The organism is Halomonas stenophila, from assembly GCF_014192275.1.
Taxonomy (GTDB): Bacteria; Pseudomonadota; Gammaproteobacteria; order Pseudomonadales; family Halomonadaceae; genus Halomonas; species Halomonas stenophila.
The window spans coordinates 169500-357342 of the sequence record NZ_JACHXR010000004.1 but is presented as its reverse complement, the minus strand read 5'-3'; the positions used below and the strand labels follow the sequence as shown (position 1 = coordinate 357342).

Annotated in this window: 185 protein-coding genes, 1 tRNA gene and 2 pseudogenes (1 of these 188 running past the window's edge); 147 read left to right on the top strand and 41 right to left on the bottom strand. The window is 66.0% G+C overall.

All coding sequences use genetic code 11. The features are described from left to right. The 4 genes from FHR97_RS10150 to ptsP (FHR97_RS10135) all read right to left on the bottom strand — a co-directional run. Positions 1-608, bottom strand: a 608-nt coding sequence (locus tag FHR97_RS10150; protein ID WP_484494473.1) for a glucose-6-phosphate isomerase, incomplete at its 3' end; no start/stop codon positions are given. A 26-nt stretch (positions 609-634) separates the two neighbouring features. After that, entirely contained in the window at positions 635-2383 is a 1749-nt protein-coding gene (locus tag FHR97_RS10145) for a PTS fructose-like transporter subunit IIB (protein WP_183383670.1), read from the bottom strand. Further along, positions 2380-3354, bottom strand: coding sequence for a 1-phosphofructokinase (pfkB, locus tag FHR97_RS10140; RefSeq protein ID WP_183383669.1), 975 nt, complete (start codon positions 3352-3354; stop codon positions 2380-2382). The genes FHR97_RS10145 and pfkB overlap by 4 nt, the downstream gene beginning before the upstream one ends. After that, entirely contained in the window at positions 3354-6218 is a 2865-nt protein-coding gene (gene ptsP / locus FHR97_RS10135) for a phosphoenolpyruvate--protein phosphotransferase (protein WP_183383668.1), read from the bottom strand. Before ptsP (FHR97_RS10135) ends, pfkB begins: the two co-directional genes overlap by 1 nt. Before the next feature lie 232 nt (positions 6219-6450). Between ptsP (FHR97_RS10135) and cra the strand changes: the two genes are divergently transcribed. Further along, complete coding sequence (gene cra / locus FHR97_RS10130) at positions 6451-7434, top strand: catabolite repressor/activator (RefSeq protein ID WP_183383667.1); 984 nt, start codon at positions 6451-6453, stop codon at positions 7432-7434. A 9-nt stretch (positions 7435-7443) separates the two neighbouring features. Here cra and FHR97_RS10125 read toward each other — a convergent pair whose 3' ends face one another. From FHR97_RS10125 to edd, 5 genes are all read right to left on the bottom strand, one after another. Continuing rightward, positions 7444-8394, bottom strand: coding sequence for a carbohydrate kinase family protein (locus tag FHR97_RS10125; protein ID WP_183383666.1), 951 nt, complete (start codon positions 8392-8394; stop codon positions 7444-7446). 40 nt (positions 8395-8434) lie between these two features. Beyond that, on the bottom strand, positions 8435-9313 hold the full coding sequence (locus tag FHR97_RS10120; RefSeq protein WP_183383665.1) for an aldo/keto reductase: 879 nt from the start codon (positions 9311-9313) through the stop codon (positions 8435-8437). After that, complete coding sequence (locus FHR97_RS10115) at positions 9310-10314, bottom strand: aldose epimerase family protein (protein WP_183383664.1); 1005 nt, start codon at positions 10312-10314, stop codon at positions 9310-9312. The genes FHR97_RS10120 and FHR97_RS10115 overlap by 4 nt, the downstream gene beginning before the upstream one ends. A 182-nt stretch (positions 10315-10496) precedes the next feature. Further along, the gene (gene glk, locus FHR97_RS10110) at positions 10497-11465 is read right to left on the bottom strand and encodes a glucokinase (RefSeq protein WP_183383663.1); all 969 of its coding nucleotides are present in this window, start codon (positions 11463-11465) and stop codon (positions 10497-10499) included. A 381-nt stretch (positions 11466-11846) separates the two neighbouring features. Beyond that, positions 11847-13733, bottom strand: coding sequence for a phosphogluconate dehydratase (gene edd, locus FHR97_RS10105; RefSeq protein ID WP_183383662.1), 1887 nt, complete (start codon positions 13731-13733; stop codon positions 11847-11849). 230 nt (positions 13734-13963) lie between these two features. On the opposite strand from edd, the gene FHR97_RS10100 reads away from it, so the two are divergent. The 13 genes from FHR97_RS10100 (at position 13964) to FHR97_RS10040 (ending at position 24998) form a co-directional block, all read left to right on the top strand. Then, positions 13964-15103 carry a GNAT family N-acetyltransferase gene (locus tag FHR97_RS10100; protein ID WP_183383661.1) on the top strand — a complete coding sequence of 380 codons (1140 nt, stop codon included), beginning with the start codon at positions 13964-13966 and terminating at the stop codon, positions 15101-15103. Between the two features lie 121 nt (positions 15104-15224). After that, a complete protein-coding gene (ftsB, locus tag FHR97_RS10095; RefSeq protein ID WP_183383660.1) occupies positions 15225-15530 on the top strand; it encodes a cell division protein FtsB in 306 nt (101 codons plus the stop codon). Continuing rightward, positions 15527-16249 carry a 2-C-methyl-D-erythritol 4-phosphate cytidylyltransferase gene (ispD, locus tag FHR97_RS10090; RefSeq protein WP_183383659.1) on the top strand — a complete coding sequence of 241 codons (723 nt, stop codon included), beginning with the start codon at positions 15527-15529 and terminating at the stop codon, positions 16247-16249. The genes ftsB and ispD overlap by 4 nt, the downstream gene beginning before the upstream one ends. Before the next feature lie 18 nt (positions 16250-16267). Further along, entirely contained in the window at positions 16268-16756 is a 489-nt protein-coding gene (ispF, locus tag FHR97_RS10085) for a 2-C-methyl-D-erythritol 2,4-cyclodiphosphate synthase (RefSeq protein ID WP_281380469.1), read from the top strand. Next, complete coding sequence (gene truD / locus FHR97_RS10080) at positions 16749-17867, top strand: tRNA pseudouridine(13) synthase TruD (protein WP_183383657.1); 1119 nt, start codon at positions 16749-16751, stop codon at positions 17865-17867. The genes ispF and truD overlap by 8 nt, the downstream gene beginning before the upstream one ends. Next, entirely contained in the window at positions 17842-18588 is a 747-nt protein-coding gene (gene surE / locus FHR97_RS10075) for a 5'/3'-nucleotidase SurE (RefSeq protein WP_183383656.1), read from the top strand. The genes truD and surE overlap by 26 nt, the downstream gene beginning before the upstream one ends. Positions 18589-18604: 16 nt before the next feature. Then, positions 18605-19240 carry a protein-L-isoaspartate(D-aspartate) O-methyltransferase gene (locus FHR97_RS10070; protein ID WP_425486079.1) on the top strand — a complete coding sequence of 212 codons (636 nt, stop codon included), beginning with the start codon at positions 18605-18607 and terminating at the stop codon, positions 19238-19240. Next, positions 19237-20214: a DUF368 domain-containing protein gene (locus FHR97_RS10065; protein WP_246403904.1), complete on the top strand. Its 978-nt coding sequence runs from the start codon at positions 19237-19239 to the stop codon at positions 20212-20214. Before FHR97_RS10070 ends, FHR97_RS10065 begins: the two co-directional genes overlap by 4 nt. Beyond that, positions 20207-21313 carry a peptidoglycan DD-metalloendopeptidase family protein gene (locus FHR97_RS10060; protein ID WP_183383654.1) on the top strand — a complete coding sequence of 369 codons (1107 nt, stop codon included), beginning with the start codon at positions 20207-20209 and terminating at the stop codon, positions 21311-21313. The genes FHR97_RS10065 and FHR97_RS10060 overlap by 8 nt, the downstream gene beginning before the upstream one ends. A 117-nt stretch (positions 21314-21430) precedes the next feature. Next, complete coding sequence (gene rpoS, locus FHR97_RS10055) at positions 21431-22420, top strand: RNA polymerase sigma factor RpoS (protein WP_183383653.1); 990 nt, start codon at positions 21431-21433, stop codon at positions 22418-22420. 208 nt (positions 22421-22628) lie between these two features. Further along, a complete protein-coding gene (gene alr, locus FHR97_RS10050; protein ID WP_183383652.1) occupies positions 22629-23750 on the top strand; it encodes an alanine racemase in 1122 nt (373 codons plus the stop codon). Between the two features lie 60 nt (positions 23751-23810). Further along, entirely contained in the window at positions 23811-24713 is a 903-nt protein-coding gene (gene lpxL / locus FHR97_RS10045; RefSeq protein ID WP_183383651.1) for an LpxL/LpxP family Kdo(2)-lipid IV(A) lauroyl/palmitoleoyl acyltransferase, read from the top strand. A 129-nt stretch (positions 24714-24842) separates the two neighbouring features. After that, positions 24843-24998: a DUF1328 domain-containing protein gene (locus FHR97_RS10040; protein WP_183383650.1), complete on the top strand. Its 156-nt coding sequence runs from the start codon at positions 24843-24845 to the stop codon at positions 24996-24998. Between the two features lie 20 nt (positions 24999-25018). Here FHR97_RS10040 and FHR97_RS10035 read toward each other — a convergent pair whose 3' ends face one another. Continuing rightward, positions 25019-25711, bottom strand: a complete 693-nt coding sequence (locus FHR97_RS10035; protein WP_221187766.1) for a DUF2254 family protein — start codon at positions 25709-25711, stop codon at positions 25019-25021. On the opposite strand from FHR97_RS10035, the pseudogene FHR97_RS10030 reads away from it, so the two are divergent. Continuing rightward, positions 25707-25907, top strand: a pseudogene (locus FHR97_RS10030) (MerR family DNA-binding protein); the annotation flags it as partial. The gene FHR97_RS10035 and the pseudogene FHR97_RS10030 overlap by 5 nt on opposite strands. Here the strand turns inward: FHR97_RS10030 and FHR97_RS10025 are convergent. Beyond that, on the bottom strand, positions 25876-26484 hold the full coding sequence (locus FHR97_RS10025) for a class I SAM-dependent methyltransferase (RefSeq protein WP_183383648.1): 609 nt from the start codon (positions 26482-26484) through the stop codon (positions 25876-25878). The pseudogene FHR97_RS10030 and the gene FHR97_RS10025 overlap by 32 nt on opposite strands. A 48-nt stretch (positions 26485-26532) precedes the next feature. Continuing rightward, complete coding sequence (locus FHR97_RS10020) at positions 26533-27255, bottom strand: cytochrome c biogenesis CcdA family protein (protein ID WP_183383647.1); 723 nt, start codon at positions 27253-27255, stop codon at positions 26533-26535. A 394-nt stretch (positions 27256-27649) separates the two neighbouring features. On the opposite strand from FHR97_RS10020, the gene FHR97_RS10015 reads away from it, so the two are divergent. From FHR97_RS10015 to FHR97_RS09985, 8 genes are all read left to right on the top strand, one after another. Next, positions 27650-28057 (top strand): heavy metal-responsive transcriptional regulator, encoded by a 408-nt coding sequence (locus FHR97_RS10015; protein ID WP_183383646.1) that lies wholly within the window; start codon positions 27650-27652, stop codon positions 28055-28057. Between the two features lie 85 nt (positions 28058-28142). Continuing rightward, a complete protein-coding gene (locus tag FHR97_RS10010; RefSeq protein ID WP_425486078.1) occupies positions 28143-30665 on the top strand; it encodes a heavy metal translocating P-type ATPase in 2523 nt (840 codons plus the stop codon). Next, positions 30662-30796 carry a hypothetical protein gene (locus FHR97_RS20515; RefSeq protein ID WP_281380467.1) on the top strand — a complete coding sequence of 45 codons (135 nt, stop codon included), beginning with the start codon at positions 30662-30664 and terminating at the stop codon, positions 30794-30796. The genes FHR97_RS10010 and FHR97_RS20515 overlap by 4 nt, the downstream gene beginning before the upstream one ends. A gap of 72 nt (positions 30797-30868) precedes the next feature. Then, a complete protein-coding gene (locus tag FHR97_RS10005) occupies positions 30869-31567 on the top strand; it encodes a TVP38/TMEM64 family protein (RefSeq protein WP_183383645.1) in 699 nt (232 codons plus the stop codon). Between the two features lie 80 nt (positions 31568-31647). Next, a complete protein-coding gene (locus FHR97_RS10000) occupies positions 31648-32172 on the top strand; it encodes a DsbE family thiol:disulfide interchange protein (protein ID WP_183383644.1) in 525 nt (174 codons plus the stop codon). A gap of 84 nt (positions 32173-32256) precedes the next feature. After that, positions 32257-33069, top strand: coding sequence for a prolipoprotein diacylglyceryl transferase (lgt, locus tag FHR97_RS09995; RefSeq protein WP_183383643.1), 813 nt, complete (start codon positions 32257-32259; stop codon positions 33067-33069). Then, positions 33066-33605, top strand: a complete 540-nt coding sequence (locus tag FHR97_RS09990; RefSeq protein ID WP_183383642.1) for a protein-disulfide reductase DsbD N-terminal domain-containing protein — start codon at positions 33066-33068, stop codon at positions 33603-33605. The genes lgt (FHR97_RS09995) and FHR97_RS09990 overlap by 4 nt, the downstream gene beginning before the upstream one ends. Beyond that, positions 33606-34448 carry an urease accessory protein UreH domain-containing protein gene (locus FHR97_RS09985; RefSeq protein ID WP_183383641.1) on the top strand — a complete coding sequence of 281 codons (843 nt, stop codon included), beginning with the start codon at positions 33606-33608 and terminating at the stop codon, positions 34446-34448. It begins immediately after the preceding gene. On the opposite strand, the gene FHR97_RS09980 is transcribed toward FHR97_RS09985, so the two are convergent. After that, positions 34334-34765, bottom strand: coding sequence for a MerR family transcriptional regulator (locus FHR97_RS09980; RefSeq protein WP_183383640.1), 432 nt, complete (start codon positions 34763-34765; stop codon positions 34334-34336). The genes FHR97_RS09985 and FHR97_RS09980 overlap by 115 nt on opposite strands. Positions 34766-35022: 257 nt before the next feature. Here FHR97_RS09980 and FHR97_RS09975 point away from each other — a divergent pair, with 257 nt between their 5' ends. The 8 genes from FHR97_RS09975 to FHR97_RS09940 all read left to right on the top strand — a co-directional run bounded on the left by FHR97_RS09975 (position 35023) and on the right by FHR97_RS09940 (position 39599). Continuing rightward, positions 35023-35277 (top strand): hypothetical protein, encoded by a 255-nt coding sequence (locus tag FHR97_RS09975; RefSeq protein WP_183383639.1) that lies wholly within the window; start codon positions 35023-35025, stop codon positions 35275-35277. A gap of 75 nt (positions 35278-35352) precedes the next feature. Next, the gene (locus FHR97_RS09970) at positions 35353-36048 is read left to right on the top strand and encodes an SCO family protein (RefSeq protein WP_343065585.1); all 696 of its coding nucleotides are present in this window, start codon (positions 35353-35355) and stop codon (positions 36046-36048) included. An 88-nt stretch (positions 36049-36136) separates the two neighbouring features. Next, complete coding sequence (locus tag FHR97_RS09965; protein ID WP_246403900.1) at positions 36137-36553, top strand: DUF411 domain-containing protein; 417 nt, start codon at positions 36137-36139, stop codon at positions 36551-36553. Between the two features lie 15 nt (positions 36554-36568). Further along, positions 36569-37132 (top strand): TlpA family protein disulfide reductase, encoded by a 564-nt coding sequence (locus FHR97_RS09960; RefSeq protein ID WP_183383637.1) that lies wholly within the window; start codon positions 36569-36571, stop codon positions 37130-37132. Continuing rightward, positions 37129-37509, top strand: a complete 381-nt coding sequence (locus FHR97_RS09955; protein WP_183383636.1) for a hypothetical protein — start codon at positions 37129-37131, stop codon at positions 37507-37509. Before FHR97_RS09960 ends, FHR97_RS09955 begins: the two co-directional genes overlap by 4 nt. A 17-nt stretch (positions 37510-37526) precedes the next feature. Further along, complete coding sequence (locus tag FHR97_RS09950) at positions 37527-38270, top strand: cytochrome c biogenesis CcdA family protein (RefSeq protein WP_183383635.1); 744 nt, start codon at positions 37527-37529, stop codon at positions 38268-38270. Positions 38271-38293: 23 nt separating this feature from the next. Beyond that, positions 38294-39160, top strand: a complete 867-nt coding sequence (locus FHR97_RS09945; protein ID WP_183383634.1) for a WD40/YVTN/BNR-like repeat-containing protein — start codon at positions 38294-38296, stop codon at positions 39158-39160. Beyond that, complete coding sequence (locus FHR97_RS09940) at positions 39087-39599, top strand: c-type cytochrome (protein ID WP_221187753.1); 513 nt, start codon at positions 39087-39089, stop codon at positions 39597-39599. The genes FHR97_RS09945 and FHR97_RS09940 overlap by 74 nt, the downstream gene beginning before the upstream one ends. Before the next feature lie 213 nt (positions 39600-39812). Here the strand turns inward: FHR97_RS09940 and ettA are convergent, their stop codons facing one another. Further along, on the bottom strand, positions 39813-41501 hold the full coding sequence (gene ettA / locus FHR97_RS09935) for an energy-dependent translational throttle protein EttA (protein WP_183383632.1): 1689 nt from the start codon (positions 41499-41501) through the stop codon (positions 39813-39815). Positions 41502-41693: 192 nt separating this feature from the next. Between ettA and FHR97_RS09930 the strand changes: the two genes are divergently transcribed. The 16 genes from FHR97_RS09930 to FHR97_RS09855 all read left to right on the top strand — a co-directional run bounded on the left by FHR97_RS09930 (position 41694) and on the right by FHR97_RS09855 (position 57266). Next, the gene (locus FHR97_RS09930) at positions 41694-42911 is read left to right on the top strand and encodes a tyrosine-type recombinase/integrase (protein ID WP_343065584.1); all 1218 of its coding nucleotides are present in this window, start codon (positions 41694-41696) and stop codon (positions 42909-42911) included. Next, the gene (locus tag FHR97_RS09925; protein ID WP_183383630.1) at positions 42908-44494 is read left to right on the top strand and encodes a tyrosine-type recombinase/integrase; all 1587 of its coding nucleotides are present in this window, start codon (positions 42908-42910) and stop codon (positions 44492-44494) included. Before FHR97_RS09930 ends, FHR97_RS09925 begins: the two co-directional genes overlap by 4 nt. Further along, entirely contained in the window at positions 44491-46695 is a 2205-nt protein-coding gene (locus FHR97_RS09920) for a hypothetical protein (RefSeq protein WP_183383629.1), read from the top strand. The genes FHR97_RS09925 and FHR97_RS09920 overlap by 4 nt, the downstream gene beginning before the upstream one ends. A 2-nt stretch (positions 46696-46697) precedes the next feature. Beyond that, entirely contained in the window at positions 46698-47090 is a 393-nt protein-coding gene (locus FHR97_RS09915; RefSeq protein WP_183383628.1) for a hypothetical protein, read from the top strand. 362 nt (positions 47091-47452) lie between these two features. Continuing rightward, complete coding sequence (locus tag FHR97_RS09910) at positions 47453-47890, top strand: BrxA family protein (protein WP_246403896.1); 438 nt, start codon at positions 47453-47455, stop codon at positions 47888-47890. Positions 47891-48008: 118 nt separating this feature from the next. Continuing rightward, a complete protein-coding gene (locus FHR97_RS20310) occupies positions 48009-48488 on the top strand; it encodes a hypothetical protein (protein ID WP_246403894.1) in 480 nt (159 codons plus the stop codon). 85 nt (positions 48489-48573) lie between these two features. Continuing rightward, positions 48574-49227: an antitoxin Xre/MbcA/ParS toxin-binding domain-containing protein gene (locus FHR97_RS09900; protein ID WP_183383627.1), complete on the top strand. Its 654-nt coding sequence runs from the start codon at positions 48574-48576 to the stop codon at positions 49225-49227. Between the two features lie 129 nt (positions 49228-49356). Beyond that, positions 49357-49635, top strand: a complete 279-nt coding sequence (locus tag FHR97_RS09895; RefSeq protein WP_183383626.1) for a hypothetical protein — start codon at positions 49357-49359, stop codon at positions 49633-49635. Positions 49636-49863: 228 nt separating this feature from the next. Next, positions 49864-50025 (top strand): hypothetical protein, encoded by a 162-nt coding sequence (locus tag FHR97_RS09890; RefSeq protein ID WP_183383625.1) that lies wholly within the window; start codon positions 49864-49866, stop codon positions 50023-50025. Between the two features lie 60 nt (positions 50026-50085). Beyond that, complete coding sequence (locus FHR97_RS09885; RefSeq protein ID WP_183383624.1) at positions 50086-50778, top strand: HNH endonuclease; 693 nt, start codon at positions 50086-50088, stop codon at positions 50776-50778. Then, positions 50775-51416 carry a hypothetical protein gene (locus FHR97_RS09880; protein WP_183383623.1) on the top strand — a complete coding sequence of 214 codons (642 nt, stop codon included), beginning with the start codon at positions 50775-50777 and terminating at the stop codon, positions 51414-51416. Before FHR97_RS09885 ends, FHR97_RS09880 begins: the two co-directional genes overlap by 4 nt. A gap of 776 nt (positions 51417-52192) precedes the next feature. Next, positions 52193-52756, top strand: a complete 564-nt coding sequence (locus FHR97_RS09875; protein ID WP_183383622.1) for a hypothetical protein — start codon at positions 52193-52195, stop codon at positions 52754-52756. 90 nt (positions 52757-52846) lie between these two features. Next, positions 52847-53635 carry a hypothetical protein gene (locus tag FHR97_RS09870; RefSeq protein WP_183383621.1) on the top strand — a complete coding sequence of 263 codons (789 nt, stop codon included), beginning with the start codon at positions 52847-52849 and terminating at the stop codon, positions 53633-53635. 122 nt (positions 53636-53757) lie between these two features. Further along, positions 53758-54150 carry a hypothetical protein gene (locus FHR97_RS09865; RefSeq protein ID WP_183383620.1) on the top strand — a complete coding sequence of 131 codons (393 nt, stop codon included), beginning with the start codon at positions 53758-53760 and terminating at the stop codon, positions 54148-54150. A 389-nt stretch (positions 54151-54539) separates the two neighbouring features. Beyond that, positions 54540-55724 (top strand): AlbA family DNA-binding domain-containing protein, encoded by a 1185-nt coding sequence (locus tag FHR97_RS09860; protein WP_183383619.1) that lies wholly within the window; start codon positions 54540-54542, stop codon positions 55722-55724. 1065 nt (positions 55725-56789) lie between these two features. After that, positions 56790-57266 (top strand): helix-turn-helix domain-containing protein, encoded by a 477-nt coding sequence (locus FHR97_RS09855; protein ID WP_183383618.1) that lies wholly within the window; start codon positions 56790-56792, stop codon positions 57264-57266. Here FHR97_RS09855 and FHR97_RS09850 read toward each other — a convergent pair whose 3' ends face one another. Further along, on the bottom strand, positions 57267-57575 hold the full coding sequence (locus tag FHR97_RS09850) for a hypothetical protein (protein WP_183383617.1): 309 nt from the start codon (positions 57573-57575) through the stop codon (positions 57267-57269). It lies immediately after the preceding gene. 709 nt (positions 57576-58284) lie between these two features. Here FHR97_RS09850 and FHR97_RS09845 point away from each other — a divergent pair. The 5 genes from FHR97_RS09845 to FHR97_RS09825 all read left to right on the top strand — a co-directional run bounded on the left by FHR97_RS09845 (position 58285) and on the right by FHR97_RS09825 (position 62941). After that, the gene (locus tag FHR97_RS09845; RefSeq protein WP_183383616.1) at positions 58285-58944 is read left to right on the top strand and encodes an SOS response-associated peptidase; all 660 of its coding nucleotides are present in this window, start codon (positions 58285-58287) and stop codon (positions 58942-58944) included. A 156-nt stretch (positions 58945-59100) separates the two neighbouring features. Then, entirely contained in the window at positions 59101-60153 is a 1053-nt protein-coding gene (locus FHR97_RS09840) for an endonuclease/exonuclease/phosphatase family protein (protein WP_183383615.1), read from the top strand. 253 nt (positions 60154-60406) lie between these two features. Further along, on the top strand, positions 60407-60865 hold the full coding sequence (locus tag FHR97_RS09835; protein ID WP_183383614.1) for a LexA family protein: 459 nt from the start codon (positions 60407-60409) through the stop codon (positions 60863-60865). After that, on the top strand, positions 60862-62136 hold the full coding sequence (locus FHR97_RS09830) for a Y-family DNA polymerase (protein WP_183383613.1): 1275 nt from the start codon (positions 60862-60864) through the stop codon (positions 62134-62136). The genes FHR97_RS09835 and FHR97_RS09830 overlap by 4 nt, the downstream gene beginning before the upstream one ends. Positions 62137-62629: 493 nt before the next feature. Next, positions 62630-62941 carry an antitoxin Xre/MbcA/ParS toxin-binding domain-containing protein gene (locus FHR97_RS09825; RefSeq protein WP_221187752.1) on the top strand — a complete coding sequence of 104 codons (312 nt, stop codon included), beginning with the start codon at positions 62630-62632 and terminating at the stop codon, positions 62939-62941. A gap of 218 nt (positions 62942-63159) precedes the next feature. On the opposite strand, the gene FHR97_RS09820 is transcribed toward FHR97_RS09825, so the two are convergent. Beyond that, positions 63160-63564, bottom strand: coding sequence for a hypothetical protein (locus tag FHR97_RS09820; protein WP_183383612.1), 405 nt, complete (start codon positions 63562-63564; stop codon positions 63160-63162). Positions 63565-64101: 537 nt separating this feature from the next. Here FHR97_RS09820 and FHR97_RS09815 point away from each other — a divergent pair. After that, the gene (locus tag FHR97_RS09815) at positions 64102-64923 is read left to right on the top strand and encodes a hypothetical protein (protein WP_183383611.1); all 822 of its coding nucleotides are present in this window, start codon (positions 64102-64104) and stop codon (positions 64921-64923) included. Positions 64924-64971: 48 nt separating this feature from the next. Continuing rightward, positions 64972-65634: a HEPN domain-containing protein gene (locus FHR97_RS09810; protein WP_183383610.1), complete on the top strand. Its 663-nt coding sequence runs from the start codon at positions 64972-64974 to the stop codon at positions 65632-65634. Positions 65635-65905: 271 nt separating this feature from the next. On the opposite strand, the pseudogene FHR97_RS09805 reads toward FHR97_RS09810, so the two are convergent. Beyond that, positions 65906-67047: pseudogene (locus FHR97_RS09805) on the bottom strand (IS3 family transposase). Positions 67048-67685: 638 nt separating this feature from the next. Between FHR97_RS09805 and FHR97_RS09800 the strand changes: the two are divergent. The 4 genes from FHR97_RS09800 (at position 67686) to FHR97_RS09785 (ending at position 71709) form a co-directional block, all read left to right on the top strand. Next, positions 67686-68126: a hypothetical protein gene (locus tag FHR97_RS09800; RefSeq protein ID WP_183383609.1), complete on the top strand. Its 441-nt coding sequence runs from the start codon at positions 67686-67688 to the stop codon at positions 68124-68126. A gap of 425 nt (positions 68127-68551) precedes the next feature. Further along, a complete protein-coding gene (locus tag FHR97_RS09795; protein ID WP_183383608.1) occupies positions 68552-69367 on the top strand; it encodes a restriction endonuclease in 816 nt (271 codons plus the stop codon). Positions 69368-69462: 95 nt separating this feature from the next. After that, positions 69463-70224 carry a hypothetical protein gene (locus FHR97_RS09790; RefSeq protein ID WP_183383607.1) on the top strand — a complete coding sequence of 254 codons (762 nt, stop codon included), beginning with the start codon at positions 69463-69465 and terminating at the stop codon, positions 70222-70224. 264 nt (positions 70225-70488) lie between these two features. Beyond that, positions 70489-71709, top strand: a complete 1221-nt coding sequence (locus FHR97_RS09785; RefSeq protein WP_183383606.1) for a hypothetical protein — start codon at positions 70489-70491, stop codon at positions 71707-71709. A 163-nt stretch (positions 71710-71872) separates the two neighbouring features. On the opposite strand, the gene FHR97_RS09780 is transcribed toward FHR97_RS09785, so the two are convergent. The 4 genes from FHR97_RS09780 to FHR97_RS09765 form a co-directional block, all read right to left on the bottom strand. After that, a complete protein-coding gene (locus FHR97_RS09780) occupies positions 71873-72244 on the bottom strand; it encodes a histone-like nucleoid-structuring protein, MvaT/MvaU family (RefSeq protein ID WP_183383605.1) in 372 nt (123 codons plus the stop codon). 1038 nt (positions 72245-73282) lie between these two features. After that, the gene (locus FHR97_RS09775) at positions 73283-73483 is read right to left on the bottom strand and encodes a PA3496 family putative envelope integrity protein (RefSeq protein ID WP_183383604.1); all 201 of its coding nucleotides are present in this window, start codon (positions 73481-73483) and stop codon (positions 73283-73285) included. A 186-nt stretch (positions 73484-73669) separates the two neighbouring features. Then, positions 73670-74104 carry a PAS domain S-box protein gene (locus tag FHR97_RS09770; RefSeq protein WP_183383603.1) on the bottom strand — a complete coding sequence of 145 codons (435 nt, stop codon included), beginning with the start codon at positions 74102-74104 and terminating at the stop codon, positions 73670-73672. Positions 74105-74213: 109 nt separating this feature from the next. Further along, on the bottom strand, positions 74214-75527 hold the full coding sequence (locus FHR97_RS09765) for an MFS transporter (RefSeq protein ID WP_183383602.1): 1314 nt from the start codon (positions 75525-75527) through the stop codon (positions 74214-74216). A 54-nt stretch (positions 75528-75581) separates the two neighbouring features. Here FHR97_RS09765 and FHR97_RS09760 point away from each other — a divergent pair, with 54 nt between their 5' ends. Together FHR97_RS09760 and FHR97_RS09755 are read left to right on the top strand one after the other, a co-directional pair. After that, a complete protein-coding gene (locus tag FHR97_RS09760) occupies positions 75582-75851 on the top strand; it encodes an Rdx family protein (RefSeq protein ID WP_183383601.1) in 270 nt (89 codons plus the stop codon). 69 nt (positions 75852-75920) lie between these two features. Further along, positions 75921-76817 carry a DMT family transporter gene (locus tag FHR97_RS09755; protein ID WP_183383600.1) on the top strand — a complete coding sequence of 299 codons (897 nt, stop codon included), beginning with the start codon at positions 75921-75923 and terminating at the stop codon, positions 76815-76817. On the opposite strand, the gene FHR97_RS09750 is transcribed toward FHR97_RS09755, so the two are convergent. Continuing rightward, positions 76808-77476 (bottom strand): arylesterase, encoded by a 669-nt coding sequence (locus FHR97_RS09750; protein WP_183383599.1) that lies wholly within the window; start codon positions 77474-77476, stop codon positions 76808-76810. The genes FHR97_RS09755 and FHR97_RS09750 overlap by 10 nt on opposite strands. Here FHR97_RS09750 and FHR97_RS09745 point away from each other — a divergent pair. From FHR97_RS09745 to FHR97_RS09710, 9 genes are all read left to right on the top strand, one after another. Beyond that, positions 77475-78191 (top strand): ABC transporter ATP-binding protein, encoded by a 717-nt coding sequence (locus FHR97_RS09745; protein ID WP_183383598.1) that lies wholly within the window; start codon positions 77475-77477, stop codon positions 78189-78191. The two genes, FHR97_RS09750 and FHR97_RS09745, sit on opposite strands and share 2 nt — an antisense overlap. Beyond that, a complete protein-coding gene (locus FHR97_RS09740; protein WP_246403892.1) occupies positions 78188-80767 on the top strand; it encodes an ABC transporter permease in 2580 nt (859 codons plus the stop codon). Before FHR97_RS09745 ends, FHR97_RS09740 begins: the two co-directional genes overlap by 4 nt. A 62-nt stretch (positions 80768-80829) precedes the next feature. Further along, on the top strand, positions 80830-80961 hold the full coding sequence (locus FHR97_RS20510; protein ID WP_281380466.1) for a hypothetical protein: 132 nt from the start codon (positions 80830-80832) through the stop codon (positions 80959-80961). Between the two features lie 51 nt (positions 80962-81012). Then, complete coding sequence (locus FHR97_RS09735; protein ID WP_183383597.1) at positions 81013-82419, top strand: hypothetical protein; 1407 nt, start codon at positions 81013-81015, stop codon at positions 82417-82419. A 130-nt stretch (positions 82420-82549) separates the two neighbouring features. Next, the gene (gene glyA, locus FHR97_RS09730; RefSeq protein ID WP_183383596.1) at positions 82550-83815 is read left to right on the top strand and encodes a serine hydroxymethyltransferase; all 1266 of its coding nucleotides are present in this window, start codon (positions 82550-82552) and stop codon (positions 83813-83815) included. Between the two features lie 207 nt (positions 83816-84022). After that, positions 84023-85432, top strand: coding sequence for an MBL fold metallo-hydrolase RNA specificity domain-containing protein (locus FHR97_RS09725; protein ID WP_183383595.1), 1410 nt, complete (start codon positions 84023-84025; stop codon positions 85430-85432). A 179-nt stretch (positions 85433-85611) separates the two neighbouring features. Then, positions 85612-86481, top strand: coding sequence for an MBL fold metallo-hydrolase (locus FHR97_RS09720; protein ID WP_183383594.1), 870 nt, complete (start codon positions 85612-85614; stop codon positions 86479-86481). Positions 86482-86601: 120 nt separating this feature from the next. Beyond that, positions 86602-86994: a YeeE/YedE family protein gene (locus tag FHR97_RS09715; protein ID WP_246403917.1), complete on the top strand. Its 393-nt coding sequence runs from the start codon at positions 86602-86604 to the stop codon at positions 86992-86994. Then, positions 86991-87404, top strand: coding sequence for a DUF6691 family protein (locus FHR97_RS09710; RefSeq protein ID WP_246403890.1), 414 nt, complete (start codon positions 86991-86993; stop codon positions 87402-87404). Before FHR97_RS09715 ends, FHR97_RS09710 begins: the two co-directional genes overlap by 4 nt. Before the next feature lie 151 nt (positions 87405-87555). Here FHR97_RS09710 and dsbG read toward each other — a convergent pair whose 3' ends face one another. After that, entirely contained in the window at positions 87556-88308 is a 753-nt protein-coding gene (gene dsbG, locus FHR97_RS09705) for a thiol:disulfide interchange protein DsbG (protein ID WP_183383592.1), read from the bottom strand. A 173-nt stretch (positions 88309-88481) separates the two neighbouring features. Here dsbG and nrdR point away from each other — a divergent pair, with 173 nt between their 5' ends. From nrdR to FHR97_RS09650, 11 genes are all read left to right on the top strand, one after another. Next, a complete protein-coding gene (nrdR, locus tag FHR97_RS09700; RefSeq protein WP_183383591.1) occupies positions 88482-88967 on the top strand; it encodes a transcriptional regulator NrdR in 486 nt (161 codons plus the stop codon). Continuing rightward, the gene (gene ribD, locus FHR97_RS09695) at positions 88964-90100 is read left to right on the top strand and encodes a bifunctional diaminohydroxyphosphoribosylaminopyrimidine deaminase/5-amino-6-(5-phosphoribosylamino)uracil reductase RibD (RefSeq protein WP_183383590.1); all 1137 of its coding nucleotides are present in this window, start codon (positions 88964-88966) and stop codon (positions 90098-90100) included. The genes nrdR and ribD overlap by 4 nt, the downstream gene beginning before the upstream one ends. Before the next feature lie 226 nt (positions 90101-90326). After that, positions 90327-91493, top strand: a complete 1167-nt coding sequence (gene ribBA, locus FHR97_RS09690; RefSeq protein ID WP_183383589.1) for a bifunctional 3,4-dihydroxy-2-butanone-4-phosphate synthase/GTP cyclohydrolase II — start codon at positions 90327-90329, stop codon at positions 91491-91493. A gap of 86 nt (positions 91494-91579) precedes the next feature. Beyond that, positions 91580-92077: a 6,7-dimethyl-8-ribityllumazine synthase gene (gene ribH, locus FHR97_RS09685; RefSeq protein WP_183383588.1), complete on the top strand. Its 498-nt coding sequence runs from the start codon at positions 91580-91582 to the stop codon at positions 92075-92077. Then, positions 92074-92574: a transcription antitermination factor NusB gene (nusB, locus tag FHR97_RS09680; protein WP_183383587.1), complete on the top strand. Its 501-nt coding sequence runs from the start codon at positions 92074-92076 to the stop codon at positions 92572-92574. Before ribH ends, nusB begins: the two co-directional genes overlap by 4 nt. Before the next feature lie 14 nt (positions 92575-92588). Beyond that, the gene (thiL, locus tag FHR97_RS09675) at positions 92589-93542 is read left to right on the top strand and encodes a thiamine-phosphate kinase (protein ID WP_183383586.1); all 954 of its coding nucleotides are present in this window, start codon (positions 92589-92591) and stop codon (positions 93540-93542) included. Continuing rightward, entirely contained in the window at positions 93539-94012 is a 474-nt protein-coding gene (locus FHR97_RS09670; protein WP_183383585.1) for a phosphatidylglycerophosphatase A family protein, read from the top strand. The genes thiL and FHR97_RS09670 overlap by 4 nt, the downstream gene beginning before the upstream one ends. 65 nt (positions 94013-94077) lie before the next feature. Next, a complete protein-coding gene (locus tag FHR97_RS09665) occupies positions 94078-95322 on the top strand; it encodes a DUF945 family protein (RefSeq protein WP_183383584.1) in 1245 nt (414 codons plus the stop codon). A 79-nt stretch (positions 95323-95401) separates the two neighbouring features. Beyond that, positions 95402-97837 (top strand): endopeptidase La, encoded by a 2436-nt coding sequence (gene lon, locus FHR97_RS09660; RefSeq protein WP_183383583.1) that lies wholly within the window; start codon positions 95402-95404, stop codon positions 97835-97837. Positions 97838-98159: 322 nt separating this feature from the next. After that, positions 98160-100004 carry a dihydroxy-acid dehydratase gene (gene ilvD, locus FHR97_RS09655; protein ID WP_183383582.1) on the top strand — a complete coding sequence of 615 codons (1845 nt, stop codon included), beginning with the start codon at positions 98160-98162 and terminating at the stop codon, positions 100002-100004. A gap of 66 nt (positions 100005-100070) precedes the next feature. Next, positions 100071-101162: an oxidoreductase gene (locus FHR97_RS09650; protein WP_183383581.1), complete on the top strand. Its 1092-nt coding sequence runs from the start codon at positions 100071-100073 to the stop codon at positions 101160-101162. 47 nt (positions 101163-101209) lie between these two features. Here the strand turns inward: FHR97_RS09650 and nudE are convergent, their stop codons facing one another. Then, positions 101210-101794, bottom strand: coding sequence for an ADP compounds hydrolase NudE (gene nudE / locus FHR97_RS09645; RefSeq protein ID WP_183383580.1), 585 nt, complete (start codon positions 101792-101794; stop codon positions 101210-101212). A gap of 106 nt (positions 101795-101900) precedes the next feature. Between nudE and yrfG the strand changes: the two genes are divergently transcribed. The 10 genes from yrfG (at position 101901) to FHR97_RS09595 (ending at position 113163) form a co-directional block, all read left to right on the top strand. Further along, the gene (gene yrfG / locus FHR97_RS09640) at positions 101901-102581 is read left to right on the top strand and encodes a GMP/IMP nucleotidase (protein WP_183383579.1); all 681 of its coding nucleotides are present in this window, start codon (positions 101901-101903) and stop codon (positions 102579-102581) included. Continuing rightward, on the top strand, positions 102574-102960 hold the full coding sequence (locus FHR97_RS09635) for an RNA-binding S4 domain-containing protein (protein WP_183383578.1): 387 nt from the start codon (positions 102574-102576) through the stop codon (positions 102958-102960). Before yrfG ends, FHR97_RS09635 begins: the two co-directional genes overlap by 8 nt. 88 nt (positions 102961-103048) lie before the next feature. Next, the gene (gene hslO, locus FHR97_RS09630) at positions 103049-103924 is read left to right on the top strand and encodes an Hsp33 family molecular chaperone HslO (protein WP_183383577.1); all 876 of its coding nucleotides are present in this window, start codon (positions 103049-103051) and stop codon (positions 103922-103924) included. A gap of 253 nt (positions 103925-104177) precedes the next feature. Then, the gene (locus FHR97_RS09625; RefSeq protein WP_183383576.1) at positions 104178-105758 is read left to right on the top strand and encodes a phosphoenolpyruvate carboxykinase; all 1581 of its coding nucleotides are present in this window, start codon (positions 104178-104180) and stop codon (positions 105756-105758) included. A 140-nt stretch (positions 105759-105898) separates the two neighbouring features. Next, on the top strand, positions 105899-106396 hold the full coding sequence (gene msrB / locus FHR97_RS09620; RefSeq protein ID WP_183383575.1) for a peptide-methionine (R)-S-oxide reductase MsrB: 498 nt from the start codon (positions 105899-105901) through the stop codon (positions 106394-106396). 89 nt (positions 106397-106485) lie between these two features. Continuing rightward, entirely contained in the window at positions 106486-108846 is a 2361-nt protein-coding gene (locus tag FHR97_RS09615) for a Tex family protein (protein WP_183383574.1), read from the top strand. A gap of 193 nt (positions 108847-109039) precedes the next feature. Beyond that, positions 109040-110671, top strand: a complete 1632-nt coding sequence (gene gshA, locus FHR97_RS09610) for a glutamate--cysteine ligase (RefSeq protein WP_183383573.1) — start codon at positions 109040-109042, stop codon at positions 110669-110671. Then, the gene (locus tag FHR97_RS09605) at positions 110668-111219 is read left to right on the top strand and encodes a disulfide bond formation protein B (protein WP_183383572.1); all 552 of its coding nucleotides are present in this window, start codon (positions 110668-110670) and stop codon (positions 111217-111219) included. Before gshA ends, FHR97_RS09605 begins: the two co-directional genes overlap by 4 nt. 86 nt (positions 111220-111305) lie before the next feature. After that, on the top strand, positions 111306-111797 hold the full coding sequence (gene rsd, locus FHR97_RS09600) for a sigma D regulator (protein ID WP_183383571.1): 492 nt from the start codon (positions 111306-111308) through the stop codon (positions 111795-111797). Positions 111798-112188: 391 nt separating this feature from the next. Further along, on the top strand, positions 112189-113163 hold the full coding sequence (locus FHR97_RS09595; protein WP_183383570.1) for a malate dehydrogenase: 975 nt from the start codon (positions 112189-112191) through the stop codon (positions 113161-113163). 199 nt (positions 113164-113362) lie between these two features. Here FHR97_RS09595 and FHR97_RS09590 read toward each other — a convergent pair whose 3' ends face one another. Next, positions 113363-114019, bottom strand: coding sequence for a histidinol-phosphatase (locus FHR97_RS09590; RefSeq protein ID WP_183383569.1), 657 nt, complete (start codon positions 114017-114019; stop codon positions 113363-113365). Positions 114020-114168: 149 nt separating this feature from the next. Between FHR97_RS09590 and FHR97_RS09585 the strand changes: the two genes are divergently transcribed. Next, on the top strand, positions 114169-114663 hold the full coding sequence (locus tag FHR97_RS09585) for an RNA pyrophosphohydrolase (RefSeq protein ID WP_126480377.1): 495 nt from the start codon (positions 114169-114171) through the stop codon (positions 114661-114663). A gap of 78 nt (positions 114664-114741) precedes the next feature. Then, positions 114742-117006, top strand: coding sequence for a phosphoenolpyruvate--protein phosphotransferase (gene ptsP / locus FHR97_RS09580; protein ID WP_183383685.1), 2265 nt, complete (start codon positions 114742-114744; stop codon positions 117004-117006). An 11-nt stretch (positions 117007-117017) separates the two neighbouring features. Here ptsP (FHR97_RS09580) and FHR97_RS09575 read toward each other — a convergent pair whose 3' ends face one another. Continuing rightward, positions 117018-117797 (bottom strand): NRDE family protein, encoded by a 780-nt coding sequence (locus FHR97_RS09575; protein ID WP_183383568.1) that lies wholly within the window; start codon positions 117795-117797, stop codon positions 117018-117020. 108 nt (positions 117798-117905) lie between these two features. Here FHR97_RS09575 and FHR97_RS09570 point away from each other — a divergent pair, with 108 nt between their 5' ends. The 8 genes from FHR97_RS09570 (at position 117906) to FHR97_RS09535 (ending at position 126082) form a co-directional block, all read left to right on the top strand. Continuing rightward, the gene (locus FHR97_RS09570) at positions 117906-119048 is read left to right on the top strand and encodes a response regulator (RefSeq protein ID WP_221187749.1); all 1143 of its coding nucleotides are present in this window, start codon (positions 117906-117908) and stop codon (positions 119046-119048) included. Then, a complete protein-coding gene (locus FHR97_RS09565) occupies positions 119045-119839 on the top strand; it encodes a TSUP family transporter (protein WP_183383566.1) in 795 nt (264 codons plus the stop codon). The genes FHR97_RS09570 and FHR97_RS09565 overlap by 4 nt, the downstream gene beginning before the upstream one ends. A gap of 78 nt (positions 119840-119917) precedes the next feature. Then, positions 119918-120715 carry a prolipoprotein diacylglyceryl transferase gene (lgt, locus tag FHR97_RS09560; protein WP_183383565.1) on the top strand — a complete coding sequence of 266 codons (798 nt, stop codon included), beginning with the start codon at positions 119918-119920 and terminating at the stop codon, positions 120713-120715. Positions 120716-120774: 59 nt separating this feature from the next. Continuing rightward, on the top strand, positions 120775-121599 hold the full coding sequence (locus tag FHR97_RS09555) for a thymidylate synthase (protein ID WP_183383564.1): 825 nt from the start codon (positions 120775-120777) through the stop codon (positions 121597-121599). 5 nt (positions 121600-121604) lie between these two features. Continuing rightward, complete coding sequence (locus FHR97_RS09550; protein ID WP_183383684.1) at positions 121605-122144, top strand: dihydrofolate reductase; 540 nt, start codon at positions 121605-121607, stop codon at positions 122142-122144. A gap of 88 nt (positions 122145-122232) precedes the next feature. Further along, complete coding sequence (locus tag FHR97_RS09545) at positions 122233-123318, top strand: ProQ/FINO family protein (protein ID WP_246403888.1); 1086 nt, start codon at positions 122233-122235, stop codon at positions 123316-123318. Positions 123319-123799: 481 nt separating this feature from the next. After that, complete coding sequence (locus FHR97_RS09540; protein ID WP_183383563.1) at positions 123800-124894, top strand: porin; 1095 nt, start codon at positions 123800-123802, stop codon at positions 124892-124894. Between the two features lie 102 nt (positions 124895-124996). Further along, positions 124997-126082, top strand: coding sequence for a hypothetical protein (locus FHR97_RS09535; RefSeq protein WP_183383562.1), 1086 nt, complete (start codon positions 124997-124999; stop codon positions 126080-126082). 75 nt (positions 126083-126157) lie between these two features. Here FHR97_RS09535 and FHR97_RS09530 read toward each other — a convergent pair whose 3' ends face one another. Further along, on the bottom strand, positions 126158-126379 hold the full coding sequence (locus FHR97_RS09530) for a hypothetical protein (protein ID WP_183383561.1): 222 nt from the start codon (positions 126377-126379) through the stop codon (positions 126158-126160). A gap of 372 nt (positions 126380-126751) precedes the next feature. On the opposite strand from FHR97_RS09530, the gene FHR97_RS09525 reads away from it, so the two are divergent. The 17 genes from FHR97_RS09525 (at position 126752) to FHR97_RS09450 (ending at position 140502) form a co-directional block, all read left to right on the top strand. Continuing rightward, on the top strand, positions 126752-128740 hold the full coding sequence (locus FHR97_RS09525; protein ID WP_343065580.1) for a sensor domain-containing diguanylate cyclase: 1989 nt from the start codon (positions 126752-126754) through the stop codon (positions 128738-128740). Positions 128741-128950: 210 nt separating this feature from the next. After that, on the top strand, positions 128951-130279 hold the full coding sequence (locus FHR97_RS09520; RefSeq protein WP_183383560.1) for a tyrosine-type recombinase/integrase: 1329 nt from the start codon (positions 128951-128953) through the stop codon (positions 130277-130279). Between the two features lie 393 nt (positions 130280-130672). Next, positions 130673-130867, top strand: a complete 195-nt coding sequence (locus FHR97_RS20685) for a helix-turn-helix transcriptional regulator (protein WP_183383559.1) — start codon at positions 130673-130675, stop codon at positions 130865-130867. Next, positions 130864-131259, top strand: coding sequence for a hypothetical protein (locus FHR97_RS09510; RefSeq protein ID WP_183383558.1), 396 nt, complete (start codon positions 130864-130866; stop codon positions 131257-131259). The genes FHR97_RS20685 and FHR97_RS09510 overlap by 4 nt, the downstream gene beginning before the upstream one ends. 242 nt (positions 131260-131501) lie before the next feature. Next, positions 131502-131714: a hypothetical protein gene (locus tag FHR97_RS09505; protein WP_183383557.1), complete on the top strand. Its 213-nt coding sequence runs from the start codon at positions 131502-131504 to the stop codon at positions 131712-131714. Then, complete coding sequence (locus FHR97_RS09500; protein ID WP_183383556.1) at positions 131711-132010, top strand: hypothetical protein; 300 nt, start codon at positions 131711-131713, stop codon at positions 132008-132010. The genes FHR97_RS09505 and FHR97_RS09500 overlap by 4 nt, the downstream gene beginning before the upstream one ends. A 32-nt stretch (positions 132011-132042) precedes the next feature. Then, a complete protein-coding gene (locus FHR97_RS09495; protein ID WP_183383555.1) occupies positions 132043-133446 on the top strand; it encodes an AAA family ATPase in 1404 nt (467 codons plus the stop codon). Between the two features lie 317 nt (positions 133447-133763). Beyond that, a complete protein-coding gene (locus FHR97_RS09490) occupies positions 133764-134390 on the top strand; it encodes a tyrosine-type recombinase/integrase (protein WP_183383554.1) in 627 nt (208 codons plus the stop codon). Between the two features lie 125 nt (positions 134391-134515). Beyond that, entirely contained in the window at positions 134516-134875 is a 360-nt protein-coding gene (locus FHR97_RS09485) for a hypothetical protein (RefSeq protein WP_183383553.1), read from the top strand. After that, entirely contained in the window at positions 134872-136275 is a 1404-nt protein-coding gene (locus FHR97_RS09480; RefSeq protein ID WP_183383552.1) for a hypothetical protein, read from the top strand. Before FHR97_RS09485 ends, FHR97_RS09480 begins: the two co-directional genes overlap by 4 nt. Positions 136276-136289: 14 nt before the next feature. Continuing rightward, entirely contained in the window at positions 136290-136514 is a 225-nt protein-coding gene (locus FHR97_RS09475) for a hypothetical protein (protein WP_183383551.1), read from the top strand. After that, the gene (locus FHR97_RS20505) at positions 136514-136636 is read left to right on the top strand and encodes a hypothetical protein (protein WP_281380465.1); all 123 of its coding nucleotides are present in this window, start codon (positions 136514-136516) and stop codon (positions 136634-136636) included. Before FHR97_RS09475 ends, FHR97_RS20505 begins: the two co-directional genes overlap by 1 nt. After that, the gene (locus FHR97_RS09470) at positions 136629-137996 is read left to right on the top strand and encodes a lytic transglycosylase domain-containing protein (protein WP_183383550.1); all 1368 of its coding nucleotides are present in this window, start codon (positions 136629-136631) and stop codon (positions 137994-137996) included. Before FHR97_RS20505 ends, FHR97_RS09470 begins: the two co-directional genes overlap by 8 nt. Further along, a complete protein-coding gene (locus FHR97_RS09465; RefSeq protein WP_183383549.1) occupies positions 137996-138877 on the top strand; it encodes a baseplate hub protein in 882 nt (293 codons plus the stop codon). Before FHR97_RS09470 ends, FHR97_RS09465 begins: the two co-directional genes overlap by 1 nt. Positions 138878-138879: 2 nt before the next feature. After that, positions 138880-139692 carry a hypothetical protein gene (locus tag FHR97_RS09460; RefSeq protein ID WP_183383548.1) on the top strand — a complete coding sequence of 271 codons (813 nt, stop codon included), beginning with the start codon at positions 138880-138882 and terminating at the stop codon, positions 139690-139692. Next, entirely contained in the window at positions 139692-140042 is a 351-nt protein-coding gene (locus FHR97_RS09455; protein ID WP_183383547.1) for a hypothetical protein, read from the top strand. The genes FHR97_RS09460 and FHR97_RS09455 overlap by 1 nt, the downstream gene beginning before the upstream one ends. A gap of 154 nt (positions 140043-140196) precedes the next feature. Beyond that, entirely contained in the window at positions 140197-140502 is a 306-nt protein-coding gene (locus FHR97_RS09450) for a hypothetical protein (RefSeq protein ID WP_183383546.1), read from the top strand. A gap of 220 nt (positions 140503-140722) precedes the next feature. Here FHR97_RS09450 and FHR97_RS09445 read toward each other — a convergent pair. After that, a tRNA-Arg gene (locus FHR97_RS09445) sits at positions 140723-140799 on the bottom strand. Between the two features lie 116 nt (positions 140800-140915). Here FHR97_RS09445 and FHR97_RS09440 point away from each other — a divergent pair. Next, positions 140916-141713: a methyltransferase gene (locus FHR97_RS09440; protein ID WP_183383545.1), complete on the top strand. Its 798-nt coding sequence runs from the start codon at positions 140916-140918 to the stop codon at positions 141711-141713. Then, entirely contained in the window at positions 141710-142696 is a 987-nt protein-coding gene (locus FHR97_RS09435; RefSeq protein WP_183383544.1) for a methyltransferase, read from the top strand. Before FHR97_RS09440 ends, FHR97_RS09435 begins: the two co-directional genes overlap by 4 nt. 110 nt (positions 142697-142806) lie before the next feature. Here the strand turns inward: FHR97_RS09435 and FHR97_RS09430 are convergent, their stop codons facing one another. Next, positions 142807-143073 (bottom strand): EF-hand domain-containing protein, encoded by a 267-nt coding sequence (locus tag FHR97_RS09430; protein WP_183383543.1) that lies wholly within the window; start codon positions 143071-143073, stop codon positions 142807-142809. Between the two features lie 297 nt (positions 143074-143370). Next, positions 143371-143904 carry a transcription elongation factor GreB gene (gene greB / locus FHR97_RS09425; protein WP_183383542.1) on the bottom strand — a complete coding sequence of 178 codons (534 nt, stop codon included), beginning with the start codon at positions 143902-143904 and terminating at the stop codon, positions 143371-143373. A 218-nt stretch (positions 143905-144122) separates the two neighbouring features. On the opposite strand from greB, the gene FHR97_RS09420 reads away from it, so the two are divergent. The 6 genes from FHR97_RS09420 (at position 144123) to FHR97_RS09395 (ending at position 149292) form a co-directional block, all read left to right on the top strand. Beyond that, entirely contained in the window at positions 144123-144770 is a 648-nt protein-coding gene (locus FHR97_RS09420; RefSeq protein ID WP_183383541.1) for an NUDIX domain-containing protein, read from the top strand. Between the two features lies 1 nt (position 144771). Beyond that, entirely contained in the window at positions 144772-145218 is a 447-nt protein-coding gene (locus tag FHR97_RS09415; RefSeq protein WP_183383540.1) for a DUF1249 domain-containing protein, read from the top strand. A gap of 16 nt (positions 145219-145234) precedes the next feature. Continuing rightward, the gene (locus FHR97_RS09410; RefSeq protein WP_183383539.1) at positions 145235-145960 is read left to right on the top strand and encodes a phosphodiesterase; all 726 of its coding nucleotides are present in this window, start codon (positions 145235-145237) and stop codon (positions 145958-145960) included. A 114-nt stretch (positions 145961-146074) separates the two neighbouring features. Then, on the top strand, positions 146075-147046 hold the full coding sequence (cysD, locus tag FHR97_RS09405; RefSeq protein WP_246403886.1) for a sulfate adenylyltransferase subunit CysD: 972 nt from the start codon (positions 146075-146077) through the stop codon (positions 147044-147046). A 1-nt stretch (position 147047) separates the two neighbouring features. After that, positions 147048-148475 (top strand): sulfate adenylyltransferase subunit CysN, encoded by a 1428-nt coding sequence (gene cysN / locus FHR97_RS09400; RefSeq protein ID WP_183383538.1) that lies wholly within the window; start codon positions 147048-147050, stop codon positions 148473-148475. A gap of 142 nt (positions 148476-148617) precedes the next feature. After that, positions 148618-149292 carry a zinc metallopeptidase gene (locus FHR97_RS09395; RefSeq protein ID WP_183383537.1) on the top strand — a complete coding sequence of 225 codons (675 nt, stop codon included), beginning with the start codon at positions 148618-148620 and terminating at the stop codon, positions 149290-149292. Between the two features lie 131 nt (positions 149293-149423). Here the strand turns inward: FHR97_RS09395 and FHR97_RS09390 are convergent, their stop codons facing one another. The 4 genes from FHR97_RS09390 to cmoA form a co-directional block, all read right to left on the bottom strand. Next, positions 149424-149675, bottom strand: a complete 252-nt coding sequence (locus FHR97_RS09390; protein ID WP_183383536.1) for a GlsB/YeaQ/YmgE family stress response membrane protein — start codon at positions 149673-149675, stop codon at positions 149424-149426. 123 nt (positions 149676-149798) lie between these two features. Continuing rightward, positions 149799-150788, bottom strand: coding sequence for a tRNA 5-methoxyuridine(34)/uridine 5-oxyacetic acid(34) synthase CmoB (gene cmoB, locus FHR97_RS09385; RefSeq protein ID WP_183383535.1), 990 nt, complete (start codon positions 150786-150788; stop codon positions 149799-149801). 7 nt (positions 150789-150795) lie between these two features. Further along, positions 150796-152202 carry a phospholipase D-like domain-containing protein gene (locus FHR97_RS09380; protein WP_183383534.1) on the bottom strand — a complete coding sequence of 469 codons (1407 nt, stop codon included), beginning with the start codon at positions 152200-152202 and terminating at the stop codon, positions 150796-150798. A gap of 94 nt (positions 152203-152296) precedes the next feature. After that, a complete protein-coding gene (cmoA, locus tag FHR97_RS09375; protein WP_183383533.1) occupies positions 152297-153037 on the bottom strand; it encodes a carboxy-S-adenosyl-L-methionine synthase CmoA in 741 nt (246 codons plus the stop codon). Positions 153038-153120: 83 nt separating this feature from the next. Between cmoA and pgi the strand changes: the two genes are divergently transcribed. The 5 genes from pgi (at position 153121) to serB (ending at position 161143) form a co-directional block, all read left to right on the top strand. After that, positions 153121-154806 carry a glucose-6-phosphate isomerase gene (gene pgi, locus FHR97_RS09370; protein ID WP_183383532.1) on the top strand — a complete coding sequence of 562 codons (1686 nt, stop codon included), beginning with the start codon at positions 153121-153123 and terminating at the stop codon, positions 154804-154806. Positions 154807-154861: 55 nt separating this feature from the next. Continuing rightward, positions 154862-155488, top strand: a complete 627-nt coding sequence (locus FHR97_RS09365; protein ID WP_183383531.1) for a YqiA/YcfP family alpha/beta fold hydrolase — start codon at positions 154862-154864, stop codon at positions 155486-155488. A gap of 47 nt (positions 155489-155535) precedes the next feature. Beyond that, complete coding sequence (gene parE, locus FHR97_RS09360) at positions 155536-157416, top strand: DNA topoisomerase IV subunit B (protein ID WP_183383530.1); 1881 nt, start codon at positions 155536-155538, stop codon at positions 157414-157416. A gap of 251 nt (positions 157417-157667) precedes the next feature. Further along, positions 157668-159920, top strand: coding sequence for a DNA topoisomerase IV subunit A (gene parC, locus FHR97_RS09355; RefSeq protein ID WP_183383529.1), 2253 nt, complete (start codon positions 157668-157670; stop codon positions 159918-159920). 2 nt (positions 159921-159922) lie between these two features. Continuing rightward, on the top strand, positions 159923-161143 hold the full coding sequence (gene serB, locus FHR97_RS09350) for a phosphoserine phosphatase SerB (RefSeq protein WP_183383528.1): 1221 nt from the start codon (positions 159923-159925) through the stop codon (positions 161141-161143). Positions 161144-161168: 25 nt separating this feature from the next. Here the strand turns inward: serB and FHR97_RS09345 are convergent, their stop codons facing one another. Then, positions 161169-162023 carry an SDR family oxidoreductase gene (locus FHR97_RS09345; RefSeq protein ID WP_183383527.1) on the bottom strand — a complete coding sequence of 285 codons (855 nt, stop codon included), beginning with the start codon at positions 162021-162023 and terminating at the stop codon, positions 161169-161171. Between the two features lie 287 nt (positions 162024-162310). Between FHR97_RS09345 and FHR97_RS09340 the strand changes: the two genes are divergently transcribed. From FHR97_RS09340 to leuA, 3 genes are all read left to right on the top strand, one after another. Beyond that, the gene (locus FHR97_RS09340) at positions 162311-163174 is read left to right on the top strand and encodes an ion transporter (protein WP_183383526.1); all 864 of its coding nucleotides are present in this window, start codon (positions 162311-162313) and stop codon (positions 163172-163174) included. A 181-nt stretch (positions 163175-163355) separates the two neighbouring features. Then, entirely contained in the window at positions 163356-163613 is a 258-nt protein-coding gene (locus FHR97_RS09335; protein ID WP_183383525.1) for a TIGR02647 family protein, read from the top strand. A gap of 605 nt (positions 163614-164218) precedes the next feature. After that, on the top strand, positions 164219-165925 hold the full coding sequence (gene leuA / locus FHR97_RS09330; protein WP_183383524.1) for a 2-isopropylmalate synthase: 1707 nt from the start codon (positions 164219-164221) through the stop codon (positions 165923-165925). A gap of 87 nt (positions 165926-166012) precedes the next feature. On the opposite strand, the gene epmB is transcribed toward leuA, so the two are convergent. Next, the gene (gene epmB / locus FHR97_RS09325) at positions 166013-167038 is read right to left on the bottom strand and encodes an EF-P beta-lysylation protein EpmB (protein ID WP_183383523.1); all 1026 of its coding nucleotides are present in this window, start codon (positions 167036-167038) and stop codon (positions 166013-166015) included. A 108-nt stretch (positions 167039-167146) separates the two neighbouring features. Between epmB and efp the strand changes: the two genes are divergently transcribed. Continuing rightward, positions 167147-167713: an elongation factor P gene (gene efp, locus FHR97_RS09320; protein WP_183383522.1), complete on the top strand. Its 567-nt coding sequence runs from the start codon at positions 167147-167149 to the stop codon at positions 167711-167713. 258 nt (positions 167714-167971) lie between these two features. Then, on the top strand, positions 167972-168946 hold the full coding sequence (epmA, locus tag FHR97_RS09315) for an EF-P lysine aminoacylase EpmA (protein ID WP_183383521.1): 975 nt from the start codon (positions 167972-167974) through the stop codon (positions 168944-168946). Positions 168947-168968: 22 nt separating this feature from the next. On the opposite strand, the gene asd is transcribed toward epmA, so the two are convergent. The 3 genes from asd to rsgA all read right to left on the bottom strand — a co-directional run bounded on the left by asd (position 168969) and on the right by rsgA (position 171892). Then, positions 168969-169853, bottom strand: a complete 885-nt coding sequence (gene asd, locus FHR97_RS09310) for an archaetidylserine decarboxylase (protein ID WP_183383520.1) — start codon at positions 169851-169853, stop codon at positions 168969-168971. 126 nt (positions 169854-169979) lie between these two features. Then, positions 169980-170810, bottom strand: coding sequence for a sulfurtransferase (locus tag FHR97_RS09305; protein WP_183383519.1), 831 nt, complete (start codon positions 170808-170810; stop codon positions 169980-169982). Between the two features lie 35 nt (positions 170811-170845). Next, positions 170846-171892, bottom strand: coding sequence for a small ribosomal subunit biogenesis GTPase RsgA (gene rsgA, locus FHR97_RS09300; RefSeq protein WP_183383518.1), 1047 nt, complete (start codon positions 171890-171892; stop codon positions 170846-170848). A gap of 82 nt (positions 171893-171974) precedes the next feature. Here rsgA and orn point away from each other — a divergent pair, with 82 nt between their 5' ends. Further along, complete coding sequence (gene orn, locus FHR97_RS09295; protein WP_183383517.1) at positions 171975-172568, top strand: oligoribonuclease; 594 nt, start codon at positions 171975-171977, stop codon at positions 172566-172568. Between the two features lie 163 nt (positions 172569-172731). Here the strand turns inward: orn and queG are convergent, their stop codons facing one another. Next, positions 172732-173844, bottom strand: coding sequence for a tRNA epoxyqueuosine(34) reductase QueG (gene queG, locus FHR97_RS09290; RefSeq protein ID WP_183383516.1), 1113 nt, complete (start codon positions 173842-173844; stop codon positions 172732-172734). A 101-nt stretch (positions 173845-173945) separates the two neighbouring features. On the opposite strand from queG, the gene FHR97_RS09285 reads away from it, so the two are divergent. The 11 genes from FHR97_RS09285 to FHR97_RS09235 all read left to right on the top strand — a co-directional run bounded on the left by FHR97_RS09285 (position 173946) and on the right by FHR97_RS09235 (position 187469). Continuing rightward, complete coding sequence (locus tag FHR97_RS09285; protein ID WP_183383515.1) at positions 173946-175481, top strand: NAD(P)H-hydrate dehydratase; 1536 nt, start codon at positions 173946-173948, stop codon at positions 175479-175481. Continuing rightward, complete coding sequence (gene tsaE, locus FHR97_RS09280) at positions 175462-175965, top strand: tRNA (adenosine(37)-N6)-threonylcarbamoyltransferase complex ATPase subunit type 1 TsaE (protein ID WP_183383514.1); 504 nt, start codon at positions 175462-175464, stop codon at positions 175963-175965. Before FHR97_RS09285 ends, tsaE begins: the two co-directional genes overlap by 20 nt. After that, positions 175962-177413, top strand: coding sequence for an N-acetylmuramoyl-L-alanine amidase (locus FHR97_RS09275; RefSeq protein ID WP_183383513.1), 1452 nt, complete (start codon positions 175962-175964; stop codon positions 177411-177413). Before tsaE ends, FHR97_RS09275 begins: the two co-directional genes overlap by 4 nt. Positions 177414-177535: 122 nt before the next feature. Next, entirely contained in the window at positions 177536-179512 is a 1977-nt protein-coding gene (mutL, locus tag FHR97_RS09270) for a DNA mismatch repair endonuclease MutL (RefSeq protein WP_183383512.1), read from the top strand. Between the two features lie 170 nt (positions 179513-179682). After that, on the top strand, positions 179683-180621 hold the full coding sequence (gene miaA / locus FHR97_RS09265) for a tRNA (adenosine(37)-N6)-dimethylallyltransferase MiaA (protein ID WP_183383680.1): 939 nt from the start codon (positions 179683-179685) through the stop codon (positions 180619-180621). 119 nt (positions 180622-180740) lie between these two features. Next, the gene (hfq, locus tag FHR97_RS09260; protein ID WP_126485610.1) at positions 180741-180992 is read left to right on the top strand and encodes an RNA chaperone Hfq; all 252 of its coding nucleotides are present in this window, start codon (positions 180741-180743) and stop codon (positions 180990-180992) included. Positions 180993-181000: 8 nt separating this feature from the next. Beyond that, positions 181001-182320 (top strand): ribosome rescue GTPase HflX, encoded by a 1320-nt coding sequence (gene hflX, locus FHR97_RS09255; protein ID WP_183383511.1) that lies wholly within the window; start codon positions 181001-181003, stop codon positions 182318-182320. Positions 182321-182428: 108 nt separating this feature from the next. Beyond that, the gene (hflK, locus tag FHR97_RS09250) at positions 182429-183652 is read left to right on the top strand and encodes an FtsH protease activity modulator HflK (RefSeq protein ID WP_183383510.1); all 1224 of its coding nucleotides are present in this window, start codon (positions 182429-182431) and stop codon (positions 183650-183652) included. A gap of 2 nt (positions 183653-183654) precedes the next feature. Beyond that, on the top strand, positions 183655-184539 hold the full coding sequence (hflC, locus tag FHR97_RS09245) for a protease modulator HflC (protein WP_183383509.1): 885 nt from the start codon (positions 183655-183657) through the stop codon (positions 184537-184539). A 367-nt stretch (positions 184540-184906) separates the two neighbouring features. Next, positions 184907-186103 (top strand): ATP phosphoribosyltransferase regulatory subunit, encoded by a 1197-nt coding sequence (locus tag FHR97_RS09240; protein ID WP_183383508.1) that lies wholly within the window; start codon positions 184907-184909, stop codon positions 186101-186103. Positions 186104-186173: 70 nt separating this feature from the next. Beyond that, on the top strand, positions 186174-187469 hold the full coding sequence (locus FHR97_RS09235) for an adenylosuccinate synthase (RefSeq protein WP_183383507.1): 1296 nt from the start codon (positions 186174-186176) through the stop codon (positions 187467-187469). 92 nt (positions 187470-187561) lie between these two features. Here FHR97_RS09235 and FHR97_RS20500 read toward each other — a convergent pair whose 3' ends face one another. Then, positions 187562-187843 carry the end of a tetratricopeptide repeat protein gene (locus FHR97_RS20500; protein ID WP_183383506.1) on the bottom strand. It continues 2484 nt past the right edge of the window, so only the last 282 of its 2766 coding nucleotides appear in the window; the start codon falls outside the window, past its right edge; the stop codon is at positions 187562-187564.

The window sequence follows — 187843 nt, the reverse complement described above, 5'->3', positions numbered from 1 at the left end:
ACGATGAACAGGGTGGTGGCCGGGTCGAGGCGCGACAGCACCTTCTGGATATGGGTGCCGTCGACGTTGGAGACGAAGTGGAAGTTGAGCTCGGGGTGACGGTGCTTGAGCAGCGCCCGGCAGGCCATGTTGGGGCCGAGGTCGGAGCCGCCGATGCCGATGTTGACCACGTCGCGGATGCGCTGGCCGCTGTGGCCCTTCCACTCGCCGCTGCGCACCGCCTCGGAGAAGCGCTGGATCTGCTCGCGGGTGCGGTGGATCTCGGGCATCACGTCCTGGCCGTCGACCATCAGCGGGCCCTCGCCGAGGTTGCGCAGGGCGGTGTGCAGCACCGGGCGGTCCTCGGTGACGTTGATGATGTCGCCGGAGAACATCTGGGCGCGGCGCTGCACCAGCGCCGAGTGGTCGGCGAGCTCGAGGAGGGTGTCGAGCACGGCATCGGAGATGAGATGCTTGGAGTAGTCGAGGAAGAGCCCGCCGACGCGCAGGCTCATCTTGTCGAAGCGCTTCGGGTCGGCGGCGAAGTAGTCGTGGATGCGGTCGCCGGCGGTGTCGGCCTGCAGGCGCGTCAGCGCCTGCCAGGTGATGCTGCGGGTGAGCTGGAACATGGGGTTCTCCTCCGGGAACGGGCGGCTCAGGCGCTGGCCTCGACCGCGACCGGCTGGTCGCCGCGCTTGAGCGCGGCATAGCCCAGGCCGGTGATCAGGGCGCCGGCGACGATGGCCGCCAGGTACCACACCACGGGGGTGATGGCGTTGGGGATCAGCAGCACGAAGATGCCGCCGTGGGGCGCCATCAGCTTGGCGCCGACCAGCATGGACAGGGCGCCGGTCACGGCACCGCCCACCATGCTGGCCGGGATCACCCGCAACGGGTCCTTGGCGGCGAAGGGAATGGCCCCCTCGGTGATGAAGCAGCAACCCAGCACCAGGGAGGCCTTGCCGGCCTCGCGCTCGGGCTCGGAGAACTTCGACTTGGCGACCAGGCTGGCGATGCCCATGCCGATGGCCGGCACCATGCCGGCGGCCATGATCGCCGCCATGGGGGCGTAGGTCTCCGAGGCCAGCAGGCCCACGCCGAAGGTATAGGCGGCCTTGTTGACCGGCCCGCCGAGGTCGAAGCACATCATGGAACCGAGCAGGATGCCCAGCAGCACGGCGTTGGCGGAGCCCATGTTCTCGAGGAAGGTGGTCAGGGCGGCAAGCAGGGCGGCGACCGGCTCGCCGACGATGTAGATCATCGTGAGGCCGGTGACCAGGCTGGCCAGCAGCGGGATGATCAGGATCGGCTTGAGCGACTCGACGCTGGCCGGCAGCTTGACGTAGCGGGTCACCGCCTTGGCGGCGTAGCCGGCCAGGAAGCCGGCGAGGATCCCGCCGATGAAGCCGGCGCCGATGTTCGAGGCCAGCATGCCGCCGATCATCCCCGGCGCGATCCCCGGCCGGTCGGCGATGGAGTAGGCGATGTAGCCGGCCAGCACCGGGATCATCAGGGCGAAGGCGGTGCCGCCGCCGATCTCCATCAGCGCCGCGGCCAGCGTCCCTTCCTCCTTGAAGGCCTCGATGCCGAACACGAAGGACAGCGCGATCAGCAGGCCCCCGGCGACCACCATGGGCAGCATGAAGGACACCCCGGTCAGCAGGTGCTTGTAGACGCCCTTCTCCTTGACGCTCTTCTTGCGCTCGCCCTCGCCGGCCCCGGCGCCGGCGGCATCCTCGACCTCGGCCTCGGCCAGCGCCGCCTCGATGGTCGGGCGCGGCTTCTTGAGGGCGTTGCCGGTGGAGGTGCGGTAGACCCGCTTGCCGGCGAAGCGGGTGGGGTCGACCTCGATGTCGCAGGCCAGGATCACCACGTCGGCGTCGCGGATCTCGTCGTCGCTGAGCTGGTCCTGGGCACCCACCGAGCCCTGGGTCTCCACGCGGATCGCGTGGCCCAGGGCCCTGCCGGCCTCGGCCAGCGCCTCCGCGGCCATGAAGGTGTGCGCCACCCCGGTCGGGCAGGCGGTGACGGCGACGATGCGGCGGCCGTCGCCGGCCTTGGCCGGGGCGGCGACCGGCGCCTCGGGCTGCGGGGCATAGGGCCGGGCCTCGCGCTCGGCGCGCTCGAGGAAGGCCCGGGGATCGGGCAGGGCCTGGTCGATGGGCGCCCGGTAGAGCCGCTTGCCTTCGAAGCGCTGTGGCGCGGGCACCTGATCGGCGGCGACCACCACCAGGTCGGCGGCGGCGATGGCCTCGGCATCGGCCGGCTGGACGGGCTCGAGCTCGCCGTGCATTTCCACGTGGGTCTGCCAGCCGAGGCGGCCGGCGGCCTGCTCGAGGCGCCGGGCGGCGAGGAAGGTGGTGGCCATGCCGCTGGGGCAGGCGGTGATGATGATGGCGTTCATGCGAGCTCTCCCCCTGCGTCGAGGCCGCCGAGGCGGTGGACGCGGGTCTGTTGTTGGAGTTGCGGGAAATCCGTGGCGCGAGCATCGCCCACGCCGACATGCCGGACGGATTCGGCGGAAAGCGCGGTGGCCAGCCGCAGCACCGGCTCGGGGGCCTGGCCGTCGAGCACGCCGTGCAGCATGGCGGCCACCAGGGTGTCGCCGGCGCCCACCGTGCTGGCCACCGCCAGGCGCGGGGGCAGGGCCTGCCAGGCGCCGCGCCGGCTGATCCACAGCACCCCGTCCGGGCCGGCGGAGATCAGGGCCTCCTCGATCCCGGCGGCGTGCAGCCGGCGGGCGGCCTCGAGGCGTGCCGCCTCGCTGGTCAGGTCGTGGCCGGCCCAGGCCGCCAGCTCGTGCTCGTTGGGCTTGACCGCGGTGGGGCCGGCGGCGATGGCGGCCTCGAGCGCCTCGCCACTGGTGTCGACCCACACCGGCAGGTCGGCCCCGCGCAGCCGGGTGACCAGCTCGGCCAGGTCCGCGGGGCCGACCCCCGGCGGCAGGCTGCCGGCCACCACCACGGCCGCGGGACGGCGGCGGGAATCGACGGCCAGGGCCTCGAGCCAGGCGAGCAGGCGCTGCCAGGCCTCGGCGTCGATGGCGGTCCCGGGGCCGTTGATGTCGGTGACCCGGCCGTCGGCCTCGGCGAGCTTGGCGTTGATGCGGGTCTCGCCGGGCACCCGCAGGAAGGCGTCCTCCACGCCCAGCGCCTCGAAGGCGCGCAGGAAGGGGCCGTCATTGTCGGCGCCGAGGAAGCCCGAGACGCATACCTCGTGGCCGAGGGTGACCAGCACCCGGGCCACGTTGACCCCCTTGCCGGCGGCCTCGAGGTGAGTCTCGTGGGTCCGGTTGACCTCGCCGGGCACCAGCTTCGCCAGCGCTACCGAGAGGTCCAGGGCCGGGTTCAGGGTCAGGGTCAGGATGCGAGCCATCAGCGGGCCTCCAGGGCGTCGCGTGCCGCCTCGCTGGTGGCCTGGGCCAGGGCGATCCCGGCCTGGGCCCGGGCCTCCTCGAGGTCGAACTCGCGCAGGCGGGCCTTGACCAGCGGCACCTGGCGGGCGCTGACCGACAGCTCATCGACGCCCAGGCCGACCAGCACCGGCACGGCGGTGGCGTCGGAGGCCAGCTCGCCGCACACCCCGACCCACTTGCCCCGGGCATGGGCGGCCATGACGGTCATCTCGATCAGCCGCAGCACCGCCGGATGCAGGCCGTCGGCCTGGGCGGAGAGCTCGGGGTGGTCGCGGTCGATGGCCAGGGTGTACTGGGTCAGGTCGTTGGTGCCCACCGAGAAGAAGTCGACCTCGGCGGCCAGGCTGGGGGCCAGCAGGGCGCAGGAGGGCACCTCGATCATCACCCCCAGTTGCAGGTCGGTGGTGCGCTCGCCAGCGGGAATCTCCTCCAGCAGGCGGTCGACGATGGCGCGGACCGTGCGGAACTCGGCGATGTCCTTGACCATCGGCAGCATGACGCGCAGCGGCTGGCCGACGGCGGCCATCAGCAGTGCCTTCAACTGGGTCTCCAGCACCTCGGGGCGGGTCAGCGCCAGGCGGATGCCGCGCAGGCCGAGGAAGGGGTTGGCCTCCTGGGGCACCGGCCAGTAGGGCAGTGGCTTGTCGCCGCCCACGTCGAGGGTGCGGGCCACCAGCGGGCGACCGTCCAGGGCGTCGAGGGCCTCGCGGTACTCGGCGATCTGGGTCTCCAGGTCCGGGACCTGGGCATGGGCCATGAACAGGAACTCGGTGCGCAGCAGGCCGATGCCCTCGGCGCCGCGTTCCACGGCATCGGCGGCGTGGGCGGTGTTGCCCAGGTTGGCGGCCACCTCGACCCGGTGCCCGCAGCGGGTGCGCGCCTCGGTGAAGCGGGCCTCCCAGGCCTCGGCCTCGCGGCGCCGGCGCTCGGCCAGGCGTTGCTCGGCGGCGCGGCGGCGCTCGTCGCCGGGGGCGGGGGTGACGCGACCACGCTCGCCGTCGAGGATCAGCTCGGTGCCGTTGTCCAGGGTCAGCACCCGGGGACCGGCGCCCACCACGGCGGGAATGCCGAGCGCCCGGGCGAGGATGGCGCTATGGGCGGTCGCACCGCCCCTCGCCGTGAGCAGGCCGCGTACGCGGCTGGTGTCGAGGCGGGCCACGTCGGAGGGACCGATGTCATCGGTCACCAGGATATAGGGATGGTCCGGCGGCTCGGGCAACTCGACCCGGCAGAGGATGCCCAGCACCCGCCGGCCGACATCGCGCAGGTCGGCGGCACGCTCGGCGAGCAGGCGGTCGGCGAGCCTCTCCTGGGCGCGGGCGGCGGTGTCGATGGCCTCCCACCAGCCGGCCTCGGCGGAGGCGCCCTCGGCGATGCCCTCCCGGGCGGCCTGGTGCAGTTCCGGGTCGCCGAGCATCTCCTCGTGCATGGAGAGGATCTGGGCCACCTCGCCGCCGCGGGCCTGCTGGACCAGCGCCTCGAGCTGCTCTTCCCCCTCGCGGATCGCCGCGTCGAGGCGGCGGTTCTCGGCGGCGGGATCGGCGGCGCGGGCCGGGTAGTCGAAGTGCGGCGTGGTCAGCACGAAGGCCGGGGCGATGGCCAGGCCCGGCGAGGCCGCCACCGCGGCATGGGCCTGGTCGGCCGGCAGCGGCTCCGGCGCCGGCGCGTCCTCGTCCGGGGCGACGGTCTCGCGGCTCGCGTCGAAGGGCATGACCTGCTCGCCGAGGCCGCCTGCCACGGCCCGACAGAGCGCCTCCAGGGCGGCGTCGGCTCCCTCGCCCTCGGCGGAGAAGGCCAGTTGCTGGCCGCGCCGGGCGCCGAGGTTGATGATCTTGGTCAGGCTGGTCGCGGAGACGGCCTCGCCACCGCCCTCGGCCAGGCGGACGCGGATCGCGATGCCCTGGGCGCGGGCCTCCTGGACCAGCTGCTTGGCCGGACGGGCATGCAGGCCGTGGGCGTTGAGCACTCGGGCGAGGCGGCTGCTGGCGGTGGCGGACTCGCCGGCGAGGCGGGCCAGCAGGGTGGCGGCATCGGCCTCGTGCAGCGTGCCGCCCGCCTCGCTCTCGAGCAGCGCGAGGATCCGCTCCAGCAGGCCGCGATGGGCCTCGCCCTGGGCGGCCAGGCAGAAGACGCCGGCGACCTCGCCCGCGTCCGTTGCCAGGGCCGTGGCCGGGGTGGCCAGCGACAGCGCCGGCACCTCGACGCCGCGATCGCTGGTTGCCAGCCACAGGCCCTGGCCGAGGGAGCGCGGCGAGGTCTCGGCCAGGGCGGCGACGAACTCGCTGGTCACGCAGCCGGCCTGGCGCAGCCGGGCGGCACCGGCCAGGGCCAACTCCTGGTGGTCGCGGGCGGGGAAGCCCAGGCAGAGGGTCTCGGCGTCGAGGCGGGCCTCGACCACCGCCTTCGACAGCAGGCCGGCGACCTCGGCCGGGGTGTCGGCCTCGGCCAGGCGCTCGGCCATGCCGTCCTTGTCCAGCACGTGGGTCAGCTGGCGCAGGATATCCAGGTGCTCGTCGCTCTGGGCGGCGATCGTCACCAGCACGTGGACCCGGTTGCCGTCGTGCCACTCGAGTCCGGCGGGGAACTGCAGCACCCGGACGCCGGTGGCGCGGACATGGCTGCGGCTCTCCGCGGTGCCGTGGGGGATGGCGATGGCATTGCCGAGGAAGGTGGAGGACTGGGCCTCCCGGTCATAGAGGCCATCCCGATAGGCAGGGGCCACCAGACCCGCCGCGTGCAGTGAGTCGGCGGCCTGGTCCAGCGCGGCGCGCCAGTTCTCTGCCTGGCAGCCGAGCAGGATGTCGTCCTGGCTGAGCGTCAACATGGGCGTCTCCGGTTCGTCGAGGGTGCGACGCCGGGGCAATCCTGGGCCCGAAGGGCGTTGCAATCGCGTTTCACTCTAGTCGAGCTCCCTTGGGTGAATCGTGTCACCTGTGCTTAACTGAATGCTGGATCGATTCATCTTGCTTGGCAAGGTCGATCGTCTACGACTTTGGCAGGGGGCAGGCGGGCGGCGGTCCGGCGTAGAATCCCCCCAACATCTCAAGGGGTAGACCATGACACTCGCCGAAATCGCTCGTCTGGCCGGGGTCTCGCGGACCACGGCCAGTTATGTCATCAACGGCCAGGCCGGGGAACGCCGCATCAGCCGGGAAACGGTCGACAGGGTCATGGCGGTGGTGCGTCAGCACCGCTACCGGGTCGATCCCCAGGCGGCGGCGCTGCGGCGAGGTTCCAGCCGCACCCTGGGCCTGATCATTCCCGACCTGGAGAACGCCACCTACGCGCGGCTGGCCAAGCTCATGGAGCGCGGCGCCCGGGAGCAGGGCTACCAGTTGCTGATCGCGGGCTCCGACGACCGCCCCGAGGCCGAGCGCGACCTGGCCCTGGCGCTGCGGGCCCAGCGCTGCGAGGTGTTGATCACCGCCAGCTGCCTGTCGATGGAGGATCCCTTCTACGGCGAGTTGCAGGCGGAGGGCCTGCCGGTGGTGGCCGTCGACCGGGGCTTCGACCCGCGCCGCTTCGCCAGCGTGGTCAGCAACGACAGCGAGGCCGCCGACCAGTTGACCCGGTCGGTGCTGGACGCCTCGGTGTCGCGCATCGCCTGGCTGGATGCGGTGCCCTGGCTGTCGATCAGCCAGGAGCGCCGCGCCGGCTTCCAGCAGGCCCTCGACGGCCGCGAGCGGGAGGCGATCATGCTCGGCGGGGAGCGCTACGACCGCGCCGAGGGCGCACGGTTGATGCGCTCGCTGCTCGACGAGCACGGTGCGCCGGACGCCCTGGTCACGGCTTCCTACTCGCTGTTCGACGGGGTCCTGGACACCCTGCTGGAGGCCGGAGGGCTGCCGCCCGGGCTGCGCCTGGCCACCTTCGGCGACAGCCGGCTGCTCGACTTCCTGCCGCTGCCGGTCAACTCGGCGGTGCAGGATCACGTGCGCATCGCGGCGGCGACACTGAGCTGTGCCCTGGCGGCCTCGCGAGGCGAGTATCACGCGGGACGCGAGATCATCCCGCGGCTGATGAGGTGGCGCTCGGCCTGAGCCCCTCGTTCAGGCGCTCAGGTCGTCGCGGGTCGGCAGGGCGACGTAGCTGCCGGGGCGGGTGACGGCGTGGGCGCCGCAGCGGCAGGCGAAGGCCAGCGCCGCCTCGAGGCGCTCGGTGTCGCGGTGCCAGTCCTCATGGAGCCCTGCCTCCGCCAGGCTGGCCAGCAGCCCGCCGATAAAGGCGTCGCCGCCGGCGGTCGTGTCGACGGCCTGCACGGAAGGCGGCGTGACGGCCAGCGACATGCCCACCCCTTCGGCGCGCACGGCGCCGCCGCCGTCGGTGATCACGGCGAGCCTGACCCCCGCCGCCAGGCGCTCGGCCAGCCAGGTCGCCTCGGGGTGGTCGCCGCGCAGGAAGTCGAGCTCCTCCCGGGACAGCTTGAGCAGGTCGGCGGCGTCGAGCAGCCGGGTCACCAGGCCGATGTCCACCTGGTCGTCGGGCCAGAGGTTGTGGCGCAGGTTGGCGTCGACGCTGACCAGGCAGCCGGCCCGGGTGGCCGTCTCCGCCATGGCCAGGGTGGTCTCGGCGATGGCCGGCTCGGTGAGGCTGTTGCTGCACAGGTGGAGGATGGCCGGCTCGGCGAAGACCCCCGCCGGCAGGTGCTCGAGCCGGTAGAGCAGGTCGGCGGCGGGCGGGCGGTAGAAGTCGAAGGTCCGCTCCCCCTGGGCATCCCGCGAGACGAAGGCCAGCGCCGTGCGCGCCTCGCGGGTCCGCGCCACCCCGGAGAGGTCGACCCCATGGCCGGCGAGTTCGCCGGCGATGAAGTCGCCGAAGTGATCATCGCCCAGCATGCCGAGGAAGCGGCTGGGCACCCCCAGGCGCGCGCAGGCCACGGCCACGTTGGCGGGGGCCCCGCCGGCATAGGGGGTGAAGGTCTCCGGCCCGTCCCGGGTTTCCCCGAGGCGGCTGGAGAGCATGTCGACGAGGGCCTCGCCGAAAGCGATCACCGGGGTCATGGTTGTCTCCTGATCGAGTGGTGGATAGGGAGCATGGGGGTCAGGCCACCGCGTGGCCGCGGGCCGCCTCGAGCAGGGCGAACCAGGCCGGACGCGGCAGCTCGAGCTCGGCGTCCCGGCACAGCGTCTCGATGCGCTCGGACTTGAGGCTACCGATGACCGGCAGGGGGCGGCCGGGCAGGGCACGAACCCAGGCCAGTGCCAGCCCGGCGGGGGTCACGCCGAATCCCTCGGCCTGGGACAGCAGCCGGGGGCGGGCCGGGCCGGTCAGCACCCGTCCGCCGCCCAGCGGCGACCAGGCCATGGGGGCCTGGCCGTCGCCGACCAGGGCATCGAAGAGGCCGTCGAGCAGCGGCTGCGGATGCGCCAGGGAGAGTTCCAACTGGTGGGCCGCCAGGCGCTTGTCCATGGCGGCCTGCAGCCGGCGCCAGGCCTCGGGCAGGAAGTTCGAGACCCCGGCGGCGCCGAGCTTGCCGGCGGCGATGGCGTCGTCCAGGGCGCGGCCGGTGGCCTCGGCCTCCATCAGCGGATCCGGGCGATGGAGCAGGAAGTGATCCAGGCGCTCCACGCCCAGGCGCTGCAGGGCATCGTCGATGGCCCGGGTCACGTAGGCCGCCGAGCTGTCGTAGTGCTTGACGGCGAAGGGCGAGGCATCGCGCTCGGGGGTGACGATGCCGGTCTTGGTCACCACCCGGACCCGCTTCGCCAGGCCGGGGCGGGCGCGCAGGGCGTCGCCGAACAGCGTCTCGCCGGCCCGGTCGCCGTAGATGTCGGCGTGGTCGAACCAGCACAGGCCCTGGTCGAGGCGCGCCTCGAGCCAGTCGGCCAGGGCGCCGGGGGCATGCAATGCCGGCGTCTCGTGCAGGGCCATCATCCCCAGCGCGAAGGGCACGTCGAAGGTCGCGGGGGCGTCGCTCATGCGTCACTCGCCAGGGACAGGGTGGTGCCCAGCAGGTGCTGGGCGCCGGGCACCAGCCACACCGGGTCGAGCCGGGTGTTGGCCGACTCGATGCACAGGAAGTGCCGGCCCGCCGCGGCGGCGGTGTCGTCGGGCAGGGCATCGCCGGGATGCCAGACCACCGCCGAGTCGCTGCCCTGGCGGGCGACACGCAGCCGGCGTCGGCCGTCGTCGAGGACCAGCTCGGCATTGCTGTGGTAGATGCGGTCCAGGCCGCCGCGCACGCCCAGCTCGCCCTGCTGCTCGCGCTCGGCGAAGTCGGCCAGCTTGTCCAGGTAGCGGGCGCCGGCCAGCCCCTCCACCCGGCAGGCGTGGGCCTCGGCCACCGCCAGGTAGCTGTGCAGGGCGCCGGTGATCTTCACCGGCGTCTCGCCGACGTGCTCGGTGATCAGCTCGACGTGCAGGCGCTGGGCGTTGGCCTGGATCACCGCCCGGGGGACCAGCTGGGAGTGCAGCCGCTCGACCGGGGAGAGGTGCAGCTCAAGCCCCTCCTCGTGCTCGTCCACGGCCTCGAGGCGCCAGTCGGCCTTGCGCGCCGGGCCGTGCATGGGGCCGGAGCGGTCCGGCGACTCGTCGGCGGTGCGCTCGTCGGCGAACCACGGCCAGCACAGCGGGATGCCGCCCCGGATGGCGCCGGGCAAGGCCTGGGGGGTGGGCGTGACCCACAGCCAGCCGCCGGGGACCAGGCCTTCCGGGGACTGGGTGGCGCCGACCGCCGGGGCCGGAAGAGAGCCTTCAGCGCGCGCGTCTTCGGGACCGTCCGGGGCGCCGGCGAAAGGTAAGGAGCCCTCAGCTGGCGCGGCTTCGGGCGCCGGAAGATAGTGCAGGACCTGGGCGCCCTGGAGCGACACGGCGAGTTCGCCCCAGGGCTCCCTGGCCAGCCAGACCTCGCGGCCGGCCCAGTCGACACGGCGCTGGCCATCGGTGGCGTCCAGCAGGGCGCGCAGGGATGCGGGAATCATAGTACCTCCTCCGTTGAGCTAGCAGCCTGTCGGGCTTGACCGATCGTCACGAGAATCGCGGATTTCGAGTCAAATTTATCGATCCATTGAGGCGAATAGCCCGCTATTTAACGCAATGGATCGAATCAAGTTGGCCGAAAGACCGGGATTCGTAGTAGATCAGTGTTAAGTCCGACAGGCTGCTATTCGACCTCTTCATTGTGCAGGGCCTCGGCGGCGCCCAGCAGGCCCGTCCAGGGGGCGGTCACCACCTGGACGGGGATCTGGCCGGTGTAGGCGCTCATGCGGCCCTTGGCGGCGAAGGCCTCGAGGAAGCGGCTCTCCGGCAACCAGTCGAGCAGGCGGGGCAGGATGCCGCCGCACAGATAGACCCCGCCCCGGGCGCCGAGGGTGAGCGCGGCATCGCCGCTGACGTCGCCGAGAATCTTCAGGAAACGCAGCAGGGTATCACGGGCCACGCCGTCGCCGCTGCCGGCCGCCTCGGTGACCTCGGCGGGAGTGGCGTAGCGGGGTGGTGCGCCCTTCAGCGAGCAGTGGGCGAGGTAGAGATCCAGCAGGCCCTGGCCGCACAGCAGCCGCTCCACCGAGATCCGGCCGTAGCGGTTGCGGAAGTGGCGCAGCAGGTTCTGCTCGCGTTCGTCGGTGGGGGCGAAGGTCACGTGGCCGCCCTCGGTGGGCAGCGGGATCCAGGCGTGCCGGCCGGGGAAGACCCCGGCCACGCCGAGGCCGGTGCCGGGGCCGATCACCAGGCGGGCGGCATGGGGCGCCGCCTCGCCGACCTGGAGGGACACCAGCTGGTCGGCGGCGACGTGGGGCACCCCCAGCGCCTGGGCCATGAAGTCGTTGATGACCTTGAACAGCCGTAGGTCCAGGGCCCGCTGGACCTCCGTCCGGGTGAAGTCCCAGTGGTTGTTGGTCATCGTCACGTGCTCGCCGTGGACCGGGCAGGCGAAGGCCAGGCAGGCCTCCCGGGGGGCGTCGTCGCCGACGGCGCCGACCCGCGTCAGGTAGTCGCGGATCGCCGCCACCGGGCCCGGGTAGTCGGCGCAGGGCAGGCTCTGGATGTCGTGGGGGTCGACGGCGCCCGGCGTCACCAGCGCGAGGCGCGCGTTGGTGCCACCGATATCACCGATCAAGGCAGGTCGGGTCATGGGTTCGTCTCGAGTGTTCGTTCAGGGGCGATCGGCGCTGGGGCATCACCGGCATGCCTGCCATGGTGCCGCCCCTCTCGATGGTCTCACCTACCGGGGGAGCCTTGGAGAACATTTTCTCGCTCCAGGGCCATGGGCGCCGGGGACAAGGCGAAGCGAGGGTCCTTTGCCATGGGCGAGGCGGAAAGTGAAGAACATCCAGTGAATGTTCTTCCCGCCGAGCGGGTTGGCCAAGGATGGCCAACCCAGGCCCTGCAAGCGGCGCAGGATGCTTTAGCGCCACAGGGCAACGGTAGCGCCCAGGGAAGGGTTCACAGCGCCCTCGCGAAGGCTTGTCGCCGGAAAGGCCCGCCTCCAATAGTCGGGTTTTGACGGAGTCCCTCAGGCGTCCAGGTCATGGATCAGGCCGGCCTGGCGGGCCAGGTCGTCGGCCTCGAAGCCGCCGAAGACCCCGGCGCCTTCCTCGCCGCGCATCGCCAGGTGGCGGAAGCCGGCGAACAGCTCGCGGCCCAGGCCGACGTGATAGTGATCCAGTTCGGCGACGTACTGTGTGCGATCGGCCCAGACATGGGCGTCCACCCTGGCCTCCAGGGTGCCGGCGTTGGCGTCCAGGCGCACCACGTCGCCGTCGCGCAGCTTGGCCAGGGGGCCGCCGTCCAGCGCCTCGGGGCTCATGTGGATGGCCGCCGGCACCTTGCCGGAGGCACCGGACATGCGCCCGTCGGTGACCAGCGCCACCTTGTAGCCGCGATCCTGGAGCACGCCGAGGTAGGGGGTCAGCTTGTGCAGTTCGGGCATGCCGTTGGCCTTGGGGCCCTGGAAGCGCACCACGGCGATGACGTCGCGATCCAGCTCGCCGGCCTCGAAGGCGGCCTTCATCTCGTTCTGGTCTTCGAAGAGCTTGACCGGGGCCTCCACCACGCGATGCTCCTCGGCCACCGCCGAGACCTTGATCACCCCGCGGCCCAGGTTGCCGTCGAGCACGGTGAGCCCGCCGGTGGCGGCGAACGGGGCCGCCACGCTGCGCAGCACCTCGGTATCGAGGCTCTCCGCCGGGCCCTCGCGCCACACCAGCTTGCCGTCCTCGAGGAAGGGCTCCTGGGTGTAGGCGGTCATGTCGGTACCGAACACCGTGGGGATGTCACCGTGGATCAGGCCGGCGTCGAGCAGCTCGCGGATCAGGTAGGCCATGCCGCCGGCGGCCTGGAAGTGGTTGATGTCGGCCTGGCCGTTGGGATAGACCTGCATCAGGCTGGGGGTCACCGCGGAGAGGTCGGTGAAGTCCTCCCAGGTCAGGGTGATGCCCGCCGCGGCGGCCATGGCCACCAGGTGCATGGTGTGGTTGGTGGAGCCGCCGGAGGCCAGCAGGCCCACCACGGCGTTGACGATGGCGCGCTCGTCGATCTGCTTGTAGAAGGGGCGGTAGTCGCCTCCCGGCTCGGTGTTGCGGACCGCCTGCTCGGTGGCGAAGCGGGTCAGCGCCTCGCGCATCTCGGTGCCCGGGTTGACGAAGGAGGTGCCCGGCAGATGCAGGCCCATCATCTCCATCATCAGCTGGTTGGAGTTGGCGGTACCGTAGAAGGTGCAGGTGCCGGGGCTGTGATAGGACTCGGATTCGGCCTCCAGCAGGTCCTCGCGGCTCGCCTTGCCCTCGGCGAACAGCTGGCGGATGCGCGCCTTCTCCTTGTTGGGCAGGCCGCTGGGCATGGGGCCGGCGGGCACGAACATGGCCGGCAGGTGGCCGAAGCGCGCCGCGGCGATGAACAGCCCCGGGACGATCTTGTCGCACACGCCCAGGTAGAGGGCGGCGTCGAACATGTTGTGGGACAGCCCCACGGCGGTGGCCATGGCGATCACGTCCCGGGAGAACAGCGACAGCTCCATGCCCGGCTGACCCTGGGTGACGCCGTCGCACATGGCCGGCACGCCGCCGGCGAACTGGGCGGTGGAGCCCATGGCGCGGGCGGCGGCCTTGATGGTTTCCGGGAAGGTCTCCAGCGGCTGGTGGGCCGAGAGCATGTCGTTGTAGGAGGAGATGATGCCCAGGTTGGCGCTGTTCATCAGCTTCAGCGAATTCTTGTCTTCGCTGCCGCAGGCGGCGAAGCCGTGGGCCAGGTTGCCGCAGGAGAGCTCGGCGCGATGCACGCCGCGCTTGTGCTGGTCGGCCATGCGCTCCTCGTAGAGCGCGCGGCGCTCGGCGCTGCGCTCACGGATGCGCTGGGTGACCTGCTGGACGGTGGCGTTGAGTGGCGTGGAAGCTTGAGCCATGGGGCACCTCGGCAAGGGAAAGGATATTTCTAGTAAGTTTAACAAACTTACCGCCGAATGATCGCGTTTTGTAGGCCTATGCGGCCATAGTTGTAATTATTTTACTTATCCTGGGCCTCGGCGACGCGACGCCAGTGACCTTCAGGCGGGGTGGCAGGGCGGCAGGGGGTCTGGGCACAATGTAGGCGTTCCGCCGGCGTCTTGTCAGCCGGCCCCAGCCGGGAGCCTCCATGAGCCGACTGCGTCTCACCGAGCTGCCCGCCGTCGAGGCGGTGCCCGCCGCGTCCTGGAACGCCCTGGTGGGCGACGATCACCCCTTCCTGCGCCACGAGTTCCTGCATGCCCTGGAGGCCAGCGGGGCGGTGAGCCCGGCCTCCGGCTGGGTGCCTCGCCACCTGACCCTGTGGCGAGGCGAGAGCCTGGTGGGGCTGTTGCCGCACTACCACAAGTTCCACTCCTTCGGCGAGTACGTCTTCGATTGGGCCTGGGCCGAGGCCTGGGAGCGGGCCGGCGGACGCTACTACCCCAAGGGGCTCAGCGCGATCCCCTTCACGCCGGCCCCGGGGCCGCGCCTGGCGCTGGCCGCGGACGTCGATCCGCTGGCGGCCCGACGGCGGCTGGCCGAGGCCTGGGAGACGGGCGAGCTGTCGAGCTGGCACCTGCTGTTCGCCGAGCCGGCCGAGGTGGCCGCCTGGCAGGCGGCCTGCCCCGAGCTGATCCCGCGCCACGGCGTGCAGTTCCAGTGGCGGGACCGGGGCTACGGAGACTTCGCGGGCTTCCTCGCCGCCCTGACCTCGAAGCGGCGCAAGGCCATCCGCCGCGAGCGCCGCCGGGTCGCCGAGCAGGGGCTGACCCTGCATCGCCTGGAGGGCGAGGCCATCGGCGACGCCGACCTGGCGCACTTCTTCCGCTGCTACCAGCTCACCTACCTGGAGCGCGGCCGGCACGGCTACCTCAACGCGGAGTTCTTCGCCCGGTTGCGCCGCGCCATGCCCGAGGCGCTGCTGCTGGTCCAGGCGCGCCTCGAGGGCGCGCCGGTGGCGGCGGCCCTCTGCCTGCAGGGCCGCCGGACCCTGTACGGCCGCTACTGGGGCAGCGAGGTGCTGGCCGACGGCCTGCACTTCGAGGCCTGCTACTACCAGGGCATCGAGCACTGCCTGGCCCGCGGCCTGACCCTCTTCGACCCCGGTACCCAGGGCGAGCACAAGCTGACCCGCGGCTTCGCGCCGCGCCGGCTGACCTCGCTCCACCATATCGCCGACCCCCGCCTGCGGGCGGGGGTGGCGCGCTTCTGCGCCGAGGAGCGCGGGCATGTCGAGGCCTATGTCGCGGCCAGCCGGGCCGCCCTGCCGTTTCGCGCCACGCCCTGAGTCGGGTGCAGGGGGCCTCGCCGCGCGACGAGGATGGCGCTCGAGACGGTTTCGTGGATGAGGCCGGCGGGGGAAGATGGCATACTAGCCGCCATCGAAGACCTGGTGACGGATCCGCCGCATGCTCAAATGGTTGGCCATCGTGCTCATCGCCCTGCTGGCGTTGCTGCAGTATCGCCTGTGGCTCGGCGAAAGCGGCCTGCGCGAGCTGGCCGAGGTGCGCCAGCGGGTCGCCGCCCTGGAAGCCGAGAATGCGCCCCTGCGGGCGCGCAACGCCCGGCTCGCCGCCGAGGTGGTCGACCTCAAGACCGGGCTGGATGCCATCGAGGAGCGGGCGCGCAGCGACGTCGGCATGGTGCGCCGCGACGAGCAGTTCTTCTGGGTGCCCGATGCCGGGAGCGATGCCCGGGGAGGGCCGGCGCCTTGAGCGAGACGCCCTGGCTGGTGGTGCCCGCGGCGGGGCAGGGAAGGCGCATGGGCGCGGACCGCCCCAAGCAGTACCTGCCCCTGGCCGGCGCGCCGGTACTGGCCCGCACCCTGCAGCGCCTCCACCTGGCCTTTCCCCGGGCCCGGCTGTGCCTGTGCCTGGACCCCGAGGATGGGCGCTTCGATCCGGCCTGGGTGCCCTTCGCCGACTGGCGGCGGGTCCCCGGGGGCGCCGAGCGGGTCGATTCGGTGGTCAATGCCCTGATGGCCATCGCCGGGGACGCCGCCGACGAGGACCCGGTGCTGGTGCACGACGTGGCGCGACCCTGCGTGACCGTCGACGACCTGCGCCGTCTCCACGCGGCGGTGGTCGAGGACCCGGTGGGGGCGCTGCTGGCCGCCCCGGTGGCCGACACCATGAAGCGTGACGACGGCGCCGGCCGGGTGCGCGGCACCGAGCCCCGGGCGGGTCTCTGGCATGCCCAGACGCCCCAGGGGTTCCCCTATGGGCTGTTGCGTCGAGCCCTGGCCGCGGCCGCCGAGCACGGGGTCGCCGTGACCGACGAGGCCTCGGCGGTGGAGGCCCTGGGCATGGCACCACGCCTGATCGGCGCCCGTCGCGACAACCTCAAGATCACCCATCCCGAGGACCTGGCCCTGGCCGAGCTGATTCTCGCCGCCCAGGCCGCTGCCTCTTCCCATGACCCGAAACCACGCTGACGAGGGACACACCGCATGATGCGAATCGGCCACGGCTTCGATGTGCACCGCTTCGGCGAGGGCGACCACCTGATGATCGGGGGCGTCGCCGTTCCCTTCGGCCATGGCTTCATCGCCCACTCCGACGGCGATGTGCTCTTGCACGCGATCTGCGACGCCCTGCTCGGGGCCTGCGCCCTGGGCGACATCGGGCGCCACTTCCCGGATACCGACCCGGCCTGGGCCGGCGCCGACAGTCGCGCCCTGCTGCGTCGGGTGGTGGGGCTGGTCGGTCATGCCGGCTATCGGGTCGGCAACCTCGACGCCACGGTGATCGCCCAGGCGCCGCGGCTGGCGGGACATGTCGCGGCCATGACGGCGAACCTCGTCGCGGACCTGGGCGTGGCCAACGGCGCGGTCAACGTCAAGGCCACCACCACCGAGCGGCTGGGGTTCACCGGTCGCGGCGAAGGCGTCGCCGCCGAGGCGGTGGTGCTGCTGGTCGCCCGGGAGACGGCCCATGGCTGAGGCGATCCACTGGCCGCCGGACTGGCCCCGGGTGCTCGACGCCCGCTTCGGGGTGCCGCGCCCGGGTGCCTATCGTGCCCGTGCGGAGGACTTCCGGGTGGAGGAATGCCTCGGCTTCGCCCCCGAGGGGCAGGGCGAGCATCTCTGGCTGTGGGTGGAGAAACGCGACCTGACCACCGCCATGGTCGCCAAGCAGCTGGCCCGGGCCTGCGAGGTCGCGCCACGGCAGGTCGGCTATGCGGGGATGAAGGACCGCGTGGCGGTGACCCGCCAGTGGTTCTCGGTGCACCTGGCCGGTCGCGAGGCACCCGACGACCTGGTGGCGCGGCTCTCGGAGATGCCCCTCGAGCTGCTCGAGGTCACTCGGCACCCGCGCAAGCTCAAGCGCGGCGTGCACCGCGCCAATCGTTTCCGCCTGCGCCTGACCGGCGAGGCCCTGGCCGACCCGGACCTGCCCGCGCGCTGGGACTGGCTGTGCCGCCATGGCGTGCCCAACTACTTCGGCCCCCAGCGTTTCGGCCCCGACGGGCGCAACCTGCAGCGCGCGGTGAGCGTGCTGGCGCGGGGCTGGCGCAAGCGCGACGACCGCGACGGCATGCTGCTCTCGGCGGCGCGCAGCTACCTGTTCAACACCCTGCTCGCCGGGCGCATCGTCGATGGCAACTGGGCGACCCCGCTGCCGGGGGAGGCGGTGATCCTCGACGGCTCGAGCAGCCAGTTCGTCGCCGAGACCCTCGACGCCAGCCTGGTCGAGCGTGCCGAACGCCTCGACCTCCATCCCAGCGGCGTGCTCTGGGGGCAGGGGCGCTCGGTGGCCCGGGGCGAGGCGCTGGCCCGGGAGCAGGCCCTGGCCGAGGCCTGCCCCGCGCTCTGCGCCGGGCTCGAGCGGGCCGGCGTGCGCCTGGCGCGCCGGGCGCTGCGCCTGCGCCTGGAGGCCCCGAGACTCGAAGCCGGCGAGGACGATGCCTGGCTGTCCTTCACTTTGCCGCGGGGCGCCTTCGCCACGGCGGTGCTGCGCGAGCTGATCGCCCACCCGACCCTGAGTTTTCAATCGCCCCCGCGGGGGCCAGAGCAAGGAGCCGCGGATGCGTCGACTGCTGCTGTCCAATGATGACGGGGTCCATGCCCCGGGCCTGCGGGCCCTGCATGATGCCCTCTCTGCCCATGCTCGACTGCGCGTGGTGGCCCCGGACCGTGACAAGAGCGGGGCCAGCAATTCGCTGACCCTGATCCGGCCGCTGGCCCTGAGTGCCCTGGAGAACGGCTTTTACAGCGTCGACGGCACTCCGGCGGACTGCGTCTACCTGGGGGTCAACGGTGTCTGGGAGGAGCGTCCCGACCTGGTGATCTCCGGGATCAACCACGGCGGCAATCTGGGCGATGACGTGCTCTACTCCGGTACCGTGGCCGCGGCCATGGAAGGGCGCAACCTGGGCATGACCGCCATCGCCATGTCGCTGGTTGGCAACCGCCACTTCGACACCGCCGGGCGCGTGGCGGCGAGCCTGGTCGGTGCCGCCGACCAGCTGTCGCTGCCGCCGCGCAGCCTGCTCAACGTCAACGTGCCGGACCTGCCCTGGTCGGAGCTGCAAGGCTTCCGGGTCACCCGGCTCGGCTACCGGGGGCCGGCGGCCCGGCCGCTGGAGGTGCAGGACCCGCGGGGGCGCAAGCGCTACTGGATCGCGCCGGTGGGCGAGAATGCCGACGATGGCCCCGATACCGATTTCGCCGCCGTGGAGGCCGGCTTCGTCTCCATTACCCCGCTGCAGACCGACCTGACCCGGCATGCGGCCCGTGACGACGTGCAGGACTGGCTGGATGCGCTCACCTGATCTCCGGGGTGTCGGCATGACATCCCAACGAACCCGCGACCGGATGGCCGAACGCCTGGCCCGCCAGGGCATCGGCGACCGTCGCGTGCTGGAGGTGATGGCCAGCGAGCCACGCCACCTCTTCCTCGACGAGGCCTTGTCCCACCGGGCCTACGAGGACACCTCGCTGCCCATCGGCCATGGCCAGACCCTGTCCCAGCCGTGGATCGTGGCCCGCATGACGGAGCTGGTGATTCAGGAGGCGCGGGGGCGGGTGCTGGAGATCGGCACCGGCTCGGGCTACCAGACCCTGGTGCTGTCGCGGCTGGTCACGGAACTCTGGTCGGTGGAGCGGATCAATGCCCTGCACCGTCGAGCGGGGGAGCGGCTGCGGCTGCTCAGGGTGCACAATGCCTGCCTGCGGCTGGCCGACGGTGGGCACGGCTGGCCCGAGGCGGCCCCCTTCACGGTCATCCTGCTCACCGCCTGTGCCAGTGAGCTGCCGATCCCGCTGCTCGCTCAGCTGGCCGACGGCGGCGTGATCATCGCCCCCGTGGCGGGCAAGGACGGCCGCCAGTGGCTGATGCGGGTGCGCCGCCGCGGGGACCAATTCGAGAAAGAACGTCTGGAGCCGGTGCGCTTCGTGCCGCTGCTGGAAGGAGTCATTCGTTGAAGCGTCATCTTGGACTCGTGCTCAAGGGGGCCGGCATGGGCGCCGCCGATGCGGTGCCGGGCGTCTCCGGCGGCACCATCGCCTTCATCACCGGCATCTACGAGGAGCTCATCCACACCGTCAAGCAGTTCGGCCCGAGCGCCCTGGGCGCCTGGCGGCGCGGTGGCCTGGCGGGGCTGGCGAGCCACCTCAACCTGGCGTTCCTGCTGCCGCTGCTGGCCGGCATCGCCGCCAGCCTGGTGAGCGTCGCCCACCTGGTGGTGTGGCTGATGGAGGCCCAGCCGCGCCTGCTCGACGGCTTCTTCTTCGGCCTGGTGGCCGCCTCGGCGCTGGTCGTCGGTCGCCATCCCGCCGACTGGCGCTGGTGGCACGTGCTGCCGCTGGTGGCCGGCCTGCTGCTGGCCTATGGCCTGCCGTCCCTGATGCCGCTGGTGGCGCGGATCGGCAGCCCCGACCTGGTGCTGGTGGTGGGCGGGGCCATCGCCATCAGTGCGCTGCTGCTGCCGGGGGTCTCCGGCAGCTTCCTGCTGTTGACCATGGGGCTCTACGGCACCGTGATGGAGGCCATCCGCGGCTTCGACCTGGCGCTGATCGCGACCTTCGGCGGGGGCTGCCTGATCGGCCTGTTCGTCTTCTCGCGGGTGCTGTCCTGGTTGCTGGATCATTTCCACACCGCCACCCTGCAGCTGTTGCTGGGGTTCATCCTCGGCTCGTTGCCGATGCTCTGGCCCTGGCGGGAGCTGGTACGCTACCAGCTCGCCCCGGGTGGTCAGATGATTCCCCTCGATTACCGTTACCTGACACCGGGCGACTTCAGCGCGGTGACCGGCGAGCCCGCCCAGCTGACGGCCGTGGTGGCCCTGATGCTGACCGGTGCCGCCCTAGTGTGGCTGGTCGGTCGAACCAATCGCGACGCCGGCGCCTCGGCGCGCCCTGGCGCACTCAAGGACAAGGAGGAAGGCTCCGATGCATAAGGTATTGCTGATTTCCGGGCTGGCCCTGACGCTGGCCGGCTGCGCCGCGTCCCAGCAGCAGGCGCAACCGGTCCGGGTCCAGGACCTGTCCACCGAGCGGGCGACTTCCGCCCCCGCGGAATACACCGTCCAGGCCGGTGACACCCTCTATGGCATCGCCTGGCGCCATGACATGGACTACCGCGACCTGGCCCGGCTGAACCAGATCGGCCCCCCTTACCGTCTCCAGCCCGGCCAGACCCTGGTGCTGGGCGGCGAGGGGCGCGCCGAGGGCGAGGCCAGCGGCACGGCCGGGAGTTCCGGCGCCGTGGCCACCGGGCTCGGCGCCAGCGAAGGCGCTGGCGAGGGCGCCGACGAGTCCCTGGACTGGCTGCTGCCCGATGCCCCCGACGACGCCTCGGCCGCCGACGCCGGTGGCCAGGACGAGGCGAGCGCGGAGGCGCCGGACGAGGCAGGTGATGATGCCGGGGAAAGCGATGGGCCCGGTCCGGTCTACGACCCTGACAGCCCCGGCGCCGACGGGACCCTGAGCGAGGCCGACCAGGCCGAGCGTCGCGACCGGGAGGCTTCGGCGTCGGCCGAGACGGCCAGCGATGGCGACGTGCAGGCGGCCGAGGAGTCCGCCTCGCAGGAAGCGGCACCGGCCGCCGAGGCCGATGCGGGTGCCAGCGTGGCCGGCGAGCCGGAGGCGCCGACCAGCGAGCCGCGCCGTTACACGCCGGTGGACGAGGTGCCCTGGCAGTGGCCCGTCGAGGGCGAGGTCGTGGGCACGTTCGACGAGGGGGGCAGTGTCACCGCCGGCATTGATATCGACGGTCAAAAGGGGCAACCTGTCAAGGCAGCCGGCCCCGGCATCGTGGTCTACGCCGGCAACGGCGTCAGGGGCTACGGCAACCTGATCCTCCTCAAGCACAACGACCAGTTCCTGAGCGCCTATGCCCACAACGACAGCCTGAGGGTGAAGGAGAACGACGTGGTCGAGGCCGGTGAGGTGATCGCCACCATGGGAGACAGCGACGCCGAGGATGTCAGGTTGCACTTCGAGGTGCGCAAGGGCGGTCAGCCGCAGGACCCTCTGGAGTTCCTGCCGAAGCGTTGAATGGATGGGCCGCGGGATGACGCCTTGCAACGCGAGAGCAGCATATAATTACAAATCTTAACATCGATCGTTGGGGGCATGATCCGGTGCCCCGCAGCAAACATGGGGTAGCAATCGATGAGCATGCTTGAACGGGACCTTCAGGATGTGGATCTGGACACGGCCGCCGAGCCGGACGAGGCCACCGAGGAGGTCGAACTGGAGGCGGGGGCGGCCGACGACAGCGACGAGGCCTTCGAGAAGGCGCTGAGCAAGGAAGATCGGCACTACCATCACAGCCTCGACGCCACCCAGATCTACCTCAACGAGATCGGCTTCTCGCCGCTGCTGACGCCGGAAGAGGAGGTCCACTTCGGGCGCCTGGCCCGCAAGGGGGATCCCGCCGGGCGGTCGCGCATGATCGAGTCCAACCTGCGCCTGGTGGTCAAGATCGCGCGACGCTACCTCAACCGCGGCCTGACCCTGCTCGACCTGATCGAGGAGGGCAACCTCGGCCTGATCCGCGCGGTGGAGAAATTCGATCCCGAACGCGGCTTCCGCTTCTCGACCTACGCCACCTGGTGGATCCGCCAGACCATCGAGCGGGCGCTGATGAACCAGACTCGCACCATCCGCCTGCCCATCCACGTGGTAAAGGAACTCAACATCTACCTGCGGGCGGCCCGGGAGCTGACCCAGAAGCTCGACCACGAGGCCACCGCCGAGGAGATCGCCGACTACCTCGACAAGCCCGTGGAGACCGTCAAGAAGATGATGGGGCTCAACGAGCGGGTCTCCTCGGTGGACTACCCGGTGGGCAGCGAGAGCGACAAGCCGCTGATCGAGACGCTGACCGACGACAACGACCTGGGGCCGGAGTCGACCCTGGTGGACGGCGACGTCAAGCAGCACGTCGACGACTGGCTGGCCGAGCTCACCGACAAGCAGCGCGAGGTGGTAGTGCGCCGCTTCGGCCTGCGCGGGCACGAGGCCTCGACCCTGGAGCAGGTGGGGGAGGAGATCGGCCTGACCCGGGAGCGGGTCCGCCAGATCCAGGTCGAGGCGCTGAAGAAACTCAGGCGCCTGCTCGACAAGCAGGGGTTGGACCTGGACGCCATCTTCGAGTAACGGGCGCCCCGGCGACGATCATGGAAAGCCAGGACCGCGTCCTGGCTTTTTGCATTTATGCTTGATGCTTTCTCTGTGCGTTGCCTTTTTCCCAGCTTTAATTTCTGTTTTATTTAAAAAATTTGGTACATAACGCCATGAAATGGCGATGAATCTGGAGAATAATGGTTGGCCTATCTTCCCCAGACGATCCTTCCCGGAGTGCCCCATGGCCCGTCCCCTGCGTGCCGATATCGACCTCGACGCCCTGCGCCACAACTACCGCCTGGCCCGTGACCTGGCCCCCCGCAGCCAGGCGGTGGCGGTGCTCAAGGCCGATGCCTACGGCCACGGCCTGGTGCGCTGCGCCCGGGCCCTGGAGGGGCTCGCACCGGCCTTCGCCGTGGCCTGTCTCGAGGAGGCGCTGACGCTGCGCGAGGGCGGGATCGAGGCGCCGATCGTGCTGCTGGAGGGCATCTTCGTGGCCGATGAGTTGGCGCTGGTCGAGGCCCAGGGGCTGTGGATGGTCGTGCACAGCGACTGGCAGGTGGACGCCCTGCTGGCGTATCGTCCGGCCCGACCGATCCCGGTGTGGGTCAAGGTGGATTCCGGCATGCATCGCCTGGGCTTTCCCCCGGAGCGACTGGCCGAGGTGTGGGCGCGGCTCGCCGCGGCCCCCGAGCAGGCCCGTGACCTGCACCTGATGAGCCACTTCGCCACCGCCGACGCCGAGGACAGCGACGACTTCCGCCGCCAGTCGGCGCTGCTCGAGGCTCTCGCCGCCGACCTCGGGGCGCCCACCTGCCTGGCCAATTCCCCGGCGACCCTCGCCCGGCCGGAGAGCCATGGCGCCTGGAACCGCCCCGGAGTCATGCTGTACGGCAGCGACCCGCTGGAGACCCCCAATGCGGCCAGTCGGCGGCTGGCCCCGGTGATGACCCTGCGCTCCGAGATCATCGCCGTGCGCGAGCTGCCCGCGGGAGCGCCGGTGGGGTACGGCGGGCGCTGGCGGACGCCGCGGCCCTCGCGCATCGGCGTGGTGGCCTGTGGCTATGGCGATGGCTACGATCGCCATGCCGTCGACGGCACGCCGGTGCTGGTCGAGGGCCGGCGCACCGGGCTTGCCGGCAAGGTCTCCATGGACATGCTGACCGTGGATCTCACCGATATCCCCGAGGCCGACATCGGCAGCGAGGTGGTGCTGTGGGGGCGGGCCGGCGCCGGCAGCGTGCTGTCGGTGGACGAGGTGGCCCGCCACTGCGACACCATCAGCTACACCCTGCTCACCGGGGTGCTGCCGCGGGTGCCCAGGCGGTATCATGGCGGTCCATCGGGGACAGACCCCCATTGAGAGCCAGCCGATCAGGAGCCTTGCCATGGACAGGTGTCATCGATGGGGGTCTGTCCCCCAATGAGCCAGCCCAACTTCGCCCATCCCCGCTACTGGTCCACCTGGCTGGCCATTGCCGCCATGCATCTCGGTGCCTGGCTGCCCTGGCGCCTCAAGCTGTGGGTGGGCCAGGCGATCGGCCTGGCCGCCTGGCGATTCGCCAAGCGGCGCCGGCACATCACCGAGACCAATATCCGGCTGTGCTTCCCGGAGTTCGACGCCGACCGGCAGGCCGCGCTGGTGCGCGAGACCTTCATCGCCAACGGCATCGGCCTGCTCGAGACGGCCACCGGCTGGTGTCGCGATCCCGAGCACCTGCGCCATCGGGTGACCTTTCAGGGCCAGCAGCACATGGCCCGGGCTCAGGCACAGGGCCGGGGCGTGCTGATCATCGGCATCCACTTCTCCACCCTGGACCTGGGCGGCGCCCTGCATTCCCTGTTCTTCCCCGCCGACGCGGTCTATCGGCCCCACGACAACTCGCTGTTCGAACGCTTCATGACCCGCGCCCGCAGCCGGATCTTCGGCCAGGCCATCGATCGTCATGACCTGCGCGGCGTGGTGCGCCGGCTCAAGGCCGGGCACAACGTCTGGTACTCGCCGGACCAGGACTTCGGCCGCGAAGCCAGCGTGTTCGCGCCCTTCTTCGGCATCGAGGCGGCGACCATCAAGCTCACCGCCAAGATCGCCCGCATGACCGGGGCCCCGGTCATGCCGCTGATCTTCCACCGCAATCCGGACGGTCGCACCTACACCCTGGAGTACCTGCCGCCCCTGGAAGACTTCCCGTCCGGCGACGAGGTGGCCGACGCCACACGGGTCAATGCCGTCATCGAGGCCGCCATCCGCCGCCATCCCGAGCAGTACCTGTGGCTGCACCGGCGCTTCAAGACCCGGCCACGAGGGGAGGCGAGGCTCTACTGAGCCCCCGGGTCAGGTCCCCGCGAGTGGATCACGTGACGTTGGAATTGACGATTGCCCCGGGCTTGACGAGGCTTCGAGGAGCGGCGTCGCTCCAGGCGTCGCCTCGCGCCTTCAGGCAAGGAGATACCCATGCTAGGCAATGCCGTGATCTTCCTGATTATTGCCATTGTCGCCGGGGTGCTGGGGTTCGGTGGCATATCAGGCATCGCTGCGACCATCGCCCAGATCCTGTTCATCCTGTTTCTGGTGTTGTTCGTGGTGACGCTGATCCGCGGACGGCGCTGACGCCTGCCGGCTGTCACCGATCATTGGCAGGCGGGAGGCAGGTCGAGTCGATGCTCGCCCGTGGTCAGGCGGGCGTCGATGAACTCCCGGCCCAGCGGATGGTCGGCGCCGCGGGCGAGGGTCTCCACCACCCGCTCGGCGAAGGCCAGCAGCGCCTCCCGCTCAGCGTCGCCGGCGAACAGCGACAGGCTCTTCACCGCCTTGAGCAGCCCCAGGCCGGTGCTCTGATCGTCGGCCCCATAGTGCAGGATCGGCGTGAACAGCCGGTGCCGCAGGTCGTCGAAGCCTTCCAGCGGCCGGGTCACGCGCCGTTGCCCCTCCTCGTCCAACAGGGTGTTGCTGGGCTGCCAGCGCAGGCGGTGGCCGAGCAGGCCAAGCAGGTCGGTCAGGCGATGCACGCACAGTCGGGCGGTGCCGGGATCGTGGATGCCCGGCGACAGCGCCTTGACCGCCATCTCCATCAACTGGGTCAGGCCGTGCACGTAGTGCTCGGCCACCGATTCCCCCTCCAGGTAGCTCAGCGTGGCCCGCGCCGATTGGCACCAGTCGTCGCTCGGCGCCGTGGCGGCCTCGATATGCAGGATCAGCAGGCCCTGGACCACATAGTCGCCGAACCGGAAGTTCAGGTGCACCACGCCGTCGAGCCGGCCGGCCAGCCGGGCCAGGGCGCCGAGATCGGCGTTCTGCAGGTAGCCGGCGCGGCCTCCCGGCAGTATCCGCCGCTATAGCATGGCCGACGTGGCACGGCTGACCTTCGTCAAAACCGGACAGCGGCTGGGCTTCAGCCTGGACGAGATCGCCGAACTGGTACATGTATATCATGAGCAGGAGGGAAGCATCTCCTGCCCACTGATCGCATCATTACATATGGGCCTTATCAACGAGGAACCGCGCTCCCCCAGAAATTGAAACCGGCAAACCGCGGGACTTTCGATAGATAATCCGTCTCCATCCGCTGGATACCGAAGCCGGCGTGCCCGATGAGCTCGGGTATGTCGCGGTTGAGATTACAGCCACCCGCCACCTTGCACCACAGGGGGTTGACGCGGTCCTGCCACCGCCGCACGTCCTCGTCGGGTGCCGTGCCATGTTCGCAGAACAATAACCGGCCGCCTGGCTGGAGCACGCGACGCATCTGCTCGAGCGCGCGGAGCCCGTCCGGGATCGTGCACAGGGTGTAGGTGAGCACCACGGTATCCACGCTGTCGCTCTCCAGGGGGATCTCCTCGCCGGGCAAATCCAGCCAGCGCACCTCGAAGGGTGCGCCAGCGACGTTGTGGCGCGCCTTGCGGCGCATGCCTTCGGAGGGCTCGAGCCCCCACACCAACTCGACTTGGTGCGGGTCGTAGTGGGGAAGGTTGAGCCCGGACCCCATGCCCACTTCCAGAACCCGGCCTCGCGCCTGCGGCACCACTGCCGCCCGCTGGCGCTCGACCACTGCCAGGTGGAGGAGGTGTGGCAAAACGTGATTCTCGTAGAAGGACATCAGGGACCGCCGTCAGTGTGGTTGTCGCATGACCGATATACGGCCGGGCTATCCCAGTGTCGCCAGGGACGGGAAAAGGTCGACCATGATGCTGGAGAGCCGCGTCATGGTGCCCGAGACGATGGCAAGGCCCATCAGGATCACGATCGTGCCGGCGACCGGGCGAGCATAGGCGCTCCACCTCCCCAGACTTTGCCGATGCATCGCGAATCGATTGATCAGCAGGGTGCTGGCGAGAAAGGGCAGCGCCAGGCCCGCCGAGTAGGCGCTGAGATAGAGCATGCCGGCCTGGGCACTGGCGGCACTGGAGGTGGCCATCAGGATGGCGCCCAGGATGGGGCCGATACAGGGCGTCCAGCCGATGGCGAAGGAGACCCCGAACACCGTCGCCGACAGCGGGGAGCCGCCCTGGACGTTCGGTGTGAACTGTAGAGTGCGCTGGAACAGCGACAACCGGAACACACCGGTCATGAACAGACCCAGCACGATCACCGCCGAGCCGGCGACCCAGTTGAATTCCTGGCGATACCCCCGCATCAGTTGGCCGATACCGCTCGCGCCGAGCCCCAGCAGGATGAACACGATGCTGAAGCCGAAGACGAAGAAGACGCTGAGGATCAATGCCTCCAGCCGCCTGTCGGCCTTGCCGGCACTACCGCCCGTGACCACCGACAGGTAGGCCGGCAGCAGTGGCAGCGTGCAGGGCGAGAAGAAGGAGACCAACCCGCCGGCGAAGGCACCGATCAAACCGATAGAAGAGAGAGATTCCAAGGCGTTACGCTTCCTGGGGACAACATGCGAGACGCGAACCACGCCTGTGGCCGGCGGCCTGCTTCGCATTCGGTTCAGCGGATGATTCTAAAGGTTGTGTCCACTTCAAGGTCAACTACGAATCCTTGGCTAACAATATAATCCAAGCGAATATCAAGCACCCCGGAAGCCCTTGGCCTTAAAGTTGACTTAAAGGTTATTGTGCCCGGTACCTGATCGGCTTCATTGTTCCGCTGTCACCCTCAGAGACTTCAGAGTGTGCGCCGCCGAGGACGGGATGAAGACGCCCTGCCGACGTCGCGTGCCAGCGGGACTGACCGAAGCCTCGATCATTGAACCAGGCAGTCCACCCCGGGCGGCCGGAAGCTCCGAGTCACAGTGTTGAGGTGAAGCCATGCAAACACTCAGTATCGGTGAGCTTGCCGAACGTAGCGGGGTCGCCAGCCAGGCGATCCGCTTCTACGAGAAAGAGAAGCTCATGCCCGTCCCTCAGCGGACGGACGCCAACTACCGGCGTTATCCCCTGGATGCCGTGGCCAGGCTGCAATTCATCGTTCACGCCAAGCAGTGGGGCTTCACGCTCGACGAGATCCGTGAGCTGCTGATCCTCCAGGATGCCAACGGCGACCGGGCGCAGGCCAAGCGCATCGCCGCAGAGAAGCTGTACAAGATCCGCGAGCAGATCAAGCATCTCTCGCGGATAGAGGCCGTGCTGTCGAGAACCCTTGCCGAGTGCACGGGTGAAGGGCCGATGCAGGAAGGCTGCCCGATCGTCGAGGCCATCGCCGAGAAGGCCGAATGATCGACGTCGTCGCCTCCGGCGGCGTAACGCTGGGGCCCCGAGACTCGCATGCCGGGCCGGCGAAGAACCAAGTGGGGAGACCGCAATGATGGCGGAAAACGTCGATATCGAGATTCGCGGCATGTCCTGTGCCTCCTGTGTCGGGCGGGTGGAGCGGGCACTCGGCCAGCAGCCAGGCGTGGTCGACGCTCGGGTGAACCTGGCCACGCAGAAGGCGGCGATCCAGGTGGAAGGAGGCACCGCGACGGCCAGCCTGCTCGACGCCATCGAAACGGCGGGCTATCAGCCGGTGGTGGAGAGCCTCGACATTCCCGTCACCGGCATGAGCTGCGGATCCTGCGTCTCGCGGATAGAGCGAGCGCTCGGGAAGCTGCCCGGCATGGTCGAGGTGAGCGTCAATCTCGCCACCCGGAAAGCCTTCGTTCGCTTCCTGCCGGGGGCCGTGTCGTCGTCGCGCATCCATCATGCCATTCGGGAGGCGGGCTATGAGCCGCAGGAGGCCGAGGCGCCACAGCCGGCGGACGACGAGGATCGCGAGGAACGACGGCTTCGCCACCGGGTCCTGCTCGCTGCGGTGTTCACGATCCCGGTGGTCCTGATCGCCATGGGCAAGATGATCCCGGCGCTGGAGGCGCTGTTATCGAGCCTGATGCCGCATCGAGGCTGGATGGGGATCGAGTGGTTGTTGACCACGCCCGTGCAGTTCTATGCCGGGGCGCGCTTCTATCGTGCCGGCTATGCCGAGCTCCGGCACGCCAATCCGGGCATGAACAGCCTGGTCATGATCGGCTCGAGCGCCGCCTACTTCTATTCGGTTGCCGCCCTGCTGGTGCCCGGGTTCTTCCCCACCGGTACCGCCGAGAGTTACTTCGAGGCGGCGGCGGTGATCGTGACGCTGATCCTGTTGGGACGCTACTTCGAGCATATCGCCAAGGGCCGCACCTCCGAGGCGATCAAGAAGCTCCTGCAACTGCAGGCGAAAACCGCCCGCCTCGTTCGCGACGATGAAACGGTCGAGGTGCCGATCGAAGCCGTCGTGCCCGGCGATCGCCTCCTGGTCCGCCCGGGGGAAAGCATCCCGGTGGACGGCGTCGTTGAGGAAGGCCATTCCTACGTCGACGAGTCGATGATCAGCGGTGAGCCGGTGCCGGTCGCCAAGCAGCAGGAGGCCGAAGTCGTCGGCGGCACCATCAACAAGAACGGGGCGCTCACCTTCCGTGCGACGCGAGTCGGCGGTGACACGCTGTTGTCGCAAATCATCAGGATGGTGGAAGCAGCGCAGGCCGAGAAGCCCCCGATCCAGCAACTGGCCGACAAGATCGCCGGGGTGTTCGTGCCCGCGGTCATCGCCATCGCCCTGATCACCTTCGGGGTGTGGTTCGCCTTCGGGCCGCCCCCGGCCCTGTCCTTCGCCTTCGTCACCACGGTGAGCGTGCTGCTGATCGCCTGCCCCTGCGCCATGGGCCTGGCCACCCCGACCGCGATCATGGTCGGCACCGGCAAGGGCGCCGAGATGGGGGTGCTGTTTCGCAAGGGCGCGGCGCTCGAGACGCTGGCCAAGATGGATACGGTGGTGCTGGACAAGACCGGCACCCTGACCCGGGGTCGCCCCGAGCTGACCGACTTCGAAGCGATCGACGGCCACGAGAACGAGGTGCTGCGACTGGTCGCCGCGGTGGAAGCGCAGAGCGAGCACCCCATCGCCGAGGCCATCGTGCGCGGCGCCAGGGCGCGTGGACTCGAGCTGCCGGCCGTCAGCCATTTCGGCGCCGAGCCGGGTTACGGTATCGAGGCCGACGTCGCCGGTCACCGGCTTCACGTGGGAGCCGATCGCTACATGAACCGGCTGGGGATCGAGCTCGGCCAGGCGGAGGCACGCGCCAAGGCGTTTGCCGAGGACGCCAAGAGCCCGCTCTATGCCGCGGTGGACGGCCGGCTCGCCGCGGTCATCGCGGTGGCCGACCCGCTCAAGGCGGGCTCGGCCGAGGCCATCGCGGCGCTCAAGGCGCAGGGGCTGGAGGTGGCCATGCTTACCGGCGACAACAGGGCCACCGCCGACGCCATCGCTCGGCAGGTCGGTATCCAGCGGATCCTCGCCGAGGTGCTGCCCGATCAGAAGGCGGCGGAGATACGGCGCCTCCAGTCGGAGGGCAAGCGTGTCGCCTTCGTGGGGGACGGGATCAACGATGCACCCGCCCTGGCCCAGGCCGATGTGGGCATTGCGATCGGCACCGGGACCGATATTGCCATCGAGGCCGGCGATGTGGTGCTGATGCGTGGCGACCTGCGGGGCATCGTCAATGCCACGGCGCTTTCCAGGCGTACCCACCGGACCATTATCGGTAATTTCGTCTGGGCCTATGGCTACAACCTGGCACTGATCCCCGTGGCGGCGGGCGTGCTCTATCCGCTCGTCGGCGTATTGCTCAACCCCATGCTGGCGGCTGCCGCCATGAGCATCTCCAGCGTCTTCGTGCTGACCAACTCGCTGCGGTTACGCCGCTTCACGCCGGATATCGATGACACTTCACCAGTGACAAGCGGTGAGCCCCAGGCGGGTCAGGTCCACCAAGCTCAAGCGGTGAAAGCAGCCAGGAGATCAATATGATGGGAAGCGAAGCATGTACATGGGGGATGGCAGGGATGGGGCTGATTTCCATCCTGCTGATTGTTGCGTTGGTACTTGGCATTGCTGCGCTCGTCAAATATCTATTTTTCAAAAAGAGGCGCGAGGAGTAAAGGAAACGTGCTGACCAGGACTAAACCTTCATTGGCTTAACGAAAGGATGCGGCACACCACATGAGACGGAAATGACAAGCAAGCTTGGTGTAAAGCATAGGCTCATATTGGGAGCCACCCTACTGATTGGCTTAGCGGCTCTCTACTGGGCCCTGTTGGAGACCGGTGCCTTATCGATATTCTCTGATAAGAGGGCCTTGCGCGAGTGGGTTGGTCAACTGGGTTTCTGGGGGCCGCTGGCCATTATGGCCATGATGATAGCGGCCATTGTCATGAGCCCAATACCCAGCGGACCGATCGCCATGGCGGCCGGGGCGTCCTACGGTCCTGTTTGGGGAACCGTGTATGTGGTCATCGGTGCCGAGGCCGGCGCACTGATTGCCTTCGGCATTGCCCGCCTGCTCGGCTACGAGGCGATGCATCGCTGGTCGCGTATACGTCCCATGTTGGCCTGGCTGGAAAAGGAGCGCTCTCAGACAGGGTTGATGCTCGTCGTTTTCGCATCGCGATTGGTGCCGTTCATTTCATTCGATGCGGTCAGTTACGCGGCGGGCCTCACACCGCTGGCCTTCTGGCGTTTCTTGATCGCCACGCTGGCCGGCGTGATTCCGACGGCGTACCTGATCGTCATTTTCGGCGAAGTCCTCATTACCGCCGACTCCCGCGGTCTCACGGTCGCGTTGATCCTGATCAGCGGAATCACGCTATTTCCGATCCTGGCGAAACTCGTTTGGGCTCTGCATCGAAAACGACGGAATAGCTCGAATTGACGGGCTGAAGAGGCCGGCCGTCGCTATCGGCGTCAGCGCTCAGTGGCACCTGAATTCCTCCTCTCCCGTGAGGTTCATACGTGAAACGGCGATTGTTACTGCTTTTACCCCTGTTGATTTTCCTGGGGCTGGGTTTCTTTCTCTACCGAGGCTTGGCTATGGATCCCAGTGCCCGTGATTCGGCACTACTGGCCCAGCCGTTTCCGGCCTTTACCCTTTCGACACTGGAGGATCCCGATGCACGGGTCGATGAGTCGCTACTACGCGGGCAGGTCACGCTGGTCAATGTCTGGGCCGAGTGGTGCCCGACCTGCAAGGAAGAAATGCCCCAGTTGCTGACACTCGCCGAACGGGGCGTACGCTTGATCGGCATCGACTACAAGGATACCCGCGCCAAAGGGCGGGAGTTTCTTGACGAGTTCGGCCATCCCTTCGAAGTCAATATCTTCGATCCGGATGGCGACTTGGGTTTCGAACTCGGCGTCTACGGCGTGCCGGAAACCTTCCTCGTCGATGCCGATGGCTTCATTCGCTATAAGCACACGGGATATATCACCCCCGACGATGTCGAGCGGGTCATGCGGGAGGTGGAAAAATGGCATTGATGATCCGGGCACGGCAGTCTCGGCCATCATGATCACGCGCTAACTCGGCGATAGGCATTGGTTGCCAGAACATAAGGAAGACTCATGCTGCAATATCCTCAGATCGATCCCGTGGCCATTTCCCTTGGGCCAGTGAAGATTCACTGGTATGGCCTGATGTATGTCGTGGGCTTCATCGCCGCTTGGTGGCTGGGTCGACGACGTGCCCACCGCCTGGGCCTGAGTCACGACGATATCGGCGACCTGCTCTTCTATGGCGCCGTGGGGGTAGTACTCGGTGGCCGCCTGGGTTACGTGCTGTTCTATGGGTTCGATCAACTCCTGGCCAACCCTTGGTGGCTATTCAAGATCTGGGAAGGGGGCATGAGTTTCCATGGCGGGCTTGCCGGTGTGTTGATTGCGGCGTTGCTGTTTGCCCGCAAGCACCGCCTGGCCTTCTTTCAGTTGACCGATTTCATCGCCCCGCTGGTGCCGATCGGCCTGGGTGCCGGGCGGCTTGGCAATTTCATCAATCACGAGTTGCCGGGGCGTATCAGCGACGTTCCCTGGGCCATGGCGTTCCCCCCTATGATGGGGCTGGGGCCGGAGCCGCGCCATCCCTCGGCACTCTACGAGTTCGCCCTTGAAGGCGTGGTGCTGTTCGCCGTGCTGTGGTGGTTGTCGCGCCGACCGCACCAGCGGGGCATGATCTCCGGGTTGTTCCTGATGTTCTACGGCGCCTTCCGATTCACCGTGGAGTTCGTGCGCCTGCCCGACCCCCAGTTGGGGTTCATCGCCTTCGGCTGGCTGACCATGGGGCAGCTGTTGACCCTGCCGATGCTCGTCGCGGGCCTTGCCCTGATCGCCTGGTCGAGGCGCCAGCCGGTGGATAAGGCGAAAGCGGCGGCAGCCTCATGAACACGGCCCTCGCTTCTCTGCTGGTGCTGCTGTTCGTCGCCACACCCATAGCGGCCCGTGGAGAGTTTCCCGTGGGCGGTGGCAAGATCACCACCTTCAGTTACTCGGCTCAACGGGAATTCCTGCCGGCTAAAGAAGCCTTCCGGGCCAGCGCCTGGCGAGACGATGAACGGCTCTATGTCGGCTTCATCATCGCCGAGGACTATTATCTTCACCGGTACCAGTTCGCGCTTGACAGCCGCGATCCCGGGGTCAGTTTCGGTGAACTGGCCTTGCCACCCGGCGAATCCATGGTGCATGCGTCTCTGGGGGAGATTTACGTGTTCCATGACCAGGTGGTGGTCAGTGCGTCCATCGAGGCAAGCGACGCCGTTGCCGGGCCGCTGGCCATCACGGTGACCTTTCAGGGCTGTTCCGACCGGGGACTCTGCTATCCGCCCGACCAGGTCGAGCTCGACTCGCTCCACGGCTCGCCTCCGGCAGCTTTCGATTCTCCCCCTCGTGATACTGGGAATAGCGAAAAGGGAGCGCCTTGAATGGATCCCACCGACCTGAGCCTGCCGCCGCTGGCGGCGGCCTTCGTCTTCGGCCTGCTGGGGGGCGCGCACTGCATCGGCATGTGTGGCGGCATCATGAGTGCCCTGACCTTTGCTGTGCCCCCCAGCATGCGTCAGCCGAGCCGCCTGGCCGGCCTGTTGCTCGGCTACAATCTAGGTCGCATCAGCAGCTACATGATCGCCGGTGCCCTGGTGGCGCTACTCGGTTCCGTGCTCAATCATGCCCTGGACGGTATCGCCCTGGTGCTGCGTATCCTGGCGGCGGTCATGCTGATTCTGATGGCGTTGTATATCGCCGACTGGTGGAAGGGCTTGCTGCGTGTCGAGGCCCTGGGTCGCTTCCTGTGGCGGCGTATCGAACCGGTGGGCCGACGCTTGATACCCGTCGTGAAGGTGCCCCAGGCCTTCGCGCTGGGCTCGATCTGGGGCTGGATGCCCTGCGGGCTGATCTATTCGATGCTGGCCTGGAGTCTGGCCGTGGCCGAGCCGTTGCGCGCCGCGGCGATGATGGGGGCCTTCGGGTTCGGCACCCTGCCCGTCGTCCTGGCGACCGGTGTGGCGGCGCGGCGCGTCTCGCTATGGATCCGGCATCCGGCGACCCGCACGATGGCAGCACTGCTGATCATCGCGTTCGCCATCTGGCAACTCTGGCATCTGCAGTCCATGACCGGCATGGACGATATAGCCGGCGGCATGACGTCATCGCATCACGGATGGCCACTGCGCGGGCCATCCGTGACGATAGCCGGTTGCGCCGATCCCAGCGCTTCGATCAGTTGCCTCAGGCTGGGAGCCCGGGGAGCGTCATCGTGGATAGTGTGATCCAACCATCGCGCTATCGCCTGGAGTTCTTGAATCCTCAAGCGAACGTGGCACCGTTGATCGGCCAGCGGCGTGTAGCTATCGACAACCGGAGGGCTGTCTTGGTCCGCCCAGGTCAATATCTTCTTGATTTCTGGGAGACCGACTCCCAGCGAGCGAAGGCAATCGATGAAACGAAGACGCCCCAACGCCTCCGCGTCATAGAGGTGATAGCCGTTGCGCGGATCCCGGCACGGTCGCAACAAGCCTTCCCGCGTGTAGTGGCGTACCGTTTCCGCCGTTACCCCACCAGCCCGAGCCAGTTCGGTGACTCGCATTGCCTTTTCCTCACCTGCCCACTTGAAGTCAGCTTACAACCCTGAGGCCACCCAAAGGTCAAGGCCTGGCTGGGGCGTCCCGTGACAGGAATCCCATCCCGGCCCAGAGGTTCCAAAATGAGGGCTTGACCTTGAAGTTGGCTTCAAGGATACCTTTCCAGCAAGCAGCTCCGCTGCCGGGTGAAAATCGAAGCCAAGCCGTGCCATCAGCCTTGCTGGTGGAAAGGTGATTCCCAGGAAGATAGAGGAGAAGTGTCATGCGGAAACGTCATACTGCGATCTTGACTGCCGCCATCATCGTTACCGGTAGCTTCGGGGCCGGCTCGCTTCTTGCGCAGGAAGAGAATCAGCAGGAGTCAATGGAAGGTCAGGGCATGCAGGGCAACATGATGCAGGAAGGTGGCATGCACGGCATGATGGGAATGATGAGTGAAATGAATGCCATGATGAAAAACTGCAATGCCATGATGGAAAACATGCAACAGGGGCATGAAACCGATAGCAACGCCTGAAGTGGCATTGGCCGGGGCTGCTTCGCATAGGAGCAGCCTCCTCCAGGATTGGGTGACGCGAGGGGAGGACGGTACGTGAAAAAAGCATTCTATACGCCACTACTTGTCTTGGCACTGATGACCAGTTTTCCTTCCCTTGCCCATTCCCTCGAAGATGCCGAGGCAGAGTTGCAAGAGCGGGAACGCTACGCCCAGTTCGTCGACCAGCCAGCGCCGGCATTTTCGTTGACCGATGCTGACGGTAATACCATGTCGTCTTCCGAACTGGAAGATAACGTCGTGGTGCTCAATTTCATCTACACCCGCTGCCAGGAAGCCTGCCCGGTGCATATGAACCTGATAGCCGAGGTGCAGAGGCAAGTCAACGACATCGGCCTGCGTAATGAGGTCGAATTCATTACCATTGCCACCGACAGCGAAGACATCGCCGGCACGCGCGACAATATGCGTGCCTACGGTAGTAATTTTGATCTGAACCCCACCAACTGGCATTTTCTCTATCGGGCAGAAAACGAGCCTGCCGATACCACCCGCCAGGTTGCGGAGGCCTATGGCCTTCGATTCGATGATGTGGCCGAGGGCGTCCAGGCCCACGGGGTTGTCACTCATGTCATCGACCAATCGGGACGGATGCGTGCCCGCTTTCATGGACTGGAGTTCGTGCCTGAGCATCTGACTTCTTATGTAAAAGTCCTTGCGGAAGGGCCAGAGACATTATCCACCGGGGTATGGGATCGTATTCGTCATGCTGTCGTCAACACCTTCAACTAATGCCGCGAGAGTATAGCCGGCCTCGCTGCCGAGCGTTCTCGTGAACTCTATGGAGACTCAGTCTATGAGACACCTGAAGAAACTCACCATGGCTGCACTGCTGGCCTTTCCTCTATCGGGACTGGCAGCCGAGACGTCGGCGACCCTCTACAAGAATCCCAACTGTGGCTGCTGTGCCGAATACGCCAAGTACCTCGAACGAAACGGGTTCGAGGTGGAGGCAGTCGATACCCAGGATCTTGCCCAGGTGAAAGCCGAGCACGATGTCCCCGAGAAACTGCATGGTTGCCACACCACGCTCATCGACGACTACGTTTTCGAGGGTCACGTCCCTGTGGAAAGCCTCACTCGGGTGCTCGAAGAGGAACCATTCATCAAAGGCCTGAGCGTACCCGGCATGCCGCTTGGCTCACCGGGAATGTCGGGCGAGAAACAGGGTTCGCTCGAGGTCTTTACCCTGGCCTTCCAGCCAACCGACACACCAGAAATCTACGCCACACACTGAAGGTAAGCCGTGGTGATGAGAAAACTGATCGGAACCAGTTGGTTAGCGGCGGCATTGTGGGGAGCGATCACCTCTTCGGCCGTCGCCGAACCGCCTGAACGTGTGGGGCCGAATGGATTTCTTCTCTGGGAAAGTCCACGAGACGTGTCGGAAATCAGCTTCGAGGCTGGCGACGGCACCCCGCTGACGCTGACCGACTTCGATGGAAAGCCGATCCTGCTCAACATCTGGGCGACATGGTGTGGCCCTTGCCGCGAGGAAATGCCTACCCTGGATGCCCTCCAGGCTGAATTGGGCGGGACGGATTTCGAGGTCGTTGCGCTCTCGATCGATCGCCAGGGCATCGCGGTCGTCAACGAGTTCTATCAGGAGATGGAGATCGAGCATCTTGCCCCCTATGTCGATCCAACCGGCATGGCCAGCGCGAGCCTGGGTGCCGTGGGTATTCCCACGACGCTTCTGCTCGACCGCCAGGGCAGGGAGATCGGACGCCTGGTCGGGGAGGCTGAATGGGATACCCCCGAGATGATCGACTTTCTTGCCGAAACCATAGGAACCTCCAAAGAGGAAGCGCCATGAGCTGCTGTAACGACAAGACCCAACAGAGCAAAGAAAAAGCTGGACTGAAAGGCTGGGTGACGGGACCACGCCGCTGGATGCTGTTGGGTGCCGTGGTCGTGGTGGGTGGCCTTGCCATGGGCTGGGATCAACTGGTCCTGCTGGGTATCGCTCCTGTCCTGGTTAGCCTGTTGCCTTGCCTCGTCATGTGCGGAGCAATGTGCCTGATGAAATGCAAGGACAAGAAAGGTAAGGCTACCGACCAGGGCGAAGCCCCTGACGTCCAAGCCGGGATGGAAGCCTCTACCGCGGTATCCACGCAGACGGCATCTGCCAATCGCCAAGCGGCGGATCGCCAGGTGCCATCCGAGCGGCCCGTATCCAAGCTCCACGCCTAGACACGGGATAAGGGGGGATGCTGGAGCTTGCCAATATCGGACTAGTGACGGCCTTTCTGGCGGGCCTGATCTCGTTCGCTTCGCCCTGTGTCTTGCCGCTCGTGCCTGGCTATCTCTCCTTCGTGGCCGGGCGCTCGCTGGGGCAGATCCAGGAAGCGGACCGGCGCGAGCGACTCCGGGTGTTGACCCAGTCGATCTGGTTCGTGTTCGGCTTTTCCACGGTATTCTTGATGCTGGGGGCCAGTGCCACGGCCATCGGTCGCCTACTGCTGGTCTATCGCCAGGAGGCGAACCTGGTCGGCGGTCTCATCGTCATTCTGTTCGGTGCCTTCATGACCGGGCTCATCCCGCTGCACTGGTTACAGCGAGAATGGCGGTTTATCGGCAGGCTCAAGGAGGAGGGGGGCGGGCCCGGTGCGGCTTATCTGCTCGGCGTGGCGTTCGCGTTCGGCTGGACCCCCTGTATCGGCCCGATCCTGGGCGCCATTCTGACCCTCAGCGCTTCAACGGCCAACGCCACGAGCGGCATGGCATTGCTTGGCATTTATTCGCTGGGCCTGGGGGTGCCCTTTCTGCTGAGTGCCGTTTCGCTCGACCGTTTCTTGCAACACCGGAAATTCCTGCACCGCTGGGGCCGGGTCATGCATCTGGCGGCCGGGCTGATCATGATCCTGATGGGCATCTTGATGATCACCGGAAAACTGACCGACTTGTCCTATTGGTTATTACGCACCTTCCCTGCTCTAGGCAGCATTGGCTAGACATTATTAAAGGAATTACTGATATGAAGGATATCGCGAGTCGCTTCTTGCATGCCCTGTCATTGGCGAGCCTGGTCGTGGCCGGTCTGGGCATCGCCGGTGTGGCCGGGGCCGCCGAGGAGGCATTGCCGTCGCTGAGTTATGACCAGACGGGCGAGCGGCTGCTCAAGGTGGCTTCCAACCAGCTTTCCCAGAGCATGAATGGCGGCGAGACCTGGCAAGAGATCCCCTTGCCTGAGGCGGTGAAGGATGGACGGTTGGTAACGGCATCGGTACCGGCAACAGCCGAACAGGCCCTCTATATCGCAGGCCCCTCGATCGGGGTGCAGCGCAGCACCGATCATGGAAAAACCTGGCACGAACTCAACGGTGGCTTGCCTAACCAGGACGTTATCGCTTTCACCGTACACCGTAACCAGCCAGAAACGCTTTATGCGGTGATCGCCGGTGACGGTCTCTACCAGAGCGACGATGCCGGAGGGTCATGGAAGAAAATGGATGGCGGTCCGACGCAGCCCATTCGCCAGCTCATCCACTCCGACATGAAGGGCAGCATGCAGACCGGCTGGCTCTATGCGGTGTCCGATGATGCGGTCCGCCTGTCGATGGACTGCTTCTGCGGCTGGCGACCAACTGGAGAGCTCGATGCGGGCCGGGTCCATGACGTGGCCTACGCTCTCGACGATCCCGAACGCATCTATGTGACCACGGAGCAGGGCCTGTGGCGCAGCGACAATGGCGGTCAGGAATGGCAACGGGTGAAGGGTGATGGCCCGGAGCTCGTTGCGCTCACGCTTGCGCCGGAGGGAACGCTCGATGGCCTGGATCCGGAGGGAGAACTCATGCGCAGCGAAGATCAGGGCCAAGCCTGGACACCCGCCGGTGTGTAACCGCTGGTTCCTCGTCACAACGTGGCTGTCGTTGAGTGCCGCCGGGCAGGCCATGGCGGACGGAGGCCCCTCTTCGCCCGATACCTCTCGGCCGGAAGAGGGGGAAAGGATCTACCGGCAATATTGTGCCAGCTGCCACGGCATCGAGGGCGAGGGCATGCCGAATTGGGAGCGCAAGAATGCCCGGGGCGAATTGCCGGCTCCCCCCCACGGGCCGGAGGGGCATACCTGGAAGCACTCCGATGCCATGCTCTACCGGATCGTCTCCGAGGGATGGCGCGACCCCTGGAACAAGACCGAGCGCCTGACGATGCCGGCCTTCGAGGATCTCCTGACCCCCGCCGAGATTCGCTCCGTGGTGAACTATCTCAAGACGTTATGGACGCCGGAACAACGGCGTCATCAGGCGGAAGAAAGCGAGAGCCGGGGCAGGCCGTGAACCTAGTGCCCGGCCACCGATGCCCCCTCCCGCAGTCTGGTGTCCTCACGCCAAGACGGCTGCACAACCATCAGCTTGAACCCCTCGTCGTACTGGTTGCTCATAGAAACACCCCGAAGGTTGGATGGTGTGTCCAACTTTCGGGGTGCAGTTCAGCCGTGGGGTTTTCACTTACAGCTTAAAGCTTATGGCTTACAGCCGGCGCGCAGCGCCTCAGGCGTCGATGCGCTTGTACTTCATGCGATGCGGGGTGTCGTCGCCCACCCGCTTCTTGTGGTCCGCCTCGTACTCCGTGTAGTTGCCCTCGAAGAACTCGACGTGCGACTCGCCCTCGAAGGCGAGGATATGGGTGGCGATGCGGTCGAGGAACCAGCGGTCGTGGGAGATCACCAGGGCGCAGCCGGGGAAGGCCAGCAGGGCCTCCTCCAGGGCGCGCAGGGTTTCGATGTCCAGGTCGTTGGACGGCTCGTCGAGCAGCAGCACGTTGGCGCCCTGCTTGAGGGTCTGGGCCAGCTGCAGGCGGCCACGCTCGCCGCCGGAGAGGTCCGAGAGGCGCTTCTGCTGGTCGTTGCCCTTGAAGTTGAAGCGACCCACGTAGGCCCGCGACGACACCTCGTAGCCGTTGATGTTGAGGATGTCCTGGCCGTCGGAGACCGCTTCCCAGACCGTCTGCTTGTCGTCCAGGGCGTCGCGGAGCTGCTCGACGTAGGCGATGTCGACGGTCTCGCCCTTGATCACCTCGCCGGCATCGGGCTGCTCGGTGCCGTTGATCAGCTTGAACAGCGTCGACTTGCCGGCGCCGTTGCCGCCGACGATGCCGACGATGGCCCCCGGCGGCACGGTGAAGCTGAGGTCCTCGTAGAGCAACTTGTCATCGAAGCGCTTGGACACGCCGTGGAACTCGATGACCTTGTCGCCCAGGCGCGGACCGGGCGGGATGTAGATCTCGTTGGTCTCGTTGCGCTTCTGGAAGTCGCCTGACTGCATCTCCTCGAAGCGATTGAGACGCGCCTTGCTCTTGGCCTGGCGGCCCTTGGCGTTGCTGCGCACCCACTCCAGCTCGTGCTTGATGGCCTTCTGGCGCGAGGCCTCCTGCTTGGCCTCCCGTTCCAGGCGCTTCTCCTTGGCCTCGAGCCACTGGGAGTAGTTGCCCTCGAAGGGGATGCCCTCGCCGCGGTCGAGCTCGAGGATCCAGCCGGCCACGTTGTCGAGGAAGTAGCGGTCGTGGGTGATGGCCACCACGGTGCCGTTGTAGTCGTGCAGGAAGCGCTCCAGCCAGGCCACGGACTCGGCGTCCAGGTGGTTGGTGGGCTCGTCCAGCAGCAGCATGTCGGGGCTGGAGAGCAGCAGGCGGCACAGTGCCACGCGGCGGCGCTCGCCCCCGGAGAGGTTGCCCACCTGGGCCTCCCAGGGCGGCAGGCGCAGGGCGTCGGCGGCGACCTCCAGCTTGCGCTCCAGGTTGTGGGCGTCGGCGGCCTCGATGATGTTCTCCAGGCGCGCCTGCTCGGCGGCCAGGGCGTCGAAGTCGGCGTCCGGCTCGGCATAGGCGGCATAGACGCCGTCGAGCTTCTCCTGGGCCTCCTTGATGGCGCCCAGCGCCTCCTCCACGGTGTCGCGGACGTTCTTGGCGTCGTCGAGCTCGGGTTCCTGGGGCAGGTAGCCGACATTGATGTCGGGCATCGGGCGGGCCTCGCCCTCGAATTCGGTGTCCACCCCGGCCATGATCCGCAGCAGGGTCGACTTGCCGGCGCCGTTGAGGCCCAGCACGCCGATCTTGGCACCCGGGAAGAAGGACAGCGAGATGTCCTTGAGGATCTGCTTCTTGGGGGGCACGACCTTGCCCACCCGATTCATGGTGTAGACGTAAGAGCCTGTTTGCCCGTGTTTGTCGCCTTTTGCCATCTTAATAACACCTATAGGCTTGTGAATTCATGACTTTAGAAGGTTTTTTGAGCGCGTGGCGCAAAATGGAAAAGTTATTTTTTGATTGGCCACCCTATTATTCTTTACTATACTGAGAAAAGTCAAGTTTTGGGTGGGGTGGTCATGGGTTGCAAAGTCGTAGAAATAACGTGCAACGGCGCTAGGAGAAAGGTGCTGGTGCAAGAGTATATGCCCGTTTACTATCCGAATATTTATGTGACTCTTGAGCAGTCGAGTCGGGCATTAAACACACAGCAAAAATATTTAGAGCATATCGGGTTGCTTGAAGACTTCTTAGAGTATGAGTCAATTGATCTGATAAAGCGCTTAGAAGATCGCCCTAAGTCACGCTATTTAACTGATAGTGAAGTTTCACGATTCGTTGCGGATGCTGCATTAAATAAAAAAACTCTGGATAAAAAGTACGCGGACTTGCGTCTTTTGCCAGCGGGCTATGAAACGGTAGGTAGAACCCATGCACAGCAACGTCTTGAAGCTGTGCGTGACTACCTCAAGTTTCTGTATGACAAGCTAGGTGACGAAGCGACACGAGATGCAGCCGCTGATGATGTTGAGCGACGTTTCAATCGAAAAATAAAGGCCGCTAAGCCTGCCTGGAAGAAGAGAAAAAACGAAGAGATGAAAGGGCTGAGTAATCAGGAGCGTGATCGCTTGTTAGAGGTCATGCATCCTGAAAATTCCAAGAGTCCCTTCGCAAATAAATCGCTGAGGCTTCGTAATTATATTATCCTTCTCCTTGGGCTTGAGTCGGGGTTGCGTCGCTCCGAAATGCTTCTGATTAAGCTCAGCGATATTCATTGGCACAGCGGTAAACTTTCAGTTATCAACCTTGAGGATGAGGGAATCGACCCGCGTGCTCTGGCACCACAATTCAAAACCCACGAACGCATGTTGCAAATGAGTGATGACCTTATCTGGGCGCTACAGGAGTATGTAGACACTCACCGTGTCATGACGAAGGGGCCGTCTGAAGCGAAAAAGCATCCTTTTTTGCTCGTATCTCATAGACGAAATGAAGGTAAACCTTTAAGTATCAAAGCGTTGGATGGCGTTTTCCCCCGAGTCGGAAAGGTGGCGCCTGAGCTGGCTCATATTCATCCCCATATTCTGAGGCATGACTCGGTCTACACGATGCTTGAAAGCATGCGTGAAGAGCTTGAAAAGCTCACGCCAGAGGATCGTACAACTCAAGTTCAAAAAGTCTTAACTTGGATGTTTGGGTGGAGTCCTGAATCGAACATGCCGGGCCTCTATGGCGCAAAGTTCTGGAAGGAAGAAGCAGATAAAGCAATAAAAAAACGCTCTGATAGATTCAAGGCGGTTAGGAAGAGTGTTGAGGCTGAAATTTTCAAGGGATGCGCAGAATGAATATAGCAGCTTCCGCACTTAAAGCACCGACGGAGGACACTCTCGATGCTTGGCTGAATACACCTCGACTTTCCAAGTGCGGCGAGTTTTTCACTCCTTCTGAACCGATGTGGCGACCTGATAAGACAGTAAGAGCTATCAATTGGCAAGCCGCACTCGCTTGTGTTCCGTCTGAGTGGCGACGCTGGTTACACGCCGCCTTGGCCTACCGCATGGCGGAGGTCACACAGGCATCTATTAGATCAGCTGTTTCAATTCTTTCGCGCGCGGTGCAGGTAGGGCTAGATCCGCTCAATGAGTATCACCTGATCGATTTGCGCGAGCGTTTCTGTATGAGCGATTTTTCCACCCTGGCTAGTTTTATGAAATTTTGGCAAGAATGTGAATCGCTTGAACAGCGACCATCGCAAGCCTTGATTGATGCTTATGACACACTACCCAGGAGGAAGCGGCCCCAAATCGATGTCATCTTGCGCTTAGATCCTGAACAGGGGCCGTTCACGCAAGTAGAGCAAGACGCCCTACATCAGTGGGCGCATGATCAGTTCTGTCACGGCAATTTAGATCCTGAGCGCTACCTCTATTTGCGTCTGTTGATGATCTACGGGCAGCGTGGTACGCAACTACGGATGATGGTCTTTAACGACTTTATCAAAACCGAACGGGGCTATCAGGTTAGAATCTTCTGGGCGAAGCAGAAAGATAATGATGCGGGATGGAGAGCAAAGTCCGAGATCTTTAACTTAGATGAAGATCTTTACAATTTTGTGCAGGCCTATCGGTCGATTGTCCTCGCTCGACTTGAGAAGGAATATCCTGGTCGAGCCGATTGGGATAAAGCGATTGAGCATGTGCCACTATTTTGTCGCAAGCTAGAAAAGAGAGGAGGAGATTTAAAGCTGACCCCCGTCATAGTTGACGAGCCTGATCAAAATGCGTTGGAGCAGGCACCGCAGGCGAAGTTTCATGCTGCCTCTGGAGTTGTATGGTCTTGGCTGTTTCAAATGGAGAGCATGCCTGACTTTCCCATTTCTTCGCGTACTCATCAGCCTCTGAAAATCAGCAGTGGTCATCGCTTCAGGCATACACTTGGCACCGATCTTTCGAATGCAGGGCTGGATGAGTGGTCAATTGCCAGCGCATTGATGCATTCTAATACACGGACTGTCCGTAAATACCGAGCGGTATCGGCTGAGTTGATGAAGCTGATTGACGAGAAGATGAGTGATCATCTCGCACTTGTCGTAAGAGCTTTTACGGGCACCATCGTGACGGACCGAGTTTCGGCCAAAAATGGAGATCGTATAGACCGCCAGATTGAGGATTTGGCCGTCTGCGGTGCCGATACAGTTTGCCACCTGGACGCCCCATTCACTTGTTACGGATGCAGTAAATTTCAGCCACTCTTGGACGCGGATCACAGAGCAGCACTTGAGCGGCTGGAGCGTCGCCGTGCACAAACCATCGCCACCGATAAAACTACGGGTGTGCTCTGGGATCGTGCAATTCTGGCGTGTCGCAAGGTAATTCTCGATTGCAACGCGCTGCGAGAATCAGGCAAGTTAGGCGGAAGTGACGCATGAGTAATATCATCGATTTTAAACCCCAGAGCTACCTTAAGGCCGCCGCGCAACTGGATGCCTTTATCGCGTGGGCGAAAGCCACTTTGCCCAAGGGCGTTCGTAATGAACGAGTTTATGCGGGGATTCGATGGGATATGGATTCGTGGCATAAGTCGGGAGTTTACGGTTGTGCCTTCTCTGCCTATGGATCACCCAGATATGCGAAGGCGAAAGACAAAAAGTATATGCAGCCGCCGTTCATAGATTTCGTCAAGGCTCTAGTTGTTTATTATAGAGTTTTTCTAGGAAAGCAGTCGGTGAAGGGGTACCTCTACGCTGCCAAGGCGCTTGAGCTTGCACTGGTCGAATTGTCTGGAACTCGGGACGTGACAAGACTGTCGGCTGCTATCTGCAATAGAGCCTGTGAACATTTCAAAACAAAACATCCTGACTACGTTGCATACCAGCTTGGCAAAAATCTCGAACGGATAGTCAAGTTGATGAGGGCGAAAGGGTTGCTTGCCACTCCCTTTCGATGGTCTTCGCCGCTGCGAATTAAGTCCTCAGGTACGCTGAAGGAACAGAGGGAAAATCACGACAAAAAATTGCCGAGCCGTGAAGCCATTATAGCCTTGGGGGAGTTGTTTAATAACGATCTGGCCAGTCCGCTGGACATTATAACTACATCAGCGTGTGTCCTCCTGCTCAGCCAGCCTAGTCGCGTCGGTGAGTTGGCCGATATTGAGCGTGATTTTGTGGTGTTTAAAGAGGGTGCTAATGGCGGCCAGCGTATGTTCCTACGATGGTACGCTGAGAAGGGTTTTGGAGCGACGGTTAAGCCAGTTGTGACCGGCATGGAGCCTTCAGTGGAACGTGTCATTGAGCTGGTGGCTCCGATCACTGATGAGGCGCGCCAGTATGCAGCATGGCTCGAAGATCATCCCGATGAATATCCGTCGCATGAAGGTGTGCCCCTGAAAGGCCAAGATGAACCGCTATCGTATGATGAAGCCTGTGCTGCGCTTAAGTTGCAGAGTGGTCGGCTGGTTTCACCGCGACATATTTTTAAGTATAGATTACTCGACTCTTTAGCAAAAAATAAGGCTCTAAGTCCAGACGCGCAGGCAGTGCTTGACGAGATAAGGGCAGGATGGGATGCCAGTAATGGGAAAAAATTTTATGTGAATGGAAGACTGAGTCACTATGTATTTAACGATAAAGCAGTCATTACGTTGCGTAAACTCAATGTGCTAATGCGCGAAAAGTATCTGCCTAAAGGCTTTCCGTACACCACATCTGCCGGGGAAGGTAAAAATCGTGTAAAGTACCGTGACGCGTTATTTACGGTGCGAACGGGTAGCCTGCCTAATGAGACAAAGAGTGGAGCCAAAATGGCCCATGACTTAGGAGTGGAGATCGCCACCAATCCTTTCCGATTGAGGAAGCAACTAGGAGAAACTAATAATTATCAGAATATTTTTGAGCGACATGGGTATGGTAAGCTCAATGTAAATACGCATGCTTTCCGTCACGAGCTGAATACTGAGATGCACCGAGCGGGCCTTTCACAACTGTTGATTGATGCGTTTTCTGGACGCACTAGTATGGGCTCGGTCTACAATCATGAGACCGTCGAGGAGCGTACCCAAAGGGTTGCGCACTATCACCCCAAAACCAAGCACAGCAATGCGGCTCAGCGGCTGGAGAAGGTCAAAACAAACCAACCTTTGAGTCTCAGTGATGTGAGAGACCTCCATAAGGGTGATCAGGACCTAGTCATCCATCAGACACACGTTGGGATCTGTGTGCACAACTTTGCCTCCGAACCCTGCCCGAAAATGGGGGCCTGCTTGACATGCGGGAAGCTGGGTTGTGTGAAGGGTGATGATGTGAAGCTCGCAAATCTCAAAGAAGAGCGCGCAGACCTTAAGCGCCGCTATGACAAAGCGCTTGATGCCAAGTCTCGCGATATCTTTGGGGCCTCGGAATGGATCAAAAAAGTGGGTATGGATCTCTATAAGTGTAACGCGCTGATCCGAACCCTGGAGAATCCCGAACTCGAAAACGGCGACATCGTGTGGAACGTCGATAATGGTTGGACACTGACAAACAATGCCACAGTAATGGCAGGGCTGATGGACGCCAACGTCATCGAAGCGAAAAATGAGCAGTTGCCGTCGTTGGATGAGTTGTCAGCAATCTTAGACGATATTGAGGTGTAACTGTGGGGCATTTAACTAAGAAAGATGAAGCCAATATCATCAAGCTGATTGAAGAGTGGTCTGGGCCCAAGCTGACTTGGCCTCTTCTGGTTGAGGCCTGCAAAGCCAAGCTCAATATTAGTCGTGCTCGCCAGTCTTTGATGAAGCTGCCAGCAGTAGATATGGCAATGAAGGATCGCAAAGCTGCGCTTAAAGCATCAACTTCGAAGCCGGGCTGGGTTAAGGATATTCAGCAAGCAAATGAGCGTATTGAAAAGCTGACTGAAGCTAATCAGCAGCTCAAAATGGTTAATAAGAAGCTTCTTGAGCGCTTCATTGTTTGGCAGGCCAATGCGGATATGCATGGCGTATCTCAAGCGATGTTGGATCGACCGTTGGTTCAGTTCAGGAAGTAGCTTGGAAGGCGCTTTGGCGACTTGCTTACTTGTAAGCCTAGGAGTATCGGGTGCGGGCTTTCTGGCTCTTCATTGGCGTTGACTAACTTGCCATGTGATAATCTTATTCTATGCATGAGTTTAACGAGTTTTCCGCCATTGGATGGGGAAGATAAATCTCCATAGATTCAGGCAATTTTTCTACGAGCCAAAGCCTTATGAATACTAACACCCATGACTTCCACTACGACTCCGACCTCATCGGCGGCTCGCTGATGGTCCGCGAGAGCCGCATCGTCGCGAGCTGCTGCTGACCGGCGTCGATGACGCGGCCTGGAAGGCGGCCATCATCGACGAGAATCGTCTCCAGAAAGCGCGGCCTCATGGCCCTGGCTATCCGCAAGCGGCTTGAGCGGCTGCCTGTGCCGTTCTGGGAGGTGCTGAGTGAGGGGGATGACCAGCTGGCTACCCAGGTGGCGTTCTGCGCGGCGCTGGCCCGCAACCTGCTCTTGGTGGAATTCCTGGAGACGGTGGTGGCCGATGCCGTCGTGACCCAGGCCGAGCGCCTTGAGCCCTACCAGTGGAATGATTTTCTTGCCGACCGTGCCCATCGTGATCCCGCCATTACCGGGTGGACGGCCTCCTCTAGACGAAAGATGGGCCAGGTGGTCTTTCGCATGCTATGCGAAGTAGGCTTAATGACTGACAGTCGTAACCGAAAGTTACGGCCGCTCCTGCTACGGCCGGAGGTGGACGCTCTGCTGGAACGCCACCGCCTGATACGACTGCAGGACTGCCTGAGTGCCCTGGGGCCGCGTTGAACGCCATGGACCCGGGGTGGCGGTAGCGTGCCTGAACGCACGACGTCGCACCCACAGGCGTGGCACGTAGTATGACCATAACGAGAAGAACGACACCGGACGCAAGGATGAGAGCCGTATGTCACCGCTCACGCCGGGGCCGTCCCACCGCGAAGATTCTCACCTGAAGGATCGCCTCAACCAGATTGCCGAGAAGATCACCAGCCCGGCCTTCCTCTCCGGTCAGGGCCTGAGCAACGAGATCGGCTTCTGGATCTTCGACTATCCCCCCGAGCACGAACTGCAGGTTCGCGAGTACCTCACCTTCGTGGAAGGGGTACTGTCCCGTCAGCACAGTGAGCTGACGGTCGACCACGTTAACCTGCTGCGCGACTATCTCCATGAGCGTGGCTTTCTCGACAAGGCCATCACCCGCGACGGCCACACCCTGCAGGTGGATATCTACCGCCTGGAGGAAGAGGACGATTGGCTACTTGAAGTTGTCAACAAGGGTGGCACCTCCCATGTGTGGGACGACCGCTTCGCCACCGACCAGGCCGCCATGGACGCGGTGCATGAGGCGATCGACGAGGAAGGCATCGCTGCCTTTCTGGACTGATGCAGGTACCCGTAAGGAAGCAACGGTAGTCCGCGTTGGCCATGGGCTACCCTGATAGCCAAACCATCCGCTGGGTAGCTTCCCCATGACACAGCCCTCACACCCCCCTTCAGACCCGCTAGCCCGGATTTTTGCCTACCGGACCATAGACCTACGTGATCGCTTTCCTCAGCCCCTGGAGAGCTTCCGCGAGGCGCTGGAATGCCTGCAGAGCGACCGTTCCTACATGGCTGCCATGAGCGGCGAGATCATCGCATACCTGCGCGGTGGTTACGCCCTGACCATCCCGGACGAGTTCTTCATCTGCCGCAGCGGCGAGATCGACGCCACCCTCGTACCACCTGAAGAAAATGACACGGTGTGCGCGAAGGTTGAGGTGTGGCTGCGAGAAATGCTCACGCGACCTGATGTAGACACCACCAAGGGTGTTCCCGCGGAAGAGCGGCCTTACTCCCTCGATCAGCTACTGGCACAGTGCGATCCTCAGGCTCCAATCCCTGATGAGCTAAATGCCTGGCAGGACATGCCCGATGTTGGACGCGAAATCCTGGAGGCGCCTACTGAGACAGATATCTGGCAAGCCGCTGAGCGGTTGTTTGAAAGTCAAGAAGGCGCCAAACGCTGGATGACGAGCCCAGAGATTTCTCTCCAAGGTCGTACACCGGTAGATGTTATGGTTGAAGATCCTCAGCTAGTTTACGACCTGATTATGCGACTGGAGCATGGGGTTTATACCTGAAGTTAAGTCCGCTAACGACCCAAAGCCAACATGCCGGAAAATGCAGTAGGCTCTTTCATCCTTGTTATGCAGCAGGCACGATGATTGGTGTTATGTGGCGCGATCTGCTCCCAATGGAGGTGTAATTAGATGGCAAAGATTCGAAAAACTATGAGTCATCCTGATGGCTCGTCTGGATTTCCATGGTTCGAGATCAGGGGCAATAAAATTTATCCAACCATGTCTCATCCAAGTGGGTCGAGTGGTTTCCCTTGGTATCAGATCAAAGGCGATAAGATCTATCCTGCAATGAGCCACCCTGATGGTTTCTCTGGCTTTCCGCACTACCAGATAAGGGGGAATAAGATTTATTGCACATCTAGCCACCCCGAAGGAAGCTCTGGCTTTCCTTGGTATGAAATTGTCTGATACACATAACAAGGTAAGGCAGCGGACGTTCCGCCGCTGCTCGCAGCGTTGAGGCTGTAGCAAAAGTCCATGCACTTCAGAAGAGCGATCTCGTACGCGAAATCTGACCAAACTGGTATGGATTTTACGAGAGAGCACGAAAATCAGTGCAAACATTGATTCAATCCGAGGCTTTTGAAAGGTTCTTACCTTTTTCTACAGCCTCGTTAGGAAGTGCAAGGAGGGTGCATGACTGGAGAGCTTGACAATTTAGCATTTCGCTTTTTCAAGCTTTTCGCACAGTACGAACATGCATTGAAAGCGATGAAATACGCTCGTACTGGAGCAGGTGGTCAAGTTGAGCCTGAATGGGACAGGTTCTCCAATGGTGTCAGCATGTGTCATTATTGATCTCTTTGTATTGTACCTTATACACTACTTCTTGTCGCGTCGGATTTTAGGCTCCCAACTATGGCAGATCGAAAACATATACCTACAGAAACGAAACTGCGCCTGTTTTCGAAGGCTGCGGGTCATTGCCAACGCCCCGAGTGCCTCCAGCCTCTTTTCCCAGCTGAAATGGGCGGAGATAAGCATTTAGCCGAAATGGCCCATGTGATTCCGCACGGAGAAACGGGGCCGCGCCACGAACAAAGGCCCGCCGGAGAGTTCGAAGCTGACTCCTTTGAAAACCTTATTTTGTTGTGCCCAACCTGCCATAGGATTATCGACAAGGATCCCGATAGCTATAGCCGGGGCACATTGCTAGGTTGGAAAAGTAACCATTTCGCTACCTTGGCACAAAAGCAAGGAATTTGTGCCTATGATGAGCGCAGCCAAGTTAGAGACGCCGTGGTCGCCGCCATGGCCGAAAACAAGGCTGTATGGAAAGAGTTCGCGCCCTCCGGTGGGTCGAGCTTCGAATACGATCCGGAATCTGAATCGGCTAAAACGTGGGAGCAGAGAATGCGAAGTGTCATTCTGCCTAACCATTTCCGCATCCAAGCCATCATCAAGGCAAACCTGCATCACATGACGGAAGCTGAGCGACAGACATTCGCTCGATACCAAGAACATGTGCGAGGTCTATCAGAACGTCACGTTTGTGGTGTCGCAGGCGGTGCTATCCGCTATCCCGCAGATATGGATGGAGTATTCGCATGAACTGGCAGGTGAACTATGCACTAAAAAACATTTTGGCAACTCACGGAGCAGCGTCGGCGCAGCATGTCAGCGATGACGCTATCAGGATCACTATGCCTGATCGTCCAGACGTAGTTGGTGTTATCTCGGCCGCCTACACGATCAACGACGAATTAGCGATGCAATGCCACGCGTATTATCCCGACATGGACTTCCTATGCGGATATCGGAAGGAGTGTGTCTGGGAAGGCGGGGCGATCAGATATTTAGAAAGCAAGACAATAGGCTGGGGAAGCGCCGGCACACTCAATTCCGCCATTTACAAAGGCAACGTAAAGACTGCTGCCCATAAGGACTACTTCTTCTCGTACCGGCTCATCAGGCAAATGAGATCCATTACGGACCTCGATAGAGAGTTTGATCGCGTCTTTACTATGACGCTCGCCAGTGGGCGCACCTTTCGGGTAGGCATGGTTATGGAGTACGAGCCGACAGCTGATTCCATTCGCTCCTTCTGGGATCGTTTCGGCCCCATCGATATTGCCTGGAACATCAATCCTAATGGGCATCCCACTCAGAATGCCATCGAGGCAGGACGGGGCCTTGAATGCGAGGTAATGAAATGGGACGAGTTAAAGGTGCTGTTGCGGAACCGTTAATGACGGCAGGTGAAGTCGCGGGATACTTGATTAAATCCTGCGAGTCTTTGCGGGAATTCGAATCCTTCATGTTTGGATCTTCGCTGTTCGGTGTAGGCAGCGATTTCGACATTTTGATCGTTGGTCCGTCTGGCGAGCCTCTGTCCCGACTGAAAAGGGAATTGAGACTTGCAGGAAAGGAGCTACCGCTCGACGTTCTATATATGCTGCCGGCGGAGGCGGAGGAGACGGGATTTGTCACGAGAGAAAGATGCATAACTCTCGCGCAACTGGCCTACTCCGAAAATAGCTGGCATCTGCCATAGAGCTTCCTTGCAGTGAACTGCTCGTTGAACATGCCAGAACCTAAGTGGTCAACACACATTCATCTGTGTGCTGGCAACACCGACTGTTTCTTAAAAACTACAGTTTTTCTCGAGATATTGAGACCATCACGGCAAGTTGGTTATATAATCGTCATTCGTTTGGATTAGGCTGGTTTCTGCCTTTCGCCAACGTCAGCGTTTGGCCGGATGAGGAATGTTAGTCTATGCTGATGTGCAGCTTGCGACCCAAAGCGGCCCTCCCGGCAAACGCGGCACGCTCGTTCAGCCGTGTTATGCAGCCGGTACGATGATCGATGTTATGCTGCCGAGCTATTATACTTGGTTTGTTTAAATTTCAAGGGGATAGATCGTGAATGGAATGCGGTGTAACCCGAATGAACGTGCCAGCGCGTTCAAGTCAATAAACGAGCCGGTAGTCTAAAATACCTGTTATGTGTACAAGAGGTGCGGATGAGCGAGAATATGGAGCCATTCATTCTCTTTAGAGAAAAGGCGAGGAAGCTCCTGGAAAGCACATTTGCGAAAGAGATGGCTAAACCGACAGGTCTCGACATTAGTTGGACTGAAAACGGACAGGTTGCTGTTCATCGAGGGCCTGACCAGGAGGCTATTGATGCATATCTGCTGACCTTTAGATTCTTCATTCAGGGAAACGAGAGTATATCCTTCAGAAATATGGAAAAGAGCTTCCGTCATGGGATTAATGACGATGATCTCTTTGAGAAGTTTAAAGAAGCAAAAGGTGCGCTTAATGAGTTTTTGGACGGCGACTCACATTTCAATGTTAATGGTATGGTTAGCCGCCGCCAGCTAATGGACGTTTTTATATATGGTGATCTAAGCCATGCGAATCGACAAGGCAAAAGAGAGCACTATAAGTCGTGGATGAATAATGAGTTTATGGCCGAGCTAATGAGAAACGAATTCAAAGACATAATTGGGAAGACACTAATTGTGATTGCGCATGTAGACAAGCTTTGTAAAGAGGCGATTGAAAGGTATGGCAACACATAACAAGCGGCGGCAGGCGGATCAAATTTCCGCTCGTTCCTCGCTCCAATTTGCCCGCTGCGCCGAGCGCTTTAGCTTTCACCGGTTGCTCGAATGACTATCAATTTTGATAAAATTTTAGAGAAAGGCTTAAAGGGCGTTCGGAGATCATATGTCTTTATGGGGCTGGGTGTTAATTCAGCTGAAGATGATCAGCTCTGCAACTACCAGCTTACACCAGTAACTAATTTGAAATTATTGCAGGATGGGCTAGACAAAAGCACGGTTGAAAATTTCAAAGAAAATTACAAAGAGTGGGTCCTTAATACTGCTTTTAGGGATGCCCTTGAGGCATTTCATATTTTTGTCGAAGAGCTATTCGTTTGTCTAATTGTCTTAAAAAAGAAGGCTCCGTCATTGGAAGTGGTAAAAAAAGATATCGAGAGATTTGAAAAATTGCCGTTCCCTTCAAAGATGGAGCATTTAAGAAAACAGTTTTCTGTTGAGCCGGAATATATTAATCATATAAAATCAATTAACAAAACCCGAAACTGTTTGGCTCATAGAGGGTGGGTGGTATCGACAAACGACTACAATAATAAACCAAAATCAGCTTTGGTTCTTTCGTGGCGGGGAATGAATATGGTCCTAACCGATAAGGATGGGGAAAGGAAATGTCACATGTCTGAATTGGTTGGTGTTGTCACGAAACATGAAACTCAAGTCGGCCTTAGGTTCACTGATCGAAGCAAAGAGTTTACTTCTGGGCAAGTGATTACGCTGGAACCAAAAGAACTGGCTGAAATCCTTTGGTATTGGACTATGGAGATGAAGAAGCTTGTGGAGCTATCAATAGAGTATGCAAAAAATAGTGGGGGCAAAATTGTTGAGTCTAAAAGCTAACAAAGCTGTCATAGGGACATTTTTTGCTACGTTCCGTTTTTGGCTGGCTTCGCCACTTTACCCAAAAAACTCCACTACACAAAAAATGCCCCATACAGCGGCGTTATGCGTAAGGAAGAATCATGTTTGAAGAATTTTTAAGCAATGGAAGTTTGGCTGCTGTGTTGTTAATGGTCTATACCGGTAATGTGATGATGGAGGCTTTGCGGAGAGATCGGCTTGATCCCCGCGGTATAAATAGCCCATTGATAATAAAGCATCCTGTGTCGGCTTTGTTTATGTTCGCTTCGATACCTTGCGCTATCTGGCCGGCAATATACATCGGCTTATATTCGGGCTGGGTGGCAGGCGTCATCTCATGGTTTGTCTTACAAATTGTAGGTGCTATCGCTACTATCGTGTTAGGTATGCGTGGGCCTGCATTGGGCTTTCACTCCTGGATTCATAGAATAACCGCAGCATGTATCGTGTTTCCTACCGGATATTATTTAAGTGTATCTTCTTTACTCGCATAATAAGGCGCTCAAGCAAGGACGCGTTATCGCGCGCCGCTTAGCTTGGCGTTATATCAGGACGGTCTGAAGGGCCGCTTCTGGCCGGATGAGGAACCTTCGGCTATGCTGATTGAGCAACTACAGCAGCTGTCGACGCGAAGCCGAGATGCCGGCAACTGCAGCAGGCACGATGATCGGTTTTATAGTGCCGAGTATACTCAATGTTTCCGAATTTAAAAGTGTTAGAAAGAGTGTAGAATACAGTATAACATCGTTGAACGTGCATGCGCGTTCATCCAATATCAGACCATGCGGTCTAATATCTGTTGGATCACAGGGCCATGCGAATAGGGGCCCCAACCGGCGGACGAGGCTGCACCTCTTCCTCACCTCATTGCTGGACCGGCCAAATGAATGATGCGCAATGGTTTGATGACGCCTTCTCACGAGATCTCCCCATGCTCCGGGCCCAGGGCGAAGGTCAGGAGATGGAATTCAAGAGAGAGTTTCCCCAACAAGCAAGCGACCTTGCCAAGGAAATTGCGGCTTTCGCAACATCAAATACTGGGACGATATTGCTGGGGGTGGAGGACAATGGTGACTTGGTTGGCCTTGCAGGAGTGGGCAACGCTGAGGAAAGAGATACGCTTTTGAGGCGTTTGGAAGGGATATGTAGCGGATCAATAAAGCCCGCAGTCACTCCACGAGTGACGTGGGCAATGGAGAATGACTGCGTCGTACTGGCCATTACCGTATCTAAGGGCAGTGAGCCAATCTATTACTCTCAAGGAAAACCATATCTACGCCACATAACTACCTCTAGACCGGCAGAGCCGCATGAAGTCGTCGCACTAATCTGCGACTACCTGAGCCATCGCTTGGGGCCAAGCGCAGAGAATGATGACGAGGAGACGTCATTTTTCTCCGAACTGAGTGCGATTCTGAACCGTATCCTTGTGTGGGCAGAAACACCAGCAGAGCAACGTATGCTCAATCCATGGCTAGAGGAGTGGCGTTCCGACTACGAAGCTGAAGCGAGACATCTTAGGGAACTAGCTGCCACTGATATCGCTGTTCGTAAGGGGATCGATGAACGTATACATGATGTGGCTCGCGCTCTCGATGAGGTCGCATCGTTTCGGCTGACCTTGGGATGTGGCGACAAGCTCGAAAGTAAGGCAAGCCATGCAAGAGATATGACATTTTCATTAAAGACCGAAACGGTTGATCATATTCCTCTTAGCGAGGAATCGTTGCGTTTGGTGAGAAATGCTATTAGAGAGGCATCAAGGAAAGTCGCGGCGCTGGCGGAACGCGCACAGGAAATGGCGGACTCTGGGAGAATCGAGGAGCTACAGTCAGAAGTCGGATCTGTCGGCAACCAATTGATGCAATTATCGTTTTACGATCTCGACACAATTGGTCCTGACGCTGCACACAGCGTCAGGGAAATTGGGCTGGCGATGCGCCTTCTTGAGGTCGCGCGTATATACATGGATGGAGGCAAATCGATTCAACGCATCGTTGACGAAGTAGGCGACTGTTCGCGCCGTCTTGAGGAGCTTGTAGAACGAATCGGGAATGGACCTACATAGGATCAGGAAGTTCCAAGAATAACGTTACATCGACTTTCGCTAAAAGACCGCTTCTGGCCGTTAGCTGGCGTACAAAACTGGTCGTTTTCTTAACAGCCGTCGCTCTCCAGTCTTGGTCGCCGTGGGGTGGGTTTTCTCTAAAGAAGTTGCGTAAACATTTCTACGTGCAAAAAAAGCACCTTACGTTCCCACAAGGGAAGACCAGGCGGGAATCCGAGGTGGGAGATGACAGAGGCCATATTCGGGTGGCCACCCCGGCCTTGCACAGAGCAGTACCAGGCGAGAATCCGTGGTGGGAGATGACGGCGGCCATATTCGGGTGGCCGCCCCGGCCTTACACAGGGCAGTACCACGCGGGAATCCGGGGTGGGAGATGACAGCGGCCATATTCGGGTGGCCACCCCAGCCTTGCACAGGGCATTTCAACGCGGGAATCCGGGGTGGGAGATGACAGCGGCCATATTCGGGTTGTCGCCCCGGCCTTGCACAGGGCAGTACCAGGCGGGAATCCGGGTGGGAGATGACAGCGGCCATATTCGGGTCGCCGCTCCGGCCTGGCACAGGGTAGTCCCAGACGGGAATCCGGGGTGGGAGATGACAGCGGCCATATTCGGGTGTCCACTGAGGTACCAGGCGATAATCGACTGGCTGGGAGCCGATGAGTCACCCTCTCACTGGTATGCGATGCCGCTGCTCGTTGTGGGTCCTTCGCCATGTCGATTCCCGCGGTCCTGGCGTCGGCTTGCTACAAGTGATTCTTACGGGTAATCCGTCAGCATTGGTCGAGAAGCTGTGCAATGCATTGACGAATAAGGATTATCATGCCCTATCGGAAATCCGATAATTGCCGCTAATTGATGCTTCGCATTAGCCACCTGACGTCCACTTCAACTCCTCGAGGAGAGGAGAGCCTGGTGCCCGGCGCCGTCCCGCTCTCACCCGTTGCTGCCTCGGCGTGCCTCCAATCCCGGATGCCATCCGCCGCGCCGGCGCCTACATGCCAGTCATGTCGAGCCCAAGCTGCTTTGCTATCGTGTGGGTGATGCACGGCCAGGAGGGCGAGGCATGCGGAATCCCAGGCAGAAGTGGAAGGCCTATCAGCTGCACGAGTGGGGCTGGTCGCTGGAGGAGATTGCCACGGCCTTCCGGGTGAAGCCAGACACGGCGGCGAGCTGGATCGACCACGGTCAGGAGGCATACCGCGAACTCCACCCCTGGCACGAGGGGCTGCCCACCCGGTTGGCGAACTACCTCAAGGCCATGGGGCTGCATTCCCGCGAGGAAGTCCAGCACGCTTTCCAGCGTGGGCAACTCTATGCGGGTGTCGAGAACGGGTTGGGGGAGATGAGGTACCGGGAGATCATCGACTGGTTGGGAGCCGATGAGTCACCCTCGCACTGGCAAGCGCCGCCGCCGCTAGTGCTCGACCTGTCACCGCGGGCGCACCAGGTGCTTCGCTACCTGGCCCGGCGCCGCGGCGTATCGCGGGATGACATCATCGAGCGCCTATTGCTGGAGGCTGCCGGCGACCCGGAAGACTGATCAACTGGACACCGCGGCCAGCCACGCCTTGCCCTCCGGACGCCCTTCACAGAACGAGCGATACACCGTCCCCAAAGGAAACACCAGGTGATCATCGACTTTCGTGGGGGCATCACATCGGCAGAACATGATGGTCTTGGCACCATCTCGAGCATAGGCGTTGAGTCTGCCGAGTTTTCCGTTCTTGGCGGTCGCTTCCAGCGTGTGGTAGGTGACTTGGGCAACCACCGGCTGGCCGGTAGTCGAGAGGCCGAAGATGTCGACATCCGGCATGGTGCGGCCGATGGGTGCGAGTGTGGACTGCAGCACCGGCAGCCCGGCAGCCCGGCCTCGGCGGCGGCCGCTGTCCGCAGAAACTCCATGCACATCACTTCCTGGAGATCGGGAGTCAGGCTGCCCACGCCTCCTCCTGAGGGCTTTCCTTCGAGAAGGGTTTGCACGCGCTCGCCGATCTTGCGCCATCGGCGAATCGTTCCCTGTCGAGGCTGAACCGTCGACAGCGGCAGGCTCTCTGTGGCGGAGAGATTGATCACCTTGTCGAGCCGAATCACCTTGAGCACAGCTTCCCGGCCCTGGAGACCGTGCATCCTCCCCCACGTTCCTCGCAGTAGTTGGACCTGACTGCCGGGCCGGACGACGCCAAGCTTGGCGCCAGGCATGCCACGGTAGGTCGAGTAGACATAGCCGCCCTCATTCCCGAGGGTCTTCAGGATGGACAGGCTGCTCCGGCCACTGCTGACGTAGTCCTCTGGTTCGAGGCTGGCGTTATCCTCTTCGTGCAGGCGGCCATGGCGGTCGTGAGGGTAATGGATTCCGGCATACTGCTCGTCCCACATATGCTTGAGCATTGCCTGGTCGATATCGAGTTCAGAGCTGTGGCGGATGAAATAGGTCTTCATGTGTTCCCCTGCGCGGCACAACGGAGTTCCCTGGTCCGCTAATCATGGCACATGTATGTTTCGCTTATATACTAACCGGCCTTGGGAGGTCGATTGTGTAGTCGAAGAGGAGAGACGGCATGTGCGGACGCTTCGCCCTGTTCAGCCGGCCGCCGGCCGTGTCACGGTGGCTCGGCTTGCCTGAACCCGATGCGGCCTGGCAGCCCCGCTACAACATTTCCCCCGGCACTTGGATCGCCGGCATCCGCCGCGCAGAGCCCGACGCCGAGCCGCGTTTCGACCGTCTGTGGTGGGGCTACCGGCCCCACTGGGCGGGGCAGACCGGCCCGGAGCCGATCAACGCCCGCGCCGAGCGGCTGGATGAGTCGAAGTATTTCCGCGGCGCCTTCCACAAACACCGCTGTCTGATCCCCGCCGACGGCTGGTACGAGTGGCGACCGGGGGAGGGCGGCAAGCAGCCGTATTTCCTCTGTCGCGAGGACCGGCAGCCGCTGTTCCTGGGCGCGATCTGGGAGCCCTATATGGATGAGACGGCCTGCTGCGCGATCATCACCGAGCCCGCTCGAGGCATCGCCAGCGACATCCACGACCGCATGCCCCTAGTGCTGGATGACGACAGCCTCGCCGCCTGGCTCGACCCGACGTTGACCGAGCGCGAGGCCATCCGCTCGGTGGTGCACCATCTCGACGCCGGGGTGCTCACCGCCTGGCCGGTGTCGACCCGCGTGAACCGTGTCGCCCACGAGGATGCCGATCTCGTCGAGCCCGTGACCCTCTAGCGCAACGGCTGCCTCTTGGCATGCCCGACACGAGAGACAACCTGCCCGCGTCTCACTCGGGCGTCTCGATATCAGCGATTGCCCACTCGCCCGGGCCGAATCGATTGATCTTCCCCGATGCGATCGCCACCATGGCGACTTTTGCGTGGAGGCAGGATGCGCATTCGATGGCTCGTGACGGTGGTCGCCATGACCCCGCTGGCCGCCCCGGCCGATGTCCTCATCGGCAGCTGGAACATCGAGCATTTGGGGTGGAACAACGACAAGGCCTTCCCCGAGGTGGCGCACGTCGCCAATCACTTCGATCTCCTGGCGATCCAGGAACTGATGGACACCTCGGCTCTGGCACGCCTGGAGTCGACCCTTGAGGAGGTGTCCGGCGAGGCGTGGTCGTCGATGGCCAGCCAGGAGCTGGGCAGGAGTTCCTACACCGAGCACTACGGCTTCCTGTGGCGCGAGAGCGAGGTGGCCTACGCGGACGGCGCGGTGGTCTTCCTCGACCACGGCGATGTCTTCAGCCGTGAGCCCTACTCAGCTCGCTTCCGCGACCGCGACACCGACCAGGTCTTCACCGCCGCCACCGTCCATGTGGTCTACGGCGACAGTGTCGGCGACCGCCTGCCTGAGATCGATGCCCTGGCCGACTACTGGGACTGGCTGGGCGAGACCTTCCCGGACACACCGCGCCTGCTGATGGGCGACTTCAACCTGGCGCCGGATCATGACGGTTGGGCGCCGCTGCGTGAACGCGGCGCCCAGCCGGCGATCACCGCGGGACGCACGACCCTAGCCACTACTATCGGCGAGTACGCCAACCTCTACGACAATCTGTGGTACGACGCCGAGCGCCTGAGCCCCAGCGGCCACGGCATCCTGCCCTTCCCGGATCTGCTGCCGCTGGACCATGACACGGCCCGCGAGCGCATCTCGGACCATGTCCCGGTGTACCTCGGTCTCGGCGGGGCCGATCTGACGCCGATCCGCGCTGCGGCCGGCCGCCAGGCGACGAGGGAGAGCCCGCGCTGCATCAGCCTCAACGACAGCGTCGCCACCACCCTGGAGCGACTGCCGCATGTGGGGCCAGCGCGAGCCGACGCCATCATCGCCGGTCGCCCCTGGGATGCCCCCGACGACCTCACGGCCATCCGCGGCATCGGTGGCGAGCGACTCGCTGACATCCGCGGCAGCGGCTTGCTCTGCGGCGAATAAGACGCGGCGGAGCCTCGGACGAGACGATGTCCCATAGCCGCCGTCGTCGATCGCGCACGGCAGGCGGCGCCGGCGAGCCTCACGCGATCAAGAACTGGTGGGTATGGTCCCCTGAGCCGCGCATGCCAGGCGTGAGAGGCGGGCTGATGTCATCGGCCCACCGGCCATCGATCGGGGGGGCTTTTTTGGCTTGCAGGATGTGTTCTCGGCTCGGATACTGTATGCATGTATAGTATCTGCAGGAGCACATGGCATGTCGTTGACCCTGGACACTCCCCCCGGCGTGCTCGGCCATGCCGCCTCCAGCGCCGGCGGCAGCACCCAGCCGCTGCTCGGCAGCCGCGTCAGGGCGGGCTTCCCCAGCCCCGCCGATGATCACCTCGACACCGACATCGACCTGCACGCCCATGTGGTCAAGCGCCCGGCGGCGACCTTCTTCGTGCGGGCCGAGGGCGATTCCATGCGCGGCGACGGCATCCACCACGGCGACCTGCTGGTGGTTGACCGCAGCCTCGAGCCGTGTCCGGGCCGGGTAGTGATCATCGCCCTGGATGGCGAACTGACCGTCAAGCGCCTCGAGCGAGTGGGACAGCGCTACTATCTGGTCGCGGCCAACCCCAGCTTCCGGCCGATCCCGCTGGAGGGCCGAGAGGCCCAAGTCTGGGGCGTGGTCACATACGTCGTCCACGCGCTGCCGGGCGCGCCGGCATGATCGCCCTGGTCGACTGCAACAACTTCTACGTCAGCTGCGAGCGGGTGTTCGACCCCCGGCTCGAAGGTCGACCGGTCGGCGTACTCTCCAACAATGACGGCTGTATCGTCGCCCGCAGCAACGAGCTCAAGAGCCTGGGTGTCGAAATGGGCGCGGCCATGCACCTGCTGCCACCGCACATCCGTCGTCAGGCCGTGCTGCTGTCCAGCAATTACGCGCTGTATGGCGACATGAGCCGGCGGGTGACGCTGTCGCTCGGCGAGTTCTCGCCGCATGTCGAGGTCTATTCCATCGACGAGAGCTTCGTCGGCTTCCAGGGCTTCGATCCGGCCACGCTGGAGGCACGCGGCCAACGCCTGCGCGAGACGGTGAAGCAGTGGACGGGGATCCCGGTGTCGGTGGGCCTCGCGCCGACCCGGGTGCTCGCCAAGGTGGCCAACCGGGCGGCCAAGAAGATTCCCGCCTACGAGGGCGTGTGCCTGCTGGACGCCGACGGGGTCGCCACACGGTCGCTGCTTCGCGAACTGCCCGTGACCGAGCTGTGGGGCGTGGCCCGGCGCACCGGCGAGCGCCTGGCCCTGATGGGCATCGAAACCGCCTGGCAACTGCGTGAGGCCGACCCCAAGCGGATCCGCCGCGCCTTCTCGGTAGTTCCGGAGCGCATCGTCTGGGAGCTGCGCGGCCACCCCGCCGTCACGCTCGGCGACATGGCCGCGCCGAAGCAGCAGATCATGGTCTCGCGCTCCTTCGGGCGTCTGACCGGCGATCCCGCAGATCTGCACGAAGCCGTTCGGCAGCACGCCGCCCGCGCCGGGGAGAAGCTGCGCCGCCAGGGCAGCGTGACCAGCGCGGTGATGGTGTTCGTGCACACCAATCCCTTCCAGCCGAGCCAGCCCCAGTACCGCAACAGCGTCGTGGTGCCCCTGGCGCGGCCCTGCGACGACACCCGCGACATTGCTCATGCCGCCGCTCGCGGCCTCGAGGCCATCTTCCTCGAGGGCTACCGCTACCAGAAGGCCGGCGTGATGCTGCTCGACCTCACCGCCGACGGCCACCGCCAGCTTTCACTGGACGAGACCCCACAGACTGAGGCCGAGCGCATCCGCCGTCAGCGGTTGATGGGCACCATCGACAAACTGAATCGTGAGCTGGGGAGGGACAAGGTTAGGCTAGGTGTACCTAGGCAAGACAATGCCTGGCGGCTACGGTGTGAAAGGAGGACACCGAGGTACACGACGCGGTGGAGCGAGCTGGTCAGGGTGAAATCGTGAGGCACCAAAGTTCCATCGGAACATCGTATGTGTTCCGCATGCGAAAAGGCTTGGGATGAAGGTATCGGTCTACCAATACACAAGCTGCACTTTCATCGGCAAGGCCTATGGATCCAAGAGCTCTCGGCGATGCCTGAAGATGGTAGCTCTAGATCGCTCGTGGGCTATTCGAAGTGTCTCACGCACTTTCTCGCTTGGGGCGAAGCCCCTTCCTACAATGCTAGCGGTGCCCAGCGTCACATATTCCCCTGTGCGCTTCCGGCTGCGTAGTACTTTGTGGGGTGGCTCTTTGAGGTGAGTTTTTTCCATCTTCATGGTGGGCCTCTTGAAGGATCGATTTTTCTATTTCACTCAAATGAGCATATATGATAGTGAATGCCAGCCGCAACGTGTGCCTGGTTCACCGCCTGTGTCTACTGGTGATCGTAGGCGTTACGGCGAATGACCGGGAAATAGAAAAGGCCAGTTTCTCGGTTACCCGAAGGAGGCTGTAATGACGAATCGACGCGATACGCCGCATGATCGGCTACGGGGGAGCGTCCTCAAGCATGAGGACCCGCTGGAGCCAGCTGCAGAAGAGGAGGATTGGGCGATGCTCGGCACTGATGAGCCAGAAGGGCACATCGCAATCGAAGTCTGGCGGGCGGCTATCGAGCTGTTTGAGGGTGATCGAACAGCGGCAGACCGCTGGTTACATCATGAGGCAATGGGGCTTGGGTGGAAGCGCCCCATCGATGTCATGCAAGAAGACCCTCAGCAAGTGCTGGATCTGATAACCAGGATAGAGCATGGGGTTTACACCTGATCCGAGCCAGACGATGGATAAGAAGCCGGAAAAGATGTCCAAAGAAACCGTGATTTTCTAATATGCTCGGTCAACTGTTTGGGTGCCCAGGCAACACGACTGTCGACTTGTTTCAGCGACCGAATCCGCCAAGGGATATCCATGGATACCATGATTTTCTGGTATGCCAAGGAAGCTTTCGTGATTGAGCCACCATCGCCGCCCCGACCGCTTGGCAGTCAAAGATTGAACCTGCCTTCATCTCCCACAATCACAGGGCGTTCCATGTTCACGCGCAGCCACGTCTCGCGCAGTGAAATAATGTCGCCGTAGGCGATGACTTCCAGCGGTGACCGGCCATTGAAGCCTTCGTTGTGGTTGGCCATGGCCATGAAGCCATAAAGGTTCTCGGGATTGTCGAATATCACGCGCAGAGCTGCATGGATGTTCAGCACGTAGCTGATCCGAGTGAGCTGGTCTTCATCCAGGTTGACCTGCCATTCTGGATCACGGCGCCTAGCACGCGCATAGGTGTCAAGGGAGACACGCAGGATTGCTGTGCCCTGCTCACTGCTGGCCCCCCACTTGCCCAAGATCGTGACGGCTGCCTGTAGTCCCGTGGTGACCTTGTCCTTGTTCGTCATAGCCATCTACCCCCTACACGAGTGCACATACACAAACCTTGGCACGGCCACCGCTTTGAAGCCATGGTGTAAAGTAAACGAGAGATTGTTAGCTGTCAGGTCGACATGATGACACGAGAGGATTGGGCTGCAGCAGTCCAGTGCAGATGGCGATGACAGCGACAGCAACCTGAGCGGCTGACGGGCTCAGTGAACGAGAAAGCCATGCCGTTCGAGCCGGTAGGCATCAAAAACTGGGAGGCACTGAACTTTCGGAGTGAGACTCCACGCCGAATGCCAAACTTTAGTCTACGCTGATGTACTAGGGGGCGGCAGCAGGCGACCCAAAGCCGACATGGCGGAAAATGCTGCTGGCACGTTCATCTTGTTATGCAGGCGGCAAAATGGTCAGTGTTTTATAGCCAAGTTTTATCTGGTTGTACGATTCCTTAGTAGGCTAGGGAGGAATGGTATGAGGTATAATATGGAAAAGCGTGCCGGCACGCTTTTCGTATTATTGGTTTGTGAGTCTAATTCTGTTGTACGTAATGGAGCAACATGAAAACTGATATAAGGAATATTTGGCGTGCGCTGCGACCCATCGTCAAAGAAGGCTTTACTTTTAATGGGATTAAGGATGTAGTAGCAGCCGCTGCTTTGCCTGTAGAAAAGCTGTCCCATCTTCAGCAGAAATCTTTGCCGGAAAAAGGCGCTACAAAAAGTGAACTTCTTGATGCTGTCGACAATTTGATTGAAAAAGAGCCTGATCCGGCCAGAGCGATTCAAAATCTGATCTTGGTGATGATCGAGCAAAATTCACGGATGGCATCCCATGTTTCGGTGTGTGCCGAGCGGTTTGGATGGACAGTCGTTGATTGCCAGTTGCGACCTGTTGATTTTCAGGTAGATGATGCAGTGCATGAATTTTCAGAAGAAGTTAGAATCTTGCTGAAGAATGCGTACAAAAGGTTTGGTGAGGGAGACCATTCTGGTGCTATGACGGCTGTCTGTAGCGCACTGGATAGCGTAACAAATAAGCTTTACGAAAAACATGGGGTTGGCGACCCCCATAATGATTCATATCAGCAGAGAGTATCTCGTTCCTTTGCGGTTCTGGAAAGCACCTACAGGCTTCGTTTCAAACAGGTCATGAATGATGATTATGAAGTTAACAAGTTGTGGAGCAACTATAAAGGCGCAATAAATCAGGCTGCCTATGTGATGGGAGCATTCCGAAGGAATGCAAGTGATGTACATGGTGTTGCCGGATGTCCCCAGGAGGTAATCAGGCATGCAATTGATTGCGGAACCTATATCATCCGGAGCATTCCTTCAGAAATGTCGGTAGACGTACAGCAAGACGATACGCTCGACTTTTAAAAGCTTGCGCCCTTAAAACTCAAATGATCTCTTTTTTAAAGGTCCTGTATGCCCTCAAGCTCTCTACAGCAATTCATTTGGAATCTTGAAGATGTCGAGCGCCTTCAGCAGGCGCATGATGAGCTTAACCCGGATGGTCGCGGGCGACGAGCACTGGGGCATATTACGAGAAGTGGGCTCGTTATGCTTTGCGCTGCGTGGGAACTCTACTTTGAAGATGTAATTAAGGAGTCAACCGACGTAGTCGTTTCCGAGTGTGAGGACCCAAGTGTTTTGCCAGTGAGTGTAAAGAAAAAGCTGGTTAAAGAAGCTAATTCGGGAAAAGACGAATTGTCTGCTTTAGCGTTGTGTAACGATGGGTGGGGTGCCGTTCTAAAATCGGCCGCGGAAAGAGAAGTGGCACGCTTAAATACCCCGAAGAGTGAGCAGTTGGGCGTCCTTGCGCAACATTATTTAGGAGTCGAAAACATTTCAGCAGCATGGTCTATCGGCCCAGATGGTATTAATGAAATCGTATCAGCTAGGGGAGAAGTTGCGCATAGAGGTAGGGATGCAGAATATATTCCTATAGGAACTTTGGATTGGTATAAAAATCGCATTTATTACACAGTTGTTGAGACCGATGATTATATTTCGTGTCACCTCAAGAAGATGCTTTCGCTCCAGCGTAAGCCATGGCGCGCTAGGCGATTGCCAGAAGTTGACCTTTAATTACAGCGTCAACCGGATCGGCCTTTCCGCTTGTGCTCCAACACCGCTCTGTTTCGCTAGGCGCTATGTCAGAATGACCTGAAAGTCCGATTCTGGCCTGACGCCGAAATTTAGGCTATGCTGATGAACCTGATGCGGCAGTCGACGACCCAAAGCTGCCATGATGCAATGGCAGCATGCGCATTCATCCTCGTTAAGCCGCTCAAAGAGGACTCCTACATGCCAGCCCAGAATCGAGAGGTGTTCTGGTCAAGTGAGAGCGGACACATTCTCAAGCCGCAGCTGCCAGTTCGATGTCCCTCGGCGTTTGGTAGCCGAGGGTCGAGTGGAGCCGGCAGCTGTTGTACTCCATCTCGATATATTCGACGACCTCACGCCGTGCTGCCTGGCGGGACCCATATCTCTGGTCAGCCAGCCACTCGCTTTTCAGTGAGCCGAAGAAGCGTTCCATGACGGCATTGTCCCAGCAGTTCCCCTTGCGGCTCATCGAGGCCTGGAACCCGTGCCGATCCAGCGTGGATCGGTAGTCATGCGACGCGTACTGGCTGCCGCGGTCGCTGTGATGTATCAGTCTTTCCTCGGGCTGCCGGCGGCCCACGGCCATCTCTAGGGCGTCCAGTACCAACTGCGTGCGCATGTGGTCCGCCATCGCCCAGCCCACCAACTGCCGGTCGTGGAGGTCGAGCACCGCCGCCAGATAGAGCCACCCTTCCAGCGTCCAGATCGCCGTGATATCGGCCACCCAGACCCGGTTCGGCTCCGCCACCGCGAACTGGCGGTTCAGCAGGTTGGGCGCCACCGGCAGGGTGTGCTGACTGTCGGTCGTATGGCGCCAGCGTCGCCTCTGCCGTGCCTCTACGCCCGCTTCCCGCATCAGGCTGCGGGCCTGGTAACGGCCGACCTCGTAGCCGCGACGTCGCAGCTCTTCGGCCATGCGGCGGCTGCCGTAGCTGCCGCGCTTCCGGCGATGGATCTCTCTGACCTCGCGGAGCAGGGCCTGACGATGGTCATCAGGGCCACGCCGTCGCCAGGCATAGAAACCACTCCGGCTGACCTGCATGACCCGACACAGCAAGGCCACGGGATAGGTGGCCTTCTCCGACTCGATGAACTGGTATCTCAGCTCGACTCTTTGGCGAAGAAGGCCGCCGCCTTTTTTAGAATATCCTTTTCAAGCTGTAGCTTACGAACCTCTTCGCGGAGCTTCTTGATCTCGGCGTCGCGATCATCCGCTGGCTGGCTCGAGGCGTCTGACGTCTGTTGACGGTGCTTGCGGCACCAACGGTCCAACAGGCTACGGTCAACCCCCAGGCGCCGGGCGGCCTCGGATACGGAATACCCCTGCTCCGTCACCAGGCTCACCGCATCCGCCTTGAATTCATCGGAATACCGACGTCGAGTCTTCTTGGTCATGAACACCTCCATTGCCTCCATTATGAGGCTTATCGGGGTGTCCGCTCCAATTGGACCACTTCAAGGAGCAACTTGTAGCATCTGGCCGGGGAAAGTGGTCGAAGGCTGGTGTGCCCCATAAAGGTTGGCAGTGCGTCGACATCGAAGATCTCGGTGAGCCACAGGTAGAGTGTGAGATGTGTGAATCACAGACGATTCGGTACGTCCACCATATGGAGCATCTCAACTACCCAGAAGTTCTAGAAGTTGGTTGCATCTGTGCCGGTCACATGGAGGGTGACGTTGCTGCGGCTAGGACAAGGGAATCGTCCATGAAAAGCCGCGCAGGTAAAAGGAAGCGGTGGCTTTCGAGAAAATGGAAGAATTCAGCAAAAGGTAACCCGTGGATAAAAGCCGATGGATTCCGAGTTACCGTTTATCACCGTGGTACAGGTTGGGCAGCTACAGTCAGTTCGGAAGATAATTCCCTTGTTCAGCACAGTAGAAGGAACTACAAAACGGAGGATCAAGCTAAGCTGGCTGCATTTGATCATATCACGCGCCTCTTGGCACGAGAGACTTAACAAGGTGGTCAACGGGGCGCCAACTACGCTGCGCTCCGTTGGCGCCCATCACCACTGTCCTTACGTGATACAAATATGAAAGTAGAAGTCATTACGGAATCATTAAGTTACTTAGAGATTGCCGAGAGGCAGATTGACAGGGCTATTTCTCTTTTTCTGAATGAAAAAGACTTTATATCCTCAATTACTCTGGCAGGAGCGGCTGAGGAAATCCTGGGAAAAATGGTTGGTGAGGCAGACGGAACCCATGTTCTAAATGACCTCATCGATGGATCTCTCAGGCTTCTGGGTGTTGACGCTAACGATAAAAAGGCCAGAAAAGAGGTTGCGAACATAGCTAATTACTATAGAAACCGTGTAAAGCATTACTCTGATGACGGTGGTCTACATTTCAGTGTGGATTTTGAGGCCGCTGAAATCATCGATCGTGCGATTTCAAACTATTGGAAGTTGACCCAGGAAGAAACCCCTCTAATGGAAAGGTTCAAAATCGAGGTTCTTAGCCCGGACACATAACAAGGCGCAGCACTACACTACCGCAAGAGGTGGTGGGACGCTCGAAAATTTGTCCCATGTGCTTTGAAGTTACATGAGAACTTTCCGATAGTCCGCTTCTGGCCGAGTGAGGAACTTCAGTCTACGCTGATGGGATGGCTGAGGCAGTTGACGACCCTAAGCGGACATGTCGACATAGGCAGCGGGCACCTCGATTCGTATTATGCAGCAAGCGCGATGATTGGTAATATGCTGTCGAGCTATACTTAATATTTTGCTATTTCAGTGGGTTAGGGAACGGGAGACGTGCGGTATCGTACAAATAAGTGCGCTGGCACGTTTATCCAAGCATAGGGCAGGCAATTTAATACGTATTGGAGGTCATCGCAGTGTCTTGGAGGCAAGGGAGGGCGTTGGAGAGAGTTGTCGAAGCAATCGAGAGGTCATTGTCCGCCGACACTGACGCAGTCGTCGAATCCCCAAAGCGCATCAAGGATCGAGTAACGGGCAGAATGCGTGAACATGACGTCGTGGTCACACTTTCAACGTCTCACCACACATTGGTAGTCGCGATTGAATGTAGAGACCTATCCCGTCCTGTCGGCGTGCCCGCGCTCGAAGCCTTCGCGAAGAAATGTGAACATACGGGAATCAACCAGGGAATCGTTGTCTCCGCCAAGGGCTTTACACGCACGGCTCGAGAGAAGGCAAAGTTTCTTGGAATTCGGCTTCTGGACCTCGCCGAAGCCGAGAGCTTTGCCTGGATGCTCGCGCCCGGCATAACCATCACTACTCGGAGTCTTGTTCGGCACAACTGGACCCTCATTCCTGAAGAGGAGGGTGTCGTAGACCGCCCCAACATGGAGGTGCTTGATGAAACCGCTGCGGTCATCGATCCGTCCGTCTTCACCAGCCATTCCCGTCGCTTCATCGAACAGCATGTTCCCCACGACGCAGAGCCCGTCGAGGAGGCCTCTATCAAACTGCGTGTGGAACTGAAGGGATTCCGGCTGCGGAGCAAGGAGTCTGGCGCGGTTGTCCCGGCAACGAGGGCTCTCGTTACGGTCTGGTATCGGATTACCTCTGAGCTGGTTCCATACCGATTGATGCAATATCGCGACGAGGCAGCCGGTGATGCGCTCACTGACGTCGTCACGGCAGATATTGATTCCGGTACTTTCTCGGGGTCTCTTATGTTCATCAATCGGCAGGAGGAGGGAGGGCACCTTGTCTTCATCCCTCACAGTTCCAAGGACACCTAACAAACGGCTCGATCGGACGCATTGCCCTTCGGGCGCCGCGCACGATCAGCCTGGCGTTATGTACGCTTTCCCGCGAATGGAGTGTAAGCCATATTATGGATGAAAAGCTGAAGGATCAAATTGCTTCGCTTACTCTAGACCTGAAGAGTGAAAATGTAGTCATTACAACCAAAGATATGATATGGAAGCAGTTGACGAGAGATTGCCCAGATATCGAAAGATCCTTCGACAATCTATTCAAAACCGAAGTTGATGAACTGAGTGAGATTTTTGGAGAAGTGTCGGGAGTAATTTTAAATGCGTCCATACGAGGAGACGAGCTTCAGAAAGAATGTAGTGTGTTATTGCTTAACGCCCTGAATATTTACATTGCAGCCCTTCAAAACTTTCGCTCTGGGCATAGGCTTTCTCCCCTTGTACTAATGCGATCTATTGTTGAGTTAGTCTCCGTTGTGATACATGTAAAGATGCGACCGAAAGACCTTGATGTTTTTAGAGATGGAAAACTAAAATCTACAAAGTGCGTCACGACAGCGAAGCAGGCTATTCCACCAATAGGTGAGTTGTACGGACACTTAAGTAATACAGTTACTCACGTCGCAGAATTACATCGAAATATCAACGCGATTACCAAGTATACCGAAAGAGATGAGGCGGTTAACGCAAACTTTGGTTTCTTGAGAGTTTCAATATGGTTGACCTATGTTACTACTGAACTAGTCTTCTTTGACCTGGTGTCAAAGCCGAGATATTGGGTGGAAGTTGAAGGCAAGGGGTATGCTTTTTCTCCGGGTACTGAGATCAAGCAATGGATGGATAAATTCCTAGAAGGAAATTTGAGTGAAAGCGCTACCTAACCAAGCCATTAAATTCTCTCCCATTCGGTCGCCCGACGCTCGCAAACTCGCGCGCTCTATGGCGGCGTTACACTAGCTTCCGCTGAACTTCCGCTTCTGGCCGAACGAGGAATTTTAGTCTATGCTGATTGATCACTTCCGACTCTGAGTGGACATTCCGGAAAGACAGCCGGCACGTTTATCGACTTGAATGAGAAGGCACGCTCAATCAATGTCAGAGCGTTCCGACTAATACTTGCTAGGCAATCATGGGTGCTAAATCAGATGAAAGCGTTATTCATTGGCGCGGGCGCGGCTTACGATTGCGGAATGCCCCTTGTCTGGGAGTTGACCGCAGAATTGAGGCGCTGTCTAACACCTGAGAGAATTGTTTCGTTTAATGAAGGCTGGAAAGCTCAAGGCGGCGGATGGAATCAGGATGTTATTTCCCGCGTCGCAATTCTATTAGGTAATAAAGACTTACATTACGAACATATCATAGGAGCTTTAGAGATAGAGTTCTCTAGAGAGCGTAATGAAGGTAAAAGGCAAGACTATCACGCTGCTCTTGGCTTTCTTCTTCAGGCTGTATATGGCCTGCTAATGGAAAGGCAGGTAAAAAACACTGACTACGCGTTGAACGCACTTGATGATTTTTCTGCTATCAAAAAACTAGCTCAAGAGAATAATCCGCTTTGGATATTCTCACTAAACCATGACTGCATTATTGAAATGCTGGCGGCATCAGCAGGCATCCCTATAAAGTCAGGTTTCAATGAAGAAGTCAGTATTCCCATGAAGAGCACTGATGGAGTTTTACGTCAAATTCCGTTTGAAAGGTTGAGCAGAGCATCTATCGAAAGTAATTGCTATGATTTTCATAAGCATGGCGAATATGGTATTAATTTAATAAAGCTACATGGAGGGTTAGATTTATTTGGGCAAAATGATGAGCTTAACTACTTGAAGATTAAGCCTGTCGAACATGATCCAGCACCCTTTGCTCACCAACTTCAAATAATAGATAAAATAAATCAAGATATAGCGGTGCGTGATGGCGTCGCGTGCATGAACGAAAATGTTTATGAAGATGAACAAGGAAGGATTCAGTTTTTGCGCAAAACCCTTTTGTCAGGAGCGCATAAGTTTACAAAAAAACTGAGCCAAATAGCTCCATCTGAATTTCTTTCTCTTTTCAAGGGTAGTTTAAATTATGCCGATGCTCTTGTTTGTATTGGCTACAGTTTTGGGGATAAACACATAGATGAAAACATAGTGGATTGGTTGTCCTTGTCAGGATCACGGAAGCTCACTATTGTTAATCCTGGCATAGGTGGTTGCCCTGATAGATTGAAGTATTTATCAGAGCAAGTTGAATGCAATCCTATTGGTGCGGCTGAATATTTTATACAGGTTAGTGATGACAAACCTACGGAAATGCAGAGCATTTTGCGAAAAGAAAGATCGGTAGCGCGTGACAGAATTAGGCGTGAGCTTACTGAATGAAAATGTCTAACAAAGACAGGCATGGCGACCACTTTTTCGTTGCGGCTTCGCCTCCACTAAGAAGGCACGCATGCTGGCAGCGTTATATCAGAGCCCACTGAACGGCCGCTCTTGGCCGAAAGCTGCCCTGCTAACCACATGTTTAGATGGGCAGGGCGTGGTTTTAATCCTCTGTTCTCACCAGCCACCCTTCAACGGTGTCCGAACCGTATTCATCCTTCCACACTTTTAGTGTTTTCTGGTTGCCGCCGCGTGTCTCTACGACTTCGCCAGTATTAGGGTTTTTATAGATCTTCAGCTTGCGTTTGGCGCGACCCGTGTTCGTGGTGCTGGAGGGTCTGGCCGCTGCCTGTTGCGGGTCAAGCAGTTTGATGACGTCTGAAGCCGACTTGTCAAATTCGCGCATGAGAGCTTCCAGTTTATCCTTAAACTGAAGCTCAGCCTTGAGGCGGTCGTCATTCTTTAGCCTATCCAGCTCTTCCTGAAGCTGCTTTAGCTGCTGTTCCTTCTGCATGTAGGAAGCTAGTATGGACATACGATCTCTCTTTGCGAATGGATGATTCAACTATGGGGAAGAATGCAACATAAATCAAGCTATGATGGCGTCGAGGTCAATGGCCGAGGAAGATTAACTGAGTCGTTCGCACTTCATGCGGTCACTTCACACTGTTCAACCCGGGCATGAATCAGTAAAGCCCGAAGCCTTCACTATCGTCAAGTGCTGGGAAGGGTGTTAAGGAGAATAGGACAGAACGATGATCACGCTTGGCTGTTCATGCTAGCAGAGCCCACTCTTCAGCGCTTTGCGAAGCGGACTGCGGAGGACCTCCCAGATGATTTAGCAGTACTGACCCAAGTGGAAAATCTTTCATCGAGATCTCATCAGTCGCACGGCGAAGCAGGTAGTAAAGGAGGAGCTGATGACGTGTCGAGTGTCAGCTTTGGCCTTCTGGAGAGTGATCTCCTTACAGCTCCGTATGAGAGTGGTCGCGAAGCCCAACCTCACTACCAAGTCAGCTTTTCTAGCCATTACCGACAGGTCTTACTCGACCTATAGGTTACACAGTCTTTTCCAACACATAACCCATAGCTGTGTTATGGAAAATGATTCCGTATAAAGTTTAAAGCATTCCCAACTGCAGCATGCGAGGTGCCACTGTGTCGCTTAACCCGGATCGGGGCTTCAGGCCACTTTAGCTGATCCGGAAAAAGAAGCGGCTAAAGTGAACTCAAATGAGACAGTTTCTTGATAAATGCCGGGTCGCACAGCTCTCCTTCAAAAAGTTAAGTTTTCAAGCCAAATTTGGCCCAAAAGCGGTAAAGCTAACTGAAAATGTTGGTTTTGAGTAAAGGTAGGAGGGGGCGGAGTGCTTGGGTAGGCTGGAAAGCCTGTTGTCATGGGGTATACCCATCCGCCCATGGAAATTTAACGAAAAGAGAATGGCGCAGACGCGTGTATTGCGCCATGGAATCTCACTAGTGTTGGAGGTTCGGGATTGCAGGAATCGGTGGCCTCCGATGATAGAGGCCGGGAAGGGGAAAGGCCAGTACCGTCCCTGGTCGGCCGGAGGGACTACTCCTCCTCGTCCAGGGCCCAGTCGTCCTCGATGGCACGTCTCAGGCGACGTTCCTCCAGCAGGCCTTCCAGGCGCCGTCGGGCGCGCAGCTGTTCGGCGCGGCTGGCCGGGCGGGCACGGCGATAGTCGTCGTCATTGACGGCGTCGTCGTGGTCGTCCTCGTCATACAAGTCGTCGTGAAGGGATTCGGGGCGCATGCGAAGTCCTCCCATGGCCAGGTGCCGCTTGCGGCGAGCGACGCTCCAAGCATTGCCCCGCGCGTCGCGAGGCCTCATCCGGCGCCGGTTGGTGGGCGCCTGACGGCTATATAAGATGGGTGACGCGAAAGCGCAACCCCCAGGCGGGCATTTTTTTCCGCGAGGGGAGGAGGGCGGGGAGGCGGCTCAGGACAGGCCGTGTTCGGCCTTCAGGCGCTCGAGTTCCTGCTGGGCCTCGACACGCTCGGTGACGTCCTTCTGGACGCCGATGTAGTAGGTCAGGTTGTCGTCCTCGTCATAGAGGGGCGTGATCGAGAGCTCGTTGTAGAAGAGGGTGCCGTCCTTGCGGTAGTTGCGCAGCACCTCGCGGCAGGGGCGGCCCTCCGTGAGCGCCTTGCGGATGACGGCCAGCGCCGGCTGGTCGCGGTCCTCGTTCTGCAGGAAGCGACAATCGCGGTAGAGGATCTCGTCGGCGCTGTAGCCGGTCAGGCGCTCGAAGCCCTGGTTGACGTAGATGAGGATGTTCTCGTCGCCTTCCTGCTCGGCGACCACGATGCCATCCGCCGAGGCATCGACGATGCGTTCGAGCAGTTCCGGGCTGATCAAGGGGGATCGTTTCATCAGGGCGTTCCTGTCGCGGTGCCTGTCATGGTGCCGGCCGGGGTCGCCGACTCCCTGTTGCGAGACATCATGGCCAGCCGGGCGCGGGATTTCAACGCCCGGCGCGGCGCTACTCCACCTCGGGCAACCGCCGGGCGCTGGCGGCGGCGGCCAGGCCCGTGGCCGCCAGCACGGCCAGCAGTGCCGCGGTGCCGAGCCACTGGGCCAGGGCGCCGACCAGGCCGCCCACCGCCAGCATCAGCCCCCCGGTCAGGGTGTTCGACAGCGCCACGTAGAGTGCCCGGTCCTCGGCTCCGGCCATGTCGACGAGATAGGTCTTGCGCCCCAGCCGGACGCCGGAATGCACGATCACCAGCAGCGCATAGACCAGCGCATAGGGCCAGACGGTCTGGGTCCAGGCCGCCGGCCACCAGGCGAATAGCGCCCCGAGCAGGCAGCCGGCCGCGGTCCCGAGCCCGCCGTCACGCATCACCGCACGGCTCGAGGCATCGGCGCGCTTGCCCCAGAGGGGGCTGGCCAGCATGCCGGCCACGCCGGAGACGACGATCAGCACGCCCAGCCCACCGAGGGCCGCGCCGCCCTGCTGCTGACCGAGCAGGGCGACATAGGGCAGGGCCAGGGCGCTGGCGAGCAACAGCGCCCGGGACAGGTTGAAGTGCAGGAAGACGCGGTCCTCGCGCAGCAGCCGCAGGCCGGTGCGGATCGCCGACCAGGCGTTCTCGCCGCCCTCGACGGCGCCGGGAGTCTCCCGGATGCGGGCCGCGCACAGGGCGTTGACGGCCCAGCCCAGGGCGGCGACCGCCAGCAGGACGGCCAGGGCCAGCTCCCCGGGGCGGTCCTCGAACAGCATCAGCACGCCGCCGGCGGCGAGCGTCGCGGCGCCGGCCACGCTGCCGCTCCAGCCCATCAGGGTGCCGCGGCGCCGCTTGGCGATGGTCTTGCCCATCACGTCCTTGGTGGCGATCGACGACAGGCCGCGGGCCAGCGACAGCGCCACCAGCACGCCGAGCACCAGGGCCCCGCCGAGGCTGCCGCCCCCCACCAGGGCCAGCAGGGCCAGGACCGCGGCGGCCAGGGCCTGGAGCAGGCCGCCTGTGACCCACACCCCCTTGCGGATCGGTCGGCCGCGGATCAGGCCCGCCACGAACAGCTGGGGCAGCAGGGCCCCGGCCTCGCGGATGGGCACCAGCAGGCCGACCATCCACAGCGGCGCCCCCATCACCCCGAGCAGCCAGGGCAGCACCAGCCGGGCACTGGCCAGCTCGTCGGCGAGCTTGTTGCCCAGCGCGGCCCAGAGGTGCAGCAAGAAGTTGCGCGGCTGCTCCCGGCAGGCCTCGTCGGGGATGTCGCGGCACATCCGGCTGTCCTCGTCGCCGGTGAGCCACTCGTAGAGGCGGGACTGGCTGATCTCGGGCTGGGCCATCGAACCTCCCTGGCTGTATCATGGCTCGATCATTCTTGCGGCAGACGAGGGCCCATGTCACGCATCCGGATTCACTATTGCACCCAGTGCCAGTGGCTGCTGCGCAGCGCCTGGTACGCCCAGGAACTGCTCTCCACCTTCGGCGAGGACCTGGACGAGGTGGCCCTGGTGCCGTCCCACGGCGGCGAGTTCGAGATCTTCTGCGACGACGAGAGCCTCTGGGAGCGCAAGCGCGACGGCGGCTTCCCGGACATCAAGGCACTCAAGCAGTCAGTCCGCGACCGCCTCGATCCCGCCCGGGATCTGGGCCATATCGATCGATGAGGTGGCGGGCCGTGCACCCCGGGATGGGGTGAACGAGGAAAGGGACTGAAACGAGGACGGGGAGTTGCCATGACACCGGATCGTCGCGCCATGCTCTATGGGCTGGGGGCCGTGGGCCTGTGGTCCACGGTGGCCACCGCCTTCAAGGTGGCGCTGCAGCACATGACGCCGCTGGAGCTGATGTGGATCGCCTCGCTGGTCTCCTGGGCGCTGATTGGCGCCCTGGTGGTCCGCCGCGGACTGCTCGGCGAGGCGCTAAGCCGCGGCTGGCGTACCGCCGCCTGGGCGGGGCTGATGAACCCGGTGGCCTACTACCTGGTGCTGTTCGCCGCCTACGATCGCCTGCCCGGCCAGGAGGCCATGGCCCTCAACTACACCTGGGCCCTGGCCATGGCCCTGCTGGCCGTGCCCATCCTCGGCCAGCGGCTGACCCGCATGGATATCCTGGCGGGCCTGATCGCCTACTCGGGGGTCTGGGTCATCGCCACCCGCGGCCGGGTCCTCGACGTGGCCTTCGCCGACCCGCTGGGGGTCGCCCTGGCGCTGGTCTCGACCCTGCTGTGGGCGCTCTACTGGCTGCTCAATGCCCGGGATCACCGCTCCCCGCTGGTGGCCCAGTGGCAGAACTTCAGCGTCGGGGTGCCGGTCCTCACCGCCCTGGTCGTGCTGGGGCCGGGCCTCCAGTGGGTCGGCGGCACGGCGCTGGCGGCCGGGGTCTACGTGGGACTCTTCGAGATGGGGATCGCCTTCGTGCTCTGGCAGCTGGCGGTGCACACGGTATCGCGCACGGCCAAGGTCTCGAACCTGATCTTCCTCTCCCCGCCGGTGTCGCTGGTGCTGCTGCACGTCATCGTCGGCGAGCCGATCCTGCCCTCGACCCTGGTCGGGCTGGTGCTGATCCTCGGCGGCCTGGGCCTGCAGCAGTGGCAGAAGGCCCCGGCCACCCCGGTCGACGCTCAGTCCTGACGCGCGGCCAGCTCGATGCCCTGGGCACGCAGCAGCGGGGTGAGGGCCGGCCAGACGTTGTCGAGCAGGGCCGGCTGGGCCTCGGCGGTGGGGTGGAGGCCGTCGGCCTGCATCAGCTCCTCCTCCAGGGCCACGCCCTGGAGGAGGAAGGGCACCAGCGGGACGCCGTAGCGGTCGGCCAGCCGACGGTAGACGCCGGTGAAGGCCTCGCGGTAGGCCGGGCCGTAATTGGGCGGGATGTCGATGCCGAGCAGCAGCACCTCGGCCCCGGCGGCCCGGCTCGCCTCGATCATGGCCGCCAAGTTGGCGCGCATCTGCCCCGGGGGGAGGCCGCGCAGGCCGTCGTTGCCGCCGAGCTCGAGCAGAACGATATCCGGGGCATGCTGTCGCAGCAGCTCGGGGAGGCGCGTTGCCCCGCCCCGCGTGGTCTCCCCGCTGATGCTGGCGTTGACCACCCGGGCCTCGCCCGTCAGCCGTGAGGCCAGCAGGCTGACCCAGCCGGCCTGGCGCTCGATGCCGTAGGCGGCGCTGAGGCTGTCGCCCATCACCAGCAGCACCGGGCGCTCCGCGGCCTGGAGGGGGCCGACCAGCAACAGCAGGATCAACCACAGCAGGCCCATTGCCGTGGGATGTCGACCAACAGGGAAGCGCTTCGTCATGTCCAATTCCTTTCCGGCGGATGCCTCGCCCATCCTACACGCCGCCCACCTCGCCAAGCGGGTCGAGAGTGGCGAGCGCTCGCTGACCATTCTGAGTGATCTCGACCTCACCGTGTTCCCCGGCGAGAGCGTGGCGATTCTCGGCCAGAGCGGGGCGGGCAAGTCGACCCTGCTCGGCCTGCTGGCCGGGCTCGATGCCCCCAGCGGCGGCGAGCTCCGGCTGTTCGGTGCCTCCCTGGCCGAACTCGACGAGGATGGCCGGGCCCGATTGCGCGCGGGGCGCGTCGGCTTCGTGTTCCAGAACTTCCAGCTGTTGCCGACCCTCACGGCGCTGGAGAACGTGCTGCTGCCCCTGGAGCTGACGGGGGACGGCGAGGCGCCGGCCCGGGCCCGCGGGTGGCTCGACCGGGTGGGCCTCGGCGAGCGCCTGGACCACCTGCCCAAGCAGCTCTCCGGCGGCGAGCAGCAGCGGGTGGCGCTGGCCCGGGCCTTCGTCACCGGCGCCGAGCTGGTCTTCGCCGACGAGCCCACCGGCAACCTCGACCCGGCCACCGGCGAGCGGATCATCGACACCCTCTTCGCCCTCAATCGCGAGGCCGGCACCACCCTGGTGCTGGTCACCCATGACCACGCCCTGGCGCGGCGCTGCGATCGCTGTCTGCACCTGGTGGCGGGGCGCCTCACCGAGGGCGACCCGGCGGAGGTCGCGCCATGAGCGGCCGGGCCTCCGGCGCCATGGGCCTCGCCTGGCGGGGCCTGCGGCGCGACCTGCGGGCCGGCGACGTGAGGGCGCTGTTCCTGGCGCTGGTGCTGGCGGTGGCCGCGGCGACGATGATCGGCTTCTTCCTCGATCGCCTGGAGCGCGGCCTGACGCGCCAGGCCGGCCAGCTGCTCGGCGGCGACCTGGTGCTCGAGCAGTCCCGGCCCTTCGACGCCGCGCTGCGCGCGACCCTGGAGGAGGCCGGGCTCGCGCTCTCCGACCAGGTCGACATGGTGTCCATGGTCAGTCGCGGCGAGGCCTTCCAGCCGGCGAGCCTCAAGGCGGTGGACGACGCCTATCCCCACTACGGCGTGTCCCGGGTGGACCGCGGCGAGGGCGTCGAGGCCCTGGCCCGCGGGCCGGGGCGCGGGCGGGTCTGGGTCGCCCCGCGGCTGGCGCTGCTCCTCGATCTCGCCCCCGGTGATCGCCTGCGGGTCGGTCGGGCCACCCTCGAGGTGGGCGGCATCATCGAGCGCGAGGCCGATCCCTCGGCGGGCTTCGGCAGTTTCAACCCGCGGCTGATGATGCACGTCGACGACCTGCCGGCCACCGGCCTGGTGCAGCCGGGGTCGCGCATCGAGTACGAGATCCTGGCCGCCGGCCCCGCCGAGGCCGTGGCGGGGCTCGATCCGCTGCTCGAACGGTTGCGCCGCGACGGCGTCGAGGTGCGCGACGTGCGCCGGGATCGCCCCCGGCTGGGCAGTGCCCTGGCGCGTGCCGACCGCTACCTGAGCCTGGCCGGCCTGGCGGCGGTACTGCTGGCCGGGGTGGCCGTGGCCATGGCCACCCGCCGCTATGTCGAGCGCCACCTGGACACCGCGGCCCTGCTGCGCTGCTTCGGGGCCAGCCAGCGGACCCTGGTGCGGCTGTTCGCGCTCCAGCTGCTGTGGCTGGCGCTGGCGGCCTCGGTCCTCGGGGCGCTGCTGGGCCTGGCCGGTCAGGCGGCCCTGCTGGCCCTGCTCACCGCGGTGATGCCGGTCGAGCTGCCCGCCCCGGGGCTCACCCCGCTGTGGCTCGGCGGGCTCACGGCGCTGGCCGTGCTGGGCGGCTTCGCCGGGCCGACCCTGCTCCGGCTGCGTCGGGTCAGTGCGCTGAAGGTGCTGCGCCGCGAGCTGGACCCGCTGCCGCCCTCGGCCTGGCTGGTGGTGGGGGTGGCCGCGGCGGTGTTCGGGGCCCTGCTGTGGCTGTATTCCGGCGACCTCGGCCTGTCCCTGGCCCTGCTGGTGGGCGGCGGCCTGGCGCTGGTGGCGCTGTGGAGCCTCGGTGGCGGGCTGCTGGCCCTGCTGCTGCGCCTCTGCGCCCGGCTGCCCCGGCGCGGCGGCGAGGGCGCCTGGCAGGCCCTGCGCCTGGGTGGCCGACAGCTGGCCCGGCGGCGCCGTTCCAGCCTGGGACAGCTGCTGGCCTTCGCCGTGGCCTTCTTCGCCATGGCGATGATCGCCCTGGTGCGCGGCGACCTGGTCGGCGCCTGGCAGGCCCAGCTGCCCGAGGATACCCCGAACCACTTCGCCATCAACATCCAGCCCGGCGAGCGGGCGGCCTTCGAGACGGCCCTGGCGGGGGCCACCGAGGCGCGCACCGCCCTCTATCCCATGGTGCGCGGACGCATCACCGCCATCGACGGCCGACCGCCCCGGCAGGCCGTGCCCGAGGAGGCCCGGGGCGACAACGCCCTGCGCCGCGAACTCAACCTGACCTGGCGCGAGACCCTGCCGGAGGGCAACCGGCTGGTGGCCGGAGAGTGGTTCGCGGGGCGCCCGCCCGCGGCCCGGCAGGGCTGGTTCTCGGCCGTCGAGGCCGACGGCCGCACGCCGCCGGTGCCGATCTCGCTGGAGAGCGGGCTCGCCGAGCGGCTGGGGCTGGCGCTGGGCGACACCCTGACCTTCAGCATCGGCAGCGACAGCGTCGTCGGCGAGGTGGCGAGCCTGCGCGACCTGGACTGGGACAGCTTCCGGCCCAACTTCTACGTGATCTTCCCCCCGGGCGTGCTGGAGCGTTTCGGCCACAGCTTCATCACCGCCTTCCACCTCGACGCCGGCGACCGGGAGACCCTGCGCCGGCTGGTGCGCGAGTTCCCGGCGGTGACCCTGCTCGACGTGGAGGCGATCCTCGCCCGGGTCCGCGAGGTACTGACCCAGGTGACCCGGGCCGTGGAGCTGGTGCTCGGCTTCGTGCTCCTGGCGGGCATCAGCGTGCTCTATGCGGCGCTGACCGCCAGCCTGCCGGTGCGCGCCCACGAGGCCGGCCTGCTGCGGGTGTTCGGCGCCGGCAACCGCCTGCTGTCCCGAGTGCAGGCAGCCGAGTTCGCCCTGCTGGGCCTGGCCAGTGGCCTGCTCGCCGCGCTGCTGGCCGAGCTCGCCGTGGCCGGTCTCTACTGGGGCTGGCTGGATCTCGCCCCGCGGGTACACTGGGGGCTATGGGCCTGGCTGCCGCTGGGCGGTGCCCTCACGGTCGGCGTGATCGGCCACCTGCTGTCCCGGGGACTGCGCCGCCAGGCGCCGGCGGCGAGCCTCGGCCTGCTGGGCGAGACCTGACGCCGCCAGGGATCACCGGGCCAGGGAGGAGGGGAGGAAGGAAGCACTGCGCCATCGACGAGATGTTCGTCCATACTCATGACGTCGACGGGGGCTGGGTGTCGAGCGACGCCAACGACAGGCGCCGTGCCCGCCTCGCCGTGCTCGACCACGTCTATGCCCTGCTCGAACGCCGCCTCGCGGCGTTCGAGTGAGGGGCGCCCGGAGGGCGCACCGCATCATCGATCACAGAGGAGGTGAGAGCCATGTCCATCACGCTGACCCGGGGCGCGGCGCTGGCCGCGCTGCTCCTGGGACTGTCCGGCCCGGCCCTGGCCGATGCCGAGCGGCTCGAGGCCGACCTGCGCGCGCTGTTCGCCGACACCCCGGGCGAGCTGTCCATCGGCGAGGTCTCCGATAGCCTGCTGGGCGGCAGCACCACCGCCGAGGACCTGGTCTTCGTCGGCGATAACGGCGACCGGCTGCGGCTCGATCGCTACACGGTCGAGGGCGACTACGATCGGCCCGACGAGGTGGTGATGGAGGGCCTGCGCCTCGAGGCCCAGGACGACGAGCCGGGCGTCATCAGCGCCGAGCGGCTGGTGGTCGGCGAGCCGTCCCGGCCGCTGCTGGCCCTGCACGACCTGCCGCTGGACGGTGAGTTTGCGGCCGCCGAACTGGCCATCGACGGCCTGGCGATGAGTCGCGAGACGCCGCGCACCCGGGTCGAGGGGGGCAAGGAGGTCTTCCTCGGCACGGCCACCGGGCGGCTGACCATCGAGCACCTGTATGCCACCGAGCTCTCCCGCCAGGCCATCGGCAGCCTGGAGATGACCGGCATCCGTGGCAGCGGGGAACAGCTGGAGGACATCGGCGACGGCCACGTCTCCGTGGCGGCCGTCAGCCTGGCGGGGCTGCGCGGGCTCGACCGGGAGGAGGAACGGACCCTCGAGCGGCTGGAACTCACCGACCTGAGCATCGAGGCCGAGCGGCTGGTGGCGACCCTCGAGCGCCTGCGCCTCGACGGCGACATGACCGACGGCGCGGGCGGCATGTGGCTCGAGTCCCTCGAGCTCGACCTGGCACGGATGGTCGAGCTGGCCCCGGAGGACGAGCAGACCCAACTGCGCATGGCCAGCAACGTGCTCACCGGCGGCAGCGGTCGGCTGACGGTCGATGCCGCCTTCGACGGCGCCTGGGAGACCGTCGGGCCCAAGAGCCTGTTGACCGGCGAGAGCCAGATCACCGCCGGCGATGCCTTCCGCTGGACCCTGGATACCGAGCTGCCGGTGCGGCTGCCCGAGGGGGTCGAGCCCTCGACCTACCTGGCCGAGATGGACAGCCTCGAGGGCGTCACCCTGCTCGGCGGCGAGATCGAGACGACCCTGACCGAGCTCGGCCTGTTCGGGCGCATGCCGGCGGTGATGGCGGCCAGCTGGGGCGTCAGCGAGGCCGACTTCCTGGCCCAGGCACGGACCCAGGCCAAGGGCTTCGGGACCATGCTCGGGGCGGAGTTCGGGGCCATCCTCGACGGCGTGGTGGACATGATGGAGGGCAAGGCCAGCGAGCTGGTGATTCATCTTTCCCTGCCGGCGGAGACCGGCATGGACAAGCTCGCCGACGACCCGCTGATGCTGCCGAGCAAGCTGTCGATGCGCGTGGAGACGCGTTGAGCCTTCAGTATTTCTGAAGCCCGCATGAGAAATGATGGGGCTCACCATGATGGGCTTTCATGTGAAAGCCCCCATGGGCTGGGGTATCATGGCGCCCTTCGATTCTCCCCCCGATGCGAGGTTTCCGCCGATGTTCAGCCGTGAGATGCAGATTGCCGGTTTCGATGACGCCCTGTTGGATGCGATGCAGAAGGAAAGCGCGCGCCAGGAGGCGCACATCGAGCTGATCGCCTCCGAGAACTACGCCAGCCCCCGGGTGATGGAGGCCCAGGGCAGCCAGCTGACCAACAAGTACGCGGAAGGCTATCCCGGCAAGCGCTACTATGGCGGCTGCGAGTACGTCGACGTCGTCGAGCAGCTGGCCATCGACTACGCCAAGGAGCTGTTCGGCGCCACCTACGCCAACGTCCAGCCCCACTCCGGCTCCCAGGCCAACGGCGCCGTCTTCCAGGCGCTGGTCAAGCCGGGCGACACCGTGCTGGGCATGAGCCTGGACGCCGGTGGCCACCTGACCCACGGCGCCAAGCCGAACTTCTCCGGCAAGCACTACGACGCCGTGCAGTACGGCATCGACGAGAACGGTCGCATCGACTACGACGAGGTCGCCAAGCTGGCCCGCGAGCACCAGCCGAAGATGATCATCGCCGGCTTCTCCGCCTATTCCCAGATCATCGACTGGGCGAAGTTCCGCGAGATCGCCGACGAGGTGGGCGCCTACCTGCTGGTCGACATGGCGCACGTGGCCGGCCTGGTGGCGGCCGGGGTCTACCCGAGCCCGCTGCCCCACGCCCACGTGGTCACCACCACCACCCACAAGACCCTGCGCGGCCCGCGTGGCGGCCTGATCCTCTCCAGCGAGGGCGACGAGGCGGTCGAGAAGAAGCTGCAGGCCGCGGTCTTCCCGGGCATCCAGGGCGGTCCCCTGGAGCATGTCATCGCCGCCAAGGCGATCTGCTTCAAGGAGGCCATGGCAGCGGAGTTCAAGACCTACCAGCAGCAGGTGGTCAAGAACGCCCAGACCATGGCCGGCGTGTTCATCGAGCGCGGCTTCGACATCGTCTCCGGCGGCACCGAGGACCACCTCTTCCTGCTGTCGCTGGTCAAGCAGGGCGTGACCGGCAAGGACGCGGACGCCGCCCTGGGCCGTGCCCACATCACCGTCAACAAGAACGCCGTGCCGAACGACCCCCAGAGCCCCTTCGTGACCTCGGGCCTGCGCATCGGTACCCCGGCGGTGACCACCCGCGGCTTCGGCGAGACCGAGTGCCACGAGCTGGCCGGCTGGATCTGCGACATCCTCGACGTCATGGCCGAGGGCTCCGACACCGCCGCCATCGAGGCCGAGGTGAAGGGCAAGGTCGAGGCCGTCTGCGCCCGCTTCCCGGTCTACCGCTGAGCCCCGCCGGGCACTGCCCGGCCGCTGTCCGACACGACGCCCCGTCCCGGCCTGCCCGGGACGGGGCGTCGTCCGTTCCGCGCCGGGAAGGGGCCGCTGTTCGTGGCTTCGCGCGTCGAGGCGGCGGGCGTCCCGACAGGTTGAGGCGCCTCGTCCCGGGCTTCGTTATGCTGACAGTGGGGCGCCACCACATCGTGAGGAGGGGGCATGTCGACGCTGACGTTTCTGGGGGCGGTGGGCGAGGTGACCGGTTCGTGCTACCTGCTGGAGGTGGATGGTGAGCCGCGCCCTCACCGGCTGCTGCTGGAGTGCGGCATGCATCAGGGCGGCCGCGATGTGGAGGGGGCCAATGCCGTGCCGTTCGGGCGGCTGGCCACGGAGCTCGAGGCGGTGGTGCTGTCCCACGGCCACCTGGACCATGCCGGCCTGCTGCCCAAGCTGGTGCGGGAGGGCTATCGCGGGCCGATCCACTGCACCGCCGACACCGCCGAGCTGCTCGAGATCATGCTGGTCGACGCCGCCTTCGTGATGGCCAAGGACCTGGAATGGGAGAACCGCTGGCGGGGGCGGGCCGGCAAGCCGGCCATCGAGCCGCTCTACGACGAGGACGATGTCGCCCTGACACTGTCGCTCTGCGAGCCCCACGGCCTTGGCCGGCCGGTGCACCTGCCCGGCGGGGTGACCCTGGTCTTCCGCGATGCCGGGCACATCCTGGGATCGGCCATCGTCGAGCTGGCCATCCCCTCCGGCGGCCAGCAACGCCGGCTGGTGTTCTCCGGCGATCTCGGCAACCCCGATTCGGTGCTGATGAAAGACCCCGAGAAGGTCTACGACGCCGACCTGGTGTTGATGGAGAGCACCTACGGCGATCGCGACCACCGGCCCCTGGCGGAGACCCTCGAGGAATTCGCCCAGGTGCTGGAAGAGAGCCACCGGGACGGCGGCAATGTGCTGATCCCGGCCTTCGCCGTGGGCCGTACCCAGGAGATCCTCTACCACCTCAGCGTGCTCTATCACCAGGGCCGGCTGCGCCAGCAGATGGTGTTCCTCGACAGTCCCATGGCGATCCGCGTCACCGAGCTCTACGCCCGCAAGCGCAAATCGCTCGACCCCGAGGACCTCAAGGTGCTCAACATCGCCGCCCACGGCGATCCCGGGCAGTACCTGCCGATCCTGCGCCTGACCCGCACGGTGGAGGAATCCATGGCCATCAACCGCATCCATGGCGGCGCCGTCATCATCGCCGGCGCCGGCATGTGCAACGGCGGACGCATCGTCCACCACTTTCGCTACAACCTCGAGCGGCCCAGCACCCGGCTGGTCATCGTCGGCTTCCAGGCCGAGGGCACCCTGGGACGCGAGATCATCGACGGCGCCGAGCGGGTCCGGGTGTTCGGCGAGGACCTGGCCGTCAAGGCCCGGGTGCATACCCTGGGGGGCTTCTCGGCCCATGCCGGCCAGAGCGATCTGATCGGCTGGGCCGGTGCCTTTCATGGCCAGCCGCGCTTCTATCTGGTGCACGGCGAGCCCGGCGCCCAGCAGGCGCTCCAGGCGGCGCTCGACGAGAGCGGCATCGAGGCCGAGATCCCGGTCTACCGTCAGCGCATCGAGCTCTGACCCTGGCAACGGCACTGTCCCAGGCGCGGCCATACCCGAGGATGATCGCGTCGCGCCTTATTTATGTATAAAAAGAATAACGTTAGAGTATTTTTGGCATTATGCTGGAAGCCAACACGGGCGCACGGGTGGGGCCTGCCTTGCCGCCCCTCACTTCACCGCTATAGGAGGCATGCTTCATGGCCACGCATCCTCTCGTGACGGCCTTCTTCGACGAGCCCAGCCACACCTTCAGCTATGTGGTCCGCGATCCGGACTCGCCGGCCTGCGCGATTCTCGACTCGGTGCTCGACTTCGACTATGCGGCCGGGCGCACCGACGTGCGCTCCGCCGACGCGATCATCGCCTTCGTGCGCGACGAGGGGCTCACGGTCGAGTGGGTGCTCGAGACCCACATGCACGCCGACCACCTCTCGGCGGCCGCCTACCTGCATGAGCGCCTGGGTGGGCGGACCGGCATCGGCGCCCGCATCGTCGAGGTGCAGGAGATCTTCGCCGAGGCCTTCAACGCCGGCACCGAGTTCGTCCGCGACGGCAGCCAGTTCGACCGTCTCTTCGAGGAGGGCGACACCTTCGCCATCGGCGGCCTCGAGGCGCGGGTGCTGCACACGCCGGGCCACACCCCGGCCTGCCTGACCTACGTGATCGGCGATGCCGCCTTCGTCGGCGACACCCTCTTCATGCCCGACTACGGCACGGCTCGCTGCGACTTCCCCGGTGGCGATGCCCGCACCCTCTACCGCTCCATCCAGAAGGTGCTGGCGCTGCCCGGCGAGACCCGGCTCTTCCTGTGCCACGACTACAAGGCGCCGGGCCGCGAGGAGGTCCAGCACGTGTCCAGCGTGGACGAGCAACGCACCCACAACGTCCATGTCCATGAGGGCATCGGCGAGGACGACTTCGTGAAGATGCGCACCGAGCGTGACGCCACCCTGGGCATGCCGTGGCTGATTCTGCCCTCGGTGCAGGTCAACATGCGCGCCGGCCGCATGCCTCCCGCCGAGGACAACGGCCAGGTCTACCTCAAGGTGCCGATCAACCGGTTCTGAAGGCCCGTCGAGCCGCGTTTCGGCGATGGAGAAACTTGAAGGAGAGAGCCCGTGGAGTGGCATTCATACCTGGCCGGTCTGGTCGGCGGCGTGCTGATCGGGCTCTCGGCCACCTGGCTGATGGTCACCCTGGGCCGCATCGCGGGGGTCAGCGGCATCATCGGTACCCTGGTCACCGCTCGCCCTAAGGGGGACAGCGCCTGGCGTCTGGCCTTCCTGCTGGGCCTTGTCTCCGGGCCCCTGGCGCTGGTGATCGCCGGCGGCGAGCTGGGCAACGTGCTTGGCCGGCCCGAGGCGGTGATCGGCGAGCCCGCCGGCGGCGTGGCCCTGATGCTCGTCGCCGGTTTGCTGGTGGGCCTGGGCACCGGTATCGGCAGTGGCTGCACCAGCGGCCACGGGGTGTGTGGCCTGGCCCGGCTGTCGCCGCGTTCCATGGCGGCCACCCTGACCTTCCTGATAACGGCGATGGTCACCGTCTTCGTTGTCCGGCACCTGATCGGGGGTGGCGCATGAGCACCCTGATGGCGTATATCGCCGGGCTGCTGTTCGGCCTCGGCCTGGCCGTGTCCGGCATGACCGACCCCGCTCGGGTGCTGGGCTTCCTGGATCTCTTCGGGGCCTGGGACCCGACCCTGATCTTCGTGCTCGGTGGTGCCGTGGTCACCAACTTCTTCGGCTATCGGCTAGCCAGGCGTCGGCCCCACCCGCTGTTCGCTGCAGCCTTCCAGCTGCCCACCCGGCGCGACCTGGACGGCAGGCTGATCGGCGGGGCGGCGCTGTTCGGCATTGGCTGGGGGCTGTCCGGCTACTGTCCCGGCCCGGCCTTCGCCTCCGTGGCCGGCATCACCTGGCCATTGGTGGCCATGCTGGCGGCCATGGTCGCCGGCTGGTTCTTGGCTCGGGCCTTGCCCTCGCAGGGGTGAAGAGGTTCTCGTAGCGCAACGTGTTGCGCGAGGGGCGACGCCGGGCGCCCGAGTGTCGGATGCGCCTTCGGGTTCTCCGACCCACGGGAAGCGGCAGGGCCGGAGCCGTAGGTCGGGTAAGCGAGCCGGCGAGCGCACCCGACAGATCGCGTCAAGGCCGCGGGCCCAGGATCTTCTCCAGTCGTTCCGCGCTGGGCATGCCCTGGGCGGTCCGCAGGCGGTCCTCGAGCCGGTAGGCGAGCCCCGGGGTGGCCACCAGGCCGAGCCGCTCCATGAGGGTGTGGTTCTCCTGCAGCGCCAGCTCCCAGCGGCGGGGCAGGGCGTCGAGTGGCGCGACCGGCGTGCCCGCCTCGTGGGCGGCCAGCGCCGCGGAGGGGTCATCGGCGGCCAGTAGCGAGATGGCCAGGCGTGGGCTGTCGCGTTCGAGAATGCCGACCATGACATGGCGCAGCTGCACGCGGCCGGCCTCCACCCAGGGCCGGGCGGCCTGCCAGAAGCGCCGGCAATAGGGACAGTTGGGGTCGGTGAACACATAGACGATCCGCTCGGCGTCTTCGCGGCCGTCGGCGATCCAGGCGCTGTCCTCCAGGGCCTCCCAGGTCTCGGCGTCCTGGGGGGCGCGCACCAGACGCTCGAGGGGAGCCGTCGAGAGGTTGTTGCCCTCGGCGTCCACCAGGTTGCCGATGACCGCGTGCTCGCCATCGGCGGTGACGAAGACGGTCATCGCCTGGCCGTTGGCGCTGGCGGCATAGCCGGTCAGGCCGTCGGGGGCCGCGAAGCGGCCGTGCACGCTGAGCCCCTCGGCCTCGAGGGCCTGGAGCGGTGCCGGGAGTTCCTCGGCGACGGCGGCGAGCGGCAGCAGCAGGGCGGCCAGGGCCAGGCTGGAACGAGACAGCTGACGCATGACGGATCTCCTGGTATCGGGATGGAGGGAATGCCTGCCTGGGAGCCTCGTGGGACGATAAAGTTCGTGTGCGACAACAGGAGTGGCCCCGGGAATTGCCGACCAGCTGGGCGCTGTCGCCCCGACCCGTTACAATATGCCGACACCGTTTCCTCCCACGTCGGATACTCGCTATGCATTGCCCCTTCTGTGGCGCCCATGACACCCGCGTGACCGATTCCCGGCTGGTCGCCGAGGGCGATCAGGTGCGCCGCCGGCGCCAGTGTGCGGCCTGCGGGGAGCGCTTCACCACCTACGAGACCGCCGAGCTGGTGATGCCCCGGGTCATCAAGGCCGACGGCTCCCGCGAGCTGTTCGACGAGGCCAAGCTGCGCGCCGGCATGCTGCGCGCCCTGGAGAAGCGACCGGTCAGCGCCGAGTCCATCGAGGCCGCGGTGGAGCGCATCCGCCAGACGCTGCGCGCCCGCGGCGAGCGCGAGGTCCAGGCCCGGGACGTCGGCGAGGAGGTGATGCATGCCCTGAAGCGGCTCGACCAGGTGGCCTATATCCGCTTCGCCTCGGTGTACCGGCGCTTCCAGGACATCGACGAGTTCCGGGCCGAGATCGATCGCCTCGCCCAGGAGCCGAGCTTCCGGCCCGACGAGCCGGGGCGCTCATGACGGCGCCGCGGACCCCCGAGGCCTGGATGGCCCGCGCCCTGGTGCTGGCGCGTCGTGGCCTCTACACCACCGACCCCAACCCCCGGGTGGGCTGCGTGCTGGTCAAGGATGGCCGGCGGGTGGGCGAGGGCTGGCACCAGCGGGCGGGCGAGCCCCATGCCGAGATCCATGCCCTGCGTGCCGCCGGCGAGACGGCCCGGGGGGCCACCGCCTACGTCACCCTCGAGCCCTGTTCCCACCAGGGCCGCACCGGCCCCTGTGCCGTGGCACTGGTCGAGGCCGGCGTCGCCCGGGTGGTGGTGGCCATGCAGGACCCCAACCCCCAGGTGGCCGGCCGGGGCATCGCGCGGCTGCGCGAGGCCGGCATCGAGGTCGAGGTCGGCCTGCTCGAGGCCCAGGCCCGGGCCCTCAACCCTGGCTTCATCGCCCGCATGGCCCGTGGCCGGCCCTTCGTGCGGCTGAAGATGGCCATGAGCCTCGACGGCCGCACCGCCATGCGCTCCGGCGAGTCGCAGTGGATCACCGGCCCCCGCGCGCGGCGTGAGGTGCAGCGTCTGCGCGCCCGCTCCAGCGCGGTGCTGACCGGCGTGGAATCGGTGATCTTCGACAACTCCCGACTCACGGTGCGTGCCGACCAGCTCGAGCTGCCCGAGGGCGAGGCCATCGCCTCCCGCCAGCCGCTGCGGGTGGTGGTGGACTCGCGGCTGCGTCTGCCCGAGGCCGCCGCCTGCCTGCGCGAGCCGGGGCGGACCCTGGTGGCGACACTCGAGGGCCAGGACGGCGAGCGCCGGGCCCGCCTCGAGGCCGCCGGCGCCGAGGTGCTGCCGCTGCCCGCTGGCGCCGACGGCCGGGTCGACCTGGCGGCGCTGCTCGCCCACCTGGCCGGGCAGGAGGCCGTCAACGAGGTGCTGCTGGAGACCGGCGCGACGCTCGCCGGGGCCATGCTGGATGCCGAGCTGGTCGACGAGATGCAGCTGTTCGTGGCCCCGACCCTGCTCGGCGACGAGGCCCGGCCGCTGTTCGCCCTGCCGGGGCTGGAGCGCATGGAGCAGCAGCGCCCGCTGGAGATCCTCGATATCCGTGCCGTGGGGCGGGACTGGCGCATTACCGCCCGGCCGCGCCGGGACGCCTGAGGCCGCCGACCCGAGTGTCGCGAGGGGCTCGCCCCGCCCCGGCGCCGATCCGCCACCACGACACGGGGCTGTCCGCGAGCGGCCGAGCTCGCGCCTCGGGTGCGAGCCACTGGCGCCGGACGCCGCGCCACGGTACCCTGACGCGGTTTCGAGGTGGGCGACGCCCCACGGCGACCCGGTCGTCGTCGGGGTGCGACAGCCGCCACGCAGAGTCAATGGAGATTCCATGGAGCACTCCTCCTCCGGGGGCCTGGCCCCCATCGCCGAGCTGATCGAGGATATCCGCCAGGGGCGGATGGTGATCCTGATGGACGACGAGGATCGCGAGAACGAAGGCGACATCATCATGGCCGCCGAGAAGGTCGAGGCCGAGCACATCAATTTCATGGCGCGCCACGCCCGGGGACTGATCTGCCTGCCGATGACCCGCGAGCGCTGCGAGCGACTGCAGCTGCCGCTGATGGTCCGCGACAACGGGTCCGGCTTCGGCACCAAGTTCACGCTGTCCATCGAGGCCGCCGAAGGCGTCACTACCGGGATCTCCGCCGCCGACCGGGCGCGCACCGTGCAGGCCGCGGTGGCCCGGGATGCCAGGGCGGAGGACATCGTCCAGCCTGGCCATATCTTCCCGCTGATGGCCGAGCCGGGCGGGGTGCTGCGGCGTGCCGGTCACACCGAGGCGGCCTGTGACCTGGCGGCCCTGGCCGGCCTGGACCCGAGCGGCGTGATCTGCGAGGTGATGAGCGAGGACGGCAGCATGGCCCGCCGCCCCGAGCTCGAGCGCTTCGCCCGCGAGCACGGCCTCAAGATGGGCACCATCGCCGACCTGATCCACTATCGCATCCACAACGAGCAGACCGTCGAGCCCCAGGAATCGATGCCGGTCCAGACGCCCCACGGCGAGCTGACCCTGCACGTCTTCCGGGATCGCATCCAGGGCGCCCACCATCTCGCCCTGGTCAAGGGCCACCCGCACCCCGAGGCGCTGACCACGGTGCGCGTGCACCTGGCCAACGTGATGCGTGACCTGCTCTCGCTGCAGAGGGGCGAGGGGGGCAGCTGGGCCGCCCACGAGGCCGTCGCCGAGGTGGCCCGCGCCGAGCATGGCGTCTTCGTGCTGCTCGACGACGGCCGTCCCCGCCAGGACCTCCAGGACCTGCTCGACCTGTTCCTGGAGCGTCGCCGCGCGCCCCGCACCACCGAATCCGACGGCGCCGGCAACTACCTCACCATCGGTACCGGCTCGCAGATCCTGCGCGACCTGGGGGTGGGGCGCATGCGCCTGCTCAGCTCGCCCTGGAAGTTCTCGGCGCTCTCCGGCTTCGACCTGGAAGTCGTCGAGCGCCTCGAGCCCGGCCAGTCGTCCGTCGCCGAGGATGACGCCGACGCCTGAGCGATCGTCACCGACACGTTGACATGACGCCGCTCGTCGCGGCGTCATGTGGATTCCGTACCACCGGGTTCAGCAGGAAACAGACCATGCAACCGATTTCCCAAGTCGAAGGCAGCTTCGTCGACGTCGATGGCCGCTACGTGATCGTGGTGGGCCGCTTCAATCATCATGTGGTGGACAGCCTGGTGGAAGGCGCCGTGGACAGCCTGGTGCGGCACGGCGTGAATGCCGAGAACATCGATATCGTCCACACCCCCGGCGCCTGGGAGCTGCCGCTGGCGATCAAGCGCGTGCTCCGGGTGGCGCGGCCCGAGGCGGTGATCGCCCTGGGTGCGGTGATCCGCGGCGGCACCCCGCACTTCGAGTACGTGGCCGGCGAGTGCAACTCGGCGATGAGCCGCCTGCAGCTGGAGTTCGACACCCCGGTGGCCAACGGCGTGCTGACCGTCAACTCCATCGAGCAGGCCATCGAGCGGGCCGGCACCAAGGCCGGCAACAAGGGCACCGAGGCGGCCATGGCGGCCATGGAGATGGTCTCGCTGCTGCGCTGCTTCGGCGATGACGCCGGGGAGGGGACCCGATGAGCGAGCAGCGTCGGGCGCCCTCGAAGGCCCAGCAGTCCCGCCATGCGGCCCGTGAGCTCGCGGTCCAGGGGCTCTACCAATGGCAGCTGACGGGCAAGTCGATCGCCACGGTGGAGGCGGAGTTCCGCAGCCAGGTGGCCGACGACGACCTGGAAGACCACGAAAACTGGCACAAGGTCATGGAGATCGCCGACCTGGCGCTCTTCCATGACCTGCTGCAGGGCGTGGTTCGCCATTGCGAGGAGCTGGACCGGGCCATCGCCCCGCTGCTCGACCGCCGTCTCGAGGACCTGGACGCCATCGAGCGCGCCATCCTGCGCCTGGGCGCCTACGAGCTCGCCAAGCGCCTCGAGGTGCCCTACCGAGCGGTGATCAACGAGGGCGTCGAGCTGGCCAAGTCCTTCGGCGCCACCGAGGGGCACAAGTATGTCAACGGCATTCTCGACAAGCTCGCCGCGAGGCTGCGGTCCGCCGAGGTCTCCGCGCACCGACGCTGAAGGCGATGCTCCGGATGCACAGTGAATTCGAGCTGATCGCCCGCTACCTGGCCCCCGCCCCGGCCCCCGCCGCGTCGGGGGTGACCCTCGGGGTGGGCGACGACTGTGCCCTGCTGGCACCCACTGCGGGCGAGCGCCTGGCGGTGAGCGTCGATACCTCGGTGGCTGGCGTGCACTTCCCCGCGGATGCCCCGCCCGAAGCCGTGGGCCACCGGGCGCTGGCGGTCAGCCTGAGCGACCTGGCCGCCATGGGGGCCCGGGGCCGCTGGTGCCTGATGTCGCTGACCCTGCCCGCGGCCGACGACGCCTGGGTGGCCGCCTTCGCGGGCGGCTTCCACGCCCTCTGCGAGGCCTGCGGCGTCAGCCTGGCGGGGGGCGACGTGACCCGCGGCGAGTTGGCCGTGGGGGTCACGGTGATGGGCGAGGTGCCACCGGCCGAGGCCCTGACCCGCGCCGGCGCCCGGCCCGGCGACTGGCTGGCCGTGACCGGCGCGCTGGGCGGGGGCGCCGGGGGCCTGCAGTGCTGGCAGGCCGGCGAGCGCGACCTCGATCACCCCCTGATCCGCCGCTACCTGCACCCCCTGCCGCGCCTGGCGGCCGGCCTGGCCCTGCGCGGCCTGGCCACCTCGGCCATCGACATCTCCGACGGCCTGCTGGCCGACCTCGGTCACCTGCGCGAGGCCTCCGGCATCGGCGCCGAGCTGTGGCCGGCCAGCCTGCCGCTGGCCGAGGGGCTGGTCGAGGCACTGGGCGTGGCCGAGGCCCGGCATGCCGCCCTGGGCGGCGGCGACGACTACGAGCTGCTGGTCAGCCTGCCCGCCGAGCGCCTCGGCGAGGCTCGCGCGAGGCTGGCGGCCCTCGAGTTGCCCCTGACGGTCATCGGCCGTGTCACCGCGGCCCCCGGGATCACCGGCGTCGAGGCCGCGGGCGTGTCCGGCTGGCAGCACTTTCCAGGAGACACGCCATGAACCGTGCCCCCCAGAGCGTCTGGCACCGCCCCGTCCACTTCCTCGCCTTCGGCTTCGGCAGCGGTGCCGTGCCCTTCGCTCCCGGCACCGTCGGGACCCTGGCGGCGATCCCCTTCTACTGGCTGATGTCCGAGCTGCCCCTGGGCTGGTACCTGATGGTGGTGGCGATCACTTTCGTGTGGGGCGTGTGGCTGTGCGAGAAGAGTTCCCGGGACCTGGGGGTCCACGACCACTCCGGCATCGTCTGGGACGAGTTCGTCGGCTACTGGCTGACCATGACCGCCGTGCCCTTCTCCTGGGAGGCCGCCCTGTGGGGGTTCGTGGTCTTCCGGGTGTTCGATGTCTTCAAGCCCTGGCCGATCCGCTGGGCGGATCGGCGGGTCGCCGGTGGCTTCGGGATCATGATCGATGACGTCCTGGCCGCCGTCTACGGTTGGAGTACCATGCACCTGTGGTTCTGGCTGCACTGAGCCGCGTCGGCGGGCCGGGACGGTAGTCGCGACAGGACGTCGCCCCTCGGGACAAGGAGTGAACGATGCGCAAGGAGCGCCTGATCGCCCCGGTGCTGGCGGTGCTGGCCCTGGCCTGGGCGGTGGCCCAGACCGTGGCGGGCCTGCTCTTCGAGCGTGAACTGGCCCGCGCCGTCGAGGACCTGCAGGCTCGGGGAGAGCTGTCGATCCGCCGCAGCGACGTCGAGCGAGGCTGGCTCGCCTCCCATGGGGTGCTGCACCTGTCGCCGCTGTTCGGTGATGCCTGGCACGTCGATGTCGTCTACCGCGCCCGTCATGGCGTGCTCGGTACCCGCCTGGACGGGACCCTCACGCCCCACATGGCGCCGGCGGGCGAGACCCTCTTCGGCGCCGTGGAGGCCTCGCCGCCCCGCTGGGAGGCCCGCTACCACGTCCTCTCGGGGACCTTCGACGGCGCCCTGGCGCTCTCGCCGCTGGTCTTTCATCAGCAGGGGCGAACCCTGTCCCTGCAGGGGACACGCATCGCCTTCCAGGGGGGCTTCGGCGACTGGCGGCTGCGCGCACGGCTGCCCTCGCTGCGCCTCGACGACGGCGAGGCGCAGTTGCAGGCGGGACCGGTGACCCTGGAAAGCCGCTATGCCTATACTGAAGGCGCCTATCATTTCACCCAGCAGGACCTGCTCAAGGTCGAGGGGCTGCGCTGGCGCTCGCCGGACCTGGTGCTCGAAGCCGACGAGATCAGGCTGCACAGCAAGACCCTGCTCGACGAGCGGGAGCTGCGGATCCGCAGCGAGCTGACTCTCGGTGAGGTGCGCTCCGCCGACCAGGTGCTGCTGACCGGCGGGGTGACCGCCGAGCTGTCGCGGATCGACGCCGACGCCCTGCGCGAACTGCTGGATGGGCTGCGGCGCGAGGCGGCGAGGGGCTCTGCCGATACCACAGGACGGGAAGTGCTGGCCGATCTCGCGCCGTCGCTGCGTGGCCTGCTCGCCGACTCGCCGCGGCTCGACCTCCTCGAGGCCGACCTGGACAGCCCGATGCTGGGGCTGGCCCTGGAAGGGGAGGGCACGCTGATCTTCGATGCCCGTGACCTGGCGGCGCTGGACCCGCTGGCACTGGATTCACCGGCGGAGCGGGCCGAATGGCGGACCCGCCTCGACGGCGACTTCCTGTGGCACCGGGTGCCGCCCGTGATGGCGCTGTGGCTGGGCCTGCCGCTGGACACCCGGGAACTGCAGATCGACGTGGTGCGCGGCGAGGTGCGACTCAACGGTCGGCCCCTGCCACCGGTTCTCGAACGCCTGCTATGACTTGAAGTTCGGCCTCGGTGCCCGCATCCCGGAGACATCACCGGGCGACATGTCCCGTCCCTTCAGGATTGAGGTACGCATGAGCGAAGACGATCAGCGCTTTGAACAGGGTGGCCTGGACTGGATCCAGGCCGAGACCGAGGACGACAACGAGCCCGGGCTCGATGAGGGGGGCGGTCACGCGGTGGTGCCGGCCAGCGACACGCTGCCCGAGCGGGTCTACCTGCTGCCGATCCACAATCGCCCCTTCTTTCCCGCCCAGGTGCAGCCGCTGGTGATCAACCGCGAGCGCTGGGAGGAGACCATCCGCCGGGTCGGCAACACGCCGCACCAGATGGTGGGGCTGGCCTTCGTCGGCGAGGCCGGGGTCGACGAACTCGGCTATGACGACTTCCCGGAAGTCGGCACCGCCGTCAAGGTGCACAAGCTGCAGGGCGAGGACGCCCAGCTGCAGTTCATCGCCCAGGGCATGCGGCGCTTCCGCATCCAGCGCTGGCTCTCCCGGAAGCCGCCCTACCTGGTGGAGGTGAGCTATCCCCGCGAGCCGGTGGACGCCGAGGACGACGAGACCCGGGCCTACGCCATGGCGCTGATCAACGGCATCAAGGAGCTGTTGCCGATCAACCCGCTCTACGGCGAGGAGCTCAAGCACTATCTCAACCGCTTCAGCCCCCACGAACCGGGGCCGCTGACCGACTTCGCCGCGGCCATCACCTCGGCCAAGGGCCCCGAGCTGCAGGACGTGCTGGCGACCCTGTCGGTCATGGAGCGCATGCAGAAGGTGCTGCCGCTGCTGCGCAAGGAGATCGACGTCGCCCAGCTGCAGAGCGAGATCAGCGAGCAGGTCAATGCCCAGATGCAGGAGCGCCAGCGGGAGTTCTTCCTGCGCGAGCAGCTCAAGGTCATCCAGCGCGAGCTGGGCATCTCCAAGGACGACCGCGAGAACGACGTCGACACCTTCCGTGCCCGCCTCGAGGACAAGGTCGTGCCGGAGCGGGTCATGGAACGCATCGACGACGAGCTCGACAAGCTCTCGGTGCTGGAGACCGGCTCGCCGGAGTATGGCACCACCCGCCACTACCTGGACTGGTTGACCGCCTTGCCCTGGGGAGTGACCAGCGACGACCAGCTCGACCTGGCCCATGCCCGGAAGATCCTCGACCGCGACCATGACGGTCTCAAGGACGTCAAGGAGCGCATCGTCGAGTTCCTCGCCGAAGGCACCTTCAAGGGGGACGTCGGCGGCTCCATCCTGCTGCTGGTGGGGCCGCCGGGCGTCGGCAAGACCTCGGTGGGGCGTTCCATCGCCGAGGCCCTGGGCCGCCAGTTCTACCGCTTCTCGGTGGGCGGCATGCGCGACGAGGCCGAGATCAAGGGCCACCGCCGCACCTATGTCGGGGCCATGCCGGGCAAGCTGGTCCAGGCCATCAAGGAGGTGGACGTCGAGAACCCGGTGATCATGCTCGACGAGATCGACAAGATGGGCCAGTCCTTCCAGGGCGACCCGGCCTCGGCGCTGCTCGAGGTGCTCGACCCGGAGCAGAACGTCGACTTCCTCGATCACTACCTGGACGTGCGGCTGGACCTGTCCAAGGTGCTCTTCGTGTGCACCGCCAACACCCTGGACTCGATTCCCCCGGCACTGATCGACCGCATGGAGCAGATCCGCCTCTCCGGCTACATCGCCGAGGAGAAGATGGCCATCGCCAAGCACCACCTGTGGCCCAAGCTGCTCGAGCGCGACCGCATCCCCAGGAAGCGCATCAACCTCACCGAGGCGGCGCTGCGCCAGGTCATCGAGGGCTATGCCCGGGAGGCCGGGGTGCGCCAGCTCGAGAAGCAGCTGCACCGCATCGTGCGCAAGGCCGCGGTCAAGCTGCTGGAGAACGGCCAGCAGGCGGTCAAGGTCTCGGTGAAGAACCTGGAGGACTTCCTCGGCGCGCCCACCTTCCGCAAGGAGAAGGTGATGAAGGGCGAGGGCGTGGTCACCGGCCTGGCCTGGACGGCCATGGGCGGGGCGACCCTGTCGGTGGAGGCCGGCAGGGTCCATTCCCTGGAACGCGGCTTCAAGCTCACCGGCCAGCTGGGCGAGGTCATGAAGGAGTCGGCCAACATCGCCTACAGCTTCGTGCAGGGACACCTCGGCGAGTATGGCGCCGATGCGGACTTCTTCGACTCGGTCTTCGTGCACCTGCACGTGCCGGAGGGGGCGACGCCCAAGGACGGCCCCTCCGCCGGGGTGACCATGACCACCGCGCTGCTGTCGCTGGCCAAGCACCGGGCCATCGACCGGCCCCTGGCCATGACCGGCGAGCTGACCCTGACCGGCCAGGTACTGCCGGTGGGCGGCATCCGCGAGAAGGTCATCGCCGCCCGGCGCAGCGAGATCTTCGAGGTGATCCTGCCCGAGGCCAACCGGCGCGACTACGAGGAGTTGCCCGACTACCTCAAGGAGGGCATGACCGTGCATTTCGCCGGGCGCTATCGGGACGTGGCGAAGGTGGTGTTCGGTTAGCGAGGAGTGAGGAGTGAGGGGATGAAGTCGCCGTAGGGTGGGTAAGCGAGCCTGCGAGCGCACCCGACAGACCAGGTCGATAGCGTCTCCGCCACGCCGGATGCGCCTTCGGCTTATCCGACCTACAGGCTTGTCGACGGATCAGCCCCGAGCGATACCCGCTATCTGCGGTAGCGCTGGGTAGGGCGAGGTGTGATCTCCCTGTTGCGTGGGGTCGAGGCACTGGCTCCCTGCCCGGGGGCATGACAGAATCGGGCGCACTGGACACCAAGGATCGCCCGGGCCCGACCCAGGGCGGCATGCAGCATCTCAAGAGGACACCATGCCCGAGTATCGCTCCCGCACCACCACCGCCGGCCGCAACATGGCCGGTGCCCGCGCCCTGTGGCGCGCCACCGGCATGAAGGATGACGACTTCCACAAGCCGATCATCGCCGTGGCCAATTCCTTCACCCAGTTCGTGCCGGGCCATGTGCACCTCAAGGACATGGGCCAGCTGGTGGCAAGGGAGATCGAGAAGGCCGGCGGGGTGGCCAAGGAGTTCAACACCATCGCCGTGGACGACGGCATCGCCATGGGCCACGACGGCATGCTCTACTCGCTGCCCAGCCGCGACATCATCGCCGACAGCGTCGAGTACATGGTCAACGCCCACTGCGCCGACGCCCTGGTGTGCATCTCCAACTGCGACAAGATCACCCCGGGGATGCTGATGGCCGCCATGCGCCTCAACATCCCGGTGATCTTCGTCTCCGGCGGTCCCATGGAGGCGGGCAAGACCCAACTGCTCGACCACGGCCTCGACCTGGTCGATGCCATGGTGATGGCCGCCGATGACAGTGTCGACGAGGCGACCCTCAACGAGGTCGAGCGCAGCGCCTGCCCGACCTGCGGCAGCTGCTCGGGGATGTTCACCGCCAACTCCATGAACTGCCTGATGGAAGCCCTGGGCCTGGCGTTGCCCGGCAACGGCACCGTGGTGGCCACCCACGCCGATCGTCGTCGGTTGTTCGAGACCGCAGGCCACCGCATCGTCGAGCTGGCCAAGCGCTACTACGAGGGCGACGAGGCCCACCTGCTGCCGCGGGCCATCGGCGCCAAGGCGGCGTTCAAGAACGCCATGACCCTGGACATCGCCATGGGCGGCTCCACCAACACCATCCTGCACCTGCTGGCCGCGGCCCAGGAGGCGGAGATCGATTTCGACATGACCGATATCGATCGCCTGTCCCGGGAGGTGCCGCAGCTGTGCAAGGTGGCGCCCAACACCCAGAAGTACCATATCGAGGACGTCCACCGGGCCGGCGGCATCATGGCGATCCTCGGCGAACTCGATCGTGCCGGGGTGCTGGATACCCGGGTGCCGACCGTCTACGGCGATAGCCTGGCCGAGGCCCTGGAGGAGTGGGACATCATGCGCTCGCCGAGCGCCGAAGTGATGGAGTTCTACCGGGCCGGCCCCGGCGGCGTGCCCACCCAGGTGGCGTTTTCCCAGAGCGCCCGTTGGCCGAGCCTCGATGGCGACCGGGCCACGGGCTGCATCCGCGACCTCGAGCATGCCTTCTCCCGGGAAGGCGGCCTCGCCGTGCTCCAGGGCAACATCGCCCGGAACGGCTGCGTGGTGAAGACCGCCGGCGTCGACGAGTCCATCCTGGTCTTCGAGGGGCCCGCCCACGTGGTGGAGTCCCAGGACCAGGCGGTGGCGCACATCCTCGAGGGCGAGGTGAAGGAAGGCGAGGTGGTGGTCATCCGCTACGAGGGCCCCAAGGGCGGGCCGGGCATGCAGGAGATGCTGTACCCGACCTCATACCTGAAGTCCAAGGGCCTGGGCAAGGCCTGTGCGCTGCTCACCGACGGGCGTTTCTCCGGCGGTACCTCGGGGCTGTCCATCGGTCACGTCTCGCCGGAGGCCGCCGCGGGCGGGGCCATCGGCCTGGTGGAGAGCGGCGACATCATTCGCATCGACATCCCGGGCCGGGCCATCGACGTCAAGCTCTCCGACGAGGAGCTCGAACGGCGCCGCCAGGCCCAGGAGGCCCGCGGCCGTGAGGCCTGGAAGCCGAGCATCCAGCGTGACCGCAAGGTCTCGGCGGCGCTCAAGGCCTATGCGCTGCTGGCCACTTCCGCCGACAAGGGCGCGGTGCGCGACCTGACCAAGCTCGATTGATACACACAGCCGCCCCCGTTCACCGGGGCGGATGATTCGCTTCGCTTCAGTTGGGAAGTCGCCTAGATGAAGACCCAGACCCTCAACGTCGGCCTGATCGGCTTCGGCATGGCCGGCAGGACCTTTCACGCCCCCCTGATCCAGGCCGCCCCGGGGCTCGAGCTCTCCGCCATCGTCTCCAGCGACACGGACGGGGTGCAGGCGGCCTATCCGGAGGTGACGGCCCACGCCAAGGCGACGTCGCTGTTCACCGATCGTGACATCGACCTGGTGGTGATCGCCACGCCGAACGAGACCCACTTCCCGCTGGCCAAGGCGGCCCTGGCCAAGGGCAAGCACGTGGTGCTCGACAAGCCCTTCGCGGTCTCCCTGGCCGAGGCCCGGCAACTCAAGTCCCAGGCCGACAATGCGGATCGGCTGCTCAGCGTCTTCCACAATCGCCGCTGGGACAGTGACTTCCTGACCCTGAAGGCGCTGCTCGATGAGGAGCGCCTGGGGCGGGTGGTCGAGGTGGAGTCGCGTTTCGATCGTTTCCGGCCCGAGGTGCCCGATCGCTGGCGGGAACAGCATCGTCCCGGCAGCGGCATCTGGTACGACCTGGGGCCGCACCTGCTGGATCAGGCCAGGGCGCTGTTCGGCATGCCCCGTGCGATCCTGCTGGAGCTGGCCTCGCTGCGTGACGGCGCCGAGATCGATGACGACTTCCTGGCGGTGCTGGAGTATGACCGACTGCGCGTGACCCTCAGGGCCAGCGCCCTGGTGGCCGAGCCCACGCCGCGTCTGCGGGTGAATGGCACCCGGGGAAGCTTCGTCAAGTACGGCCTCGATCCCCAGGAGGCCTGGCTCAAGGAGGGCGAGAGCCCCCAGCCGGCCTGGGGGGTCGACCCATCCCCGGGACGCCTGACCGTGAACGAGGGGGAGGGCGACGAGGTGGTGCTCGTCCATCACGAGGTCGAGGGCGTCCCCGGCGACTACCGGGCCTACTATGACGGCATTGCCCGGACCCTGCTGCGGGGCACGCCGCCGCCGGTCACCGCCGAGGAGGCGCTGGAGGTGATGACCCTGCTCGAGGCCGGCCTGGACAGCTACCGTCAGGGGCGTTGGGTCAAGCTCAAGGAGGGGGGCAGCCTGCCGCGCCGGCTCCACGCCAAGGGGTAGCGGTGGCATGTCGCCCGGCCCCTGCCGATCCGGGGGCGGGCGGTTCCTTACCAGAGTGTGGGTTCGCTGGCCTCGCTGCGCAGCTTGTCGCGGGCGATGAACAGCGCCGCGATGGCCCGGGCCTCGTGGAAGTCCTCCCGGGCCAGCAGGGCGGATATCTCGTCCAGGGCATGGGTCTCGACGATCAGCGGTTCGGGCTCGTCCCCCGGCAGCCGCTTGGGGTAGAGGTCGCTAGCCAGCATCACCTGCATGCGATGGCGCATGTAGTTGGGCGCCAGGGTCAGCTCCACCAGCGGCTCGATGCGATGGGCCCCGAAGCCGCATTCCTCCATCAGCTCGCGGTTGGCCGCGGTGACGAGGTCCTCCCCCGGGTCCACCAGCCCCTTGGGCAGCGTCAGGGCATAGTCCTCGACCCCCGCGGCATACTCGCGGATCAGCAGCACGTGCTCCGGGTCGGGCATGGCCACGATCATCACCGCCCCGAGGCCCCGGCCGGTGCCGCCCAGTCGCTCGAAGGTGCGCTCGGCGCCGTTCGAGAATCGCAGCTCCATCTCCTCGACATGGAACAGCCGGCTGCGGGCGACGCTGCGCCGGGCCAGGACGTGGGGCTTGGAGGGATGGTGGTCGGACATGGCGTCTCCGGTCGGGCAGCGGAATGCGAGCATGGCGTCGATTGGTTACACTATCACGTCTTCCCCCTTCGTAGACGTCACTGGCCTGCCCTGACGAGGAGCCAAGATGATCGATTGGCGCGCCATCGACACCGTCCTGCTGGACATGGACGGCACCCTGCTGGACCTGCATTTCGACAGCCACTTCTGGCTGGAGCACCTGCCGCGTCGCTATGTGGAACTGCACCGCCTCGACGAGGCCACCCAGGAGGAGCTCCGCGCGCGGATCCTTCGCGAGCAGGGCACCCTCAACTGGTACAGCCTGGCCTACTGGAGCCGTGAACTGGGCGTCGATATCCTGGCGCTCAAGCGAGAGGTGCAGCACCTGATCGGCCTGCGCAGCGACGCCCTGGACTTCCTGCGCTGGCTCAAGCGGGCTCACCCGCGGGTGGTGCTGGCGACCAATGCCGACCGCGAGAGCCTGGCCCTGAAGCTGCCGCTGACCGGCCTCGAGGACTTCGTCGATGCCATCGTCTCCTCGGCCGACCTGGGCGTGCCCAAGGAGGCCCAGGAGTTCTGGTTCGCCCTCCAGGAGGTGGAGCCCTTCGATCCGATCCGCACACTGTTCATCGACGACAATCCGGCGGTGCTGGAGAGCGCCCGGGAGTTCGGTATCCGTCATCTGCTGGGCATCAAGCAGCCCGACAGCCGGCGCCCCGAGAAGGAACTCGAGGAGTTCATCGCCCTCGAGCGTTTCGCCGCCATCCTGCCCGACAACCGGCCCCCGGTCGGAGGCGAGGATGTCTAGCGTCAGGCTCGACAAGTGGCTGTGGGCGGCACGCTTCTTCAAGACCCGTCAACTGGCCAAGAAGGCCATCGAGGGGGGCAAGGTCCACTACAACGGCGCCCGCGCCAAGACCAGCAAGGCCGTCGAGGTCGGCGCGCTGATTCGCCTTCCCCAGGGCTGGGATGTCTGGGAAGTCGAGGTGCTGGCCCTCTCCGAGCAGCGCCGGGGGGCCCCCGAGGCCCGCGAGCTGTATCGCGAGACGCCGGAGAGCGAGGCCCGCCGGACCCGAGAAGCCGAGAATCGCCGCCAGGCCAACCAGGCCATGCAACACCCCCTGAAGCGCCCGGACAAGAAGCAGCGTCGCGAGATCAAGCGCTTCATGCGGGGAGATGACGCCTGAGGGGATTCCCCACTCTTGACTCCTCGCACTTCTCCCTTCACTCCTAACCCTTTGCCCCTCACTCCTTACCCAATATCAGGCAAGTATCATGAGTGACCAGATCCAGCGTTTTCTCTTCGAACGCACCAACGTCCGTGGCGAGATCGTCACCCTCGAGCAGGCCCATGCCGAGGTGATGGAGCGCCATGACTACCCGCCGGCGGTGACCCGCCAGCTGGGCGAGCTGCTGGCCGCCGTGGCCCTGCTGACCGAGACCGTCAAGCTCGACGGCACCCTGAGCATCGAGGTGCGCGGCGAGGGGCCGCTGACGATGCTGATGGCCGAGTCCAATCCGGGCGGCGAGCTGCGCGCCATCGCCCGGCTCGACGAGGAGGCGTCGCTGCCCGCCGAGGACGCCGGTTTCGCCGAACTGCTCGGCGAGGGACGGATCACCATCACCCTGGACCCCCGGGAAGGGCGACGCTACCAGGGAGTCGTCGCCCTGCATCGGGACAGCCTGGCGGGCTGCCTCGAGGACTACTTCAGCCAGTCGGAACAGCTGCCGACCCGGCTGTGGCTGGCCGACGACGGCCGGCACGCCGGCGGCCTGCTGCTGCAGCGCCTGCCCGACGAGTCGCTGAACCAGGACGACGATGCCTGGGATCGCACGGTCCAGCTGGCCGCCACCCTCACGCCCGCGGAGTTGCTCGAGGTCGATCAGCGTGAGCTGCTGCATCGCCTCTACCACGAGGAGACGGTGCGCGTCTTCGCGCCCAAGGCCCTGCGCTTCGCCTGCAGCTGCTCCCGGGAGCGGATCGCCGGCGCGCTGCTGACCCTGGGCGACGAGGAGCTGCGCGATATCCTGGCCGAGCAGGGCGGTATCGCGACCCAGTGCCATTTCTGCCATACCCGCTACGAGTTCACCGTTGCCGAGGTGGAGGCCATGCTCGACGATCCCGAGGGGCCGCCGCCGACCCTGCACTGAGCCTGGCGGTAGCGGCGAAGAGGACCATTCTTGGAGTCAATGGCGCTGATGTGGTAGTAAAATTACAAGAACGTCTGGCAACGTCATCGTTTCCCGGCGCACGGGTTTTTGTCATAATGCGCGCGTCTCATCCATGACCGGTCGCCGCCGACGAGACGGGTAACCGCATGCGGCGTGCCGGGGATGAACGACCTCTGCGTCAAGGACGCCCGGCAAACGAGAGAGAATCGGCCCCCGAGGCCCAGGAATCGACATGACCACGACTCAAGCTGCTTCCCAGGCGGCCAGCCCGCAGTCCGCCACCGCCCACGTCAACCTCTGTAGCGCCGAGCTGATCGAGCGTGCCGTGGCCAATGGCGAGGGTCGCCTGGCGGCCCAGGGCGCCCTGGTGGTGAACACCGGCCAGCGCACCGGTCGCTCCCCCAAGGACCGCTTCATCGTCGACGAGCCGTCCACCCGCGACGCCATCGACTGGGGCAGCGTCAACCAGCCGTTCGATGCCGCCCGGTTCGATGCCCTCTGGACCCGCGTCGAGGCCTACCTGACCAGCAGCGAGCACTACGTCTCCGAGCTGCACGTGGGCAGCGACCCGACCCACTACCAGCCGGTGCGTGTCAACACCGAGACGGCCTGGCACAACCTCTTCGGTCGAACCCTGTTCGTGCGTCCCGAGGTCTACAATCCCTCGGCCAAGGACGAGTGGACCATCCTCAACGCTCCCCATTTCGTCTGTGACCCGGCCCGGGACGGCACCCACTCCGACGGCTGCGTGATCCTCGACTTCGCCCAGCGTCGGGTGCTGATCGCCGGCATGCGCTACGCCGGCGAGATGAAGAAGGCCATGTTCTCGGTACAGAACTTCCTGCTGCCTGCCGCCGACGTGCTGCCCATGCACTGCAGCGCCAACGTCGGCGAGGATGGCGAGACCACCCTGTTCTTCGGCCTGTCCGGCACCGGCAAGACCACCCTGTCCGCCGACCCGTCACGCTTCCTGATCGGCGACGACGAGCATGGCTGGGGCCCGGGCACCGTCTTCAACATCGAGGGCGGCTGCTACGCCAAGTGCATCGACCTCTCCGAGAAGAACGAGCCGGTGATCTGGAACGCCATCAGGTTCGGCACCGTGCTGGAGAACGTGGTCCTCGACGAGCGTCGCGTGCCCGACTACGCCGACGACAGCCTGACCCAGAACTCCCGGGCGGCCTACCCGCTGGAGCACGTCGACAAGCGCGTCCCCGAGAACCGTGCCGGCGAGCCCAACGCCATCGTCTTCCTGACCTGCGACATGAGCGGCGTGCTGCCGCCGGTGTCGGTGCTCTCCAAGGAGGCCGCGGCCTACCACTTCCTGTCGGGCTACACCGCCAAGGTGGGCTCCACCGAGATGGGTTCCTCCAGCGGCCTGGAGGCGACCTTCTCCACCTGCTTCGGTGCGCCCTTCTTCCCGCGCCCGGCCCGCGAGTATGCCGACCTGCTGATCAAGCGCGTGGCCGCGCAGGACGCCCAGGTCTACCTGGTCAATACCGGCTGGACCGGTGGCGCCTATGGCGAGGGCGGGGCGCGTTTCTCCATCCCCACCACCCGCGCCATCATCAGCGCCATCCAGACCGGCGTGTTGCGTGACATCGAGACCCGCCATGTCGAGGGCCTCAACCTGGACGTGCCGACCGCCGTGCCGGGCGTCGACTCGCGCCTGCTCGACCCCCGCGAGACCTGGGCAGACAAGGACGCCTACGACCGCCACCTGCGTGAGCTGGCCGGCAAGTTCGTCGACAACTTCAAGAAGTTCGACGGCGTCAGCGAGGCCATCGTCAAGGCCGGGCCCCGCCCGAACTGAGACGCGTCGGGGAGAACCCCGAGGCCCGAGACCTGTCCGAGAGGGGAAAGCCGAGGCTTTCCCCTCTTTTCGGTGTCTCCGGTGTAAGGATAGCGGGGTGAACACGACACAGGGGGCACCCCGTCGACGGGAGAGCGACCATGAAGCGACGCAATTTCCTGGGACTGCTGGGGGTCGGGGGGTTGGCCGGCCTGGTGCCCGGCCTGGCCGGCGCCCGCCCCAAGCTGGACCTGGCCCCGGCCCCGGGGCTCGAGCCCCTCGAGCTGAGCGAGGCCGAATGGCGCGAGCGTCTCGGCGAGGCACGTTTCGAGATCCTGCGCGAGGATGGCACCGAGCCGGCGTTCTCCAGTCCCCTGGACAAGGAGACTCGGGACGGGGAGTACCGCTGCGCCGGTTGCGACCTCCTGCTGTTCACCAGCGCCATGAAGTACGACTCCGGCACCGGCTGGCCGAGCTTCTTCGAGCACATCGAGGGACACCTGCTCACCGAGCTGGATCTGGTCATGCTGATCCCGCGCACCGAGTATCACTGCGCCCGCTGCGGCGGCCACCAGGGGCATGTGTTCGAGGACGGGCCGCCACCCACCGGCCTGCGCTGGTGCAACAACGGCCTGGCGCTCACCTTCGTCCCCGCCTGAGGCCGCTGGGGCGGCGCAGCTTTGTGCCCGCCGGGGGCGCGTTTGTGATACCTTGTCGCGACTTCTGCCCCCTGAACGTCAAGGATTTCATGGACGCACAAGCCAAGATCATCGATCGCCTCGCCGAGGAACTCGGCGTTCGCGCCCCCCAGGTGGCGGCCACCGTGGAGCTGCTCGACGGCGGCGCCACCGTTCCCTTCATCGCCCGCTACCGCAAGGAAGTCACCGGCGGGCTGGACGACACCCAGTTGCGTACCCTCCACGAGCGCCTGGGCTACCTCCGTGAGCTGGAGGAGCGCCGCGAGTCGGTGCTGGCCAGCATCGACGAGCAGGGCAAGCTGACGCCCGAGCTGGCCAGGAGCATCCGGGCCGCCGAGACCAAGCAGCGCCTGGAAGACCTCTACCTGCCCTTCAAGAAGAAGCGCCGCACCAAGGCGCAGATCGCCCGCGAGGCCGGCCTCGAGCCGCTGGCCGAGGCGCTGCTCGCCGACCCGTCCCTGGACCCCGAGACCGAGGCGGCCGGCTATCTCCGTGCCGCGGAGGACGACATCCCGGCCATCGAGGACGCCAAGGCGGCCCTGGACGGCGCCAAGCAGATCCTCATGGAGCGCTTCGCCGAGGAGGCCGAGCTGGTCGGCCGGCTGCGCGAGCGGCTGTGGAGCGAGGGCGAACTCAGCGCCCGGGTGATCGGCGGCAAGGAGCAGGAGGGGGCCAAGTTCGCCGACTACTTCGAGCACGACGAGAAGCTCGCCAGGACCCCCTCCCACCGCGCGCTGGCCATGTTCCGCGGCCGCAACGAGGGCGTGCTGGCGCTGACCATCCGCCTGCCCGGCGAGGACGAGGTCAAGGTGCATCCGGCCCAGGTGGCGATCGCCAGGTACTTCGCCATCGAGGACCGTGGCCGGCCCGCCGACAGGTGGCTGGCCGAGGTGGTGCGCTGGACCTGGCGGGTCAAGCTCTACACCCATCTCGAGACCGAGCTGATGGGCCGGCTGCGCGAGCGCGCCGAGCTCGCGGCCATCGAGGTCTTCGCCGCCAACCTCCAGGACCTGCTGCTGGCCGCGCCGGCGGGCCCCCAGGCCACCCTGGCCATCGACCCGGGCCTGCGCACCGGCTGCAAGGTGGCGGTGGTGGATGCCACCGGCCAGTTCCTGGCCCAGTCCACCATCTATCCCCATGCGCCCCGCAACCAGTGGCGGGAATCGCTGGCCGAACTCGCCCGCCTGGTGGACAAGCATGCGGTGACGCTGATCGCCGTCGGCAACGGCACCGCCAGCCGCGAGACCGACAAGCTGGCCGGCGAGCTGGTCAAGGCCATGGCCGACAGCCGACGGCTGTCCAAGGTGATGGTCAGCGAGGCCGGCGCCTCGGTCTACTCGGCCTCGGAATACGCCGCCCGGGAGCTGCCGGAGCTGGACGTGACCATTCGTGGGGCGGTGTCCATCGCGCGGCGTCTGCAGGACCCGCTGGCCGAGCTGGTCAAGATCGAGCCCAAGTCCATCGGCGTCGGCCAGTACCAGCACGACGTCTCCCAGGTGCAGCTGTCGCGCAGCCTGGAGGCGGTGATCGAGGACTGCGTCAATGCGGTAGGGGTGGACCTCAACACCGCCTCCTCGGCGCTGCTGTCCCGGGTGGCCGGCCTCAACGCCGGGCTCGCCGAGAACATCGTCGCTCGCCGCGACGCCGAGGGCGCCTTCGTCAGTCGCCGCCAACTGCTCGACGTCAGCCGCCTCGGGCCCAAGACCTACGAGCAGTGCGCCGGCTTCCTGCGCATCATGGGCGGCGACAACCCGCTGGATGCCAGCGCCGTGCACCCCGAGGCCTACCCGCTGGTGGAGCGCATCGCCGAACGCAGCGGTCGTCCGCTGGCCGGCCTGATCGGCGACAGCGCCACCCTCAAGGCGCTCAAGCCGGCGGAGTTCGCCGACGAGCGCTTCGGCGTGCCCACCGTCAGCGATATCCTCAAGGAGCTCGACAAGCCCGGCCGGGACCCGCGTCCCGAGTTCCGCGCCGCCGAGTTCCGCGAGGGCGTCGAGACGCTCAAGGACCTGGAGCCGGGCATGGTGCTCGAGGGCAGCGTGACCAACGTCACCCACTTCGGCGCCTTCGTCGACATCGGCGTGCACCAGGACGGCCTGGTGCATATCTCGGCGCTGTCCGACACCTTCGTCGAGGACCCGCGCTCGGTGGTCAAGGCCGGCGATATCGTCAAGGTCAAGGTGATGAGCGTCGATCTCGAGCGGGCGCGCATCGGCCTGTCCATGTGTCTCCACGACCAGCCGGGCGAGCAGGACGGCGACCGGCCGCGCCGGGGCGGCGGCGAGTCCCGGGGGCGCCAGGGCAAGCCGACGCGCAAGGGCGCCGGAGGCTCGAAAGGGCAGGGTGGCCAGGGCGACGGCCAGCTCGGCGCCCTCGGGGCGGCCCTGCTCAAGGCCAGGAAGGATCGATGAGCGTCAGCAGGGCTGCGGGCTGCGGGCTGCGGGCTCGAGGCCCGAACCTCAAGCCTCGAGCTCGCACCTCGAAACTGGCGTACCTTGAATCGCCGGCTTCGGGCACCATAATCTGAGGTCTTGCGGGTGCCGTGGCGCCCGGACCGCCAACCGGGAAGCCGGTCCCTCTTCCGGCCGGCTTCCACGACATGGGGTGTTCACCTTGTCCGAAACGCTTTTCCCCCTCATCGCACGACTCGGCCGCCTGGCCGGTCAGGGACGCCTCGGCCGCCTGCGCCGCGGCATCGAGAAGGAAGGGCTGCGCGTCGATGCCGCGGGGCGTATCGCCCAGACCCCGCATCCCGCCGAGCTGGGCTCCAAGCTGACGCATCCGCACATCACCACGGATTATTCCGAAGCGCTGCTCGAGTACATCACGCCGGTCTACTGCCGCCCGGAGGATGCCCTGGACTTCCTCGCCGACCTGCACCGCTTCAGCTATCGCCACCTGGGCGAGGAGCTGATCTGGCCGGCCAGCATGCCCGCCCGGCTCGACGGCAACGACAGCGTGCCGATCGCCGACTACGGGGGCTCCAACGTGGGGCGGATGAAGCACGTCTACCGGCGGGGCCTGGACGTGCGCTATGGTCGCATCATGCAGTCCATCGCCGGGGTGCACTACAACGTCTCGCTGCCCGACGACTTCTTCGCCCGGTTGCGCGAGCTCGACGGCGAGGGCGAGACCGCCATGCAGGACTATCGCTCCTCGCGCTACTTCGGGTTGATCCGCAACTTCCGCCGTCACAGCTGGCTGCTGCTCTACCTGTTCGGCGCCTCGCCGGCGGTGGATCGCAGCTTCCTGCCCGATGGTCGGGAGCCGGAAGGGCTGCGCCCCCATGGCCGGGACACCCTGGTGGCGCCCCATGCCACCAGCCTGCGGATGTCCGACCTGGGCTACCAGAACAAGGTGCAGTCGCAGCTCAAGATCTGCTTCAATTCGCTGTCGAACTACGTCAATACCCTGCGGCATGCCATCTCGACCCCCTGGCCCGACTACCAGGCCAGGGGCGTGCGGGACGGCGACACCTGGCACCAGCTCAACGCCAATATCCTGCAGATCGAGAACGAGTACTACAGCGATATCCGACCCAAGCGGGTGGCGCGTCACGACGAGACGCCGAGCCAGGCCCTGGAGGCGCGGGGCGTGGAGTACATCGAGGTGCGCTGCCTCGACCTCGACCCCTTCGATGCCCTGGGCATCGACGCCACCCAGAGCCGTTTCCTCGATACCTTCCTGATGTGGTGCCTGCTGGCGGAGAGCCCCTGGATCTCCGACGAGGAGTGCGAGCACCTGGACGACAACCGGCGCCTGGTGGTGTCCCGGGGCCGCGACCCCGAGCTGCGCCTGGACCATCACGGCCGCAAGCGGGGCATCGCCGACTGGGGCGGCGAGATCTTCGCCGAGCTCGAGGGCGTCGCCGGGCTGCTCGACCGCCAGGAGCAGGGCGCGCCCCACGCCGAGGCCATCGCCGCGCTGGCGCCACGCCTCGAGGATCCCGCGCTGACGCCCTCCGGCCGCCTGCTGGCCCGGCTGGAGGCGAGCGGCGAGGAGTTCGTCGAGGTGGTGCTGGACCTGGCCCGGACCCAGGCCGCCCGGCTTCGCGAGGAGCCCATCGACCGGGCCCGGGAGGCCCTGTTCGACCAGCTGGTGGAGACCTCCCACCAGCAGCAGGGCGACATGGAGGACGCCGACATCGACGGCTTCGGTGACTTCCTGGCCCATTACTTCGAGCAGGCCCGGGAATCCCGGGCCCTGTCGCCGCTGCGTGTGGGGGGACAGCCATGATCGAGGAGGTGCGTGACTGGAGCGTCCGGCGCTGGGGCCTGCTGGGCCTGGGCTTCGGCGTGCTGATGATGGCCGTGGCCCTGGGCCTCGAGCACCTGGCGGGCCTCGAGCCCTGTCCGTTGTGCATCTTCCAGCGCATGGCGGTGATCGCCGCCGGCCTGGTCTTCGCCGTGGCGGTCCTGCACGACCCCGGCGGCCGTGTCGGCGCGGCGCTCTACGGGCTGGTCTCGCTGCTCGCGGTGGGCACCGGCATCGGCCTGGCAGGGCGCCACCTGTGGCTGCAGTCGCTGCCGGCGGATCAGGTGCCGTCCTGCGGGCCCGGGCTCGACTACATGATGGAGATCCTGCCCCTGCAACAGGTGGTCGCCACGGTCCTGACCGGCTCCGGCGAGTGTGCCGAGGTCGGCGCGACCCTCCTGGGCCTGTCCCTGCCGGGCTGGACCCTGATCGGCTTCCTGGTGCTCGGCCTGGTGCCGCTGGGCCTGCTGGCCCGCGCCCTGCGGCGGCGTCGGGGCTATCGTTGGCCGGGGCTGACGGAGCGGGATTGACAGCGACCCCGCCAGGGAGGACGCTGAGGCTCCTGGCCGGGGCGTCGGGATGCCCGAGGCGGGGTTCAACGAGCGAGGGAGGCATCATGCTGGAAGACTGCAAGAGCGCACAGGAACGCTGGGGTGGCGTGCATCAGCTGATCGACCGCTGGCTCGACGAGCGCCGCGAGCTGCTGGTCCGGTTCATCGAGCTCAAGGAGGCCTGCGACGCCGACCTGGAGGCGGTGACCAAGGCCCGCATCGATGGCTTCAGCGAACTGCTGATGGACTACATCAGCGCCGGGCACTTCGAGGTCTACCCGCAGCTCAAGGCCGAGGCCGAGGCCTTCGAGGACGACGATGCCCTGACCCTCGCCGAGCGTCTGCTGGAACGCCTCGGCATGTCCACCGAGCTGGTGCTGGCCTTCGACGAGGACTATGCGAGCCCGGTCCGCTGCCAGCACTATCTCAAGCGGCTGCCGGCCTGGCTCGACCGCCTGGCCAAGGGGCTGACCGAGCGCTTCGCCCTGGAGGACCAGCTGATCGCCCGGCTGCATGCCGCCCATGCGCCCCAGCATCGGGCGCCCAGCGAGGCCTGAGCCGCCGTCGGGGCTATTGCAAAAAGCGGTATTGCTCGGGGCTGATCCGTCGACAAGCCTGCGAGGAGGCGCTATGAATACCTCCCTGTACCGACGCCCTGCGGCGCTCTCGCGTCCTGCTCCGCTTGCAGGGCCGGTGCTGGCCATCCCTGGCCAGCCCGTTCGGAGCAGTGCTCCTCACCCCTGGCGCAGGACCTCCTCTTCGGCTTGTCCCCGGCGCCCCTCGTCAGACCCAACTGCGATAGCCCTGGGCTAGTCGCAGGTCGAATTGAGTTTTGTGCACTGCAGGCATACCATTTCGTCGGTTCGACTCCCGGCCGCGGCGGGCATGCCGTCCGCCAGGCCCATCCTCACGGCGACAACCCGCGCGTTGAAAACCCAAGGAGCCACGATGAAAGACCCCGTCCGTATTGCCATTACCGGCGCCGCCGGCCAGATCAGCTACTCTCTGGCCTTCCGCATCGCCTCCGGCGACATGCTGGGCAAGGACCAGCCGGTCATCCTGCAGCTGCTCGAGATTCCGCCGGCCATGGACGCCCTCAACGGCGTGGTCATGGAGCTCAACGATTGTGCCTTCCCGCTGGTGCAGGACATCGTCGCCTCCGACGATCCCAACGTCGCCTTCAAGGACGCCGACTTCGCCCTGCTGGTCGGTGCCCGTCCGCGCGGTCCGGGCATGGAGCGCAAGGACCTGCTCGAGGCCAATGCCGCGATCTTCTCCGTGCAGGGCAAGGCGCTGAACGACAACGCCAGCCGCGACGTGCGCGTGCTGGTGGTCGGTAACCCGGCCAACACCAACGCCCTGATCGCTTCCTGCAACGCACCGGACCTGGATCCGGGCCAGTTCACTGCGATGATGCGCCTGGACCACAACCGCGCCAAGACCCAGCTGGCCCAGAAGACCGGCAAGCATGTCACCGACGTGGCGTCCATGATCGTCTGGGGCAACCACAGCGCGACCCAGTACCCGGACCTGGCCCACTGCAAGGTGGCCGGCCAGCCGGCCCTGGAGCTGGTCGAGCGCGACTGGTACGAGAACGATTTCATTCCCACCGTGCAGCAGCGCGGCGCCGCCATCATCAAGGCGCGCGGTGCCTCCTCCGCGGCCTCCGCGGCCTCCGCCGCCATCGACCATATGCGCGACTGGGCGCTGGGCACCGATGAGGTGGTGAGCATGGGGATTCCCGCCGATGGCAGCTACGGCGTCGAGCCGGGCATCATGTATTCCTATCCGGTGGTCTGCCAGAACGGCAAGTACGAGATCGTCCAGGGCCTGGAGGTCGACGACTTCAGCCGCGAGCGGATGAATGCCACCGAGACGGAGCTGCGCGAGGAGCGGGCCGCCGTGGAGCACCTGCTTGGGTAAGCTTGAAGCTTGAAGAACGGCGCTATGCGCCTGGAAGAAAAAACGGAAACCCCGCTCAGGTGACGCCTGGCGGGGTTTTCTTATGGCTTCCAGCCCGTAGGTCGGATAAGCGAGCCTGCGAGCGCATCCGGCGATGTCGGCGCTGGGGAATGATGGTGGATGCGCTGACGCTTATCCACCCTACGAGGCGTAGCCCGGATCAGTCCCGCAGGCTGATGATGCGCCAGCCGCGCTCCTCGGCGGCCTCGCGCAGCGTCGGGTCCGGGTCCACGGCCACCGGGTGGTCGACGAGCTCGAGCAGCGGCAGGTCGTTGTGGGAGTCGCTGTAGAACCAGGCGTCGGCGAGCGTCAGCTCGCGACCCGCGAGCCACTGCTCGAGGCGCGTGACCTTGCCTTCCCGGTAGCTGGGCACGCCGCTGACCCGGCCGGTGTAGCGGCCCTCGACCCTCTCCGGTTCCACGGCGATCAGCTCCTCCACCCCCAGGCGCTCGGCGATGGGGCCGGTGATGAAACGATTGGTGGCGGTGATGATCAGCAGGGTATCCCCCCGGGAGCGATGCCGGGCGATCAGCTCCTCGCCCCGGGGCAGGATGTTCGGCTCGATCTTGCTGGCCATGAACTGCTGGTGCCAGGCGGCCAGCTGTTCCGGCGAGTTCTCGGCCAGCGGCCTGAGCGCCACGGCCAGGAACTCGGCCATGTCGAGGGTGCCGGCCTCGTAGTCCGCCATGAAGCGGTCGTTGGCCGCCTTGTAGGCCACCGGATCCACGGCGCCCTGCTCGAGCAGGAACTCGCCCCAGGCATGGTCGCTGTCGATCGAGAGCAGGGTGTTGTCCAGGTCGAAGATGGCGAGGCTCACGGCATTCCTCTTGGTGATGGGAGTGTCATCGAAGCCGCGATTATGGCAGAAGCCCGCCATGGCTTCGAGCGTGGCGCCAATGGCGTATTGATACGTTTCACGGCCTTGTGGAAGAATGAATCCAATACTGGATTCATAAGGTGAAGTCCGTGATCGACGCTGACGGCTTTCGCCCCAATGTTGGCATCATCATCGCCAACGACCAGGGGCAGCTGCTTTGGGCGCGTCGGGTTGGGCAGAATGCGTGGCAGTTTCCCCAGGGAGGCATCAAGGCGAACGAGACACCGCAACAGGCACTGTTTCGCGAGTTGCACGAGGAAATCGGCCTGACGGCCGAGGACGTCGAGGTGCTTGCCTGTACCCGGGGCTGGTTGCGTTACCGCCTGCCGCGACGCATGGTACGAACACACTCCCGGCCGGTGTGTATCGGTCAGAAACAGAAATGGTTCCTGCTCAGGATCCGCTGTGGCGAGACCCGGATCTGCATGGATGGCGGTCCGGCCAAACCGGAGTTCGATGGCTGGCGCTGGGTCAGCTACTGGTACCCCCTCGGCCAGGTGGTGCCCTTCAAGCGCGAGGTCTATCGCCGCGCCTTGCGCGAACTGTCGCCGAGGGCGCAGCGCCTGGCCCTGGGGCATGGTTGACGCCCCGAGACGTGTCGGGGGATGACTCCTCCGACGACACCCTCAGCGAGGCTAACAATAATGGACAGCAAGACGCCGATGCTCGAGGTGTTGCGACGCATCATCCTGGAGGTCAACGGGGCCCGCAATCTGGACGCGGCCCTCTCGACCATGGTGCGCCGCATTCGCAAGGCCATGCGCACCGACGTATGTTCCTTCTACCTCTTCGACCCTGATCTCGATCAGCTGATGCTGATGGAGACCATCGGCCTGCGCACCCAGGCGGTCGGCCACGTGGCCCTGCCGGTGGGGGAGGGGCTGGTGGGGCTGGTGGCCCAGCGCGAGGAACCGATCAATCTCGAGAACGCCCAGTCGCATCCGCGCTTCCGCTACTTCGAGGCGACCGGCGAGGAACGCTACTCGAGCTTCCTGGGCGTGCCGATCATCCATCAGCGCCGCATGCTCGGCGTGCTGGTGGTCCAGCAGTCCGATAAGCGGCGCTACGACGAGTCCGACGAGGCCTTCCTGGTCACCATGGCCGCCCAGCTGGCCGGCGTGCTGGCCCATGCCCTGGCCACCGGCAACCTGACCCGGCCGACCCTGCCCGGTGGGCAGGCGACCTTCACCGGGGTGGCGGCCTCGCCGGGCATGGCCATCGGCGAGGCGGTGGTGATCGCGCCGCCGGCGGACCTGGACAGCGTGCCGGACCTGATTCCCACCGACGAGGACTACGAGGTCGCGCGCCTCAAGGAGGCCATCGGCCGGGTCCGCGACGAGATCCGCTCGGCCGGCGAGCGCCTGGCCAACCGCATCTCGGCCCAGGAGCTGGCGCTGTTCGATGTCTACCAGCAGATGCTGGGTGAGGCGGCGCTGTCCCAGGAGGTGGTCAAGCGCATCCGCGAGGGCCAGTGGGCCCCCGGGGCATTGGCCGACGTGGTGCGTCGCCACGTCCAGTACCTGGAACGGGTGGACGACAACTACCTGCGCGAGCGGGCCGCCGATATCCGCGATCTGGGCCGGCGCGTGCTGGCTCACCTACAGGAGGAGGCGTCGTCGCGGCCCAGCGTCTATCCGGAAAGCACCATCCTGGTGGGCGACGAGATCAGCGTGGCCACGCTCGGCGAGGTGCCCCGCGAGCGACTCGCCGGGCTCGTCTCGGTGCGTGGTTCCAGCACCTCCCATGTGGCCATCGTGGCCCGCGCCATGGGCATCCCCACCGTGCTGGGCATGGTCGACCTGCCGCTGCCCCGGCTCAACGGGTCGCGGGTGGTGCTGGACGGCCATCGCGGCCGGCTCTTCGTGCGCCCCGGGGAGGAGCTCGAGAGCCACTACCAGAGCCTGATCGACGAGGAGCGGGCGCTGGCCGAGGTTCTCGAGCACGAGCAGGACCTGCCCAGCCGCACCCCCGACGGCCACGACATGCCATTGATGGTCAATACCGGCCTGGCGGTGGAGGCGGTGGCCTCGCTCAAGTCGCGCATCGGCGGGGTGGGGCTCTACCGCACCGAAGTGCCCTTCATGATCACCGAGCGCTTCCCCGGCGAGCAGGAGCAGACCCGGCTGTATCGCGAGCAGCTGGAGGGCTTCGCGCCCCTGCCGGTGGTGATGCGGACCCTGGATATCGGCGGCGACAAGGATCTGCCCTATTTTCCCATCGAGGAGGCCAACCCCTTCCTCGGCTGGCGGGGCATTCGCGTGACCCTGGATCATCCCGAGGTGCTGATGGTGCAACTGCGGGCCATGCTGCGGGCCTCCCAGGGGCTCGACAACCTCCAGGTGCTGTGGCCCATGGTCACCAACGTCGACGAGGTCGACGACGCCCTGCGCCTGCTCGACCGGGCCATTCGCGAGCTGGGCGAGGACGGCATCGAGGTGTCGCGTCCGCGGGTGGGCGTGATGCTGGAGGTGCCGGCGACGCTCTACCAGCTGGAGGCCCTGTCGCAGCGGGTGGACTTCTTCTCGGTGGGCAGCAATGACCTCACCCAGTACCTGCTGGCGGTGGACCGCAACAATCCCCGGGTGTCGGAACTCTATGATGCCTGTCATCCCGCCGTGCTCTCGGCGATGGCGCGCCTCGCCCGCGAGGCGCGGGCGCTGGGAGTGCCGACCTCGGTGTGCGGTGAGCTGGCCGGCGACCCGGCGGGGGCGCTGCTGTTGATGGGCATGGGCTTCGATGCCCTGTCGATGAACGCGCCCAGCCTGCCCAAGGTGCGCGCGGCGATCCGCCGCGTCTCCCAGGCGGCGGCCCGGGAGCTGGTGGAGCAGACCCTGAAGCTCGACTCCCCGGCGGCGGTGGGCCGCCACCTCAAGGCCCGCATGGGGGAGTGGCAACTCCGTCACCTGATGCCGCCCAAGGACGACTGACTCGCGCGGGGTCAGGCCGGGGGCAGGGTGTCGAGCTCGATGACGTTCTCCCCGAGGCGGGTCCCCCCGGGGCCGAAGCGTCGCTCGCCGATCTCGAGGTGCCCGTCGGCCTGCCAGGTCAGCCAGCTGCTGGCCCGGGTGCCGTAGTCCTCGCCGAGGATGAAGGCGGCCGAGAGGCGACGCTCCAGGGCCAGGCCGACCCCGGTATCGGGCAGTTGGCGGTCATCGGCGGGGTGGGGGTCGGCGAGGCCGCGCAGGGCATCCTCGGGGAAGCGGCCGTGGTGCAGGCTGGCCGCCAGTCCCTGGCGGGCCAGGATCAGCTTCGGCCAGGGGGTGTCCAGGTCGGCGTTGGACAGGCCGTGCAGGCCGGCGGGCACCCGGCTCAGCACGATGCGGTCCCGCCCGCGGTGCAGGTGCCAGAGGCGCCGGCCATCCCCGGCGAGCAGGTTGAAGCCGGCGTAGTGTCGGGCCACGCCGTCGGCGAGGCGGGCCAGCCAGACCGGCAGGTCCGGGCACTGCAGGGCCTCGCGCACCAGCTCACCGCGACTCGGCGCCCCGCGCGGTACGCCCAGCCCGGGGTCGCGCACGTTGGTGACCGCGGCGAAGCGACCGCGGCGATGCACGGCCAGCCAGGTGCCGCCGGCCTCCAGGTCGCGGCCGCCGACGATCCCGGGGGCGTCGTCCCAGGGGGCCAGCGCCGCCGACGGGCGGGCATGGAACTCGTCACGGTTGGCGACCAGGCGCAGCGGGATGGCCTCGCCGGGCCGATGGTCGAAGGCGATCAGGCACATGGCCGCCAGCCTAGCCTGCCCCCGACCGCGAGGAAAGGCCCGCCATGACAGCGCCCCCTCCCGCGGCGTACACTCCGGGCTCATGATCGACCCGGCACAGGGATGACAATGCGCGTCGAGACCCCCAAGGAGCTTTCCTGGACGAGGCTGGTCCGGCCGATTCTCTGGCCGGTCCTCATGGCGCAGGCAGCGCTGGTCGCGCTGTGCCTGGCCATCGGCCTGAGCGGCTGGTGGCTGGTGCCGTCCCAGGCTTCCTGGAGCGCCACCTCCTGGCTGCTGCTGGCGTTGCTGGCGTTGCTGGTGGGCAGCGGCCTCAACGTGGCGGTGTTTCTCACCCTGCTGAGGCAGCGTCTGCGCGCCGGTGAGGATCGTGTCGAGGCCGCGCTGGGCCGCATGACGAATGCCCTGAACGCCGGGGAGGGCGATGCGCCGGCCGCGGCCGAACGCCTCGATCCCCAAGCCACGCTCGTCGAGCGGCTGGACGCCCTGGCCAGGCGCCTCGAGGGCCAGGTCGACCGCTGGCGCTGCGAGCTGGATGCCCGGCGCGGGGCCGAGCGTCGGCTCGCCGATGACCTCGTGGCCCAGCGGGGGCGCCTGGCACGCCTGACCACGGGGCGCGAGCGGGCCCGCGAGGAATCCCGGCTGAAGTCCGACTACCTGAACCATCTTCAGCAGGTGTTGACGCCGCTGATGGCCTCCGTCGGCGAGGTCCTGGCCAGCGACCTCTTCCGGCGCGATGCCAGCGAGGCCGAGCGGGCGGCGGTCCAGGGACTGCGCGAGCGCCTGGCCGATACCGCGTTGCTGCTCGAGAACCTCGTCGGGGCGCCGGCGTCCGACAGCGAGCCGGCCCGGGGACGGGTGCTGATCGTCGACGATGGCCCCGTGAACCTGATGCTCGCCCAACAGGTGCTGGAGCGCCAGGGACTGCAGGTGTCCACCGCCACCAGCGGGGCCGATGCCCTGACCCGCCTGGACAAGCAGGCCTACGACCTGGTGTTCATGGATATCTACATGGCCGACATGGATGGCGTGGAGACCTGCCGGACCTGGCGGGCCCGCGAGGCCGACCATGCGGATCGCCCGCGCAACGTGGTGGTGGCCCTCACCGCCAATGCCGGGGATGCCGACCGGCGTCGCTTTCGAGCGGCCGGCATGGACGACTACCTGGCCAAGCCCTATCGTCCCCAGGACCTGCTCGAGGTGGTGAAGCGCTGGCTGCCCGGTGTCCTCGGCACGGGGGAGCGGGCGTGAGCGGGGGAGCGCTGCTGCTCGGCTATCTGCTGCTGGGCGGGGTGGCCGGCACCCTGGCGGGGCTCTTCGGCATCGGCGGCGGGCTGGTCATCGTGCCGGCCCTGGTGATGGCCTTCGGCCTGCAGGGCGTGATCCCCGAGGTCAGCATGCACCTGGCCGTCGGGACCTCCCTGGCGACCATCGTCGTCACCGGGGCCTCCTCCGCCTGGGGGCACTATCGCCGAGGCAGCATCCATCGGGACTGGTTCCTGGCCCTGCTGCCGGGGCTGATGCTGGGCGCCATCGCCGGGGTCTTCGTCGCCGGCCGCCTCTCCGGCGGGCTGCTCGGCCTGCTGTTCGGGGGGTTCGTCCTGCTGGTCGCCGCCCGGATGGCGCTGGGGCGCGGCCCCCGGTCCGGTGACCTGCAGCCGGGGCGCGGCGTCATGGGGCTGGCCGGCGCGGTGATCGGCGGCGTCTCGGCGCTGTTCGGCATCGGCGGCGGCACCCTGAGCGTGCCCTGGCTGACCCGCTGCGGGGCCTCGATGACCCAGGCGGTGGGCACGTCCTCGGCCTGCGGCCTGCCCATCGCCCTGTTCGGCGCCCTGACCTTCATCGTCGTGGGCTGGGGCGAGCCGCGTCTGCCTTCGGGGGCGCTCGGCTACGTGATGTGGCCCGCCTTCCTGGGCATCGTGCTTGCCAGCGTGCCCTGCGCGCGCCTGGGGGTGCGCCTGGCCCACTGGCTACCGGCCCAGGTGCTGCGCCTGGCCTTCGCCGCCCTGCTGGCGGGGGTAGGGCTGACCTTCCTGATATGATCCGGGCTGCGGGATGCGGACCTGTTTCTTACCCCTTACCCCTTACGCCTGACCCTTCCAGCTTCGTTCGAGGATTCCATGCTGACCTATCCGACCATCGACCCCGTGGCCATCTCCCTCGGCCCCCTCCAGGTGCACTGGTACGGGCTGATGTACGTCATCGGCTTCATCGCCGCCTGGTTCCTGGGGCGTCGTCGTGCCCCGCGCATCGGCCTCGACGGCGACGATGTGGGCGACCTGATCTTCTATGCCGCCCTCGGGGTGGTGCTGGGGGGGCGCCTGGGCTATGCGCTGTTCTACGGCATGGAGCAGTGGCTGGCCGATCCGCTGTGGATCTTCCGGGTCTGGGACGGGGGCATGAGCTTCCATGGCGGCCTGGTCGGCGTGCTGCTGGCGGCGCTGTATTTCGCCCGCAAGAAGCGCCTGGCCTTCTTCACCCTCACCGACTTCGTCGCGCCGCTGGTGCCGATCGGCCTGGGCGCCGGGCGGATCGGCAACTTCATCAACCATGAGCTGCCCGGGCGGGTCACCGAGCTGCCCTGGGGAATGGTGTTTCCCGGCCTGGGGCCGGAGCCGCGCCATCCCTCGTCGCTCTACGAGGCCCTGCTCGAGGGCGTGGTGCTGTTCGTGGTGCTGTGGTGGGTCTCGTCCCGTCCGCGGCACCGGGGCCTTGTCTCGGGGCTCTTCCTGACCCTCTACGGCGTTTTCCGTTTCGCCGTGGAGTTCGTCCGCCGGCCGGACCCCCAGCTCGGCTTCATCGCCTTCGACTGGCTGACCATGGGCATGCTGCTGACGCTGCCGATGATCGCCGCCGGGCTGGCGCTGATCGCCTGGTCCCGCCGCCAGTCGGTCGATACCGAGCGCGCCGCCCCCTGACGGGCGGGCCGTGTTAGACTGGCGCGCCCACTCATCCGTGATCCAGGCTCAGCTCGACCATGCCCATCGACGAATCCCAGCCGGCGCTGGAGCAACCCTACCTCGACCTCATGCGCGCCGTGCTCGACCGCGGCGTGGAGCGCGATGACCGCACCGGTGTCGGCACCCGCTCGCTGTTCGGCCATCAGATGCGCTTCGATCTCTCCCGGGGGTTCCCGCTGGTCACCACCAAGAAGCTCCACCTGCGCTCGATCATCCACGAGCTGCTGTGGTTCCTGGCCGGTGACACCAACATCGCCTACCTCAAGCGCCATGGCGTGCGCATCTGGGACGAGTGGGCCGACGAGAACGGCGACCTGGGGCCGGTCTATGGCTACCAGTGGCGCAGCTGGCCGGCCCCCGGCGGCGGCCATGTGGACCAGATCGCCAAGCTGCTGGAGCAGCTGCGCACCAATCCCCGCTCGCGGCGGCTGATCGTCTCGGCCTGGAACCCGGCCCTGGTGGACGAGATGGCCCTGCCGCCCTGTCACTGCCTGTTCCAGTTCTACGTGGCCGAGGGGCGCCTGTCCTGCCAGCTCTACCAGCGCAGCGCCGACATCTTCCTCGGCGTGCCCTTCAATATCGCCAGCTACGCCCTGCTGACGCGGATGATCGCCCAGGTGGCCGGGCTCGAGCCCGGCGACTTCGTGCACACCCTCGGCGACGCGCATCTCTACCTGAACCACCTGGAGCAGGCCGAGGAGCAGCTGTCGCGCACGCCCCGCGCCGCGCCGCGGCTGGTGCTCGACCCGGCGGTCGAGGATCTCTTCGCCTTCCGGTTCGAGCACATCGCCATCGAGGGCTACGATCCCCATCCCCATATCAAGGCGGAGGTCGCCGTTTGACTGCAATGAGCGATGACACCCTGATCCCCGTGGCGATGATCGCGGCCATGTCCGCCAACCGCGTCATCGGCGTCGACAACCAGCTGCCCTGGTATCTGCCGGAGGACCTCAGGTTCTTCAAGCGCATGACCCAGGCCAAGCCCCTGGTCATGGGGCGCAAGACCTATCAATCCATCGGGCGGCCGCTCCCCGGTCGGCTCAATATCGTGGTGAGCCGCGATCCCGACTTCCGGCCCGAGGGGGTGCGGGTCTGCCACGACCTGGCCGCGGCGCTGACGCTGGCCGACCGGCAGGCGACCATCGACGGCGTCGACGAGATCATGGTGATGGGCGGCGGCGAGATCTATGCCCAGGCCCTGCCCCATGCCAGCCGTCTCTACCTCACCGAGGTGGCGGTCGAGATCGAGGGAGACGCGCACTTTCCCGAGCTCGACCGGGACGAATGGCAGGAGTGCCAGCGCGTCCCCGGCACGCCCGCCGAGGGCCAGCCGGCCTACGACTTCGTGCAGTATCGCCGGCGGGGTTTGCCAGACACCTCGTCGTGACACAGACTGACGATTGGTGGCGCGGCGCCAAGGGCTCCTCCCTGGCCGCCGCCGCCCCTTCGGCAAGGTGCACTTGGAGGATCAGGAGTTGATCGAGGAACGCCCATTTCGCCTGATGGCGGCGCTCGAGGGTCGCGCCGATGCCCTGCTGGGCGCGCTGCGTGATACCCGCGTGCAGCAGGACGCGCTGCGCACCCGTCTGGCCGAGCTGGAACAGCGCCGCGTGAGTCTCGAGGCGCGCAATGCGGAGCTGGCGGCCGAGGTGCGCGAGGAGGCGGCACAGCGCCAGGCCCTGGTGAGCCGGCTGGAAGCGCTCGAGCAGCGCCTGGTCGACGCGGAGGCCGCGCGACTCGAGCTGGAGGAAGAGAACCGCGAGCTCGACGAACAGAACCGCGAACTGGAAGACCACAATCACCGCCTGCAGGAACGCCTGGCCGGCGGCCAGCCGGCACCGGTCTTCCAGCGCCAGGGGCGCCAGGCCAGGGGACTCTCCGCGCTCATCGGCCATCATCGTGCCTCGCCGGCGGCGCCGCCCGACGCGCCCCAGGACACGGCCGATGCCCCGTCACCGTCCGCTGCCGCGCCCGTCGCATCGGCCACGGACGCCGGCGCCCCCGCGGCCACGCCCCACTCCGACCGGCCCATCGCGGAGGCAGCGGAGGCACCGTCTCCCCAGGCGCTGCTGGCGCAGTGGTATCGACGCCATGACGCCGCCTTCTTCAAGGGCCACACGCGGCCGCTCAAGGTCGGCATCCACGAGGACCTGGCCGCCCTGGAGCCCTGGCCGGAGAAGCTGGTGAGGCGTGCCCTGGCCTGTTACGTCAACCTGCCTCGCTACCTCAAGTCGGTCCGTGAAGGGGCCGAGCGCATCGATCTCGACGGCGCCCCGGCCGGCCGGGTCGATGCCGGCGCCGCCGAGCACGCCCACAAGAAGCTCGAGCGCCTCCAGGCCGACCGCCAGCCCAGAGGCAAGGCCGGCAAGCGCCGTGCCGCCAAGCCTCGTGCCCGCGCCGGCAAGGCGACCCCGCCCCCCGATGCCGCGTCCACGACCGCGGCGCGTCCCGACCCGTCCCCGTCGGCCCCCGCCGGCACCGATCCGGCCGTCGACGAGCCCGACGACCGCCGCCTGCAGCGCAAGCTGGGCGAGCTGATGGCCCGCCACAACGCCCGCTGAGGCGGGCGTCTGCCGAGCAGCGTTGAGGGCCGACAGCGGCTTTCAGCGTCTGCTGACTTGAAAGCGTCATATCAGCGGGGCATGATGAAGCCGCTCATCGCTACCATGCGTTCTGGTCCGTGGTGACCCAGGGGCTCGAGCCCCAACGGCGTGCCACATGCCGGGCCGGTAGCGGCGGTCGGTCCGCCGGGAGGGCGCCCTGACCGTCATCGCAGGGGAAATCGCCGCCATTGGGGAATGTGACGAAGGAAAACAGTGTTTTTTTCTTGTTGCGCTCCCGCGAATCACGGTATAGAGTTCCTCGTGCGAGCATTGGACTATAACAAGGCGTTGCCGTGGTCAGGCTCGCTGACTGCCACCTCCCGAGAGGGACAGGGCAGCAACGAGAACCGGCACCAAGACCGGCATGCCAACTGCACTGACTCACCAAAGAGCAGGCAGCAACGATCGAAACAGCAAGCTAGTCAAAAGGATTATCGCAATGAAAAAGACACTGTTAGCGACTGCCATCGCCGGTGCCATGGCTGCCTCCGGCGCCCAGGCCGCCACCGTCTACAACCAGGACGGCACCAAGCTCGACCTCTACGGCAACATCCAGATCGCCTACTACAACGTCGACACCGGCGCCGGCGACAATGACGACGCCGACGAGATTGCCGACAACGGTTCCACCTTCGGCTTCGCCGCCGAGCATGTCATCTACGACGGCCTGACCGGCTACCTGAAGCTCGAGTTCGACGACTTCAAGGCCGACGAGATGAAGGTTGCCGGCCGTGATTCCGGCGACCAGGCCTATGTCGGCCTGAAGGGCAACTTCGGTGACGCGCGCGTCGGTTCCTACGACCCGCTGATCGACGACTGGATCCAGGACCCGCTGACCAACAACGAGTTCTTCGACGCCACCGATTCCAACAGCTCCATCGAAGACTTCTACGGCACCGGCGACCGCGAAGGCGACAAGGTGACCTACACCTCGCCGTCCTTCGGCGGCCTGCAGTTCGCCGTCGGTACCCAGTACAAGGGTGAGGCGGAAGAGCAGAACGAAGCCGTCGAGAACGAGAGCCGTGCCTCCTTCTTCGGTGGTGCCAAGTACACCATCGGCGGCTTCTCCGTTGCCGCCGTCTACGACGACCTGGGCATCTACGACGCCACCGCCACCGCGACCGGCGAAGAGTTCGATGCCGGCGACCAGTACGGCATCACCGGCCAGTACACCTGGAACACCCTGCGCGTGGCCCTGAAGCTCGAGCGCTTCGAAGCCGAAGACGACGCCTTCGACGACGTCAACTTCTACGGCCTGGGCGCCCGCTACGGCTACGGCATGGGCGACATCTACGCCGCCTACCAGTACGTCGACGTGGGCGGTGAGGACTTCGGCACCACCTTCGAGGACGCCGGCCTGAGCGGCGACTTCCCGGCCGAAGCCGAGGACGAGGAAGACAGCTACAACGAGGTCATCGTCGGTGCCACCTACAACATCTCCGACGCCATGTACACCTGGGCCGAGCTGGCCTTCTACGATCGCAATGACGACGAAGGTGACGGCGGCGCCGTGGGTGTGACCTACCTGTTCTGAGCCCGAGCGCGGGTGTATCCTGCGACAAGGGTAGAACAACGAAAGCCGATCCCCCGGGATCGGCTTTTTTCATTGGGCGTGAACGAACGCAAGCGAGGTTCCATGAAACAGCCGATAGTGACGGCCGGCCTGCTGGCGCTGAGCCTGGCGGCCGCGCCGGTCGCCGCCGACAGCGTGATGGAGGAGCGATTCCGCGAGGAGGGGCGTCAGCTCGACCTGACCGGCTTCTTCCAGGCCGAGACCGATGCCCACAGCCGCCGCTTCCTGTTCGGCGGCGCCAACGCCCACGACTTCTCCGTGACCGAGGCCGGGACCTACCTCTTCGAGAGCGAGGTCACCGCCGGCTACTCCGAGGACTATCGCATCGCCGCCGTCCTCGAGGACGCCCAGGGGCGGGTGATCGCCCGCAGCGAGGCGCTGGGCCAGAACGGCGGCCTGGCGCTGCGCCAGCGCCTCGAGCCCGGTGACTATGTGCTGCGCGTGGAGGCACAGCGCTTCGGCACCCGCGGCAAGGCCGGGGATGGCTATTCCATCGACATCGTGGGCCTCGACGCGCGGGGACAGCGCCTGGCGGAGGGCGTCAGCGACGGCGAGGGCATCTTCTTCACCGGCGACAAGCGCGAGGGGGCTCGCTCGGTGTTCGTGAGGGGCGATGACGCCGTGGCCACCCTGGGCGGTTCGACGGAGACGGCCGCGGAGGCCGGCGATGCCGCGGCCACCGCGGCGGCATCGACCTCGGCCACCGCGGCGGCATCGACCTCGGCCGCCGCCGGAGCGTCGGCCGCAGCGACAGGTGCCGCGGCCTCCCAGGCAACGCGCGATCGGGCCGAGGACGAACAAGCGGCTCAGCTCGCCTCGCAACAGGGCTACGAGACCATCGTCACCGACGTGAAGATCCGCGCCCGGGGCGAGGTCCTGACCTTCGAGATGGCCGAGCAGGGTCGCGTGGCGATCACCACCTCCACCTATCCGACGGGCCACGAGGACACCTACCGCATCGCCCTCGAGGTGCTGGACGCCTCCGGCCGGGTCGTGGCCGAAGGCGCCGGTCAGGGCTTCGATGGCGACGTGGACCTCGAGACCACGCTGTCGCCGGGGCGCTACCGGATCCGCGTCCAGGGCCAGAAGTTCGGCTCGGCCCACTCCGGGGTCAACAACTACGAGCTGCGCGTCGAACGCAGCCGCTGACCGGCAAGCGCGGCACTCGGAAAAGCGGGGCCCGCCTGAGCGGGCCCCGCCGAGGGTCGTACCAGCAGTGCCGGCTTAGCTGGCCTGCTCTTCCTCCTCCAGCATCATCTGGATCAGCTCCTGAAGGTCCTGGACCTGCTGTTCCAGGGCCTGGACGCGATCCTCGTCGGCGGCCGCGTCGGCCTTCTGGTTGATCTCCTCCATGTGTTTCTCGATGGCTTCGGAGTCCATGGCATAAGCGGCTCCGCCCATCATCAGCATGGCCAGGAAGCCGGCGGTAAGGGTCTTGATGTTCATGAGGCACCTCTCGGTCGGTGGATGGAACTCGGAACCTCCGTCAGGTCTTGTTTGCTTAGTGCCTCCGCCACCGCATTCCTTACAGCTGGTTTAGCAGAGACGTATTCGAGGTATAGCAGAGACTCCTGCCGGCCGCTTCTGATCTTCGCCGACCGGGTGAGGTGCTATCCCTGCGTCCTGCAGGCATGGAGTCTCTCGCTGTCGCCCAGCCGACGAGGCTCGACCCGCGAGGTTCGACCCGCAAGGCTCTCGGCGAGCCCCTGGGGGCCAAACACCCTGGCCGACCGGCCGGAGCGGGGATCGAAGCCTCGGCCATGCTAGAATCAGCAAGGACTGATGGATTCATGGTAACCCCTGGCGCCAAGGTGACGCGTGCCCTTACCCCCCGCCATGTACATGAACAGGCTGCTTTCATTGAAGGGGCGGCTGCTGTCGGGACTGCTCATGACCTGGCTGGTGGTCCTGGCCCTGCTGCTCGCCTTCGGCTGGCAGTCGGGGACGTCGTTGCTCGAGGCGTCCAATCGGGCCCATCTGCGTTACGAGGCGCGCGTGATCGCCGATGAGCTGACGGATCAGGTCGAGACCCGTCTGAAGGGCCTGCAGCGACTGGCAGGTAGCCTCCAGGCACAGCAGCGGCAGGGGGCGTCTCGGCTCGGCGACGCGCTGCGGGGCAACGATGCCCTGCTGGAGTGGTTCGATGGCCTGCTGGTGGCCGATGCCGAGGGGGCCATCCAGGCCGCCTGGCCCCATCGCCGCCGGCTCCAGGGCGTCGAGATCGCCGACCGCGACTATTTCCGTAGCGTGCGGGCCTTCCGGCGTCCCCATGTCAGCGAGCCCATCCGGGGCAAGGCGAGTGGAGCGCCCCAGGTGCTGTTCGCGGTGCCGCGGCTGGACGAGGCAGGGCGCTTCCAGGGGCTCGTGGGCGGGATCGTCAGATTGGACAGCGGTCTCTTCGGGCGGCTGGATCGACTGCGACTGGGGCAGGAGGGGTTCGCGGCGGTGATCAGCGCCTCCGGCACCTTCCTCTCCCATCCCGATAGGAAGCACATCTTTACCGACGTGCCGGACGCGGCGTTCAACCCGCTGCTGGATCTGGCCCTCGACGGCTGGGAAGGGGAGGGCCAGGGGCCGTTGCTGTCTGGGGGTGATGCCTACCACGCCTACCGCCAGATCTGGCCTGCCGACTGGGTCGTTGGCGTCGCCTTGCCGCGTGACCAGGTGATGGCTCCCCTCCAGCGCTGGCTGGAGCGCCTGGGAGGGAAAGCCCTGCTGGTCGCGGCCCTGATGCTGCCGCTGACGAGCTGGCTGCTGTGGCTCGCGCTGCGCCCCCTCTTCCAGCTCGAGCGCCAGATCGCGGCCGTGGGGGAAGGCCGGCGCAGCCGGGTGGCGCTTTCCACCCGGATGCAGGAGCTTCGCCAGGTCGCCGATACCTTCAATCGCGTCGAGGTGGAGCGCGGCAAGGCCCTGGCACAGCTCAAGGATCGCCAGGCCTTCCTCGATGCCATCCTGGCCTCGTCGCCCGTGGGGATGTTCGTGACCGATACGGTAGGCAACATCGACTTCATGAATCCCGCCCTGGTCGAGCTGACCGGCCATGCCGAGGCCCAGCAGCGACAGCGCGAGTGGCTGGGACATATCCATTCCGATGACCGCCTGTCCGCCCTGGACCTGTGGCAGTACAGCATGGTGAGCGGTGAGGATTTCCTCCAGCAGTTCCGCTACTACCGCCAGGGCGGCGACCAGCTGTGGCTGGAGGTCCATGCCAGCCGGGTGGAGACCGATGGGGAGACCCTCGGCTTCGTGGGGACGGTGAAGGATATCACCGCGCGCCGCGAGGAAGAGGCCCTGCGCCAATGGGAGGCCGAGCATGATCCGTTGACCGGCCTGCTCAACCGTCGTGGCTTCGAACGCCGCCTCGAGGAGGCCCTGGCCGATTGTCGCAAGACCGGCACGTCCTCGGTGCTGATCCTCTTCGACCTGGATCACTTCAAGCCCATCAATGACCAGGGCGGGCATGCCCTGGGCGACGAGATGCTGCGCCGCATCGCCCGGGTGGTGGCCCGGGAAGTGCGGCAGAGTGACCATGTGGCCCGCCAGGGCGGCGACGAGTTCGCCGTCCTGCTGCCCAGCTGCACCCACGCCCAGGCGTCAAGGATCGCCGAGTCGCTGCGCGAGGCGGTGCGCGAGATCACCGTGAGTCATCGGGGGCAGGAATACCGGGTCACCTTGAGCCTCGGAGTGGCCAGCCTCGAGGAGACGGACCAGCGCATCGCCGAGGCGATCGGGCGCGCCGACGCCGCCAGCTATGCGGCAAAGCGCCAGGGACGGGACCGGGTGGTGATCCATCCGGCGCTGGCCTGAGGGGAAGATGGCGCCCTCTGCAGGATTCGAACCTGCGACCTGCCGCTTAGGAGGGGGGCGACAGGTAGATTCATGCCTTCCATCTGATTATCATGACGCCCCGTTGATTCTCGTCCAATCAATCGCTTAGGCGTATATCTCGTCCCTTTGTGTCCTATGAATTCCCGCCTTATACTGAGTCAATCTAGGGGACGAGCTAGGGGACAAATCATGACAGACAAGCCCATCACGACGATGGCCGAGGTGTCGGCCTTCACGCTCCCGGCAGGCCGCAAGAAGGCCCGCCGGTCAGTTCGGTCGAAGCATGGCGCTGGCCTGGCGCTGGAGGTTCGCGCCGACCGCGAGTCGAAGCTGTGGGTCTACCGATTCAGTCTCGGCGGGCGCCAGCGCGAAATGCGGCTAGGCACCTTCCAGCCCATGAGGCTGTCGGAAGCCCGCGATGCCCATGGAGAGGCTGCCAAGCTGGTAGAGAAGGGCATTGACCCGCGCAGACACCGCGCTGCCGAGAAGGCCCGCAATGAAGCCGCTTGGGTGATGTCTGATGCGTTCGAGCGATGGATCGCGTTCTATGAGCGGACCCCTGGCCGAGGAAAGCGACTGCCGACTGCAAAGACTGTCGCCCAGCACAAGCGACGCTGGCGCCTGCACCTGGCTCCACGGCTGAGCAGGATGTATGTTCGCGACGTGACCCGCCGCCTGGTCATTGAGGTGCTGGAGGACGTGGTAGCCAAAGCGCCCGTTGAGGGGCGTCATTGCCTTAACCTCATGCGCGGCCTGCTGGATTACGCCGAGGACCGCGACCACATAGACGAAAACCCGATTGCCAACCTAACGCCCGCGAAGATTGGTGCCAGCGCCGGGGAGCCCCGCAAGCGCCACCTTTCGATGCCAGAGCTACGAGAGCTGCTGCAAACGCTGGACGATGAGCGTAGCGGGCATGATGGGTTGGCCAGCACGGCAACGCTGTCGATACCCGTGGCCAATGCCATTCGACTACTGATCCTGACGGGCTGTCGCCGTGGCGAGGTGGCGGGCATGCGCTGGGACGAGATAGACGGCGCCACGTGGACGATACCAGGGGAGAGGGCGAAATCAGGGCGCAAACACGATGTACACCTTGCGCCGCTGGCGCTGACGATCCTGAAAGAGCAGCGGCAGTTATCCGCCGGGGATTGTGTGTTTGCTTCAGTGCGGGACGATAGCAAGCCGATACATCACGACAGTCTGTCAACAGCAATATCTAGACTGCAAGGGCGGGCGCGCCGAGAGCACGATACTACCGCGCCGCTTTATGGTCTACCCCCTTTTACCGTCCACGATTTGCGCCGAACCTTCGCCACGCAACTAACCGAACTTCTACTAGTCGACCCGCTGCTGGTCGAAATGATGCTCGCCCATGCGCCACCCAAACTGATGGCGAACTATAACCGAGCAAAACGCTGGAAGGCTCAAGTTGATGCGTGGAATCGCTGGGCGCAGATGGTCAGCGGTGTGCAGGCCGTCGAGCACAGGGATAATGTTGTGGTGCTTCGGGGGTGATTCCGCACAAGCATACCCGGCGCCTACGGGCGCTTTTTTTTATCAAGTTTTGCCCGCTATATACCCCTAAATTCTCTCTGGGGCGGACTGAGAGCCAGTAATCACGCGGGTTCCGGGGTGATGCCGAATCGCCCCACGGATTCCCACAGGTTGCCCACAGGCTGCCCACAAGCCACCCATTTGGCTAACTCCTACAATGTCCCGCATGATACCAATCAGGACATTCTAGGACGCAAAGAAAACCCCGGCCTGGGGTGTCCCAAACCGGGGGCAAGGTTGGCTGATAGCCATAGTTAGCGCCTGGATTCTCTACCCAAGAGCCCGTTAGAGGCCAATAGAGATCCACTATCAGTCTTCCGACCCCTAATCAAGCTATTGATTAGAGAGGCGTTTATGTATAACGCACCCGCGTATCTGAAAGACACGCAAGCATGTTCCCGCTACGGGGTCAGCCGATCCACATGGTGGCGCTGGCTCGCCGAAAGGCGCATTCCCCAGCCCGTCAAGATTGGTCCCCGTGCCACCCGTTGGCGCATGGCTGACCTTGAGTTATGGGAAGCCGATCAGACTATGGAGGGCGCGCAATGAGCACCGCAATCAAACCCGGGTGGTTCAACGCCAGCCTGCTTGCCGAAATTCATGGCAAGGACGCCGCTAAATTCATGAAGCTGCCAGAGGTTCGCGCATTCCTCGCGCTCGGGAGCGGATACACAGACACAGGGTTCGAGGATATTGCGGACCGGCGCGGCGGAGACATCATCCTTAGAACCGGCATCATGTACGTTCCGTTCGTCAATTACTTAGAGTATGGCGACGCCCGTGAATTGCTGGAATGGCTGGCTGATGGGCTGGAAGAGGCGTGTTCCGATGCGAGCATGGAAAATGACACTGGAATCTTTAGCGCCACATCCATCATTGAGGAATACCGAAAACTTGTGGCCGAGCTGAAGCGCAAGGGCTCAACGTCGAGTAGCCTGTAACACCTCATGCTTTTACACAGCCCCGCCAAAGTGCGGGGCTTACTTGTTTGCAATGCTATCGAAGTTCCGGCATAATATAAGCAGGCACGAAAAACCCGGCTAAACTGCGCCAACAGTCTAACCGGGTCGTGCGATTCAGGCTCCGAGGTTGCGGACGCCGCAGAATCTGTAGTCTGGCAACTAGATTCTAGCGTCATCCGTACCGAGGGGCAAGCCCAAGCTGCCCTAATCGAGGTACGACCATGACACACCTGGATTCCCAGAGCGATATTGCCCGCCGCTACAGCCTAACCATCCCCGGCGTCATCCGCTGGCGTAAGGATGGCTCCTTCCCGGCCCCGTTCGCCACCTATGGCGCCAGCAAGCGCCCGCTGTACGATCCTGCCGCCGTTGATGCGTGGGTGCGCAGCCACCGCCCGGAGTATGCCCAAGCGGGCGGGGAGGTGCGCGCATGAACGCTGTTGTCCATCCCTTCGACGAGCCGAGCAAGGCGCCCGACTGGTGCGGCGCCACTGTTATCGGTAGTGACCGTGAGGCGTTCATGATGGCCGCCATGGAGTCACACCGAGTAGAGGTTCGATTCCTGGCAGACCTGGCGGGCTTCGACCCTGATAACCCGCACGACGGCGCAGAGTTGGAGCTACTGAGTGCCCTTATCTGGGGAGACTTTGAGGCCTCCGGCATGACCAAAGGCAGCATGGCCGAATGGCTCGACTGTCACACTGACGAGCAACTGGAGGCGATGCTGTGAGTGACCAGCCTGTAATCAACGTGGAGGCCATCATGGCCTCCGCCAAACGCTCCGCAGAAGAGCAGCACGGCACCCCCGCACAGCGCGAGGCAGAGCGCCAGCGCCGTCTCCGTGACCCCTCATGGCGGACCCATGAGCAGCCCGCCAGCAACGTGGACGCCACGCTAGACAAGCGCCGCGAATGGCTGGCCGAGCGTCCGCGCTTGATGGCGAATCTTAGGCGATGGAAAAACGGGGAGGCCGCCGAGTGGCACCTCGGCGTCTTGCGGTTGTGCCGAACCCGCGATGAGTACGAAGCCGCTCTGGATTACCCCGTCGGCTGCCATTTGTCGTTTGTGGAGGAAGAGCTGGCAGACGCCCGTGAGACTCGGGCGCCGGAAGGCGAGAGCGACCAGCCCGACACCGGGCTGGGCTTCTCGATGATTGGCGACCTCGTGAGCGAGCTGCGCCCCGTCGACTGGCTCGTTAAGCAATACCTCGAAACCGACAGCCTCGGACTGATCTTCGGGCCGCCCAACGTGGGCAAGAGCTTCGTTGCCATCGACTGGGCCTGCTCGATCGCCACCGGCACGCCATGGCATGGCCGCCCAGTCCGCCAGGGCAGTGTGTTCTATCTGGCCGGCGAGGGGCATAACGGCCTCGCGCGGCGTTTCAAGGCGTGGGAGCTGGATCGTGGTGTAAGCCTGGCAGGCGCCCCGCTGGCCGTCTCTAACCGGGCTGCGCTATTGACCGAAGCCGACGCCGCCGCCGAGGTTCTGGGGGCCGTGGAAGCCCTGGCCGAACAGACGGGGCAGGAGCCGGCAGTTATCGTAGTCGACACCCTGTCGCGAAACTTCGGGGCCGACGAGAATGCGACGGCAGACATGAACGCATTTGTACGATCACTGGATGAGCTTAGGCAGCGATGGAAGTGCAGCATCCTGGTTGTGCACCACTCCGGCAAGGACGCCACCAAGGGCGCCAGGGGTAGCACGGTTCTGCGAGGCGCTGTCGAAGCCGAGTATGCCGTGGAGCAGGACGAGCTGGGAGCCGTGACCATTTCTTGCGGGAAGATGAAGGATGCCGCATTCCCGGCTCAACTGTCGTTCACACTGGCGCCAGTGAAGCTGCCCCTTGTCGATGATAACGGCGAGGCGGTCACTTCGGTCGTTCTGGAGCCTATTGATGGGTACGAGCCCCCGCAGCGCGGCAAGGTTGGCAGAGGGAAGAACCAGACCTTGGCGCTTCGAGAGCTTCAGCGCCTTTACGTAGAGCACCACGACCGCCTTGAATCTGGGGGCGCCGATCCTGAAGAGGCCATGGTCAGGATTGACGATTGGCGAGACGCCTGTGGCGGTGCCGGCATTTCCAGGCAGCGGTTCCACGACGTGAAAGCCAGTCTTGAGCGGGCCGGGGAGGTTCTTCTGGCGCCCCCGTATGTCCGCCTCGCGCACTAAGCCAGCCCCACCACCACCGGACCGGCTCCACTGAGGGCCGGTTTTTTGTGCCTGCCAACCATTGAGGCGTCCGGTTTGCGTCCGGTTTGCGTCCGGTTTCGTCACGGTTTGCCCGGTTTGGGCCCGTCCGTCCGTCCGGTTTTCTATAACCGGACGTGACGGGCAAAGCGGACGGTCACCCGGACAGACTGAATGGCCCACCTGAAACGCACGTCCCGAGCAGACCACTACCCTCCGAGCCCCATTGCAATCGCCCCACCGACTGCTATACTGTTCGCATTCTGATTGAAACCCGAACAGTTATAGAGGCGACAGGCATGAGTGACGCGGCCCTCAGCAACGTGGTGGAGATGCACCCGAGCACCGAAAAGCGAACAGTTGGGGGCAGCAGGTCTGCCAACGACGTGGAGCGCGGAAGGAAGCACCTGACCCGCGATGAGGTGCAGGCGCTCACCAAGGCCGCCAAGCAGACACGCAACGGCGAGCGCGACTCGCTGATGATCCGGCTTGCCTTCGAGCATGGGCTGCGCGTCTCCGAGCTGGTGGGGCTGCGCTGGCAGGCGTTCAACCTGGACGCTCACGAGGTGCTGATAACCCGCGCCAAGGGGTCGCTGGACGGCACACATCCCCTGCAAGGCCAGACAATACGGGCCTTGCGCCGCTATCAGCGCAACTCAGGCCGGTCGCATGGCCTGGTGTTCGTAAGCGAGCGTGGGGCGCCGATCAGCGTTGACGGCTTCCGTCGCATGTTTGGGCGGCTCACCGAGAGAGTGCTCGGCATCAAGTGGCATCCTCACGCGCTGCGCCATGCCTGTGGCGTTCACCTCATCAACAACGGCACCGATATTCGCACCGTTCAGCAGTACATGGGGCACGCCAACATCCAGAATACCGTGGCGTACACCGCGCTCACTGGCCGCCAGTTCGAGAAGCTGAGCTTCTGAGCGTCCAACTCTCCCCGATATATTCCCGCCCGCTATAACAGCGGGCTTTTTTATGTCTATAAGTTTGGATAACCCGCCAAATAGGGCTACAATAGGAGGTACATAGAACGAAATGGAATAACGATATGCCCCGAAGCACAGAGTTACCCACCGAATACAGCCACGACTGGCTGGAACGGCTCGACGGTCGCACCCGGCTGGCCCAGGCGGTACGCCAGCGGTACACCGCCCTGACGACCGACCTCGGTGGCCACGAGAACCTGAGCTACCAGCGCCGCAGTCTTGCCAAGCGAGCTGTTTGGATGGAAGCGACCATCGAGCAAGCTGAGGCTGCCCTGGCCCGTGGTGATGAGGTGGATCACGGGGCCATCACGCAAAAAATCAATAGCTTGCTCGGGCTCTACAAGACCCTCGGCCTGGATCGCGTGGCCCAGCCCGTCGAATCCATCAAAGACATCCTCGACAAGCACAAGGCCGCGCAGTGAACATCATCGAGTTCATGGAGTCGCCCGCCCTGACCCCCGGCAGCTTCGAGGGCGATAGCTGGGAGCCGGCTAAAGCGGTCCTGTCAGGCGCGTTCGGGCTGCCCATGGATGCCAACCGCCTGGAGCTGTTCAAGGCCCTTGCAGGGGGACGCGAGGCGCCTACAAGCCGTGTACGGGAATTCTTCTGGATTGCCGGACGCAGATCCTCGAAGACAAACAACGCTGCCGGCATCGCGACCTACATGGCGACTATCGGCGCCGAGCTGTTCGGCTTGCTAGACAAGCTGAAGCCTGGCGAGCGCGGCGTGGTGAATATCATCGCGGTCGACCGCCCTCAGGCAAAGGTCGCATTTTCGTATATCGCCGGGATGTTTGATGCCAGCCCCGTCCTTAGCGGCATGGTGACGAAGCGCACCGCCGACTCAATTGACCTCAATAACCGCGTCTCCATCGAGGTGAATACCAACAGCTTCAAGAGCGTCAGGGGCAGGACGGCGATTTGCACCATCCTCGACGAGTGCGCGTTCTTTAAGGACGAGGCATCCGCCTCCCCCGACGTGGAGCTGTATCGCGCTTGCATCCCGGCACTTGCCACCACTGGCGGCATGCTTCTCGGCATTTCCTCGCCCTGGGCAAAGAAAGGGCTGCTTTACCAGAAGTATCGCAAGCACTTCGCGCAAGACTCCGATGTCCTGGTGGTGCAAGGCTCGACCGAGCAATTCAACCCGACCATTGACCGCCGCATCATTGCGGATGCCTTCGAGGAAGATCCTGAGGGAAGCAAGTCAGAATGGGGCGGCCAGTTCCGTGACGGAATTTCTGACTTCATCACCCGCGAAGCCCTGGACGCCGTGACCCGCGCCGCCCCGCTGATTCGCCCGTATGACCGCCGATTCAAGTTCGTTGGTTTCGCCGATCCGGCAGGCGGGGGCCAGAGCGCCAACGCTGACGAGTTCACGCTTGCCATCGGACACCACGAGGACGGCGTTCTAGTTATCGACCGCGTGGACGCCGCCAGAGGCGTCCCGGCGGAAATCACAGAACGCTTTGCCGGCATCTTGAGTGAGTATGGCGTCAAGCGCATCAACCTGGATCGATTTGCCGGCTCTTGGCCCAGCGACGAGTTCGAGAAACACGGCATCAAGTGCGAGCACTCACCGAAGACCCGCTCAGAGTTGTACATCGACAGCCTGCAGGCAATCACCAGTGGCCGCGTAGAGTTCCCGCCTGACGAGAAGATGATCAGGCAATGGCAGAACTTGGAGCGTCGAACCGCCCGCTCTGGGCGCGAGACAGTGGACCACCCGCCCGGACAGCACGAGGATCGGGCGAACGCTGCTGCCGGATTGATCGCACTGCACGGGCAGAAGAAACGTATGAAAACTTCCGAATGGCTCTAACCGAGGTAACCCCCATGCCTGACGATATGCTCCAAACTCACGGACTCGACCAGATGCAGACCGAGCGCATCGAGCTTGCCTTACAAGACGCCCTCAAGAACGCCCAGCAAGGCGACCACAAGGCGTATCTGCTGGCCACGCTGGCGCAGTCCAACATTTACCTGGTCGAGCGTACACGGCACCTAGAACTCGCTGTGGCGGCGTTGAAAGACCGCGTTTCTGAGCTGGAGGGCAAGTGATGTTCGTTGAAGTCGGATTGATTAAGGACCTGTCGTTTTTCGCCTGCCTGGTCGCGCTGTTTGCTATTGACCTTGGGCTGGCCAAGCGGATCAAGAAGCTGGAGGGGAAAGCAAATGGCTGACGTGATCGACGAGCTTGTCGTCAAGCTGGGCCTCGAACAAGACGCGCAGAGCTTCCGCGAGGCCAAGGCCAATTTCGCTATGGTCACTCGCGCCGCCACGGCCTTCACTAGCGTCATCGCTGCCGGGGTAGGTGGCACTGCCCTGGTGGCCAAGCTGGCCGGAGAGCGACACGAGTTTTCCGCCCTGGCCGACGCCGCCGACATCGCGACGGGGCAAGTGGATCGGCTGGGCTTCGCGCTAGAGCAGGCGGGGGGATCGGAAGACAACGCCCTTAACGTCCTCCGCAACATCCGCGATCTGAGGGACCAAGCCGCTTTCGGTGAGGGCGGCCTTTTCGACGCCGGCATGTTCGGCATCGACGTTGACCGCATTATCAGCGCTCAGGACGAAATGGCGGCGCTGATCGAACTCAGCCGCCAGTTTCAGGGGCTCAGCGACACGCAGCGCAATCGCGCCCTGGATCAACTCGGCCTGAGTGGCCCCGGCATTCAGAACCTTTTGCGCGGTGGTCCCAGCGACTTCCAGTCTGAGCTTGACCGCGCCGCCGAGTTGCGGACCCTCACCGAGGAAGAGATCGAGGTATCCCGCGAACTGAGCCAGACCATGGACGAACTGAGCCGAGCCGTGGACGAGCTGGGCGATGACATCGTGATGCGGTTCGCCCCGGCCATCACCAGCGCCCTCGACAAGTGGGTGGATCACCTGACCGGCGAGGGCTCCGACGACTTCGACGCCGAGGCGTATCGCCGCAGCCTGACCAACAACGCGGGGCTTCCGCCTGAGGCGCTCGGCGCCCGCGTGGATGAGGTCACCGCCCCTCGTGGTGGCTATGACGTTTCCGATGCACTCCTCGATGCGCTGGCCATGCAGGAGAGCGGTGGTCGCCATAGGGATGCACAGGGCAACCTGACCCGCAACGACAGAACCGGGGCGCTGGGGGCTTACCAGATCCTCCCATCTACCGCCGCCGATCCTGGTTTCGGCGTGGACCCGCTGTCGGGCAATTCACGGGAAGAGCACGAACGCTTTGCCGAGGATTACCTGGAAGCGCTGCTAGGGCATTATGACGGCAACATCACGGCGGCGCTGAGTGCCTACCACACCGGCGTGGGGACAGTGGACAAGCTCCTCAAGCAGCACGGGGACAACTTCACCCAGCACCTAGGCCCCGTCGGGCAGCTCTACGCCCCCGACGTGATGAACAACCTTGGTGGTCGAGATCCGTTCGAGCGGCCCCAGGCGTCCGTCACACAGAACATCACCATCCACGCCGAGGGGCAGGACCCTCAGTACATTCGCCGCGAACTTGCCCGGCTGACAGATTCTGCCGTCCGTGACACACAGAACAGGGTGAGCTAATGAGTCTGATTTGGGGTCGAGTTTATAAACTCGAAGTCGGGGACGACGCCGAGAAGCTGGTGGTGGACGGCTTCGCTCCTGACCCGGCTCAGATACAGTTCAGAATAGACCGGGGCTATGGCGGCTTTGACTCTCTCGCCCAAATCGTCGTCTATGGCCTGAGCCGCGAGAGTCGTCAGAAAGTCTATGAGCGTTTCGATACTGTGCGATTTGCGGCGGGCTATCGGGATAACTGGGGCCAGTTGTTTGCCGGCACCATCTACAACGTGAGTATCGGCCGGGATGGGCCTGACACCTTCGTCACGCTCTTCTGCCGGGCGTCCGGGGCCAACTGGGATGACGCCCAGGTAGTGCGCACCTTTGGCCGTGGTGCGCATATGAGCGAGGTGATAACGGCTGTTGCTGAGTCATTCGAGTTACCAGTGGAGCTGGTGGGCGACTTCAGTGATTTACCCACGCTGGCGAGCTCGCTTCCCGTTCAGCAGAGTGCCAATTCCTGGCTTGCCGGTGCGGCTAAAGACTTCGACTTTACTTGGACAATTGATTCTGGCCGGGTGATAATTAGCAGAGACGGTGCAGAGCGGAAAACAGTTCACTCAACTAGCGCATTGACCGGCCTTATAGGAACGCCAATCATCACCCAATATGGCGCCGAAGTGACCACCGCCATGATGCCCGAAGTCCAAATGCTCGACCAAATCGAAGTCACTAACCAGACATCGCAATTCAATTTCAGCAATCCAAACAGTGTGAGTCGCCCCGACACTATTGGAACTCGCCGCTACCGGATTCACGGTATTACCCACGACGGCGATCTGTATTCCGACAACTGGTCAACAACCCTTCAATGCCTGAATCCCAGAACTACCACCCTGAGGTAAGCATGACCCTAGACCAACTGAAACAACTCATTAACGAACAAGACGAAGCCCAGCGCACAGCCTCGGCGGCTGTGCGTCCGGCCCACACAGCCGCGATGGAAGCCGCCCAGGAGCTGCGCGAGAAGCTGGAAGGTAGCACCGACCAGCTAGCCCAGCGCGACGCTCTGAAAGCCGTTGTGGAGGCCGCAGCGGGCAAGGTTTTCTCCACTAAAGCGAGCCTTCCGCAGGCTGGCATCATCCTTGGCCAACATGCCGCCGCCGCTGCTGACCGACCCGGCGTCCCGGCTGCTGCTGGCAGGGATGGGAAATGGCTGATTGCCCACGCCATGAGTAGCACCGCCGGATATTCCCCCAAGCAACGCCAGCAAGTGGTAGCCGCCCTGGTGCTGGCCGCCAATGGTGCCGGTATCGAAACCGGGCTGATTGAGTTCCCCAATTCGTGGGCCGACTTCCCGAGCATGGGCAACCTGGAGCAGATGGCCGAAACCATGGACCCCGACGCAGTGGCCGCCATGCGGGCAGAGCAGGCCGAACAAGCCGCCCTGCTGGCCGAGGCGCTGCGCCTGGAGGATGCGCTTAAGCAGGCCCGCCCCCGCCTTGCCGCCGTGGGCGCTGGCAAGGATGAGATGGTGGTCACCGTCAAGAATACCCGTGGCGGATCTATCGGCGTGGCAGGCGTCACTTTCGAGCCGGGCAACAACGAGGTGTCTGCAGAACAGTTCGCCAAAGTTCGCGGGAAAAAGTCTTTCGAGGCCCAAGTGAAAGATGGATTCCTGGAAGTTGTTTCAAACAGCGTGATTGTGGAGGAAGTGTAATGACTAACCGCTACTTCGAAGACGTGCCCGCTCGCGGGCACTGGATCCGCCCCGGCACCGACCATGCGACTGTCGGTCGCGAGATCGTCGGGAATGCCATGCGCGAATACTTGGCCCGCAACCCCAAGCCCACCGACGACGGCCAGGCGACCATCGACGCCGCCTATGAGGCAGCCCAGCGCCGCAAGGCCAACGCCTGGAAGGATGACGACGGCCGACAGTTGAGCGACGACGCCGCATCGTCCTACCGCCGTGACCTGCCGACTGGCGATTCCTACCAGCGGACGGAAGACGCCATTGAGGACAGCTATCAGCGGTACATGCGCCGCAAGGTGGAGGCATCCAAATGAGCAGATTTCGCGATGCGGACCATTCACACAACTCGGCTACGACGGTCAGGGCGGGTATCCGGCGCGGCCACTCGAAGGGCCATCCCAACGACGACAAGCAGGCCGAATCGCCCGCCGTGGCCCGCTTAAGGGAGCGTCTCAGCCGAGTCAAGGCATGAGCGCCGCGCTGGACGTGCTCGCCATGGAAGGCGGGCATCCGGTCGATGTGGATGGGGTCAGCGGGCGCGAGGAGCTGGCCCGCTGCTGTGGTGAGATATGGCTTCAGGCATTGGCGGTCTACTACCGCGACTGCTGGCAGTCGCTCCGAGGCGTGGCGTCGGCAGACCCCGAGGCGCTGGACGACCTGACCAGAGATAGGAGGCTGCTGGCGAACCTGTGCCGCCCGCTGGATGCTGACCCCGAGGTGGTGGGCGATGCCATGGCGGCGGGGCTGGATGCTGGGCGGCGGTGGGGTGGTTGACCACCAGCGTGGCCGCCCTTGTGTAGGCGTTACGTAATACGTAATTACACCGCTTCGTTATGGAAGCCGCCGGCTGGTGAGCGTGCCATGGTTGGGATTGAGTGGCGAGGGGGTGGGGTGGGTAGATGCAATGCCGACCAATCTAGGGGACGGGCTAGGGGGCGCGTAGGAAGTTCAGCGCGCGGCAAGCTCCGCAATCTCGCTAACATATTGATTTTCATGGCGCCCTCTGCAGGATTCGAACCTGCGACCTGCCGCTTAGGAGGCGGCTGCTCTATCCTGCTGAGCTAAGAGGGCGAAACGAGCGACAGTATAAGCGTCTGAACCGGCGAGATAAACCCGCAGGCGTCCCGCCCGTGAGCCGGCACCGCTTAGCGGGTAGAATGGTCGCCAGCCCTTGTCCGGATGCCCCCATGCCCGAGATCTCCCCCTACCTGTCCGCGGCGGGCGACCGCCACTTCGACGGCCTCGCCGACAAGTTCGCCGGCAGCCTCTATGGCGGGCTGCGCGGGGAACTGCGCCTGGCCCTGCTCGACCGCCTGCTGCCCGAGATGCTGGACCTGCAGGCGCAGCCGGTGCTGGAGGTAGGCGGTGGCCTCGGTCAGCTGGCCGCCTGGCTGAGTGACCGAGGCCATCCCGTCACCCTCACCGAGCCCGCCGGCGAGATGCTGGACCGGGCCGCCGAGCACCTCGGCGACCGGCCGGTGGCCTGCCATCGGCTGCCGCTCCAGTCGCTGCCGGACGAACTGCCGGGCCCCTGGCCGCTGGTCACCTGCCATGCCGTGCTCGAGTGGCTCGCGGAGCCGCGGGCGGCCCTGGCGACCCTGGCCGGCCTGCTGGCGCCGGGAGGGCAGCTCTCGCTGATGGTCTTCAACCGCGATGCCCTGCGCCTGTCCAACGTGGTCAAGGGCAACCTGCAGAAGGCCCTGGACGACCGGCTGGAGGGCCAGGGGCGCCGCCGACGCCTGACCCCCATCTCGCCGCTGACCCATGGGCAGGTCGTCGCCTGGGCCGAGGAACTGGGTCTGTGCGTGTCGCAGGTGGCCGGGGTGCGCGTCTTCCACGATTACCTGCGTGCGCCGCCGGAAGCGGCGACGGATCGCCAGGCCCTGCTCGAGCTGGAGTGGCGCTACAGCCGCGTCGACCCCCACTGGCGGCTGGGCCGCTACCTGCTCTATACCCTGATTCGCCCCGAGGAGCCCGCTTCATGAGTGCCGAGACCCCCGTCTGCCAGCTACTGGAACGCCAGGACGTCGACTATCGCGGCTGGCTGTGGGTGGCCCCGCCCCGGGACGGCTGGCTGGAGGGCGGCGAGGGGCGATTGCTCGCCGCCGACCAGACGGTGCTGTCCGCCTGGCGCGCCCGGGGGCGGCCGGCTGGCTCGCCCTTCGAGGCGGACATGCCGACCCCGCCGGGCGTGGTGCTGTTCTGGCCCAAGGCCCACGCCCTGGGCGAGTGGTGGCTGCTGTGGCTGTGCGCCCACCTGCCGGCGGGGACGCCCTTGCAGGTGGTAGGCGAGAACCAGGGCGGCATCAAGCGGGTGCTCAAGGTCCTGGCGGCTCTGGGGCTCGGCTGCCGCAAGGTCGACAGCGCCCGGCGCTGCACGCTCTTCGCCTCCCGCCTCGACCGGGTCGGTCTCGACCCGGAGGCGGCCTGGACCTCCTTCGAGGCCGAGGGGCTGCGGCTGGCCAGCCACCCGGGCGTCTTCGGCCACGGCAAGCTCGATGAGGGCACCCGGCTGTTGCTGTCGTGGTTGCCTGGCGTGCTGCCCGAGACGGGCCGGGTGCTGGACATGGGCTGCGGGGACGGCATCCTGGCCGCCTGGCTGGCCCGGCGGGGTCTGGCGATCACCGCCGTGGACGTCAACGGCTTCGCCGTGGAGGCGACGCGGCGCAGCCTGGCGGCCAATGCCCTGGACGGTGAGGTGAGGGCGGGGGATGTCTTCGCGGGGCTCGAGGGGCGACGCTTCGACGCCATCGTCAGCAACCCGCCCTTCCACCAGGAGCGCGCCGTGGACTACGGCCCCGCCGGCCGACTGATCCGCGAGGCGCCCAAGCATCTGGTGCCGGGCGGCCGGCTGGTGCTGGTGGCCAACGCCTTCCTGCCCTATCCGGATCTGCTGGAGCAAGCCTTCGGCGGCTTCGAGATCCTCGCCGACGACCGCCGTTTCCGGGTCTATAGCGCCAGGACCTGAAGCGTCTCGTCGGCCGAGGGAGTCTGTCGGACGACAACGAAAAGGGGCATGCCGACCGGGTCGGCATGCCCCGCGGCGGCCGGAGGCACCGGCCGCCGAGCGAGTGCCGATTATTCGGCCTCGGTCTCGCCTTCCATGGAGCCTTCGCCTTCCATGCCGGCCTTGGCGGCCTCGAATTCCTCTTCGCTGATGGCGCCATCGCCATCGGTATCCGCGGTCTCGACGTCCACGCCGGCCGCGGCGGCCTCCTCGGCGCTCAGGGTGCCATTGCCGTCGGCATCCAGGTCGCTGAACTTGGCATGGCTGTCCGCGACGGCGCCGGCGCCGAAGAGCAGGGCGACGGCCAGTAACATGGTTTTCAGCAGGGTCTTGCTCATGATGCACCTCCAGAGTGTCCGGTGAACACGCGGTTTGTGCTGCCACGAGCCGGGCGGCTCGCTTATCCAGTATTAGGCCATTTCCGTGCCACTCGAGAATTAATTTCCTGGATACAAACACTTATTGTGCGCGTCATGCGCGGGGTGTCGCGGGACGGCGGCAGGGGATATCGACAGAGCGTCTCTTTTTGGAGACAGTGATTCTCGCCTGGCGCCAAGCGCTTGATTCGCCTGACAGGGGAGTGTCGCCGAATCGCGGCAGTCACGCGGCCGGCGAGGCGGCAGCGATGCGCTGCCCTAGGGCTGTCGATAGTCGATCGCGGTGATCAGGTAGGTGGTCTCGCCGCCCGGGGCGGTCACCGTGGCCTCGTCGTCGAGCCCCTTGCCCAGCAGCGCCTTGGCCAGGGGGGCGTCGACGCTGATCCAGCGTTTGGTGGTGTCGGTCTCGTCGTGGCCGACGATGCGCAGGTGCAGTTCCTCGCCATCCACGTCCTCGAGCGTCACGAAGGCGCCGAAGAACACCCGCCCGGTATCGGCGGGCAGCCGGTCCACCACCTGGAGCTCGTCCAGGCGCTTGGTCAGGTAGCGGATCCGGGCGATCACCCGGTTCAGCTCCTTCTTGTTGTAGGTGTAGTCGGCGTTCTCGCTGCGATCGCCGAGGGCGGCCGCCTCGCCGACCTTGGCCGAGAGGGCGGGGCGCTTGACCCGCGAGAGGTGGTCGAGGATGCCCCGCAGGCGTTCGGCGCCCTCGGCGGTGATCAGGTTGCTCTTGGGCTCCTGGCGCGGGTCCTTGGCGGGGTCGCGCCAGCGCGTCATGTTGCGGCCTTTCATCCGCGCCTCCCAGGTATCGAATGGCTGCAACATACGCCATCCCTGCGCGACTCGGCAACCGGGGCTCCGGGGCGAGTCCGCCGCCGGGGGTAGGCTGCCCGTGACCGACGGCGTCGGTACCGTCGGTCACCGAGGTTCGCTTCGGCCGGCGGGCGGCGACGGTTGGCAGCCTCCCCCGCGGTCATGATAATGGAGCATTCGCGAACACGGAGGCCCGCATGTCGGAGACCGATCACGCCAATCCGCCCGATGACCTGGCGGCCGCGCCCTTCGATGCCGAGGACGTGGACCTGCTCGAGCGACGCTGCCTCCACCAGGGGTTCTTTCGCCTGGAGGAGCTGCACCTGCGCCACCGCCTCTTCGAGGGCGGCTGGAGCGGGGCGATGGTTCGCGAGGTGCATCAGCGGCACGACGCCGTGGGCGTCTTGCTCTACGATGTCGAGAGGGATGCGGTGGTGCTGGTGGAGCAGTTCCGAGCCGGCGCCCTGGACGACCCCGATTCGCCCTGGAAGCTCGAGATCGTCGCGGGGCTGGTGGAGCGCGGCGAAAGCCTGGCCGAGGTGGCCCGCCGCGAGGCCGAGGAGGAGGCCGGCTGCCGGGTGGGGGAACTGATCGAGCTGCACACCTACTACCCCAGTCCCGGGGCCTGCAACGAGCGGGTCACCCTGTTCTGTGGCCTGATCGACAGCCGGGGGCTGGGCGGCATCCACGGCCTCGACGAGGAACACGAGGACATCCGCGTCCACGTGCTCTCGTTCCACCGGGCCTGGGAACTCCTGCTGGCCGGGCGACTCGACAATGCCATGTGCCTGATCGTCTTCCACTGGTTGGCGGCGCAGCGGGCCTCACTGAGAGCAAGGAGGTAGCGTGTCGAGAAGTGCCTACGTCACCGACCTGAGGACCCTCCAGAGCGAGTGCACCGCCAACTATGTGCGGTTGACCCGCCTGCTGGGGGATCTCGAGGCCGGCGAGAGTCGCGAGGTGGAGCTGGTCAACCAGGGGCGCCGCCTCGGTGCCCTGTGCCTCAAGGTCCAGGAGCGGGCCCCCTACACCAGCATCATCCGGGTCTCCCAGCATGGGGTCCTCGACGCCGTGATCGACACGCCGCGCATGCGGGTCCACCTCTATCACGACGTGCGCATGGCGGAGGTCACCGACTTCCAGCGCCAGCGCCACTTCGATGGCCGCTATCGCTACCCCAACGCCCGCATGCACCAGCCCGACGAGAAGCTCCAGCTCAACCGTTTCCTCGGCGAGTGGCTCGACCACGGCCTGGCCCATGGCCACTCCCTGGACCTGCCGCAACTGCCCTGAGGAGCCCAGTAGCCTGATGCGTCTTATCCAGCTCACCGATTGCCACCTGCATGCCGACCCCCTGGCGCCTTCCCGGACCGGTATTCCCCATCGCCGGCTCGAGCGCGTGGTGGAGGCGGCCGCGCGCCTGCGCCCCGAGGCGGTGCTGGTCACCGGCGACGTCAGTCAGGACGAGACGGCGGCCTCCTATGCCCTGGCCGGGCAGGTCCTGGCCCGCCTCGACTGTCCCTGGTTCTGGCTGCCCGGCAATCATGACGAGCCGCGGCGGATGGCCGAGTACCGCCCCTGCCACGCCAGCCTCGACCTCGGGGGCTGGCGTGTCCTCCTGCTGGACACCCAGGTGGTCGGCCAGGCGGCCGGCGAACTCGGCGAGGCGCGCCTGGCGGGCCTCGCCTCGCGTCTCGCCGACGACGACCGGCCGACCCTGGTGGCCATGCACCATCCCCCCCTGGCCGTCGGCTCGGCCTGGCTCGATGCGCTGGGGCTGGTCGACGCCGAGGCCTTCTGGCGCACCCTCGCCGGCCACGAGTGCGTCCAGGCGGTACTCTGCGGCCATATCCACCAGGCCTTCGTCGGGCATGGTCCGGGCGGGGTCCCAATCTACGGCTGCCCCTCCACCAGCGACCAGTTCCTGCCCGGCAGCGAGACCTTCGCCGTCGACGAGGCGTCCCGCCCCGGCTTTCGCGTGGTCGACCTGCACGGCGGCGCGCTCGCCACCTGGGTGGAGCGGGTCGAGCCCTAATATCCCTTTATCGTATAAAAAGATAGATATTAATTCTTTTACGTTATTATCGGCATGACGATACCCTCTCCCGCATGATCCCAATCCGCCCACGTCATGCGAGGTAGCCGGGCCATGAACAGTCTTCATGCACCGACACGCGAGAGCGCCGTCCAGGCCGAGGGGAGTGCCCCGGGCCTGACGCCGCGGCGGCTGACCCATCTGCAGCAGCTGGAAGCCGAGTCCATCCACATCATCCGCGAGGTGGCGGCCGAGTTCTCCAACCCGGTGATGCTCTATTCCATCGGCAAGGACTCCTCGGTGATGCTGCACCTGGCGCGCAAGGCCTTCTATCCCGGGCCGCCGCCGTTCCCGCTGATGCACGTCAACACCACCTGGAAGTTCCGCGAGATGATCGAGTTCCGCGACCGCATGGCCGCGGAATCCGGCATGGAGCTGATCGAGCACATCAACCAGGAAGGCGTCGAAGCGGGCATCAACCCCTTCGATCATGGCTCCAGCGGCTACACCGACGTGATGAAGACCCAGTCGCTCAAGCAGGCGCTGGACAAGTACGGCTTCGATGCCGCCTTCGGCGGCGCGCGCCGCGACGAGGAGGCCAGCCGCGCCAAGGAGCGCGTGTTCTCCTTCCGCGACAAGCATCACCGCTGGGATCCCAAGAACCAGCGTCCCGAGCTGTGGAACCTCTACAACGCCCGAGTCAACAAGGGCGAGTCGATCCGCGCCTTCCCGCTCTCCAACTGGACCGAGCTGGACATCTGGCAGTACATCTACCTCGAGTCGATCCCCATCGTGCCGCTGTACTTCTCCGCGCCGCGTCCGGTGGTGGAGCGCGACGGCATGCAGATCATGGTCGACGACGACCGCCTGCCGCTCGAGGAGGGCGAGGTGCCGGAAGAGAAGTGGGTGCGTTTCCGCACGCTCGGCTGCTACCCGCTGACCGGCGCGGTGGAGTCCAGGGCCACCACCCTGCCCGAGATCATCCAGGAGATGCTGCTGACCCGCACCAGCGAGCGCAGCGGCCGCGCCATCGACCACGACCAGGCCGGCTCGATGGAGAAGAAGAAGCGCGAGGGGTACTTCTAACATGTCACATCAATCGACACTGATCGCCGACAACATCGAGCAGTACCTGCACGAGCACGAGAACAAGGACCTGCTGCGCTTCATCACCTGCGGGAGCGTCGACGACGGCAAGTCGACCCTGATCGGCCGGCTGCTGCACGACTCCAAGATGATCTTCGACGACCAGCTGGCGGCGATCACCCAGGCGTCGAAGAAGAGCGGCACCACCGGCGAGGAGGTGGACCTGGCGCTGCTGGTGGACGGCCTGCAGTCCGAGCGGGAGCAGGGCATCACCATCGACGTGGCCTATCGCTTCTTCTCCACCGACAAGCGCAAGTTCATCATCGCCGACACCCCGGGGCACGAGCAGTACACCCGCAACATGGCCACCGGCGCGTCCACCGCCGGGCTGGCGGTGATCCTGATCGACGCCCGCTACGGCGTGCAGACCCAGACCAAGCGGCACAGCTTCATCGCCGACCTGGTGGGCATCCGCCACCTGGTGATCGCGGTCAACAAGATGGACCTGGTGGACTACAGCGAGGCGCGCTTCGACGAGATCGTCGCCGAGTATCGCGCCTTCGCCGAGCAGCTGGGCGCCGACGATATCCGCTTCGTGCCGCTCTCGGCGCTCAAGGGCGACAACGTGGTCAACAAGAGCGAGGCCATGGCCTGGTACCAGGGGCCGGCGCTGCTCGAGCTGCTCGAGAGCGTCGAGGTGCGCGCCGACCACAACCTCACCGACCTGCGCCTGCCGGTGCAGTACGTCAACCGGCCGAACCTGGATTTCCGTGGCTACGCCGGGACCCTGGAGGCGGGCATCCTGCGACCCGGCCAGGCCATCAAGGTGCTGCCCTCGGGCAAGACCTCGACGGTCGAGCGCATCGTCACCTTCGATGGCGACCTGGACGATGCCTATCCGGGCCAGGCGATCACCGTCACCCTGGAGGACGAGATTGATATCTCCCGCGGCGACTGGATCGTCGCCGCCGACGCCGAGGTGACCGAGGCCGCGGCCTTCGATGCCGACGTCGTGTGGATGAGCGAGCAGGCCCTGGAGCCGGGCCGCCAGGTCGACTTTCGCCTCGCCGGGCGCTCGGTGCCCGGTCGGGTCGAGACCATCCGCTATCAGGTGGACGTCAACACCCTGGAGCAGCATGCCGCCGAGCGGCTCGAGCTCAACGCCATCGCCCGCTGCCGGGTGGCGCTGACCGGCGAGGTGCCGATCGACGCCTACGAGCGCAGCCCGGGCACCGGCAGCTTCATCGTCATCGACCGGCTGTCCAACATCACCGTGGGCGCGGGCATGATCCGCGGTGCGGCCGAAGCCGGCACCGAGGTGGCGCCGGGCGAGGTCGACTGGGCCGGCTTCGAGGTTGAGCTCAACGCCCTGGTGCGCAAGTACTTCCCGCACTGGGAGGCCAAGGACGTTCGCGACTTGCTGAAGTAGCGATCGGCCCCGGCCGCCAGCGCGGGCCCGGCGACCCCTGGTCGCCGGGCCCGCTGCGTATCATGGCCGGAGCGCCTGGCGGGGAAACCGGTGCTGCCAGGCCGGGTCCAATGTCGTATCACCGCTGGCGGAGTCTTCGCCGATGATCCTGTTGGCCATCGTCCTGTTGCTGGCCCTCTTCCTGCTGCCGAATCTCTGGGCCCGGTGGGTGCTCAAGCGACATGGCTTGCCGCGGGCCGACTACCCCGGCACCGGGGGCGAGCTGGCCGAGCACCTGCTCAGGCGGCTCGGGATCGAGGGGGTGAGGGTGGAGATGACCGAGGGCGGTGACCACTACGATCCCCGGGCCCGGCGGGTGCGGCTCGCACGGGAGCACTACGCGGGGCGCTCGCTCACCGCGGTGACGGTGGCGGCCCATGAGGTGGGGCATGCCATCCAGCACCACCAGGGCTATGTGCCGCTGGCGGCGCGCACCCGACTGGTCCAGGTGGCCCAGCGGGCCGAGCAGCTCGGCGCCCTGCTGATGATGGCGGCGCCGGTGCTGCTGGTGGTCACCCGGATGCCCGGCGGCACCCTGCTGCTGGTGCTCGCGGCGGTGCTCAGCTTCGGCACCGCGGCCCTGGTGCACCTGATCACCCTGCCGGTGGAGTGGGACGCCAGCTTCCAGCGTGCCCTGCCGCTGCTCGAGGAATACATCCCGGCCGACGACATGGCCGGTGCCCGCCATGTGCTCACCGCCTGCGCCTTCACCTATGTGGCGGCCTCCCTGGCCAGTCTGCTCAACCTCGGGCGGTGGCTGGCGATCCTGCGGCGCTGAGGTTCCCCCGGAGAGCGGTGCCATGGCCTGTGCCGCGTCGGCGGGGCAGGGGAGAATCGCCGATACGAAGAAGCCGCTCCGGGAGCGGCTTCGTGCATTCTGTCCGGGACGATGCGCCCGGACACCGGGCCTCAGGCCTTCTTGAGCATCCTGTATCCCCCCAGCAGGACGAGGGCACCCACGATGGCCGTGATGAAACTGCCCAGGCTGAAGTCGCCCATGGACCCCATGCCGACCATGGAGCCCAGCCAGCCACCCACGAAGGCGCCGGCGATACCGATCAGGATGGTGACGATGATGCCGCCCGGATCCTTGCCCGGCATGATCCATTTGGCGATGACGCCGGCGATCAGGCCGAAGAGAATCCACGATAGAATGCCCATGCTTGCGCTCCTTGCTTGGCTGTCGGAACCCCCGAGTCTGCCACAGTCCCCGGCCGTGTGGCAGGCGCCATGCCGCAAGAGGGGCGAGCGGCGTGCCGGGACCACGGCGCGGCGGGTCAATGCTCAACGCGGCCGGTTGGCGATCAGCACCGCCCGGCGCGGGGCGGGATACCCCTCGCGGGTCCTCGTCGGGTCGCCGGGGTCGAGGAAGTCGGCCAGCGACTGGAAGGTCATCCAGTCGGTGGCGCGCTGCTCGGCCAGCGAGGTATCGGCCTCGTCCACCACGCGGACGTTGTCGAAACCGCAGCGCTCGAGCCAGCCACACAGGGCAGCGGAGGAGGGCAGGAAGTAGACGTTGGGCATGGCGGCGTAGCGCTCCCCCGGCAGCAGCACCGTGGTGGCGTCGCCCTCGACCACCAGGGTCTCCAGCACCAGCTCGCCGCCCGGTCGCAGCGCGGCCATGAGCTGGCTCAGGTGCTCCAGCGGCGAGGGCCGGTGGTAGAGCACGCCCATGGAGAAGACGCTGTCGAAGAACGCCAGGTCGTCCGGCACGTCCTCGATGCCCACCGGCAGGAAGTGGGTGCGCCCGCCGTCGGCGTCGCCGACGAAGTGGCGCACCGCCTGGAACTGCCAGAAGAAGCGCGGCGAAGGATCGATCACCAGCACGAAGGCGGCGCCGCTGCCGGCCATGCGCCAGGCGTGGTAGCCGTTGCCGCCGCCCACGTCGAGCACCCGGCGCCCGGCCAGGGGGGCCAGGTGAGGGGCCACGCGTTGCCACTTCCAGTCGGAGCGCCACTCGGTGTCGATATGCACGCCGCCGAGCCGGTAGGGCCCCTTGCGCCAGGGCGAGAGCTTGCGCAGCAGGCTCTCGCTCTGCCGGCGTCGCGAGGCATCGAGGCCGACGTCCACCGTCACGCTGTCGGCGTCCAGGTGCACCCGACGTGTCTCGGGCAGCGTCGGCAGCTTGGCCACGGCCTTCTCCCAGGCCGGCAGGTCGCCGTAGCGCCGGCGGTCCAGGCCCCGGGCCAGCTGCGCGGGCAGCCGGGCCAGCCAGGTGTCCAGGCCCTGGGCGACGAAGGCGTGGTAGAGGTCGCGGTGGGGTGTAGTGCTCATGGCTTTCCTAGAAGGTGGACCAGCCGCTGGCCTCCATCAGGCGGTAGCGCCAGTAGCGCCAGAGGGTGGCGTCGTCGTGCTCGGGGAAGGGGCGGCTGTGGAGTTCGCCGTGCCGATTATGCCAGTAGCGGGCGAAGCTTTCCCGCGCCTGGCGAATCACCGGATGGTCGTCGCGGGCCTCCAGTTGGATATTGGCCTCGAAGTTGTGGTCGTCGAGGCTGCGACGGCTGAGATTGGCCGAGCCGATCAGCAGGGTGGCGGGGCGCCCGCCACCGTGGCGCAGCAGCCACTTGCCGTGGGCATGGGTCCGGGCGTTGCCGTTCCAGCGGATGGCCAGCCCCGCTCGGGCCAGCTCTCGGGCCGTCTGGCGGTTGGGGATGCCGGGGCTGGCGCGGCCGAAATGGCTCTCGTTGGGGTCGAGCAGCAGGCGTAGCGTCACGCCGCGACGATGCGCGGCGAGCAGGGCGTGGATCACTCGGCGGTGGGCCAGGTAATAGGCGCATAGCTCGAGCGTCTCGCCGGGCCGCGCCTGGCGGACGATCGTCAGCAGGGCGTCGCGGATGGCCCCCTCGGTGAGCAGTCGCAGGCGGGGCAGGGCGGGGGCAGGGTCGGCGGGAGGCGGCGCCGGGCAGCGTGGCGTGCCGATGAGCCCGGAGCGGCGCGCCAGGGCCAGCTCGCTGTGCAGCAGGTCCAGGGCCGCGGGTCCGGACAGGCGCAGGGCGGCGTTGCGGTAGTCGCGGCTGTCGCTGTCGGCGTTGGCCGAGCTCACCACCGCCTGCCAGCCGTCGCCGTGGTCGACCACCAGGGTCTTGCGGTGGTTGGCGTGGAGGTTGAGCAGCGCCAGGTAGCTGCGCAGGGTGACGCGTCCGGCCCCCAGGGGATTGGGGAGCCAGCCGCCTCGCGGCGAGTTGCCGAGCGGGCGGAACAGGCCGCGCCACAGGGCCGTCCAGCCGGGATTGGGAGCGCGTCCCGGGGTCAGGTCGCAGATGACCGCCCGGATCCCGGCCCGGCGCAGCGCCTCGAGCTGGGGGGCGGGGCATCCGCCATAGCAGTGATTGATGGGGTCGACCAGGACCACCGTCTCGAGCCCCGGTACCTGGGTCTTGCGGCGGATCAGGGCCTGGCAGAGCGAGTGTCCCACGGGGCCGTCGTCGAGCATGAAGAGATCGACCACCACCAGACGGCGGGCCTGGTCGATCAACCGTTGCCACTCGGCGAAGATGGCCTGGTGGCGTTGCAGCTGCCGCCGGGCATCGAGGAAGGTCTCGTCCAGCAGCAGGTCGAGTGCCTCGGCGTGGCGCCAGGAGCCGAGCACGTGCAGGCCCTGGGGCAGCGGCTTGCGACTGTGCCACCAGGCGGTGGCCAGCCAGGCGGTGACGGCGGCCAGCAGCAGGCCGCCGAGCCATGCGCTCATGCACCCTCCCGGGAGCCTGTCGGATGCGGCCTATCGTCACGCGAGTCACGGGGCGGCGTTGCCTCCGCCAGGCTCCTCGCCTCGCCGGTGCGGGTCACTCCTTGAAGGCGATCAGCGAGGCGAAGTTGAGATACTGGAACCAGGTCAGCGAGCGGGCGAAGCCGGCCTTGGCCAGGCGCGCGTGGTGGGCGGCCAGGGTGTCGGGCACCAGGACGTTCTCCAGCGCGGTGCGCTTCTGGCTGATCTCCAGCTCGCTGTAGCCGTTGGCCCGCTTGAAGTCATGGTAGCGCTCCACCAGCCAGGCGTTGTCCTGCTCGTCCTCGGCGACGACCTTTTCCGAGAGCACCAGCACGCCGCCGGGCTCGAGTGCCTCATGGAGGTGGGCGATCACGGCGTCGCGCTCCTCCGGGGCCAGGAACTGCAGGGTGAAGTTGAGCAGGATCATCCCCGAGGGCCGATAGTCGAGGTCGCGGATATCGCCCTCGACCACCGTCAGGGCGTGCTCGGGACATTCGGCGCCCAGCGTCTCCCCGGCCCGCTCCACCATGGCCGGCGAGAGGTCGACCCCGGTGTAGCGGAAGGCGTCCGGCGGCAACTGGCCGGCCAGCGCCAGCCCGGCGGCCCCCAGCGAGCAGCCCAGGTCGTAGACATGGCCACCGTGGCGCAGGTGGCGCCGGGCCAGCGGGCCCAGCATGGCCAGGATCTGGCCGTAGCCGGGCACCGAGCGGCGGATCATGTCGGGGAAGCAGGCCACCACCCGCTCGTCGAACGAAAAGCGCGCCACCCGGTCCAGGGGTGTGGAAAAGATGGCGTCACGGTAAGATGCGTCACTCATAGGCAGGGAATCATGGGCTGGAAGCCCGCCATTCTACGCTCCCCTGTTGTCGGCTGCACGACAGGATGTCCAGGAGGAATTCCATGAGCCATACCCCCATCGACCAGCAGCGGGCCTGGTGTGCCCTGGCCGAGCATGCCGCCGGCATGGGACGCCGGCATCTGCGCGATCTCTTCGTCGAGCAGCCGGGCCGCTTCGAGACCTTCAGCCGCAGCGCGGCCGGCCTGACCCTCGACCTCTCCAAGCAGCGCTGGACCGGCCAGACCCTCGACCTGCTGCTCGACCTGGCCCGTGACGCCGGGGTGCCCGAGGCGATCCGCGGCCTGCTGGCCGGCGAGCGCGTCAACCGCAGCGAGGATCGTCCGGCCCTGCACACCGCCCTGCGCCTGCCCGCCGACGCGCGTCTCGAGGTCGGCGGCGAGGACCTGGTGCCCTCGGTGCATGCCACCCTGGCGCGCATGGCGGAGATGGTCGAGCGCTTCCATGCCGGCCAGTGGCGGGGCGCCACCGGCAAGCCGATCCACGACGTGGTCAACCTCGGCGTCGGCGGCTCCGACCTGGGGCCGCTGATGGTCACCCACGCCCTGGCCGACTACCGGCCCGAGGGCATCCATCGCATCGACGTGCACTTCGCCTCGACCATGGACGGCTCGCAGCTGGCCGACTACCTGACCCGGCTCAATCCCGAGACCACGCTGTTCGTGCTGTCGTCCAAGTCCTTCACCACCATCGATACCCTGTCCAATGCGCGTACCGCGCGGGACTGGCTCAAGTCGCGGCTGCTGGGTGCCGCCGGCGAGGAGGGCGTCGACGAGGCGCTGGTGATGCGTCAGCACTTCATCGGTGTCTCGGCCAGTCCCGAGAAGATGGCCGAGTGGGGCATCGCCGACGACCACCAGCTGGAGTTCTGGGAGTGGGTCGGCGGCCGCTACTCGCTGTGGGGGGCCATCGGCCTGCCCATCGCCCTGGTGGTGGGCATGGAGCACTTCCGTGGCCTGCTGGCCGGCGCCCATGCCATGGATCGCCACTTCAGCGAGGCGGCGCCCGCCGACAACCTGCCCGTGCTGCTGGCGCTCGCCGGCATCTGGAACGTCAACTTCCTGGATATCCGGGCCCACTCGATCCTGCCCTATGACGGGCGGCTGGAGTACTTCGCCGCCTACCTCGAGCAGCTGGAAATGGAGTCCAACGGCAAGTCGGTGACCCACGATGGCGATCAGGTCGGCTATTCCACCTGCCCGGTGCTGTGGGGGCAGCTCGGCCCCAACGCCCAGCATGCCTTCTACCAGCTGCTCCACCAGGGCACCCAGGCCGTGGAGTGCGACTTCATCGCCCCCCGGGTGCGCTACGACGACGTGCCCGATCCGGCCACCCGCGACCACCTGATGGGGCAGCACCGCCTGACGCTGGCCAACTGCTTCGCCCAGTCGCGGGTGCTGATGCTCGGCGACGATGCCATCGAGGAGGACGGGCCGCGGCCGGAGTACAAGCACTACCGGGGCAATCAGCCGTCCAGCACCCTGCTGCTCGACCGCCTGACCCCCGAGACCCTGGGCGCGTTGATCGCCCTCTACGAGCACAAGGTGTTCGTCCAGGCGACCATCTGGGACATCAACCCCTTCGACCAGTGGGGGGTGGAGCTGGGCAAGAAGATCGCCGGCGAGACCCAGCACACCCTGGAGCACCGCACCGGCCTCGAGGGCATGGACGACTCCACCCGCGGCCTGATCGAGGCGGTCTGGTCGGCCGAGGCGGAGCATGGCCGATGAGGCCAGCGCGATCGGGGCGACCCGGTTGGCTGGCCATATATACAGGGGTTAGGGTATGCTGAGTCCCGCCTGCCCGCGCGTGCCGACCACCGGGGTCCTCTACCTGCACGGCTTCAACAGCGGCAGCGCTTCCCCCAAGGCGGCGTTGATGCGAGAGGCCTGCGCGGACCTCGGGCTGCCCTTTGCCACACCGGACCTGCCGCACCGCCCCGACCAGGCGCTGGATGCGGCAACGGCCCGCCTGGCCGAGTTGGGCGAGTACCCGCTGGTGGTGGGCAGCTCGATGGGCGGCTTCCTGGCGACGGTGCTTGCCGAGCGCCACGACCTGCCCGGTGCACTGGTCAACCCGGCGGTGGCCCCCGGGCGCCTGGTGGCGGACTGGGTCGGCGAGGCCTTCGTCAATCCCTACAGCGGCGAGCGCTTCCTGGTCGAGGAGGCCCACCGGCGAGCGCTGGCGGCGATGACGCCGGAGCGCGTCTCGCCGGGGCGCTACCTGCTGCTGCTGGGCACCGCGGACGAGACCCTCGAGGCCGGCGACGCCTTCGCGTTCTACCAGGGGGCCAGGACCGTGCTGCACCCGGGGGGCGATCACGGCTTTGCGGCCCTGGCCGACTACCTGCCGGCGATCCTGGCCCAGGGCGGCCATGCCCTGGCCCCCGGCCGGGTGGCGGCGCGGGACTGAGCGCCGGGGGCAGGCAACGGAATCATGCACAGCAACCGGATGACGTCATGACACAATACAGCGCCAGCTCCATCGAGGTGCTCGCCGGGCTCGAGCCGGTGCGCAAGCGCCCCGGCATGTACACCGATACCTCGCGGCCCAACCACCTGGTCCAGGAGGTCATCGACAACAGCGTGGACGAGGCGCTGGCCGGCCATGCCGGGGCCATCGGGGTGCGACTCTTCGAGGACGGCGGCGTCGAGGTCAGCGACGACGGACGCGGCATGCCCATCGACACCCACCCGGAGCATGGCGTCTCCGGGGTCGAGCTGATCATGACCAAGCTGCATGCCGGCGGGAAGTTCTCGGCCTCGAGCTACCGCTTCTCCGGCGGCCTGCACGGGGTCGGCGTCTCGGTGGTCAACGCCCTGTCCCGGCGCCTCGAGGTGGAGGTGCTCAAGGGCGGGGAGCGCCACGGCATGGCCTTCGAGCACGGCGAGAAGGCCTCGCCCCTGGAAGTGATCGGCTCGGCCGCCAAGCGCGCCACCGGCACCGTGGTGCGCTTCTGGCCGGAGCCCGGCTACTTCGACTCGCCGAAGCTGTCGCTGTCGCGGCTCAAGCACCTGCTGCGGGCCAAGGCGGTGCTCTGCCCGGGGCTCGAGGTCACCCTCACCGAGCCCGACGGCACCCGGAGCGTCTGGCAGTTCGAGGACGGCCTGCGCGACTACCTGGCCCAGACCACCGACGGCTATGAGGTGCTGCCCGCGGCGCCCTTCGTCGGGCACTTCGCCGATGACGAACACGGCGTGGACTGGGCCATCCAGTGGCTGCCCGAGGGTGGCGAGCCGCTGCTCGAGAGCTACGTCAACCTGATCCCCACGCCCCAGGGCGGCACCCACGTCAACGGCCTGCGCTCGGGGCTGCTGGAGGCCCTGCGCGAGTTCTGCGAGTACCGGAGCCTGTTGCCGCGGGGCGTCAAGCTCACCGCCGAGGACCTCTGGGAGCGGGTCGCCTACGTGCTCTCGGTGAAGATGCTCGATCCCCAGTTCGCCGGCCAGACCAAGGAGCGGCTGTCGTCGCGCACCGTGGCCGGCTTCGTCTCCGGGGTGGTCAAGGATGCCTTCTCGCTGTGGCTCAACCACCACGTCGACCAGGGCGAGGCCCTGGCGGAGCTGGTGATCAGCGCCGCCCAGCGCCGCCAGAAGAGCGCCAAGAAGGTGGCGCGCAAGAAGGTCACCTCGGGGCCGGCGCTGCCCGGCAAGCTGGCCGACTGCTCGGGCCAGGACCCGGCCGGCAGCGAGCTGTTCCTGGTGGAGGGCGACAGCGCCGGCGGCAGCGCCAAGCAGGCCCGCAATCGCGAGATCCAGGCGATCCTGCCGCTGCGCGGCAAGATCCTCAACACCTGGGAGGTCGAGTCCCACGACATCTACGGCTCCCAGGAGGTCCACGACATCGCCGTGGCCGTCGGCATGGACCCGGGCAGCGACGACCTCTCCAAGCTGCGCTACCACAAGATCTGCATCCTCGCCGACGCCGACTCCGACGGCCTGCACATCGCCACCCTGCTGTGCGCGCTCTTCGTGCGGCACTTCCCGGCCCTGGTGGACGCCGGCCATGTCTTCGTGGCCATGCCGCCGCTGTACCGCATCGACCTCGGCAAGGAGGTCTTCTACGCCCTCGACGAGAGCGAGAAGGCCGCCATCCTGCGCCAGCTCGAGGGCCGGCGCGGCACCCCCAACGTCCAGCGCTTCAAGGGCCTCGGCGAGATGAGCCCGCTGCAGCTGCGCGAGACCACCATGGCCGCCGAGACGCGCCGGCTGGTGCAGCTGACCCGGGAGGTCGGCGACGGCACCCTGGAGATGATGGACATGCTGCTGGCCAAGAAGCGTTCCGCCGACCGCAAGAGCTGGCTGGAGGACTACGGCAATCTCGCCGAAATCGAGGTCTGACCCGGCTTCGCCGGGAGCTGTAAGCCGTAAGCTTGAAGCTGGAAGAAATACCGAGGCGAGCGGTGCCGGGGACAGCCCGCAGCGGAGGTCCTATGCCATGGATGGCATCGGTAGCGCCCAGGGAAGGGTTTACAGCGCCTCCGCCCAGGGCTGTCGCCGGATAAGCCGCGATTCGAAGCCACGGACTCCGATGAGTTTTCAGTGGGACGATCCCCAAACGATTCCACGATCGTGAATAAGGTCAAATTGCCATGACCATGGATATCCAGGTGGCGGAGGGCGACGTCGAGCGCCTGTCCCTTCGCGAGTACACCGAGAAGGCGTACCTCGACTACTCGATGTACGTCATCCTCGACCGGGCCTTGCCGCACATCGGCGACGGCATGAAGCCGGTGCAGCGGCGCATCGTCTATGCCATGCGCGAGCTGGCGCTCTCGGCCAGCGCCAAGTACAAGAAGTCGGCGCGCACCGTCGGCGACGTGCTGGGCAAGTTCCACCCCCATGGCGACAGCGCCTGCTACGAGGCCATGGTGCTGATGGCCCAGCCGTTCAGCTACCGCTATCCGCTGGTGGACGGCCAGGGCAACTGGGGCAGCCCCGACGACCCCAAGTCCTTCGCCGCCATGCGCTACACCGAGGCGCGGCTGTCCAGGTTCGCCGAGGTGCTGCTCGCCGAGCTCGGCCAGGGCACCGTGGACTGGACCCCCAACTTCGACGGCACCATGCAGGAGCCGGTGGTGCTGCCGGCCCGGCTGCCCCATGTGCTGCTCAACGGCGGCACCGGCATCGCCGTGGGCATGGCCACCGACATCCCGCCGCACAACGTGGGCGAGGTGGTCGAGGCCACCTGCCACCTGCTGCGCCACCCCGAGGCCACCACCACCGACCTGATGGGCTACCTGCCGGGGCCGGACTTCCCCACCGAGGCCGAGATCATTACCCCGCGGGCCGAGCTGCGCAAGGTCTACGAGGCGGGCCGCGGCTCGGTGAAGATGCGCGCCCGCTACACCCGGGAGGAGGGCAACGTGGTGATCACCGCGCTGCCCTACCAGGTCAGCGGCGCCAAGGTGCTCGAGCAGATCGCCGGCCAGATGCAGGCCAAGAAGCTGCCCATGGTCGCCGACCTGCGCGACGAGTCGACCCACGAGGAGCCCACCCGGCTGGTGATCGAGCCGCGCTCCAACCGGGTCGACATCGAGGCGCTGATGGCGCACCTGTTCGCCACCACCGACCTCGAGAAGAACGCCCGCATCAACATGAACGTGATCGGCCTGGACGGCCGGCCACGGGTGCTGGCGCTGCCCGAGCTGCTCGGCGAGTGGCTGCGCTTCCGGCGCAGCACCGTGCGCCGGCGCCTCGAGCATCGCCTGGGCAAGGTCCAGGATCGCCTGCACATCCTCGAGGGCCTGCTTGCCGCCTACCTCAACATCGACGAGGTGATCCGCATCATCCGCGAGGAGGAGGAGCCCAAGGCCGCGCTGATCGAGGCCTTCGGCCTCAGCGACCGCCAGGCCGAGGCGATCCTCGAGCTGCGCCTGCGCCACCTGGCCAAGCTCGAGGAGATGAAGATCCGCGGCGAGCAGGACGACCTCGAGGCCGAGCGGGCGCGACTGGAGGGACTGCTGGGCTCCGAGGCCGCGCTCACCGACCTGATCGAGGAGGAGCTGCGCGCCGCCGCCGAGGACTACGGCGACCCGCGCCGTTCGCCGCTGGTCGAGCGCGAGGAGGCCCGGGCGCTCTCCGAGGTCGAGCTCGTCGGCGCCGACCCGGTCACCGTGGTGCTCTCCGAGAAAGGCTGGATCCGCAGCGCCAAGGGCCATGACATCGACCCGACGGGGCTGTCCTACAAGGCCGGCGACCGCTTCCACCTCGCCGCCCGCGGCAAGACCAACCAGCCGCTGGTGCTGCTCGACGACACCGGGCGCGCCTATAGCCTGACCGCCCACAACCTGCCCAGCGCCCGGAGCCAGGGCGAACCGGTCACCGGGCGGGTCAACGTGGCGGCCGGGGCGCACATGGCCGGCGTGATGCTGGGCCCGCCGGCCACCCGCTACCTGCTGGCCTCGGACGGCGGCTACGGCTTCGTCGCCCGCCTCGAGGCCCTGACCGCCAAGAACAAGTCGGGCAAGGCCGTGCTCTCGGTGCCCAAGGGCTGCAGCGTGGTGCCACCGCTGCTCATCCCCGAGGGCGAGGGCGTGAGCGTGGCGGCGGTCTCCAACGAGGGCCGCCTGCTGGTCTTCCCGCTGGACCAGCTGCCGGAACTCGCCAAGGGCAAGGGCAACAAGATGCTCGACATTCCCGGAGCCCGGGCCGCCCGCCGCGAGGAGTTCCTGCGCGACCTGGCGCTGCTGGCTCCCGGCCAGGCGCTGGTGGTGCACGCCGGCAAGCGCAAGCTGACGCTGAAGGCCGCCGATCTCGACTACTATCGGGGGGAGCGCGGCCGCCGCGGCAGCAAGCTGCCCCGTGGCCTGCAGAAGGTCGATCGCCTGGAGACGGAAGACTGAACATGACACGACGACTACTGATTCGCGCCACCGGCCCGGCCAGGCCCGGCCAGCTGGCCGGCCTGGGTCGGGCCCTGGCGGTCAGCGGCGCGCGACTGCTGGATATCAACCAGAGCGTGACCTTCGGCATCCTCTCGCTGGAGGCCTTGGTGGGGCTCGACCGCGAGGCCGACCTCGAGGGGGCGCTGGCCGCCGCCGGGGACAGCCTCGGCCTGGATGTCCAGGCGATCCAGGTCAGTGCCGAGGATTACCAGCGCTGGAGCGCCCACGCCAGCCAGCCGCGGCTGATCCTCACCCTGCTGGCGCCCCACCTGCCGGCGGGGATCCTCGCCGAGGTGGGGGCGCTGACCGCCGAGCATGGCCTCACCGTGGAGCTGATCCATCGTCTCTCCGGCCGCGAGCCCCTGGACGGCGGCGTGCCCCGCGACCACCACAGCATCCAGGGCGCCTGCGTGGAGTGCTGGCTGCGCGGCGAGGAGGTCGACCTCGACGCCCTGCGCGAGAAGGCCCTGGCGCTGGGCGCCATGCACGGCGTGGATATTGCCCTGCAGGAGGACTCGATCTGGCGCCGTCACCGCCGCCTGGTGTGCTTCGACATGGACTCCACCCTGATCCAGGCCGAGGTGATCGACGAGCTGGCCCGCCGCCACGGGGTCTATGACGAGGTCGCCGAGGTCACCGAGCGGGCCATGCGCGGCGAGCTGGACTTCCAGCAGAGCTTCCGCGAGCGCATGAGCAAGCTGCGTGGCCTCGACGAGTCGGTGCTCGCCGAGATCGCCGAGGCGCTGCCGCTGATGGACGGCCTGGAGCGGCTGATGCATCACCTCAAGCGCCTGGGCTATCGCACCGCCATCCTCTCCGGTGGCTTCACCTACTTCGCCCGCCATCTGCAGGACAAGCTGGGCTTCGACGAGGTGCATGCCAATGAGTTGGTCATCGAGGATGGCAAGGTGACCGGCGAGGTCCGCGAGCCGATCATCGACGCCGACCGCAAGGCCGAACTGCTGCACGAGATCGCCGAACGCGAAGGGCTGACCATGGAGCAGACCATCGCCGTGGGCGACGGCGCCAACGACCTCAAGATGCTGGCCTCGGCGGGGCTCGGCATCGCCTTCCGCGCCAAGCCGCTGGTCCGGCAGCAGGCCCGGCACTCCATCTCCACCCTGGGGCTGGACGCCGTGCTCTACCTGATCGGCTACCGGCAGGGTGACCTGGAGGCCTAGGCGCTCGGGGCCAGCCGGCGGCGTCTCAGGTGTTCAGCACCACGCCGCCGTTGAGGTGGAGGGTCTGACCGGTCATGTAGGACGACTCCTCACAGGCGAGATAGACATAGGCGGGACCCAGCTCCGCGGGTTCGGCTGGCCGGTTCATGGGCACCTGACCACCGAACCCGGCGACCTTCTCCTCGGAGAAGCTCGCCGGGATCAGGGGCGTCCACACCGGGCCCGGGGCGACCGCATTGACTCGGATGCCCCGGCCTACCAAGGACACGGCCAGCGAGCGTACCAGGCCCTGGATGGCGCCCTTGGTGGCGGAGTAGTCGATCAGGGTGTCGTTGCCCTTGAAGGCATTGATCGATGAGGTGGCGATGATGGTATCGCCTTCCTGCAGATGCGGAAGCACGGCCTTGACCAGATAGAAGTGGCTCAGGACATTGGTCCGGAAGGTCTGCTCCAGCTGGTCGTCGGGAATCTCCGTGATGTCATGCCAGTCGTGCTGCTCGGCGGCGTTGTTGACCAGGATATTGACCTTACCGAAGGTGTCCAGGGTTCGGTCGACAATGTCCCGGCAGACGCCAGGCGTGCCGATATCCCCTTGGAGCACCAGGCAGCGTCGGCCCTCGGCCTCGACCAGTCGGCGTGTCTCTTGAGCGTCCTGGTCCTCCTCGAGATGAACGACGACAGTGTCCGCGCCCTCGCGGGCATAGTGAACCGCCACGGAACGGCCGATGCCGCTGTCACCGCCGGTGATGATCGCGACCCTGTCGAGGAGCTTTCCCGTGCCTCGATAGGTAGCGCGAATGACCGATGGGGTGGGGCTCATGCGACCTTCGCGGCCCGGCTGTCGCTGCTGGTGCTGCGGGGGCTGGTGTTGCTCACTCATCGGACAGGACTCCTTCCCGGGTTTCCGTGATGGGGGGCGCCATGGATCGGCCGAGAGAGGTGCCATGGGCGATTCACGTGGACACTCTTGAAGGTGTAGAGGGTCCTGGAGTCGACTGCAAAAGACATGGCGTAAGACTTGGTTGCACGGTGTGTGTTTCGGTATCAGCGGGTAAGGCGTAGGGGCCCTTTGCTTTGCTGGGCTCCCCCGATCGAATAATCGCTAGAATTGTCCCGTCATCGCACGGACTACGCGGCCTTCTCCTCTACCTTGTCGGTCGATATATCATGAATGCTACCTTCGCCACCTGGCACCACCATTTCGAACAGCCGCGCGCCAACAAACTGGTCGAGACCGCGGTCATCGCCATCATCCTTTTCTCGGCGCTGCTCATCGGGGCCAAGACCTACGAGGAGACGACACGCCTCGAACAGTGGTTGCTGGTCCTGAATACGTCGATCACGGTGTTCTTCTTGGTCGAGATCCTGATCCGCATGGCCGCCGAGAAGCGCCTGCGGAACTTCTTCCGCCAGGGCTGGAACGTCTTCGACTTCGTGATCGTCATGGCCAGCCTGGTGCCCCTGGATAAATCGGATATGGTGCTGCTGGCGCGGCTGCTGCGCATCTTCCGGGTGCTGCGCCTGGTGTCGCTGATCCCCGAGCTGCGGGTGCTGATGGCGGCGTTGGTCAAGTCGATTCCGCGCATGGGGTACGTGGCCCTGCTGATGTTCATCATCTTCTACATCTACGCGGCGGTCGGCAGCTTCCTGTTCGCCGACATCGACGACTTCCTGTGGGGCAATATCTCGGCCGCCTTGCTGACGCTGTTCCGGGTGGCCACCTTCGAGGACTGGACCGACGTGATGTACGCCACCCAGGAAGCCTACGCCTGGAGCTGGCTCTACTATCTGACCTTCATCTTTCTGACGGCCTTCATCTTCCTGAACATGATGATCGGCATCGTGCTCGACGTGATGCAGAGGGAGAGCGTGGAGATCGAGATCGAGAACGGAGAAGGGGAGGCGGCGGAGCTGCATGGGCTGCGCGCCGACGTCCATGAATTGCGCGATCAGCTGACGCGGATGGAGCGCCTGCTGCAGGCGCAGGGGGCAGGGCTATCGCAGTTGGACCAGGCGAGGGGGCGCCGGTGACAGGTCGTAGAGGGGTCACAGCGTCCCCTCGTCGGACCGGCGCTCCGGGACCTGTCGACGGATCAGCCCTGAGCGATAACGCTAACTGCGATAGCCCTGGCGTGAGGCGTTTTTCCCTGGCGCCGCATCGCCAGCCGCGGTAGCGTCGGGGGACGCCCACTAGCATGCCAAGGAACGCGCCATGACCCAGCCTCGCTATACCCCGGAACTGCTCGACGAGCTCAACGTGCTCGGCCTGTTCAGCCCGGTCAACCACCAGGAGGGCATCAAGGTGCACTCGAGCGCCGAACCGTCGATGATCGCCGCCACCCAGCGGCTGTATCGCAAGGGCCTGGTGACCCAGGCCGATGGCGGCTACCTGACCGTCCTGGGCCAGGAGGCGGCCGATCATGCCCGTGACCTGCTGACCCTGCTCGGCGCGGCGGAGGTGACCACCTGAGCCTCGCCCGGCCGGCACAGGGCAATCGCAGTTGGCTCTGGCGAGGGGCGCCGGGGACTGGTCATAGAGGGGGTCCTACGCCAGGGGTGAGGAGCACTGCTTGAACGGGCTGGCCAGGGATGGCCAGCACCGGCCCTGCAAGCGGCGCAGGATGCGAGAGCGCCCCAGGGCGTCGGTAGCGCCCATGGAGGGGTTCACAGCGCCCCTCGCAGACCTGTTCACGGATCAGCCCCGAGCGACAATGTGAACTGTGATAGCCCTGCCGCCCGGCAGGCGAAAGTTGACAAGCCGCGCCCGGCCTGATTCTCTAGGGGCATGAACATGACATCGTACGACCTCGTTCTCGACCTACGACTACTAGCCCGCCGCTGAGCGCGCCGGGTGATGCCGTCTGCATCGCCCACCTGTCACGGTCGAATCGAGGTTGTCACATGTCCACTACCGTCCCTGCCATTGCCATGACCATCGTCCCCATTTCCGGGTCTCGCGCCGTCCGCCGTACGGGCGCGATGCCGATGGTCGACACCGTACACTGCGACGACGCCCCGCCTGCCCCCCGGCAGGCGGGGCGTCGTCGTTTCTGACTGCCGCCGGAGAACGCCACCATGATGCTCGACAACCCTTCCACCAAGTACCGTCCCTTCGTGGCCGTCGACCTGCCCGACCGCCAGTGGCCCAACCGGCGTATCGAGACGCCGCCCCAGTGGTGTGCCGTCGACCTTCGTGATGGCAACCAGGCGCTGATCGACCCGATGGATCAGGAGCGCAAGCAGCGCTTCTTCGATCTGCTGGTGAAGATCGGCTTCAAGCAGATCGAGGTGGGCTTCCCCTCGGCCTCCCAGACCGATTTCGACTTCGTGCGCTCGCTGATCGACAACGACAAGGTCCCGGACGACGTGCACATCCAGGTGCTGACCCAGGCGCGCCCGCACCTCATCGATCGCACCTTCGAGGCGCTCAAGGGCGCGAAGAACGCCATCGTCCACGTCTACAACGCCACCGACCCGGTGTTCCGCCGCGTGGTGTTCAACGTCAACCAGGCCGAGTGCATCCAGATCGCCGTGGACGCCACCACGCGGATCCGCGAGCACATGGTGGCGGCGCCGGAGACGAACTGGACCTTCCAGTATTCCCCGGAGCTGTTCTCCACTACCGAGATGGACTTCGCCGTGGAGATCGTCGATGCGGTGGAGGCGACCTACGGCGGCAGCGTCGACAAGCCGATGATCGTCAACCTGCCGGCCACGGTGGAGTGCGCGACCCCCAACAACTACGCCGACCAGATCGAGTGGTTCTGCCGCCACGTCCAGCACCGTGACCACCTGATCGTCAGCCTGCACCCCCATAACGATCGGGGTACCGGGGTGGCCGCGGCGGAACTGGCCGTGATGGCCGGCGCCGACCGCGTCGAGGGCTGCCTGTTCGGCAACGGCGAGCGCACCGGCAACGTCGACCTCGTCACCCTGGCCATGAACCTCTACACCCAGGGCGTCCACTCGGGGCTCGACTTCTCCAACATCACGCCGATCATGCGCGAGGTGGAGTACTGCAACCAGCTGCCGGTGCACCCGCGCCACCCCTATGTGGGGGACCTGGTGTTCACCGCCTTCTCCGGCTCCCACCAGGACGCCATCAAGAAGGGCATGGCGGCGCGCCGCGAGAATCCGGACGGCGTCTGGGAGGTGCCCTACCTGCCCATCGACCCGCTGGACGTGGGCCGCAGCTACGAGGCGGTGATCCGCGTCAACAGCCAGTCCGGCAAGGGCGGCATCTCCTACCTGCTGGAGCAGGAGCACGGCATCGAGCTGCCGCGCCGGCTGTCCATCGAGTTCAGCCAGGTGGTACAGGAGGTCGCCGACCGGCTGGGCAAGGAGATCACCTCCGAGATGATCTACCAGGCCTTCGTCGACGAGTATCTCGAGCAGCGCGAGCCCTTCGCCCTGATCAGCCACCGCATGTCCTCCGAGCCGGACAGCCCCACGGTGACCCTCGAGGCCACCATCGAGGAGCGTGGCGCGCGGCGCACCATCCAGGGCCAGGGCAACGGCCCGCTGGCGGCCTTCATCAAGGCCCTGGCCGCCGAGGGGCATGACGTGGAGATCATCGACTACCACGAGCACTCCCGCGGCCAGGGCGCCGATGCCGAGGCCATCGCCTACGTGGAGGTGCGCGTCGGCGGCGAGGCGGTGTTCGGCGTGGGCACCGACGAGAGCATCACCAGCGCCTCCATCAAGGGCGTGATGAGCGCCATCAACCGCAAGCTCTCCACCGAGGCCCCGGCGCCGAACGTCACCGTCGAGACCTTAGCCTGAAGCCTGAAGCCTAAAGAAAAGACACCCCCACCGAAGGCCTCGGTGGGGGTGTCTTCATTGGGGCTGACATCACACTGTTTTTCCAGCTTACAGGGGTGTCTTGCTGGCCTCGCCGGGAATCTCGCGGACCAGGGTCGGCATCAGGAAGCCCGGCAGCCGCGTGCGCAACTTGTCGACCAGCTCGCGGGCCTCGGCGTCGTCCACCTCGAAATGGGCGGCGCCGGCCACCGGGTCGAGCACATGCAGGTAGTAGGGCAGCACGCTCGCCTCGAAGAGCCGCTCGGACAGCTCGGCGAGGGTGTCGACGTCGTCGTTGACGCCGCGCAGCAGCACGCTCTGGTTGAGCAGGGTCACGCCGGCCTCGCGCAGCCGCCTGCAGGCATCGATCACCGCGTCGTCGATTTCCTGGGCGTGGTTGATATGCAGCACCATGACCGCCTGCAGGCGGGTGCCGCCGAGCCATTCGAGCAGGGCAGCGTCGATGCGGTCGGGGATCACCACCGGCAGCCGGGTGTGGATGCGCAGCCGCTTGAGGTGGGGAATGGCCGCCAGGCGCTCCACCAGCCAGGCCAGCTGGCGGTCGCTGGCCGCCAGGGGATCGCCGCCGGAGAGGATGGCCTCGCGGATGGAGCCGTCGCCGCGCAGGTACTCGAGGGTCTCGTCCCACTGGCGCCGGGAGGGCGCGTTCTCCTCGTAGGGGAAATGGCGGCGGAAGCAGTAGCGGCAGTTCACCGCGCAGGCGGGGCTGGCGATCAGCAGCACCCGGCCGGCGTACTTGTGGATCAGCCCGCGCCTGGGGCTGTGGTCAACCTCCTCCAGGGGATCGGTGACGTAGCCGGGGGTCGCCCGGGCCTCCGCGTCGAGCGGCAGCACCTGGCGCAGCAGCGGGTCATGCGGGTCGCCGGGGCGAATGCGCGCCAGGTAGGCCTCGGGCACGCGCACCGCGAAGAGCCCGTGGCCGGTCTCGGCCCCGGGCCACCAGGCCGGCGCCAGGCCCAGGCGCCGGCACAGCTCCCGGGGATCGCGGACGGCACCGCTGAGCTGCGCCTGCCAGTGGCCGGCGGCAGCCTCGGGCGCCTGACGCTGCAAAGGGACGGGGCTTCGGGTTATCATGCGACACACCAGTCAATGCGGGCGAGGGCGAGGCCCTCGACGAAGATCATCTTGCATCGCGCCCCCCCGGTCACGGCCGGCGGCGCGCTCGAATATGGGTAAAGCAACATGGCGAACTATTCTACCAACGAATTCAAGGGCGGTCTGAAGGTCATGCTGGACGGTGACCCCTGCACCATCGTCGAGAACGAATTCGTCAAGCCGGGCAAGGGCCAGGCCTTCAGCCGCGTCAAGCTGCGTAACCTGATGACTGGCCGAGTCTGGGAGCGGACCTTCAAGTCCGGCGAATCCCTGGAGGGCGCCGACGTCCTCGAGCTGGAGATGGAGTACCTCTACAACGACGGCGAGATGTGGTACTTCATGCTCACCGACGGCTCCTTCGAGCAGTACCCGGTGGAGAAGAAGGCCCTGGGCGATACCGAGAAGTGGCTCAAGGAGCAGGTCGCCTACACCGTGACCCTGTGGAACGACAACGTCATCAACGTCACCCCGCCGAACTTCATCGAGCTCGAGGTCACCGAGACGGACCCGGGCCTCAAGGGCGACACCGCCCAGGGCGGCTCCAAGCCGGCGACCCTGTCCTCCGGCGCCGTGGTGCGCGTGCCGCTGTTCATCAACGAGGGCGAGGTGCTGAAGGTCGATACGCGGACCGGCGAGTACGTCTCCCGCGCCTGATCGTACTGAGCTACGAGCTACGAGCTACGAGCTACGAGCTACGAGCTACGAGCTACGAGCTACGAGCGGCGAAGGGGCGAAGGGGCGAAGGGGACAGGGCATAGCGGACCTCTTTTTCAGGGATGAAAAAGCTAGCGCCCAGGGAAGGGTTCACAGCGTGTCCGCGCCGGCCTGGCGCCGACAAGCCGCGATCCCGAGCCGAGCAATGAAGGCCATGCTGACCCGGCGTGGCCTTCGTCTTTTCTGGAGGAGTCCTCGATGGCCATCGACTGGCGCCCCACCGCCGAGATCGCGACCCTGCGCGAGCGGGCGCGGCTGATCGGCGAGGTGCGGGCCTTCTTCGCCGAGCGCGGCGTCTGGGAGGTGGAGACCCCCGTGCTCGGCCACGGCGGCAGCACCGACGTGCACCTGGCCTCGCTTTCCTGCGAGGCGACCACGCCGTCGGGCCGGGAGCGGCTCTGGTTGCAGACTTCCCCGGAGTTCCACATGAAGCGCCTGCTGGCCGCGGGCAGCGGGCCGATCTTCCAGATCGCCCGCAGCTTCCGCGACGGCGAGGTGGGGGGCCGGCACAACCTCGAGTTCAGCATGCTGGAGTGGTACCGCCCCGGGCTGGACCTGGATGGCCTGATCGAGGAGACCGCGGCCCTGATCCGCCGGCTCCTGCCGGGCGATCCCGGCCCGACGCGCCGTCGCCGCTATCGCGAGCTGTTCCGCGAGCAACTGGCCATCGATCCCTTCACCGTCGACTTGCCCGAGCTGCGCCGCCTGGCGGGCGAGCGGGGCGGGCTCGACATGGGCGATGCGCCCCGCGACGATTGCCTGGATCTGCTGATCAGCCTCGCCATCGAACCGCATCTCGGACGAGACGGTATCGACGTGGTGGTCGACTACCCGGCCAGCCAGGCGGCCCTGGCCCGACGCCACCGGGACGTCGAGGACGGGGAGTGGGTGGCCTCGCGCTTCGAGGTCTACCGGGACGGCCTGGAACTCGCCAACGGCTACGACGAGTTGACCGATGGCGACGAGCAGCGCCTGCGCTTCGCGGAAGACAACGCCGCCCGCCGCGCCCTGGGCCTGCCCGAGGTGGACGTCGACCAGCGCCTGCTGGCGGCCCTGGCCGCCGGCATGCCCGAGGGCAGCGGCGTGGCCCTGGGCCTCGACCGCCTGATCCAACTGGCCCTGGGCAAGGCGAGCGTGGCCGAGGTGATGGCCTTCGCCACCCCCAGCGCCTAGCCGACCCCCGAGGCTCTTGCCGTCAGGAAGGGCTCGAGATCTCTGCCTGGCGAGGCGTGGCACTCCGCTTCTCGTCGAAGGCGCCCAGCCGCTGGCCCATGCGCACCTTGCCTTCCACCTCGAGGGGGTCGAAGGCGACCGGCTCGGCGAAGGCCATCACCACCGTGGAGCCGAGCTTGAAGCGGCCCATCTCCTCGCCCTTCTCCAGGCGCACCGGGGTGTCGAAGCGGATGCGCTGCACGCCGTCTCGGGGCAGGGGCGTGATCTGGCCGGCCCACACCGTTTCGATGGCGGCGACGATCATGGCGCCGACCAGCACCAGGGCCATGGGGCCGTGCGCGGTGTCGAAGTGGCAGACCAGCCGCTCGTTGCGGGCAAAGAGGTTGGGCACGTGATGGGTGGTGGCGGCGTTCACCGAGAACAGCCGTCCGGGCACGTAGACCATCTCGCGCAGGGTCCCCCCGAGCGGCATATGCACGCGATGGTAGTCGCTCGGCGAGAGGTAGACGGTGGCGAAGCTGCCATCGTGGAAGCGGGCGGCGGCCTCGAGGTCGCCGCCCAGCAGGTCGGCGGCGGTGAAGTCGTGGCGCTTGGCCTGGATCAGCCGGCCATGGCCGATGGCACCGAACTGCGAGAGGGTGCCGTCGGCGGGGGAGACCAGCCCCTCGCCGAGGGGCCTGGCGCCGTCCTTCAGCGGCCGGGTGAAGAAGGCGTTGAAACTCGGGTAGGCGCCGGGATCGGGCTCGTGGGCCTCGCCCATGTCGACCTTGAACTGGCGGATAAAGGCGCGGATGGCGAGGGCCTTGACCCAGGGCACTCGGCAGTCGGCGAGCCGGCCGATCAGCCGCGAGAGCAGGTGATGGGGCAGCGGGTACTGGATCAGGGCAAACAGCTTGGCTAGGGTCACGAAGGAGTCATTCCTCAAGGCGGAAGTTGGAGGAAAGAAGAGGGAAGAAGGAAGAGGAGAGCCTGGCCCTTCCAGGTGCGAAGCACCGATCTTCCTTCTTCAAGCGGCGCAGCCGCGTCTTCCCGCTTATTTTTCGATCGGCGTATCGTCGCGGTTGCCCCATTCCTGCCAGGAGCCGGCATAGCCGCGCATCCTCTCGAATCCCAGTGCTTTGCCCACCAGCCAGGTGAAGCCGCTGCGGTGGTGGCTCTGGCAGTGGGTGACCACTTCCATGTCCGGCGTCAGGCCCAGGGCCTCGAGTTCGGTGATCAGCTCCGCATAGTCGCGCAGGCGCAGGTCGCGGTCCCTGTCCATGGCGTCGGTCCAGTCGAGGTTGACCGCCCCGGGGATATGGCCGAGCCGCTTGTTGTCGCCCTTCTCGCCGTCGTATTCGGCCCGGGAGCGGGCATCCCAGACGGCGAAGCCCTTCTCGCCCAGCCGTTCGACGAGCTCGGCCCGCTCGATGGCCACCTCGGGATGGAGGATCTCGGCCTCGTAGTCGCTGGGCGTCGGCTCGGTGGTCTCGGTGGACAGCGGCAGGCCGGCCCCGCGCCAGGCGTGCAGGCCGCCGTTGAGGTAGGAGTAGCGGGTATGGCCGATCAGCTCCAGGGTCCACAGCAGCCGGCCGGCCCAGCCGCCGCCCTCGTCGTCGTAGGCCACCACGTGGGTGTCCCGGGTCAGGCCCAGCGACGAGAACAGCTTCGACAGGGCGGCTTCGTCGGGCACCTCGTTGGGCACCTCGCCCACGCCACGCAGCAGGCGCTTGAAGTCCAGGAAGACGGCACCCGGCACATGGCCCTGGGCATGGCTCTCGGCCTTCAGCGGCACGTCGATGACCAGCAGGGAAGGGGCGTCCAGGTGCTCGGCGAGCTGCTCGGGCTCGACGATCAGCGGCAGCAGGTTGGCTTCGGAACTCATGGCGCTCTCCTCACTCGGGGTATTTCGTCTTTATCTCAAGTCTCGTCGAGACTGTCGACGATGCGTCGGTAGCTGGCGAAGCGGTCGGCATGGATCCTGCCTTCATCCACGGCCTCGAGCAGTGCGCAGCCCGGTTCCTGGCGATGACGGCAGTCGCGGAAGCGACAGTGCCCGAGTAGGTCGCGGAACTCGATGAAGCCCTCGGCCACCTGGCCCTCGTCCAGGTGGGTCAGGCCGAACTCGCGGATCCCCGGGGAGTCGATCAGCGCGCCGTCCGCGAGCGGCGCCTGGAACGCGCCCGTGGCGGGGCGAGGGAGGACGTAGAGTCGTGCCGTGGTGGTGGTGTGGCGTCCCTTTCGCGAGTCCTCGGACAGCGCCCCGATGCGCAGCTGCTCATCGGGCAGCAGGCGGTCGATGAGCGAGGACTTGCCCACCCCGCTCTGGCCGACGAACACCGAGGTGCGCCCGGCGAGGCGCGCATGCAGGGCGTCGAGGCCATCCGCCCGGGCGGTGGTGGTGGTGACCACCGGGTAGCCGAGGGTCTCGTAGCGCGCCAGCAGCGCGCGCAGGGAGCCGCCGTTCGCCGGCAGCAGGTCGATCTTGTTGAGCACCAGCACCGGGGCGATCCCGGTGGCCTCGGCGGCCACCAGGTAGCGATCGATGAGGTTGGCGTGGGGCTCGGGCTCCACGGCGAAGACGATCAGGATCTGGTCGATGTTGGCGGCCACCGGCTTGAGCTGGCCCCGGGCATCGGGACGCTCCAGCACGCTGTCGCGCGTGCCGCGGGCCACCACCACGCCACTGCCGTCCTGGCCGGCCCGCCAGATCACCCGGTCGCCGGTGACCAGCCCTTCCAGGTTGGCGCGCAGGTGGCAGCGCACCGGCTCCCCGCCGTCGGCGGGGGCCACTTCCAGGGTGCGCCCGAAGTGGGCGGTCACCCGGCCCTGCCGTTCGGGGCCGTATTCCCCGGCGGCGAGCTTCTCGGCGTCCTGGTCGCCACGCTTCTCGGCGCGCCTGGCCCGCTCGGCCTGGATCTTCTCGATGCGCCAGCGCTGCTGGCGGCTCAACTTGCGTTTGCTCATGATGGCCCGGAGGTCGGTACAATGGCGGCATTGTACTCACCAACGGGCCCGGCTGTCGTCAGCCTCCCGACAAGGATCCCCCATGGCCGAAAACCAAGAGAACCAAGATCCCCGTAGCCAGCGCCTGATCTGGATCGACCTGGAGATGACCGGGCTCGACCCCAACCGCGAGCGCATCATCGAGGTGGCCACCCTGGTCACCGACGCCGACCTCAACGTCGTGGCCGAGGGCCCGGTGCTCGCCGTGCACCAGCCCGACGGCCTGCTCGAGGCCATGGACGACTGGAACCAGAAGACCCACGGCGCCTCGGGACTGGTCAAGCGGGTCAAGGAGAGCCGCATCAATACCGCCGAGGCCGAGCGCCGCACGCTCGCCTTCCTCAACGAGCACGTGGCACCGAACAGCTCTCCCATGTGCGGCAACAGCGTTCACCAGGACCGCCGCTTCCTGGAACGCGAGATGCCCGAGCTGCTGGCCTTCTTCCACTACCGCAACCTGGATGTCTCGACGCTGAAGGAGTTGGCCAAGCGCTGGAATCCCGGGGCCCTGGTCGGCTTCGGCAAGCGCAACGTCCACCTGGCCATGGACGACATCAAGGAGTCCATCGCCGAGCTGGCCCATTACCGCCGGACCTTCCTGCGGCTGGAGGATGAGAAGAGCGACGAGGAAGAATGAGCCCGGACTTCGTCCGGGAGCTATAAGCTTTAAGCTGTAAGAAAGAACCGTTGCCATCGGTGAGCCTGATGGCAACCGTAACGGCTTACGGCTATGAGCAGGATCGGCATGGCGGATCGGTGGATGCGCTGACGCTTATCCCCCCTAAGCCACTCCTCACTCCTTACCCCTCACCCGTGACGGCGATCAGCCGTTGGCGCTTCTCCCGCTGGCGCGCCAGCGCCCAGCGCACGTGCTCGCGGACCAGGTCCGAGGGGTAGGGCAGGCGGGCGCGCAGGGCGGCCTCCACGGCCTCGCTCCAGGGCGCATTGCCGAGCCCCACCGCCAGGTTGCGCAGCCAGCGCTCGTAGCCGATGCGCCGGATCGGGCTGCCGGCGGTCTTGTCCAGGAACTCCTCCTCGCTCCAGGCGAACAGCGCCGTCAGGTCGGCCCGGTCCAGGTCGTGGCGGGGCGCGAAGTCGTCCTCCCGGCTGGCTCGGGTGAAGCGAGTGAAGGGGCAGACCAGTTGGCAGTCGTCGCAGCCGAACACCCGGTTGCCCATGGCGGTGCGGAACTCCTCGGGGATGGGCCCGAACAGTTCGATGGTGTGATAGGAGATGCAGCGCCTCGCATCGACGACCCTGTCCTCGACGATGGCATCGGTGGGACAGGCCGTGCGGCAGGCGCTGCAGCTGCCACAGTGCTCGCCCTCGAAGGGCGCGTCCACGGGCAGCGGCAGGTCGGTGTAGAGTTCGCCCAGGAAGAACAGCGAGCCGGCCCGGGGGTTGAGCAGCATGGCGTTCTTGCCGACCCAGCCGAGGCCGGCCTTGCGCGCCAGGGCCCGTTCCATCACCGGGGCGGAGTCGACGAAGGCCCGGTAGCCGAAGGGGCCGACCGCGTCCTCGATCTGCCCGGCCAGCCTCGCCAGGCGCTTGCGCATCAGCTTGTGGTAGTCGCGCCCCACCGCGTAGCGCGATACATAGGCCTTCTCCGGCCGGGCGAGCATTCGGGTCGTCTCCACCTCGGCGGGCAGATAGTCCAGGCGCACGCTGATCACCCGCACCGTGCCCGGCACCAGTTCCTCCGGGCGCGTGCGCTTGGTGCCATGCCTGGCCATGAAGCCCATCTCGCCGTGGTGGCCGGCATCGAGCCAGCGCTGCAGGCGGGCCTCGTCCTCGGCGAGGTCGACATCGGTGATGCCCACCTGCTGGAAGCCGAGCTCGCGGCCCCAGGTCTTGATCAGCTCGGCCAGGTGATGCGGGTCGGGCGCGTCGCCGGCGGGAGACGGCTGGGTCATGATCGAGAAAACACCATGCAGGAAAGCGCCGCGACGCTTGGCGTCGGGCGGGGGAAGACGACACACTCATGGTAAAGCATCGCGTTCAGGGGAGACAGCGCATGGCCGGGTCGTCGCAGGACCGACATCGCGAGGGGCACCCGCTCTACCGGGCCGAACAGGTCCGCGAGCTGGACCGGCGCACCATCGCCGCCGGCATCGAGGGCTTCGCCCTGATGCAGCGGGCCGCCGCCGCGGCCTGGCGGGTGCTGCGCGAGGCCTGGCCCCAGGCGCGCTCGCTCAGCGTGCTGTGTGGCGGCGGCAACAACGGCGGTGACGGCCATGTGCTGGCGGCCCTGGCCGCCGCCGAGGGCCTCGCGGTCCAACGGGTGGTCGTGAAGCCCGTCGAGGCGCTCTCGGGCGACGCCCGCCGGGCCGCCGACATGGCCAGCGCCGCCGGCGTCGGTCTCGAACCCTGGCGGTCGGGCCTGGCGCTCGGCGGCGAGGTGGTGGTGGATGCGCTGCTCGGCACCGGGCTCGCCGGGGAGGTGCGCGGCGAGATGCGCGACGCCATCGCCGCGGTCAACGCCGCGGGGCGTCCGGTGCTGGCCATCGACATCCCCTCCGGGCTGCACGCCGATACCGGCGCCGAGCTCGGCATCGCGGTCGAGGCCGAGCGGACCGTCACCTTCATCGGCGACAAGCTGGGCCTGCACACCGGCCGCGCCCCGGCGCGGGTGGGCCGGCTGAGCGTTCGCGACCTCGACGCCCCCGTGGACGCGACGGCGGACATGACGCCGGCGGCCCATCTGCTCGACCGCTCGATGATCGCCGAGCATCTGCCGCCGCGTCCCCGGGACGCCCACAAGGGCGCGGCGGGCCATGCCCTGGTGCTGGGCGGCGCCCCGGGCTTCGGCGGGGCGGCCCTGCTGGCCGCCGAGCATGCCGCGCGCCTGGGCGCCGGCAAGGTGAGCCTGGCCACGGCGCCGGCGCACGTGACCGCGAGCCTGGTGCGCCGCCCCGAGGTGATGGTGCACGGCGTGCGCGGGGCCGCCGACCTCGGCGAGCTGCCGACCCAGGCCGACGTGCTGGTGGTGGGGCCGGGCCTCGGCCAGGGCAGTTGGGGCCAGGCGATGCTCCAGGCGGCACTCGCCGCCGGTCGCCCGCTGGTGGTGGATGCCGATGGCCTCAACCTGCTGGCCTCGCGCTTCCCCGGGGAGCATCGCGACGACTGGATCCTGACCCCGCATCCCGGCGAGGCCGGGCGCCTGCTGGACATGACCCCCGCCGAGGTGGAGGCCGACCGGCCGGCGGCGGCGCTCGCCCTGCAGCGTCGCTTCGGCGGCGTGGTGGTGCTCAAGGGCGCCGGTAGCCTGGTGGCGGGCCCGTCCGGCCTGGCGGTCTGCCCCTACGGCAACCCCGGCATGGCCAGCGGCGGCATGGGCGATGCGCTCTCCGGCATCCTGGGGGCGCTGCTGGCCCAGGGACTGGCCATCGAGCTCGCCGCCCGGCTCGGCGTGGTGATCCATGCCCTGGCCGCCGACATGGCGGCCGCCGAGGGGGGAGAGCGTGGCTTGCTGGCCGGCGATCTGGCATCCTGTGCGCGAATTCTGGTCAACCCGACGATGGGCGAAGACGATGCAGCTGCGACTCGATGACGAAGACCGCCAGGTGGCCTTCGGCGAATCCCTCGGCCGGGCCCTCGGCGGGCACGGTCGCCTCTACCTGGAGGGCGAGCTGGGCGCGGGCAAGACGACCCTCACCCGCGGCATCCTGCGCGCCTATGGCCATCGTGGCGCGGTGAAGAGTCCCACCTACACCCTGGTGGAGCCCTACGAGCTGGCGTCCGCCCGGGTCCATCACTTCGACCTCTACCGCCTGGGGGATCCCGAGGAACTGGAGTTCATCGGCGGTCGCGACCTGCTGGCCGAGGACGCCCTGTGCGTCATCGAGTGGCCGGCCCGGGGCGAGGGCTGGTTGCCCACGCCGGACCTGGTGGTGCGCCTGGAGGTGGCCGACAGCGGCCGCCGGGCCTGCCTCACCGCCCACAGCGACCAGGGTCGCCGGGTCCTGGCGCGTCTGGCCGCCGACCCGGTAATGGCGGACTGCTACCTCGCCAGGGAGGGTGACGACGTCTCATGAGGAAGGGAAGCCTGCGTTCCCGGCTGCTCGGCTGGCTCTGGCCGCTGGCACTGCTCGCCCCGGGCGCGGCCGAGGCGGCCAGCGTCGACAACCTGCGCCTCTGGGCGGCGCCGGATCATGCCCGCCTGGTCTTCGACCTCTCCGCCCCGGCCGAGGCGGAGGTCTTTCCCCTGGACGATCCGCGGCGGCTGGTCATCGACCTGCGCGACAGCCGGCTCAACGCCGATCTCTCGCGGCTCGACCTCGAGGGCAGCGCCATCCGCGAGGTGCGCAGCGGCATCCGCGACGGCGATGACCTGCGGGTGGTGCTGGAGTTGTCCCGGGAGATCGAGCCGCGCCACTTCACCCTGGCCCCCAACGAGCAGTACGGCCATCGCCTGGTGGTGGACCTCGAGTATCCCGGCGAGAGCGCCGTGGAGGACCCCATCGACCCCATCGAGGCGATGATCCGCGAGCAGGAGATCGCCGCCGACCGGGCCCAGGCCGAGGCCGTGGCCGAGGGACGCGACCCGGCCTCGGTGGCGCCGGTGCTGGAGCCCGCCCAGCCCCACCCCCGGCGTGACATCATCGTCGCGGTGGATGCCGGGCATGGCGGTGAGGACCCGGGTGCCATCGGGCCCAGCGGGACCCGCGAGAAGGACGTGGTGCTGGAGATGGCCGACCGGCTGGCGCGGCTGATCAACGCGGCCGAGGGCTTCAAGGCGGTGATGATCCGCGACGGCGACTACTACGTGGGGCTGCGTCAGCGCACCCGTATCGCCCGGGAGCAGAAGGCCGACTTCTTCGTCTCCCTCCATGCCGACGCCTTCAACAGCCCGCGGCCCCACGGCAGCTCCGTCTATGCGCTCTCCCAGAGCGGCGCCACCTCCGAGACCGCCCAGTGGCTGGCCGCCAGCGAGAACCGCGCGGACCTGATCGGCGGCGTGGATGGCAACCTCTCGCTGGACGACAAGGACGAGGTGCTGCGCGGCGTGCTGCTCGATTTGACCATGACCGCGACCCTCAACGACTCCCTGACCCTCGGCGGCCAGGTGCTCGATCGCCTGGGCCGGGTCAACGAGCTGCACAAGTCCCGGGTGGAACAGGCCGGCTTCGTGGTGCTCAAGTCGCCGGACATCCCCTCGTTGCTGGTCGAGACCGGCTTCATCTCCAACCCCGACGAGGAGCGCCGGCTGCGCGACCCGGATTACCAGGCGCGGATGATGGACGCGGTGTTCGGCGGCATCCGGGCGCATTTCCGCCGCAATCCGCCGCCGGCCAGCCTGCTGGCCTGGCAGCGCGACCAGGGCCGCGATACCGCCGGCAACGAGTACCGCATCCAGCCCGGGGATACCCTCTCCGAGATCGCCGCGCGCCACGGCGTCCCGGTGGCCCAGCTGCGTCAGGCCAACGAGCTCGACGGCGACGTCATCCGGGTCGGGCAGGTGCTGCGGATACCTCGATCCTAGAGGGAAGAAGGAAGAGGGAAGAGGGAAGACAGGCTAGGCGGTTTTCTTCCTTCTTCAAGGCGCGCAGCGCCGGTCTTCCTTCTTATAGCGGCGCAGCCGTGTTCTTCTAGCTTGGGAGTGATATGACAGACAGCCAACACATCCGGATTCTCGACCCGCGGCTGGCCAACCAGATCGCTGCCGGCGAGGTGGTAGAGCGCCCCGCCTCGGTGGTCAAGGAACTGATCGAGAACGCCATCGACGCCGGCAGCCGGCGCATCGAGGTGGAGCTCGAGGCCGGCGGCGCGCGCCTGATCCGGGTGCGCGACGATGGCGGTGGCATCGGCGAGGACGACCTGCCGCTGGCGCTGTCGCGCCACGCCACCAGCAAGATCGCCTCCCTCGAGGACCTCGAGGGGGTGGCCAGCCTGGGCTTTCGCGGCGAGGCCCTGGCCTCGATCAGCTCGGTCTCGCGGCTGGAGCTGATGTCCAACGTCGAGGAGGACCCCACCGGCGGCTGGCGGGTGGTGGTGGAGGGGCGCCGCATGGAGCCGCGGGTCTCGCCCTCGCCGCATCCCCGGGGGACCTCGGTGACGGTGCGTGACCTGTTCTTCAATACCCCGGCGCGGCGCAAGTTCCTGCGCACCGAGAAGACCGAGTTCGGCCACGTCGAGGAGGCCTTCCGCCGTCAGGCCCTGTCGCGGCTGGATATCGGCTGGGTGCTGCGCCACAACCAGAAGACCGTGCACCAGCTGCGCCCCGGCGAGGATCTGGTCGGCCACGAGCGGCGCCTCCAGGCGCTGCTCGGCAAGGCCTTCCTGGAGAACGCCCTGCACCTCGACCTGGAGGTTGGCGGGCTGCGCCTGTGGGGCTGGGTGGGCCTGCCCACCCATTCCCGTGCCCAGGCCGACCAGCAGTACTTCTTCGTCAATGGCCGGGTGGTCCGCGACCGGCTGGTGGCCCACGCCATCCGCCAGGCCTACCGGGACGTGCTCTTCCACGGCCGGCATCCGGTGTTCGTGCTCTACCTCGAGGTCGACCCCACGGTGGTGGACGTCAACGTCCATCCCACCAAGCACGAGGTGCGTTTCCGGGACGGCCGCATGGTCCACGACTTCCTGTTCTCCAGCCTGCATCGGGCGCTGGGCGAGGCAAGGGCCGGGGCTGCGCCGGAGGGTGAGGCGGAAAGCGAGGAGGGCGCCGGTGCGTTGTCCGAGCCATCGTTGCCGGCCGGCGAGGTGCGCGAGGCCGCGCCCCAGCCCGCCTGGCAGCAGCAGCCCATGGCCCTGCCGGGCCGCGGGGAGGCCCCGGAGCGCCCGACCCCCGATCGGGTACGGGCCTTCATGGAGGGCTATCGCGCGCTGCATCCCGATCATGAGGAGAGCCTGCTGACGCCCCAGCCGGCCGCGCCCGGGGCCGGCGGAGCCGCCGCCGACGTGGCCCTGGCCGAGCGTCGGGCGCAGTCCCAGCCCCAGGCCGTCCGGCCGCGCCCGGCGATGCCGGCGGCGGACGATACCCGAGCCCCGCCCCTGGGCTATGCCGTGGCCCAGCTGCACGGGGTCTACATCCTCTCCCAGACCGAGCGGGGCCTGGTGGTGGTGGACATGCATGCCGCCCACGAGCGCATCGTCTACGAGCGCATGAAGGCCCAGGTCCACGGCGAGGCCGGGGGGGAAGGCGGATTGCAGGCTCAGCCGCTGCTGGTGCCGGTGTCGCTGGCCGCCAGTGCCGCCGAGGTGGCCACCGCGGAGGCCGAGCACGAGGCCTTCTCGCGCCTCGGGGTGGAGCTCGACGTGGCGGGCCCCGAGACGTTGCTGGTGCGCCAGGTGCCGACCCTGCTGGTCGATGCCGACGTGGAGCCGCTGATCCGCGACATGCTCGGCGACCTGGAGCGCTATGGCCGCTCCGACCGGCTCGAGGCGCACATCAACGAGTTGCTGGCCACCATGGCCTGCCACGGCAGCGTGCGCGCCAACCGCCAGCTCACCCTCGAGGAGATGAACGCCCTGCTGCGCGACATGGAGCGCACCGAGCGCAGCGGCCAGTGCAACCATGGCCGGCCCACCTGGACCGAGCTGAGCATGAAGGAACTGGACCGCTTGTTCCTTAGGGGACAATAAGCGACAAACTGCCACCCGAGTGGCGAGAAGCGCCGGGGGCAGACCGAAGAGGAGGTCCTACGCCAAGGATGGCGTCGGTAGCGCCCAGGGATGGGTTCACAGCGCCTCCTCGCAGGTCTGCCACCGGGTCAGCTTCTCATCGAGAAGCCAAGAGAATGCCCAAACAGCCCATGTCCGACACCCGCCCCCCGGCCATCTTCCTGATGGGCCCCACCGCCGCCGGCAAGACCGATCTGGCCATCGAGCTGCACGAGCGGTTGGGCTGCGAGCTGATCAGCGTCGACTCGGCCATGGTCTACCGCGGCATGGATATCGGCAGTGCCAAGCCCGACGCCTCCGAGCTGGCCCGGGCCCCGCACTGGCTGATCGACATCCGTAACCCGGCAGAGCCCTACTCGGCGGCGGAATTCCGCGAGGACGCCCGCCGCGAGATGTCGGCCATCACCGCCGCCGGCCGGGTGCCGTTGCTGGTGGGGGGCACCATGATGTACTTCCAGCGCTTGCTGGCGGGCGTGGCCAACCTGCCCTCGGCGGACCCGGTGGTGCGCGCCGCGCTGTCGCGCGACGCCGAGCGCCTGGGCCTGGCCGGCCTCCACGCGGAACTGGCCCGGGTCGACCCGGCGGCCGCCGCGCGCATCCACCCCAACGACCCACAGCGCCTGATGCGGGCCCTCGAGGTCTATCGGGTCAGCGGCCGAGCGCTCACCGAGCTCTGGGAGGCACAGCGCCCGGAAACCTTTCCCTGGCGGACGCTGTCGATAGGGCTCATCCCTGGCGACCGAGGCGTATTGCATGAGCGTATCGCGCGGCGCTTCGATGCCATGCTCGAGGCGGGCTTCCTCGACGAGCTGGCGGGCCTCCGGGCCCGCGGTGACCTGCACCCGCGGCTGCCCTCGATGAAGAGCGTGGGCTATCGTCAGGGGTGGGAGTACCTGGATGGCCGCGTTGATCGGGAGACGTTCCGCCATCGGGGCATCGTCGCTACCCGCCAACTGGCCAAGCGACAGCTGACCTGGATGCGGCGCTGGCCGGGGCTGCACCGGGTCGACGCCCTGGGCGACGATCCCCTCGGCGAGGTCCTGAAACTGGTGCGCAAATTCGGTAGTTAGCGTAAGATGAACGTTTCGAGTGGCCGTTTGAACGGGCCCGTCGGTCAGCCCGTGTCGTCCCCTCCAAGGGCGAGCACCTAAAATACTAACCATCCCAGAGACAACTCACGGAGAGCAACATGTCCAAAGGGCAGTCCCTTCAAGATCCGTACCTGAACATCCTGCGCAAGGAGCGCATTCCGGTATCGATCTTCCTGGTCAACGGCATCAAGCTGCAGGGACAGATCGAATCCTTCGACCAGTTCGTCATCCTGCTGCGCAACACCGTCAGCCAGATGGTCTACAAGCATGCCATCTCCACGGTCGTGCCGTCGCGCAACGTGCGCCTGCCGGCCCCTGACGCCCCCGCGCCGTCGGACAGCAACGCGTGAGGTATTGATTGTTTTTCGAACGCCCCGACGCCGGAGAGACGGCGGTCCTCGTCCATGTCGACTTCCAGGACGAGCAGGAGCGCGAGGACCCCGGTGAGTTCCTCGAGCTCGTGCGCTCGGCCGGTGCGGAGCCGGCCACTCTGCTCAGCGGCAGCCGCGGGCGGCCCGACCCGCGGTCCTTCATCGGCTCGGGCAAGGTCGAGGAGCTCCGCGAGGCGCTGGCGGTCCATGATGCCGAGCTGGTGATCTTCAACCATGCCCTGAGCCCTTCCCAGGAGCGCAACCTCGAGCAGTCGCTCAAGTGTCGCGTGCTCGATCGCACCGGCCTGATCCTCGACATCTTCGCCCAGCGGGCGCGGACCCACGAGGGTAAGCTGCAGGTGGAGCTGGCCCAGCTGGAGTACATGTCGACCCGGCTGGTGCGCGGCTGGACCCACCTGGAGCGGCAGAAGGGCGGGATCGGCCTGCGCGGGCCGGGGGAGACCCAGCTCGAGACCGACCGTCGGCTGCTGCGCGGCCGCATCAAGGCGATCCACAAGCGCCTCGACAAGGTGCGCAGCCAGCGCAGCCAGAACCGTCGGGCCCGTTCCCGAGCCGAGATCCCCAGCGTCTCCCTGGTCGGCTACACCAACGCCGGCAAGTCGACGCTATTCAACGCCCTGACCGCCTCGAGGGTCTATGCGGCCGACCAGCTCTTCGCTACCCTCGACCCGACGCTGCGGCGCCTCGAGGTCGAGGACGTGGGGCCGGTGGTGCTGGCCGACACCGTGGGCTTCATCCGGCACCTGCCCCACAAGCTGGTGGAGGCCTTCCAGGCCACCCTCCAGGAAGCCGCCGAGGCGAGCCTGCTGGTCCACGTGATCGACGCGGCCGACCCGGACCGCGAACTCAACGTCGACCAGGTGGAAGGCGTGCTGGACGAGATCGGTGCTCTGGACGTGCCGACCCTCAAGGTGATGAACAAGATCGATCTGCTCGACAGCGCCCCGCGCATCGAGCGCGATGGCGAGGGGCGTCCCGAGGTGGTGTGGCTCTCCGCCCAGCAGGACCGGGGGCTCGAGCTGCTCGAACAGGCGCTTTCCGAGTGCCTGGCCGACGACATCATCGACTTCGACGTCACCCTGGCCCCGGAGCAGGGCAGGCTGCGGGCCGGGTTGCACGAGCTGGGGGCGGTGCGCGAGGAACGCTTCGACGACCAGGGACGCACCCTGCTGGAGGTCCGCCTGCCGCGGCGTGACTTCCTGCAGCTGATGGCGCGCCTCGGCGAGCGGGCCGACGACTACCTGCCCGAGGCGCTGCGGGATCGCCCCGTATGGGAACAACAATGAGTCGCCTTCGGGCGCCGGCCGCGGCGGCCGGCGCCACAAGGATCGCAACCGATGCCCACCGCCCGCGGACCCGGCGCGGTGGAACGCAACGCATAGTGGAGACGACGTATGGCCTGGAATGAGCCCGGTGGCGGCAACCAGCACGACCCCTGGAGTGGCGGGGGACGCCGTGGCGGCAACGGCGGTGGAGGCAAGGGGGGTGGCAACCCGGGTCCCCCCGATCTCGACGAGGCCCTGAAGAAGTTTCAGGACAAGCTCAATAGCATGCTGGGCGGTCGCGGCAAGCGCGGCGGCAGCGGCGGGTCGGGGGGCAGCGGCAAGCCGCGCAATGCCTTCGCCCTGCCGGGCCTGCTGCTGATCGTGGCGCTGGCCATCTGGGCGGCCTCCGGCTTCTACCTGGTCGATCAGTCCGAGCGTGGCGTGGTGCTGCGCTTCGGCGAGTTCCAGGAAGTGGTCACCCCGGGCCTGCAGTGGAACCCGCCGCTGATCGATGACGTGCGCATGGTCAACGTGACCCGGGTGCGCTCGATCACCCAGACCCAGTCGATGCTGACCCAGGACGAGAACATCGTCTCCGTGGAGATCTCGGCCCAGTATCAGGTCGCCGATCCCCGCGGCTATGTGCTCAACGTGCGCAACCCCGAGTTGTCGCTGGAGAACGCCCTGGACTCCGCCCTGCGCCACGTGGTCGGCGGCACCGACATGATCGACATCCTGACGTCGGGCCGCGAGATTCTCGGCAGCTCGGTGACCAGCCGCCTGCAGTCCTACCTGGACAGCTATGGCACGGGGATCCTCCTGCAGACCCTCAACGTCGAGTCCACCTCGCCGCCCGACGCGGTGCAGGATGCCTTCGACGACGTCATCCGCGCCCGTGAGGATCGTCAGCGCACCATCAACCAGGCCATGGCCTATGCCAACGCCGTGATTCCGGCCGCCCAGGGCCAGGCCCAGCGTCTGGTCGAGCAGGGCCAGGGCTATCGCGAATCGGTGGTGGCCGAGGCCGAGGGCCAGGCCAACCGCTTCAACGCGCTGCTGACCCAGTACCAGGATGCGCCGGCGATCATGCGCGAGCGCCTCTACCTCGATACCATTTCCGAGGTCTATGGCGAGACGTCCAAGGTCATGGTGGACGTGGACGGGGACAGCCCGCTGATGGTGCTGCCCATGGACCGCCTGAGTCGTGGTCTCACCGGCACCGCCAGCCAGGGTGGCGACGACTCGGAGTCGCTGGATCCCCAGCTCCTCGAGCGCCTGCGCGGCAGCCAGTCGTCCGCTGACAGCGGCAACCGTAACACCAGCAGCAACGGAATCCGCAGGGAGGGCCGTTAATCATGATCAACAACCGATCCCTGCTCATCGTCGGCGGCCTGGCCGCCGCGGCCTGGCTGGCCAGCAACAGCCTCTACGTGGTCGACGAGACCGAACGGGCGGTGAAGCTGCGCTTCGGCGAGGTGATCGAGGAGAATATCCAGCCGGGGCTGCACGTCAAGATCCCGATCACCCAGACGATCCGCAAGTTCGACACCCGGGTGCTGACCCTGGACACCGACCCCAGCCGCTACCTGACCCTCGAGCAGAAGGCGGTGATCGTCGACTCCTACGTCCAGTGGCAGGTGGTCAATCCGACCCGCTACTACGAGGCCACGGCCGGCGACGAGCTGCAGGCGGTGCGGCTGATCCAGCCGCGGGTCGACGAGAGCCTGCGCAACGAGTTCGGTCGCCTGAATCTCACTCAGATCATCTCCGAGAGGCGCGATGATCTGATGACCGGGCCCACCCAGGATCTCGACAAGCTGATGCGCGAGGAACTCGGCGTGGCGATCCTCGACATCCGCGTCAAGCGCATCGACCTGCCCGAGGATGTCTCCTCGGCGGTCTACGACCGCATGCGCTCCGAGCGCGAGCGGCAGGCCCGCGAGTGGCGCGCCCAGGGGCAGGAGGAGGCCGAGCGCATCCGCGCCAACGCCGATCGCCGCCGTCAGGTGCTGCTGGCCCAGGCCAACGCCCGCTCCCAGACCCTGCGTGGCGAGGGCGACGCCGAGGCGGCGGCGATCTTCTCCGAGGCCTATGGCAAGGACGAGGAGTTCTTCTCCTTCTGGCGCAGCCTCGAGGGCTACCGGTCGAGCTTCCAGGGCGACGGCAACATGCTGGTGCTGGATCCCTCCAGCGACTTCTTCCAGTACCTCAAGAGCCCCAGGCCCCAATCCGGCGAGTGACGACCATGAGGGGCGGCCCGTGCCGCCCCAGGGCAATCGCAGTTGAGTGGCGAGGGGCGCCGGGGGGCAGGTCGTAGAGGGGGTCCTACGCCAGGGATGGCGTCGGTAGCGCCCAGGGAGGGGTTCACAGCGCCCCCTCGTAGACCTGTCGACGGATCAGCCCCGAGCGGCAACGCTAACTGCGATAGCCCTGTGCGCCGCCCCCCATGGGGTTCATCCCGTCCCCAAACGTGATAGACTCCTGTAACCGGGCGTGGCCCGGTTTTTTTGTGGCCTCTCCACTCCCGGCAATTCTCCTCCGGCGCCCCTGCCACGTCATGCCGCGAGGCTTGCCGAAGGCCAATCACCGTCTTGCAGGAAGAACGACATGACCATCGCTGACCGCTGGCTGCTGCCCGACGGCATGGACGAGGTACTGCCGCCCCAAGCCAGCCGCATGGAGGAACTGCGCCGGGCGTTGCTCGACCTCTATCACCGCTGGGGCTACGATCAGGTGATGCCGCCCCCCGTGGAGTTCCTGGACTCCCTGCTCACCGGCACCGGCACCGAGCTGGATCTGCAGACCTTCAAGCTGACCGACCAGATGACCGGGCGCATGATGGGCGTCAGCGCCGACGTGACGCCCCAGGTGGCGCGCATGGATGCCCACTCCCTCAAGCGCCAGGGGCCGGTGCGGCTGTGCTACTGCACCACCGTGCTGCGCGCCAAGGCCGACCAGTACCAGGGCGGTCGCAGTCCGGTGCAGGTGGGGGTCGAGCTGTTCGGCCATGCCGGGCTGGAGGCCGACGTGGAGATCCTGCGCCTGGCGCTGGCCAGCCTGCAGGCCGCCGGGGCCGGCGAGGTCCACCTGGCGATCGGTCATATCGGCATCTACCGCAGCCTGGTGCAGGCCGCCGACCTGGCCCCCGAACAGGAGAAGGCGGTGTTCGAGGCCCTCGAGCTCAAGTCGCCGGGGGAACTGGCCGCCCGGGTCGAGGCCAGCGTGGCGGACCCGACGCTGGCGGCCATGCTGTGTGCCCTGGGCGAGCTGCATGGCGGCCCCGAGGTGCTCGACGAGGCCCGCGAGGCCTTCGCCGAGGCGCCCCAGGCGGTGGCGGCGGCACTGGACCAGTTGCGGACCCTGTATCGGGGCGTGGCCGCCGAGCATCCCGAGGTCGACCTCTACTTCGACCTGGCCGAGCTGCGGGGCTACCAGTACCACACCGGGATGATGTTCGCGGCCTTCGTGCCCGGTTATGGCCAGGCGCTGGCCAAGGGCGGCCGCTACGATGACACCGGGCGCGCCTTCGGTCGGGCCCGGCCGGCCACCGGCTTCTCCCTGGAACTCAAGCTGCTGGCCTCCCTGATACCCAGCGAGCCGCGTCACGATGGCATCTGGGCACCGGTCGAGGGGGATGGCCTGGCCGAGGCCATCAATGCCCTGCGCCAGCAGGGCGAGCGGGTCGTCCAGGCGCTGCCGGGACAGCGTACCGGCCCCGCGGAACATCGCTGCCATCGACGCCTGGTTCAGGCCGACGGCGGCTGGCAGGTGGCGCCGCTGGCGCCGTCCACCGATCAGGCCTGAACGGTCAGGCAGACACGATATCGACACCGGCCCGACAGCCGGCGGCGCAGCAACGAGAGACGAGAGCACTATGGGCAAGAACGTAGTCGTACTGGGCACCCAGTGGGGTGACGAAGGCAAGGGCAAGGTGGTCGATCTGCTCACCGAATCCGCCGATGCGGTGGTGCGCTTCCAGGGCGGTCACAACGCCGGTCATACCCTGGTCATCGACGGCGAGAAGACCGTCCTGCACCTGATCCCCTCCGGCATCCTGCGTAACGACAAGACCTGCGTGATCGGCAATGGCGTGGTGCTGTCGCCGGAAGCGCTGATCGAGGAGATTCGCGAACTGGAGGCCAAGGGCGTGCCGGTCCGCGAGCGGCTGCGCCTGTCACCGGCCTGTCCGCTGATCCTGCCCTACCACGTGCGTCTCGACCAGGCCCGCGAGAAGGCCCGCGGCGTGGCCAAGATCGGCACCACCGGCCGCGGCATCGGCCCGGCCTACGAGGACAAGGTGGCCCGTCGCGGCCTGCGCCTGGGCGACATGCTGCACCGCGAGCGCTTCGCCTCGAAGCTCGGCGAGGTGCTGGACTACCACAACTTCGTGCTGACCCAGTACCACGGCGAGCCCGCGGTGGACTTCCAGCAGGTCCTCGACGACGCCATGCGCATGGCCGAGGAACTGCGGCCGATGGTCTGCGACACCGTCAGCCTGGTCCATGACGTGCGCAAGGCCGGTGACAACATCCTCTTCGAGGGGGCCCAGGGCTCGCTGCTGGATATCGACCACGGCACCTATCCCTTCGTCACCAGCTCCAACACCACCGCCGGCGGGACCGCCACCGGGTCCGGCGTCGGTCCGCTGTACCTGGACTACGTGCTGGGCATCACCAAGGCCTACACCACCCGGGTGGGCTCCGGTCCCTTCCCCACCGAGCTGTTCGACGAGCATGGCCGCCACCTGGCCGAGAAGGGCCACGAGTTCGGTGCCACCACCGGCCGGGCGCGTCGCTGCGGCTGGTTCGACGCCGTGGCCCTGCGCCATGCCGTGCAGATCAACTCCGTGTCGGGGATCTGCCTGACCAAGCTCGACGTGCTCGACGGCCTGGAGAACATCCGCGTCTGCGTGGGCTATCGCAGCAAGGATGGCGACGTGCTGGACACCCCGGTGGACTCCGAAGGCTACGAGGCCGTCGAGCCGGTCTACCAGGACCTGCCGGGCTGGAGCGAGTCGACCCTGGGCGCCAAGCGTGTCGAGGACCTGCCGGCCAATGCCCGCGCCTACATCAGCTTCCTCGAGGAGCAGGTGGGGACCTCCATCGATATCATCTCCACCGGGCCGGACCGCAACGAGACCATCGTGCTGCGCAATCCCTTCGGCGGCTGAGCCGTCCGCCCGAGCCCAGACGACAACAGGCCGGCAGGTGACTGCCGGCCTGTTGCGTTGTGGCGGGGAGGGGGAGCGGGGCTCCCCCGGGGTCAGCTCTTGGCGGAGGCCTGCTGCAGGGCGTCCATGGCGTCCTCGTCGGAGAGCAGGTCGTGCAGCGTCTGTACGGCCATGTCGCTGTTGCCTTCCATGACCTCGTCGAGCCACAGCAGGGCCTGCTCGCGGTTGGCGTTCTCCAGGCCGTTGGCCGTGAGATAGGCCTTGGCCAGCGCCAGACGCGCGGTCTCGTGGCCCTGGCGGGCGGCGGACAGCAGGTAGTCGGCCCCCTGGCGGGTGTCGAGCTCCAGGTGTTCGCCTCGCAGCAGCTCGCGTCC

Coding starts and splice junctions, on each gene's coding strand:
- FHR97_RS09535 (WP_183383562.1), top strand. CDS start 124,997: ATGAAACAGCCGATAGTGACGGCCGGCCTGCTGGCGCTGAGCCTGGCG.
- FHR97_RS09750 (WP_183383599.1), bottom strand. CDS start 77,476: ATGACGAAGCGCTTCCCTGTTGGTCGACATCCCACGGCAATGGGCCTG.
- FHR97_RS09865 (WP_183383620.1), top strand. CDS start 53,758: ATGTTTGAAGAATTTTTAAGCAATGGAAGTTTGGCTGCTGTGTTGTTA.
- nudE (WP_183383580.1), bottom strand. CDS start 101,794: ATGTCCGACCACCATCCCTCCAAGCCCCACGTCCTGGCCCGGCGCAGC.
- FHR97_RS09855 (WP_183383618.1), top strand. CDS start 56,790: ATGCGGAATCCCAGGCAGAAGTGGAAGGCCTATCAGCTGCACGAGTGG.
- edd (WP_183383662.1), bottom strand. CDS start 13,733: ATGGCTCAAGCTTCCACGCCACTCAACGCCACCGTCCAGCAGGTCACC.
- FHR97_RS09485 (WP_183383553.1), top strand. CDS start 134,516: ATGCCCCGAAGCACAGAGTTACCCACCGAATACAGCCACGACTGGCTG.
- FHR97_RS09945 (WP_183383634.1), top strand. CDS start 38,294: ATGAAGGATATCGCGAGTCGCTTCTTGCATGCCCTGTCATTGGCGAGC.
- FHR97_RS09890 (WP_183383625.1), top strand. CDS start 49,864: ATGACTGGAGAGCTTGACAATTTAGCATTTCGCTTTTTCAAGCTTTTC.
- ribH (WP_183383588.1), top strand. CDS start 91,580: ATGCAACCGATTTCCCAAGTCGAAGGCAGCTTCGTCGACGTCGATGGC.
- FHR97_RS09715 (WP_246403917.1), top strand. CDS start 86,602: ATGGTCACCCTGGGCCGCATCGCGGGGGTCAGCGGCATCATCGGTACC.
- FHR97_RS09860 (WP_183383619.1), top strand. CDS start 54,540: ATGAATGATGCGCAATGGTTTGATGACGCCTTCTCACGAGATCTCCCC.
- FHR97_RS09765 (WP_183383602.1), bottom strand. CDS start 75,527: ATGGCCCAGCCCGAGATCAGCCAGTCCCGCCTCTACGAGTGGCTCACC.
- cra (WP_183383667.1), top strand. CDS start 6,451: ATGACACTCGCCGAAATCGCTCGTCTGGCCGGGGTCTCGCGGACCACG.
- FHR97_RS09875 (WP_183383622.1), top strand. CDS start 52,193: ATGAGCGAGAATATGGAGCCATTCATTCTCTTTAGAGAAAAGGCGAGG.
- FHR97_RS09735 (WP_183383597.1), top strand. CDS start 81,013: ATGTCCATCACGCTGACCCGGGGCGCGGCGCTGGCCGCGCTGCTCCTG.
- FHR97_RS20310 (WP_246403894.1), top strand. CDS start 48,009: ATGTCACCGCTCACGCCGGGGCCGTCCCACCGCGAAGATTCTCACCTG.
- tsaE (WP_183383514.1), top strand. CDS start 175,462: ATGCAGCTGCGACTCGATGACGAAGACCGCCAGGTGGCCTTCGGCGAA.
- hflK (WP_183383510.1), top strand. CDS start 182,429: ATGGCCTGGAATGAGCCCGGTGGCGGCAACCAGCACGACCCCTGGAGT.
- FHR97_RS09910 (WP_246403896.1), top strand. CDS start 47,453: ATGGCCCTGGCTATCCGCAAGCGGCTTGAGCGGCTGCCTGTGCCGTTC.
- FHR97_RS09475 (WP_183383551.1), top strand. CDS start 136,290: ATGCCTGACGATATGCTCCAAACTCACGGACTCGACCAGATGCAGACC.
- FHR97_RS09470 (WP_183383550.1), top strand. CDS start 136,629: ATGGCTGACGTGATCGACGAGCTTGTCGTCAAGCTGGGCCTCGAACAA.
- FHR97_RS09760 (WP_183383601.1), top strand. CDS start 75,582: ATGTCACGCATCCGGATTCACTATTGCACCCAGTGCCAGTGGCTGCTG.
- FHR97_RS09785 (WP_183383606.1), top strand. CDS start 70,489: ATGAAAGCGTTATTCATTGGCGCGGGCGCGGCTTACGATTGCGGAATG.
- FHR97_RS10025 (WP_183383648.1), bottom strand. CDS start 26,484: ATGTCCTTCTACGAGAATCACGTTTTGCCACACCTCCTCCACCTGGCA.
- FHR97_RS09965 (WP_246403900.1), top strand. CDS start 36,137: ATGGCTGCACTGCTGGCCTTTCCTCTATCGGGACTGGCAGCCGAGACG.
- FHR97_RS09550 (WP_183383684.1), top strand. CDS start 121,605: ATGAGCGATGACACCCTGATCCCCGTGGCGATGATCGCGGCCATGTCC.
- FHR97_RS09505 (WP_183383557.1), top strand. CDS start 131,502: ATGACACACCTGGATTCCCAGAGCGATATTGCCCGCCGCTACAGCCTA.
- FHR97_RS10040 (WP_183383650.1), top strand. CDS start 24,843: ATGCTAGGCAATGCCGTGATCTTCCTGATTATTGCCATTGTCGCCGGG.
- FHR97_RS09825 (WP_221187752.1), top strand. CDS start 62,630: ATGACGAATCGACGCGATACGCCGCATGATCGGCTACGGGGGAGCGTC.
- greB (WP_183383542.1), bottom strand. CDS start 143,904: ATGAAAGGCCGCAACATGACGCGCTGGCGCGACCCCGCCAAGGACCCG.
- FHR97_RS09285 (WP_183383515.1), top strand. CDS start 173,946: ATGGCCGGGTCGTCGCAGGACCGACATCGCGAGGGGCACCCGCTCTAC.
- FHR97_RS09495 (WP_183383555.1), top strand. CDS start 132,043: ATGGCCTCCGCCAAACGCTCCGCAGAAGAGCAGCACGGCACCCCCGCA.
- FHR97_RS09460 (WP_183383548.1), top strand. CDS start 138,880: ATGACCCTAGACCAACTGAAACAACTCATTAACGAACAAGACGAAGCC.
- FHR97_RS09830 (WP_183383613.1), top strand. CDS start 60,862: ATGATCGCCCTGGTCGACTGCAACAACTTCTACGTCAGCTGCGAGCGG.
- parE (WP_183383530.1), top strand. CDS start 155,536: ATGACACAATACAGCGCCAGCTCCATCGAGGTGCTCGCCGGGCTCGAG.
- ispF (WP_281380469.1), top strand. CDS start 16,268: ATGCGAATCGGCCACGGCTTCGATGTGCACCGCTTCGGCGAGGGCGAC.
- FHR97_RS09390 (WP_183383536.1), bottom strand. CDS start 149,675: ATGGGCATTCTATCGTGGATTCTCTTCGGCCTGATCGCCGGCGTCATC.
- FHR97_RS09520 (WP_183383560.1), top strand. CDS start 128,951: ATGACAGACAAGCCCATCACGACGATGGCCGAGGTGTCGGCCTTCACG.
- FHR97_RS10060 (WP_183383654.1), top strand. CDS start 20,207: ATGCATAAGGTATTGCTGATTTCCGGGCTGGCCCTGACGCTGGCCGGC.
- FHR97_RS09530 (WP_183383561.1), bottom strand. CDS start 126,379: ATGAACATCAAGACCCTTACCGCCGGCTTCCTGGCCATGCTGATGATG.
- FHR97_RS09880 (WP_183383623.1), top strand. CDS start 50,775: ATGAACTGGCAGGTGAACTATGCACTAAAAAACATTTTGGCAACTCAC.
- FHR97_RS20685 (WP_183383559.1), top strand. CDS start 130,673: ATGTATAACGCACCCGCGTATCTGAAAGACACGCAAGCATGTTCCCGC.
- ptsP (WP_183383685.1), top strand. CDS start 114,742: ATGCTCGAGGTGTTGCGACGCATCATCCTGGAGGTCAACGGGGCCCGC.
- pgi (WP_183383532.1), top strand. CDS start 153,121: ATGAGCCATACCCCCATCGACCAGCAGCGGGCCTGGTGTGCCCTGGCC.
- FHR97_RS09885 (WP_183383624.1), top strand. CDS start 50,086: ATGGCAGATCGAAAACATATACCTACAGAAACGAAACTGCGCCTGTTT.
- surE (WP_183383656.1), top strand. CDS start 17,842: ATGCGTCGACTGCTGCTGTCCAATGATGACGGGGTCCATGCCCCGGGC.
- lpxL (WP_183383651.1), top strand. CDS start 23,811: ATGAGCCAGCCCAACTTCGCCCATCCCCGCTACTGGTCCACCTGGCTG.
- FHR97_RS09335 (WP_183383525.1), top strand. CDS start 163,356: ATGACCCAGCCTCGCTATACCCCGGAACTGCTCGACGAGCTCAACGTG.
- FHR97_RS09780 (WP_183383605.1), bottom strand. CDS start 72,244: ATGTCCATACTAGCTTCCTACATGCAGAAGGAACAGCAGCTAAAGCAG.
- epmB (WP_183383523.1), bottom strand. CDS start 167,038: ATGATAACCCGAAGCCCCGTCCCTTTGCAGCGTCAGGCGCCCGAGGCT.
- lgt (WP_183383565.1), top strand. CDS start 119,918: ATGCTGACCTATCCGACCATCGACCCCGTGGCCATCTCCCTCGGCCCC.
- cysN (WP_183383538.1), top strand. CDS start 147,048: ATGTCACATCAATCGACACTGATCGCCGACAACATCGAGCAGTACCTG.
- FHR97_RS10115 (WP_183383664.1), bottom strand. CDS start 10,314: ATGATTCCCGCATCCCTGCGCGCCCTGCTGGACGCCACCGATGGCCAG.
- glyA (WP_183383596.1), top strand. CDS start 82,550: ATGTTCAGCCGTGAGATGCAGATTGCCGGTTTCGATGACGCCCTGTTG.
- FHR97_RS09990 (WP_183383642.1), top strand. CDS start 33,066: ATGAACACGGCCCTCGCTTCTCTGCTGGTGCTGCTGTTCGTCGCCACA.
- FHR97_RS09985 (WP_183383641.1), top strand. CDS start 33,606: ATGGATCCCACCGACCTGAGCCTGCCGCCGCTGGCGGCGGCCTTCGTC.
- ilvD (WP_183383582.1), top strand. CDS start 98,160: ATGCCCGAGTATCGCTCCCGCACCACCACCGCCGGCCGCAACATGGCC.
- FHR97_RS09900 (WP_183383627.1), top strand. CDS start 48,574: ATGACACAGCCCTCACACCCCCCTTCAGACCCGCTAGCCCGGATTTTT.
- FHR97_RS09555 (WP_183383564.1), top strand. CDS start 120,775: ATGCCCATCGACGAATCCCAGCCGGCGCTGGAGCAACCCTACCTCGAC.
- FHR97_RS09380 (WP_183383534.1), bottom strand. CDS start 152,202: ATGAGCGCATGGCTCGGCGGCCTGCTGCTGGCCGCCGTCACCGCCTGG.
- FHR97_RS09410 (WP_183383539.1), top strand. CDS start 145,235: ATGCGTCTTATCCAGCTCACCGATTGCCACCTGCATGCCGACCCCCTG.
- FHR97_RS09775 (WP_183383604.1), bottom strand. CDS start 73,483: ATGCGCCCCGAATCCCTTCACGACGACTTGTATGACGAGGACGACCAC.
- FHR97_RS09790 (WP_183383607.1), top strand. CDS start 69,463: ATGGATGAAAAGCTGAAGGATCAAATTGCTTCGCTTACTCTAGACCTG.
- FHR97_RS09725 (WP_183383595.1), top strand. CDS start 84,023: ATGTCGACGCTGACGTTTCTGGGGGCGGTGGGCGAGGTGACCGGTTCG.
- FHR97_RS09430 (WP_183383543.1), bottom strand. CDS start 143,073: ATGAGCAAGACCCTGCTGAAAACCATGTTACTGGCCGTCGCCCTGCTC.
- rsgA (WP_183383518.1), bottom strand. CDS start 171,892: ATGAGCAAACGCAAGTTGAGCCGCCAGCAGCGCTGGCGCATCGAGAAG.
- rsd (WP_183383571.1), top strand. CDS start 111,306: ATGCTGGAAGACTGCAAGAGCGCACAGGAACGCTGGGGTGGCGTGCAT.
- FHR97_RS09800 (WP_183383609.1), top strand. CDS start 67,686: ATGAAAGTAGAAGTCATTACGGAATCATTAAGTTACTTAGAGATTGCC.
- FHR97_RS09670 (WP_183383585.1), top strand. CDS start 93,539: ATGAACCGTGCCCCCCAGAGCGTCTGGCACCGCCCCGTCCACTTCCTC.
- FHR97_RS09745 (WP_183383598.1), top strand. CDS start 77,475: ATGTCCAATTCCTTTCCGGCGGATGCCTCGCCCATCCTACACGCCGCC.
- parC (WP_183383529.1), top strand. CDS start 157,668: ATGACCATGGATATCCAGGTGGCGGAGGGCGACGTCGAGCGCCTGTCC.
- FHR97_RS09465 (WP_183383549.1), top strand. CDS start 137,996: ATGAGTCTGATTTGGGGTCGAGTTTATAAACTCGAAGTCGGGGACGAC.
- FHR97_RS09925 (WP_183383630.1), top strand. CDS start 42,908: ATGAATATAGCAGCTTCCGCACTTAAAGCACCGACGGAGGACACTCTC.
- FHR97_RS10015 (WP_183383646.1), top strand. CDS start 27,650: ATGCAAACACTCAGTATCGGTGAGCTTGCCGAACGTAGCGGGGTCGCC.
- FHR97_RS09605 (WP_183383572.1), top strand. CDS start 110,668: ATGATCGAGGAGGTGCGTGACTGGAGCGTCCGGCGCTGGGGCCTGCTG.
- FHR97_RS09615 (WP_183383574.1), top strand. CDS start 106,486: ATGGACGCACAAGCCAAGATCATCGATCGCCTCGCCGAGGAACTCGGC.
- mutL (WP_183383512.1), top strand. CDS start 177,536: ATGACAGACAGCCAACACATCCGGATTCTCGACCCGCGGCTGGCCAAC.
- FHR97_RS10120 (WP_183383665.1), bottom strand. CDS start 9,313: ATGAGCGACGCCCCCGCGACCTTCGACGTGCCCTTCGCGCTGGGGATG.
- ribD (WP_183383590.1), top strand. CDS start 88,964: ATGACGGCGCCGCGGACCCCCGAGGCCTGGATGGCCCGCGCCCTGGTG.
- FHR97_RS09895 (WP_183383626.1), top strand. CDS start 49,357: ATGGCAAAGATTCGAAAAACTATGAGTCATCCTGATGGCTCGTCTGGA.
- lon (WP_183383583.1), top strand. CDS start 95,402: ATGAGCGAAGACGATCAGCGCTTTGAACAGGGTGGCCTGGACTGGATC.
- FHR97_RS09635 (WP_183383578.1), top strand. CDS start 102,574: ATGTCTAGCGTCAGGCTCGACAAGTGGCTGTGGGCGGCACGCTTCTTC.
- ettA (WP_183383632.1), bottom strand. CDS start 41,501: ATGGCAAAAGGCGACAAACACGGGCAAACAGGCTCTTACGTCTACACC.
- FHR97_RS09720 (WP_183383594.1), top strand. CDS start 85,612: ATGGCCACGCATCCTCTCGTGACGGCCTTCTTCGACGAGCCCAGCCAC.
- pfkB (WP_183383669.1), bottom strand. CDS start 3,354: ATGGCTCGCATCCTGACCCTGACCCTGAACCCGGCCCTGGACCTCTCG.
- FHR97_RS20510 (WP_281380466.1), top strand. CDS start 80,830: ATGTTCGTCCATACTCATGACGTCGACGGGGGCTGGGTGTCGAGCGAC.
- FHR97_RS09770 (WP_183383603.1), bottom strand. CDS start 74,104: ATGAAACGATCCCCCTTGATCAGCCCGGAACTGCTCGAACGCATCGTC.
- FHR97_RS09710 (WP_246403890.1), top strand. CDS start 86,991: ATGAGCACCCTGATGGCGTATATCGCCGGGCTGCTGTTCGGCCTCGGC.
- cmoA (WP_183383533.1), bottom strand. CDS start 153,037: ATGAGTGACGCATCTTACCGTGACGCCATCTTTTCCACACCCCTGGAC.
- FHR97_RS09740 (WP_246403892.1), top strand. CDS start 78,188: ATGAGCGGCCGGGCCTCCGGCGCCATGGGCCTCGCCTGGCGGGGCCTG.
- FHR97_RS09810 (WP_183383610.1), top strand. CDS start 64,972: ATGCCCTCAAGCTCTCTACAGCAATTCATTTGGAATCTTGAAGATGTC.
- FHR97_RS09440 (WP_183383545.1), top strand. CDS start 140,916: ATGCCCGAGATCTCCCCCTACCTGTCCGCGGCGGGCGACCGCCACTTC.
- cysD (WP_246403886.1), top strand. CDS start 146,075: ATGAACAGTCTTCATGCACCGACACGCGAGAGCGCCGTCCAGGCCGAG.
- FHR97_RS09870 (WP_183383621.1), top strand. CDS start 52,847: ATGACTATCAATTTTGATAAAATTTTAGAGAAAGGCTTAAAGGGCGTT.
- glk (WP_183383663.1), bottom strand. CDS start 11,465: ATGACCCGACCTGCCTTGATCGGTGATATCGGTGGCACCAACGCGCGC.
- cmoB (WP_183383535.1), bottom strand. CDS start 150,788: ATGAGCACTACACCCCACCGCGACCTCTACCACGCCTTCGTCGCCCAG.
- FHR97_RS09570 (WP_221187749.1), top strand. CDS start 117,906: ATGCGCGTCGAGACCCCCAAGGAGCTTTCCTGGACGAGGCTGGTCCGG.
- queG (WP_183383516.1), bottom strand. CDS start 173,844: ATGACCCAGCCGTCTCCCGCCGGCGACGCGCCCGACCCGCATCACCTG.
- miaA (WP_183383680.1), top strand. CDS start 179,683: ATGTCCGACACCCGCCCCCCGGCCATCTTCCTGATGGGCCCCACCGCC.
- FHR97_RS09950 (WP_183383635.1), top strand. CDS start 37,527: ATGCTGGAGCTTGCCAATATCGGACTAGTGACGGCCTTTCTGGCGGGC.
- nusB (WP_183383587.1), top strand. CDS start 92,074: ATGAGCGAGCAGCGTCGGGCGCCCTCGAAGGCCCAGCAGTCCCGCCAT.
- FHR97_RS09920 (WP_183383629.1), top strand. CDS start 44,491: ATGAGTAATATCATCGATTTTAAACCCCAGAGCTACCTTAAGGCCGCC.
- ptsP (WP_183383668.1), bottom strand. CDS start 6,218: ATGTTGACGCTCAGCCAGGACGACATCCTGCTCGGCTGCCAGGCAGAG.
- truD (WP_183383657.1), top strand. CDS start 16,749: ATGGCTGAGGCGATCCACTGGCCGCCGGACTGGCCCCGGGTGCTCGAC.
- FHR97_RS09625 (WP_183383576.1), top strand. CDS start 104,178: ATGACCACGACTCAAGCTGCTTCCCAGGCGGCCAGCCCGCAGTCCGCC.
- FHR97_RS09940 (WP_221187753.1), top strand. CDS start 39,087: ATGGCCTGGATCCGGAGGGAGAACTCATGCGCAGCGAAGATCAGGGCC.
- FHR97_RS09650 (WP_183383581.1), top strand. CDS start 100,071: ATGAAGACCCAGACCCTCAACGTCGGCCTGATCGGCTTCGGCATGGCC.
- FHR97_RS20515 (WP_281380467.1), top strand. CDS start 30,662: ATGATGGGAAGCGAAGCATGTACATGGGGGATGGCAGGGATGGGGCTG.
- hflC (WP_183383509.1), top strand. CDS start 183,655: ATGATCAACAACCGATCCCTGCTCATCGTCGGCGGCCTGGCCGCCGCG.
- FHR97_RS09365 (WP_183383531.1), top strand. CDS start 154,862: ATGCTGAGTCCCGCCTGCCCGCGCGTGCCGACCACCGGGGTCCTCTAC.
- FHR97_RS09960 (WP_183383637.1), top strand. CDS start 36,569: ATGAGAAAACTGATCGGAACCAGTTGGTTAGCGGCGGCATTGTGGGGA.
- FHR97_RS09450 (WP_183383546.1), top strand. CDS start 140,197: ATGAGCGCCGCGCTGGACGTGCTCGCCATGGAAGGCGGGCATCCGGTC.
- yrfG (WP_183383579.1), top strand. CDS start 101,901: ATGATCGATTGGCGCGCCATCGACACCGTCCTGCTGGACATGGACGGC.
- FHR97_RS09435 (WP_183383544.1), top strand. CDS start 141,710: ATGAGTGCCGAGACCCCCGTCTGCCAGCTACTGGAACGCCAGGACGTC.
- FHR97_RS09575 (WP_183383568.1), bottom strand. CDS start 117,797: ATGTGCCTGATCGCCTTCGACCATCGGCCCGGCGAGGCCATCCCGCTG.
- FHR97_RS10100 (WP_183383661.1), top strand. CDS start 13,964: ATGAGCCGACTGCGTCTCACCGAGCTGCCCGCCGTCGAGGCGGTGCCC.
- msrB (WP_183383575.1), top strand. CDS start 105,899: ATGAAGCGACGCAATTTCCTGGGACTGCTGGGGGTCGGGGGGTTGGCC.
- hfq (WP_126485610.1), top strand. CDS start 180,741: ATGTCCAAAGGGCAGTCCCTTCAAGATCCGTACCTGAACATCCTGCGC.
- FHR97_RS09955 (WP_183383636.1), top strand. CDS start 37,129: ATGAGCTGCTGTAACGACAAGACCCAACAGAGCAAAGAAAAAGCTGGA.
- efp (WP_183383522.1), top strand. CDS start 167,147: ATGGCGAACTATTCTACCAACGAATTCAAGGGCGGTCTGAAGGTCATG.
- FHR97_RS09345 (WP_183383527.1), bottom strand. CDS start 162,023: ATGAGTGAGCAACACCAGCCCCCGCAGCACCAGCAGCGACAGCCGGGC.
- FHR97_RS09820 (WP_183383612.1), bottom strand. CDS start 63,564: ATGACGAACAAGGACAAGGTCACCACGGGACTACAGGCAGCCGTCACG.
- FHR97_RS09510 (WP_183383558.1), top strand. CDS start 130,864: ATGAGCACCGCAATCAAACCCGGGTGGTTCAACGCCAGCCTGCTTGCC.
- FHR97_RS09835 (WP_183383614.1), top strand. CDS start 60,407: ATGTCGTTGACCCTGGACACTCCCCCCGGCGTGCTCGGCCATGCCGCC.
- FHR97_RS10070 (WP_425486079.1), top strand. CDS start 18,605: ATGACATCCCAACGAACCCGCGACCGGATGGCCGAACGCCTGGCCCGC.
- FHR97_RS09815 (WP_183383611.1), top strand. CDS start 64,102: ATGAAAACTGATATAAGGAATATTTGGCGTGCGCTGCGACCCATCGTC.
- FHR97_RS09665 (WP_183383584.1), top strand. CDS start 94,078: ATGCGCAAGGAGCGCCTGATCGCCCCGGTGCTGGCGGTGCTGGCCCTG.
- FHR97_RS09975 (WP_183383639.1), top strand. CDS start 35,023: ATGCGGAAACGTCATACTGCGATCTTGACTGCCGCCATCATCGTTACC.
- FHR97_RS09840 (WP_183383615.1), top strand. CDS start 59,101: ATGCGCATTCGATGGCTCGTGACGGTGGTCGCCATGACCCCGCTGGCC.
- ftsB (WP_183383660.1), top strand. CDS start 15,225: ATGCTCAAATGGTTGGCCATCGTGCTCATCGCCCTGCTGGCGTTGCTG.
- FHR97_RS09240 (WP_183383508.1), top strand. CDS start 184,907: ATGACCATCGCTGACCGCTGGCTGCTGCCCGACGGCATGGACGAGGTA.
- FHR97_RS09755 (WP_183383600.1), top strand. CDS start 75,921: ATGACACCGGATCGTCGCGCCATGCTCTATGGGCTGGGGGCCGTGGGC.
- alr (WP_183383652.1), top strand. CDS start 22,629: ATGGCCCGTCCCCTGCGTGCCGATATCGACCTCGACGCCCTGCGCCAC.
- thiL (WP_183383586.1), top strand. CDS start 92,589: ATGCACAGTGAATTCGAGCTGATCGCCCGCTACCTGGCCCCCGCCCCG.
- FHR97_RS09490 (WP_183383554.1), top strand. CDS start 133,764: ATGAGTGACGCGGCCCTCAGCAACGTGGTGGAGATGCACCCGAGCACC.
- nrdR (WP_183383591.1), top strand. CDS start 88,482: ATGCATTGCCCCTTCTGTGGCGCCCATGACACCCGCGTGACCGATTCC.
- FHR97_RS09420 (WP_183383541.1), top strand. CDS start 144,123: ATGTCGGAGACCGATCACGCCAATCCGCCCGATGACCTGGCGGCCGCG.
- ribBA (WP_183383589.1), top strand. CDS start 90,327: ATGGAGCACTCCTCCTCCGGGGGCCTGGCCCCCATCGCCGAGCTGATC.
- FHR97_RS09540 (WP_183383563.1), top strand. CDS start 123,800: ATGAAAAAGACACTGTTAGCGACTGCCATCGCCGGTGCCATGGCTGCC.
- FHR97_RS20505 (WP_281380465.1), top strand. CDS start 136,514: ATGTTCGTTGAAGTCGGATTGATTAAGGACCTGTCGTTTTTCGCCTGC.
- orn (WP_183383517.1), top strand. CDS start 171,975: ATGGCCGAAAACCAAGAGAACCAAGATCCCCGTAGCCAGCGCCTGATC.
- FHR97_RS09340 (WP_183383526.1), top strand. CDS start 162,311: ATGAATGCTACCTTCGCCACCTGGCACCACCATTTCGAACAGCCGCGC.
- FHR97_RS10010 (WP_425486078.1), top strand. CDS start 28,143: ATGATGGCGGAAAACGTCGATATCGAGATTCGCGGCATGTCCTGTGCC.
- leuA (WP_183383524.1), top strand. CDS start 164,219: ATGATGCTCGACAACCCTTCCACCAAGTACCGTCCCTTCGTGGCCGTC.
- FHR97_RS09235 (WP_183383507.1), top strand. CDS start 186,174: ATGGGCAAGAACGTAGTCGTACTGGGCACCCAGTGGGGTGACGAAGGC.
- FHR97_RS09305 (WP_183383519.1), bottom strand. CDS start 170,810: ATGAGTTCCGAAGCCAACCTGCTGCCGCTGATCGTCGAGCCCGAGCAG.
- hslO (WP_183383577.1), top strand. CDS start 103,049: ATGAGTGACCAGATCCAGCGTTTTCTCTTCGAACGCACCAACGTCCGT.
- FHR97_RS09845 (WP_183383616.1), top strand. CDS start 58,285: ATGTGCGGACGCTTCGCCCTGTTCAGCCGGCCGCCGGCCGTGTCACGG.
- epmA (WP_183383521.1), top strand. CDS start 167,972: ATGGCCATCGACTGGCGCCCCACCGCCGAGATCGCGACCCTGCGCGAG.
- serB (WP_183383528.1), top strand. CDS start 159,923: ATGACACGACGACTACTGATTCGCGCCACCGGCCCGGCCAGGCCCGGC.
- FHR97_RS09500 (WP_183383556.1), top strand. CDS start 131,711: ATGAACGCTGTTGTCCATCCCTTCGACGAGCCGAGCAAGGCGCCCGAC.
- FHR97_RS09595 (WP_183383570.1), top strand. CDS start 112,189: ATGAAAGACCCCGTCCGTATTGCCATTACCGGCGCCGCCGGCCAGATC.
- FHR97_RS10125 (WP_183383666.1), bottom strand. CDS start 8,394: ATGACCCCGGTGATCGCTTTCGGCGAGGCCCTCGTCGACATGCTCTCC.
- FHR97_RS09275 (WP_183383513.1), top strand. CDS start 175,962: ATGAGGAAGGGAAGCCTGCGTTCCCGGCTGCTCGGCTGGCTCTGGCCG.
- FHR97_RS10005 (WP_183383645.1), top strand. CDS start 30,869: ATGACAAGCAAGCTTGGTGTAAAGCATAGGCTCATATTGGGAGCCACC.
- FHR97_RS09395 (WP_183383537.1), top strand. CDS start 148,618: ATGATCCTGTTGGCCATCGTCCTGTTGCTGGCCCTCTTCCTGCTGCCG.
- FHR97_RS09980 (WP_183383640.1), bottom strand. CDS start 34,765: ATGCGAGTCACCGAACTGGCTCGGGCTGGTGGGGTAACGGCGGAAACG.
- dsbG (WP_183383592.1), bottom strand. CDS start 88,308: ATGCGTCAGCTGTCTCGTTCCAGCCTGGCCCTGGCCGCCCTGCTGCTG.
- lgt (WP_183383643.1), top strand. CDS start 32,257: ATGCTGCAATATCCTCAGATCGATCCCGTGGCCATTTCCCTTGGGCCA.
- FHR97_RS10145 (WP_183383670.1), bottom strand. CDS start 2,383: ATGAACGCCATCATCATCACCGCCTGCCCCAGCGGCATGGCCACCACC.
- FHR97_RS09455 (WP_183383547.1), top strand. CDS start 139,692: ATGACTAACCGCTACTTCGAAGACGTGCCCGCTCGCGGGCACTGGATC.
- rpoS (WP_183383653.1), top strand. CDS start 21,431: ATGAGCATGCTTGAACGGGACCTTCAGGATGTGGATCTGGACACGGCC.